This is a genomic window from Thiomonas sp. (genome assembly GCF_034007205.1).
Lineage (GTDB): Bacteria > Pseudomonadota > Gammaproteobacteria > Burkholderiales > Burkholderiaceae_C > Thiomonas.
Map to the genome: position 1 here is coordinate 1 of NZ_JAVERI010000006.1, position 176,270 is coordinate 176,270.

Consider the following 176,270-nt stretch of genomic DNA (forward strand, 5'->3'; position numbering starts at 1 on the left):
GCTGCCCACCTGGCCCAACAGCCGTCTGGACGAATTGCTGCCGCACAACTGGGCGAAAACCAACACCCCTGCCGTCAGCACCTGACCTTCACTTCGGGTGTCAAGAGGGGATGGCTGCACGCTTACGCAGGATCTGCTGATCTACCAGATCAAGGGCATCGCCCAGTACGCCAAACGCGCCCGCGCGCTGGGCTGGACCGATCCTGCGGTGGATCGCTTCATGCTCTACGGCCTGTTCACCACTCTGACCAACGTCAACTTCAACACCGCGCGCTTCGGCAAACTCATCCAGGAAGCCGCCGCCACGCGCGACCGCGTGCGTGACGCCTATGTCGCCGCAGCACGCAGCAAGGGCCAGGCGCCCGAAACCCTCGAAGGCCCGGCCAGCTTCGTGCCCGCCGCCTCGCTCGACGCCGTGCTGGAGCAGGCTGCGCTGGGCGGCGTGAAAGTGGGCGAAGGCGAGGTCGGCGAAGACGCCAACGGTCTGCGCGTGCTCATTCTCTACGGCATGAAAGGGGTGGCCGCCTACGCCTACCACGCCCGCATGCTGGGCCAGCAGCGCGACAGCGTGGACGCCAAGGCGGAAGACCTGCTCGACTATCTCGCCAGCAACCCGGCCGACATCGGCGACCTGCTGGAACACGCGCTGGAAGTCGGACGGCTGAATCTGGAAGTCATGGAAATGCTCGACGCGGCGAACACCGGCACGTTCGGTGCGCAGCAGATCACGCAGGTACGCACCACGCCGGTCAAAGGCAAGGCCATTCTGGTCAGCGGCCACGACCTGCACGACCTGCAATTGCTGCTGGAGCAAACGCAGGGCCTGGGCATCAACGTCTATACCCACGGCGAAATGCTGCCCGCGCATGCCTACCCCAAGCTCAAGGCCTACCCGCATCTGGTGGGCAACTACGGCGGCGCCTGGCAGGATCAGCAAGCCGAGTTCGCCAACTTTCCCGGCCCGGTCATCGTCACCTCCAACTGCATCATCGAGCCCGACCGCAGCTACAAGAACCGCGTGTTCACCACCGGCCCGGTGGGCTGGCCCGGCGTGCGGCACATCGAAGGCGGCGACTTTTCCGCTGTGATTCAGGCGGCCAAGGCCACGCCCGGATTCGGCGAAGACGCGCCCGAGAAGTTCATCACCGTGGGTTTCGGCCGCCACACCCTGATGGGCGTGGCCGATCAGGTGGCAGGTGCGGTCAAGAGCGGCGCCATCCGCCATTTCTTCCTCGTCGGCGGCTGTGATGGCGCCTCGCCCAAACGCCAATATTTCACCGACGTGGCCAAGGAAGCACCGAGCGACAGCGTCATCCTCACCCTGGGCTGCGGCAAATACCGCGTGAACCGCGAAGAGTACGGCGACATCGGCGGCATTCCGCGCCTGCTCGACGTGGGCCAGTGCAACGACGCGCACTCGGCCATCCAGATCGCCGGGGCGCTGGCCAAGGCGTTCGACTGCGGGCTGAACGATCTGCCGCTGTCCTACATGATCTCGTGGATGGAGCAGAAGGCCACGGCCATTTTCCTGTCCATGCTGGCGCTCGATCTCAAGGGCATCCACCTCGGCCCCACGCTGCCCGGCTATCTCACGCCCAATCTGATCGCCGTGCTGCAGGAGCGCTATGACGTGCGCCCGATCGGCGACGCCCGCGCCGACGTGGCCGCGGCCCTGCAAGCCGCCTGATCTGGCCCCGCCGCCCCTGCGCGCGCCGGGGCGCCCTCAGGAATTTCTGCCAGCAAGAAATTAGCGATAGGCCTTCAGGCCTGTCGGTCAAATGTGTTTTGGAAGGGGTTTGCATCTCCTGCCAAAACGGTCACCGAAACCTCGGCCTTCAGGCCGAGGTCTGCGGCTCCCACCGCCCTGAAGGGCGGGGTTCCAAACCGAAGTCAGTTCTACGATGAACGATTACGCCATCTCCCTCGAAACCCGCGACGGCAAGACCTTCGCGTTTCACTGCAACCCCCAGGAAAGCCTGCTCGAAGCCGCTTTACGGCAGGACATCCTGCTGCCCGCCAACTGCCGCAGCGGGTCTTGCGGGTCGTGCGTCGCCCAGGTCGAATCCGGGCTGGTGCAACTGACCGAAGTCTCCGCCAGCGTGCTGGGTGAGGCCCAGCGCGCGCAGGGCCAGGTGCTGCTGTGCCGCAGCTACGCCGAGTCCGACGTGCGCCTGAGCGCGCCCTACCCTTCCGACAAAGTGCGGCTGCAGCAGATCATCGTGCGCCCGGCCGTCATCGACCGTCTGGAGCCGCTGGCGCAAGACACCCTCGGCCTCTGGCTGCAACTGCAGCCGCATGACACCCTAGGCGCAGGCGCCGAGTTCGAGCCCGGCCAATATATGGAACTGCGCGTGCCCGGAACCGATCAGTGGCGCCCCTTCTCCATCGCCAGCATTCCCAACTGGGACGGCGCGCTGCAGTTCGTCATCACCCTGCGCCCGGAAGGTTTACTCTCCGAGCATCTGCGTCAGCAGGCGAAGGTGGGCCAGACGCTGGAAGTGCGCGGGCCGTTCGGCGCGTTCAATCTGCAGGAAACCGGCCGCGCGCGCTGGTTCATCGCGGGCGGCAGCGGCCTCGCGCCCGAACTCTCGATGCTGCGCCGCATGGCCGACTGGGGCGACGACACCCCGGCGCGGCTTTACTTCGGCGTGCGGCACGATGCCAGCCTGTTTCTGCGCGATGAAATCGAGGCGCTCAAGGCGCAACTGCCTGCTCTGGAAGTGCATCTGTGCGTCTCCCGCCCTGGGCCACAGTGGCCCGGGCCCGCCCGCAATATCGTCGAGGCCTTCCGCGCCGATCTGGCACAGGCCGCGCGCAAACCCGACGTCTATGTCTGCGGCTCGGACCGGCTGGTCGCGGGCATCCGCGATGCGGCGCGTGATCTCGGCCTGCCCGAACAGCAACTCTTCGGCGAGTCTTACGGCGCGATGGCGTAGAGCCTTTCACCGGGCCTGCGCCGCCTCGCCTCGCGTCTTCCACAGCGAGAACAGCACGCCCGCTCCCAGCAAGCCGAAGGTCACGCTCAGGCTGATCGCCGAAGGAATCTTGCCGACCAGCTCGGCCGCAATGATCTTGCCGCCGATGAACACCAGCACCAGCGCCAGTGCATATTTCAAATACGCGAAACGGTGCAGGATGGCGGCCAGCGCGAAATACAGCGCGCGCAGGCCGAGTATGGCAAAGATATTGCTCGTATAGACCACGAAGGGGTCGGACGTGACGGCGAACACCGCGGGCACGCTGTCCACCGCAAACACCAGATCGGCCAGCTCCACCGTGACCAGGGCCATGAACAGCGGTGTGACGATGCGGCGCATCCGCCCGCTGGCGTCAGGCTGCTTCACCCAGAAGGCCTTGCCGTGCAGCCGTTCGGTCACCGGCACCACGCGGCGGATGAGGCGCAGCACCGGGTTGCGCATCGGATCGGGAGCATGGTCGGCGGCCCACAGCATCTTGATACCGGTGTAGATCAGGAAGGCGGCGAACAGGTAGAGCACCCAGTGGAATTCCTGCACCAGCGTCGCGCCTGCGCCGATGAGCAGGGCGCGCAGCACGATCACCCCCAGAATGCCCCAGAACAGCACCCGGTGCTGCAAGGCGCGCGGCACGGCAAAGGCCGTGAATACCAGCGAAATCACGAATACGTTGTCGAGCGACAGACTTTTTTCCACCGCATAGGCGGTGAAATAGTCCATACCCTGCTGCGCGCCCACCTGCCACCACAGCCAGCCGCCAAAGGCCACCGCCACGGCGATATAGCCGGCTGACAGCCACAGGCTTTCGCTCACGCTGATCTCGCTGCCCTCGCGGTGCAGCACCCCGAGATCGAGCGCCAGCAGGGTGACGACCACGCCGCCGAACACCAGCCAGAGCCACACGGCATAACCGAGAAACGAAGTGTTCAGAAAGTCCATGATCGAGCGAAAGATGCGTTAGAAAGGGCGTTAGAAAGGGCGTAAAAAAGGGGGCCGCAGCCCCCAAGGAATGACACGGCAGGAGCGCGATGTGTCAATCGAAATCGAACAGATCGGACAGCAGCGACTTGCGCTTTTTGTAGGGCTGCTGGCCGTAGCGCGGGTCGTAAGAACGCTGGCGGAAATCGCTGTCCTCGAAATCCGGCGGGCGGGCCGATGAGGGATAGGGTTGCGGATAGCTCGGCTGGGAGACCGCGGGCTGGGGCGGGGTAGCCCGCGGGCTAGTGGCCTGTTCCGCCGCCGCGGCGCGATCGATGATTTTGTCGAGCTCGCCGCGGTCGAGCCACACGCCACGGCATTTCGGGCAGTAGTCGATCTCGATGCCGTGACGCTCGGCCATCACCAAGAGGGTCTCCACACAGTGCGGGCATTTCATCGCGCTCACCTTACTCGTCGCTGCCCATGAAGCCGAGCAACTGCAGCAGGCTGGTGAACAGATTGAAAATGCTCACGAACAGACTCACCGTGGCCAGGATGTAGTTGGTCTCGCCACCCTGCACGATGCGGCTGGTCTCGAACAGGATCATGCCGGACATCAACAGCACCACCGCCGCCGACACCGTAAGCGACAGCGCGGGCATCTGGAAGAACACCGCCGCCAGACCGGCCAGCAGCGCCACGATCATGCCGGCAAACAGAAAGCCGCCCATGAAGCTGAAATCGCGCTTGCTGCTCAGTACCCAGGCCGACAGGCCGAAGAAAATCAGCGCCGTGCCGCCGAAGGCCATGGCCACGATCTCGCCGCCGCCCTGCATCGCCAGGTAATGATTGACGATGGGGCCGAGCGTATAGCCCATGAAGCCCGTGAGCGCGAACACCGCGCCCAGACCCCAGGCGCTGTGGCTCAGCTTGTAAGTGGCGAACAGCAGGCCGAAGTAGCCTACCAGCGTGAGGATGATGCCGGGATGCGGCAGCTTGAGCGCGGCGCTTGCAGCGGCCATCGCCGCGCTGAAAGTCAGCGTCAGCGCCAGCAAGGCATAGGTGTTGCGCAGCACGCGGTGCGCGGGAATGGAAGCGGATCGAGGAGCGGCAGCAGTGCCGGTGGAATACACCACGGCGCTCTTGCCCCAGGCATTGCTCTCGTTCATACGAAACTCCCTAAAGAAGAGTAGAGGAAAGATGACGCAAACTATAGGGGCGATGTCGTTTCGCGTAAATTCGTATTTTTGACTTTTTCATTTCGATTTTTTCGAATCGAATGGAGATCGCTGCAATGAATTTCAAGCACCTGCACTACTTTTGGGTCACCGCCAAGACGGGCGGCATCGTGCGCGCAGGCAAACAGTTGCACCTCACCCCGCAAACCCTCAGCGGGCAGATCAAGCTGCTGGAAGAACACTTCGGCAAGCGGCTGCTGCGCAAGAGTGGCCGCCATCTGGAACTCACCGAAGCGGGCCAACTGGCGCTGCGCTACGCCGAAGAAATCTTCACCCTGGGCGCCGAACTGGAGGCCGCACTGCAGCACGACCAGCCCGCGCGCCCCACCGCGCCGCTGCGCATCGGCATCACCGACGCCGTGCCCAAGGCGATCGCCTACCGCCTGATCGAACCCGCGCTGCAAGGCGGCGAGTCGCCCCGGCTGGTGTGCGAAGAAGGCGAAATGGACGATCTGCTGGCCGATCTGGCGGTGCACCGGCTCGATCTGGTGATTGCCGATGCGCCGCTGCCCGCGCACGTGAATGTGCGCGCCTTCAACCACCGGCTTGGCCGCACCACGCTGAGTTTCTACGCCAAGGCGTCGCTGCTGGAGCGCGCCACGCAGCCGTTTCCGCAATGCCTGGCGGAACTGCCGCTGCTGCTGCCCGCGACCTCATCGGCCGTGCGCGGGCAGATCGATCAATGGCTGGGACAGCACAAGATCGCCGCCCACATCGCCGGCGAATTCGAGGACGGCGCGCTGATGACCGCCTTCGGCCGCGAGGGACGAGGCGCGTTTGCCGCACCCAGCGTGCTGCAGGACGACATCGCGCGCGAGCTCGGCGTGGTGCTGCTCGGCCATTGCGCCGACATGCACCAGGAGTTCTACGCCATCTCGGTCGAGCGACGCATCACCCACCCCGGCGTGGCGCAGATCACCCGCGTGGCAAAAGACCTGCTGGGCGACTGAACCGTTGACGGATCAGGGAAAAACCGGAATGTCCTGATCCATCCCTTCCGAGGCCACATTCGGGCAGCAGTCCTTCATGCGATCCATGACGGGCTGCACCTGCTCGGGCGCCACATCGGCCATGACCAGCACCTCGCCCGAGGCGATCGCTTCCTTGAAGCGTGCCAGCCGGGTGCTGTCCACGCTCACCCCGACCATGCTGCTGGCCCAACTGCCGACCAGCGCGCCCGCTGCCGCCAAGGCAATGACAATGCCGCCCGCAGGAATGATCGCCATGCCCGGCAGCGCCACGGCCACCAGCCCGGCAATGAGCCCCGTGGCGCCACCGGCGGCGGCGCCCCGTTCGATGGCGGGAATCAGATCGGAGCGCTGCGCCACGCCCGCCTCGGGCAGATCGCCCAGCGGCGTGCCCTCGCGGGCGAGCACATGGATGTGCTTGTCGGGAATGCGGGCCAGCAGCAGGCCGTCGACCAAAGCGTGCGCGCTGGGCACATCCGGCGCGAGAAAAAAGAGTCTGCGCATCACTGTCTCCTGATCAATCTCCCCCGCACCCAGGACACAAATGTCTCGGTTGAGCTGGAGCCAGTGCAAGCGTAGACGTGAAACGTCAAAACAGGCTTAGGGTTTTGACGGAATTGCCGATCTGCACCGTAAACAGATATGACCGCAACGCAGCCGTAGATCGGCTACATTTCGAATTGACGTAAACGTCAATTCATCAAGCTGCCGCGCCACGTACGCGGCTGAGAAGGAGACAGCGATGACCGATCTATCCGAGGCCAAGGTTCTGGCCGCCTACCGCTCGCAGCAGCGGCTGCGTTTTGTCACAGCGGCCTCGCTGTTCGACGGCCACGATGCGGCGATCAACATCATGCGGCGCATTCTCATCAGCATGGGCGCCGAGGTCATTCATCTGGGCCACAACCGTTCGGTGGACGAGATCGTCACCGCGGCGATTCAGGAAGACGCGCACGGCATCGCCATTTCCAGCTATCAGGGCGGGCATATGGAATTTTTCCGCTACATGATCGACCGGCTGCGCGAGCAGGGCGCGGGGCATGTTCAGGTGTTCGGCGGCGGCGGCGGGGTGATCGTGCCCGAAGAGATCGAGGCGCTGCAGCAGTACGGCGTGGCCCGCATCTACAGCCCGGAAGATGGTCAGCGGCTGGGGCTGCAAGGCATGATCGGCGACATGCTGCAACGCGCTGACCGCCCCCTGCCCGCGCTGGACGCGCAGCAGGCGCTCTCCACGCTGCACACCTCCCCCTCCACGCTCGCACGGCTGATCTCGCAGATCGAAAATGGCGCAGCCGACGCGGCGCTGATGCACCGTCTGCACCAACAGGCTGAAAGCGCGCAGGGCGTGGTGCTGGGCATCACCGGCACGGGCGGCGCGGGCAAGAGCAGCCTGGTGGACGAGTTGATTCGTCGCACCCGGCTCGATCAGAACGATGCGCTGCGCATCGCCGTCATCAGCATCGACCCGTCGCGGCGCAAGAGCGGCGGCGCGCTGCTGGGCGACCGCATCCGCATGAACGCCATCGGGCCTTGGGGCGGCAGACGGGAAGAACGATCCCCCGCCGCGCCAGCGGCAAGCGTGGGGGCTCACATCTTCATGCGTAGTCTGGCCACCCGGGAAGCGGGCAGCGAAATCAGCCAGGCGCTGCCGGACGTGATCGCCGCGTGCAAGGCGGCGGGCTTCGATCTCATCATGGTCGAGACCTCGGGCATCGGCCAGGGCGACGCGGCCATCGTGCCGCACGCCGATGCGACGCTGTACGTCATGACGCCGGAGTTCGGCGCGGCCAGCCAGTTGGAAAAGATCGACATGCTCGACTTCGCCGACTTTGTCGCCATCAACAAGTTCGACCGCAAGGGGGCGATGGACGCGCTGCGCGACGTGGCCAAGCAGCTGCAGCGCAACCGCGAAGCCTGGACCACCCGGCCGGAAGACCTTCCCGTGTTCGGCACCATGGCCGCGCGCTTCAACGATGACGGCGTGACGGCGCTGTATCAAGCGATCAAAGCCCGGCTGACCGAGCATGGGCTGAAATTCGCCGAAGGGCGGCTGCCTATTGTGGCCACCCGCCACAGCACGCATCAGACCCCCATCGTGCCCGCCGCGCGCAGCCGGTATCTGGCGGAAATCGCCGACACCGTGCGCGACTATCACCGCCAGGTGCAAGCGCAATCGACGCTGGCGCGCGAAGCGCAGCAGTTGCGCGCAAGCGCCCGCATGCTGCACGCGGCCAACCCGGCCAAGGTCGCCGCGGTGCAGGCCGTGACCGATCTGGCCGAGCAGCGCGAAGCCGCGATGCTGCCCGCGGCGCGCAAGCTGCTGGCGATGTGGCCCGACATGCAGCGCGCCTACGCCGGCGACGAATACGTGGTGAGAATCCGCGACAAGGAAATCCGCACTGCGCTCACGCACACCACGCTGTCGGGCACGCGCATCCGCAAGGTGGTGCTGCCCACGTATCAGGATCACGGCGAGGTGTTGCGCTGGCTGATGCGCGACAACGTGCCGGGCAGCTTTCCCTACACCGCGGGCACTTTCGCCTTCAAGCGCGAGAACGAAGATCCCACCCGCATGTTCGCGGGCGAAGGCGATGCGTTTCGCACCAACCGGCGCTTCAAGCTGCTGTCCGAAGGCATGCCGGCCAAGCGGCTGTCGACCGCCTTCGATTCGGTCACGCTGTACGGCGCCGACCCCGACCTGCGCCCCGACATCTACGGCAAGGTCGGCAACTCGGGCGTGAGCATCGCCACGCTGGACGATTTGAAGGCGCTGTACGACGGCTTCGACCTGTGCGACCCCGCCACCAGCGTGAGCATGACCATCAACGGCCCGGCGCCCACGATTCTGGCGATGTTCCTCAACGCCGCGATCGACCAGCAGATCGACCGGTTCCGCGCCGACAACGGCCGCGAACCGACCGACGACGAGACGCAAAAAATCCGCGCCTGGGTGCTGGAAAACGTGCGCGGCACGGTGCAGGCCGACATTCTGAAAGAAGACCAGGGACAGAACACCTGCATTTTCTCCACCGAGTTCTCGCTCAAGGTCATGGGCGACATCCAGGAATATTTCGTTCACCACAAGGTGCGCAACTTCTACTCGGTCAGCATCAGCGGCTATCACATCGCCGAGGCCGGGGCGAACCCGATTTCGCAGCTTGCCTTCACCCTGTCCAACGGCTTCACCTTCGTCGAGGCGTATCTGGCACGCGGCATGCATATCGACGATTTCGCGCCCAACCTGAGCTTCTTTTTCAGCAACGGCATGGACCCGGAATACAGCGTGCTCGGCCGCGTGGCGCGGCGCATCTGGGCGGTGGCGATGCGCGACAAATACGGCGCGAACGAGCGCAGCCAGAAACTCAAATACCACGTCCAGACCAGCGGCCGCAGCCTGCATGCGCAGGAAATCGCGTTCAACGACATCCGCACCACGCTGCAGGCGCTGATCGCCATCTACGACAACTGCAACAGCCTGCACACCAACGCCTTTGACGAAGCCATCACCACGCCGACCGAGGAGAGCGTGCGCCGGGCGATGGCCATTCAGCTCATCATCAACCGCGAGTGGGGACTGGCGAAGTGCGAGAACCCGAATCAGGGCGCTTTCGTCATCGAAGAGCTGACCGATCTGGTCGAGGAAGCCGTGCTCAAGGAATTCGAGGCCATCGCCGAGCGCGGCGGGGTGTTGGGGGCGATGGAAACCGGCTACCAGCGCAGCAAGATCCAGGAGGAAAGCCTGCACTACGAAATGCTCAAGCACACCGGCGAGCTGCCCATCATCGGCGTCAACACCTTCCGCAACCCGCATGGCGACGCCACCCCGGCGCATCTCGAACTGGCGCGCTCGACCGAGGAAGAGAAGGAATCGCAACTGCGCCGACTGGCCGATTTTCACCAGCGCCACGCCAACGAAGCGCCCGCGATGCTGCACCGGCTGCAGCAGGCGGTGATCGACAACGCCAATGTGTTCGAGGTGCTGATGGACGCGGTGCGGGTGTGCAGCCTGGGGCAGATCACCACGGCGCTGTTCGAGGTCGGCGGGCAATACCGGCGCAGCATGTAACGACTTATCATCGCCATCCCCCGCTGCGCATTTTTTGGTTTTTCGCGCGGCGGTTTTGTTTTTGCGCCATGACCCCCTCTTCCGCCTCCCTTCGCGCCAGTGCTCATGAGAAAACGCCGGGCCGCCCCAAGTTTTCTCAACCCCCTCGGGGGGCAGCCGCTGCAAAGCAGCGGCTTGGGGGCGCTCATGAGAAAACGCCGGGCCGTCCCAAGTTTTCTCATCCCCCTCGGGGGGCAGCCGCTGCAAAGCAGCGGCTTGGGGGCGCTCTCATGCTGCTGGCCTCGCTCATCTGGGGCACGGCTTTCGTCGCCCAGACCGCGAGCATCGGCACGGTGGGGCCGTTCTACTACACCGGCCTGCGTTTCCTGCTCGGAGCTGCCGTGGTGCTGGCGTTCATGGCCTTGCGCCGCCGTCCCGCCCCCAGCGCGCATCCCGATTCGAATCCACGCAGCCTGCTGCGCGACGGCGGTCTGCTCGGCGTGGTGGTGGCCATCTCCATTTCGATGCAGCAGATCGGGCTGGAGTCGACCACGGTGGCCAACGCCGGGTTCATCAGCTCGCTCTACGTCGTGCTCGTGCCGCTGCTCGGCCTGCTGTGGGGGCGGCGCGTCGGCGTGGGCGTGTGGTTGGGCGCGCTGCTGGCCGCAAGCGGCATGTATTTCTTGAGCGTGCGCCAAGGCTATAGCGTGCGGCATGGCGACTGGCTGGAACTGGGTGGCGCGCTGTTCATCACCGTGCAGTTGCTGCTGCTGGGCCGGGTGGCGCCACGCCACGATCCGCTGCAACTCGCCGTCGTGCAGTTCGTTGTGTGCGGCCTGCTCTGTCTGGTCGCCGGGGTGCTGGTGGAGACCATCAGCCTGGACGCGCTCTGGCGCGGGGCCTGGACCATTTTCTACGGCGGCGCGCTGTCGGTCGGCGTGGCCTACACCCTGCAGGTGGTGGCGCAGCGCCACGCCGTACCCGCGCACGCCGCGGTGATTTTCAGCATGGAAGGCGTGTTCGCCGCGCTTGCGGCCTGGCTGGTGCTGCATCAGTCGCTGGATGCGCGCGCGCTGTTCGGTTGCGCGCTGGTGTTCGGCGGCCTGCTGGTGACGCAACTGCCGCTGCGCGCCCTCGCGAGCGGCTTGTTCACGATGATGCGGCGCGTCCAGCCGGCTCAATCCATTGACCCATGACAACCAAACCGCGCCCCCCATTCGTCTGGCCCGGAAGGCCGCGCGCATCCGAAACCATGACGCGACGCGGCGCACCGATCAAGACGGCGGCCGCGCCCGCTCCGCTGGGCGATGCCGCCGCCGGGGTGCGCCTGTCCAAGCGCATGTCCGAACTCGGCCTGGCCTCGCGGCGCGAAGCGGACGACTGGATCGAACGCGGCTGGGTGCTGCTCGACGGCGCGCCCGCGACGCTCGGCGCCAAGGTCGCCGGGAATCTGGCCGCCTCGCGCATCGTCATCCGCAAGGCCGCGCAACACCGGCAGGCGGCGCAGGTCACCATCCTGCTGCACAAGCCGGTGGGCTATGTCAGCGCACAGGCCGAGCACGGCTACACCCCGGCGGTCGCGCTCATCAAGGCCGAAAACCGCTGGGCCGAATGCGAAGCGCCACAATCTTTTGCACCGGCGCATTTGCGACATCTGGCCGTGGCGGGTCGGCTCGACATCGACTCCACCGGCCTGCTGGTGCTCACGCAGGATGGCCGCATCGCCCGGCAGCTCATCGGTGAAGGCGGCGCAGTGGAGAAGGAATACCTCGTGCGCGTCAGCCTGACCGATGCGCCCGCCCGCAACGGCGGAGAAGAAGACGTGCAGGCCGCCTTTCCCGCAAGCCGCCTCGCCCTGTTGCGCCACGGTCTGGCCCTCGACGGCCAGCCGCTGCGGCCGGCGCAGGTGGAATGGATCAACCCGCAACAGTTGCGCTTCGTGCTGCGCGAGGGCAAGAAGCGCCAGATCCGCCGCATGTGCGAACTCGTCGGACTGCGCGTGACCGGCCTCAAGCGCGTGCGCATCGGCGGCGTGCGCCTAGGCGCATTGCCGCTGGGGCAATGGCGCTATCTGCGTGAAGACGAAGAATTCTGATCTCGCCCCGAGCGTGCCAAGGCGCTCAGGCGCGAACCTGTTCGAACAGATCGAGCGCCTTCTTCACCTCGGCGATATAGGTCATCGCCGGGCCGCCGCCCATGACGATGGCCACCTTGCAGACCTCGACGATCTCGGCGTGGCTCACACCCGCGCGCAGACACTTCTCGACATGGATGCCGATGCAATACACACAGCGCGCGGTGATGGCCATGCCCAGCGCGATGAGCTCCTTGGTCTTGGCGTCGAGCACGCCATCACCCAGCGCCTCGCCCATGAAGGCGCCGAATGCCTTCATCGTGCCCGCGGCCTCGCGGTTCATCATGCCCATGCCCATCTTGTAGTCGCGCATGGACACGTCCATGCCGTTGTGCACCGTATCGTTCATCTCGAATTCCCCCTGTTGAGAGCGCCCCCAGACCTGCCGCTTTCGCGTCAGTCCCCCCGAGGGGGATGAGAAAACTTGGGGCGGCCCGGCGTTTTCTCATGAGGCCATGACTTTGGATCGCGTCCATGACACGCCGATGTCACCAGCACGATTCGTACCTGCCACAACGATGACACGTTGGCGTGGTAACAATCGCGTATGACTACCGCAGCCCCAGCCTCCCCCCGCGAATTGTTCGATGCCGTGTCCGAGTTGCGCCGCGCCGCGCTGGCGTATGAGCAAGCGCATCGGGACCGCATCGACGCCCTGCCGCCGCAGCGCCGGGCCAGCGCCCGCAATCTGCTGCACTACATCGCCGTGCGCCAGGCCGATCTTCGACCGCTGCAAATTCAACTTGCGCAGCTCGGCCTGTCTTCGCTGGGCGTGCTCGAAACGCATGTGCTCGCTGCGCTCGACGCCGTGCTCGACCGTCTCGAAGACCTGCTCGGGCAGACCCGCAGCGACCGTCCGGCGCCGGGCTGCACCTTTGTCGAGGGGCTGCATTTGCTGCAGCACAACACCGTCGATCTGCTCAACCCGCCGCGGCCGCAGCGCGATGTGCGCATCATGGTGACGCTGGCCACCGAAGCCGCAAACGACGCCGCAGCGCTGAGCGCGCTGGTGGAAGCCGGCATGGACGTGGCCCGCATCAACTGCGCGCACGACGACGAGACCGTCTGGAAACGCATGGCCGCACGGGTGCGTGGCACCGAGAGTGCACTGCCGCGCCCGCCCCTGGTGCAGATCGATCTTGCGGGGCCCAAATCGCGCACCGGAGATCTGCTGCCGCAGGGCCGCATCCTGCATCTGCGGCCCAAGCACGATTTACACGGGCGAATCACCGCCCCCGCACTGCTGGCATTGTGGTGTGCGGACGACCCGATGCCGCCCGCTGCCTTGGGGCAAGCCCTGCTGCGCGCTGGCGCGCTGCGCCCGACCTTGCCCGCGCAATTGCCGCCATCCACGCGTCTGCAGGTCACCGATCTGCGCGGGCGCATCAGGCAAGGTCGTCTGCTTTCCCAAGAAGGCGCTCTGTTGGTATTCGCCTTCGAGCGCTCGGCTTATCTGGCTGAAGGCATGCCCTTCACCCTGCACGATGACGGCGCCGAGCTGGGCGCCGGCACATTGCAAGGCGTTCCCGAGGTTCCGGGCGAGCTGCGCCTGTTCGTCGGCGACCCGCTGGTGCTGCTGCGCGAAGACCGCCCCGGCCACCCCGGCCTGCGCGACGAAGACGGTACTTTCGCCACGCCGCCGCAGCTGCACTGCACCCTCGAAGCCGCCTTCACCTCGGCGCGGGCCGGTCAAAGCGTCTGGCTGGACGATGGACGCATCGGCGCCCTCATCGAAGCCAACACGGGCGACACGCTGCAACTGCGCATCACCCATGCCGCCCCCGAAGGCAGCAAGCTCAAGGCGGAAAAGGGTATCAATTTTCCCGACACCCGTTTCGACCTTCCCGCACTCACGGAAAAAGACCGCGAAGACCTCGCCGCGATGGCCCGTGATTTCGATCTGGTCGCCATGTCCTTTCTGCGCAGCCCGCAAGACGTGCGCGACTTGCGCACCGCGCTTTGCGCACTGCAGCGCGACGATGCCGGCGTGGTGCTGAAGATCGAAAACCGCCAGGCCTTCGACCACCTGCCCGCCATCCTCCTCGAAGCGCTGGCGCACCCGCGCCTGGGCGTGATGGTGGCGCGCGGCGATCTCGCGGTGGAGCTGGGGTTCGAGCGCCTGTCCGAAGCACAGGAAGAAATTCTGTGGATGTGCGAAGCCGCCCACCTGCCGGTGATCTGGGCCACGCAGATCCTCGACACCATGGCGCGCAGCGGTCAGCCCTCGCGCCCCGAAGTCAGCGACGCCGCTTTGAGCATCCGCGCCGAATGCGCCATGCTCAACAAGGGGCCGCACATCCTCGAAGCCGTGCGCTTTCTCTCCGGCGTGCTCGAACGCATGGAAGGGCATTACGCCAAGCGCATGACCCTGCGCCGCCCTCTGTCCATCGCCGGACTATAGGTGGACGACCCGACACGACCCCGGCCGAACCCCAGCCGCCAAGCAACGTGGCATGGCCGGTCGAACGGGTTTCACTTTGTTGCACCGCAACACCCGCATGATTGACTTTTGTCAACGACAAAAGCCCAAATCAGTGAGTGCTTATAGAGGGTTCTCCTAATGTCCAAGCGGTACCGCGCAAGGAACAATGCGCCATCTTTCGCGGAGTACGGACATGGATTCAAAGCGTCGCACATGGTTGATTGCAACGGGCTGCGCCGGTTGCGTGGCAGCAGGGGGTGCGGCTGTACCTTTTGTCGATTCGCTGGCGCCTTCGGCCAAGGCGCGCGCCGAGGGCGGGCCGGTGGACGTGGACATCGGCTCGCTGCACCCGGCTGAAAAAATCACCGTGCTGTGGCGCGGCCAGCCGGTGTGGATCCTGCACCGCACCCCGGCCATGCTGGAGTCGCTCAACGAAACCCAGAGCCTGGTGGCCGATCCCGACTCCAAGCGCACCGCCTTTCCCACCCCGGTCTGGGCGCAAACGCAGTGGCGCTCGATCAAGAAGGAGTATCTGGTGGTCGTGGGCATCTGCACCCACCTGGGCTGCTCGCCTGTCGACCGCTTCACGCCAGGGCCGCAACCCTCGCTGCCTTCCGACTGGGACGGCGGCTTTCTCTGCCCTTGCCACGGCTCGATGTTCGATCTGGCCGGCCGCGTGTTCAAGAACATGCCCGCACCCGACAACCTGGTCGTGCCGCCCTATCTGTATGTGACCGATACCAAGGTGCGCATCGGCGAACACGAGCAGGCCTGACCCCGGTCTTCTTCCCGCCGCCCACCCCACAAAACCCACAGGAGACCCCTCGATGGCCGATCAATCGCTGCACGGCGCGCGCGTCGCCCCCGAACACGGCGGGCTGCGCGGCTGGGTGGACAAGCGCTTTCCCTTCTCCTCGCTGTGGAGCGCGCACCTGACCGAGTATTACGCGCCGAAGAATCTGAACTTCTGGTACTACTTCGGCTCGCTGTCCATCGTCGTGCTGGCCATTCAGATCATCAGCGGCATTTTCCTGACGATGAACTACAAGCCCGACGCCGCGCTGGCCTTCGGCTCGGTCGAGTACATCATGCGCGACGTCAACTGGGGCTGGCTGATCCGCTACATCCACTCCACCGGCGCATCGGCGTTTTTCATCGTGGTGTATCTGCACATGTTCCGCGGGCTGATCTACGGCTCCTACCGCACCCCGCGCGAACTGATCTGGATTTTCGGCTGCCTGATCTTTCTGTGCCTGATGGCCGAGGCCTTCTTCGGCTACCTGCTGCCGTGGGGGCAGATGTCGTTCTGGGGTGCGCAGGTCATCGTCAACCTGTTCTCCGCCATTCCCTATATCGGCCCCGATCTGGCGGTGTGGATACGCGGCGACTATGTGGTGAGTGACGTCACGCTGAACCGCTTTTTCGCGTTTCACGTCATCGCCATTCCGCTGCTGCTCATCGGTCTGGTGGGATCGCACATCATCGCCCTGCACCAGGTCGGCTCGAACAACCCCGACGGCGTGGAGATCAAGGACAACAAGGACGGCCGCGGCATTCCGCGCGACGGCGTGGCGTTCCACCCCTACTACACCGTGCACGACCTCTTCGGGCTGTCGGTCTTTCTGATGATTTTCTGCGCCGTGGTGTTCTTTGCCCCGCAGTTCGGCGGCTATTTCCTGGAACACAACAACTTCATCCCCGCCAATCCGCTGAAAACCCCGCCGCACATCGCCCCGGTCTGGTACTTCACGCCGTTCTATTCCATCCTGCGCGCGACGACCAGCAACACCGTGCACATCTGGATGGGCGTGGTGGTGGTGGCCACGCTGTTTGCGCTGTGGCGCAACCGCGGCAAACCCGGTCGCGCCCTGCTGTTTGCCGTGGGCGGCGGCCTGCTGTTCTGGGCGCTGGGCTCGGTGGATGCCAAGTTCTGGGGCGTGGTCAGCATGGGCGGCGCCGTCATCATCTTCCTTTTCCTGCCCTGGCTCGACAGATCGCCGGTCAAGTCGATCCGCTACCGCCCCACCTGGCACCGCGCGATCTACGCCCTGTTCGCCGTCAACTTCATTGTGCTGGGCTACTTCGGCATCCAGCCGCCCTCACCCGTGGCCTACTCCGTGGCGCTGACCTGCACCCTGCTCTATTTCGGCTTCTTTTTCCTCATGCCGTGGTGGAGCCGGCTGGGAAAATTCAAGCCCGTCCCGCAACGCCTGACTTACAAGGCCCACTGATGCCCGCGCCCCTGTCCTCACTCATGCGCCGCCTTGGTCTGGGTTTGCTGCTCGGTCTGACGCTCCAGGGCATCGCCAGCGCCGCCTCGGAACAGCAGGAAATTCCACTCGACCACGCGCCCTATCGCGTCAACAACGTGCTGGCGCTGCAAAAAGGCGCCCGTCTGTTCGTCAACTACTGCATCGGCTGTCACTCCGCCAAATACATGCGGTATGACAGCCTGCGCGGCATCGACCTGACGAAGGATCAGATCGAACACAACCTGATGTTCGGCGATGCCAAAATCGGCGACACCCTGCGCGTGTCCATGACCCCCGCCCAGGCGGAAAAATGGTTCGGCACCGAGCCGCCCGATCTGTCCATCATCACCAAGGCGCTGGCCTCGCACCGCGGCAGCGGTGCAGACTATCTCTACACCTATCTGCGCACTTTCTACCGCGACGACACAAGGCCCACCGGCTGGAACAATCTGGTGTTCCCCGGCGTGGGCATGCCCAACCCGCTGTGGAGGTTGCAGGGCGAGCGCGCCGCCAACTTCCGCATTGCGCCCGACCCCGCCGATCCTGCGGTCAAGCTCAAGACCTTCGTCGGCTACACCCAGCTCACGAAGGGGGCGGAATCGACAACCGAGTATGATTCATCGGTTGCCGACCTCGTCGCCTATATGCAGTGGATGGCCGAACCCGACCAACTGCTCCGCAAGCGCCTGGGCGTCATCGTGCTCATTTTCCTGGGATTGTTCAGCTTCATCACCTGGAAGCTGAAATCCGAATACTGGAAGGATGTCACCTAACTCTGGCCGTCGCCCGCACCCCGGGCGCACCGCCAAACCGTATCGCTGGGGTGGCTAGTGCAGTGTTTCATGCTTGATGGAACAAATAAAACCGATGGATTTGTCGTCAGGGCAAGGCGCGGTTTTATGTTCCAGATAGCGTGAAACACTGCACTAGAGCCGCCCCGTTTCGTCTTTCAGGAGTCTGCATTCATGATGGTGCTCTATTCCGGCACGACGTGCCCGTTTTCGCAGCGTTGCCGCTTCGTGCTGTTCGAAAAAGGCATGGATTTCGAAATCCGTGACGTCGACCTGTTCAACAAACCCGAAGACGTCAGCGTCATGAATCCCTACGGACAGGTGCCCATCCTGGTCGAGCGAGATCTCATCCTGTACGAATCCAACATCATCAACGAATACATCGACGAACGCTTCCCGCACCCGCAACTCATGCCCGGCGATCCGGTCGCCCGCGCCCGCGTGCGCCTGTTCCTGTTCAATTTCGAGAAGGAATTGTTCGTGCACGTCTCGACGCTGGAGTCGCGCGCGACCAAGTCCAACGAAAAGGCCCTGGAGAAAGCCCGCAGCGCCATTCGTGACCGCCTCACCCAGCTCGCGCCCGTGTTCCTGAAAAACAAGTACATGCTGGGCGAAGAATTCTCCATGCTCGATGTGGCCATCGCCCCGCTGCTGTGGCGCCTGGACCATTACGGCATCGATCTGCCCAAGTCGGCCCTTCCGTTGGCCAAGTATGCCGAGCGCATTTTCCAGCGCCCCGCCTACATCGAAGCGCTCACGCCGTCCGAGAAAATCATGCGCAAGTGATGAACAGCGATTCGCAAGACATCGGCTCGACCAAACCCTACCTGATCCGCGCCCTGTACGAATGGTGCACGGACAACGGCCTGACGCCCTACCTGGCCGTGCGCGTCGGACCCGGTGCGCGCGTACCCATGGAATTCGTCAAGAACGGCGAAATCGTGCTGAACATCAGCTTCGACGCCACCAGCGCGCTGAACATCGGCAACGATGAAATTCGCTTCAAGGCACGCTTTGGCGGGGTGGCCAGAGACATTCTGGTGCCCATCGGCCAGGTTACGGCCATCTATGCACGGGAAAACAGCCAAGGCATGGCGTTTCCAGTGGAGACCGATGGCGAATCAGCCGACAGCGGTGAAGCCGGCGATGCGCAGGCAGCCGACGACCAGGGCGCGCCGCCAGCAGCCAGCAGGCCCACCCGCCTGCAACCGGTAAAATCCAATATCTCGGAATCAGAAGACCCCTCGTCAGATCCACCCCCCAGTTCACCCCGCCCTGGCGGAGCACACCTGACTCGCGTGAAGTAATCCGGCAACTTTCAGGTTACAGGTTACAAGTCCTCGCGAAACCCAGCGCCCAACAGCGCCTACGCCGACTTAGCTCAGCCGGTAGAGCAACCGCCTTGTAAGCGGTAGGTCATCCGTTCGATTCGGATAGTCGGCACCAAAAAATCATCAGCAAATCCGCAACTTAAAGAACAGCCTACACTGGCAACGCAGGCTTTTTGTGCTCGGAATGAAAATTCCAGGGAGCGCATTGCCGCTGAATTTCCATTGACCCTATCCCGCAACACAGGAGAAACGCGCATGCAGATCGAACCGAACATCACCTTCCACAACATTCAGCGCAGCGAGGCCGTCGAGGCGAAGATCCTGGAGCGTGTCGGGCGCCTGGACCGGCTGTTCCCCAATCTGACGAGCTGCCGCGTGTTGGTCGAGGCAGAGCACCGCCATCAACATCAGGGTAATCTCTTCCATGTGCGCATCGACGTCACGGCGCCTGGTCACGAACTGGTGGCGAACCGCGCGCCAGACAAGCACCAGGCACACGAAGACGTCTATGTCGCCGTCCGCGACGCCTTCGACGCCATGGATCGGCAGGTGGAAGACCTTGCGCGGATGATGCGCGGCGATGTCAAAAAACATGAATCGGCGCCGCAGCAGCCTGCGCAAGCCGGACTGGAAGAACAAGCGCCGTCCGAATGAGGCGCTGAAACGGTGGCCACATTGAACCGCGGGCAGAAGTCACCGTGAAAAAGCTGTTTCTCATCCGCCATGCCAAATCGTCCTGGGACGATCCGGCGCTCGCCGACTTCGACCGGCCGCTGTCCGAGCGGGGCAGAAAAGATGCAAAAACCATCGGTCAAAGGCTGAAAAAGGCGGGAGTCCTGCCCGATCGGGTCGATTCCAGCCCTGCCAAAAGGGCAAGATCCACCGCGAAGTTCATCTGTGAAGAACTGGGATGCGAAGACAAGCTCGTTTTTGTAGATGGGCTTTATGCGGCCAGATCAGAAGACATGAAACGCATCATCGCCAGCACCCCGGACGACGTCGCCGTGTTGTTTGTTGTCTCGCACAATCCCGGGCTCAACGAACTGGCCCTCGATCTGGTGGGTCATGGCGACAACATCCCCACTGCCGGAGTCCTGGAAATCTGGTTCGACACCGATCGCTGGAGCCGCGTCGACGCGGCAGGCAGGGAACTCAAGAATCGGTATGTCCCGAAAAATTCGTAGCGATGCCACAGCGCGCCGAAAACCGGCTGTTTGATGTGACGCGACATGCCGCACTGATCCTGACTCCGTGGCTGCTGTTCGCTGCGCCAGCGTGTCTGTCGGCGCAGGCGCAGGCGCAGGCATTGGATCATGCCGTCGTGGGCGGACACTCCATTTACTGCGTCCGCGCGGGCGACAGCCTCACGGCAATCAGTGCGCGCTATGGCGCGCCGGCCAGCACCATCGCGCGTCTGAATGGTCTGGACGAGCGCAAACCCATCCATCCCGGGCAATGCCTGCAGATCGACAATCGCCACATCGTCCCCGGAACCCTGGACAACGGCCTGCTGATCAATCTGCCGCAGCGCATGCTTTACCTGTTCGAAGGTGGTGCGCTCGCTGCGGCCTACCCGGTCGGGCTGGGCAGGCCGAGTTGGCCGACCCCGGTCGGCTCCTTCCAGATTGTCGAACTGCGCGAGAACCCGACCTGGCATGTTCCGGTGTCCATCCAGGAAGAGATGCGTCGGGCGGGCAAGGTCGTGCTGACACGCGTGCCGCCGGGTCCGGAGAATCCTCTCGGCAAATTTTGGATCGGACTGAGCATGGCGGGCTACGGGATCCACAGTACCAACGCTCCCCCCAGCGTTTATCATTTCCAGACGCATGGCTGCATCCGGCTTCATCCTGACGATATGCAACAGCTGTTTGCCCGAGTGAGCGTCGGTCTGCGCGGCGAGATCGTCTACCTGCCGGTGCTGCTCGCCGAGCTTGCGGATCACCGCATCGAACTCGAGGTCAATCCAGACATTTACGACAAGAGAATCGACGCCTGGGAGGTTCTCATGGCCCTGGCCGCAGAACACGGCCTGACGGAGCGCATCGACTGGCAGCGCGCCGCCGAAGTGGTCAAGCAGCGAGAGGGACTCGCCAGGCGAATCGACCGGCAGCCGACATCCTCGGCCGACGCGCTGCCGCAAAGCTGGACTTCCCCAGCAAGAAATTAGCGACAGGCCTTCAGGCCTGTCGGTCAAATGTGTTTTGGAAGGGGTTTGCATCCCCTGCCAAAACGGTCACCGAAACCTCGGCCTTCAGGCCGAGGTCTGTAGCTCCCACCGCCCTGAAGGGCGGGGTTTCAAACCGAAGTCAGTTCTACAATGAACCTTGACAAAGGAGCGCCCCATTGAAGAGCCCGTCTTCCCACTCCCGCCGCCGTTTTCTCGCGGTCGGGGCCACGACCCTGGCTGCAGGGCTCGGCTGCGTTGCCACGTCCGCCATCGCCGGCCCGGCCTGGACAGCGCCACGTTCAATCGCCTTCGACAACCTGCACACAGGCGAGAGCATCCGGACGGTCTATTGGGCGAACGGGCGGTATGTTCCCGAATCGCTCGCCGAAATCGACCGCGTGCTGCGCGACTTCCGCACCAACGAAACCAAGGCCATCGCCCCCAAACTGCTGGACGTGCTGCACAGCATCGCCGAGCGGCTGGGAACGAATCGCCCCATCGAGTTGATCTCCGGGTATCGGTCTCCAGCCACGAATGCCGTTCTGCATGCACGAAGCCCGGGTGTCGCCAGGCACAGCCTTCACATGGACGGCATGGCCGCCGATATCCGCATTCCAGGCCACGATCTTGCGCAATTGCGCGATGCGGCGCTGTCGCTCCAGGCAGGCGGTGTCGGCTTTTATCCCCGATCCGATTTCGTTCACGTGGACATCGGGCGCATCCGCCACTGGAGTGGCGTCTAGAAATCTGTCGGACTGGGGCGTCGATCCACTTCGAGGGTCGGCACCACTTTTTTTAAGCCTCCTGAGAGGGTGTAGACGAAAACAACATCTCGCGCGTTATGCTTGAGTCGAAGCATGGAAACACGAGGTGGCAGAAGGTGAAGAAGGCACAGAACGAGCCAGCAGGACGAGTGGGGCGCAAGCCCTCGCTGAACGCGGCGCACACGGCGGTGTTGCGCGCGATCATCCAGGAGCAGCCGCGCGCTTCGCTGGACGAGGTGACGCGCGAGCTGTTTCGGCGTGCAGGCGTGAAGGTCAGCACGGTCACCGTGCGCAAGGCGCTGCGCGCGGCCGGTATCGAGCGACTCAAGCCGCTGCGCCGTGCAGGACAGCGCGCTGCAGTGCAGGGGACGGCGCCGACGCGATACGGCTACACCGCTGCGCACCGCCGTACCGATGGGCCCAGCGGCATGAATACCGACCTGACCGATGCCGAGTGGGCGCGGGTGGCCGATCTGTTCGAGCGCGAGGGCAAGCGAGGTACGCCACCGCGGTATGCGCGTCGCCACAGGGTCAACGCCTGCTGCTACGTGCTGCGCACGGGCTGTGCGTGGCGGCTGTTGCCCAAGACCTTCCCGCCCTGGCAGGCGGTCTACAAGGCCTTCAGCCGCTGGGCGGCCGCGGGCGTATTCGAGGCCCTGCACGACCGGCTGCGCCAGCAGTGGCGTGAGCGCATGGGCCGAGCGCCTGAGCCGACGGCGGCCATCATCGATGCGCAGAGCACGCGCAGCACGGCGCAGGGCGGTGCTACCGGCTTCGATGCCGGCAAGAAGATCAAGGGGCGCAAGCGCCATCTGGTCGTCGACACCCTGGGTCTGTTGCTGGCGGTCACGGTCACCGCAGCGAGCGTGCAGGATCGCGACGCGGCCGCTGAAGTCGTCGCGCAGGCCTGCACCAAGGTTCCCGGCCTGCAAAAGCTCTACACCGACGGCGCCTACGGCGGCCAATGTGCCCAGGCCATCGAACAAACCCACGGTATCCGCGTGGAGGTCGTGCGCCACCCCGGCAACCGCAGCACGGGCACTTGGCAAGACGCGCAGCAACCCCTGTGGCCCGAGGTCGTTGCCAAGGGCTTCGTCGTCCAGGCCAAGCGCTGGGTGGTCGAACGCACTCATGCCTGGAACGAGCGCGCACGCCGCCTCATGGCACACCACGACCGCTCGAACTGGGCTCCGCTCGCCTGGGTCTGGCTGGCCGAAGCGCGTATCCTCGCCACTAGACTGAGTACATAAATCATTTCGTCTACACCCTCTGACGGCAAATGAACAGATCGCTCCGGCGATCAATTCCAGTACGAACAAGTCGGATTAAAAATAGTCTGGACAAGTCGTCTCCATTTGTATCAAATAGTGACCGAGCCTTTACTGGCTCTTTCAGGGAGTGTGCAATTTACCCAGGTCGACATCGACCTGGGTTTTTTTTCGCCTCCTTTGCGTTCCATATCTTGTTTGCCCCTGATCCTCTCAAGGAAACGCCGGGCCGCCCCAAGTTTCCTTGACCCCCACGGGGGGCGGGCTGGGCGCAGCCCGGCCCTGGGGGCGCTCACGAGCGCCCCAAGTGCGGCCCGGAATTTTCTTGAGACAATAGCTCGTTTCCAGACCGGTATCTGCGCATGTCCTCACCCACCCCTCGCAGCGATTGGCCACAGGCGATCGTTTTGCACAAGTTGTCCCGCGTGCTCGAACTCACCTATGCCGATGGCACGCAATATCGCCTGCCGTTTGAACTGATGCGCGTCTTTTCGCCGTCTGCCGAAGTGCGCGGGCATGGACCGGGGCAGGAGACCTTGCAGACTGGCAAACGGCTCGTCGAGATCGACAGCGTGGCGCAGGTCGGCCACTACGCCATCCAGCCGCATTTCTCGGATGGTCATGACAGCGGCATCTACACTTGGGACTATCTGCACTTCCTGGGACAAAACCAGGAGGCGCTCTGGGCCGACTATCTGGCGCGCCTGCAGGCCGCTGGGGCAGACCGTGACGCGCCCATGCCCGATGCCGCACCCGGCGCGCACCATTGTTCCCCTCACTGAGTCACCATGTCCGATACCCCACCCAACACCTCCACCACCCACTTCGGATACCAACGAGTCGCCGAAGACGAAAAGGCCGAGCGCGTGCGCGATGTGTTCGATTCGGTCGCGCCGCGCTACGACGTCATGAACGATTTGATGAGCGGTGGCCTGCATCGCGCGTGGAAGGCGTTCGCGATTGCCGTCTCCGGCGTGCGCCCCGGTCACCGCGTGCTCGATGTCGCCGCGGGAACCGGCGATTTGTCGCGCGCGTTTGCCCGCAAGGTCGGGCCCAAGGGCATGGTGGTGATGAGCGACATCAATTTCTCCATGTTGCGGGCAGGCAGAGACCGGCTCATCGATTCCGGCCTGGTCGTGCCGACGGTCTTGTGCGATGCCGAAAATCTGCCTTTCCCGGATGCGCAATTCGATCTGGTGAGCGTGGCGTTCGGCTTGCGCAACATGACCCACAAAGAGATCGCACTACGCGACATGCAGCGCGTGCTCAAGCCGGGCGGAAAATTGCTCGTACTGGAATTTTCCAGACCCTGGGCACCGCTGCGCGGCGCCTACGACCTCTACTCTTTCCAGATTTTGCCGCGCCTGGGCAAGATGGTCGCGGGCGATGCGCAGAGTTACCGGTACCTTGCCGAATCCATCCGCATGCACCCGGATCAGGAAGCCCTCGCCGACATGATGCGGGACGCTGGTTTCGGTCATGTCGACTGGCACAACCTCACGGCCGGCATTGTCGCCCTTCATATCGGCCAAAAATTTTGAGTTGACGCAATGCAAAACCCGCGCATTGAACTTTTTCGCCGACTTCGTAACAAAATGTCAACTCTTCTCCACTTTCAGGAATTTGCATGAGAACGACTGGTTTGCTCCGCACCGTTGTGACTTTCGGCCTGACGCTCACCCTCGCGCTGGGTCTTGCACTGAGCGCCGTCGATGCGCAAGCCAAACGCTTGGGCAGCGGCAAGAGCATGGGGCGGCAGAGCAACACCATCACGTCCCCTATCCAGCAACGCGAAGCGGCTGCGTCGCAACAAACCGCACCTGCCGCCACACGTCAGCAGGCTGCGGCCACACCGCCTGCCAAACAACCCAGCCGCTGGGGCGGCATTCTGGGCGGCCTGGCCGCTGGTCTGGGCCTTGCGGCGCTGTTCCATGCGCTGGGCTTTGGCGGCGCTCTCAGTTCCTTCCTCGGCTCGGTGCTGATGATCGGTCTGCTCGCGCTGGCCGCTTTCTGGATTTTCAGCCTGCTGCGTCGCAAATCCAACGCGAACAAGCCCACCCCTATGCAATATGCAGGCGCGCCGCAGGGCTATGCGCAGTCACCCCTTGGGGTCGAAACGCATATGCCGCCGCAATGGTCGCCCAGCGCCGGTTCGCAGGTTTCGAGTACCGGGGGGTCCATTCCTGCTGACTTCGATCGTGAAGCGTTTCTGGCAAGCGCCAAGCAGCATTACACCCGCTTGCAGCAAGCCTGGGATGCGGCCGATCTCAACAGCCTGAAAACCTTCACCACTGCGCAGATGTATGACGCTCTGGCTGCCGAACTGCAACAACGTGGCATGACGCCCAACAAGACCGAAGTCGTCACCCTCGAAGCCTCGCTGCTGGCGTTGGAAGAAACGCCAGGCGAGTATGTCGCCAGTGTCGAGTTCTCCGGTCTGGTGCGCGAAGAAACCTGGGGAGGCGCAAGTCCTGTGCGCGAAGTCTGGAATCTCGTCAAACCGCGTGATGGCTCAAGCGGCTGGCAATTGGCGGGCATTCAGCAGTTGAACTGACGAACCGAATCGACGCGACCGCTCACTCGTCCTACGCCGCAGCCGCACAAGCGCTGCGGCGTTTTTGTTGAAAGTCATCGCCGTGCTCTGACTTTTATCGAAAGTCATCGCCGTGCTCTGACTTTTATCGAAAGTCATCGCCGTGCTCTGACTTTTCATGCAGCGCTTGTGCCATTGCATCTCTCATCCGATGCGCCCTCTTTAGAATGCGTCCACAAACGGCACCCCCCATGCGCATTCCCGACATTCAGCCCCGGATTCCCGATCGCACCTCGCTGGTGCGCAGACTGCAAGACCTGGTCCTGCCAGCGCTCAATCATCTGCTCGCCGCCGATCCGCACGCCCAGGGCAAACTTCGCGCCCACGCCGGCAAGACGGTCGTGTTCGCCGCGCTGGGCCTGGACATGGCCTGGACAATCGAACCGGCAGGTTTGCTGCGCATTGCGACGTCTGCGTCACCCGGCCACGAAGACGCCGATCTGCACATTACCCTCGATCTCGACGCCTTGCGTGAAGCCATCGCCAAGCGTGCGCCGCTCAATCTCTCGGGCGCCCGGGTCAGTGGAGACGCCGAGTTGGCGCAGACGCTGTCCTGGCTGATGGCGCATGTGCGCTGGGACGCCGAGGATGATCTTGCACAACTCATCGGCGACATTCCAGCGCACCGTATTTCGCGAGCTGGGCAGGGCCTGGTGACAACGGCGCAGCAAACCTGGACGCGCGCGCAAAACGATGCGCGCGACTGGTTTGCCGCGAGCCCGCGCGCCCTGGTCAGCCGTGGCGAATGGGCGCAGATGCAGCAAGCAGTCAGCGAATTGCGCGATCAAGCCGCGCGACTGGAAAAGCGTCTGGCCCTGTTGCGCAGGCAATTGGGTGCCCGCGAGAACTGAACCAGCGATGCGCCGCCTGCTCCGTCTGCTGAAAATCGTTTCCGTCATCCTGCGTCACGGCCTGGATGAGATGGCGCTGTCGAGCTTGCGCCATCCGTGGCTGCGCCGCCTCGCCCGGGTGCTCAGCTTCGGGCGTCCGCTCGACCGCCCGCGCGGCGAGCGTCTGCGCTTGGCGCTGGAAAGTCTGGGACCGATCTTTGTCAAATTCGGCCAGGTGCTGTCGACCCGCCGCGACCTGCTGCCGCCCGACATCGCCGACGAACTCGCCAAGCTTCAGGACAACGTGCCCCCATTCGATTCCGCGGTTGCCGTGGCCATCATCGAGCGCTCGCTGGGCCACCCCATCGACAAGCTGTTTGCCGCTTTCGAGCGCAAGCCGGTGGCCAGCGCCTCGATTGCGCAGGTGCATTTCGCCACCCTGCACCCGCGACAAGGCGGCGCCGAGGTGGCCGTCAAAGTACTGCGTCCCGGTATGCACAAGGTCATCGAAGAAGACCTCGCGCTGATGCACACCATGGCGGCCTGGGTGGACAGGCTGTGGAGCGAAGGCAGGCGACTCAAGCCGCGCGAAGTGGTGGCCGAATTCGACAAATACCTGCATGACGAGCTCGACCTCGTTCGCGAGGCGGCCAATGGCACGCAGTTGCGGCGCAATATGGCTTCGCTCGACATGGTGTTGATTCCGGAGATGTATTGGGACTTGTGCCGCAGCGATGTGATCGTGATGCAGCGCATGTATGGCGTGCCGATCGGCCGCGTCGATGCGTTGCGCGCAGCGGGCGTCGACTTCAAGCAACTGGCCAAGGCGGGAGTGGACATTTTTTTCACCCAGGTGTTCCGCGACGGCTTTTTTCACGCCGACATGCATCCGGGCAACATCATGGTCAGCCTGCAGCCTGAAACCTTCGGCCGCTATATCGCGCTGGACTTCGGCATCGTCGGCACCCTGTCCGACTTCGACAAGGACTATCTGGCGCAGAACTTCATCGCCTTTTTTCGCCGCGATTACAAGCGCGTGGCCGAGCTGCACGTCGAGTCAGGCTGGGTGCCGGCCAATGTCCGCGTCGACGAGCTGGAGGCCGCCGTGCGCAGCGTTTGCGAGCCGCAGTTCGCCCGCCCGCTGAAGGACATTTCGCTGGGACAGGTGCTGCTTCGACTGTTTCAGGTCTCGCGCCGCTTCAAGGTGGAAATCCAGCCCCAGCTCGTGCTGCTGCAAAAAACCCTGCTGAACGTCGAAGGGCTGGGGCGCCAGCTCGACCCCGATCTCGATCTCTGGACCACGGCACAGCCCTTTCTCGAAAAGTGGATGAAAAGCCAGGTGGGCTGGCCTGCATTCCGCGACAGACTCAGGAACGAATCGACCCGCTACGCGCAATACCTGCCGGAAATCCCCCGCCTGCTGCATCAGGCGCTGCTGGCGCAGGAAAAGCGCGATGACCCGGTACTGCGTGAATTGCTGCAGGAACAGCGACGGACCAATGCCCTGCTGCAGACGCTGATGGCGTTTGTCGTCGGTTTCATCGTGGCCGTGTTGCTGCTTGCCGCAGTGGACAACCACTGGTTGCAGATTTTTTTCTAAAGTTTGCATCCGCCCGCCATGACCGTTGCGCAAAGTACTTTGCCCGACGGTACTGCGCCATCCCCGCACTGGGCCTGGGCACCTGACGCATGGGCGAAAGCGCCGAGGCGCGCGGCGCTGAAATCCTCGCGGTACGCGAAGCGCTGCCACAGGCGTTTACCGCGAGCGAAGTGCAACGCGAAGACCTTACCCTCTCAAGGAAACGCCGGGCCGCCCCAAGTTTCCTTGACCCCCACGGGGGGGGCGGGTCGGCGAGCCGACCCTGGGGGCGCTCATGAGCACCCCCAGGGCCGTCCCAAGTTTCCTTGATTTGACCGCTGTACTTGCCGCGCCTGCCGCGTGTGGGCACAATGACTTTGTTCTCCGTATCTCCCCACATCATGTCTGACACCCAAATCCGCGACACCCTGCAGCGCCTGCATACCGTGCTGCAATCGCAACCTGCCCTCGACCCCGAGCTGAAAAAACTGCTGCAAACGCTGGATCAGGACATTCAGGCCGCCCTCGATCGCCAGCAAACCGAATCGGCCCCAGCGCAGAACGACGACCTCGCGGAACAGGCGCAAACCCTGGCCACCCGCTTCGCCGCCGAGCACCCCAATATCGATCTGGTGCTGCGTGAACTGCGCAGCCTGTTGCTCGGACTGGGTCTTTAAGCGCGAGTTGCGGCTGCAAGCTCACGGGCCATGCGAATGGCCGCCTTCAGACTGGACGGATCGGCCCTGTCCTGGCCTGCGATATCGAACGCCGTACCGTGATCGGGGCTGGTGCGCACGAAGGGCAGCCCCAGCGTGACGTTCACCCCCTGCTCCACGCCGAGATACTTCACCGGAATCAGCCCCTGATCGTGGTACATCGCCACGACGATGTCGAATTCGCCCGGATGCTCGGGCGGCGCATGGCGTGCGCGCATGAACACCGTATCGGGCGGGTAAGGCCCGCTGGCGGCTATACCTTCGCTGCGCGCCTGAGCGATCGCCGGGGCGATGATCCGCTCCTCTTCATCACCGAACAGACCGCCCTCGCCAGCATGCGGATTCAACCCGGCCACGGCGATACGCGGCTGCGCCAGTCCCCAGCCCCGGGCGGACTGATGAGCGATGCGCAAGGTCTGCAAAACGGCTTCGGTCGTCACCGCATCGATGGCCTGTCGCAAGGCCATGTGCACGGTCACCAGCACGGTCTTGAGTTGCTCGTTGGCCAGCATCATGCGCACCGGCACGCCGCCAGCGAGGTGCTGCAGGATTTCGGTATGCCCCGGAAAATCCACGCCGGCGGCATGCAGCGCCGCCTTGTGGATGGGCGCCGTCACCACGGCGGCCACCCGCCCGGCAAGGGCATCCCGAGCCGCCGCCTCGATGCAGGCATAGGCCGCAGCACCGGCGCGGGCGTCCACCTGCCCCACGGCGAGATCCTCGGGCAGCGCAACGACAGGCAGCACGGGAATGGCCCCACGCGGGACCTCAGTCCACTCTGCCAGTTCGTCGAGCTCCACAATGGCTGGACGGCTGCCATCGGGTGAAAACCGCATACTGCGCGCGGTACGGGCCAGCCAGGCCGCGTCGCCATACACCACGCAACCATGCGCCGCGCCTTGCGCAAAGGCCCGCACGAGCGTCTCTGGGCCGATGCCGCAGGGATCGCCCATCGTCAGCGCGATGGGACGCGCGGGAGTCGATTCAGGCGGGATTGTCGAGGTCGATGAAGACATGTTCGAGTCCGTAGTGCGCGGCCAGATGCTCGCCGAGCGCGCGGATGCCGTCGCGCTCGGTGGCATGGTGGCCGCAGGCCAGATAAGTGATGCCCATTTCACGCGCGAAATGCGCGGTGGGCTCGGAAATTTCGCCGCTGACATAGGTACGCGCACCCGCGGCCCAGGCGTCTTCGATCCAGTCCTGCGCCCCGCCGGTGCACCAGGCCAGCAGACCCACGGGCGCGTCGGCGTCGCCGACCACCAGCGGAATGCGCCCCAGCCCGCGGGCGACGGCCTGCGCCAACTCGCCTGCCGTCGCCTGCGGCGCGCTGCCCAGACAGCCCAGCGCCTGTTTGCCGAAGCGGCCCTGAACCGACCAGCCCAGGCGTTTGGCCAGCATGACGTTGTTGCCCACTTCGCAGTGCGCATCGAGCGGCAGGTGATAGGCGAACAGATTGAGATCGGCCGCCAGCAGCAGCCCCAGGCGCTTGCGCTTCTGGCGGATGACGCGCGGGTCTTCACCGCGCCAGAAATAACCATGATGCACCAGCAGCGCATCGGCCCGCAGCGCGATGGCGCGCTCGATCAGCGCCAGGCTGGCCGTGACGCCGGTGACAATGCGCGCGACCTCGTCACGGCCCTCGACCTGCAAACCGTTTGGACAATAATCGGTGAAACGCGCGCAATCGAGATAAACGTCGATTTCGCCCTGCAAATGGTCTCTGCGCATGGTGGCCTTGAAGCGTGAAGACGCGCCGCCATGTGGAGAAAATCTCCACACCCGGGTTCTGTATGCGACGCCTCTGGCTGCTATTTTCCCAGACTGTGACAATTGCGCTTGCCGCGCTGTTCATCGTCTCCACCCTCAAGCCGGAATGGGTGCGATTCGGCGCCCCGGTTTCCATCCAGGCGGATGCGCCCGCCGTCGTCACCATCCAGGATGTCCCGGCGGCGCCTGCCCCGCCGCCAGCCGCGGGAAGCTATAGCGCCGCGGCGCTCAAGGCCATGCCGGCCGTGGTGTCCATCACCACCTCGAAAGCCCCGCGTCGGCTTCCGGGCGGCGACCCCTGGCTGCGCCAGTTTCAGGGCAGCCGCCAGCCGACCATCGGCCTGGGTTCGGGCGTGATCGTCAGCCCGGACGGCTACATCCTCACCAACAATCACGTCATCGAAGGCGCGGACCAGATCGAGGTCACGCTGGCCGATGGGCGCGAGGCTCGCGCCACCCTGGTCGGACGCGACCCCGATACCGACCTGGCGGTGCTTCGCATCAAGCTGAATAAACTGCCCGTCATCACCTTCGGCAACGATGCCCATGCCCACGTGGGCGATGTGGTGCTGGCCATCGGCTACCCCTTCGGCGTCGGCCAGACGGTGACACAAGGCATCATCAGCGCCCTGGGCCGTACCCAACTGGGCATCAACACCTTCGAGAACTTCATCCAGACCGACGCCGCCATCAACCCCGGCAACTCCGGCGGCGCCCTGGTGGATTCCAATGGCAATCTCCTGGGCATCAACACCGCCATCTTCTCGCGCAGCGGCGGCTCGCTGGGCATCGGCTTCGCCGTGCCGGTGTCGACCGCGCGCAATGTCATGCAACAACTGATCAGCACGGGACAGGTGGTGCGCGGCTGGATCGGCGTGGAACCTCAAGACGTGACCGACCGGCTCGCCCGCACGCTCAATCTCCCGCACCCGGAAGGCGTGATCATCATCGGCGTGCTGCGCGGAGGGCCGGCCGACGAAGCCGGCATGCGTCCCGGCGACGTGGTGCTCGAAGTGGCAGGCAAGCCGGTGCTCAACACCGGACAATTGCTCAACACCGTGGCCGCACTCAGGCCCGGCAGCGAAGTCGCCGTCAAGGTGCAGCGCGACGGCAAGACCGCCACGCTGCAGGTGCGCGTTGGCGCCCGGCCACGGAACATCAGTCAGGTACCCCCAGCAGAAGACGATGAGGGCCTGCTGCGCTGAACGCCCGCGACAGCATGCCCGGGGTTGGGGTTTTCAGGCCGCGGGCGACTGCACGTCCTTTTCCTCGTCGGCTGGCGGCGCCGAATACTTCACCAGATACTTCGCCGCGAGAATGCCGACCTCGAACAGCAGAATCATCGACAGCGCCAGCGAGGTCTGCGACACCACATCCGGCGGGGTGACGACGGCGGCGATGATGAAGGCGGCGACGATGAAGTAGCTGCGCCACGATCTGAGCTGCTCGACGGTCACCAGCCCGAAACGCACCAGCACCATGAGCACCACCGGCACCTCGAACGCGGTGCCGAACGCCATGAACATGGTCAGCATGAAGCTCAGGTAGGCTTCGATGTCCGGGGCGGCGGTGATGACCTTGGGGGCGAAGCTCTGGATGAAAGTGAACAGCCGTCCGAACACGAAAAAGTAGCAGAACGCCACGCCCATGTAGAACAACAGCGTGCTGCTGATGATCAGCGGCATGACCAGCCGTTTTTCGTGGGTGTAGAGACCGGGCGCCACGAAGGCCCAGATCTGATAGAGCACCGCGGGCAAGGCGATCATGAATGCCACCAGCAGCGTGACCTTGATGGGCACCACAAAGGGCGAGATCACGCCGATGGCGATCATCGTCGAACCCTTGGGCAGGTGGGCAATCAGCGGCTGGGACAACAGATCGAACAAACCCGACGGCCCCGGATAGATCGACAGCACGATGAACACCACGCCGATGGCCGCAATGGCGCGGATGAGGCGGTTGCGCAATTCGATCAAATGCGAGATGAATGGCTGTTCGGCCTCGGGGCTGTCCGGTGTCACTGTTTTCTTGGGGTCAGACACGGGCGATGCACTCGTTTGCAAAAAGAAGAGAAGTGGGAATAGGCAAGAGAGGCGCTGCGTCGAGGCCGGATCGGCAGGGCCAAATCAACGCTTGACGCGGTAACGCGCCATGCGCGCCGCACCCGACAAAGCCTGGGTACGCACGCGCGCCTGGCGCCGGTACCACTGCGGAACCGTGTTGCCCGACAGCTTCTTGCGCTTCTTGGTCGGATAGTCCGGGCTGGGCAGACTGGGCGCCGAAAAACCATCAGCCATGGAAGGTTCCGACACGCCGCTCAAACCCGCCGTGGCCTCTTTCCAGGCATCGTCGAAACTGCCCTGAATCTCGGCCACGTTGTCACCGACCGACTTTTTCATGTCCTGCGCCGCAGTCTCCAGCGACGCCTTCACATTGCGCAGTTCTTCGAGGTCGATCTGCCGATTGACCTCGGCCTTGACTTCGGCGAGGTAGCGTTGCGCCCGGCCCAGCAGATTGCCCGCCGTGCGCGCCACGCGCGGTAACTTCTCGGGCCCGAGAACGACGAGCGCCACCACGCCGATCAAGCCGATTTCGGACATTCCGATGTCAAACATGGGCGGTCAGGGGAATCGAAGACGCTACAACGAATCGGGACGCGACAAAAACCGGCAGGGCTGCCGGCCCACCGTGAAGCCGGGTCCTGGAAAATGATTCAGGAAGACGATTTTTCTCTGGCCTGCACGTCGATGGTTTCCTTCTTGACGCCGGTTTCAGCGGCAAGCTGCTTGTCGGCTTCGGCGGGTTTGTCGTCCGCGCTGGCATCGCGCATGCCGTCCTTGAAGCCCTTCACCGCAGAACCCAGGTCGGAACCCATGTTCTTCAGTTTCTTGGTGCCAAACACCATCATCACAATCACCAGCACGATCAGCCAGTGCCAGATGCTAAATGAGCCCATGATTTACTCCTTCGCCGCAAAAATTAAGGGGCCTGTTTTTTCCACGGACGGGGGCCGCCCATGACGTGCAAGTGCAGGTGAAACACTTCCTGCCCCCCATTCCGGCCGGTGTTGATGACGGTGCGAAAGCCATCGTCACAACCCTGCTCGCGCGCCAGTCGGGGTACAAGCTGCAGCATTTTACCGAGCAAAGCCTGGTGCTCGGTACCCACATCGAACAAAGACGATAGATGCAGTCGGGGAATGATCAGGAAATGCACGGGCGCGGCGGGGTGAATGTCGTGGAAGGCGAGAACGTCTTCATCCTGGTAAAGGATTTTTGCGGGCAGTTGGCCCGCCGCAATCCTGCAAAAAATGCAATCGGGATCGGTCATGATGGAAAGGGACGGGAATCAGAGGGAAGGATGAACCAGCTTGCGCTCGGTGAGTTTGAGCCAGCCTTTGACCACACGATAGATGGTCCAGAAATACACCACCGCCAGCACCAGAAACCCCAGGCCGAAAACCCAGATCAGGGCGAAGCCGATGACTGACCAGAACAGCGCCCACCAGAAGGTGCGGATCTGCCAGCGCAGATGGTTCTCCACCCAGGTGCCGCGGGCGTCATCGAGCTTCACGTAGTCGATGATCACGCCGACCACCGCGGTGATGCCCCAGAAAAAACTCAGCGCCTGCAGCACATACACGACCAGCGCGATGGTCTTGAGGGCCTCGATGTCCTGCGGGCCGGGCTGCTCGACGATGGGGCGCAGATCGTCCATGGGACTGCGATTCAGTTGTCTGCCTGTCGTGCGGCAAACTCGGCCAGGCCGGAGCGCCCTTCGCGGCGCTCCAGTTCAGCGAGCACCTGCTGCGGCGTCAGCCCGTGCTGGGCCAGTGCGATCAGGCTGTGAAACCACAGATCGGCGGTCTCGTACAGAATTTTCTCGGGCGCGCCATCCTTGGCCGCCATGACCAGTTCGGTGGCTTCTTCGCCAATTTTTTTCAGAATGGCGTCTTCTCCCCTGTGAAACAGCCTGGCCACATAAGACACGCTCGGATCAGCCCCTTTGCGGCTGGCGATGGTGGCATAGAGGCGTTCGAGCACGGCGCTGGTATCTGCGCCAGCAGCCGGGCCGGATTGCGCGTGCAGGGAAGCGCCGTCATAAATCTGCGCTGGATCTTTCAGCACCGGGTCGACCGCCGTCCAGCGATCGTGTTCGAGGCTGTTGAAAAAACAGGACTCCCTACCCGTGTGACAGGCAATGCCGCCGGCCTGCTCGACCTGCAGCAGCACCACGTCGCCGTCGCAATCGAGGCGGATGTCGCGCACGGTCTGTACATGGCCGGATTCCTCGCCCTTGTGCCACAGCTTGTGCCGCGAACGCGACCAATACACCGCCTCGCCGCGCCGGTGCGTCTGCTCCAGCGCCTCGCGGTTCATCCAGGCGAACATCAGCACGCGCCCGGTATGCACATCTTGCGCGATGGCGGGCACGAGTCCGCGCGCATCCCATTTGACTTGATCGAGCCAGTTCATGTTGCGGAGTTTAGTGCGCGAAACCACATCGCCGGCGCACGGCCCAAGTTGTCTCAAAGCGACAGCTCAGGTCGCATGGCTATGCCGCGCGAGGCCAGATACTGCTTGGCCTGCCCCACGGTGTACTGGCCGTAGTGAAAGATGCTGGCGGCGAGCACGGCATCGGCGTGGCCCTGCAAAAACCCTTCGGCCAGATGATCGAGGTTGCCCACGCCGCCCGAGGCGATGACGGGTACGCTGACCGCATCCGACACGGCACGGGTGAGCGCCAGATCGAAGCCCGCCCTGGTGCCGTCGCGGTCCATGCTGGTGAGCAGGATTTCGCCGGCACCGGCGCGAGCCATGTCCAGCGCCCACTGCACGGCGTCCAGCCCGGTTGCCTTGCGGCCGCCGTGGGTATAGACCTCCCAACCCTCGCCATCCGCGCGGCGCTTGGCGTCTATGGCCACGACGATGCACTGCGCGCCGTACTTGGCCGAGGCCTCGGCGATGACCTGCGGGTTGGCCACGGCAGCCGAGTTGAAGCTGACCTTGTCGGCGCCGGCGTTGAGCAGTCGGCGCACGTCGTCCACGGTGCGCACGCCCCCGCCCACCGTCAGGGGAATGAACACTTGCGACGCCACCGCCTCGATCTGATGCAGCAGCAGATCGCGCGCGTCGCTGGTGGCGGTGATGTCGAGAAAGGTGAGTTCGTCCGCGCCCTGCGCGTTGTAGCGCGCGGCGATTTCCACCGGGTCGCCGGCATCGCGCAGGCCGACGAAGTTGACGCCCTTGACCACGCGGCCGCCGTTGACGTCGAGGCAGGGAATGATGCGTTTGAACAGCATGGGCAGCTAACGGCTGGATACAAAGCGCTGGGCCGCCGCGAAATCGAGCGCACCGTTGTAGATGGCCCGGCCGCAGATCACGCCTTCGACGCCGCTGCTCTCCACTGCGCAGAGCCTTTCGATGTCGGCCATGCCCGACAGACCGCCGGAGGCGATGACCGGCACCTCGAGCACTTCGGCCAGTCGCACCGTGGCCTCGATATTGATGCCGGTGAGCATGCCGTCGCGACCGATGTCGGTGTAGATCACGCCTTCGATGCCGTAGTCCTGGAACTTGCGCGCCAGATCGGCGACCTCGTGGCCGGTGAGCTTGCTCCAGCCGTCGGTGGCCACCTTGCCGTCGCGGGCGTCCAGGCCGACGAGGATGTGCCCGCCAAATGCGCTGCAGGCGTCGCGCAGGAAGCCGGGGCTTTTCACTGCGGCGGTGCCGATGATGACATAGCTCAGACCCTGGTCGAGGTAGGCCTCGATGGTGTCGAGATCGCGGATGCCGCCGCCGAGTTGCACCGGAATTTCATCCCCCACTTCGTCGAGGATGGCCGAGATGGCCTCGGCATTGCGCGGCTTGCCGGCGAAGGCGCCGTTGAGGTCGACCAGATGCAGGCGCTCGGCGCCCTGGTCGATCCAGTGCCTGGCCATGGCGGCGGGATCTTCGGAAAACACCGTGGCGCCTTGCATTTCGCCTTGTTCGAGGCGAACGCACTGGCCGTCCTTGAGGTCGATTGCCGGAATGAGCAACATGATGTCAGGGCAGAGGAAAGAGAATCAGAACACGGAGATGGAATCAGGAAAACAAGCGGAAAAACCAGCGGAAAGCACCAAGTTTACGGATACGTTCAAGGCGACCAGTGCAGAAAATTGCGATAGAGCATCAGCCCCGCGTCCGCGCTTTTTTCGGGGTGGAACTGGGTGGCGAACAGATTGTCGCGCGCCACCGCGCTGGCGAACCGCACGCCATACTCGGTTTCACCCGCGCTGTGGCGGCCGTCCTCCGGGGCGGCGTAGTAACTGTGGACGAAATAGAACGCCGCACCATCGGGCACACGTGCCCACAGCGGATGCACCGCGCCGCGTTCGTCGCGCCCCTGCCAGACGGCGTTCCAGCCCATATGCGGCACCTTGTAGCGGCTGCCATCGGGCTGCGACTGCCCTTCGAGGGCAAAGCGCTGCACCTGGCCGGGGATGAGGCCCAGCCCGTCGACATGGCCTTCGGTGCTGTGATCGAGCAGCATCTGCATGCCCACGCAGACCCCGAACAGCGGCTTGCTGGCAGCCGCTTGCAGCACCGCCTGCTGCAGACCCGATTCACGCAGTTCGCGCATGCAGTCGGGCATGGCGCCCTGCCCAGGCAGCACCACGCGGTCGGCAGCGCGCACCACGGCGGGATCGGAGGTCACGACCACGTCGAAATCAGAACCTGCAGCGACATGCGCCACGGCCTGCGACACCGAGCGCAGATTGCCCATGCCATAGTCCACGACGGCAACGCGTTTCATCGATTCAGTTGGAAAAGGTCGATTGGTCGAAGGGCGAACAGGTCAGCCAGCGTCAGGCAGTGGCGCGAATTTACAACGAACCTTTGGTCGACGGAACCACCCCGCCCATGCGGGGATCGCGCTCGGCGGCAGCCCGCAGGGCACGGCCGAATGCCTTGAACACGGTTTCGCACTGGTGATGCGCGTTGTCGCCGCGCAGATTGTCGACATGCACGGTGATCGCGGCGTGATTGACCAGCCCCTGAAAGAATTCGTGCGCGAGATCGACGTCGAATTCGCCGATCATCGCGCGGGTGAACGGCACCTGCCATTCCAGGCCAGGACGCCCCGAAAAGTCGATCACCACGCGGCTCAGCGCCTCGTCGAGCGGCACATAGGCATGGCCATAACGGCGGATGCCCTTCTTGTCGCCGATGGCGCGCGCCAGCGCCTGACCCAGCGTGATGCCCACATCTTCCACCGTGTGATGCGCGTCGATATGCAGATCGCCCTTGGCCTGGATGTCGAGGTCGATCAGCCCGTGCCGGGCGATCTGGTCGAGCATGTGATCGAAAAAACCCACGCCCGTGGACAGTTTGGAAACGCCGGTTCCATCGAGGTTGATGGACACGGTGATCTGCGTCTCGGCGGTGCTGCGGGAAACCTGGGCAGTGCGCATGGGAAGTGGCGTGAAAACGGCGGTGGGCAGGCGATACGCAATGGGAGCTATCGTAACGTCAGGACAGGGAGGCCGCCTCTTGCGCGATGGCGTCGTAAGCGCACAGCAAGGCTTCACACTGTTGCGGCGTGCCGATGGTGATGCGCAGAAAGTCGGCGATGCGCTGCGGACGAGCGAACTGCCGCACCAGAATGCGGTGCTCGCGCAACTGCGCCGCCAGACGTGCGCCTTCGTGCGCAGGGTGGCGCGCAAACACGAAATTCGCCTTTGAGGGCAGCACTTCGAAGCCGCGCGCGCGCAGGCCTTCGCTCAAGGCCTCGCGGCTGGCCTGAATGCGCGCGCTGGTTTGTGCCAGCCAGTCTTCATCCTGCAGCGCGGCAGTGGCGCCTGCCTGCGCCAGACGATCCAGTGGATAGGAGTTGAAGCTGTCCTTCACCCTCGTCAACGCGTCGATCAGATCGGGGTGGCCGAGTGCATAACCCACGCGCAGACCGGCGAGCGCCCAGGCCTTGGACAGGGTGCGGATCACCAGCAATTGCGGGTAACGATGAATCAGCCCGGCGGCAGTCTGCGCACCGAAGTCGACATAGGCCTCATCGACCACCACCACGGAATCGGGATTGCCCGTCAGCAGGTGCTCCACCTCCGAGAGGGGCAGCGCCATGCCGGTTGGGGCATTGGGATTGGGGAAGACGATGCCCCCGTTCGGCCCGGCCTGCAGATAGTCGTCGACCGCAATCGAGAAATCGGCGCGCAGCGCGATCTCGCGGGTCTGGATGCCATACAGCCTGGCATAGACGGGATAGAAGCTGTACGAAATATCCGGGTGCAGCAGCGGCTTGCTGTGCCGCAGCAGCGCCATGAAGGCATGGGCCAGCACTTCGTCCGAGCCGTTGCCGACGAAGACCTGCTCGGGCGTCAGCCGGTGATGGCGTGCGATTGCTGCCTTCAGATTGGCCGCCTGCGGATCGGGGTACAGCCGCAAATCGCCTGTGGTCTGCGCGGCGATGGCCTGCAGCACCTGGTCGCTGGGCGGATAAGGGCATTCATTGGTGTTGAGCTTGATCAGCCCTTCGATGCGCGGTTGTTCGCCCGGCACATAAGGGGTCAGACCGTGAACGACATCGCTCCAGAATCGGCTCATGGCATTTTCGTTTCAGCGCAGCCGCATTTCGGCGGCGCGGGCATGCGCGGTCAGCCGCTCGCCGTGGGCCAGCACGCTGGCGATGCGGCCGAGCTGCTGCGCACCCTCGGCGCTGACTTCGATGAGGCTGGAGCGCTTGATGAAGTCGTACACCCCCAGCGGCGAGGAAAATCGCGCCGTGCCCGAGGTGGGCAGGACGTGGTTCGGCCCGGCGCAATAGTCGCCCAGCGATTCGGAGGTGTAGGCGCCGAGGAACAGCGCACCGGCGTGCTTGAGCGCGGGCACGTACTGGTGCGGGTTCTGTGCGGAGATTTCCAGATGCTCCGGCGCGATGCGGTTGGCCAGATCGCAAGCCTGCGCCATATCGCGCACGCGGATGAGCGCGCCGCGACCGGTCAGCGAGGCCGCGATGATGGCCTTGCGCGGCATGTCGGGCAGCAGCCGGTGGATCGCCTCGGTCACGGCGTCGATGTAGGCCGCATCGGGGCAGAGCAGGATGCTTTGCGCCAGCTCGTCATGCTCGGCCTGGCTGAACAGATCCATCGCCACCCAGTCGGGCGGGGTGCTGCCGTCGGCCAGCACCAGAATCTCGGACGGCCCGGCGATCATGTCGATGCCGCAGACGCCGAACACCCGGCGCTTGGCCGCCGCCACATAGGCGTTGCCGGGGCCGACGATCTTGTCCACCGCAGGCACCGTGGCCGTGCCGTAAGCCAGCGCGCCCACGGCCTGCGCGCCGCCGATGGCGAAGGCGCGGCTCACCCCGGCCACGGCCGCCGCGGCCAGCACCAGCGGATTGCGCTCGCCGTCGGGCGTGGGCACGACCATGATGATCTCTTGCACCCCGGCCACATGCGCCGGAATGGCGTTCATCAGCACCGAGGAGGGATAGGCGGCCTTGCCGCCGGGCACATAGAGGCCCACGCGATCGAGCGGCGTGACCTTCTGGCCGAGCAGCGTGCCGTCTTCGTCGCGGTACTCCCAGCTCTGGCCGACGTGCTGCAACTGGCGCTCGTGGTAGCGGCGCACCCGCGCGGCGGCGGCTTCGAGCGCGCTGCGCTGCTCGGGGGTGATGACGGCAAGCGCCGCCTGCAGCTCGGTCTGGCTGATTTCCAGCGCGGCCATGTCGGGCACATCGAGGCGGTCGAACTTGCGGGTGAAGTCGAGCACGGCGGCGTCGCCGCGCTGCTGCACGTCGCGCAGGATGTCGGCGGCGCGGTCATCGATCTCGGCGTTTTCTTCGGCCATGCGGGCAAACAGCGCGCGGTAATGCGCCTCGAAGTCGGGGCTGGTGGCGTCGAGCCTGCGCAGCGACAGGGCATTGATCGGTGCATTCATGCGGCGGTCTCCTCGGGCGTCTGCGCGGCTTTGCGCAGACGATCGATCAGGGGCTTGAGCAAAGCCGTGCGGGTCTTGAGCGCGGCCTGATTGACGATCAGGCGCGCGGAAATGTCCATGATGGGCTCGACCTCGACCAGGCCATTGGCCTTGAGCGTGCCACCGGTGGACACCAGATCGACGATGGCATCGGCCAGCCCGGTCAGCGGCGCCAGTTCCATCGAGCCGTAGAGCTTGACCAGATCGACGTGCACGCCCTTGGTGGCGAAGTGCTCGCGCGCCATGTGCAGGTATTTGGTGGCCACCCGCAGACGCGCGCCCTGTCTGACCTGGCCTGCGTAGTCGAAATCGTGCCGCACCGCCACGCTCAGGCGGCAGCGGGCAATGCCCAGATCGACCGGCAGATAAAGGCCGTCGGCACCGTTGCCCGCGAAGTATTCGCGCAGCACGTCCAGCCCGGCCACGCCGATGTCGGCGCCGCCGTAGCGCACATAGGTGGGCACGTCGCTGGCGCGCACCAGCACCACGCGCACATCGGGCCGATTGGTCGGCAGGATGAGCCTGCGCGTGGACTCGGGATCGCCCGACACGGTGATGCCCGCACGCGCCAGCATGGGCAGCGTGTCTTCGAAAATCCGTCCCTTGGACAGTGCGAGGGTCAGCATGTGAATTCTTTCAATGGCCGCTGATACGCTCGATCTGCGCGCCCAGGCCGCGCAGCTTGACTTCCATCGCGTCGTAGCCGCGGTCGAGGTGATAGATGCGGTCGATCAGGGTCTCGCCCTCGGCCGCCAGCGCGGCCACCACCAGTCCGGCCGAGGCGCGCAGGTCGGTGGCCATGACGTTGGCGCCGGAGAGCCGCGGTACGCCGTGCACCACGCAGGTGTGGCCGTCGATCTCGATCTGCGCGCCCAGCCGCATGAGTTCCTGCACGTGCATGAAGCGGTTCTCGAAAATGGTTTCGGTCATGCGCGCGGCGCCCTCGGCCAGACAGTTCACCGCCATGAACTGCGCCTGCATGTCGGTCGCGAAGCCGGGGTATTCGGTCGTGCGCACCGAGACGGCGCGCGCACGGCCGCCCGGCAGCGCTTCGGCGCGCAGGCGTATCCAGCCCTCGCCGGTGTCGATCTGCGCGCCCGCTTCACGCAGTTTGTCGAGCAAGGCGTCCTGGTGCGCCGGTTCGGCCCCCTGCACCGTCACGTCGCCGCGCGCGGCCAGGGCGGCGCACAGAAAAGTGCCGACTTCGATGCGGTCGGGAATGATGCGGTGCGACGCGCCGTGCAGAGCGTCCACCCCCTGAATGCGGATCTGCGAGGTGCCCTCGCCGCTGATCTGCCCGCCCATGGCGCGCAGCAGATGCGCCAGATCGACGACCTCGGGCTCGCGCGCCGCATTGTCGATCAGGGTCTCGCCCTCGGCCAGTGCAGCGGCCATCATCAGGTTCTCGGTGCCGGTCACGGTGACCATGTCGGTGCTGATGCGCGCCCCGCGCAAGCGGCCGGAAGGCGTGGCCACGCGGGCGACGATGTAACCGTGCTCCACCGCGATCTCCGCGCCCAGCGCCTGCAGCCCCTTGATGTGCTGATCGACCGGACGCGCGCCGATGGCGCAGCCCCCCGGCAGGCTCACCCGCGCCTGGCCGAATCGCGCCAGCAGAGGACCGAGCACCAGCACCGAGGCGCGCATGGTCTTGACCAAGTCGTAGGAAGCCTCGTAGTGATGCACCCCCGCAGCGTTGATCTGAATCTGCGCGCCGTCCTGTTCGACCTGGGCGCCGAGGCTGCGCAGCAGTTTGGCCAGAGTGCGCACGTCCATGAGCTGCGGCGCGTTGCTCAAGTGCACCGACTCGGCGGTGAGCAGCGCGGCGGCCATCAGCGGCAGCGCGGCGTTTTTTGCCCCGCTGGCCTGCACCACGCCTTGCAGCGCGCGCTGCCCGGTGATTCTGAGTTTGTCCATAAAGACTTCCGTACCAGCAGACTTGCACTGCCGGGAACACGACCCCAAGCGTGCAAAACATGTGATTTTAGGGCTTGGGCAAGGCCGCGAATTCCTGCGGGGTGAGCGTTTTCATCGACAGCGCGTGGATTTCCGCGCGCATGCGCTCGCCCAGGGCGCCGTACACCCGTTGATGTCGCTGCACCCGGTTCAGACCTTCGAAAGCCGGACTGACGATGGTGGCGTAGAAATGCTGGCCATCGCCCTCGACCTGCAGATGGCTGCATTCCAGCCCGGCGGCAATGTAGCGATGGAGGTCTTGCGGGGTGGGCAGGGACATGGGGTTTCAGTTCCGAAGTTTGGTGCCGCGCACCAACATGGTCAGGGCGATGCCGCCGCAAAGCAGGTTGCCCAGCAGCGCCGCGAGCAGGCTGACCCAGGGCGAGACATCGCCCGCACCGAAAAAACCGTAGCGGAAGCCGTCGATCAGGTAGAAAAACGGATTGAGGTGCGAGGCCAGCTTCCAGAAACCCGGCAGGCTGTGCACCGAGTAGAACACGCCAGACAGAAAGGTCGCGGGGGTGATGATGAAGTTTTGAAAAGCAGCCATCTGGTCGAACTTCTCCGCCCAGATCCCCGCAATCAGTCCGAGTGCGCCCAGCATGCTCGCACCGAGGACGGCGAAGACCAGAATCCACAGTGGATACGCGAAGGTCAGCGGCACGAACCACATCGTCACCAACAGCACCCCGGCGCCGACCATCAGCCCGCGCAACACCGAAGCGCCGACGTAGGCCACGAACAACTCCCAGGGCTTGAGCGGAGACAGCAGCACGAACACCAGATTGCCGGTGATCTTGGACTGAATGAGCGAAGACGAGGTATTGGCGAATGCGTTTTGCAGCACGCTCATCATCATCAGACCGGGAATGAGAAAGGCGGTGTATGGCACATGGCCGAACACCTGCATGTGCGCCGTGAACGCATGCGAAAAAATCAGCAGGTAGAGCAGCGCCGTGACCACGGGGGCCGCCACGGTCTGAAAACCCACCTTGAGAAAGCGCTGCAACTCCTTTTGCAGCAGCGTTTGCAGCCCGGTCATCGCGCAGCTCCGATCAGTTCGAGGAACACGTCTTCGAGATCGGCACGCCGCAGTTCGAGATCGTCGATTTCACAACCCGCTTCACGCAGCGCGGCCAGCTTTTGCTCCACATCCTGTGCGCCCCGCACCGCAAGCGCCACACGAGCGCCCTGCTCCGCCCCCAGTCCCACGGGCAGTCGCCCCTTGACCAGACGGAAGTACAGCACGGACGACGCAAACCGCTGCAGCAGCGCCTCGGTACGATCGAGCGCGACGACCTTGCCGCCCTTGATCACCGCGATGCGCTTGCACAGCGCCTCGGCTTCTTCGAGATAGTGCGTGGTCAGCAACACGGTATGGCCTTCGGCATTGAGCCGGGCGATGAATTCCCACAAGGACTGGCGCAGTTCCACGTCCACCCCCGCGGTCGGTTCGTCGAGCACGATGACCCGCGGCCGGTGCACCAGCGCCTGCGCCACCATCACCCGGCGCTTCATGCCGCCGGACAAGGCCCGCATGTTCTTGTCGGCCTGCGCGCTGAGTCCGAGGTTGTGCAGCAGTTCGTCGATCCACAGCTCGTTTTTGCGAAAGCCGAAATACCCAGACTGAATGCGCAGCACCTGGCGCACGGTGAAAAACGGGTCGAACACCAGTTCCTGCGGCACCACGCCCAGCAGTCGGCGCACGGTCGCGGCTTCGGCTTGCACATCGTGCCCAGCGACCCGCACATGCCCCGAAGTCGGGCGCGTGAGCCCGGCCAGCATGCTGATGAGCGTGGTCTTGCCCGCGCCGTTGGGTCCGAGCAGACCGAAGAACTCGCCGTCGTCGATGTCGAGCACAACGCCATCGACGGCCAGGTTGCGGCCATACTGTTTGACGACGCGATCAAAGGAGACTGCGGGAGAGGTCGAGGACATGAGTCATGAACAGCGCTCGCATCGGACGGACGCGATGCGCCACCCCGCGCGGGGGCGAAAAATCAGAGGGGCGCGTCGGTTGCGCCAAACAGAAAGGCAAGCCCGTAAGCGTTGGCCAAATCACGCAATCTCGCCGGAACGGCGTTCACTTCGAGGGCCTGCCCAGGCGCCGCGCGTCGCAATTCCAGCAGAAAAGCCAATGCGGCGGAGTCGAAGGCTTGCAAGGCGCTCGTATCGACCACCCAAGGGGCGGGCTGCGCCTGCAAAGCCGCCAGCGCCTGGCGCCGCACGGCCGATGCGGTATCGAGGGTCAGAGCAGCGGGCAGGGCGTAAACCGGCATGATGGAACCCGGATCAACCCTTGGCCTGCGCCAGGTTCTGGTTTTTTTCCTTCAGCGTGGCAATCAAGCCGTCGATGCCTTTTTGCCCGATCTCCTGCGCGAACACGCTGCGGTAGTTGTCGACCAGCCAGATGCCCATGACATTGACATCGATAATCTTCCAGCCTGCGGGCGTGCTTTCCAGGCGATAGTCGAGTTGCAGCGGCTCGCCGTTGTTGATCACGCGGGTACGCACCGTCACTTCCTGTGCATTCGCGGGCTCGCGGTAGGGCAGCATCTTGACCTTCTGATCCTTGACCTGCTTGACGGCGCCGGCGTAGGTATAGACCAGCAATTGCTTGAACTGCTGTTCCAGCGCACTGCGCTGCGACGGAGTGGCTTCGCGCCAGTAACGCCCCACGGCGCTCTGGGTGATTTTCTTGAAGTCCAGATGGGGCAGGATTTTCTCTTCCACAAACTGCATCACGATTTCTGGATCGCCGCTGCGCAGCTTGGGGTCCTGCTGCACGTCGTGGATGATTTCATTGGACATCGACTCGATCAGTTGCGGTGGCGAGAGCGTGTCTGCACCCTTCACGTCCGCCGCCGGGGCGAGCGCGGGCGCCCCGGCCAGCAAGACCGCGGCGGACAGGGACAAGGCCACGAAATGGCGTCGAAGCATGGGGGTTCTCCAGTTCTTGTGATGTATCGATCAACGCGCCGCTGTCCTTGAGGATGACAGCGCGAACCGCTTCAGGGCGAGGGGGAATCCGACTTGGGGCCGGGCTTTGCATCGCTCGACGGCGGGGAGTCAATGCCCAGCAAGCCCCCATTGACGTCGCCATAGCTGTATTTGGCCAGCGGGTTGGGCTCGCCCAGATCGATGATGGGCCGGTCACGCACCTCTTCGACCTGCGATTTGCGCCGTTGCTCATACGCGCTGCGGGTGAAGACATAGGGATCGAGCGAAATCTGTTCGAAGAGGTTGGAGGCATTGAGCAGATTGGCACGGGTATTCACCGCATCGAGCGCCATCGCGCCATACCTGTCCCTGTGTGGGTTGATCTGCGCCGTCGGACCATAGGCAAAAGACAGGCCTGTACCCGCAGCATCGCGCACCGTGCTCGGCCCCAGGAGCGGCAGCACCACATAAGGTCCGGAGCCCACACCCCAGCGCGCCAGCGTCAGCCCGAAGTCGTTGGGGTGTTTGTAAATGCCCATCTCGGTGGCGATGTCGAGCGTGCCGAACAAACCGAACACCGTATTCACTCCCACGCGCATGAAGGTGCTCAGGCCATCGTGCACATTGCCCTGCAGAAAATCATTGGTCATCGACCACACATCGCCCAGATTGCCGAAGAAATGGGTCACGCCGTGGCGGATCGGGGTGGGCGTGATGTCTTTGTAGCCCGTGGCCACCGGCTTGACCACGGCCTTGTCCACCTTGTCGTTGAAGGTGAACATCGCCCGGTTGTACGGTTCGAGCGGGTCTTGCGGGTTGTGCGTGGCGCAGCCGCCCAGCAGCATCAGCGCCGCCAGCGCCGGCAGTGGCAATAGTCGTATGGCTTGTTTTTTCATTCGCTGCCCGCTCCACTCGAAGCCGCCTTGTTATACAGGAATTGACCGATCAGGTTTTCCAGCACCACGGCCGACTGGGTATTGCGGATGACCGAACCGTTGGCGAGATTCTTTTCGCTCCCGCCGGGGCTGAGATCGATGTACTGGTCGCCCAGCAATCCGGCGGTCAGAATCTTGGCCGAGGTGTCCACCGGAAACTGATAGCGCTGATCGATGGCCATGTGCACATCGGCCTGGAAGGTCTGATTGTCGAAGGTGATGGAGGTCACGCGCCCCACCACCACGCCCGCGCTCTTGACCGGCGCATCGGGCTTGAGGCCACCGATATTGTCGAAACGCGCCGTCACCGTATAGGTCGGCCCCCAATTGATCTGCAGCAGGTTGCCCGCCTTGAGCGCCAGAAACAGCAGGGCGGCCGCACCCAGCACGACGAATATACCCACCCACAGATCGATTTTTCGTTGATTCATTTCCGACAACTCCAGGGCCTCATGCCCTCAGGTACTGAACATCATGGCGGTCAGCACGAAGTCCAGCGCCAGCACCACCAACGAGGCGATGACCACGGTGCGCGTCGTCGCCCGCGAAACGCCTTCGGGCGTGGGCTGGCTGCGCCAGCCCTGCAGCAGGGCGACGAAGGTCACGGCCAGGCCGAATACCACGCTCTTGATCACGCCATTGCCCACGTCCTTGAACACATCCACGCCGCTTTGCATCTGCGACCAGAACTGACCGGAATCCACCCCGATCATCACCACGCCGACGACGTAGCCGCCCAGAATACCCACCGCGCTGAACACCGCAGCCAGCAGGGGCATGACGATCACCCCGGCCCAGAACCGCGGAGCGAGCACGTACACCACCGGATCGACGGCCATCATCTCCATCGCGGCAATCTGCTCGCCCGCCTTCATCAGGCCGATTTCGGCGGTGAGCGAGGTGCCCGCGCGCCCGGCGAACAGCAGTGCCGTGACCACGGGGCCAAGTTCGCGCACCAGCGACAAGGCCACCAGTACACCCAGCGCGCTCGACGAGCCGTAACGCGACAGGGTGTAGTAGCCCTGCAGCCCCAGCACGAAGCCGACGAACAGACCCGACACCGCGATGATGACCAGCGACAGATTGCCGAGGAAATACATCTGCTGAATCAGCAGGCTCGGGCGCATGAACACCCGCCCGACCAGCCACAGCAGCCGCACGAACAGGCGCGCGCCATAACCCAGGCTGGCGAGCAGTTGCCGCGTGCCAGCGCCGATGGAAACCAGTCTGTCGGCAACGGTCATGCCCGCTCCTTGCGCACACCGGCGGGGCGCAAAAAGTCATCGTCTATCGCCGTTGCGGGGTAATGAAAATGTACCGGGCCGTCGGGCTCGCCGCTCACGAACTGATGCACCAGCGGATCGGCGCTCTCGCGCATCTGCTGCGGCGTGCCATGCGCGATCAGGCTGCCATTGCCCAGAATGTAGACGTAGTCGGCGATGTCGAAGGTCACCTCGACATCGTGCGATACCACGATGCTGCTCAGCCCCAGCGCGTCGTTGAGACTGCGGATCAGCCGCGCCGAAATGCCCAGCGAAATGGGGTCGAGCCCGGCGAACGGCTCGTCATACATCACCAGCGCCGGATCGAGCGCGATGGCCCGCGCCATCGCCACCCGCCGCGACATGCCGCCGGACAGTTCGGCCGGATACAGATCGCGCGCGCCGCGCAGCCCTACGGCGTTGAGCTTCATCAGCACCAGATCGCGGATCATCGACTCCGGCAGATCGGTGTGCTCGCGCACCGGAAACGCCACGTTGTCGAACACGGTCATGTCGGTGAACAGGGCACCGAACTGAAACAGCATGCCCATGCGCCTGCGCATGGCAAAAATCTGATCCTGCGAAGCGCCCGCCAGATCCTGCCCCTCGAACTGCACCGAACCGCGCTGCGGCCTGAGCTGTCCGCCGATCAGCCGCAGCAGCGTGGTCTTTCCCCCGCCAGACGCCCCCATGACCGCGACGACCTGGCCGCGCTGGACGCTCATCTCGATCTGGCGCAGAACCAAACGCTCGCCATAGCCAAAATCGAGCGCGTCGATTTGCACGATGGCGGGGACAGTGGAAACAGGCATGGTCAACGGCGGCTACGATGGCAGAAATGAAACGAAGATGATTCTAGGGAATTCCCCACAGCAATGCTGCGCGACCGATCTGCGCCATTGCGTATGTCCCCTTTTCCGCAGCCCGCCCATCATGCCCGGACCGACCGTTGAATTCTGGAACGAACGCTTTCGCACCCGCACCACCGGGTGGGATCGCGGTGCCGTCCATCCACAACTGCTGCACTGGATCGCCTCCGGAGAACTCCAGCCCTGCCGCATTCTGGTGCCGGGCTGCGGCGCGGGCCACGAGGTGCTGCATCTGGCGGCTGCGGGCTTCGAGGTCACGGCTTTGGACTACGCCGAGCAGGCCGTGGCGCTGGTCACCAAGCGCCTGCGTGAGCAAGGTTTGAATGCGACCGTATTGCAAGCTGACGTGCGGCGGTGGAATGCGCCGCAACCGTTTGATGCCATCTGGGAGCAGACCTGCCTGTGCGCACTTTACCCCGACGACTGGATGGCCTACGCCCAGCGCCTGCGCCGCTGGCTGGCGCCCCGAGGTCGGCTGTTTGCGCTGTTCATGCAGGCCGCCAAACCCGGCGTGGAGGAAGGGTGGATTCAGGGGCCGCCCTATCACTGTGACATTCTGGCCATGCGCGCCGTTTTCCCTGGCGCGCTGTGGGAGTGGCCCAGTCCGCCCTATCCGCGCATTCCGCATCCCAGCGGGTCGGCCGAACTGGCGCTCGTTCTGTCCCCGGTTGCATCTGATACGGCCGCCGCCGTGTGACCCGATTCAAGGCGCGATGACTCCCTGGGCTTGGCATTCATGGTGCGAAATTCCCACGCGCGCAGCTTGGCCGCATCGAGAATCTCCACCTCACCGTAGCGCAAATGCAGCACGCCATCCGCCTGCAGGCGTTGAAAGGCCTGATTCACCCGCTGGCGCGACAAATGACAAAGTTGGCCGATTTCCGACTGCGTGACTTTGAGCGCGCCGCCATTCGCACCGGCAAGCGGGTGAAACAAATGCCGCAGGGTTCGGGCAACGATCGAATCGGCGCCGCCTTGCTGATCATCCAGCACCTGCAGGGTCATCAGTTCCAGTCGGTCGTTGAGTTGCTGCAGCAGATAATGGTTGAACGCGATATTGTGTTGAAGCAGCCAGAGAAAAGTCTCTCGCGGCATCAGAGCCAGTTCGCAGGAACGGATGGCCTGAGCCTGATAACGCCAGACCTCCCGTCGCATCAACGTCCCTTCACCGAACCAGCCACCGGCTCCCACGCCGGAATAGATCAGCGGTTTGCCGCTCGCCGTCGTCACGATGAATTTGGCGAGCCCCGACATCACGCCTATCCAATGCTGGGCGGTTTCGCCCAGCCGCTGCAGCGCCTCACCCGAAGGCACCGTCTGATAGCCCACTTCGGCAGCCACGCGGGCTTTTTCTCCCGGCTGCAAACACTCCCACCAGCCGCTGCGGGCCGCCCAGATGGGAATGTTGGAGTCGTTCATGCGCAAGATTTCTGGCTCGGACACCATGCTCGCTGTTTTTGGCCGCCATCCCCATTTCTTCGCGTAAAAATCATGACATAACGCAATGGGCAGTTGAGGCTGCCACCGATAAAAAAACCGGGGCATCCCCCGGCTTTTTCATGCTGCGAGTCGCACTCGCAACATCGATGCAAAGCGCTGAGCCGCATTCAGATCAGGAAAGATTCCTTGCTTTTGCCGCTGTCCACCGCACTCTGGAGCCAACGCGGCATCTTGCCCCGCCCGGTCCAGGTTTCACCGGTTTGCGCATTGCGGTATTTCGGCGCGACGGTCGACCCCTTGGAGGAAGCCCCTCCCCGGCGCGAGCCGAGATCGGCCAGGGTAATACCGTATTCATCCATTTTGGCGCGAATATCGCCGATCACGGCGGCAAGCTCTGCCCTGCGCTGCGCCTCGGCCTGCTGCTTGAGGGCTTCGATCTGTAATTGCAATTCTTTATACGTTGCCATGAGCACCTTCTCCTGTGTTGAAAACAAAACGCACTCAATCATACGACAAAACAAAGAATAAAAAAGCCCGCACGAGGCGGGCACAAACATAAGCAGCGAAAGGGTTCAATAACTCACTCGATCGCCTTGGTGATGTCTTCAACGACCTTTTTGGCATCGCCGAAGACCATCATGGTCTTGTCCATGTAAAACAGCTCATTATCCAGTCCTGCATACCCAGCAGCCATCGAACGCTTGTTCACGATCACCGTTTTGGCCTTGTAAGCCTCCAGAATCGGCATACCGGCAATCGGTGATTTGGGGTCGGTCTTCGCCGCCGGATTGACCACGTCGTTGGCGCCGAGAATCACGGCAACATCGGCCTGCGCGAATTCGGGGTTGATGTCTTCCATTTCAAAAACCTGGTCATAAGGCACTTCGGCCTCGGCGAGCAGCACGTTCATATGGCCTGGCATACGACCCGCCACGGGATGTATGGCGTATTTCACCGTTACGCCGCGCTCGGTGAGTTTCTGTGCCAGTTCCTTCACGGCATGCTGCGCGCGGGCCACGGCCAAACCGTAACCCGGGACGATGATCACCGTTTCCGCATTCGACAGCAGGAAGGCGGCATCATCGGGGCTGCCCGATTTCACCGCACGCTGCTGCGCCTGTGCGGCGCCCGACGAAGCCTCGGCACCAAACCCGCCCAGAATCACGCTGATGAACGAGCGGTTCATCGCCTTGCACATGATGTAGCTCAGAATCGCACCCGACGATCCCACCAGCGAACCGGCAATGATGAGCATATTGTTTTCGAGCGAAAACCCAATGCCGGCCGCGGCCCAGCCGGAATAACTGTTGAGCATCGAAACGACCACCGGCATATCGGCGCCGCCGATCGGGATGATCATCAACACGCCCAGTATGAAAGCCAGCGCCATCATGATGAGAAAAGGCGTCCACGCCGCAGTGGCCCAGAACCAAATCCCGAAACCGATGGCGGCCAGAACGATGATCAGATTGAGCCCATGCTGCCCGGCAAAGCGCACGGGCGCACCCTGAAACAGGCGGAATTTGTAGCGCCCGGCGAGTTTGCCGAACGCAATGACCGAACCGCTGAAGGTGATGGCGCCCACGATCGTGCCGATGAACAGTTCGACGCGGTTGCCCGCAGGCAGCGGATCGCCAGCGGCCTGGACGATGCCGAAGGCGTGCGGCTCGGCGACTTCGGCCACTGCGATGCACACGGCGGCCAGACCGATCATGCTGTGCATGAAGGCAACCAGCTCGGGCATTTTGGTCATTTCCACGCGCTTGGCCATGACCGTGCCGATACCGCCGCCGATCACCAACCCCAGCAGCACATAGCCAAGACCGAGCGCACCGGCATCACCACCGACCTTGATGATCAAAGCCACTGTGGTCAAGACCGCTATGGTCATGCCCGCCATGCCGAATGCATTGCCACGGCGGCTTGTCGTCGGGTGCGACAACCCTTTGAGCGCCTGAATGAAAAAGACCGCTGCGAGCAAATACAGCAGGGTCACGAGATTCATGCTGAGTGTCATAAATGAAGTCCTTGATGCTTCGCGTCACCTGCCGCTGAACCGGCCAGGGATAGGTGCCCAGTGCGCGGCGGGAAACGGCGGAAATCCGCTGGTGTGGTGTTTTTATTTCCTGTCGGTCGTTTTCTTTTTGAACATGGCCAGCATGCGTCGCGTCACGAGAAAACCGCCGAAAACATTGACCGCGGCCAGCGCGACAGCGAGGGTGCCCATCACCTTGCCCAGTGGCGTCACGGTCAACGCGGCGGCCAGCATGGCGCCCACGATGATGATGGCGGAAATGGCGTTGGTCACCGCCATCAGCGGAGTATGCAGCGCGGGCGTGACATTCCACACAACGTGATAACCCACATAGATCGCCAATACGAAAATGGTGAAATTGATCACCAAGGGAGATATTTCATGCATGGTTCTGTCCTTGTTCAGGATGAAAATCGTTGAAGTGGCAATGGATCGGGACAGACCTTCAGGCCGTCTTGCGCTGCAATTGCCCATCTCGGCACATCAGGCAGGCGGCGACGATGTCGTCTTCCCCATTCACCACAAAGCCTTTTTCCTTGTCGAGCACCAGTTTGAGAAAATCAAGCACATTGCGCGCATAAAGCGACGACGCATCGGCCGCGACGAGTGCGGGCAGATTGGTTTCTCCCACCAGGGTCACGCCGTGTTTGACCACGGTCTTTCCGGCCTCGGTCAGCGGACAGTTGCCGCCCTGCGCGGCGGCCATGTCGATGATCACCGAGCCCGGCTTCATCGATTTGACCATTTCCTCGGTAATCAGCACCGGGGCGCGGCGGCCGGGAATCAGCGCAGTGGAAATGACCACATTGGCCAGTTTGATGCGTTCAGCCACCTGGGCAGACTGTCGCTGCATCCAACTGGCGGGCATGGGGCGGGCATAACCGCCCACACCCTGGGCGATCTCGCGCTCTTCATCGGTCTCGAACGGCACATCGATGAATTTCGCCCCGAGGGATTCGACCTGCTCCTTGACTGCAGGGCGCACATCCGACGCCTCGATCACCGCACCCAGGCGTTTGGCCGTGGCAATGGCCTGCAGCCCGGCCACACCCGCGCCGAGCACGACGACGCGCGCGGCCTTGACCGTGCCGGCCGCCGTCATCAGCATGGGCATGAAGCGCTGATAGAGGTTGGCGGCCAGGATGACCGCCTTGTAACCTGCGATATTGGCCTGGCTGGACAGCACGTCCATGCTCTGCGCACGCGAGGTGCGAGGCGCGGCTTCGAGCGCGAACGCCGTCAGACCGGCGGCGGCCATGGCCTGCAAGCCGTCGGCGTTGAACGGATCGAGCATGCCGATCAGCACCGTGCCCGGCTTCATCAGCCCGAGTTCTTCAGGCGTGGGAGGGCGAACCTTGAGCACCATCTCGGCGGCAAAAGCCTCGGCCCGATCGACGATGGCGGCGCCTGCGGCGAGGTAATCTGCATCCGGGGCATCGGCGCGCAGGCCGGCATGAGCCTCGACCACCACGGTATGCCCTTGGGCGATGAGTTTTTTGACGGTTTCCGGTGTTGCTGCAACACGGGCTTCGCCGGCCAAGGTTTCTGCCGGAATGCCAATACGCATGGAGTCTCTCCTTTGAAGTCTTCTTGATCAGGGTCTGAACGCGGCACGAACAGAGTTCCGTTTCAGCCCCACTCAGTCACGACAAATCTGCTTGGCTGAGCCATACCAAACGTCGCATTATCCCGCGATTTCCCTCAGATTTCTGCAGCGCAAGATGCGCTGCATCGGGAAATCTCTTTTGCATTTTTTAATATTCTGCGCCAGACCCCACTCCGCTTCATCCATGCCCCCCGCCATGCCCCCCGATCCCTCTGCACGTCCTCGCGTCACCGTCGCCGCCATCGTCGAGCGCAACGGTCATTTTCTGCTCGTCGAAGAACAGACGCCCGACGGCCTGCGGCTGAACCAGCCCGCAGGCCACCTGGAAGCCGGGGAGAGCCCACTGCAGGGCGTGGTGCGTGAGTCCCTTGAGGAAACGGGCCGGGTATTCACCCCAACCGCGTTGGTAGGGGTTTATCTGTCGCGCACCTGGCAGGGAAGCCGGGATGTGAGCTACCTGCGTCTGGCGTTCTGCGGCGACGCCTCCGAAGCCGATGCCGAGCGCAAACTCGATGAGGGCATCGTGCGCGCGCTGTGGATGGATATCGATACCCTGCGCGCTAGTGCCAGCCGCCATCGCAGCCCGCTGGTGCTGCGCTGCATCGAAGATTACCTGCGAGGGCAGCGCCACCCCCTGGAACTGATCGCCACCGACCCCAGCGTGTACGCGTGAGCGCCCCCAGACCTGCCGCATTCGCGTCAGGCCCCCCGAGGGGGTCAAGAAAACTTGGGGCGGCCCGGCGTTTTCTCATGAGCGCCCCCAGACCTGCCGCATTCGCGTCAGGCCCCCCGAGGGGGTCAAGAAAACTTGGGACGGCCCGGCGTTTTCTTGAGAGCCCCGCCCGCGTTGCTGCATGCCTTCCTACAATTCGCGCATGACGTCTTCTTCTCGCGGCACCGTCGTGGTCGGGCTTTCCGGCGGGGTCGATTCCTCCGTTTCCGCCTGGCTGCTCAAACAACAGGGATACAGGGTCGTCGGCCTGTTCATGAAAAACTGGGAGGACGACGATGACAGCGAGTATTGTTCCTCCCGCCAGGACTGGCTCGACGCCGCCAGCGTGGCCGACCGCATCGGCATCGACATCGAGGCGGTGAACTTCGCCGCGCAGTACAAGGAACGGGTATTCGCTGAATTCCTGCGTGAATACGCTGCCGGGCGCACCCCCAACCCGGACGTGCTGTGCAATGCCGAGATCAAGTTCAAGGCCTTTCTCGACCATGCCATGCGCCTGGGAGCAGACCGCATCGCCACCGGACACTATGCGCGCGTGCGTGAGACCGACCAGGGATTCGAGCTGCTGCGCGGCCTGGATGCCTCGAAAGACCAGAGCTACTTTTTGCACCGACTCAACCAGACGCAGCTTGCGCGCACGCTGTTTCCGGTGGGCGAGCTGAATAAAACCGAAGTGCGCAAGGTGGCTGAACAGATCGGGCTGCACAATGCCCGCAAAAAAGATTCGACGGGGATTTGCTTCATCGGCGAGCGGCCGTTCCGCGAGTTCCTCAGTCGCTACCTGCCCACGCAGCCGGGGCCGATGAAAACCCCCGAAGGCAAGACCGTGGGGCGGCACATGGGGCTGGCGTTCTATACCCTGGGGCAGCGCAAGGGCATCGGCCTGGGGGGGAGCAAGAGCGGCAGCGGCGAGCCTTGGTTCGTCGCCGGAAAAAATTTGGCCCGCAATGAACTCATCGTGGCGCAAGGCCACGACCACCCGCTGCTGCAAAGCCATACGCTGCAGGCGCTATCAGCCAGTTGGGTGGCGGGAACGGCGCCTGCCGAAGAGTCCGTCGTTTACGGTGCAAAAACCCGCTACCGTCAGACGGACGCGGCTTGCCGCTATCAGGGGCAAGGCACTGACCGCTTCACCCTGGAGTTCGACTCACCGCAATGGGCCGTCACGCCGGGGCAGTCGGCCGTACTCTATGCCGGTGAAGTCTGCCTGGGTGGCGGCATCATCGAGGCCGCTGGCCGCTGAAAACCTCAGGCCATGCGCGCCAGCAGGGTTTCGACTTCGTCGAGCATGGCGCTGAGCCTGGGCTGCTCACCACCCTCGGCAGCCTCCAGACGCCCGCCGAGCTCCTGTTCGAGATAGCACACGGTCATGCGCACAAAGGTGCTGTCGAGCGCCTTGCGCACCGCCGAGAGTTGCTGCGCCACCTTCAGGCAGGGCTCGCCCTCTTCGATCATGCGCTGCACGCCGCGCATCTGCCCTTCGGCACGTTTGAGACGGTTGAGAATGTCGGTGCGTGAGGCTTCGTTGGTCAGAACTGACATGGTGAGGGCTCCGGGAATCTGTAAGGGCTTGGTGCTGCGCTTCATCCAATCTTCTCCATCTTTTCCATCATAGGCGAGCCGTGCGAATCAGGCGGGTGTGCCAACCCTTCTCGATCAGACCGCATGTATCAATGCCACCGGCTCGGGCGCCAGCAGGCTGCCATCGCGCAGGCCCCGCGCCGTTGCCAGAGTCAGCCAGCCGATGATCACCGAGGCCAGCGCCAGCGTCAGAATGGCGAAGGTCTGCATGGCGCCGTTCTGGGTTGCGAGGGCGAGATGGATCGACAGCCCGGCGAACGCCGCCAGGGGGAACGACAGCGCCCAGTGGCCGATGGTGAAGGCCTCCTGCATTATCGGCTTGAAAGACAGAAAGCTCAGAATGACGAAGAACAGGGCAATGCCCCAGGCCCCTTCCAGGGCCTCGACGGGGGCGCCGAGTTGGGCCAGGCCCAGCCCCCCGGCCGCCGGCGGCGCAATGGTGATGAACAGCATGGGCAGGAGCTTGCGCGGCAGCATGCCCAAAGCAATGACGCGCACCATGAACAGCACTTGCACCACGACAAAAAACAGCGCGCCGATCGTCCACTGCGCCACGGACCAGATCTGGAAACCCAGTGCGGCGCCGGCATAAGGCACGACCACATTGCCCGCTGCGGCCAGAAACAACGCGGGGGTGATGCCCGACCAGTTCGGCCCTTTGTCAGTCGCTGCGCTCTGCCGCAAACGGTGAAACACCCAGACCGTCGCGGCCAACTGCGCCAGGGCGCCCAGCATCCAGAACCCGGACATCCAGACCTTGCCCGCGCCCAGCACCTGCACGGCGAATCCGGCCGTCACCAGCATCGCCATGGGCACGAGAGCCAGCACGGGATGCCGCACGGGGTGGCGCACATCGGCCAGCCAGTCGGTGGCATGCCGCTGCAGTCTCAGCCCGGTGAGCAGCGCGAGCAAACCCAGCGCAACGATGGCAGACCACCCCAGCACTTGCGCAATCAGGGCAGCGGGCTCACCCAGCAGAACTGTGGCCTGATGCCAGGCCAGCGCGAGACCGCCCCAGCCCACGACCACGGCAAACCAGCCGGGCGCGAGGAACTTGAGACGGGGATGAGCAGAACGTGCCATCACCCTGCCCGATCAGCCGCAGCAGTTGGCTTTGGAATCGGGCACGCCCAGCTTGCGCAGGAAAAAGCCCAGCGGGCATTTGTTGGTGAAACCGAATTGCAGCAGGTTGGCGCCGACGAAGCCGGTGAACAGCAAAAACCACTGCGATACGAAGATCGGGCTGGCCGGCGCGCCCAGCAGCACAGTCAGCAGCACGAAGGCGCCAGCAATCACACGGATATAGCGTTCGACAGTCATTTCAAATCTCCAGTTTGGTCATCGTTGAGGCAACGGATTCAGGTCGCCAGCACAGGTTCAGTCGGTTCGGCTGGCGCCGCAGGCGATTTCGGCGGTGTTTTGGGCCTCACCCGGATCTGCCAGACGTAGTAGAGCAGAGGGATGACGATCAGGGTGAGGATGGTCGACAGCAGGGTGCCGAAAATCAGCGACACCGCCAGCCCGCCAAACACCGGATCGGACACCATGATGGCCGAGCCGAACATGATCGCCAGCGCCGTGAGCAGAATCGGCCGCAGGCGCACCGCCCCGGCCTGCGCGACCGACTCTTGCAGGCTGTAACCGCGAGCGCGGTAATCGAGGATGAAGTCGATCAGCAGCAGCGAGTTGCGCACCACCACGCCCGCCAGCGCGATGACACCGATCATCGAGGTGGCGGTGAACGACTGGTGCGTGATCCAGTGGCCGGGGAACACGCCGATCAGGGTCAGCGGAATCGCCCCCATCACGATCACCGGCAGCAGGAAGGACTTGTAATACGCCACCAGCAGCAGGTAGATGAACACCAGCGCCACCATGAAGGCCGCGCCCAGGTCGCGGAACACGTCGAGCGTCAGGCGCATCTCGCCGCCCCACAGCAACTGATAGCCCTTGAGGTCGCTGGCCGGAGTTTCGGTAAAGCCCAGGTTGCCGGTGGTGAAGGTGGTGCCGTTGGCCAGCTTCTTGCCGTCGAGCATGGAGTTCAGGCTGAGCGTGGCGTACACCGGGCTGGAATGAATCATCTCGCCGCCCACATACACCACCGGATGCTGGTCGCGGCTGTAAATCGGCTTGGCCAGCGTGGCCTTCTCCACCGTGGCGATGCTCGATAGCGGAATCACCTTGCCCTGCGCGCTCTGGATGGGCACGTCGAGCAGTTGCTGCGGGCTCTGGCGATCGGCACGCGGCACGCGCACGATGATGTTCACCGGCTCCAGCGCATTGTCGGCGTGAATGGCGCCGACCTTCAGCCCGGACACATAATCGTGCAGCAACTGGATGATCTGGCCCGGGACGATGCCCGACATCGCCGCCTTCTGTCGATCGATCCTGATGCGGTATTCCGCGGTCGTCGCGGTGACGGAATCGTCCTGATTCATCAGGCCGTAGACCTTGTCGTAATCGCCCAGCACGTCCTTGGCGGAGGAACGCAGGGTGTCGTAGTTCGGCCCGTACAGCTCGGCCATCACCTGCGCGCGCACCGGCGGCCCGGGCGGCGTCTCGAACAACTTGATGAAAGTCGAGGGAAAGCGCGCACGCACCGGGGCCAGTTGCTCGTAGAGCTTCTGCACGATGGCGTGAGACTCGACCGAGCGCTCGCCCTTGCCCACGAGGTTGACGCGAATCTGCGCGAAGTTGTCGCCGCGCTTGAGCATGTCGCCGCGCACCAGCGAAGCGAAATCGATCGGCGCCGCCTGGCCGACGAAAGTCTGGTAGTCCAGCACATAAGGATTGGTCGCCAGCACATCGCCCACCGCGCGCGCCACCTGATCGGTGCGCTCGAGCGTCGAACCCGCAGGGGTGTCGATCTGCACCAGAAAGGTATTGGTGTTGTCGTTGGGCAGCATCTTGAGTTCAACCCCCAGCGCCGACAGAGGCCCGTTCATGCCCGAAGGCCGGATGAACTGCCAGGCCGGCATGAGCATGGCCGCGATCAGCAGCACCAGCACGGCGAGGAACATCAGGTTGCGTTGAACCCGGTTGCGCAGCAGCGGCTCGATCAGCTTCAGATACGCCGTGTGCAGCTTGTCCTGCTTGTGCGCGCCTTCCTCTTCCAGGCTGCTGCTGTGCGCCAGCGCCTCGCGCATCGCCTTCTTTTTCAACCACACCCGCGCCGCCCAGGGCACCACGGTATAGGCCAGCACCAGCGAGGCGATCATCGCCACCGGCACGTTGATCGGGATGGGGCGCATGAACGGCCCCATCATGCCGCTGACAAAGGCCATCGGCACGAAGGCCAGAATCACCGCCAGCGTGGCCATATTGGTGGGGTTGCCGATCTCATTGGTTGCCAGCACCACGGTGCGGTTGAAGTTCTTGATCGGCCCGCCGTGCAGGTGGCGGTGGATGTTCTCGATCACCACGATGGCGCCATCGACCAACAGGCCCAGCGAGAGGATGAGCGCGAACAGGGTGATGCGGTTGATGGTCTGGCCGACGATCAGGTCCACCGTGAGCACGGCGAACAAGGTCAGCGGCACGGTGAGCGTGACGATGCCGGCCTCGCGCCAGCCGAGGAAGAACCACAGCAGCAGCGACACGCTGACAATGGCAATGCCCAGATGCTCCACCAGGGTGTTCACCGCCTCGTCGGCCTTGCGGCCGTCGTCGCGCGTCACGGTGACATGCACGCCCTGCGGCAGCGCGTAGCTTTCGATCTCTTTGAGCTTGGCCAGCACGTCGTGCACCACCACCACCGCGTTGGTGCCCGATTTCTTGGCGATGGCCAGCGTCACCGCGCTCATCTCCTGACCATGCGGCTTGCCCTGGGCGGCCAGTCCCCAGGCGAAGTGAGAGAGGCTATCGACCTGCTCCGGCCCTTCGGTGACCTTGGCCACATCCTTCAGATAGACCGGCTTGCCGCCCGGCGCGCCGATGAGGATGTCACCCACCTGCTGCGCGTTGCCCAGAAAGCTGTCGATGCGCACCGGGGTGACCTTGTTGTCATCGACCAGGTTGCCGATGGGCGCGGCGGCGTTGCTGCCTTGCAGGATCTTGTCGAGCTGTTCGAGCGGAATGCCGACAGCCGCCAGCCTGCTCGGCGAAATCGCCACGTTCACGGCGCGGGGCGCGCCGCCCACCACTTCGGTGAACGATACCCCGGGCACATTGCGCAGATGCGCCAGCACCTTCTCACCCACGTCGCGCAACTGCATGCCATTCATCGTGGCCGACGACAGCGTGAGCGTGAGGATGGGCACGTCGTCCACGTTGATCGGCTTGATCACCGGCTGCATCGCCCCGGGGGGAATGCGGTCGAGGTTCTGCATCAACTGGTTGTACATCTTGACCAGGCTTTTCTCCTGGTCTTCGCCCACCTTGAACTGCACCGTGACCACGCCGAAGTCGTTGGTCGCGTAGCCGAAGGTGTGATCGACGCCGGACATCGAGGCCATGAGGGCTTCGAGCGGCTTGACCACCAGATTCTGGATCTCCTGCGGCCCCGCGCCCGGCTTGGCGACGATGATGTTCGCCGCCGGCACCACGATCTGCGGGTTGTATTCGCGCGGCGTGACCAGCAGGGCCAGCACCCCGGCCAGCGTCAGGCCGACCATGATCAGGGCGGTGATCTTCGATTCGATGAAGGCACGGGCCAGCTTGCCCGCGCTGTTCATGGGAGCCGCATGTTCAGCCACGGTTGCCTCCGCCGATCTTCACGCCGTTTTCCACTTCGGGCAGATTGCTGGTGACGATGGTGTCGTCGGCGTTCAGCCCGGCCTGGATTTCGACATCGGCGCCCATCTCGGCGCCCAGACGCACCAGCCGGAAGTGGGCGATGCCGTCCTTGTCGACCACGAACACCCCGGTCATGCCGGCGCGATCGACCACCGCGCTCCTGGGCACGCGCAACTGCGGCGAACTGCCCACGGCAAAGCCCACGCGCACGAAGCTGCCGCTATCGAGCCCGGCGTTCTCGGGCAGGTCGATCTTCACCGTGTGGGTATGACTCATCGGATCGGCCACCGGCACCGCCTGGGCGATGACACCCTGCAGCGATTTGCCGTTTGCCAGCACCTGCACCTTGTCGCCCACCTTGATCTTGGCGAACACATCGCCCGGCACCTGCGTGGTCACCTGCAGCTTGCCCTGCCCCTCGATCACCAGCACCGGGCGGCCCGGCGCGGCCAGATCGCCCTGATTGGCCATTTTCTGCACCACCACGCCGGTGATCGGCGAACGCACCGAGGAATAGCGCCACTGCGCCTGCGCCGTGTCATAACCCGCCTGTGCCGCCTTCACCTGCTCCTGCGCCACCTGATAGCGCAACTGAATCTGATCCCATTGCTGCTTCGGGATGGCCTGCTCTTTGTACAGATTGCCGAAGCGTTCGAAATCCGCCTTGGCGTTGGCCAGATTGGCCTGCGCCTGTGCCAGCCCGGCACGCGCCTGTGCCACCTGCCCCTGAATGTCGGTCGGATCGACCTGGAACAGCAACTCCCCGGCCTTCACCGTTTGGCCTTCCTTGACCTTGAGGGTGCGGATATAGCCCATCAGCCTCGAAGCCACCTGTACCTGATTGCTCGACATCACCGTGCCCGACATCAGCGTGAGATTTTGCTGATCGCTCGACGCGAGCTTGAGGGTTTGCGCCGCGACGACCCGCGGCGCGGCGGGTGCCTGCGCGGTCTCGGTCTGATGACCACAGGCCGACAGCAGAGCAGTGGACAGCAACAGCGCCAGCGGTGCGCGACGCAGCAAAGGCAGAGCAGAGTGGTTCATGGTCGTCATGAGAAGAAGAACGAAATGCAGGTGCGAATCAAAAACCAGGGAGCGGGCAGGCAAGGCCTGGAGGAGTGGCGTTTGCCATGCGTTCAAGGTTTGCCGACAGCATCTGCCTCAGGCGGCTGCGCCGCAGCAGTCTGCACCAGCGGCTTGACGGGCTGAGTGGCATCGAGAGTCAGATCGCCCAGCGCCAGACGCAACGCGGCCCGCTGCATATTGACCTGCTGCCGCGCCTTGACGAGGTCGGCCCGCGCCTTGTCGAGTTGCGCCTGCGCGCCCTGCACTTCCACCAGGGTGCCCACGCCGTCGGCATAGCGCTTGGTGACGATGCGCGCGGCTTCTTCGGCCTGCTTGACCGCCAGCTCGCGGACCTTGACCTGATTGGCCGCCTCGACGGCCTTGCGGTAGCTGTCCTGCACCTGCATGCCGAGCTGGTTTTGTTCGCTCTGCAGTTTGGCCTGCAGCTCCATGCGCTTGGCCACGGCCTGATCGACCGCGTTCTGCGTCACGCCGCCGTCGAACACCGTCCAGTTGAGCTGCGCGCCCACGGTGTAGCTGTGCGACTCGAAACCGGGGTTGGGGTCGTTGGTATCGAAACGCGCCATCGCGCCGATCTGCGGATAGCGATCCGCGCGGGCCACCTCGATATGGCCGTTGGCCGCCGCGATCTGATGCTGCAGCGCCTGAATCTTCGGGTTGCGCGCCATCGCCTGCCCCACCCACTCGTTGGGGTCGCCTTCGGGCAGGGTCACCATGACCTCCGGCCCCAGAGTGATGGGCTGGTTCAACGGCACGCCCAGCACCACATGCAGCGCGTCCATCGCCTGCGCTTCCATATTGGCGGCCTGATCCTGCTGCAGCTTCACATCTTCCTCCCGCACCTGCGCGGAAAGCAGGTCGCTCTTGATGACCACGCCCTGCTTGAACAGGCTGTCCACCGTCTTGACCTGGCTTTGCGCCGCCTCCAGCGCCTTGGCTGCCACGCCCTTGAAGGCGCGCGCGGTGTAAACCCCATCGTAGGCCTGCAGCGCGTGGTAGATGATCTGCTGCCTGGCCGCCTGATCGCCCGCCTGCGCGGCCAGCAGCATCGCGCGGGCCTGCTGCACATAGCCCTGCAGCTTGCCACCGGTGTAGAGCGGCAGATCGGCCTGGATGCGGGTGTTGAAGTTGTTGACCGAGCCGGGGTAATTGAGCGAGTTGGGCTCCACGCCCAGCACATTGGGGTTGGTCGGGTCGAACTGTCCGGCGCCGAAGTCGTTGAACGTCGCCTGTCGCTGCGACAGCTTGGTGCCGAAGGCGTTGAGCGCGTCGTTCGTGCGTGTCACCCCGGCCGACACGGTGACCTTGGGCAGCCGCGCGCCCTCGGCCTGATGGATGCCGGCACGTGCCTGCGCCATCTGCGCCTGCACGCCGAGCAGATCGGGGTTCTGCTTGAGCGCCACTTCCACCGCCTGGCGGAAATCGAGTGTTTCGGCCTGCGCCAGCGCCATTCCCCCCGAAACGTAAAAGCCGGCGTAAAGACAAACGCTCGTCAACAGCCCGGCGCGCACGCGCCGGGGCATGGAAACCATCATCATGCAGCTCCGCCAGAAAAGAGGAAATCGAACCAAGCGATGCGTGAAACCCTTCCTGAAATGCCAACGCCCCCGGCGTTCAGCCCCTTGCGGCATTGGCCGCCGGCAGGATAGCTGCCATGAGCGGCAAGGTCACGCAATATATACAGAGCGGAGTATATCAATACCCATGGGGGTATACGATTTCCACTCTCACCGAGGGGCGATCTGTCGCCAGTGCCCGACAACCCGCACTTTGTCAGGCGTTTGCCCCGCCCTTGAGCGCTTTCGCACTCTCCTTCAAGGCCCGGTCGATGAACGCGCCGTAGAAATCCTCTGTCGGCGCCCCCGTGATGCGCTCGCCAATCTCCTTGCCCCCAGGGCCAAAAAACAACACCGTGGGCGCGAGTTTGATGCCATATTCCCGGGCCAGTTGCACCCCGGTGGTGCGCTTGCCGTCGAAACCGGTGACGGGAGCACGGCTGGTGATCTCGATCTGCTGCACCAAATAGCCTTCCTTGGCGAGAAACTGATATTGCGTGCGGCGCAGTTTTTCGCAGTACGGGCAACTCGGCAGGCTGAACATGACGATCAGCGGTTGATCCCTGGCGGCAGCCTGCAGCACACTCTGCTGCAAGTTGCGCACCGGCGGCAAGGGTGTTTCGGCCCAGACTGCAGTGGCCATCAGACCCAGCCCAAGCACCGGAATCAGTCGCAAAAAAAGTCGCAAAAAACGCCAGGAGAACAGTTGTCCGCGCAGTTGCCCGCGCCTTATGCGCGCAGCCGTCTGCTCCGGCCTTGTGATGCGTAAAAAAGCATTCCACTCCGACATGGGGCTCCCTCGAATGGACGAGTCACAGGATAATGACGGCATGTTATCCACAGCCCGATACCCCCCGGCAGCATCGGCGATTCGTTTCTCTGCCCTGCTGCTCACCGCTGCGGCGCTGCTTTGCGCCTGTTCTCCCGCATTCGACTGGCGCGATGTGCACCCGAAAGACATCAACATTGTGCTGACCTACCCCTGCAAACCCGAGCAGATCGCGCAGGACGTGGTGCTGGCCGACCAAAAAATCAAGATGAGCATGACCGGCTGCGTCGCCGACAGAATGACTTTCGCGCTCGCCCACGCCCGGCTGCCCAGTCCCGCGCTGGCAGCCCGGGCGCTGGCCCAATTGCATCAGGCCGCAGTGGAAAACGTGCATGGCAGAATCACCTTCTCCTCGCCCGACATTCCCAAAAATGCCACACCGGGCCTGGCCGACAGCCTCGATCTGCGCATCGACGGGCAGGCGCCAGACGGCAAGCCGGTACGAGAGCGTGTGCTGCTGTTCAGCCAGGGCAGCGATGTCTATCAGCTCACGGCATTTGCCCCCACAGCCGACTTCAAGGATGAGGCGGCACAAACTTTTGCCGGATCCGTGAATTTATCCCCATCGCCCTGAAAACCGGCGACCTATCATGCAAAGTCGATCCGCTCGCCGGTAAATGTCCCTATGCCAGGTCTGTTCATCGTCGCCCACGCCCCGCTCGCCGGCGCACTGAAGGAATGCGCCAGCCATGTGTATGCCGGGTGCCCGCAGAAATTGCTGGCCTTCGACGTCGCCCCTGATGCCCCTGTCGAAGACACGGCGCAGGCGGCGCTGCCCGCCTTGCGCCAGGCCGCAGCAGATGGCAGCGCCCTGGTGCTGGTCGATGTCTTCGGCGCCACGCCGAGCAATGTCGCGCAGCGTTTGGCCGAGCTGGCGGGAGATCTCAGGCTCAAGATCGTTGCCGGGGTCAATCTGCCGATGCTGCTGCGCTCGGTGTGCTATCAGGATGAATCGCTCGACGCTCTTGCCGCGCGTGCCACCGCTGGGGCGATTCAGGGCGTGATCCAGGTCTCGACGAGCGCCCCGCAACAACAGCCTCTGCGCAGCCCTTCCCATGCCGCAACGCCTCATTCAAGTCAGCAATAAGCTCGGTCTGCACGCGCGCGCGTCGGCCAAACTCACCAAACTCGCGGGACAGTTTCCCTGCGACATTTTCATTTCCAAGGGCGAGCGCCGCGTCAATGCCAAGAGCATCATGGGGGTGATGATGCTGGCTGCCGGCATGGGCTCCACCGTCAAGGTCGAAGCCGAGGGCGATCAGGCCGAGATCGCGCTCGACGCGGTGCAGGCGCTGTTCGACGACAAGTTCGGCGAAGGCGAATAAGGCAAGCACGTCGGCTTGCCCGGCAGCGTATCGCACCGGCACAGCTTTACCTATCTTTACCCTGGCGAGACCTGCGGGCAAACGCCGGCTCGCAAAATGGCTTCATCGTCACTTTCCTCCAAGGACTGCCATGAATCCTCAAACCTCTCGTGCTTCGACTTCCACCCACATCTCGCGCCTGCGCCGTGCCCTGGGCATGGTCGGCGCCGCAGTGGTCGTCGCCGTGGCCAGCCACGCCGCTCTGGCCAGTGCGCAAACCCCGTCGCCCGATGCCCCCATGCTGCGCGGCGGCATGGGCGGAAAAATGGGCCATTATGGCCCCGGTGAACGCGGCATCGAGCGCATGCTCTCGCAGGTCGACGTCAGCCCGGAACAGCGCGAGAAGATGCGCGCATTGCAAAAACAATCCTGGGAAAAGGCCCGCCCGGAAATGGAGCAGATGCGCGAGCTGATGCAGCAGCGCATGAAGCTGCTGGCCGCGCCGCAGATCGATCGCGGCGCCCTCGAAGCCCTGCGCGACAAGCAGATGGCCCTGGCCAACCAGCTCTCGCGCAACCGCACGCAGACCCAGTACGAGATGGCGCAAATCCTCTCCCCCGAGCAGCGTGCCAAGCTCTACACCCTGATGGAAAATCGGATGAAGCGCATGGAACATCGTCACGGCTCCGGCATGGGGCGCATGGGCGGCCCGGGCATGATGCAATAACCATCACCCAATAACCATCACCGCTGGATGCAGGCCGCTTCGCGGCCTGTGCCTTCTTCCCGAACGGGATGCCTCATGCCCCCGCAAACCCGCACCGTCCCCAGCCAGCTTCTGCTGGTCGAAGACGACCTCCGGCTGGCCCGGCAGGTCGGCGACTTCCTGCAAACCGCCGGCTGGCAGGTGACGCACGCGGCCAATGCCGCGCAGGCCGAAAGCCAGCTCAAGCCGCGACGCGGCGATGCTCCCGACTTCGACGCCCTGGTGCTCGACCTCATGCTTCCCGATGGCGATGGTCTGGACATCTGCCGCCGCCTGCGCACGCACAGCGACCTGCCCGTGCTCATGCTCACGGCGCGCGGCGATCCGTTCGACCGCGTGGTCGGTCTGGAGATCGGCGCCGACGACTACCTCACCAAGCCCTTCGAGCCGCGCGAACTGCTGGCACGGCTGCGCGCGATCACCCGCCGACGCGCGGGCAGTCTGGCGCCGCGCGATCCGCAGGCCGAACAGATCCTGCGCTTCGGCCGGCTGGAAATCGACCCTGCCGCCCGTCAGGCGCGCGTCGACGGCGAGGAACGCCCGATGACGGCCTATCAGTTCGATCTGCTGCAGGTGCTCGCGCGCCACCCGGGCCGGGTGCTGACGCGCGAGTTCCTGCTCGGCGCCGTCAAGGGCGAATCGCTCGAGGCCTTCGACCGCTCCATCGACGTGCACATCAGCCGCATCCGCGCCGCCATCGAAGACGATCCGCGCCACCCCCGCCGCATTCTCACCCTGCGCGGCGCGGGCTATGTGTTCACCAAGTCGCAGGACGGCCTCTGAACATGACCCGACCCGCGCCGCAGCCCGCCCTGCCCAAACAGGCCAGGCTCTGGAAGCGGCTGTGGATCGCGCTGATTCTGGCGCTGCTGGTGCAGGCGCTCGTCTCCGCTTTGGTGTTTCACTGGGTGTTCGAGATGGACCCGCAGCGGGCGCACATCCGGCGCGAAGTCTTCCGCGCCTTCATGCAGCAACATGACCTCAAACCGCACTCACCGTGGCGTCGTCTGCTGTTGTCGCCCTTCACCAGCGCCTTCGTCACCGCCATCCTGCTCAGCCTGGTGACCTATCCCATCATGCGGCGGCTGACCCGGCGGCTGGAGAACCTGCAGCAGGGCGTGCAGGCCTGGGGCGGGGGCGACCTGAGCGCGCGCCTGCCGGTGCAAGGGCGCGACGAAGTGGCCCAGCTCGCGCAGAGTTTCAACACCGCCGCTGGCCGCATCGAGTCGCTGATGCTCAGCCACAAGTCGCTGCTGGCCTATACCTCACACGAACTGCGCACCCCGCTCACGCGGCTGCGACTCAGTCTGGAAATGCTCTCCGCCCCGACGACCGCGGTCGCGCGCGAGGCCGCTGTGCGTGCGGCCAAACGCGATCTCGCCGAGCTCGACGCGCTGATCGACGACATCCTGCTTTCCAGCCGGCTCGATGCCGCCTCGGGACAAACCCTGCAGCTCGAAGAACTGGACCTGCTGGCCCTTGTAGCCGAAGAAGCCGCGCGTTTCGACGTGGAAGTGCACGGCGACTGGATCACCCTGCAGGGCGACGAGCGCCTGCTGCGCCGCGCGGTGCGCAATCTGCTCGACAACGTCCAGCGACACGCGCCGGGTGCCGCGCCGCAAGTCAGCCTGACCGCGGTGCAGGGCGGGGGCATCATCCGCGTCTGCGACCGGGGGCCGGGCATTCCCCCCGCCGATGCACAGCGCATTTTCGAGCCCTTCGAACGCCTGTCCGGGCGCGGCGATGGCAACGGGCTGGGTCTGGCCCTGGTGCGCCGCATCGCCCGCCAGCATGGCGGCGATGCCCGCTGCCTGCCCCGCCCCGGCGGCGGCGCCTGCTTCGAAATCTGGCTCGGACGCAAGCCGTGAGCGTCGCGCAGACGCGGAATTTGCTAGGACTATCCGGCTGATCGCTGCCGGCGCGCCTGCGGTTTTGACTACCATGCTTGCCGGACGCGCAGGGTCGGGACGACCCAGGGTCGAACCGTTGCACTTTGATGATGTCCCGGCTAGCCTTTGCTCGCTGTCGAACAGCAAAACAACGATCGCACTTCACGTTTCAAGGAAAACATCATGACGTTCACACTTCGCAAGCTCGCATCACCGCGCCGCCTCGTGACACGCACGGCCGCCCTGACAGCAACCGCTGCGCTTTGCGCGGCCTTCTGCGCCAGCGCTTCTGCGGCCACCATCGCCCTGCCGCAGAAATACAAGGAACAGGGGCATCTGACCATCGCCGCCGATGCCACCTATGCGCCGATGGAATTCATCGCCAAGGACGGCAAGACCGTCGTCGGCGCCGACGTCGATCTGGGCAAGGCCATCGCCAAAAAGCTCGGCGTGAAGGCCGATTTCGTCAATGCCAGTTTCGACAGCATCATTCCCGCGCTGCAATCGGGCAAGTACGACATGAGCCTGTCGTCGTTCACCATCACCAAACAGCGCGAAGAAGTGGTCGATTTCGTCAGCTATATGACGGCGGGCACCTCGTTTTACGTCAAGGCCAAGGGCGGCCCCAAGGTCAACGGCCTGGCCGATCTGTGCGGCATGTCGGTGGCCGTCGAGAAGGGTACGGTGCAGGCCGATGACGCCGCCAGGCAGAGCAAGGAATGCGTGGCCGCGGGCAAGAAGGCCATCAACATTTCGGTCTTCCCCGACCAGAACGGCGCCAACCTCGCCATCGCCAGCGGCCGCGCGCAAGTGGGCATGGCCGACTCGCCGGTGGCGGCCTGGATCGTCGAAGAATCGCACGGCCAGTTCAAGCTGACCGGTCATCCCTACAACTCGGCGCCCTACGGCATCGCCATGCCGAAGAACAGCGGCCTGGCCGAGCCGGTGCTGCAGGCTCTCAAGGAAGTGATCGCCAGCGGCGAATACGCCAAGATCCTGCACAAATGGGGCATCACCGAGGGCGCCATCAAGAACCCCGCCATCAATCCGGCGGTGGAGTAATCCCGCAGCCATCACCCTTTTTTGCAGCGTCGTGCAGGGCACGAATCGGCATCAGTGCCCTGCGCCCGTATGCCGCACAGCCGCACCTGCCGCAGGACAGGCCTGAAAAGCGATATCTGCCTGCCCTGCATCTTTCTCCCGATCTATCCGTCCGAGGTAGTGAATGATGTTTTCTGCTCTCCGAGGCCTGGCCTCGCTCCGCCGGGGCTTGACTGCCCTTGGTTTGATCGCACTGGGCACGGCCCTGGCCTCTTCGGCTGCGGCTGCCCCCATCGCCCTGCCCGCCAAGTACAAACAGCAGGGCGAATTGACCTTTGCCTTCAACGCCGCCTACGCGCCCATGGAATTCATCGCCAAGGACGGCCGGACCATGATCGGACTCGACATCGATCTGGCCAACGCCATTGCCAAAAAACTCGGGGTCAAGGCCAGATTTGTTCAAGCCGGCTTTGACACCATCATCCCGGGGCTGCAGTCGGGCAAGTACGACTTGAGCATGTCGTCTTTCACCATTACCAAAAAGCGTGAGGAGGTGATGGATTTCGTCAGCTACTTCACTGCCGGAACTTCCTTTTACGTCAAGGCCAAGGGCGGCCCCGCAGTGGCCTCGTTGGGGGATTTGTGCGGTCTGAGCGTGGCGGTGACCAAGGGCACGATTCAATCCGAGGACGCGACCCGGCAGAGCCACGCATGCAAGGCCGCGGGCAAGAAGGGCGTGGACCTGCAGTTCTATCCCGACCAAAACGCCGCCAGCCTGGCCATGGCCAGCGGCCGCGCGCAAGTGTGCATGGCCGACTCGCCCGTGGCGGCGTGGATCGTCAAGGAATCGCGCGGGAAGTTCAAACTCTCCGGCACGCCCTATGACTCCGCGCCTTATGGCATCGTCATTCCCAAGAACAGCGGTCTGACCGAGCCGGTGCTGCTGGCGGTCAAAGCGATCATGGCCGATGGCGAGTACACCCGAATCCTGAAAAAGTGGGGTGCAGATCAGGGGGCGATCACCACGCCTGAAATCAACCCTGTCGTGCAGTAAGTGAAATTCCCCCGCTGTTGCCACGCGCCGCAGCGGGTGGCCTGATCGGTTCCATTCCATGCGACCTGACGACATCCAAGCCATCCCGGCCCGACATCCCGGCCGATGGATTGCCGCTGCCGCCGTTTTTGTGCTGCTAATCGCCACGGCCTACTCCCTCACCACCAACCCGCGCTTCGAATGGTCGGTGGTCGGTGAATACTTCTTCTCCGTGCGCATCCTGCACGGCCTGCTGCTGACCCTCGAACTCACCGTGATTTCGATGGCGATCGGCGTGGTGCTGGGCGTGCTGCTGGCGGTGATGCGACTGTCGCACAACCCGCTGGTTTCCGGCGCGAGCTGGTTCTATATCTGGCTGTTTCGCGGCACCCCGGTGCTGGTGCAGATTCTGTTCTGGTTCAACATCACCGCGCTGTACCCGAATATCGGCATCGGCGCCTTTAGCTTCGATGCCAACAACCTCATCACCCCCTTCGTCGCCGCCATCCTGGCGCTGGGCCTCAACGAAGGCGCGTACATGGCCGAGATCGTGCGCGCGGGGATTCTGTCGGTGGACGAGGGGCAGAGCGAAGCCGGAGCCGCGCTGGGCATGTCGCGGCTGCAGATCATGCGGCGCGTGGTACTGCCGCAGGCCATGCGGGTCATCGTGCCGCCGACGGGCAACGAGGCGATCTCGATGCTCAAGACCACTTCGCTGGTCAGCGTCATCGCGGTGAGCGATCTGCTGTATTCGGCGCAGCTCATCTACTCGGTGAATTACCGCACCATTCCGCTGCTGCTGGTGGCGAGCATCTGGTATTTGCTGGTCACCACGCTGCTGTCGATCGGGCAGTTCTACATCGAGCGCCACTTCGGGCGCAGCGCCACCCGCGGCGCCCAGCCCACCCCCTTGCAACGCCTGCTCGATCGGTTCATGTCCGCTCGCACCTCGACAAGGCCAAACCTATGAGCGACATCATGGTCCAGGCCGAAGGCGTACACAAGCGCTTCGGCAATATCGAAGTGCTCAAGGGCGTTTCGATGCAAGTCGCCCGCGGCGAAGTGGTCTGTCTGCTGGGCGCTTCCGGCTCGGGCAAATCGACCTTTCTGCGCTGCATCAACCATCTGGAAAAGATCGACGCCGGTCGCCTGCTGGTCGATGGCCAGTTGGTCGGCTACCGTCAGGTGGGCGAGCGGCTGCACGAGCTGCACGACCGCGACATCTGCCGCCATCGCGCCGAGGTCGGCATGGTGTTTCAGCGCTTCAATCTGTTCGGCCACATGACGGCGCTGCAAAACATCATCGAAGCGCCCGTACTGGTGCGCAAGATGCCCAAGGCGCAGGCGACCCTGCGCGCCCGCGAACTGCTCGCCCGCGTCGGTCTGGCCGATCGCGGCGACGCCTATCCCAACCAGCTCTCGGGCGGGCAACAGCAGCGCGTGGCCATCGCCCGCGCGCTGGCCATGAGCCCAAAGCTGATGCTGTTCGACGAGCCCACCTCCGCGCTCGATCCCGAGCTGGTCGGCGAAGTGCTCGACGTCATGAAGTCGCTGGCGCGCGAGGGCATGACCATGGTGGTCGTCACCCACGAAATGGGCTTCGCCCGCGAAGTCGCAGACCGCGTGGTGATGATGCACCAGGGGAGAATCATCGAATCGGCGCCGCCCGAGCAGTTTTTCGGTGCGCCGCAGCACGAACGCACCCGGCAGTTCCTGTCCAAGATTCTTTGAGGTTTGCCCTGTTGCATTCGGGCCGCGAAGCATTAGCATCGTTTCCGCTTGTAACAACACCACCACGGAGACCGATCATGACTCGCAACCTCGCTTCCCCCACGCGCCGCCGCGTTCTTGCGCTCGCAGGGGGCGCCGCCCTGCTCTCCCCCTTGGCCCTGCGCCCTGCATTTGCTGCGGAGTACCTCACCATCGCCACCGGCGGCACCAGTGGCGTGTATTACCCGCTGGGGGTGGCGCTGTCTCAGATCTTCACCAAGGCCATCCCGGCTGCAAAGAGCTCGGTGCAGGCCACGAAGGGCTCGGTGGAAAACCTCAATCTGCTCCAGGCCGGGCGCGCCGAACTCGGCTTCTCGCTGGGCGATGCACTGTCCGACGCCTGGAAGGGCGAGGCCGACGCCGGTTTCAAGGCGCCGCTGAAAAAACTGCGCACCCTGGCGGCGATCTATTCCAACTATGTGCAGATCGTGGCGCGAGCCGACTCCGGGATCAAGACCCTGGCCGACCTCAAGGGCAAGAGCATCTCCGTCGGCGCGCCCAAGAGCGGCACCGAACTCAACGCCCGCGCCCTGTTCAAGGCCGCCGGGCTGAGCTACAAGGACTTTTCCAAGGTCGAATACCTGCCTTTCGGCGAGTCGGTGGAACTGATGAAGAACCGCCAACTCGACGCCACGCTGCAATCGGCCGGGCTGGGCGTGGCTTCGCTGCGCGATCTGGCCGTCTCGCAGAAGATCGTGGTGGTGCCGGTGCCTGCGGACATCATCGCCAAGGTGGGCGATCCGGCGTATCAAAGCGGCCTCATTCCTGCCAACACCTACGAGGGCCAGACCGATGCGGTGCCGACGGCACGCATCCAGAACTTTCTGGTCACGCGCGAGGGGCTGAGCGAGGATTTGGTCTATCAGATGACCAAGGCGATGTTCACCCACCTGCCCGAGCTCGTGGCCGCGCACGCCGCGGCCAAGGGCATCAGCCTCAAGGATGCGCCGCTGAATTCCCCCGTGCCGTTGCATCCGGGCGCCGCCAGGTACTACCGCGAAGTCGGCGTGCTGACGTAGGCGAGCCCGCCAAATCCGCAACGCCCCGGCCCGCCGAGCGCGGGCCGATTTGCACCTGCATTCCTTGCCGCGGTGCCCACGAGGCCGCCGCCGCATCTCTCGGACTCGAAACATGAGCGCCACCGCCGACGATCTGATCCACACCTCCTCCGAGCCGCACGCCGACAGCGGCCACCAGCGCAGCCTCTCCGGCCTCGCTCAGCAACTCGTCATGGCCGCGGCGCTGGCGTTTTCGGCCTACCAGCTCGTGGTGGCCGCCTTCCACCCGCTGTCGAGTCTGGTGATGCGCTCGCTGCACGTGGGTTTTCTGATGTTGCTGGTGTTCTGGGTCGTTCCCGCGCTCAAGCGGCGGAGCTGGATGCACCGCATTCCGTGGTTCGACTGGCTGCTGGGCGCTGCGGCCTTCGGGCTCGGGCTGTATCACTGGGCCTTCGAAGCCGACCTGATCCAGCGCAGCGGCGATCCGACGCTGGCCGATCTGTGGGTCGGCGCTGCAGTCGTCGCGCTGCTGTTCGAAGCGGCCCGGCGCAGCTTGGGGCTGGCGCTGCCGCTGGTCTGCGCCGCCTTTCTGCTCTACGGCCTGTTCGGCCAGTACCTGCCCGACGCCATCAGCCACCGCGGCTACGGCCTGGACCAGATCATCGGCCAGCTCTATCTCGGCACCGAGGGCATCTACGGCATTCCCACGCTGGTGTCTGCGACCTATATCTTTCTGTTCATTCTGTTCGGCGCGTTTCTGGAGCATGCCGGGATGATCCGGCTGTTCAACGCGCTGGCGCTCGGCCTGGTGGGCAAGGCACGCGGCGGGCCGGCCAAGGTGGCCGTCATCTCTTCCGGACTGATGGGCACCATCTCCGGCTCGGGCGTGGCCAATGTGCTCACCGTGGGGCAGTTCACCATTCCGCTGATGAAGCGCTTCGGCTACTCGTCGGTATTCGCCGGGGCGGTGGAAGCCACGGCCAGCATGGGCGGGCAGATCATGCCGCCGGTCATGGGCGCGGTGGCCTTCATCATGGCCGAAACCCTCAACGTGCCGTATGCCGACATCGTCAAGGCGGCCGTCATCCCGGCCGCGTTGTATTACCTCACCGCGTTCTGGATGGTGCATCTGGAGGCGGGGCGCAAGAAATTGCTCGGCCTGCCCGCCGACCAGATTCCCAATCCATTGCAGGCGCTGAAGGAGAACTGGCATCTGGCGCTGCCGCTGGCGGCGCTGGTGTGGATGCTGTTTCACGGCTTCACCCCGATGTTCGCCGGGATGATGGGGCTGTCGCTCACCGCCATTCTGCTGCTGGGTGCGGCCATTGCCGCGCGCATCTCGCATACGGCATTCCGCATGGTGTTCTGGTTCGCCTGCGGTCTGGGCGCTGCCGCGTTTGTGCAGTTCGGCATCCTGCCGGTGCTGGGGGTGATTGCAGCGCTGGTCGCCGTCAATCTGGCAATCCAGGGTGGGCGCCAGACGCTGCGCGTGTTGCGTGACAGCCTGATCGACGGCGCGCGCCAGGCGCTGCCGGTGGGGATTGCATGCGCCATCGTCGGCGTGATCGTCGGCGTGCTGACGCTCACCGGCGCGGCCACGAGCTTTGCCGGGTTCATCGTGGACATCGGCGCGCACAGCCTGCTGCTGTCGCTGCTGCTCACCATGCTGGTCTGTCTGGTGCTGGGCATGGGCATTCCGACCATTCCGAACTACATCATCACCAGTTCGATCGCGGCCCCCGCGCTGCTCAAGCTGGGCGTGCCGCTGATCGTCAGCCATATGTTCGTGTTCTATTTCGGCATCATGGCCGACCTCACGCCGCCGGTGGCGCTGGCCGCATTCGCCGCCGCGTCGGTGGCCAAGGCCTCGCCGATGCGCATCGGCTTCAAGGCCACGCAGATCGCGCTGGCGGGTTTCGTCGTGCCGTATATGGCGGTGTACGACCCGCAACTCATGCTGCAGGGCAACTGGACCTGGCCGGGCGTGGCCTATGTGACGGCCAAGGCCATTCTGGCCATTGTGTTGTGGGGCGGGGTGGCCGTGGGCTATCTGCGAGGATCGATGTCGGTGCCCGAGCGCCTGCTGGCGTTCGCCGCCGCCGCCTTGCTGATCATGGCGCTGCCGATGACCGATGAAATCGGCTTTGCCCTGGCCGCGATCGTGCTGCTCTGGCATGGTCTGCGCACGCGCGGGCAGCCTGCTGGCGTCGCGTTCTGAGCGCCCCCAGGGCCGGGCTGCGCCCAGCCCGCCCCCCGTGGGGGACAAGAAAACTTGGGGCGGCCCGGCGTTTTCTTGAGACCGTTCACAGCACCTTCTGCCAGAACTGCGCGCGGCCGAATGCCGGGTCGAGGGCGTAGGTCTCGAAGCCGAAGCGGCGATAGCTGGCGATGGCGGCAGCATTGCCGTCGAGCACTTCCAGCGTGAGCTTGCCGCAGCCGCGCGCCCGGGCTTCGGCTTCCACGCGCTGCAGCAGGCGGCGCGACAGGCCCTGGCCGCGGTAATCGGGCTCGACGTACACGTCGTGCACATTCATCAGCGGTCGCGCCATGAAGGTGGAGAATCCTTCGAAGCAGTTGATCAGCGCCACCGGCCGCGCGCCGTCATGGGCCATCACGCCGAAGTAGTCGGCGCGCTCACGCAGGCGCGCGGCGAGCACAGACTTGACCTCATCGGCCAGATCCTCTCCTCCGCCCATCGGATCGCGGGCGTAGCGCGAAATCAGCTCGGTCACGGCCTGAGCATGCTCTGGGCGAAACAGATCGACATCGGCAAGGGTGATCACGCTGCGCATCTCCAATGAAAACGAGGCGCCTTCGAGACGCCCCATGTTGGCATGAATGGTAGCGTGAAGCGGGACGGACTTATTTCTCCCCATTACCATCGCCACATGGCTCTTCAACTGTTCGGCATTCCCGTTTCCCGCGGCATGGCCATCGGCCGTGCGGTCATCCTCGCCTCGGCGCGGCTGGATGTGGCGCACTATTTCATCGATCCGGGCACAGAGGATGCGGAGATCGAGCGCCTGCGCAGCGCGCGCCGTGCCGTGCGCGCCGAGCTCGACGCGCTCAAGGCCGATCTGCCGCCCGACGCTCCCAGCGAAATGGCCGCTTTCATCGACGTGCACAAAATGCTGCTCGACGACCGGCAGATGGCCATGGACACCATCGCCTGGATACGCGAACGCCGCTACAACGCGGAGTGGGCGCTCACCGCGCAGCTCGACGTCATTTCGCGCAACTTCGAGGAAATGGACGACGCCTATCTGCGCGAGCGCATCGCCGACGTCGAGCAGGTGGTCGAGCGCGTGCTGCGCGCGCTGCGCGGCAGCGCCGGGCTGGCCCGCTCGGCCAGCGGCGACGGCGATCTGGTGCTCATCGCCCACGACATCGCCCCGGCGGACATGCTGCAGTTCAAGACCGGGGTGTTCCGCGGTTTCGTCACCGATGTGGGCGGCAAGACTTCGCACACGGCCATCGTCGCCCGCAGCCTGGACATTCCCGCGGTGGTAGGCGCGCGCTCGGCGGGCAGCCTGATTCGGCAGGACGACCTGGTCATCATCGACGGCGACAGCGGTCTGCTCATCGTCGACCCGTCTCCCGTCATCCTCGAAGACTACCGCCTGCGCCAGCAGGAGTCGCAGCTCGCCCGCGAACGGCTCAAGCGCCTGAAGTTCACCCCGGCGCGCACCCTCGATGGCGAGCCGGTCGAGCTGCTGGCCAATATCGAGCAGCCGGAAGACTGCGCCGCCGCGCTCGAAGCGGGTGCTGCGGGCGTGGGCCTGTTCCGCACCGAATTCCTGTTCATGAACCGCGGCGGCCATCTGCCCGGAGAGGACGAGCAGTACGCCGCCTACAGCCGGGTGCTGCAGGCCATGCAGGGCAAGCCGGTCACCATACGCACCATCGACATCGGTTCGGACAAGCCCCTCGACGCGCAGGACTATCGCGACGGCGAGTTCACCCACCTCAACCCGGCGCTGGGACTGCGCGCCATTCGCTACAGCCTGTCCGACCCGGCGATGTTCCGCGGGCAGTTGCGCGCCTTGCTGCGCGCTGCCGCACTCGGGCCGCTGAAAATCCTCATTCCGATGGTGGCGCACGCCAGCGAAATCCGCCAGACCTTCGCCGAGCTCGACAAGGCCCGCGCCGAGCTCAAGGCCAAGGGCCTGGCCTTCGGCCCGGTGGAGGTCGGCGCGATGATCGAAGTGCCGGGCGCGGCGCTGGCCTTGCCGCTGTTCCTGCGGCATTTCGACTTTCTCTCCGTCGGCACGAACGACCTGGTGCAATACACCCTGGCGATCGACCGGGCCGACGAGAGCGTCTCCAACCTCTACGACCCGCTGCACCCCGCTGTGCTCAACCTGCTGGCGCAGATCATCACCCAGACCCGCGCCGCTGCCGCGTGGAAAGGTCGCCCGGTGGACGTGAGCGTGTGCGGCGAGATGGCAGGCGATCCGGCCATGACCCGGCTGCTGCTCGGCATGGGGCTGCGCAGCTTTTCCATGCACCCCGCGCAGATCCTCGCGGTCAAGCAGGAAGTGCTGCGCGCAGACACCGGCAAGCTCGCGCCGCTGGTGCAGGCGGTGCTGTCGAGCTTCGAGCCCGAAGAGCAGCAGGCGGCGCTCGCGGCGCTGGGCTGAACCGGCGGGAACCTGTTGGCCCAGGGCCAGTCTTCCTCTGCAGACTCTGTCCGATCTGCCCCGTGCGCTTCGCCTTGCCTTACTTCCGCCCACGCCGCGTCGCCGGTCAGACCGCCGTCTGCCTGCTGACCCTGGCATTGTGCGCCACGCCGGTCTGGGCGCAGGTCGCCGACGACCGCGCCCCCGGCCTCGCCAGCAGCCTGCCGACGCTGGGCGATCCGGCGCAGGGCGCCCTGTCCTCGGCACAGGAAAAGCGCCTGGGCGAGATCATCATGCGCGAAATGCGGCAGGAACCCGACTATCTGCACGACAGTCTGCTGCGCGACTATCTCCAGACCATCGTCGACCGCCTCACCCCGGCGGCGCGGCGCACCGCCGAAATCGAGGCGCCCAAGCGCTTCCATGTGTTCTTGCTGCGCGACCGCAGCTTCAACGCCTTCGCCCTGCCCGGCGGCTGGATCGGGGTGCACACCGGGCTGATCATCGACGCGCAGTCGCACGACCAGATCGCGGCCGTGTTCGCCCATGAAATGTCGCACATCACCCAGCGGCACATCGCCCAGCGGCTGGCGCAGATGGGCCGCGACAAACTGCTGAGCATCGGCTCGCTGCTGCTGGCCGTCGCCGCCGCCAGCGCGGGGCAGGACCAGGCCGCGCAGGGCCTGGCGCTGGGCGGACAGGCCGCGGCGATCGACAACGCGCTGCGCTTTTCGCGCAGCAACGAGCGCGACGCCGACCGCACCGGCGAGGAAGTGCTGGCGGAATCGGGCTATCCGCCGCAGGCCATGGCCAGCATGCTGCTGCGGCTGCAAAGCCTCTCCCGGCTGGACGACTCCGACGTACTGGCTTTTTTGCAGACGCACCCGCTGACCAGCGAGCGCATCGCCGACGCCCAGGCGCGCGGCGGCAACCAGCCGCTGCCGCCCGACCACGACCTGATGTTCTGGCTCATGCACGCCCGCGCCCGCGCCCTCACCCCGACGACGGCTGATGCCATGCGGCGCGAGCAACAGCGCTTGCGCGCCGACAAGGCCGCCTTCCCTGCGCAACAGGCCGCCGACGCCTACGGCCAGGCCGTGCTGCTGCAACGACTGGGGCGTTTCGATGACAGCGCGCAGGCACTCGCCCGCGCGCAGGCCGCGGCCGGCGATGCGCCGGCGGCCGAGCGTCTGCCGCTCGATCTGCTGCGCATCGAACTGCTGTTGCGGCACCAGCCCGCGCAGGCGGCCGATGCGGCACGCGCGCTTTACGCCCGGTTTGCGCAATCCGCCACGCGGCATCTGCTGGCGCGCTGCCTGCTGGCCCTGCCCGACAAAACGCAGGCGCGCGACTTTCTGCGCCTGCAAACGGTGGAGCATCCGCAGGACATCGTGCTGTGGCAAGACCTGGCGCGCGCGCAGTCTGCCCTGGGCGCATTCGCCGCGCAACACCGCGCCACCGCCGAGGCCTACGCCCTGCAAGGCAAGACCGAGGCCGCGATCGAACAACTGCGCATCGCGCAGCGCACGCCGGGGGCGGATTATTTCGAGGCGTCGATCATCGCAGCCCGTCTGCGCGACCTCGAACGGGCGCACGCGCAGCAAAAGCAGATCGACAAGACGCTGCCGCAGTGAACCCGCGGCGGGAGAATCGGTCGAACCCGACGCGCACGGATAATGCGCCCCATGGCTTTGTCTTCTCCCGCCCCAACCTCTGAGTCTGAGCGTTTCGCGTTCGCGTCATCGCTCGCCCTCGGCCTGCTCGGGCTGGCCATGTCGCTGCCGTTGATCTGGCCTTTCGATCCGGGCGTGGTGGCCAAGATGGGCACCACGCTGGTCGCCGCCGCGCTCTGGGCCGCGGTGTTTTTCGCCGCCGCGTGGAGCGGATTGACGCCGCGCTTCGGTCTGGCTGCGCTCGGCTTTGCCGTGGCCGCCGCCGTGGTCGGCCTGCAGACGCTCAGCGGGCAGCTCGCCTACCCCAGCCAGGGCGTCATCACCGTGGCGGTGTTGCTCAGCGCCGCACTGGTCGCCGGGCTGGGCAACGCCGCCGTGAGCATGCGCAGCAGCCGCAGCGCTGATGCGGGCGAACACCCCTGGCTCGACGCGGCCGCGGCGGGACTGCTGCTGCAAGGGCTGATCCAGGTCACGTTCGGGCTGGTGCAGTTCGCCCTCTGGCAGATGCCGTCGCTGGCCTCCTGGCTGGCGGCGCATGCGCCGATGTACACCGACCTCGTCAGCTATCCCTCGACCGGCAGGGTGTTCGGCAATCTGCGCCAACCCAACCATTACGCCACCGCCGTCGCCCTCGGGCTGGCCGGGCTGGCGTGGTGGGCGCCGCGGTTGCGCGTGACCGCGGTCTGGGCCGCCGTCGTCGGCATGAGCTGGGCGCTGGTGGTCTGCGGTTCGCGCACCGGCATGGTGCAGGCGGTCGTCGCCGCCGTGCTGGTGCTGATCGCGGTACGCGGTGCCTGGCGCGACCCGCGGTGGGCGGCGCTGGTGGCGGTGCCGGTGCTGTATGCGCTGTGGTGGCTGGCGCTGCGCGAAGCCGATGACCTCGGCTGGATCAGCTTTCTCGATGCGGTGACGCGCCAGCTCGATCAACCCGTCAACGCGCGCGCGCTGATCTGGCGCAATGCCTGGCAGGTGTTCGAGCATCTGCCCTGGTTCGGTGCGGGCTGGGGGCAGCTTGGCTGGGGCTTGCAGCACGCGGCCATCCATCACGCCCTGCACCCGCTGCCGCTGGACAATATCGACAACGCGCACGATCTCATCCTGCAACTGCTGGCCGAGACCGGACTTGCCGGCGCCCTGCCGATTGGTCTCGTCGCCCTGGCCTGGCTGTGGCGCTCGGCCCGGGGCTGGATGCAACGGGGCCGCGCCGCACCGAACGAGACTGCGCCCATGGCGCTTGCCGCCTGGATGGGCGTGGCCTTTCTGGGCCTGCACAGTCTGGTCGAGTATCCCCTGTGGTATCTCTATTTCCTCTGGGTGTTCGCCTTTCTGTCGGGCTGGATGGACGGGATCGGTCGCGACGACAAGGCCCCGTCCGCCTCGTCGACCCGATCCGCCCTGTCATTGCCCCGCCCCGCGGCCCTCGCCATGGGAACTCTGGCGCTTGCGCTGGTCGCCAAGGCGGGCTTTGATTACCACCTCACCAACACGGCGTACTCGGCCGATCGCGCCGCGGCCCGTGCGGCCATCCGGCAGGCGCAGCGCAGCGACCTGTTCTTTCGCCCCTTGATCGGCTTTGCCGTGGCCAGCAATCTTCAGGTGCGCGCCGCCGACTCGCAGGCCGAACTGCTGCGCGAGATGGCCGAGATCGACCGGGTCAGCCATGCCTATGGCGACCCCAACCTGCTGATCCGCCGCATCCTGCTGCTCAGCCGACTCGGCCATGCACAGCAGGCGCTGGCGCTGGCGCGCTACACCGCCAGCTCGTTCTGGCTGTACGCCCCCGGACTGGCCAGGCAGTTTCCGGCGCAAGCGGCGCAAGCCGGTCTATCCCCCGCACAGACCGCCCCCTTGCTCGAAGCGCTGAAGCAGGCCCCGGTGCTGCGGCGGGTGGTGGTTCCAGTCCATCATTGATCCGATGTTGTGCATGATTTGTCACAAAGATCATCGCTGCGCTTGCCGGGGTCTTTTGATGCGGCGCAAAATATCTTTTTAGTCCCACGGATTTCCCATGCCCGCCCTCGCCCGCGTTCAGTCACTGTTGAACCAGCCCGCCTTTCGAGAGGGTGCGCACGACATGCGGGCCGTTTCCTTGGGCATCGCCGCCTGGGGACTGGTCACGGGTGTGGCCATGGTCAAGTCGGGTCTGAGCCTGCAACTGGCGCTGGCCATCAGCCTGTTCGTGTTTGCCGGCAGTGCGCAGCTCGCCGTTCTGCCGCTGATCGCAGCGGGCGCGCCGCTGTGGCTGATTCTGGGCACCGCCTTTTGCGTCAACCTGCGTTTTGTCGTGTTCAGCGCGCAAATGCGGCCCTACTTCGAGCAGGTGCCCCGTTTGCGCCGGCTGGTCTATGGCTACCTGATCGGCGACCTGAACCAGGTGCTGATGATCCGGCGCCACCCCCACCCCACGGGCGACCCGCAGCAGGTGCATTACTTCCTCGGCGTGTCGCTGACCAACTGGGTCGCCTGGCAGATTCCCTCTCTGCTGGGCATCGTATTGGCGCAATACATTCCGGGCGGTTGGGGGCTGGCGTTTGCCGGCACGCTGGCGCTGCTGGGCATCGTGCTCTCGCTGCTGGCGGACCGCACCATCGCCGCGGTGATCGTCGTCGCCTCGGCACTGAGTGCGCTGCTGTTCTGGCTGCCGCTGCGGCTCAATCTGGTGGCGGCCATCATCGGCGCGCTGATCGTGGGCATGGCGTGGGATGCCTGGAGCAGCCGCCAGCACACCGCAGGCGTCGTGCTGGGCGGCACCAAACCATGACCCTGTTCCAGCAGATCGCCCTCGTGGTCGGCATGACCGCCGTGACGGTGCTGAGCCGCAACCTGTTCTTGCTGTCGCGCAAGGCCATGCCCTTGCCTGCGCGCGTCAGGGTGGCCCTGCGGTTCGCCCCGGCCGCCGCGCTGGCCGCGGTCGTGGCACCGGAGCTGTTTCTGCTCACCCCACTCGGTCCACCCTGGGTGAAACTGGGCGCCGCGGTGATCGCGGCGGGTTATTTTTTCGCGCGGCGTGGCATATTGGGCACCATACTCAGCGGCATGGTCGCTTATTGGGCCTTGAGCTGGATCAGCCGTATTTCGATTTAGTACAGCGGCTGGCGATTTCCAAGCGCGTCAGCCGAATACGCGACAACGCGGTTCGCACCACCCCAGGTTTTCTTGTCCACCTCACCGCCTGCTCGCAGCCCGGATTGGGCAGACGCCTGCACATGAGCGGCGCACCAGACCTGCCGCCGAATCCGGGCTGCCGTGCATTTCCTCATGAGCAACCGCCCGCGAGAGTACTGCGTCATCCCAGCAGAAGAACGTGTACGAAATCGTCAACAGCACGCTCTACACTACAGCCCGGCTTTCCGTGAAGGAAGCCCCATTTTCACTGATCGCGTTGCTCCGCCCACTCCCAACATCCCGCTACCCATGTCACGCGCCACCAAAATCGTTGCCACCATCGGCCCCGCCAGTTCCTCACCCGACATCCTCGAACGCATGATCGCGGCCGGGGTCGATGTCGTGCGGCTCAACTTTTCCCACGGCAAGGCGCAAGAACATATCGAGCGCGCCCAGCTCATCCGCGAGACGGCCGCCCGGCTGGGCAAGGCCGTGGCCGTCATGGCCGACCTGCAAGGTCCGAAAATCCGCGTCGGACGCTTCAAGGACGGCAAGGTCGTGCTGCAGCCGGGGCAGAAATTCATTCTCGACGCCACCTGCGAGATCGGCGACGAAACCCGCTGCGGCCTTGACTACAAAGACCTGCCGCGCGACGTGCACGCGGGCGACCGTCTGCTGCTCAACGACGGACTGATCGTGCTCACTGTCGAAGGCGTCAGCGGCGAAGAGATCCACACTGTCGTCACCATCGGCGGCGAGTTGTCGAACAACAAGGGCATCAACAAGCAGGGCGGCGGGCTGTCTGCCCCCGCGCTCACCGCCAAGGACATGGAAGACATTCGCACCGCGATGTCCTTCCAGGCCGACTATCTGGCCGTGTCCTTTCCCAAGAACGCCACCGACATGGAACTGGCGCGGCAACTCGCCAATGTGGCGGGTGAACCCTACAGCCACAGACCCGCGCTCATCGCCAAGATCGAGCGGGTCGAGGCGATTCCGGCACTGCCGGAGATTCTTCGCGCCTCCGACGGCATCATGGTGGCGCGCGGCGACCTCGCTGTGGAAGTCGGCAATGCCGCCGTGCCCGCGCTGCAAAAGCGCATGATCCGCATGGCGCGCGAAATGGACCGCGTGGTGATCACCGCCACGCAGATGATGGAATCGATGATCGTCAACGCCGTGCCCACGCGCGCCGAAGTGTCCGACGTCGCCAACGCGGTGCTCGACGGCACCGACGCCGTCATGCTTTCGGCGGAAACGGCCGCGGGCAAGTACCCAGTGGAGACGGTCGAGGCGATGGCCAGCATCTGCGTGGCCGCCGAGAACGTCGAGGAAGTCAAGCTCGAACACGACTTCATCGACAAGAAGTTCACCCGCATCGACCAGTCTATCGCCATGGCCGCGCTGTTCACCGCGCACCACCTCGGCTGCCGCGCCATCGTGGCGCTGACCGAATCGGGCTCGACTGCGCTGTGGATGAGCCGTCACCGCGTCAACGTGCCGATCTATGCGCTGTCGCGCAGCGAAACCTCGGTGCGGCGCATGGCGCTTTACCGCAATGTGCACCCGATGCTGCTGAGCTTCAGCACCACCGATCGCGACGACCTGCTCAACCAGGCCGAGGCGCGGCTGATCGAGAAAAATGCCATCGCCTCCGGTGACAGTTACGCCATTACCTGCGGCGAGCCGATCGGTATGGCCGGGGGCACCAATATGCTCAAAGTGATGCGCGTGCCGCGCTGAAAGTGCGCCGCAGCAAAAACGCCCGCAACGACTGTGGTCCTTGCGGGCGTTTCGTTTTGAACGGGACTCTCAAACCTGCAGGAATTGCAGTTGAACCCCGGCCAGATTGATCACGTCACCCGAACGCAGCACCACCGGCATGAGGCCGAGCGAAACGCCATTGACCTGCGCCCGCTTCTCGCCCTCGACCTGCACCAGCTCGAAGCCGCGCGGCTTGCGCGTGACGCTGACCACCAGCGCGCCGCGCTGGCCGAAGGTCGTCTGCTCCTTGCTCAGCAGGATCTCACGCCCGGCCGCATCCCCGCTGAGCACCTTGATCTTGTAACTGCGCTGCGCATCGCCCGGCCGGGTGCGCGAATCGGAAAACCCCGAGTTGCCAAAGCGTGAGTTGCCGAAACCGCTCGACGCACCAAAGCGTGAAGGCCCGAACGTGGTCTGGCGCGTATCGGACAGCAGGCGCAGGCTGTATTTGCCGATGTCCACCGTGTCACCTTCACGAAACGGGCTGGATTTGATGGGCGCGCCATTCAGATAGGTGCCGTTGGTGCTGCCCAGGTCTTGAATGATGTAGTTCTCGGTATCCGCCGCGGCATCGCGCAACAGCACGGCATGTTCGCCACTGACCGCCAGATTGTCGATGACCACATCGTTGTAGGGACGACGTCCCAGCGTCGTGCGGTCTTTGCTGAGCACGACTTCTTTCAAAACCTTGCCATCCAGGGTAATCACGAGTTTGGCCACGATTTGAAGTCCGTTTGTTCAATGAACCCGATTGGAAAAGTAAAAAAGCATCGGCTGGGTCAACGCATCGTCACCAGAATGACGGAAACATTGTCACGTCCGCCCGCCGCATTCGCATCATCCACCAATTGGCTGGCCGCTGCAGCAGGATGCTCGGCATACTGCCGGACCACGCTTTCGATTCTGGCATCAGACAACATATCGTTCAAGCCATCGGAACACAAAAGCAGCAGATCCCCCGCCATCATGGGATGCATGGCCACGTCGGGCTCCAGTGCGGGATCGACGCCAAGGGCGCGCGTCACCAGATTCTTGCCGCCGATCTTTTCTGCGTCTTCGGGCCGTATCAGCCCCATGTCGATCTGCTCCTGCAGCGCTGAATGGTCGTGCGTGAGCAGACGCAATCGATTCTGCCGCAGCAGATAGGCGCGCGAATCGCCGGCATGCGCGATCACCGCCACATTGCCGGTGAACGCCACGGCGACCAGGGTGGCACCCATTCCGGCATACTGCGCATTGCTGCGCGCGGCCCGCAGGATCTCCAGGTTCACGCGGCGCACGGCCTGGCGCAGTTCGGTGGACAGGTCGAGCGCAGTGACCTTCGGATAATCGGCTTTCAGGCGGGCGATGCGGGCGCAGATCTGCCCCGTTGCCATGCCGCTGGCGACTTCTCCGGCGGCGTAGCCGCCCATGCCATCGGCCAGCACGGCCACCTGCGCCACGGCGTCGAATGCCACCGCATCCTCGTTGTGCTCGCGCACGCGGCCCGTATGCGTCAGGCTCACCATTTCATACTGCAAGGCAGGGCCCGGCCCCGCAGTCTTGCTCATGTCCATGTTCATGCGGCGGAAACCGAAGTGCGGCGATAGATCAGCTTTGCCACGGCCCACACCACGATGGCGCCGATCAGCCCGGCGATTTTTTCGGCGTAAGCCGCCCAAGGCAGCGCCTCCACCCAGTGTGCAACAAACGGGTCGGTCACGATCAGGCCACCGGCGATCCAGCCCAGCAGCATCGCTCCCAGGGTGATGATGACCGGAAAACGCTGCATCAGTTGGATGACCAACTGGCTGCCCCAGACGATGATGGGCACGCTCAGCAGCAGACCGAACACCACCAGCAGCATGCTGTGCCGCTCGCCGGCGTTTTGCGCCGCACCGGCGATGGCGATGACGTTGTCCAGGCTCATCACGAAGTCGGCGATGATGACTGTCTTGACCGCGGCCCACAACTTGTCGGCGGCCTGCACCTCGCCATGCCCCTCCTCTTCCTGCGGGGAGAGCAGCTTGATGCCGATCCAGAACAGCAGCAAGCTACCTGCGATCTTGAGAAAGGGCAGCTTGAGCAGGGTCAGGGCGAAAAAAATCAGCACCACGCGCAGCGCAATGGCGCCTGCAGTTCCCCACAGTATGCCGAGCTTGCGTTGATGGACGGGCAGTTTGCGCGTGGCCAGCGCAATGACCACGGCGTTGTCTCCGCCCAGAAGGATGTCGATCAGAACGATCTGACCGATGGCCGTCAAGAACTCGACGGTGAAATAGTGTTCCATGCCGATGGCTGCCCCGGATGTCAATGCAGTCCCATCGGGACTGGTTTCGCATCATACCGTTTGTAACCGGGAGCAGCCCCGGCGTTTGCACGGATCAGCCCATGACTTGCTTGAGCAGCCTGCCCATTTCAGACGGGTTGCGCGTGACGGTGAAACCGCACTCCTCCATGATGGCGAGCTTGGCCTCGGCGGTGTCGGCGCCGCCGGAAATCAGCGCGCCGGCATGGCCCATGCGCTTGCCCGGCGGCGCAGTCACCCCGGCGATGAAGCCGACCACCGGCTTTTTCATGTGGGCCTTGCACCAGCGTGCCGCCTCGGCCTCGTCGGAGCCGCCGATTTCGCCGATCATGATGACGGCGTCGGTGTCGGGATCGTCGTTGAAGGCGCGCATGATGTCGATGTGCTTGAGGCCGTTGATCGGATCGCCGCCGATGCCCACCGCGCTGCTCTGCCCCAGCCCCAGTTCGGTGACCTGCGCCACCGCCTCGTAGGTCAGCGTACCCGAGCGCGAGACGATGCCCACCCGTCCCTTGCGGTGGATGTGGCCGGGCATGATGCCGATCTTGATTTCATCGGGGGTGATGAGACCGGGGCAGTTCGGCCCGAGCAGCAGGGTTTTCTTGCCGCCCGAGGCCTCCTTGGCCTTCATGCGGTTGCGCACCAGCAGCATGTCTTTCACCGGGATGCCCTCGGTGATGCAGATGACGAGGTCGAGGTCCGCCTCCACCGCCTCCCAGATGGCGGCAGCCGCGCCCGCAGGGGGCACATAAATGACCGAGACCGTGGCGCCCGTGGCCGCCTTGGCGTCTGCCACATTGCCGTAGATGGGAATGCCCTCGAAATCTTCTCCGGCTTTTTTCGGGTTGACCCCGGCGACGAAGCAGTTCTTGCCGTTGGCGTAGTCGCGGCACATGCGGGTATGGAACTGTCCGGTCTTGCCGGTGATGCCCTGGGTGATGACTCGGGTGTCTTTGTTGATCAGGATGGCCATGATGTCCTCTTGTTCTGTGGAGCCGGGCTTTAAGCCTGCGCGGCTTGAACGGCGGCCTGCGCGGCCTCGCCCATGGTGTTGGCGCTGATGATGGGCAGGCCGGAATCGGCCAGCAGCTTGCGGCCGATTTCCTCGTTGGTGCCCTTCATGCGCACGACCAAGGGGACGTTCAGGCCCACGGCACGGCTGGCGGCGATCACGCCCTCGGCGATGGTGTCGCAGCGCATGATGCCGCCGAAGATGTTGACCAGAATCGCCTTGACATGCGGGTTGTGCAGCATGATCTTGAACGCCTCGGTCACTTTCTCGGTGGTCGCCCCGCCGCCCACGTCGAGGAAGTTGGCGGGCGAGCCGCCGAACAGCTTGATGGTGTCCATCGTCGCCATCGCCAGCCCGGCACCGTTGACCAGGCAGCCGATATTGCCATCGAGCTGGATGTAGGCCAGGTCGTATTTGTGCGCCTGCACCTCGGCCGGATCCTCCTCGTCGAGATCGCGCAGCGCCTCGATTTCCGGGTGGCGGAACAGGGCGTTGTCGTCGATGTTGAACTTGGCATCGAGCGCCTTGATCTGGCCGTTGCCCTCGAGGATCAGCGGGTTGATCTCGACCAGCGAGGCATCGCTGTCCATATAGCACTGATAGAGTTTCCTGAACACGTCGACCGCCTGCGCCTGCGAGTCCAGCGGAATGCCGATACCCGCGGCCAGCTCCAGCCCCTGCGCATCCTGCAGCCCCACGAGCGGATCGACGAAGACCTTGAGGATTTTCTCCGGCGTCTTCGCTGCGACTTCCTCGATGTCCATGCCGCCTTCGCTCGACGCCATGACCGCCACTTTCTGGGTTTCGCGGTCGGTGAGCACGGCAACGTAATACTCCTTGCGGATGTCGGCTCCTTCTTCGATCAGCAGCCGCCGCACCTTCTGCCCCGCGGGCCCGGTTTGATGCGTGACGAGCTGCATGCCCAGAATCTGCGACGCAAGTTGCCGCACCTCATCGAGCGAACGCGCCAGCTTGACGCCGCCGCCCTTGCCTCGCCCGCCCGCATGAATCTGCGCCTTCACCACCCAGACCGGGCCGCCCAGCTCCTGCGCCGCGGCGACGGCCTCGTCGACCGAAAACGCCGGTTTGCCGCGCGGTACCGGCACGCCGTGCTCCCTGAGCAATTGTTTGGCTTGGTATTCATGGATTTTCATGGTGTCTCGTCCTCGGTTTGGGAAGTAGGCATTGTGCCTTTGGCACGCTGCGGCGCAGAAGGCTGCGCCCAACGGGGATAGAACTTGGCCACAGCCGGGGCATCCAGCCGCAGGGCGTGGCAGCGGTTGAGCTGAAAGGGCATGGCAGTTCCGCACGGCCGTTCCGAAGGAACTGACACCCCCTCGGGGGGATGAGCGGGACATGGGTCAGTCCCTGCGGACTGACCCATGCCATGCGAATCCGAGTGGCTTGCAAGCCGCGAGGTGGAATGCGAGCGCAGCGAGTCAGGGGGTCGTTTCATCCCGGCAGAATGCTCGGTCACTGGCATGGCCACCTTGGTCAGACCGGTCATCCCCTGAATGGCGGCCGTGGGCAGCACTTGCGTCAATTCGGTGAGATGGGTGCAGCCCAGCACCCCGCCCAGGCGTTCGCGCACCGCAGCGCGGAATCCGCGCAGCAGATTGAGGCCGATCAGCCGCTTGTAGGCATCGTCATGATCGCCGCAGGTGTCATAAGGGCTGAACAGGGTGTGCGAGCGGGCGTCGACGATGTCGAGCACATCATCGATGGTGACGATGAGCAGCATGTCGTGCACCGGCACGCCGGCCGGGCGGATGCGCTCGGATAGGGTGATGTCGCGTGTTTTCACATCCCGCAATTCGGCCTGCAGGTCCCACAGACCGTCTTCACGCGCATAAACCTCGACATCGATACTGCGACGGTGGACCAGGCGGCGTTGGAGAGAGACAGAGGCGGCAGGAGAGTCGCGCATGGCTGATTGATTTTTGATGAAGCGCAATAATCAGTGTAGCAGCCTGCTGCGGCGCAGCAAGTCAGTCGAAAACCTCCGGCGCCGCACCTCGCAGCACGGCACGCACGGCATCACTGCTGAAGCCACGCCGGGTCAGAAAGCGGGCCTGCCGGGCGCGCTCAGCGGCATCTTGCGGCAGCGCCTGGAATTTTCTCGCCCAGACCGCATGGGCGCGGGCCAGTTCACTGTCTTGCAAGGCGGGTTGCAGCGCCGCCGTGACCTCTGGCGGAAGGCCGTGGGCATCGAGTTCCTGCGCGATGCGCAGATTGCCGTAACGCTGCTGGCGCCGGTGGATCAACGACCCGGCAAAACGCTCGCTGCTGAGCAGCCCGGCCTGCTCCAGACTGGCGATCAGGGCATCGACCTCTTCGGACTCCTCGCAGTAGCGCAGCAGCTTGCGACGCAGTTCCAGCGGGCTGTGCTCGCGCTGCGACAGGTAACGCACGGCTCGCGCACGCAAGGAAGGCTGGGCGCGAGACAGGCTCATGACGTCAAGGCGAATCGTCAGTCCTGATCCTCTTCGGCCATGTCCGCGTTCATCAACGCATTGGCCTCGGGCACGCCGAGACTGACGCGGATCTTGTTTTCGATCTCGCGGGCGATGTCGGGATTGGCCTTGAGAAATTCGCGCGCATTGTCCTTGCCCTGGCCGATTTTCTCGCCGTTGTAGGCATACCAGGAGCCGGATTTCTCGACCAGCTTGGCCAGCACCCCCAGGTCGATGATCTCGCCCTCGCGCGACACGCCTTCGCCGTACAGAATGTCGAATTCCGCCTGTTTGAACGGCGGCGCCACCTTGTTCTTCACCACCTTGACCCGGGTCTCGGAGCCGATGACCTCCTCGCCCTTTTTGATGGAGCCGGTGCGGCGGATGTCCAGACGCACCGAGGAGTAGAACTTGAGCGCATTGCCGCCGGTCGTCGTTTCGGGATTGCCGAACATCACGCCGATTTTCATGCGGATCTGGTTGATGAAAATGACCAGACAGTTGGTGCGCTTGATATTGGCGGTGAGCTTGCGCAGCGCCTGACTCATCAGCCGCGCCTGCAGGCCCGGCAGCGAATCGCCCATCTCGCCCTCGATCTCGGCCTTGGGCGTGAGTGCGGCGACCGAATCGACCACGATCATGTCCACCGAACCGGAGCGCACCAGCGCGTCGACGATTTCGAGCGCCTGCTCGCCCGTGTCGGGCTGGGAAATCAGCAGATCGGGCAATTGCACCCCGAGTTTCGATGCGTATTGCACGTCGAGCGCATGCTCGGCATCGATGAAGGCGCAGGTGCCGCCGAGCTTCTGCATTTCGGCGATGACCTGCAGGGTGAGCGTAGTCTTGCCGGAAGACTCGGGCCCGTAGATCTCGACCACCCGGCCACGCGGCAATCCGCCCACACCCAGCGCAATGTCCAGCCCGAGAGAGCCGGTGGACACCACCTGGATGTCGCGCTGCGCCTCACCATCGTCCATGCGCATGATCGTGCCCTTGCCGAACTGCTTTTCGATCTGCGCCAGCGCGGCGGCCAGCGCCTTGGCTTTTTCTGGATTCACTGCGGATTTCCCCTGTTCCATGGCACCTTCCTCACGTCTCGTCCAAATGACACTGCTGCACAATGTAGCATGGCTGTATATAAAGACAGATCATTTTCTGCTCGAAGCCCGAAAAAAAGGGAGCCGAAGCCCCCTTTCGCCGAGCGGGAAACCAGTCAAAAACTATAGCCCACGGCCAGGGTGTAGACCACCGGATTGAACTTGATCCGGGTCGTGGCCTGGCTGGTGATCACCGCGCGATCCGGCGTGTAGGACGTGGAAGTCAGGTCGCTGCGCACATCGGCATAGGCGATCGTGCCCACCAGCGACCAGCGCGAATTGAAGCGGTAGATCATGCCGACGTGCGCCGCCCAGGTCAGGTCGCTCGACAGATGAACATCGGTCGGCCCCTGCAGCTTGGTCAGCGGCGGCAGCGCCTTGGTGTTGCGAAACCAGGTGTAGTTCACGCCCAGGCCGACAAACGGGTCCCACTTCGCTTTCTTGCCGCGAATGTGGTAGTTGATGAAGGCGGTTGGCGAATACACATCCACATCGGTCACACCGGCCCGGCTCAGCGAGTGCCAGCCGCTGCCTTCGGCGTAGGTGCGCACCCGCGGCGGATAACCCAGCGCCAGCTCGAAACTCCACGGCCCGGGGAGGTTGCGCACATAGCCCAGGCCCAGCGTCGTCGCGTTGCCCACGGCCAGGTTGAGATTGGGCGGGGTGTTGTAGCCGCCGAGATTGGGCAGGCTGGAATGGTTGTTCAGATAGGCTGCGCCGACATAGACGATGTTTTTCGGAAATTCATCGGCGTGCGCCGCAGGCACCAACCCCAGGCTGGCCGCAGCGAGTGCGCTGCCCAGCGCGGTGCGTTGCAAGGTGTTCATCGCTCGTCTCCTCGGTGTCATTGCGAAATCCAGCCAAAACCCTTCATCGCCGACAGCGCGGCATTGGCGATGAGGCCGTAGCCGGTCGGCGTGGGATGAAGCGAGTCGGCAAACAGCCAAGTCCCCAGATTTGACGTACTCGCCCCGGCAGCCGCATAGGGCGTGCCGACATTGCACAGCAGCGAGCTGGTCGTCGCCGGATCGCACCACGGCGTGGTCACATTGCTCAGGCCGAACTGCGCCGGGTTGGCGATTTCCTCATTGAGCAGCCCGTAGCCATCGAGCACCTTGACGGGTTGGCCTTGCAGGTCGTTGAGCAAGCGCTGGTTGAACACTTGAACCAGGTTGGACAGCAGGTAACACGGCGTGGAGGTGTTGGTGTTGTCACAGACATATCCGGCAGGCGGCGCCTGCGGCGGCGTCATGCCGGTGTAGGGCAGGCCGCGTCCGAACGGCGTCTGCGAGGAATCGGGCAGGGTAAAGACCAGCACGTATTGGCCGCCCTTGCTCGAAATGAGCTTGACCTGAGCGGCCAGTTGATCGGCAGCCGTGGCCACGGTGGTTTGTGCTGCCGCAACCGCCTGACTGGTTGCCTGCGCCTGCGCCTCGGCCTGAATCTGCGCGATCTGCGCCTGCGTCAGGCTGGGGTTTTGCTGCAGCGCGCTGCCCACGGCTTGCTGCACCGCCAGAGTCACCGAGGCGCTCACGCCCGACAAGGCGGCGAAGATGTCGTTGTTGCCCGCCAGTACGGTAACGAGCTGATTGGCATTGAAGCTGCCGAACTGGGCCAGATAATTTTGCACCTGGGTGGTGATCGGCAGGGTCAGGGCGCCGCCGCTGTGTCCGATGCCATCAGGATTGCTGACCATCGAGCCACCCTCGGCAAAATTGGTGCAGTTGGCCTGCCCGCTGGACGGCGGCGCGCTGAAGGCGCAGAACGCCGGGGTGGACGTCGTCCCCGCGGCGCCGAGATACATGACGCCGCTGGGCGTGCCATAGCCGACGAGATTGGGCGTCAGGCTCAGGCCGAGCTTGCTGGCCAGGACGTTGGTCCAGTTCCCGGTTGCCGCACCGTTGACGGTGAACTGCCCCCCAGCCGCATAGGGCAGGCCGGTGAAAGGGATGTTGTAGGAAGTGCCCGGGCCATAAACGCTCAAAGCGGCCAGGGTGTAGGCGCCATCGTCGGACAGACTGTCACCGAACGCAACGACCTGCTTGAACCCTCCGCTAGGCGCCGCCTTGGGTGCCGTGCTTGCGGCATTGACGCTGCTGACCGAAGCCAGTGAAGGTGGCGACGGATTGCCGCCCCCGCCGCAACCTGTCAAGCCCAAGGCACTGGCCAAGGCCAGCGCAATCCAGATGCGATTGTGCATGAACATCTCCTCGATTGTGATTATCAGCCGGCGCCGCGGCGGGTCGGGTCAGTCAAAACAGAACGACCGTTCGATTCAGCATAACCGACGCAAAATGGCGTCGCAAGGGCGGTTTTCCGCATTTCGCGAAGGATTGTATTTTTGCCACATTGGCTTGCCCATCTGGGCAAACTCACACATCACGGCCCCGCGCCTGAGCCGCGCGCCGCCCGATCCAGGCGATCGCGCAAGGCCAGCCAGGGCAAGGACGGCGGCAGCGATTCGACCCAAATTTCGCCGAGTCCGGCGGCGTCGAGGTCGCGCAGCCCCGCGTACAGCGCGTGGGCGTATCCGACAGGTTCATCCGGCAATTGAAACCAGCGAGTCGACCTCCCGTTCGGGCAGGGATGGCGCGCGAGCACGCCTGCGTCGGCTGTTGCGGGCCAATCGGCGTCGATGTCGGCGGCGGCCCGCAGCGCCAGCGGGGTGCGCGGGGCATAGTGCGCAGGCAGCGCACCGGCGACGCGAGGCGCACCGCCGGCCGGTCGCAGCAAGGTCTCGGCCGGGATGCCCAGTACCGCGGCCAGCTCGGTGGCTTGCAGCAGTCCCGGGCGCAGGATGCGCGGGGGCTGTACCGTGCAATCGACGATGGTGCTCTCGATGCCGACGGCGCAGGCGCCGCCGTCGAGCACCAGCAGATCGTCGCCGAGTTCGGCCCGCACATGCGCCGCCGTCGTGGGGCTGATGCGGCCAAAGCGGTTGGCCGAAGGCGCCGCCAGTCCACCCTGCCCGCCCCTGAAAATCGCCAGCACCGCCTGCGCGACCGGATGCGACGGGCAGCGCAGGCCGATGGTGCCCTGCCCGCCGGCGCAGGCCTCGGCCACACCGGGCCTGCGCGGCAGAATCAGCGTCAGCGGCCCAGGCCAGAAGGCGGCAGCGAGCTGACGTGCGGCTTCGGGCACTTCAGCCGCCCAATGTCGCAGATCGGCCTGGCGATGGACATGCACGATCACGGGGTGGTCTGCGGGTCGGCCCTTGGCGGCATAAATTCTGGCCACGGCCTCGGGGTTCTCGGCGTCGGCGGCCAGGCCGTAGACGGTTTCGGTCGGCAGGCCGACCAGCCCGCCCGCCTCCAGACGCCGCACGGCCTCGATGATCTCGCGCGGACGCACCTGGGCGTCGGTGTGCACTTCGCTCATGTCAGTTCCGCACGGCCGTTCCGAAGGAACTGACACCCCCCTCGGGGGCAGCGAGCACCGCGAGCGAGGGGGCCGTTTCATCCTGGAACGGCTCCAGGCCGAGGATGGCGCAGACGTGCAGCGCCGCCTGCCGCGCCTCGTCAGGCGTGGCTGCCGTGCAGGTGAGATGACCCATCTTGCGACCCTTGCGCGGGGCGTGTTTGCCATAGAGGTGCAGATGCGCGCCGGGCTGCGCCAGCACGGTGGCCCAGTCGGGCTCGCGCTGGTGGCCTGCGGCGTCGAACCACAGATCGCCGAGCAGATTGAGCATGACGGTGGCGCTGTGCTGCCTGGGCGCCAGCAGCGGCGCGTTCACCAGGGCGCGCCATTGCAGCTCGAACTGCGAGACCGTGCAGGAATCGATCGTGTGGTGGCCGGAGTTGTGCGGGCGCGGGGCAATTTCATTGGCCAGCAGGCGGCCGTCGCGCAATACGAAAAACTCCACGCAGAGCACGCCGACATAGTCCAACCCCTGCGCCACCGCGCCTGCGGCGTTCTGCGCCGCTGCGGCGATTTCTGGGGAGATGGCCGGCCCCGGCGAAAAGCTGGCGAACAGAATGCCGTCGCGGTGCAGATTCTGCTGCGGCGCAAACTGCACGGCGCTGCCGTCGCGGCCGCGCGCCAGCACCACCGACAATTCATAGGCCAGATCGAGTCTTTTCTCCAGCACGCAATCCACCCCGCCCAGTGCGGCCCGGGCCGCGGGCAGATCGGCGGCGCAGGCCACCGAAATCTGACCCTTGCCGTCATAGCCCAGGCGCGCGGTTTTGAGGATGCCGGGAAAAAGGTCGGTGCTCACCGCACCCACATCGCTCCCCGCCCTCAGCACCGCATGGGGCGCGCAAGGCACGCCCAGCCGAGTGAACAAGGCTTTTTCCTGCGCCCTGTCCTGGCAGATCGCCACCGACTGTGGGGCGGGCGCCAGCGGCACGCGCGCATCCAGCCATTGCAGCGATGCCGCAGGAATGTTCTCGAATTCCACCGTCACCGCAGCGCAGTCGCGGGTGAGCTGATCGAGCGCCAGCGGGTCGTCGTAGCGCGCCGCCAGATGAATGCCGGTGACCTGCGCCGCGGGCGCGGCTTCATCGGCTTCGAGCACGGCCACGCCATAGCCCGCGCTCTGCGCCGCCTGCGCGAACATGCGGCCCAACTGCCCGCCGCCGAGCACGCCCAGCGTCGCCCCAGGGGGAATGAATGCGCCGCCCCGGCTCATGCCTGCACCCCGACGCGCAGGGCGCGCGCCGCCGCAGTCTGCTCGGCGCGAAAAGCGTCGAGCCGCTCGCGCAAATCGGTGTCATGCGCCGCCAGCATCGCCACGGCGAACAGCGCGGCATTGGCCGCCCCGGCCTCGCCGATGGCAAAGGTCGCCACCGGCACGCCCTTGGGCATCTGCACGATGGACAGCAGCGAGTCCTCACCCCGCAGATACTTGCTGGGCACCGGCACGCCGAGCACCGGCACCGCCGTCTTGGCCGCCAGCATGCCCGGCAGATGCGCCGCGCCGCCCGCGCCGGCAATGATGGCCCGCAGGCCACGCGGCTGCGCGCTTTCGGCATAGGCAAACAGATCGTCGGGCATGCGGTGGGCCGAGACCACCCGGCATTCATGCGCCACATCGAAGCGGGCAAGGAGGTCCGCCGCATGGCGCATCACTTCCCAGTCGCTTTGCGAACCCATCACCACGCCGATTGCGGCCATCTGCCTGCTCCTGTGCAATGCCTGTAAACGGTCGATTTTAAGAAGCCGTGGCCGCGCCTTCGGATTCGCAGCCCGTTATGCTCCATTCCTAAGCGCATGCTTTGCACCGCCATACCCCCCTTGGTATGGCGACGACCGCCCCCATCTGCCCTGCTTTCAGGAGTCGAACATGATTGATGCCACCGTAGCCAATTTTGAAACCGAAGTCGTCGAAGCCTCGAACACCGTCCCCGTGCTGGTGGATCTGTGGGCGCCCTGGTGCGGGCCCTGCCGCGCGCTCGGCCCCATTCTCGAAAAGCTGGAGGTGGCTTACGAAGGCCGGTTCAAACTGGTGAAAATCAACACCGAGGAGGAACAGGAACTGGCGGCCGCATTCGGCGTGCGCAGCATTCCGATGGTGATGCTGCTCAAGAATGGCCAGCCGGTGGACGGCTTTGTCGGCGCGCTGCCGGAGGGTCAAATCCGCGCGTTTCTCGACAAACATGTTCCCGCCACCGCGCCGCAACAACCGGAGGAGGCCGAGCCGTCCGAGGCCGAAGCCCAGTCTGCACCTGATCTGCCCCCGCTGGAAAAACTGCAGCAGACTCTGGCCACCAATCCCGCCAACGACGCCGCACGCAAGGAATACGTCGAACTGCTGCTCAAAGACGGTCGGGTTGAAGACGCCCAGATGGCATTCGAACCCCTGGCCGGCAAGGCCCAGACCGATGCCCGCATCCGGGCCCTGGCCGACTGGCTGGCCGCCGCACTGGCGACGCCGGGCCTGCCCGCGGTAGCCGCGCTGCAGGCCCGCATCGCCGCCAACAAGCGCGACTTCGACGCCCGCTACGCCCTGGCACAGCGCCACATGGCCGCGCAGCAGTGGACGGCGGCACTGGACGAACTGCTCGACATCCTCATGCGCGACAAGAGCTGGAGCGAAGACCGTGCGCGCAAGACCTTCGTCAACATCCTGGAACTGATGACCCCGTCGGATGCCCCCAAGCCCGCACCCGGCCAGCCGCCGGTCACCGATCCCACGGTGGAGAGCTACCGCCGCCGCCTGAGCATGACGGTGCTGAGCTGAACCCAGATTGTCCATCAGGCGGGGCTGCGCCCCTACACGGGCGTTGGCGGTCGGTTTGGAGCGTCTATGCCCCCGCGCTTTGCGCCCAAGCTAAAGGCTATGGGCTTGTCGCGCCGGGCCAAATCCTCCCCACCCCAACCCTCCCCACAAGTGGGGAGGGAGTGATCTCACCTCCTCCACTTGTGGGGGAGGCCGGGAGGGGGATGCCCAACCCGCCTCGCCATCATCCCGTGTCCCAATGAACAATCTGGGTTGAGCGCCGAACAGATCACCAAAATGCCGACTCGAAGTCGGCATTTCCATGGGTCGGCACCCACGTTACAACGTGATCTGCGTGCCCAGCAGCTTGAGAAACTGCCCCATCCAAGCCGGATGCGCGGGCCAGGCCGGGGCAGTCACCAGATTGCCCTGCGTCACCGCCTGATCGACCGGGATGTCGGCATACTCGCCGCCGGCCTCGCGCACCTCCGGGCCGCAGGCGGGGTAGGCCGAGCACTTGCGGCCCTGCAACACACCCGCCGCCGCCAGAATCTGCGCACCGTGGCACACCGCCGCCACCGGCTTGTTGGCGCTGAAAAAATGCCGCACCAGTTCGAGCACCTCGGGGTTGAGCCGCAGGTATTCGGGCGCGCGTCCGCCGGGGATGACCAGCGCGTCGTAGTCTTCCGCCTTCACCTCGGCGAAAGTGGCGTTGAGGGTGAAGTTGTGGCCAGGCTTTTCGGAATAGGTCTGAGCGCCCTCGAAGTCGTGAATCGCCGTCTTCACCTGATCGCCCGCCTTCTTGTCGGGGCAGACCGCATGCACCGTGTGGCCCACGGCCAGCAGGGTCTGGAAGGGCACCATGGTTTCGTAATCTTCGGCGTAGTCACCGGCCAACAGCAGTATGCGTTTTGCAGCCATGTTCAGTCTCCGTTATTGCCGCACATGCGGCGTGCCCATTGTGGAACGAGGCGGGTGAAAAACTCAACCCTGCGAATTTCTACAATCGCCCCGTTCTTCACGAAAGCCCGCCCATGACCTCTGCCCTGCTGCAATCCTCCATCCGCTCGCTGCCTTTGTTGTCTCGCGGCAAGGTGCGCGAAAACTACGCCGTGGGCCCGGACCGCCTGCTGATGGTGGCCACCGACCGCATCTCGGCCTTCGACGTCATCATGGCCGAGCCCATTCCCGGCAAGGGCGAAATCCTCACCCGCATGGCGCGCTTCTGGTTCGGCTTGCTGCATGATGTCGTGCCCAACCATCTGCTCGATGTCGACCCCGAAACCGTGGTCGCCCCCGATGAGCGCGATCAGGTGCGCGGCCGGGCGATGGTGGTCAAGCGTCTCAAGCCGCTGCCGATCGAGGCCGTGGTGCGCGGCTATCTTGCGGGCTCGGGCTGGAAAGACTACCAGGCCAGCGGCGCGGTTTGCGGTGTCGCCCTCCCGCCGGGCCTGAAGCTCGCCAGCAAGCTGCCCGCGCCCATCTTCACCCCCGCCACCAAGGCCGAGCTGGGCGAGCATGACGAAAACATCGCCTTCGCCCAGATGGAACAGGCCATAGGCAGCAAGCTCGCCGCGCAGGTGCGCGACATCAGCATCACGCTCTACCAACGCGCCGCCGACTACGCGGCCGCACGCGGCATCCTCATCGCCGACACCAAGTTCGAATTCGGCCTGGACGAGGACGGCATCCTCACGCTGATGGACGAAGTGCTCACCCCCGATTCCTCGCGCTTCTGGCCCGCCGACACCTGGGCCGAGGGCAGCTCGCCGCCGAGTTTCGACAAGCAGTTCCTGCGCGATTGGCTGGAGGGCGTGCCCGGCTGGAACAAGCAACCGCCGCCGCCGACCCTGCCCGCCGAGGTCATCGCGCACACCGTGGCGCGCTACCGCGAGGCGCTGCAACGTCTTACCGCTTGATCGCGTAAGCGCAAACCACCCCAACGAACACCGCCAGTCCCAGATAGTGATTGAGCCGGAAGGCGCGAAAGCATTGCGTCGGGTTGCGATCGCGGATCAGGGTGTAGTGATGCGCGGCCTGTGCTGCGGCCACGGCCACGCCCAGAAAGTAAGGCCAGCCCAGTTGCAGCACCCATCCCGCCGCGGCCCACAGCGCGAGAAAGGCGCAATAGCTCGCCATCACCGCCGCCACGTCGGCGCGGCCGAAGGTGATGGCCGAGGTCTTGATGCCCACCTTGAGATCGTCTTCGCGGTCGACCATGGCGTATTCGGTGTCGTAGGCCAGCACCCAGAACAGATTGCCCAGCAGCAGCACCCAGGCCAGCAGCGGCACGTCGCCGCGCGCAGCGGCGAAGGCCATGGGGATACCGAAACTGAACGCCACGCCGAGGTAAGCCTGCGGCAGCGCCAGCCAGCGCTTGGTGTAGGGATAGGCGATGGCGATCAGCAAGGCCGCGACCGACATCTGGATGGTCAGCGCATTGGTGGTGAGCACCAGGCCGAAGGCGGCGAGTGCGAGCGCCGCGCCCACCAGCAGCGCCTCGCGCGGCGACACCTTGCCCGAGGTGACCGGGCGCTGCGCGGTGCGGCGCACGGCGCGGTCGAAGTCTTGATCGGCCACGTCGTTCACGGCGCAACCGGCCGAACGCATGAGAAAGGTGCCGGCGATGAACACGAGGACCAGCCACCCGTTGGGGCGACCCTCGCTGGCGATCCACAAGGCCGACAGGCTCGGCCACAACAAGAGGAGAGAACCGACCGGCTTGTCCCAACGGATCAAGGCCAGCCATAGGCGCAGACGTTCCATGCGTGAATTATCGCCACGCAGGGAACGTCGATGAACGGCGCATCAGCGCCCCCGATCAGCCTTCGAGCAGCGAGCGCAGCATCCAGGCGGTCTTTTCGTGGATGTCCAGCCGCTGCGTCATCAGGTCGGCGGTGGGCTGGTCGTTGACCTCGTCGGCCACGGTGAACACCGCCCGCGCGGTCTTGGCCACGGCCTCATGGCCTTTCACCAGGATGGCGATCATCTCCTGCGCCTTGGGCGGCTGCGCCGGCACGTCGGCCAGGCTGGAGCGCGAGCTGAAACCGTGATAAGAGCCCGGCACGGAAAAACCGAGGGCGCGGATGCGCTCGGCAATGGGATCGACCGCATTCCACAGCTCGGTGTACTGATCCATGAACATCAGGTGCAGGGTGTTGAACATCGGCCCGGTGACGTTCCAGTGGAAGTTGTGCGTGGTGAGGTAGAGCGTATAGGTGTCGGCCAGCAGATGCGAGAGCTGTTCGGCGACCTTGGCGCGGTCGTCATCCGAAATGCCGATGTGAATCGGCGTGGATGAGGCATGCAGAGTGCTTTTGCTCATGATGATCCTTTCGGTCGGTTGATTCGGCATCAACCATAGCGCGCGACGGTCAACCGGCGCAAGCGCGGGGATGCCAGCAAGCGAAGCGCTCAAGCGCCATAGCCTTGCGGATTGCCCTGCTGCCAGCGCCAGGCGTCGGCGCAGATTTGCTCCAGCCCCCGTTTGGCGCTCCAGCCCAGCAACTCGCGCGCCGCGCTCGGATCGGCCCAGCATTGCGCAATATCGCCCGGACGTCGCGCGACGATTTCATAGGGCAGATCGCGCCCGATGGTCTTGCCGAAGGCCTGCACCATCTGCAGCACAGAGTAGCCCTGCCCCGTGCCGAGATTCACCGTGAACAGGCCCTCATGGCTCAACAGATAGCGCAGCGCGGCGACATGGCCTTCGGCCAGGTCCATGACATGGATGTAATCGCGCACGCCGCTGCCGTCCACCGTCGGCCAGTCGCCGCCGAACACGCGCAGCTTCTGCAGGCGCCCCACCGCCACCTGGGTGATGTAGGGCATGAGGTTGTTGGGAATGCCGCGCGGGTCTTCGCCGATGAGCCCGCTTTCATGCGCCCCCACCGGGTTGAAGTAGCGCAGGCGGGCGATGCGCCAATGCGGTTCGGCGCGGTGCAGGTCGCCGAGGATTTCCTCGATCATCAGCTTGCTGCGGCCATAGGCATTGGTCGCGCTGAGCGGAAAATCTTCGCGGATGGGCACCGAAGCCGGATCGCCATAGACCGTGGCCGACGACGAGAAAATGAGGTTGTGCACCTGGGCGCGCTGCATCCCCTGAAGCAGAGCCAGGGTGCCGCCGACATTGTTGTCGTAGTACATCAGCGGCTTTTCCACCGATTCGCCCACCGCCTTCAGACCGGCGAAGTGGATCACGGCGTCGATCTTGTGCTGCGCAAACACGGCGTCGAGTCGCGTCGCATCGCGGATGTCGGCCTGCACGAAGGCGGGACGCTTGCCGGTGATGCGCTCCACCCGCGCCAGCGATTCGGCGCTGCTGTTGCACAGGTTGTCGTACACCACAGGGGTGTAGCCCGCTTCGATCAGAGCTACGCAGGTGTGCGAGCCGATATAGCCGGCGCCGCCGGTGACGAGGATGGTGGCAGAGGTCATGTGGTGTTTGCGGTGGAAGTCGAGGAATGGAAAGGGAGAAAGGGTAAGGGGTTTGTTCTATTCTGCCTTGCAACAATGATGCACACGCCCGGCGTTCCAGCCGGCAGCGCTACGCTACGATGCGCTGCCATGCCCGCGCAGAACATGCCAACCCTCCCGCCCTCCCCCTGGATCGTGCGCCATGCACCGCTGTTGCGCGCGGGCGGCAGCGTGCTCGACGTCGCCTGCGGCTCAGGGCGCCATGTGCGCTGGCTGCAACAGCGCGGCCACACGGTGTTCGCCGTGGACCGCAACGCCGAAGCTCTCGCCGGCCTGCGCGATGTGGCGCAGGTGCAGGTGGCCGACCTGGAGGCCGGTCCCTGGCCGTACGGCGAGCAGACCTTCGATGCGGTCGTCGTCACCCACTACCTCTGGCGTCCCCTGCTGCCGCGCATCGTGCAGGCGGTCGCCCCCGGCGGGTTTCTGCTCTATGAAACCTTCGCTCTCGGGCAGGCCAGCCTGGGCAAACCCTCGAACCCCGAATTCCTGCTGCGCCCCGGCGAGTTGCTCGATGCGGTGCGCCCGGCGCTGCGGGTGTTGGCGTATGAAGACGGCTTTGTTCCGAGCCCGCATCCGGCCTATGTGCAGCGCATCGTCGCCGTGCGGGAAGCGCCCGACGCCAGTGCGTCAGACCGATACAATCTTGCGACTTGACAGGCAGCTCACGAGCTGCGCACAAGCAAATATAGGCAGAACCATGTCCTCCCAAACTCCGGTCATCCGCGGCAGCATCGTCGCCCTGGTGACGCCCATGCACTCCGATGGCCGCGTGGACTTCGCCGCCCTGCGCAAACTGGTCGACTGGCATATCGAACAAGGCACCGACTGCATCAGTCCCTGCGGCACCACCGGCGAGTCGCCCACCCTGCCGGTGGACGAGCACATCGAGATCGTGCGCGTGGTCGTCGAACAGGCGGCAGGCCGCGTGCCCGTGATGGCCGGTGCCGGCGCCAACTCCACGAGCGAAGCCATCGAACTGTCGCGTCGCTGCCAGGACGTCGGCGCCGATTGCGTGCTCAGCGTCGTGCCCTACTACAACCGCCCCACGCAGGACGGCATGGTCGCGCATTTCAGCGCCATCGCCGAGGCGATCGACATCCCCGTGGTGCTCTACAACGTGCCAGGCCGCACCGTGGCCGATATGCAGGTGGACACCGCGCTGCGCCTGGCGCAAGTGCCGGGCATCATCGGCATCAAGGAGGCTTCCGGGAATATCGACCGCGCCGCGCAGCTCATCGGGCGTGCGCCGCCGTCGTTCTCCATTTATTCCGGAGACGACCCGACCGCCGTGGCGCTGATGCTGCTGGGCGGGCACGGCAACATCAGCGTGTCGGCCAACGTCGTGCCGCGCCGCATGCACGAACTCTGCGCGGCCGCCCTGGATGGCAACACCGCGCTGGCCAGCAAGCTGCATTTCGAGCTGATCGAGCTCAACCAGCAACTGTTCTGCGAACCCAACCCCATTCCCGTCAAGGAAGCGCTGCGGCTCATGGGCCGCATCGACTCGGGCCTGCGGCTGCCCCTGACCCCCTTGCAACCGGCCTTTCACGCCCCATTGCGTGCCGCCCTGCAAGCACTGGGTCTGCCGCTCGTCCACTGATCGGCTCCATCCGTTGATTTCCGCATCTTTTCCACGCATCTTTTCCCCAGCAATTCCGAGACCCTCTTGCGTATGAACCTCTCCAAAGCCTGGCGACTGAGCGCCCTGTCCATCGCCCTCGGCACCGGCGCTCTCCTGAGTGGCTGCTCCTCGCTGAATACCGTCGTCCAGGGCAAAAGCGTGGACTACGAAAGCGCCAAACAGGGCAATCAACTTGAGGTGCCGCCCGACCTCACCCAACTGGCGCGGCAGGAGCAATACGTCATCCCCGGCAGCCCCAACGCCCCGGTGAGCGCGCTCGCGTATGACAAGGGGGTGCAAACCGCCGAGCAGGTCGCCAAGACCAACGCCGTGCTGCCGCAATACCCGGGCATGCGCATCGATCAGGCCGCAGGCCAGCGCTGGCTGGTCGTCGATGCCCCGCCTGAACAGCTTTGGGAAAAAGTCAAACTCTTCTGGCAGGAAAACGGTTTCTATCTCACGCAGGCCGACGCCACGACCGGCGTGATGGAAACCGACTGGGCCGAGAACCGCGCCAAGCTGCCGCAGGACTTCATTCGCAAATACCTGGGCAAGGTGTTCGACAGCCTGTACGACACCGGCACGCGCGACCGCTTTCGCACCGTGTTCGAGCGCACGCCCGACGGCAAGGGCACACAGATCTACATCACTCACCAGACGATGAAGGAGGTCTACAACTCCAACGACAAATCGACCACCGCCTGGGAGCCCGCCACCCCCGATCCGGGGCTGAACACCATCTTCCTGCGCAAGCTCATGGTCAGTCTGGGGATGAGCGAGGAGGCGGCGAAACAGCGCATCGCAAATCCGGTGCAGCTCGCCCCGCCCGTCGCCTCGAAATTGGTGGACAACGGCCTGGCGCTGCAATTGCAGGACGGATTCGAGACCGCTTGGCGCAAGGTCAGCCTGGCGATCAACACCGCAGGCTTCACCGTGATCGAGCGCAACCGCGCAGAAGGCCGCTTCGACGTGCGCTACATCAGCGCCGAAGCGGCGCTCAAGGCTGCGCAGGACAGCACCGGATTTTTTGGCAAGCTGTTCGGCAGGAAGGAAAACCAGCCCAAACCGGCCAACTACCGCATTGCGCTGCAAAGCGCCGGAACGCAAACCAAGGTGACCGTGCAGACGCCCGAGGGCCAGCCGCTGCACACCGACGACGCCCGCAAGATCCTGGAAATCCTGCAACAGCAGATTCAGTAAAACTGGCCTCGACGCGGCTGTCATCACACGATGGCATCCGCCCGCGAAAATTCAGGGCACAAAAAAGCCGGCTCGCGCCGGCTTTTTTGTGCCTGCAAAGAAATTAATTGGCAGCGCTGGCGCCGGAGGCTGCCTCGGCCGGGGCCGAAGCAGCAGCGGGAGCCGAAGCAGGAGCTGAGGCGGCAGCCGGGGCCGATGCGGGGGCCGATGCGGGAGCCGAAGCAGCAGCAGGAGCCGAGGCGGCTGCAGGCTCGGAAGCAGCCGGGGCGGCTTCTTGTTTCTGGCCGCAAGCAGCCAGGGCGAGAGCGGCGAACATGGATGCCAGCAGAAGGGACTTTTTCATTACTTTCCTCTAAGCGTCAGTCAAAATGGGGTTGGCCCGAAAAAATTCTTTACCGTCCTGATTGAACCCAATCGCAACCAGAACCGGTTTGCATATCAAGTTCAGCGTATGAGTATAGCGAGCCTTCGGGTTATCCCCGTATTGCCGTTTCACGGTTCCAAATCACTGTGTTGTGAAATGATCACAATCCCAGGATCACCGCAGGACATGCTGGGGCGGCCTGCTCCCAGACCTCGTCGAAACGCATGCGCAAGGCGTGCAAACGCGAGGCCGTCTGCACAGCCTCCCCAGACATCCACGTCGCGGTGTAGGCATAGACGGCGACGTGAGGAGACCAGGCCATTTCGACCAGACCCCGAGCGCCCGAATCAGAAATTTGACGACAGCTCACCTGATGCGCAAAGTCGCGGCGGAACGCGGCGAATCGTGGAAAGCGCTCGCTCATCTGGCGCCAGTCCAGCGCCAGAAAGCGCATGGCGTCGGGGCGTCTTGTATCGCGCAGCGCCCATTGCTCCAGTTGCCGGATGAACGCGGCTTGATCGAGCGGCCAGGCGCGAAAGTCTGCGCTGAAGCAAGAAAGACATGTTCCTTGATCGCCCATCAGCGCAGCGAGCGCCGCATGAGCTTGTGTGCGCGTCTCGAAGGGCAGGTCCCGGCCGGGAGTTGTCATCTGGACGTCACATTCATTTGCTACCCGAATCGCCATCCTCCCCCGGCCGCAGCCAGCCCTGGGCGCACCAGTCGGCCAATACCGCCAGCTCCGCCTTGCTGGACGATTGCACCTGCTCGGCGCTCAGGTTTTGTTGGTCCGCCAGACGCCGCAGCACGGCAGAGGACGCCAAGGCCGCATCCACCGCCTCTCCATTGATGAATACCGCCTGCGCGGTATAGAGCATTTTGCTGCGCCGATCGAGCCGACAACCGCTCTGCCGACACGCGCGGCGCAAAGTCGCGGCGGGGATTGCGACGCCTTCAAACCAGACCTGTGGCTTGGGCGTGGTGAGGTAGACGCCAAGCACGTTCTCGAAAAATGCGGCATCGGGCTTGAGCCGGGAGAACGCCTCGCGGGCAAACCTCACCATGGCCTGGGGCAGCAACGCAGGAGCGGTTCCCGGCCTGAGTGGCGGATCGCGGTACATGGCTCCGCCTTGTTGCGCTTCGGCCAGTTGCCACAGCACTTCCTTGAGTAATTCGCCCTGCGGCGGGGCGCGAAAGCCAACCGAATACGTCATGCAATCGCCGCTGGCGGCGATGCCGTCGTGGCCCCAGCCGGGGGGCAGATAGAGCATGTCGCCCGGCTCCAGGATCAGGTCTTCCTCGGGCGTGAAATGCGCCAGCAGCTTGACGGGTTTACCGGGTTGCAGCGTGGCATCTTCCACCGGGCCGATGCGCCAGCGCCGCCGCCCGGCGGCTTGCAGCAAAAACACGTCGTAGGCGTCCTGGTGCGGGCCGACGCCGCCGCCCTCGCTCGCCCACGAAATCATCAGATCGTCGAGCCGCGCATCGGGAACGAAGCGAAACAGCCGCAGCAGATCGCTGGCGGCGTCCACATGCAGGTTCACCCCCTGGACGAGCAGCGTCCAGTTGCGCTGCTCCACCGCAGGGATCTGCTTGCGCGTGAAAGGCCCGTGATCGAGTTGCCAGCGGCGACCCTCGCGCTGCAGCAGGCGCGACTCGACATCGTCATGCCCGGCCAGGGCGAACAGTTGCGCCCGGGTCAGCAGGGGCTTGAAGCCCGCAAAGGCCTGGCGCAGCAGCAGCGGCTTGCGCTGCCAGAATTCGCGCAGAAAGCGGGCTTCGGTGTGGTCGCCCCAGTGAATTCTCACAGTTGACATCTTGTTCATGTTCCAATGCGGGCGAACTTTGGGTCGTTCCCGTTTCCCTACTCAAACTGCTGCGAGCATAACCATGAAAATCACCGAAGGCCTTGTCGCCACCCTGTCCTGGCGCATGACGGACTCGCAAGGCGAGTTGATCGACGAAAACATCGAGGGCGACGACTTCTATGTCGGCGGCGACGATCTGCTGCCGCGCATGGCCGAGCAGATGCTGGGCAAGGGCGTGGGCGACAAGGGCGACATCTACCTCCAGCCCGAAGACGCCTTCGGTGATTACGACGCCAATCTGCTGCTGGTCGAAGACCGCAAGCTGTTTCCCGCCGAACTCGAAGAAGGCATGATGTTCGAGCAATTGCCCGAAGGCTGCTCGTCTGGCGATGCCGATGCCTTCTACACCGTGACCGAGATTCGCGACGACAAGGTCTTGCTCGACGGCAATCATCCGCTGGCCGGGCTGGCGCTGCGCATCGAATACACCGTGCTCGATGTGCGCGCCGCCGATCCCGACGAGATCGAGGCCCGGAGCGCCCTGCTCGACTCCGCCGACGCGGGGCTGTTCATGCCCGGCGACAAATAGACCCCGTCGTCATTCGGTTCCTTCGGGGTTTCGTTGCTGCGCGTTCGCGGCTTCGCGCTGTTTGCGCGCCAGCTTGCGCGCGCGCCATTCCATGCGCAGGTGCAGGTTCCAGCCCAGCAGGGTGATGACATAGCCGGCAATGGCCAGAAGGAGCGCGAGCAGCGGCACGCCGACGAACAGCGGCGTGCCCAGATTCCACGCCCAATGCGCCAGCGCCATGGTCGAATCCCAGATGTGCAGCCAGTCGAAGCCGGGCGGCGCGGTGAGCGTTTGCCCGACCTGCCCGGGAATGACCAGCGCGCCGAGCTGATAGGCCAGCAGATACAGTGGCACGATGGTCAGCGGATTGCTGTAGAGCGTCATCACCAGGGAGATGGGAAAGTTGCATCGCACCACGATGGCCAGGATGCCCGCGGTGAGCATCTGGAACGGGCCGGGAATCAAACCGCCGATCATGCCCGCGGCCACCGCCAGCGCCACGCTGCGGCGGTTCAGGCTCCACAGCTCCGGCTGGGTGATGTACCTGGCGAACGGACGCAGCCACGGGCTGCTTTGCATCGCCTCGAACTTGCGCACCAGCCGTTTGGCCCATCGCCGCGCCATCTGACCGCCCCTGTGTATATCGTTCGATCAGTGCGCGCCGGTGGAGCCAAAGCCCCCTGCGCCGCGCACGGTGGCGTCGAAACGCTCCACCACTTCCCACTGCGCCTGCACCACCGGCACGATGACCATCTGTGCGATGCGCTCCATCGGCTGCACGGTGTAGGCCGTGCTGCCGCGGTTCCAGCAGCTCACCATCAGCGGCCCCTGGTAGTCGGAATCGATCAGCCCGACCAGATTGCCCAGCACCACGCCATGCTTGTGCCCCAGACCCGAGCGCGGCAGCAGCAGGGCGCAAAGATGAGGGTCGCCGATGTGCATGGCCAGCCCGGTGGGGATGAGCTCGGCCTGCCCCGGTTGCAGGGTCAGCGGCGCGCCGATGCAGGCGCGCAGGTCCATGCCCGCGCTGCCGGAGCTGGCATAGGCGGGAAGCTGCTCGCGCAGGCGGTCATCGAGAAGGCGGACGGCGATACGGGGTTGGGACAAGGCAAATCCTTGGTCGATATGAGGGTTGAAAGCGGGTTGCGTGCGCTGTGGCTTAGCGATCGGCACGGTCGAGCCGGGCGGCGATTTCCGCGACGAGCTGGCGCGCCAGCACGAGCTTGTCGCCGCTGCCCAGGGGGTGGTGGCCGGCGGCGTCGAACAGTTCCAGCCGATTGTCGTCGCGGCCGAAGGTGTCCGGCCCGAGGTTGCCCACCAGCAGCGGCACGTTCTTGCGCAGCCGCTTGGCTGCGGCGTGCTCGGCCAGGTTCTCGCTCTCGGCGGCAAAGCCCACGCAGAACGGCGGCTGCGGCAGAGCGGCCGCCGTGGCGAGGATGTCGGGGTTGGGCTGCAGGACGATGGTCGGTGCTTGCTGGCCTTCCTGCTTTTTCTGCTTCTGCGCGTGGACTTGCAGCGGTCTCCAGTCGGCCACGGCCGCGGTGGCGATGAACACCTGCGCGGCGCCGACCTGCGCCATCACCGCGTCGAACATCTCCTGCGCGCTGGTCACATCCACCCGCTGCACGCCATGCGGCGTGGGCAGCGCGGTCGGGCCGCTGACCAGTACCACGCGCGCCCCAGCCTCACGCGCGGCACGAGCCACGGCGTAGCCCATCTTGCCGCTGGAGCGGTTGGTGAGGCCGCGCACCGGGTCGATGGCTTCAAACGTCGGCCCGGCCGTGACCAGCACGGTGCGGCCTTCGAACAACTTGGGCTGAAACGCGGCCACGATGTCCTGCAGCAGATCCTCGGGTTCGACCATGCGGCCTTCGCCGATCTCGCCGCAGGCCTGCTCGCCCGCGGCCGGGCCGCTGATCAGCGCGCCGTCTTCGCGCAGCCGGGCGACGTTGCGCTGCGTCGCCGGATGGCCCCACATCTCGCGGTTCATCGCCGGGGCGAACAGCACGGGCTTGTTGGATGCCAGCAGCAGGGTGCAGAGCAGATCGTCGGCCAGGCCGTTCGCCGCTTGCGCCAGGACATGGGCCGTGGCCGGTGCGACGACCACCAGATCGGCGGCGCGCGTGAGCTCGATGTGCGCCATGCCGTTGCCCACGCGGGCATCCCACAGGTCGTCGAACACCGGGCGCCCCGAGAGCGCCTGGAAGGTGGCGGCGCCGACGAAGCGCGCGCCCGCTGCGGTCAGCACGACCTGCACCGTCGCGCCCTCCTTGACCAGCAGGCGCACGAGCTCGGCCGCCTTGTAGGCGGCGATGCCACCGGTCACGGCGAGGACGAGGTGTTTGCCCTGCAAATCCATGAGGGTCGCAGACATCAGGCGCCCAGACGCTTCTGGAGCAGGTCCTTGGCCTGGGCCAGCGCGGCGCCGATCTGCGCGGGCCGGGTGCCGCCGGCCATGGCGAAGTCGGGCCGACCGCCGCCCTTGCCGCCCACGGCCTGCGCCGCGGCGCTGACCAGTTCGCCCGCCTTGATCTGGTGGACGCGGTCGGCACTCACCCCGGCGGCAAGCTGCACCTTGTCGCCCTCGGCGCTGGCGAGCAGCACCACGCCGGTCCTGAGCTTGGACTTGATGCGGTCCACCGCTTCGCGCAGGCCCTTGGCGTCCAGGCCATCCAGTCGCGCCAGCAGCACCGGAGTGCCGCCGATGGTGACGGCCTGCGACACCAGGGCGTCACCCTGCGCGGCGGCCTGCTGCGCCTTGAGCTGGGCCAGGTCTTTTTCGAGCTGACGCTGCTGCTCCAGCAGTTGCTCGACCTTGACGACCGCTTCCTCCACCGGCACCTTGAGACTGCGCGCCAGGCGGTCGAGCAAGGCATTCTGCTTCTGCACCAAGGCCAGTGCGTTCAGCCCGGTGACGGCTTCCACGCGGCGGATGCCCGCGGCCACGCCGCCTTCGAACACGATCTTGAACAGCCCGATGTCGCCGGTGCGCGCCACATGGGTGCCGCCGCACAGCTCGCGCGAGGAGCCGATGTCGAGCACACGCACGGTGTCGCCGTACTTCTCGCCGAACAGCATCATCGCGCCCAGGCCCTTGGCCTCGTCGATGGGCAGCACGCGAGCAAGCGTAGCGACGTTGGCCAGGATCTCCTCGTTCACCAGGCGCTCGACGCGGGCGATCTCGTCATCGCTCATCGGTGCGTCATGGGCGAAGTCGAAGCGGGTCTTGTCGGCATCGACCAGCGAGCCCTTTTGCTGCACGTGATCGCCCAGCACCAGGCGCAGCGCCTTGTGCATCAGGTGGGTCACGCTGTGGTTGCGCATGATGGCAAGACGGCGCTCGCCGTCCACCTGCGCGGCGACGATCTCGCCCACTCTCAGGCTGCCCGATTCGAGCGTGCCATGGTGGCCGAACACCTCGGTCTGCACCTTCTGCGTATCGTGCACGACAAAGCGCAGATCGCACGAGTCGCCCTCGAACAACACGCCGCTGTCGCCCACCTGGCCGCCGGATTCGGCGTAAAAGGGCGTGCGGTCGAGCACGACCACGCCCTGGTCCCCCGCCTGCAAGGCAGGGACCGACGTGCCGTCCTTGTACAGCGCGACCACGCGCGCCTCCTTGACCAGCAGATGCTCGTAACCTTCGAAGCGGGTCTTGCCGCCGGCGTAGTCGAGCGCGGCCTGCATCTTGAACTTGCCCGCGGCGCGGGCCTGCTCGCGCTGGCGGGCCATCGCGGCGTCGAAAGCGGCTTCGTCGACCTTCATGCCATGCTCGCGGCACACGTCCTGCGTGAGGTCGAGCGGGAAACCGAAGGTGTCGTGCAGCTTGAACGCCAGTTCGCCCGCCAGCAGATTGCCGCCTGCGGCGCGCAGCGCGGCCAGCTCGGTGTCGAGCACGCCCATGCCGTGTTCGAGGGTCTCGAAAAAGCGGGCTTCTTCGGCCTGCAGCACCTCGGCGACGCGCGCCTTCGCCTCGGCCAGTTCGGGATAGGCCGCGCCCATCTGCGCCACCAGATCGGGCACCAGCCTGTAGAAAAACGGCTGGCGCACGCCGAGCTTGTAACCGTGGCGGATGGCGCGGCGCACGATGCGGCGCAGCACATAGCCGCGCCCCTCGTTGCCGGGAATGACGCCATCGACGATGAGAAAGGCGCAGGCGCGGATGTGGTCGGCGATGACCTTGAGCGAGGCGTGGCCGAGGTCGGCGCAGCCCGTCTCGCGCGCAGCGGCCTGGATGAGCGCCCGGAACAGGTCGATGTCGTAATTGCTGTGCACATGCTGCAGCACCGCGGCAATGCGCTCCAGGCCCATGCCGGTATCGACGCAGGGCTTGGGCAGGGGCTTCTGGCGGAAGATGGCCAGCCTGTAGCCCGCGCCCTCCTTGCTCACCAGGCCGATGCCACCTTCGGCCTCCACAATCTGTTTGCGCGCCTTGGCCTGGTCTGCGGTATCGAAGCGCTCCTCGCCCGCGACGTAGCGCTCGAACTGCATGAACACCAGGTTCCAGATTTCGATGTAGCGGTCGCCGTCTTCCTCGGGCGAACCGGGCGGGCCGCCCCAGACCTCGGGGCCGTGGTCGTAGAAGATCTCGCTGCACGGCCCGCAGGGGCCGGTGTCGGCCATCTGCCAGAAGTTGTCGGAGGCGTAGCGCGCGCCCTTGTTGTCGCCGATGCGGATGATGCGCTCCACCGGCACGCCGATCTCGTTCGCCCAGATGTCGTGCGCCTCGTCGTCTTCGGCATACACCGTCACCCACAGCTTCTCGGCCGGGAGCCGGTACACGCGGGTGAGCAGCTCCCAGGCATAGCGGATGGCCTCGCGCTTGAAATAGTCGCCGAAGCTGAAGTTGCCCAGCATCTCGAAAAAGGTGTGATGCCGCGCGGTGTAGCCGACGTTTTCCAGATCGTTGTGCTTGCCGCCGGCGCGCACGCAGCGCTGTGCCGTGGTGGCGCGCTTGTACGGGCGCACGTCCTGGCCGAGGAACACGTCCTTGAATTGCACCATGCCCGAATTGGTGAACAGCAGCGTGGGGTCGTTGCCCGGCACCAGCGAAGAGGACGGCACGCGGGCGGCGCCCTGCGATTCGAAATAGGCCAGAAATTTTTCGCGGATGTCGGAGACGTTCATGGAGGGAATCAGTGGCTGCGGCGCAAGCGCCGAACTGGCTCTGGCGCGCGGTTGTGCAAAGGACTAGATTTTAGGGCTTACCTTCCCATCCCGTTCACCCCCCACCGGAGCTGCCCATGAACCGGCCTGCCAATCCGCTTGCCCTGCTCAAAGACCCCTCGCTGTTCAAGACCCAGGCCTATATCGACGGCCAGTGGATCGACTGCCCCCGCCGCTTTGCCGTCACCGACCCGGCGACCAATGCCGAACTGGCGCAAGTGCCCGCGCTGGAGCCGATGCACGCCCAGCTCGCCATCGACGCCGCCGACGCGGCCTGGCCAGCCTGGCGCGCCCTGCCGGCCAAGCAGCGCGCCGCCATTCTGCGCAAGTGGTTCGACCTGCTGGTAGCCCACGCCGACGACCTGGCCCGCCTGATGACGGCCGAGCAGGGCAAGCCGCTGGCCGAGGCCAAGGGCGAAGTGCTCTACGGCGCCAGCTTCGTCGAATGGTTCGCCGAAGAAGCCAAGCGGGTTTACGGCGAAACCATCCCCAGCCCGGACGCCACCAAGCGCCTGCTCGTGCTCAAGCAGCCCGTGGGCGTGTGCGCCGCGATCACGCCGTGGAACTTCCCGCTGGCCATGATCACCCGCAAGGTCGCGCCCGCGCTGGCCGCCGGTTGCCCCGTGGTCATCAAACCCGCCGAGCAGACCCCGCTCACCGCCTTGGCCGCGGCCGAGCTGGCGCACCGTGCCGGCATTCCGCGCGGCGTGCTCAACGTGCTCACCGCCGACGGCGAAGGGTCGATCGCCATCGGCAAGCTGCTGTGCGCCTCGCCCGTGGTGCGGCATCTGTCGTTCACCGGCTCCACCGAGGTCGGCCGCATCCTCATGGCGCAGTCGGCGCCGACGATCAAAAAACTCTCGCTCGAACTCGGCGGCAACGCCCCGTTCATCGTGTTCGACGATGCCGATCTCGACGCGGCGGTCGAAGGCGCGATGGCGAGCAAATACCGCAACGCCGGGCAGACCTGCGTCTGCGCCAACCGGCTGTACGTCCAGGACGGCATCTACGACCGCTTCGTCGAGCGACTGGCGCAGGCGGTGGGCAGCCTGAGAGTCGGCAGCGGCTTCGACGAAGGCGTGAACCTCGGGCCGCTGATCGACGACCAGGCGCTGGCCAAGGTCGAGAAGCACATCAGCGACGCCATTGCCAAGGGGGCGCGCAGGGTCGTGGGCGGCAAGCGCGTGGAAACCGGCCCCGGAGCCGGGCGCTTCTACCAGGCCACCGTGCTGGCCGACGTGACCAGCGACATGCTCTGCGCCAGAGAGGAAACCTTCGGCCCGGTGGCGCCGGTGTTCCGGTTCAAGACCGAAGAAGAAGCCATCGCTGCGGCCAACGCCACCGAGTTCGGGCTGGCATCGTACTTCTACAGCCGCGACGTGGGCCGCATTTTCCGCGTCGCCGAGGCGCTGGAGTACGGCATGGTCGGCATCAACACCGGGCTGATGTCCAACGAGGTGGCGCCGTTCGGCGGGGTCAAGCAGTCGGGACTCGGACGCGAGGGATCGCACCACGGCATCGACGAATACGTCGAGATGAAATACCTCTGCCTGGGGGATCTGGACAAGTAGTAGCAAAGCGGCACCACCCGGCCCGAGCGCTCACGGGTGTACCCACCTCGCTGCTTGCAAGCCGCTCGGATTCGGCTGGCGATGGCTCCGGGTTTCCACTGACCGGAAACGCTTGAGCGCGGCAGCCTGTGTGCCGCAGAATGTGACTCGCTACCCAACGAGCCCATGCCGGAACCGACCATTCTTCGTGCCAAGCGTCTGAGCAAGCATTTTTCCGGCTTCGCCGCAGTGCAGGACGTCGATCTGGAAATTGCCGAGGGCTCGATCCATGCGCTGGTCGGCCCCAACGGCGCGGGCAAGACCACCTGCTTCAACCTGCTGAGCAAATTCCTCGTCCCGACCTCGGGAACGGTGCATTTCCAGAACCGCGACATCACCGCGCTGCAACCCGCCGAAATCGCCCGGCTCGGCATGGTGCGCTCGTTCCAGATCAGCGCCACGTTCGCCAAACTGTCCCTGCTCGACAACGTCCGCGTCGCGCTGCAGCGGCGCAGCGGCCTGGCGCACCAGTTCTGGATGTCGCGGCGCGCGCTCGACCGGCTGAACGACCAGGCGATGCAATACCTCGACCTGGTCGGTCTGGCCTCGCAGGCCGATCAGCCCGCGTCCAGCCTGCCCTACGGCCACAAGCGCGCGCTGGAACTGGCGACCACCCTGGCGATGGACCCGCGGCTGCTGCTGCTCGACGAGCCGACGCAGGGGCTGGGCCACGAGGACGTCGAGCAGGTGACCGAACTGATCCGCCGCGTCGCCCGCGGCCGCACCGTGCTGATGGTCGAACACAATATGTCGGTGATCGCGCGCATCTGCGACCGCGTCACGGTGATGCAGCGCGGGCAGGTGCTGGCCGAAGGCAGCTATGCCGAGGTGTCGACCCATCCCGACGTGATCGCCGCCTACATCGGCGAGCCCGAGGACGAGGAGATCGCGGCGTGAACGCGGCTGCGCTCGATCGGGCTGCGACCGGCGACGCCGCAGCCGCGCCTGCCGACGCCGCGCTGGCGATCGACGACCTGCACGCCTGGTACGGCGAGTCGCATGTGCTGCACGGCGTGAGCCTGCACGTGCGACCGGGCGAAACGGTGTGCCTGCTCGGCCGCAACGGCGCCGGACGGACCACCACCCTGCGGGCGGTCATGGGGCTGACCGGGCGGCGCAGCGGCAGCATCCGCGTCGCGGGCAAGGAGGTGATCGGCCTGCCGCGGCACCGCATCGCCGCACTGGGGGTGGGCTATTGCCCGGAGGAACGCGGTATTTTCGCCAGCCTCTCGACCCGCGAAAACCTGTTGCTGCCGCCGAAACTCGACACTGGGTTTTCCGGGCTCGACGAGGACGAAATCCACCGGCTGTTTCCCAATCTACGCGAACGCGCGCGCAGCCCGGGAAGCCGGCTGTCGGGCGGAGAGCAGCAGATGCTCGCACTCGCGCGCATCCTGCGCACCGGCGCGCGGCTGCTGCTGCTCGACGAAATCTCCGAGGGACTCGCCCCGGTGATCGTGCAGGCGCTGGGTCGAGCGATGCGCGAGTTGAGGAACAAGGGATATTCGATTCTGCTCGTCGAGCAGAACTTCCGCTTTTCGGCGCGTCTGGCCGACCGCTTCTACGTGATGGAGCGCGGCCGGATCGTGCTGGAACTCGAGCAGGCGCAACTGCAGCAGCATCGCGACGAACTGCAGGCCCTGCTCGGCGTCTAGGACAGGGTCCTGGCGCGGCAAAACCAACAAGTCGCACCCAACCCACAAGACCATGGAGACTCGAATGAAACTCAAACCCCTCGCCCTCGCTCTGACCCTCGCCATGGCCGCCGCCGGCAGCGCGCACGCCGCGGCACCGGTGAAAATCGGATTCATCACCGATCTGTCCGGCGTGTACTCCGCGGTCGACGGCCCCGGCGGCGTCGCCGCGGTCAAGATGGCGATCCACGATTTCGGCGGCAGCGTGCTCGGCCGCAAGATCGAACTGCTCAGCTTCGACCACCAGAACAAGGCCGACCTCGCCGCAGGCAAGGCCAAGGAATACCTGTCGCAGGACGGGGTCGACATGCTGCTGGGCGGAACCAACAGCGCGACCGCGCTGGCGATGGAGCCGGTCGCCGCGCAGTACAAAAAGCCGTTTTTTGTCGTCGGCGCCGGCGCCTCGTCGATCGTCGGCAAGCAGTGCACGCCGTACACCGTGATGTACGCCTACAACACCACCGCGCTGGCGCGAGGCACCGCGAGCGCAGTGATCAAGCACGATGGCAAAAGCTGGTACTTCCTGACCGCCGACTACGCCTTCGGCAAGTCGCTGCAGGACGAGGCGGAGAAGGTGGTCAAGGCCGACGGCGGCACCGTCGTCGGCCGCGTGCTGGCGCCGCTGGGCGCGTCGGACTTCTCGTCGTACCTGCTGCAGGCGCAGGCGTCGAAGGCGCAGGTGCTCGGTCTGGCCAACGCCGGCGGCGATGCGGACAACTCGATCAAGCAGGCGCACCAGTTCGGCGTGACCAAGACGATGAAGCTCGCCGGACTGCTGCTGTTCATCACCGACATCCACAGCGTCGGCCTGCCCGCGGCGCAGGGGCTGTACCTGACCACGCCGTGGTACTGGAACCAGGACGCGCAGTCGCGCGCCTGGGCCGAGCGCTACTTCAAGGAAATGCACGCCATGCCGACCTTCCTGCAGGCGGGCGACTATTCCGCGGTGATGACCTACCTCAAGGCGGTCAAGGCCGCGGGAACGACCGACGGCACCAAGGTGATGGCCGAGATGCGCAAGATGAAGGTCAACGACATGTTCATGCACGGCGGTTACATGCGCCCGAGCGGACTGATGATTCACGACATGTACCTCGAACAGGTCAAGACCCCGGCGGAGGCGAAGCAGCCCTGGGACTACTACCAGCGGGTCGAAACCATCCCCGGCAACGACGCCTTCGGTCCGGCAGCGGCCTACGGCTGTCCGCTCGACAAGTGAGGCAGCGCCGCCCCTGCGCCCGGCCGCGTCCAGCCGGGCGCTGCGATACGACCCGACTTTCGAGGTGACGCTTGACTGAACTCTTCGGCTTTCCGCTTCCTCTGCTGCTCGGCCAGATCACCCTCGGGCTGGTCAACGGCGCGTTCTACGCCATGCTGTCGCTCGGGCTGGCGGTGATTTTCGGGCTGATGGACGTGGTCAACTTCGCCCACGGCGCGTTTTTCATGATGGGGGCGATGTTCGCCTGGATCGGCGCGCAGTATTTCCACATCGGCTTCTGGCCGATGCTGCTGATCGCGCCGCTGCTGGTCGGCGCGATCGGGGTTGCGATCGAGCGCACGATGCTGCGGCGGCTGCGCGGCATCGACCCGATCTACGGATTGCTGCTCACCTTCGGCCTGACGCTGCTGATCGAGGGAATCTTCCGGTCGTTTTTCGGCGTCGCCGGCGCGCCGTACAGCCCGCCGCAGGCGCTCGCGGGAACGCTCGACCTCGGCTTCATGTATCTGCCGGTGTACTACGCATTCGCCGTCGCGGCCAGCCTGGCGGCGTGCCTGGGCACCTGGCTGCTGATCGAGCGCACCCGGCTCGGCGCCTATTTGCGCGCCGGCACCGAGAATCCGGCTCTGGTCCAGGCGTTCGGCATCGACTTCCCGCTGCTGGTGATGTTCACCTTCGGCTTCGGATCGGCGCTCGCCGGCCTCGCCGGGGTGCTGGCCGCGCCGGTGATCCAGGTTTCGCCGCTGATGGGGTCGAACCTGATCATCGTGGTGTTCGCCATCGTGGTGATCGGCGGCATGGGGTCGGTGATGGGAGCGATCGTCGCCGGGCTGGTGCTGGGTATGGTCGAGGGGCTGGCCAAGGTGGTGTATTCGCCGATCTCGACCACGGTGGTTTTCATCCTGATGGCGGTGGTGCTGACGGTGCGGCCTGCCGGTCTGTTCGGCCGGGAGAAATGACCATGCTGCGCCAAGTCCGCCTTCCTGCCGTGGTCGTCTGGACCCTGCTCGCGCTTGCCGTCGCCGCCCCCTGGCTCGGGCTCTATCCGGTGCTCGGTATGCGCATGATGTGCTTTGCGCTGTTCGCCTGCGCCTTCAACCTGCTCGGCGGTTATGGCGGGCTGATTTCCTTCGGCCATGCCGCGCTGTTCGGCGGCGCCGGCTACATCACCGGACTGGCGCTCGCCTCCTGGGGTTGGCCGACTCCGGCCGGAATCGTCGCCGGGGTGGCCGCGGCGCTCGCCATCGGGCTGGTGATGGGGCTGCTCGCGGTGCGCCGCAGCGGCATCTATTTCTCGATGATCACCCTGGCGCTGGGGCAGATCGTCTATTTCTACTGTCTGCAGGCGAACTTCACCGGAGGCGAGGACGGGCTGCAGGGCATTCCCCGGGGAACGCTGTTCGGGCTGTCGCTGCAGTCCGACCGGGTGATGTACTACGTCGTGCTGGTCGTGTTCGCGGCGAGTTGGTGGCTGATGCGCCGGGTGGTGAACTCGCCGTTCGGCCAGATCGTCGCGGCGATCCGCGAAAACGAGCCGCGCGCCATCTCGCTCGGCTACCGCGTTAACCGCTACAAGCTCGGCATGTTCCTGCTGTCGGCCGGGTTCGCCGGGCTGGCGGGGGCGCTCAAGGCGGTGGTGATGGGGTTTGAGACGCTGACCGACGTGCACTGGAGCACCTCGGGGCTGGTCGTCCTGATGACCCTGGTCGGCGGACTGGGCACCGATCTCGGCCCCGTCCTCGGCGCGGTGCTGATCACCGTGCTCGAGGAAAAGATGGGAACCATCGCGCGCTTTCTGGTGCAGGTCACCGGAATCGGCTGGTTCCACCACCTCAGCGATTCGGTGAGCATGGTGATCGGCGCGATTTTCGTGGTGTGCGTGCTGCTGTTTCGCCGCGGCATCGTCGGCGAGCTGCGCGCGCGCCTGCAGACGGCGAGGTAGCCGCCGCGGCGTCGCACCCGGCGAACCGAAGCCGGTTCAGTCCAGCCCGGCGAGCACCCGCACGTGCTCGGCCACGCTGCGGCCCAGGGCGCTGAGGTTGTAGCCGCCTTCGAGGCAGGAGACGATGCGGCCCTCGCACTGCATCTCGGCGAAATCGACCAGTTGGCGGGTCATCCAGGCGTAGTCGGCCTCGACCAGGCCCATCTGACCCAGGTCGTCTTCGCGGTGTGCATCGAAGCCCGCGCTGATGAACAGCATCTGCGGCGCAAAGGCGCGAAGCCGCGGCAGCCACTGCTCGGCGACGATGCGGCGCACTTCGTCACCCTTGGTGTAGGCGGGCACAGGCACGTTGAGCAGATTGGGTGCCTGCACCAAGGGCGTATTGGGGTAGAACGGGTGCTGGAAAAAACTCACCATCAGCACCCGCGCGTCATCCCGAAAGATGTCCTCGGTGCCGTTACCGTGGTGGACGTCGAAATCGACGATCGCCACGCGCTCCAGTCCGCGCACATCGAGCGCATGGCGCGCGGCGATGGCGACATTGCCGAAAAAGCAGAACCCCATCGCCTGCTCGCGGGTGGCGTGGTGGCCGGGCGGACGGATGGAGCAGAAGGCGTTGCGCAGATGGCCGTCGATGACGGCATCGGTCGCGGCGATGGCGGCGCCCGCCGCGCGCAGGGCGGCCTGCCAGGTGTGCGGATTCATCATCGTGTCGGCGTCGATCCATTCGTGCCCCTGCTCGAAATCGCCGCGCTGCCGCAGGTCGGCGACATACAGCGCGGAATGCGCGCGCTCCAGCGCTTCGATCGAGGCCGGCGGCGCGTCGTCGTGACGCTCCAGCCAGGGGGCAATCTGCGCGGCGATCAGCCGATCCTCGATGGCGGCCAGGCGCTGCGGGCATTCGGGATGGTCTGCCCCCATTTCATGCAGGGTGCAGTCGGCATGGGTGTAGAAGCCGGTCGTCATGGTGTCTGTCTCCTGCGGCCTGTCCCCAGAAAAAGGCAGGAGAACGCCGCTCCCGTAGCATAGTGCGCTGCATCCATCCCGCCGCGCCGCTCGTGAAAACCCCCGCTCTGACGCCTTTGCTCGACCAGCTCGAAACCATCATCGTAGGCAAGCGCCCGCAAGTGGAACTCGCCGTGTGCTGTCTGCTCGCCGGGGGCCATCTGCTCATCGAGGATCTGCCCGGCGTGGGCAAGACCACGCTGGCGCACGCGCTGGCCGCCGCGCTGGGTCTGCAGTACGCCCGCGCGCAGTTCACCGCCGACCTCATGCCGGGCGATCTGCTGGGGGTTTCGGTGTTCGACCGTAACCGCAGCGAGTTCGTGTTTCATCCCGGCCCGGTGTTTTCGCAGGTGCTGCTGGCCGACGAGATCAACCGCGCCGGGCCCAAGGTGCAGAGCGCCCTGCTCGAAGCCATGGAAGAGCGCCAGGTGAGTGTGGACGGCCAGACGCGCCGCCTGCCCGAACCGTTTTTCGTCATCGCCACGCAAAACCCGTTCGACCAGCTCGGCACCTACGCCCTGCCCGAATCGCAGCTCGACCGCTTTCTGCTGTGCATTTCGCTGGGCTATCCCAGCCGCGCCGCCGAACGTGCGCTGCTCGAAGGGCGTGACCGGCGCGAGCTGATCGCCGCGCTGCAGCCCGTGCTGACGCCCGATCGGCTGACGGCCTTGCAACGACAGGCGCTGGCCGTGCACGCGGCGCCCGCGCTGCTCGACTATGTGCAGGAATTGCTCGCGCAGACGCGCAACGGCCGCTGGTTCGTCGAAGGCCTGAGCCCGCGCGCGGGTCTGGGTCTGCTGCGCGCCGCGCGCGCCTGGGCGCTGCTGCAGGGCCGCGACTACCTCATCCCCGACGACGTGCAGCAGGTGCTGCCCGCCGTGGCAGGGCACCGGTTGCGCACGCCCGACAGCGCCATGGTCAACCGCGTGGCCTCGCTGCAGGCGGTGCAGTCGCTGCTGGAACACGTCGCGGTATAAGGGCTGCATACCTCACACCCCCGTGCCGCGGCCATGTCGTCCTCCGCCGATTCCCTCCTGCCCCCGCCTGCAGCGAAACCCGCCCGGCGCGGCGGCTGGGCGCAGCGTTTCGACCGCTGGGCGCTGGCACGGCACCCGGCTGGCGGCAGCACGCGGCTGACGCACCGCAACGTCTACATCCTGCCCACCCGCACCGGCTGGTTCTTCGCGCTGTTGCTGCTGGTCTTGCTGGTGCTGAGCATCAATTACCAGCTCAACCTCGGCTACCTGCTGACCTTCCTGCTGGCGGGCAGCGCCATGATGGCCATGCACGTCACGCACCACAATCTGCGCGGCCTGCAGCTCACTGCGCGCATGCCAGAAGGCTTGCTGCACCAGGGCCAGAGCGCCCGCCTGGGCCTGTTGCTGCAAGGCGGCGCGCGCGACCGCTGGGGACTGGCATTGCGCCCGGCGGGTTCCCCGCCGCTGCCGCCGTCCGCCCCCCAGAAGAAAGCCCGACGCAAGGCGCCGAACCCGCCCTACCCCTGGACTTACACCGACTGCGCCCGCGACAGCGAAACTCCGCTCGCCCTGGGCTGGACGCCACCGCGCCGCGGCCTGCTGCCCTGGCCGGTACTCACCGTGGAGAGCCGATACCCGCTGGGCGTCTGGACGGCGTGGAGCCGCTGGCAACCGCAGGACGAACTGCTCGTGCTGCCCGCCGTGGAGCACCCGGCTCCGCCGCTGCCGCCCGCTCGCCCCATGCCCGGCAACGGCCCGGCGCTCGCGCGCGGCGGCGGCGAAACCGAGGGCGTGCGTGCCTGGCGCAGCGGCGACTCGATGCGCCAGGTGCTGTGGAAAAAATTCGCCCGCAGCGACGAGCTCGTCAGCCGCGACACCGCCCAGCCGCAGGCCCGCGCCGAACTCTGGCTCGACTTCGCCGCGCTGCCCACCTCGCTCGACACCGAATCCCGACTGTCGCGGCTGTGCGCCTGGGTGCTCGCAGCCGACCGCGAGGGCGTGCCCTACGGCCTGCAACTCGGCACACGGCAAATTCCGCCCGCCACCGGCGCCGCGCACCGCGTCGCCTGCCTGCGACTGCTGGCGCTGCACCCCGGACCCTTGCTGCAGCCCAGATCCAGCATCCGGGCCACTGCACAAGCCAGGACGTGATGCAGACGAGCCCCGGCCAGAGACTGTTCGACCGCTGGAGCCACGGCGCCCGAACCCTGCCGCGCGACGCGCGCGACACCCTGTTCCTGCTCGGCGTGTCGCTGCTGCTGATGCTGCCGCTGTTCATCCACCTGCCGGGGTGGACGAGCGCGCTGGTGCTCGGTCTGCTGGCCTGGCGCGCGGCGCTGGCCTGGCGCGGCGCACCGCTGCCCGGGCGCAGCGTGCTGGTGCTCATTCTGCTGTTCTCCATCGTCATCACCCTGTGGGAGTTTCACACCGTGCTGGGGCGCGACGCCGGGGTCACCCTGCTGTGCGTGCTGCTCGCGCTCAAGACGCTGGAAATGCGCTCGCGCCGCGATGCTCACGTGCTGTTTTTCCTCGGCTTTTTCACCATCGCCTCCAACTTTCTGTTCTCGCAATCGCTGGGCACGGCCCTGGTCATGGTGCTCGCCACCTGGGGCATGCTGGCTGCGCTGGTCAATGCCAATCTGCCCGCCGGACGGCCGCCGCTGCGCCAGTCGCTGCTCACCGCGCTGAGGATGATGGTGCTGGGCGCACCGGCGATGGTGGTGCTGTTCATGGTGTTTCCGCGCATCAGCGCGCCGCTGTGGGCCCTGCCGCAAAGCAGCGACAAGGCCATCACCGGGCTTTCGGCCAGCATGTCGCCGGGACAGATCGCCGAACTGGCGCGCGACGACTCGGTGGCGTTTCGCGTGGTGTTCCACGGCCCGCGCCCGCCCGACCGCGAGCTTTACTGGCGCGGCCCGGTGCTCGGCGTATTCGCGGGCGGCGTCTGGCGCCCCGACCCGCGCCAGCGCGACCATGCCAGCCTCACCCCGCCCGCCGATCTGCAACTCACCGGCCCGCGCGTGCGTTACACCGTCACCCTGCAGCCCACGCAGCAGACCTTCGTGTTTGCGCTCGACGCGCCGGTGGCCGCGCCGAAGATCGAGGGCTATATGGTGCAGTGGCTGCCCGACCTGCAACTCGTCACCGGCCGCCCGCTCGACCATCTCTCGCGCTACACCGTCGAATCGGCGCCGCAGTTCCGCTATGGCCCCACGCAACTCACCCCCGCGCTGCGCGCCGACGAAGCCCTGCCCGCGGGTTTCGACCCGCGCAGCGTGGCATTGGGCCGGCAACTGGCCGCGCAGGCCAGAGCCGCCGGACAAGGCGGCGCCTTCGTCGCGCAGGCGCTGCTGCAGAGGTTTCGCACCCAGCCCTTTCGCTACACCCTCAACCCCGGCACCTACGGCCTGCGCGACGGCGTGGATCAATTCCTGTTCGACCGCCGCGCCGGTTTCTGCGAGCACTATGCGCAGGCTTTTGTCGTGGTGATGCGGGCTGCGGGCATCCCCGCGCGCATCGTCACCGGCTACCAGGGCGGTCGCTTCAACCCGGTGGACGACACCTGGGTGGTGCGGCAGAGCGATGCCCACGCCTGGGCGGAATACTGGCTGCCCGAACGCGGCTGGGTGCGCGCCGATCCCACCGCCGCCGTCGACCCGGCGCGCATCGACCGCAGCGGCGCAACCCTGGCCGCGCGCGAGCCCCTGCTGGGCATGGCGGCGCTGGGCACGCGCGACACCGCCTGGCTGCTGCAACTGCGCAACCAGTGGGACGCGCTGAACAACACCTGGAACCAATGGGTGCTGAACTACGGCAGCAACCGCCAGCAGGATCTGCTGCGCAAGCTCGGTCTGCAGCAGCCCGACATGGCGACTCTCGCCGCCCTGGCCATCGCCGCCCTGCTCGTGGCCACCGCCCTGGGCGGCGCATTTCTGGCACTGGAGCGCCGCAGGCGCGACCCCTGGACGCAGACCTACGCCCTGCTGCGCGGCAAGCTGGAGCAAGCCGGCATCGACAGCGAGGCCTCCACACCGCCGCGCACCCTGGCAGAGCGGCTTGAGCACGTCGGTGCGCAAAGCGACACTCTCTCGCCTGCCGCGCAACAAACCGCCGTGTCACTGTTGTTGCAACTCGAACACTGGCGCTACGCCCCAGTGCCCAACACCGCGCAGCGCAAAACCCAATGGTCCGCCATCAGAAAGGCCGTGCGCCGCTGGCGAGCGTAGCGCCGCCAGACCCAAAACTGGCACAGCCCGGCGATACTTGCGAAACCCGTCTTTCGACGGGCTTTGCGCTGCGGCCTTCAGGGTCTTTGCAATCAGGCAAATTCAGCCAGCGATTTGCGCATTTTCTTCATCGCCGCCACCTCGATCTGGCGGATGCGCTCGGCCGACACGCCGTATTCGGCGGCCAGTTCGTGCAGGGTCTTGCCGCCGCTGCCGTCGTCGTTGACCTGCAGCCAGCGCTGCTCGACGATGGCGCGGCTGCGCGCATCGAGCTGTTCCAGCGCACTCTCCAGCCCTTCGACCTGCAGCCGGTCGTGACTGCGCGCTTCGAGCACGGCCACCGGCTCCTGCGTGGTATCGGCCAGATAGGCAATGGGCGCGTAATTCTCTTCGCCGTCTTCCACCGTGGGATCGAGCGCGATGTCGGCGCCGCCCATGCGGCTTTCCATCTCGATCACATCTTCGCGCTTGACGCTCAGCGCCTGCGCCATGTCGTCGATCTGCGCCTCGTTCATGCCGGCGTTGGCCGTTTTCATCGAGCGCAAGTTGAAAAACAGCTTGCGCTGCGCCTTGGTGGTGGCCACCTTGACCAGCCGCCAGTTGCGCAGGATGTATTCGTGAATCTCGGCCTTGATCCAGTGCAGGGCGTAGCTCACCAGCCGCACGCCATGCGCCGGGTCGAAGCGCTTGACCGCCTTCATCAGGCCGATATTGCCCTCTTGAATGAGGTCGGCATGCGGCAGACCGTAGCCCAGATATTGCCGCGCCGTGGACACCACCAGCCGCAGATGCGAGAGCACCAGCTTGCCCGCCGCCTCTTTGTCGCCGTGCTCGCGCCAACTCCGCGCCAGACGCACCTCTTCCTCCGCGCTGAGCATGGGCAGGCGGTTGACTGCGCTGATATAGGCGTCGAGATTGCCCAGACTGGGCAAGGTGAGCGCAAACGCACCATCGACCTGCGCCGGGCGCAGGGCAAGTGCGGCAGACTGGGTATGGGTCATGGATCGAATCCTCCTGTTTGTCGCTGATATTAGCACTCGCTGATAGAGAGTGCTAAATGCCAATAGTTCCCGGTGGGGTGGGGCGGAAATCCATTTTCCGCACACGGGATGGGGATTTGATGACGACAGCTTGCATGAGGCTTCTTCGGGCAAACTTTGTTGCAGCGATCGCCCCGAATCCAGCTTGGGTCAGGCAAAACAGGCACAAACTCGCGTGCCGGGCAGAGCCTCGTTCAGCAGGCTCAAGCCTTCGGCGGCTGGCGCCGGTTGCGCATCACGCCGAAGACCAGATAGCCCGAAATCAGCACGAACAGCCCCGCCAGCGCCGCCTGCCCGTAACCTGCCAACCCGGACGGGTTCTTCCACTGGTGCTTGAGCACCTCGTTGGCCAGCGCCTGCACCTGATCCTGCGGCCCGAAGCGCAACGTCGGATCGAGACGGCGCGCCCGTTCCAGCTCCTGCTCGGCCAGCGGCCACTTGCCCTCGGCGGCCAGTAGCCGCGCATCCAGATAATGCGCCTGCGCCGAATGCGGCTGATCCGCCAGCACCTGCGCGATGACATGATCGGCCTGCGTCAGATGACCCGCCTCCAGCAAGGCCGACGCCTGCTCCAAGGTCGCCGCCTGCGCCACGCCCAAGGCCAGCAGGAAAGCCACGAAAAAGGCGATGAGGTGTTTGGAGCGCAGGGTCTGCATGGTGCGGCAAGAAGGAGGAACCGAGCAAGAAATTAGCGACAGGCCTTCAGGCCTGTCGGTCCAATGTGTTTTGTAAGGGGTTTGCATCCCCCGCCAAAACGGTCACCGAAACCTCGGCCTTCAGGCCGAGGTCTGCGGCTCCCACCGCCCTGAAGGGCGGGGTTTCAAACCGAAGTCAGTTCTACGATGAAATCTGCACCTTACTACAGCAAGCAGCAGAAGAGGCGGGTCAACGGCCGTGCGTTGCATCTGGTTTCGAGTGACTTCGGCCGGATGCTACTGAGCCAAATCTGACCCATCGACTGAAGCACCAAGTCACAAAAGCCGAGTCGACAGCCCTTGATCAGCAAGAAGCGCCACCGCCTTCTTGTCGAAGGAAACGAAAGATTCCCCGCCCAGCCAACGGCCCTCGTAGGCAATCACGCCATCGGCAAAATCCCCGCCCGCGTCGAGCATCAGCAGGCCTGACTCTACGGCAGGCCGGTTCACTTCCACGTTCGCCGCTGCAAGTAGCGCGCGGATTGCGCTGGCCGCGTCGGCTGGCTGGAAGGAATAGACCCGCAGTAGCACCCAAACGAATTCACAAAGGCAAGGCAACGCCACCGCGATCAGTTCGGCCTCGGCCAAGACCATGGCGGCAATGTCCCCTTGTGCGGGATCGTCGCGCACCACAGCCCTCACAAGCACATTGGTATCTACCGCGACCTTCATTTCCTGTCGGCCCATCCTTGCGCCGCCGCCTCGTTGATCTCTTCGATGCTGGCGACCTTTTGCGACCTGCCGGAGAGCAGGCCGATGAAGCCGGATATCGTCCCAGCGGGCCGCGCGGCCTTGAGCAGACCTCTGCCGTCTGGCAGCAAGTCCAGTTCGATCTTGTCGCCTGGCCTGATGCCGAGGTGTTGCAGGACCTCCTTCCGAAAAGTCACTTGTCCCCGTGCGGTCACAGTCAATGTGGTCATGGCGCTGCTCCTTGCAATCATTTCATCATGGGTTGGCGCCTTATAGAGTAAGGGAGTATTGCCTTACTTTCAAGGCTGAGACGCTGCGCAATGGTCGACAAGGCCTGTGGCCTTGTGTCGCGCCTGTGCACAAAGTGCAAAGGGGTCAGACAGCTTCGATGCGCTTGCTACAAAGCTAGACCTGACCCCGTCGACGCATGTGACCCCGTCGACGCATGACCCCGTCGACGCAAATTAATTCTTGATCACTTTGCCACCCAGAGCATCGCATACCATGCCGAGCATCGAAGCGTCCTTGTAATAGATGGAATCGACAAAGACCTTCTTGCCCATGTACTCCATGGGCGCATGACGGCAGGTGGGTGCTTTTTGTTTGCAGGATTGCTCCGACCATTTTCCACCGATATTCGCGCAATTGGATTGGGTGGCCTCATGCAGACCTGCGGGCAGATCGAGGTAGTTGGTGCAAACACCGGCCTCTGTATCGTCGCAGGATGGCTGACTCGCCCAGACTGTGGGTGCGAGCGTCAAGCAGGCAGTGAAAGTTAAAAGTTTATACATGGCGCTTGTCCTTATTGGCTGGTTGATGTGGATATCCAGATGCCGTTTTGCACGGATTCGCACATCTCTTTTTGGTGTTCCTGCAAGGATTTGACATTGGGTGGCGGGAAGGGTGGCTTGCTGGGTGCGGCATAAAAATACTCCGCGACGGCACCGGGTTTCTTGCCGCGACAGACCCCGTAATGACCTGTCGGGCAGGTTTTGTTCTTTTCGACGCGGTAATCCTTGGCATTGAAAAAGGTTTTTTTGCGGCGTTCGCATCGCGCTTCCAGTGCGGACAAATTGCTGCCCTCGTAGCACTCGATTTCCTTGCTGCCCCCGACCTCGATATTGACAATGCAGGCATTCATCGGCTCGACGGCCCAAGCAGATACACTGACCAGCAGACTACCGACGAATAAGGCTGACAAAGCGTAGTTTTTCATTTTCAATATCCTGTTTGCAAAGCAGTTTTATTTCACGACCACCAGTTCGACGCGGCGGTTTTTCGCATGGTCGGCTTCGGTTGCGCCCTTGGCCGCCAGCTGGCTGCTGCCCAAGCCTTGGGTACTCAGGCGATCGGCCGCAATGCCGCTGGTGACGAGTATGGTTTTGACGGACTCGGCGCGCGCCTCTGAGAGCTTCTGGTTGTGTTCGGCGTTGCCTTGGGCGTCGGTATGGCCGTCGATGCGCACCTTCATGTTTTTATTTTTACGCAAGGCTTCGGCAGCATCTGCTAATAGACGCAGACCATCTGGGCGAACCGTACTCTGATCGAGGTCGAAAGTAACGGGTAGGGCGACTTTACCCTCCTTGACCAAGGACTGACCGATGCTGGAGGCGTCCAGTTTGGCGGTGGCTTCGAAGGGTTTGGTCTCGACGACAAAGAAACTCACCATGGGTTCTTTATTCCCATGGGTGTAGCCAACCATACTCAGCAGGCCAAAACCTTTTTCCTTGCCCTTGACTTTGAGGGTGGCTTTCCAACTTGCCAGATAGAAATCCATTTTATTGTCGTATCTGACAAAGGGGCGTTCCCAGCCTTTGACAATATCCAGATTGATCGCCATGTAGCCGCGATTATCCTTTGTACACTGTGCATTTTCACAAGCATAGATTTGCTCGAAGCCCGCTTGGGCAAGCGCGTGTTCCACTTCGCGCCGTTCCTTAAGCACCGTGCCCTCCTTGCCAGCAGAGAAACGCCCAGCCCAAACCTTGCCTTGAAGGTTTTCAGCCTGATCAGGCGCCCAGTTTTTAGCGGGATCCATAGGGGCAGTCGGCAATGCCAATCGTTCATAAGAAAAGGATTGACTTTTTACCAGCTCCCAGCTTGCCGCCTTTGGAACAGGCACCCAGGCCGGAACCACGTCTGCTGCATGGGCCGTGGCAGTGAAGAATACGAGGAGAATCGCCGCAAGGCAGTTGAGAGTGTGGGTCAATAGGCGCATGATTTGCACTCCTTTACATGAAACCATTCGGTTCATATCGTAATATTTCGTCATGAATTCTTCGTGACGCCTCTCGTGTTTGGGTGACGCGGCCCCATGAAACGCCGTTACGAGTCCCCCACGGGGCCGGACGGGTCGCAGGATAATGAGCGGCTGCGCCTACCTTCACCGAACCGCCATGAACCCAATCTCCACCCCGCCCGGCGATGACAGCCTGATCAGTTATCCGACCGATTTCCCCATCAAGATCATGGGGGCCAATGTGGACGGTCTGGCCGATGCCATCGCCGCCGTGGTGCTGCAGCATGCGCCGGACTTCGATCCGGCCACGATGGAACTGCGCCCTTCCAGCGGGCGCAACTATCTGAGCTGCACCTGCACCATCCGCGCCACCAGCCGCGCGCAGCTCGACGATCTGTACCGCGCGCTCACCCGTCATCCGATGGTGAAGGTGGTGCTGTAGCGGCTGAATCAATCCCGCTGCCGCCTTGTCGCCAGCGAGGCGTGTAGGGCGCGGCGCAGTGCGGTGAAGTCGGGCTCTGTGCGCTGTCCGTAAAGGTGGTTTTGCAGACGCTCGGCGAGGGTGTGCAGGGGATTCTCGGGCGGCGGAGAAGCAGCGGCCAGCCATTGCGCCAGGGTGTCGGCCGGCGGCAGACGGCGACGTGGCGGCAGCGCCAGCCAGGCTTGCCTGAGCGCGGCGGCATCGGCGGCGCGTTGCACGGCTTGCAGGGCGCGGCGCTCGCGCCGGACGCGGCAAAGCAGGCAAAGGGTCGCGCGCAGGCCGAACAGCAGGGCGAGCAGCGCCACGGCTCCGCCCAGGCCGATGGCGAGATGCAGCGGGCGGGGATCGACCACGGTGAGCAACGGCGGCGTCCAGCTCGTGGCGGCGGGCAGTTCGCTGCGGGGGTCGAAATAGTCCAGCCGCAGCGCGGAGGCTTGCAAGCGGCCTGCGGTTTGCGGACGCAGGTAGAGGTCGATGTCCCAGGCGTCTTCCGTGTCGGCGCTCGGGCTTGCAGCGCGGCTCACCTGCACCCCGGCGGGGCCGAACGATGCGGGCAGCGCGGCGCTCCAACGGTTGGCCAGGCGCAGCACTTGCGCCCGGTCGAGGCCGGGGGACGCCAGGCGCAGCCGCCATGCGGTGGTTTCGCCCAAGGGCAGGTTGGCCGGTGCCGAAAGCACCTGCACCCGTGGCGCGCCAATCAGTCCATCCGCGGGCCACCACTGCGGCAGGGCGCGCGCGGCAAAACGCAGCGGCGGTGGGGCGTAGATGCGCAGACTGCCGAAGGCGTGCGCGCGCAGCAGGCCGAAATCGACGTTCACTTCGCCCGCCTGCAAGGGCAGCACGCGCCAGGCGAACACCTGCACGAGCTGCGGCGCGCCGTCGATGACTTCGGTGCGAACGGTGTCGGACAGCGGCGAGAGCTGTGCCTGCGCGCTGCGCGGCCGCGGTGCGCTCCACGCCAGATTGCCGCCGCCGATCGCCCACAGTTCCACGCGCAAGGGCTGCAGTGCGTAGGGCCCCGCGGGCTCCATGCGGGTGCGCCATTGCAGCGGGGTTTCACCAGCGGCGGCCGGGATCACGTTCAGCGTCTGCGCCGGGCAGCGCGCGCTGCCGAGTTGCACGGCCGGCAGCGGCAGGGGCCCGCTGCGCAGGGGGTAGAGGGTGAGGGTGGCGGTCTGTTCGCTGCGCCCGCCGGTGCTGCCGCTGGCGCCCTGCTGGTCGGTGAGCAGCCAGTCGGGGGCGAACTGCGCGGCGGTGAACGCGGGCAGGGGTGCGGCGGCGTCGCGGGCGGTGAGCGTCCAGTGCAGCGGGTGGCCGAGCACGGCAGCAAAGGGCTCGGCGCGGCAATGCAAGTTGGCCTGCGCGGCGGCGGGGCGTGCGGCTGCGACCAGGACGAGGCCCAGAACCAGCGCAGCGAAAGCCCGGGCCAGCCTCATCGCCCGCCCTCCTGCGCTGCAGCGCGGGTGTCGATGGCGGCGCGCTGGGCGAGCAGTTCGCCGCTGGCGTCGCGCAGGAGTTGCATGCGCTTGGAGGCGCCAGCCCAGTCGAGCACGGGCGGCTGCCAGGATGCGGCGGTGGCGGAGGCGATCCCCTTGGCGGTGGCGAGCCGCCCGCCGGGCGAAAGCGACGCGGCCTGTTGCAGCGGCGCCGAGGCCTGCGGCGGCGGTTTGTGGCGCAGTTGCGAAGGCGTGTTCGAACCTTGCTGGCCGAAGCGCGAGTGGTGGATGGGCGGGGCGCGCTTGGCAATGCCCACCAGATAGTCCGGCGGATGCTCGATTTCATACTGCCTCTGCGCCAGCCGGGCATTGCGCAGGGCGTCGGCATCGCCGGGGCGGATGCGCAGCGCGGCGTCGAAGGCCTGCACCGCCTCCAGCGTGCGTCCGGGCTGGTGCAGGCTGGCATCGCCCAGGTTGTAGAACGCGGCAAAGCGCTGCTGCGCGGTGTCGGCCTGCAGCAGGGCGCGGTGAAACGCCTGCGCCGCGACCTGATATTGCCGCAGCCGGTACGCCGCCGCGCCCTCGCCCATGCGTGCGCCGTAGCCGGGCAAGGCGGCATACAGCGTCTGCGCACGGGCGAAGTCGCCGTGCTGCCACGCCTGCCAGGCGGCGTGTTCGGCGCGCAGATCGTCCAGCCGCGAAACCAACGGCGGCTGCTGCGCCTGCGCAGGCGGTGAAAGCGGCAGACCGAGCACCAGCGCCAAGCCCAGCAGAGCCACGGCGGGCGGCAAGCGGCGCGGGCGCTCGCGCCAGAACAGCAGCATCAGCGCGGGCAGCAAGAACAAGCCGTAAAGCTCGCGCCAGGCGGTGACCTTCTCCAGCCGGTCCGCCCTGCCCGCAGGCAAGCGGGCAATGCCTTGGGCGTAGACCGTGTTCCAGGAATCGGGGCCGGTCTGCCCTGCGGCCACGGCAGCAAAACCGCCGCCGCTGGACTGGGCGACGGCGCGCAGCAAGGCGGCGCTCTCATGGGGCAGACCCGGCAGGGCGAGGACGAACAGCGGCAGCCGGGCGTGGCGCAAAGCCCGGCCGGTGGCGCTGGCGTCGAAGTCTGCAGACACCGGAACGCCTGCGCCGGCCAGCAACAGCACGGCGCCGCGCTCGCCGTCGGCCTGTTGTTGCAGACGCTCTCGCGCCAGCGCGAGCAGTCCGGGCAGCGCGGTGGAAGCGGCCGCGTCGGCGAACACCTCCGGGCGGGCCTGCAGCGCGGCATGGGCGAACAGCGCAGGGTCGTCGGTGGGCGGCAGCAATTGCGCGGCACCCGCAGGCCCGCCCGGGCGCGCCGCGCCATAGGCGATCAGCCCGAGCCGTTCGCCGCGCAGTTGCGGCCACAGCGCGGCCAGCAGCAGGCGCTGTTGCTCCAGCGGCGTGATGGGCGCTGCGCTCGGCGCGACGGCGCGGGCGTCGGCGTCGATCAGCACCATCACGGCGATGCGGTGCAGGCCGCCTGCGGCCCCGTCGCTCATGGGCTGGCGCGGCCCGGCAGCAGCAGCGGCGAGCAGCGCCCACAGCAGCAGATCCCCAGCCAGCGCGCGCCTGCGGCGCTGCGGCGAAGGCAGGCGGGTGGCGAAAGGCAGCAGCGCGGCGTCGGCATAGGCCAGCGCTCTGGCACGTCCGCTGCGGGCACGCCAGAGCCGCAGCGCCGCCAGCAGCAACGGCACCGCCAGCAGGGCAAAGGCCCAGGGACGCGCCCAGAACCAGGGCTGAGTCCAGAGAGCCTCCCATGTGTTCATCGACGCCTCCCCATCCCGATGCCCCACTCGGTCAAGCTGGCCAGCAACCACAATCCCGCCCCGACGAGCAGCGGCCAGATAAACAGCGGCTGCACCGCGCGGCGCGTGGGCGGGGGATGCAGCCGAGGGTTGAGCGCGCCGATGTCGCGCACCGCCGCCTGCTGCGCCCCGGCGCTGGCGGCGAAGTAGAACCGCCCGCCGGTGGCCTGGGCGATGAGGCGCAGATCGGGCTGCGGCCCGGCGTAGGCGGGCACGGTGTAGGGGTGGCCGGGGTCGGGGGACGTGCCGACCTCCACCGTATAGATGCGCACGCCCAGATGCCGCGCCAGCGCCACGGCGTCGGCGGGACTGATCTGGCCGACATTGCTCACCCCGCCGTCGGTGTAGAGGATGAGGATAGGTTTGAGACTGAGCTGTTGGCGCACCTGCCGCAGCGCCAGCGCGATGGCGTCGCCCAGCGCGGTGTCGGGGCCGAGCTGGCCCACGGCGAGCAACCCGGCCATCTGCCCCGCGGCGCGGGCATCGAAGGTGGGCGGCAGCAGGGTGGCGGCATGGCTGCCGAAGGCCACCTGGGCGAAGCGGTCCCCGGTCCGCGCCCGGGCGAAGTCGGCAAAAACGCGCTGCGCCACGGCCAGCCGCGAGGCGGGCTTGCCGCCCCAGGTGAGGTCGCGCAGGCTCATGGTGAGCGAGGTGTCGAGCAGCACCACAATGTCGCGGCCTTCGGGGGCGGCGGCGATCCACGCGCCCAGGCGCTGCGGCTGCGCCAGCGCGAGCACCAGGGCCAGCAGCGCCAGGGCGCGCAGCACGGGCGCCAGCCTCGGCTTTGAGCGCGGCGGCGCAGCCTGCAGCAGGCCGAGCAGATCGGGGTGCAGCAGTTCCGGCGCGGGCATCGCCTCGTCTGGCCGCGCCCGCCGCGCCGTCAACAGCGGCAGCGCCGCCAGCGGCAAGAGCAGCAGAGCCAGCGGCTGCGCCCATTGCAGTGCGGCCAGGCTCGAAGTGAGGTCGGCCCAGGCGGTCATCGCTGTGCTGAGGCGTTTCGCAAACCGCGCTCGAAGGCTGTTTGCGCCCGCGTGCGGCTCAGCCAGGCCGCGCGCAAGGCATGTGTGGCGGCGAATTCGAGTCTTTGCGCCGTTGCATGCAACAGGCTCGCGGTTTCGGCGGATTCATGGGCGAAGCGCAGCCTGTCGAAGTCCACGCGCAGGGAGGGCGGCCAATCGGCTTCGGGCCAGAACACACGCAGTTGCGCCGCCAGTTGCACAGCCGTTTGCGACGCAGGCAAGTCGCCACCCTGCGCCGCTCGCGCCTGCGCCCGCAGCCGTCGCCACGCCCGGCCCCGCATCCACGCCAGCCCCATCCCCACGCACACCGCCAGCACCACGGCCAGCCCCAGCCAAAGCTGCGGCGCCTGCCACCACGGCGCGGGCGGCAGCGGGGCTGGCGGCAGCGGCGGGAGGATGTCGGCGAGCGCGGCAAGACGATCCATCATGCCCCCGCAACGCGCAGCGCCCGCAGCACGGCGGCATCGTCCCGATCGACTCCGGCGTCGATGCAGCGCAGTCCGCGTGTGCGCCAGCGCGCCAGCATGGCTTCTCGCCGCCGCGCGGCGCGCCGGGCAAACGCGGCGCGGGCGGCGGCGGCGGGCAGCGCGCCGGATTGATGATGCGCCAGATCGACGAACGTCGCGCCGTCCAGCGTTGCGGCGTCGGGCAGACTGACTTCGACCGGGTCGGCCACGCGCAGCAGCACGACCTCGGCGCGGCTGCGCAACGCCCAGAGCGCGGCGTCGATGTCGGGGGCGTCCCAGCCCGCGCCGTCGCTGGCGAGCAGCACCCGCGCGCCTTCGGGCAGGGTGCGCGCCAGGCGCTGCGCCCAGGCGGCGAAAACCGCAGATTCCGCCTCGCTCGATGCGAGCTGGATGTCGGCGGGCGGCGCGATGCGCTCCTGCTGCAAACGCAGCGCCAGACGCTGCACCGCGATCAGCCCGCGCCCGAGTTCCACGCAGCGCACCGGCCCGCGCCACAGGCTCAGGCCCACGGCGCCTGCTGCGCCTTCGGCGGCGAGCGCCTGCGCGGCGCAGGCCAGCAGCAGCATGCGCGCGGCCTGCTCGGCCTTGGTGCGCCCGCGCGTGCCAAAGCCCATGCCGGCCCGCAGATCGAGCAGCAGATGCAGCGCCGGGGCGTGCTCCTCGCGGTGCAACTTCACATACGGCCTGCCGGTGCGCGCCAGCAGCCGCCAGTGCAGATCGCGCAGATCGTCGCCGGGCTGATAGACGCGGCTTTCGGCATAGTCCGCCCCGCGGCCCAGCCAGCGGGCCGGACTATCGCCCGCCGCGCGCTGCGCCACTGGCTGAGCTGCCAGGGCCAGCCGCAGGCCGCGCGCCGGGGCGATCAGCGCCGCGGCGTCCGCCTGCGTCAACAGGGGACGCGAACCCTGCGGCGCGCGGGGGTCTTGCGCTGCGTTCCGCCACATTGCAGACATCGCTTTCACCCCATCCCCGCGATCAAGGCCAGACGGTGGCGGCGAGCAGGTCGGCGATCAGCGCATCGCTGCTCACCGCGCGCAGCCCGGCGTCGAGCGAAAGCACGATGCGGTGGCGCAGCACGTCGGGCGCCAGCGCGATGACATCGTCGGGCAGCACGAAGTCGCGCCCGCGCAGATAAGCCAGCGCCCGCGCCGCATGTGCCAACGCCAGCACCGCGCGCGGCGACGCGCCCGCAGCGACCACGCCTTCCATGTCGGGCAGGCTCACTGGACTACCCTCCGGTCGCTGCGCAACCACCTCCCCGAGGGAGGAGGAGCGCCCCCTTCGGGCGGCCGTGCGGAGGAGCTCCTGCGGCGCGCGGGTGGCGCGCACCAGATCGACGATGGCGCGCTGCAGACTCTCGGCCACATGCACCTGCAGCACCTCCTGACGCGCCGCGAGCACCGAAGGCACATCCACCGGCTGCGCCGCGCCGCCGCTCAGTTGACGCGCCGGGTCGCTCGCCTGCAGATGCATTTGCAGGATGCGCAGTTCCTCGTCGGCTGCGGGATAGTCCAGCCGCACGTGCAGCAAAAAGCGGTCGAGCTGGGCTTCGGGCAGGGCGTAGGTGCCGGCCTGCTCCAGCGGATTCTGCGTGGCCAGCACCAGAAACAGCGGCGGCAGCGCGTAACTCACGCCGCCCACGGTGATCTGCCGCTCCTGCATGGCCTCCAGCAAGGCCGACTGCACCTTGGCCGGGGCGCGGTTGATCTCGTCGGCCAGCACGATGTCGTGAAACAGCGGCCCACGCACGAAGCGCACCGAGCCGTCGGCCGGGTTGAACACCTCGGTGCCGGTGAGATCGCCCGGCAGCAGGTCGGGGGTGAACTGCACCCGCTGGAAACTGGCATGCACCCGGCTGGCGAGTGCCTTGACCGCGGTGGTCTTGGCCAGACCGGGCAGGCCTTCGAGCAGCAGATGGCCGCCGGTGAGCAGGCCGATGACCAGCCGGTCGAGCAGCGCCATCTGGCCGACGATGTCGGCGCTGAGTTGCTCGCGCAGGGCGGCGACTTCGGTCTGGTGCGGGTAGGTCATCGTGTGGAGGGAATGGAGCGAGTGCGTATGCGCATGAATTGATCTTAGAAGCGATGCTGCCAAGGTCGCAGCGGAAATTACCCTGATGGACAAACATTCGTGCGTTCGTTAGACTGTTTTCCATGAACTCCCGTGAACTCAAGAATCATCTGTACGAACAAGTTGCCCGCATCGGCGCGGCCGTGTCCAGCCCCAAGCGCCTGGAGCTGCTGGAAATTCTGGCGCAGGGCGAAAAGCCGGTGGAGGCGCTCTCGCGCGAGGCCGCCATCGACATCAAGCTCGCCAGCGCGCATCTGCGCGTGCTCAAGACCGCGCAACTGGTGCAGGTACGGCAAGACGGCAAGAGCCGCATCTATCGCTTGAGCGGGCCGGACGTCGCCGCGCTGTGGGTGGCGCTGCGCAGCGTGGCCGAGGCGCACGTCGCCGATCTGCAGGTAGTGATGCAGCGGCTGTTTTCCGGGCCGGAACGCCTCACGCTGGAAAGCAGCCGCAGCCTGCTGGCCAAGGTGCGCAAGGGCGAGGCGGTGCTGATCGATGTGCGCCCCGAGGCCGAATACCGCACCGCGCACCTGCCCGAGGCGTGTTCGCTGCCGCTGTCCGAATTGGAGGCGCGGCTGCGCGAACTGCCGCGCGACAAGGATATCGTCGCCTACTGCCGCGGCCCGTTCTGCGTGATGTCCGACGCCGCGGTGAAGCTGCTGGTGCAGCGCGGCTTTCGCGCCAGCAAGATCGCCGAGGGCGTGCCGGAATGGCAGGCCGCCGGGCTGCCGCTGGAGCAGGACGACCCCGCCTGACTCGTCATGCGCATCTCACCCGCGCCGCCCAGCGCAGAACTGCATCTGCAGGGCATCGGCATCAATCTGCACCAGTTCATCTGGCAGGCGGTGCAGGTGAGCTTCGTCGGCCTGGTGATCGGCATGGAGCGCAATGTGCTGCCGGTGGTGGCGGGGCAGGATTTCGGCGTGCCCAAGTCGTCCTTCCTCTACCTGATGAGCTTTGTCATCTCCTTCGGGCTGGTGAAGGGCGCGCTCAATTTCGTCGCCGGGCGGCTGTCCGAGCGCATCGGGCGCAAGCCGGTGCTGGTGATGGGCTGGGTGGCGGCCATCCCCATCCCGCTGCTGATCTACTTTGCGCCGAACTGGTGGTGGGTGGTGGCGGCCAATCTGTTTCTCGGCATCAACCAGGGCTTCGCCTGGAGCATGACCGTCACCAGCAAGGTGGACATCACCCGCGCCGAGCAACGGGGGCTGGCCACCGGCATCAACGAGTTCGCGGGTTATGCAGCGGTGGGGCTGGCGGGCATCGTCACCGGCTACCTGGCCTCGCTATACGGCCCGCGCCCCGCCCTGCTCGGCTTCGCCCTGGTGGTGATTGCCGCCGGACTCGGCACCGCATTGCTGTTCGTGCGCGAAACCCTGCCGTGGGCGCGCGCCGAAAGCAAACGTCATGCCGACGGCAAGCACCAGGGACTGAAGCCGAGATTCGCCGAAGGCTTGCCGGCGCATCCGTCCTCGTTGCAGGTGTTCGCCTTCGTGTCGTTTCACCACCCGACATTTTCGGCGCTGTGCCAGGCCGGGGTGGCGAACAAGGTGGCCGACACCCTGCTGTGGGTGCTGTTTCCGCTGTATCTGCACGGCCACGGGCTGGACGTGGTCGACATCGGCTGGGTCACCGGGGTCTATGGCCTGAGCTGGGGCGCGTCTCAACTGTGGACCGGGCCGCTGTCTGACCACATCGGCCGCAAACCGACCATCGTCGCCGGGCTGTGGCTGCTGGCGGCGGGCGTCGTGGCGGTCACGCTGGTGACGGGAATGGCCGCCTGGCTCGCCGCCGCCGTGGCGATGGGCGTGGGCATGGCGCTGCTCTATCCCAATCTGATCGCCGCGGTGGCCGACATCTCGCACCCGAACTGGCGCAGTTCGTCGCTGGGCACCTACCGCTACTGGCGCGACACCGGCTATGCCCTGGGCGCGCTGGTGCTGGGCACGATCGCGCAGGCCGCCGGGCTGATCGCCCCGGCGTTCTGGTTCACCGCGGCGCTGCTGGCGGCGTCGGGGCTGTGGGTGCTGCTGCGCTCGCAGGAAACGCATCCGCGGCTCGCCTCGTCGATGGCGTAACGGCCGCAAGGCGACACCGCCACGTTGCGTTCATAGAATCGGCAGCCTCTGCAGGACAGCTCGAAAACCCCGATGTCCCAATCGACCACGCCATCCCCGCAAGACCACCCCGGCCTCATCTTCGTCATTTTTCTGCGTCTGGGACTCACCGCATTCGGCGGGCCGATCGCCCACCTCGAATACTTCCGGCGCGAATTCGTCGAGCGGCGCGGCTGGCTCTCAGTGCAGGCTTATGGCGACCTGGTCGCGCTGTGCCAGTTCCTGCCCGGCCCGGCGAGTTCGCAAACCGGCATCGGCCTGGGACTGATGCGCGGCGGCTTGCGCGGCGCTTTCGCCGCCTGGCTGGGATTCACCCTGCCCTCGGCACTGGCGATGACCGCGTTCGCGCTGCTGCTCACGCATGTCGGAGGGCTGGCGCAGGGTGGCTGGCTGCATGGCCTCAAGCTGGTGGCCGTTGCAGTGGTGGCGCAGGCGCTGTGGGGCATGGGCCGCAGCCTCTGCCCCGACCGCGAGCGCGCCAGTCTGGCCGTGGCCGCCGCGGTGCTGGCGGCGCTGGCCCCCGGCGTGACCGGCCAACTGGCGGTCATCGCCCTCGGTGCGGTGGCTGGGCGCTGGCTGTTGCGCGCTCCGCCTCAGGCAGTGCATGAGGCACTGCGGGCGCCCTTGTCGCGGCGTGCGGCGGTCGTTCTGCTTGCGATCTTTGGCCTGCTGCTGATCGGACTGCCCGCGCTGGCCGCGGCGCTGCATCAACCCGCGCTCGCACTGTTTTCCGGTTTCTACCAATCCGGCGCCCTGGTTTTCGGCGGCGGCCATGTGGTGCTGCCGCTGCTGCAGGCGCAAGTCGTGCCCGCAGGCATGGACAACTCCACCTTCCTCGCAGGCTACGGCGCGGCGCAGGCGGTACCCGGGCCACTGTTCACCTTCGCCGCGTTTCTAGGAGCCGCAGCGCACAACGGGCCGGGCGGCTGGCTGGGCGCCGGTGTGGCACTCGTCGGCATTTTTCTTCCGGGATTTCTTCTGGTGACCGGCGCCCTGCCCCTGTGGGCAGGCCTGCGCCGCCACCCCGCGATGCGCAGCGCCCTGATGGGCATCAACGCCGCCGTCGTCGGCCTGCTGCTGGCTGCGTTCTACAACCCGGTGTGGACGACAGCCATCCACACCCCGCGCGACTTTGCCCTGGCCGTTGCCGCGCTGTTGCTGCTGCAAGTCTGGAAGGTTCCGCCGTGGGCGGTGGTGCTGCTCGGGGCGGGGGTCGCCGGCGTCCTGGCTGTGGCCTGATCGTTGCCTGCCGCAGGTCGACCCGTTCCATCTATGTGACTATATGTAACAACAGTGACATAAACCCTACCTAGGATTCCCGTGTTTTGCAAATACCTCCAGGGAGCCCCCATGAACAAGCGTTTTCTCGCCCTATTTCCGCTGACTGCCATCGCTGCGGCCACTGGTCTTGCCCTCGCCGGTTGCGGCGGCAGCAGCGATGGCGACGTCGCCGTCAAGCCCATCGCCAGCGTGGCGTTCACCGACACACCTGCCCCGGCTGCCAGCGATGTGGCCAAAATGTCCCAAACCCACACCACCTCTATCGCCAAGGTGACCTACACAGACGGCAGCACCAAGGACTTCCCGCTGTCCTACAACACCCTGTTCAGCGTCAACCAGACCGGCGTGGGCGGCAACAAGAACCCTTCGGGCCAGCTCTACGACTACCAAATGAACCCGCTGATGGATCCCTACGGCAAGCCTCTGGTGGCCGAGACGCCGGATGCCAACAGTCTGCTCAATGTCGACGGCAACCTGTGGCTGGTGACGCATTTCGAATACGACTGGATTCTTTCCGACGGGGTTCAGGCCTACAAAACTGCGGGCTGGTACAGCCGTGCGCCCATGAGCATGACGCTTTCCGGCATCGGCCAGGACAAGGGCACCGGCAAACTCAGCGTTTCCAGCCAAAGACCGATCGACTTTTCTTCGGTCAACGGCATCTGGATCCCCTGTTTCGGCTCACAGACCCCGTGGAACACCCACCTGGGCTCCGAAGAAGACTACGACCTGATCTTCAACCCGCTGACCAAGGATTACGCGGATACCAGCGCCGGCGTGAAGGCCATGACCGAGCTGTATTTCAAGAACACCCAGACCGCCAACCCCTATAACTACGGCTGGATTCCCGAAGTGACCGTGGCCAAGGATGGCAGCACCAAGGTCGTCAAGCACTATGCCATGGGTCGCGGCACCTGGGAAATGGCCAAGGTCATGCCTGACAGGCGCACGGTCTACCTGGGTGACGACGGCACCAATGTGCAACTGACCCTGTTCGTTGCCGACGCCGAGGGCAACCTCGACGCCGGCAACCTCTACACGGCCAAGTGGACACAGGTGTCCGATCAGAATGGCGGTCGTGGCGATCTGACCTGGCTCCACCTGGGCCATGCCACCAGCGCCGAAATCCGCAAACTGATCGACGATGGCGTGACCTTCGACAAGATTTGGGATGCCGTTGCCTTTGACACCACCACCAAGACCTGCCCCGCCGGCTACAAGCACATCCGCGCAGGCTCCAGCGCCGACGAATGCATCAAGCTCAATCCCGGCATGGAGCAAGCGGCGGCCTTTCTCGAAACCCGTCGCTACACCGCCTGGCTGGGCGGCACCACCGAGTTCAACAAGATGGAAGGCGTGGCGGTCAACGCCAGAGACAACAAGCTCTACCTGGCGATCTCCTATCTCGACAAGGGCATGACCACGGTCACCGGAGCCCCGGTCGATCACATTCATCTGCCCAAAATCAATGCCGGCGCCACCTTCACCTTGGACATGAAGGGCGGCCAGAAAGACACCGACGGCAATGCCATCAACTCCAACCATGTCGCCGTCAATATGTATGTCGAGCCGATGCTGCTGGGCAAGGACATCCCTCTGGATGCCAAGGGCAACACCGCCGATGAAAACCGCATCGCCAATACCGACAACATCTTTTTCTCCGAGGGCATGCGCACCCTGTTCGTGGGTGAAGACTCCGGCACCCACGTCAACAACTATGTGTGGGCCTACAACGTCGACACCCAGAAGCTCAGCCGCATCCTGAGTTCCACCGCGGGCGCCGAAAACACCGGCCTGCAGGTTGTGGACAACATGAACGGCTTTGCCTACATCATGAGCAACAACCAGCACTGGGGAGACTTGCCCAGCACCGTGCCGGCTGCTCTCAAAACTCAACTGGCCGCCAAGATCGATAGGTTCTACGCCCCGGTCGGCTATATCGGCGGGCTGCCGGCCATCAAGTAAACAGGCGGGCGCTGCGCGTCAGCGCTGGATGGCCGGATCACACCAGTGACCGGCCATTTTTGACTCTGTGCGCGGGATACGTCGTTTCGGTCGCGGAGTGACAAAACATGAAAACCACTTTCATCCCCATGCTGGCGGCCCTGGGTATCGCCTTAGGTTCTCTGGCCTGTCTTCAGGGCTGTGGAGGCTCATCCAGCGCTTCCCCGGCCTCTTCCTCGTCGTCGGGGTCGATCAGCCCTGTGGCCTTGCACGGCGAGTATGTCTCCTCGCTGACATTTACCAACCCGTATGCGCATATCCCGGCGCAGTGCTACATCGAGACGTCCAACGGCACGCAGAACGCCTGCCAGTTCTGCCATACCAATGGCTTGTACGACATCAAGCTCGGCAACAACCTGCCGCAGGCAGGCGCCGAGGAACGACTGGGGAATCTGCAGTTGGACTACAGCTTCGCCCCCTTCACTCAACAGGCGCCACTGGCCACTGTCAACCGCTGGGAAAACACCCTCGCCCCGGAAAAATTGCTGGAAACCGTGACCCTGCTCGGACTGAACCCCGCGCAATGGGATATGCGCAGCTATATACGCCAGGACAACTGGAGCGCCGCCTTTGCCCAGAGACCGGGCGACCCGAAACACTGGGATGGCCAGAGCGACACGCCGTTTCGCCTGTTCCCCGCACTGGCCCCCGACGACCTGCCCGCACAGGCCGACGGATTCGTGCGCACGGCCAGCGAAAAACGCGGCTTTTTTCAAGACGGCCAGGGCTGGAACACCGGCTGGCGCGCGGTGAATTTCATGCCTTACGGTATTTTCAGCCCGATGACCGGATCGGTCTCCGGCATTTACATCCGCCTGCCTGCCCTCTTCATGCAGGATGAAAACGGCTCCTTCAATCCCGACATCTACAAGCAAAACCTCGACCTGGTCGAACGCGCCATTCAGGATCGCCTGCGTCCAGAAGATGGGAGCCATTACGTCGGTCAGGCGAAATCCGTGCCGCTTTACCGAGGTGAATACCCCGTCGGCACCGAGTTTGCCCACCCGCTGCACTATGTGGATGTCGCCGCCGACGGCTCCAACCCCGCGGTCAGCCGCTTCCCGGGCACGCGCGCGCAGCGTGTGAAGGAAATCCGCTATATGTACAAGTGGAAGGAGTTCCATCATCAGGACTTCCGCCCCGGCGACAAGGAGGAAGGGCTGCCGGTGTACGGCAACAGCGCCCAGGGCTGGGTGGACAACGGCGTCGGCTGGTATCTGGCCGGGTTCATCGAAGACAGGAACGGCACGCTGCGCCCGCAGAACATCGAAGAATTGACGCAGTGCATCGGCTGCCACAGCGGCGTGTTCAACAGCGAAGCCGGCAACAGCTTCACCTCGGGCACCGGCAACACGGTGGACAGCACCTGGGCCCTGCCGCGCAAATTCCCCGGCGCCGCCGGCTGGGGCGAGATGAACTACCTCGGCTACAAGGCCAAGGCCGGATTCAGCCCGGATGAAACCCCCGGCCGCGCCGCCATGGGCGATCCGCTCAACCGTTACGCCAACAAGGGCGAACTGCGCTATTTCCTCGACAACGTGGTCGGAGCCAGCCTGTATGGCGACATGCCGCCCTCCATCGAGCGCTTCCTCGCCCAAACCATCCGCAAGGACCGCGGCTATGCCAGCGACTGGCCGGCCATCGACACCTCCAGCCCGCAAGCCTTCAACGCTTCGCAAAAATTGCGTCTGAGCCTGATGCGCAGCATGACCGCACGCGGCGACTACCTCGATACCGACAAAACGGTGCAGGGCGCGCTGCTCTACCCGCCCGAGCGGGATGCATTGGCCGCCGCAGCCCGTTACCGCCAGGTCGTGGTGACCCAGCGCTACGCCTGGGGCAAAGACGTGTTCCCGCAAACGCCCATCAATTTCCGCTATCTGCGCGAGGCAAAAGATGTCTTCACGCATGCGGATGGAAGCGCCTATGCCCTGGGCGACATCATCACCGACCGCGCCGTCGACTTGGAAAGCCCGGCCAAAGACACCTTCCGTGTCGGCAACGTCCCTACGCTGATCGACGAAAACAAATCCTTCGCCGACGGCGGAACCTACAACCCTGCCTATATCCCGCTGCTGGGCCCATAAACCGGCAGCTCAGGCACATTGCCCGAAGGCACGGGCCACAGTCGGTACAGGTCGGTACGGTTCGCCGGCTTGGCCATCCGGCCGATGCCGGGGATTGCGCTGACGCGAAGGCGCGGCGGCAGCCAAGTAGCCTGGGCGATGCGAATCCTGCTTCGCAGGCGCTGTCATTCCCCGACCAGCGCCTTGGCGAACGCCCCCGCGTCGAAGGTCTGCAGATCGTCCAACCCTTCGCCGACGCCGATGAAATACACCGGCACCGGGCGCTCGCGGGCGATGGCCGCGATCACGCCGCCCTTGGCGCTGCCGTCGAGCTTGGTGATGACCAGGCCGGTCAGTCCCAGCGCATCGTCGAAGGCGCGCACCTGCGCCAGCGCGTTCTGGCCGTTGTTGGCGTCGATCACCAGCAGGATTTCGTGCGGCGCGCCGTCCATCGCCTTGGCGACGACGCGCTTGACCTTTTTCAGCTCTTCCATCAGGTGAAGCTGCGTCGGCAGGCGGCCGGCGGTGTCGACGATGACCACGTCGATGCCGCGCGCGCGCCCTGCGGTCACCGCGTCGAACGCCACCGCCGCCGGGTCGCCGCCTTCCTGCGAAATGACTTGCACCTGGTTGCGCTGCCCCCAGGCGACGAGCTGCTCGCGCGCCGCGGCGCGGAAGGTGTCGCCCGCGGCGAGCAGCACCTTTTCGCCGGCGCGCAGCAGGTGCTGGGTGAGCTTGCCGATGGTGGTGGTCTTGCCCGCGCCGTTGACGCCCACCATCATCAGCACGGTCGGCGTCTGGCGGCCGATGTCCAGCGGCTTCTGCAAGGGTGCAAGCAGATCGGCCAGCGCATCGGCGAGCAGCGTGCGCACCTGGGCGGGCGTTTCGGCGCGGGCCGATTTCACCCGTTTGCGCAAATCGGCCAGCAGTGCGGTGGTGGCCGGCATGCCGGCGTCGGCCATGATGAGGGCCGATTCGAGTTCCTCGTACAGCGCTTCGTCGATCTTGCTGCCGCCGAACAGCCCGGTGAGTCCGGCGCCGGTCTTGCGCAGGCCGCAGCGCAGGCGGCTGAACCAGCCGGACGCGGGCTGCTCTTCGGCGACGAGCACGACGTCCTGCGACGTTTCGTCCTGAGCCACAGGCGCGGCGGCGGTCTCCACGGTCGGCGCAGCCTCTATGGATGCGTCCGGTTGCCTTGCGGCAGGCGCGGTGATCGCCTCTGGCGCAGCCTCGGCCGGTCTCTCGGGCGCGGCAGTTTCTGGAGTGGATTTGCGTTTGAAAAAGCGGAACATGGGCGGACTATCGAGGAAATGAACCAAGGAGGATGCGCGGCAGACTCCTACAATTTACCTGTCCATGAAGTCCCAGTCTCCAGGCCATCGCGCCACAAGCCCATCCGCCCGCCCCCGCCGCGCGCACGGCGGTGAAGTCCGCATCATCGGCGGGCTGTTCAAGCGCAGCAAACTGGCCGTGCCCGATCTGCCGGGACTGCGCCCCACCCCGGACCGGGTGCGCGAGACCGTGTTCAACTGGCTCGGGCAGACGCTCGCCGGTCTGCGCGTGCTCGATCTCTACGCGGGCAGCGGCGCGCTCGGGCTGGAGGCGGCCTCGCGCGGCGCGGCCTCGGTGCTGCTGATCGAACAGCATCCGCGCGGCGCGGCCGCCATCACCGCTGCGGCGCAGCGCCTGGGCGCCACGCAGGTGCAGGTGCGCGCGGCCGATGCGCTCGCGGCCACGCACGGCCTGGAACGCGCCGGTGAACGCTTCGACGTGGTGTTCATCGACCCGCCCTATGCCAGCGCGCAACAGCTCGCCGCGCTGCGTGCGGTGCACCCCGTCCTCGCGCCGCAAGGCCTGGTCTATGTGGAAACCGATGCGGCCGAGCTGTTCGACGCACTCCAGGCCGAGGGCTGGGATACCTGGCGGCGCGGGCGGGCCGGTCAGGTGCATTTCGCTTTGCTGCAGCGCAACACCGCGGCAGCACATTCAGCGCAAAACCCCTAAACTGCGCCTTCCGTTCCACGCACTCCCCGTTGTCATGCTGCTTGCGATCTACCCCGGCACCTTCGATCCGCTCACGCGCGGCCATGAAGATCTGGTGCGCCGCGCCAGCAAGTTGTGCGACCGGCTGGTGGTCGCCATCGCGGCCGGTCACCACAAGAACGCCATGTTCACCCTGGACGAACGGCTGGACATCGCCCGCGAGGTGCTCTCGCCCTATGCCAACGTCGAGGTCAGCGGCTTCACCGGGCTGCTGCGCGATTTCGTCGTGGCCCGCGGCGCGCTGGTGGTGGTGCGCGGGCTGCGGGCGGTCAGCGACTTTGAGTACGAATTCCAGATGGCGGGCATGAACCGCCAGCTCATGCCCGACGTCGAGACCCTGTTCCTCACCCCGGCGGATCAGTACCAGTTCATTTCCGGGACGTTCGTGCGGGAAATCGCCATGCTCGGTGGCGATGTGAGCAAATTCGTGGTCCCCTTGGTCATCGAGCGGCTGCAGGCCAAGCTGGCGCAGCATGGTACTGCCGCAAACTGACAACGCATCATGGCCCTTTGGATCACCGACGACTGCATCAACTGCGATGTATGCGAGCCCGAATGCCCGAACGAGGCGATTCACATGGGCGCCGAAATCTATGAGATCGATCCCGACCGCTGCACCGAATGCGTGGGCCATTTCGACACGCCGCAGTGCGTGCAGGTCTGCCCGGTGAACTGCATTCCCGTGCGCCCCGACCGGGTGGAAAGCCGGGAACAATTGATGGAAAAGTATCGCCTGCTGATGGCTGCCAAAGCGCCGGTCACCTCGGTGACCTGATAGCCCGTCCTCAAGGCTGGGCGCCGTTGGGCGGCGCAACGACCACGCGACGCTGCCGGGTCTTTTGAAGGCGTTTGTTGTTGCGCACCGTGTGCGCTTTTTCAGCCGCTTTCCGCGTTTTCCTGGCCTCGCGCCGCTGCAGGGCGAGCAAACGCTGCTGTTCGCGCAGGGCCGATGCCGCCCTCTGGCGTTCTTCTGCCGCCTGCACTGCGCGCTCTCGCTCCCGGGCATCGAGCAGCGCGTTCAGCCGTTGCTGCTGTTGCTGCGCCTGCTCACGCTGCTCAACAGTGCGGCTGTCCTGCGCCGGAATGGTCTGGCCCGATGCGCAAGGCTGGTGCGAATAGGCATTGCCGCAGCGCCAGACGGGTGCGACTGGGCTCTCGGCGGTTTGCGCCCCGGCAGAAACGGCGCCCAAGGCCAACAACGCCGCCACGCCGAACCGTGCCAGATCGCGCATGGCTTTCAACCTTTCGCTGACGGCGCAGGCGCGGCCTTCCTGCCGCCTTCCCGGTTGCCGCGATGAAGCTGCATCATCGCCGCCTCGAACTCGCCCTTGAGCAACAGCGGCAGCACCGCCTGCGATTGCTCCATAGCCTGCTCGATCAGATTCAGCTCGGACTGCGGCGGCTTGCCCAGCACGAAGCCGATCACCGCCGCGCGGTCGCCCGGATGACCGATGCCCAGGCGCAGGCGCCAGAAGTTGGGCGTGCCCAGATGATTGATGAGGTCGCGCAGGCCGTTGTGCCCGGCATGACCCCCGCCCAGCTTGAGCTTGGCCTGGCCCGGCGGCAGATCGAGTTCGTCATGCGCCACCAGAATGTGCTCGGGCGCGATCTTGTAGAAGCGGGCAAAGGCGCCGACCGACTGTCCGGAGCGGTTCATGTAAGTGCTGGGCTCGAGCAGCCACAGTTCGCGGCCGTGCAGGCGCACACGCGCGACATCACCAAAGAAGCCGCGCTCGGGCCTGAGGCTGACGCCTGCGGCGCTGGCGATCTGATCGACGAACCAGAAACCGGCGTTGTGCCGATCCAGGGCATGTTCCGGCCCGGGATTGCCCAGGCCGACCAGAAGTTCGATCATGCGCAGTCCATGAAAACAAACGGCTCATTCGCCGCGCGGCTGGCGCTGCAGCAGGCCGCTGAGCGCCGCTTGCGGTGTGAGTTTGCCATCGAGCAGGCGGCTCACTGCCTCGGTGATCGGCATGGCGACGCGGTGGGCGCGCGCCAGTTGCAGCGCGGTCTTCGCCGTGTGCACGCCCTCGGCCACATGGCCCAGCGTGGCGACGATATGGTCAAGCCGCTGCCCCTGCGCCAGCGCCAGGCCGACACGACGATTGCGCGACAGGTCACCGGTAGCGGTGAGCACCAGATCGCCCAGGCCGCTCAGACCCATGAAGGTATCGGCCTGCCCGCCCAGCGCCACGCCCAGCCGTGACATCTCGGCCAGCCCCCGGGTGATGAGCGCGGCGCGCGCATTGTGACCCAGCCCCATGCCGTCGCTCACCCCGGTAGCGATGGCCAACACGTTTTTCACCGCGCCACCCACTTCCACGCCGACGACATCGGGCGTGGCGTAGATGCGCATCGCGCCCTGGTGCAGCGCCGCCACGGCCGACTCGCGCAAGGCGCAATCGGTGCTGGCCAGGGCGAGCGCCACAGGCAGGCCGCGGGCGACCTCCAGCGCGAAACTCGGGCCGGACAGCACTCCGGTCGCCGGTGGCGCCTCCATGCCGGCGAACACGGCGTCGATCACCGCGTGCGGCAACAGACCGCTTCCCGGCTCGAAACCCTTGCACAGCCAGACCAGTTGCTGCACGCGCGCGCCCTGCGGCTTGTCGGCGTTGAAAATGCGCACCGCCTGCGCCGTGGCGCGCAAGCCGGAAACCGGCACCGCGACCAGCAGCAAGCCGTGGGAGCCGGCAGCATGGCGCAATGCCGCATCCAGATCGGACGTGACGTCCAGCCCCTGTGGCAAAGGCACATCGGGCAGATAGGCGGCGTTCACCCGCTCAGCCTGCAAGCGCTGCATCTGCGCGGCGTCGCGGCCCCAGAGCAAGACGGACTGATGCGCAGCGATCTGACAGGCGATGCCCGTGCCCCAGGCACCGGCGCCCAGCACGGTCAGCGAGCGAGGCGGTTGCGACGACATCAGACGCTAAAACGATCAGTTCAGACGGTCGGGCATGATGATGGAAGGCGCGTCATTGGCAGCCTGCTGTTGCGACCGCTGCTGCTCGTACATGGCCTGGAAGTTGATTTCGGCCAGATGCACCGGCGGAAAACCCGCGCGGGTGATGGCGTCGGCCAGATTGGCGCGCAGATAGGGATAGACGGTCTGCGGACAGGCGATGCCCAGCAGCATGTCGGCATGCTCCTGCGGGATGTTGCGCAGCTCGAAAATGCCGGCCTGCTTGCCTTCCACCAGAAACAGCACGCGGTCCTGCATGCGCGCTGTGATGGTGGCCGCCACGGTGATCTCGAACAGACCTTCGACGACGGGTTGCGCTTCCACGCTCATCTGCACGTCCACATTGGGCTGCTGCTGCTCCAGCAGGATCTGCGGCGAGTTGGGCTGCTCCAGCGACAGATCCTTCAGATAGCAACGCTGCAGCATGAAAACCGGATCGGCGGACTGCGTGTTCTCGGGGGTGGCGCTCATCAAAACTCTCCATGGAAAAAAGCCCGCAGGATGCGGGCGTCGATTGATTGCGAGCGGATTCTAGGCCTGCCGGATGACAGTTCCTCAGCCGGGCAGGTTTCAGACCGCGTCGCGCAGCAGCGGCATCAGTCCGCCTCGGGCGTCGAGGGCGTAGAGATCGTCGCAGCCACCCACATGCGTGTCGCCGATGAAAATCTGCGGTACCGTGCGCCGGCCGGTGGCCGCCATCATGTGCTGGCGCTGCTCTGGGTCGAGGTCGATGCGGACTTCCTCGATGTCGGCAACGCCGCGCCTGTGCAGCAGCGCCTTGGCGCGAATGCAGTACGGACAGACCGCGGAGGTGTACATGCGAACCTTGTTCATTCGACGATCAGCCTTTCTCGACCGGCAGCCCGGCCTCGCGCCAGGCGCGCATGCCTCCGCTGACAGGCGCGGCATTGACGAAACCCGCCTTGCGCAGTTGCGCCACGGCGCGCTTGGCCCGCACCCCGGAGGCGCACATCACCAGCACCGGCGTGTCCTTGTCCTTGGGCAGATCGCCCAGACGCTTGTCGAGCTGGCCCAGCGGAATGCTCTTGCTGCCCAGGGCATGACCGGCCTGGAATTCAGCAGGCTCGCAGACATCGATCATGACGCCTTTTTCGCGGTTGATCTTGAGCACGGCCTGCGCCGCGCTGACGCCATCCGACGCCGAGGCGCCGCCGTATGAGCTCCACAGCAGCATGCCGCCGGAGGTCAGGGCAATCAGCACGAGCGCCCAGTTTTCGATGAGGAACTGCACTTGCGTTTTCTCCAGTAGAAAAACGAATTCTAAAAAGTCGAATCTGCTTGCGCAGATGTGTGGGTTTGTCCGATCCTGCGCACGGTCTCGATTGCTGCAGTGCAGCGACCTGTCGCAGGTGGACTACCATTACCTTGCACTGCGCATTGTTCCACTCCTTTGCACTTCGGGAACCTCATGTACAAACTCGTCATGCTGCGCCACGGTGAATCCACCTGGAACCAGCAAAACCGCTTTACCGGCTGGACCGATGTCGATCTGACCGAGCAAGGCATCCGCGAAGCCCGCGCCGCGGGGCGTCTGCTCAAGGAACTGGGTTACACCTTCGACCTGACCTACACCTCGGTCCTCAAGCGCGCGATCCGCAGCCTCTGGCTGGTGCTCGACGAACTCGACGCCATGTGGCTGCCGGTGGTGCATACCTGGCGCATCAACGAACGCCACTACGGCGCGCTGCAAGGGCTGAACAAGGCGGAAACGGCCGCCAAGTTCGGCGACGAGCAGGTGCATATCTGGCGCCGCAGCTACGACGTTGCGCCGCCGGCGCTGGACGAGACGCACCGCCTGGAACTGGCCGCCGATCCGCGCTACGGCCGCCTCAAGCCCGAAGAACTGCCGCTGACCGAGTGCCTGAAAGACACCATCGCCCGGGTGCTGCCGTTCTGGCACGAATCGCTGGCGCCTGCCATCAAGGCGGGCAAACGCACCCTGGTGGTCTCGCACGGCAACTCCATGCGCGCCATCATGAAGTACCTCGACGACATCTCGGACGAAGACATCGCCGGGCTGAACATTCCCAACGGCATTCCGCTGGTGTACGAGCTCGACGGCGATCTCAAGCCGCTGCAGCGGTATTACCTTACAGCGACGGGCAGCAAGGTCTGATTGCCGCAGGTTGTTTGCGGCAAATGGCTTGCCGCGGGTCGCTTGCTGCTCATTTTCCCCTCGGCTGCCTATCCCGCGGGCGTCTTGCGGGATGGCAGGGCGCCTGCGCCGTCCCGAGCGCGCAACCCCTATACTGCCCGCTCTTCCTTGCAGACACTCCGCTTGATCCACCATGGCCAGTAAATTTCGAGTCGCAGCCTGGGTTGTCGTTGGCGCCATCACCGGCATCATGGCCACCCTGCAAGTCCAGGCGCTGGCGCGCAACACCGCATCGCCGCTCCCGCTGGAGGAACTGCAACAGTTCGCCGCGGTGTATGGTCTGATCAAGGCGGATTATTTCGAGCCGGTCGAGGGCAAGAAACTGATCGAGAACGCCATCAACGGCATGGTGAACAACCTCGATCCGCACTCGGAATATCTGGACAAGAAAGCGTTCAAGGACTTCAAGGAAAGCACCAGCGGCAAATTCGTCGGCGTGGGCATCGAAATCACCGCCGAGGATGGTCTGGTCAAAGTCGTGTCGCCGATCGAGGGCTCGCCTGCGGCGCGCGCGGGCATTCACGCGGGCGATCTCATCACTCGTATCGATCACACCGCCGTCAAGGGCCTGAGCCTGAGCGACGCGGTCAAGCTCATGCGCGGCAAGCCCGGCACCAAGGTCACGCTCACCGTGCTGCGCAAGGCGGAAAACCGCACCCTCACCTTCACCGTGACGCGCGAATTGATCCAGGTGCAGAGCGTCAAGGGCAGGATGATCGCCCCGGGCTACGGCTGGATCCGCATCACCCAGTTCCAGTCCGACACCTTGAGCAGCTTTGTCCACAAGATCGACGCGCTCTACAAGGAGGACCCGAACATGAAGGGGCTCGTCCTCGATCTGCGCAACGATCCGGGCGGCCTGCTCGAAAGCGCCGTGGGCGTGGCCTCGGTCTTCCTGCCAGATGATGCCGTCATCGTCAGTACCAAGGGCCAGATGCCCGAAGCGAACGCAACGTATCGCAACACCCCGAGCGACTACCTCAGCCGTGCCGGCGACAACCCGCTCGACACCCTGCCTGCGGGCGTGAAGACGGTGAAGCTGGTGGTGCTGATCAACGGCGGCTCGGCCTCGGCTTCCGAGATCGTGACCGGCGCGCTGCAGGACTACAAGCGTGCGGTGGTCATGGGCACGCTGTCCTTCGGCAAGGGCTCGGTGCAGACGGTGCTGCCGCTCGGGCCCGACACCGCGCTCAAGCTCACCACGGCACGCTACTACACCCCCAACGGCCAGTCGATCCAGGGCAAGGGCATCACGCCGAACTATGAAGTCGATCCGCTGGAGAGCGGCGACCCCTACGCCGCGCTGCGCATGCGCGAGATCGACTACAAGAATCAGATCGGCACCGGCAGCGAGGCCGCGGATTCCAGCCGGGTCGAAAACGACGTGCGCAAACAGGAAGAAGCCCGCCGTCTGCTCGAAGCCGAACTCCAGAAAGACCCGAACAAGCTGCCCAAATTGCCCGAATACGGCAGCAAGGAAGATTGGCAGCTCACGCAGGCGATGAATTATCTCGAAGGCAAACCGGTGATCACGGCCAAACACCCAGCCAACACGGCCAAGGCGAAAACCCCGGCCGCATCCGCCGCAGCCAGCGGCCCGAAGACCGACGCCAGCGGCGCCACCAAGAACCCATAGGCACGCACCATCATCCGCTCGGGCGATGGCATCTGGCAATGTCCCTCGACGATCGCCAACTGCTGCGCTATTCGCGGCACATCCTGCTCGATGAAATCGGCATCGAGGGCCAGGAGCGCATCTGCTCTGGCCGCGCCCTCATTCTCGGCGCGGGCGGGCTGGGTTCTCCGGCTGCCCTCTATCTGGCCAGTGCGGGCGTGGGGCGCATCACCCTGGTCGATGACGACACGGTCGACCTGACCAATCTGCAGCGGCAGATCGCCCACACCGAAGCGCGCGTGGGCCAGCTCAAGGTGGAGTCGGCCCGCGAGGCCATGCGGCAGATCAATCCGACGATCGAAGTCGAGGCGATCGCCCGCCGCGCCGACGCCGCGCTGCTCGATGAACTGGTCCCGGCCGCAGACGTTGCCCTGGACTGCAGCGACAACTTCGCCACCCGCCAGACGCTCAACCGCGCCTGCGTCACACACGGCGTGCCGCTGGTCAGCGGCGCGGCCATTCGCTTCGCCGGTCAGGTCAGCGTGTTCGACCCCCGCCCCGACGCGCAGGGCGAACGCGGGCCCTGCTATGCCTGTCTGTTTCCGCCGGATGCGCCGGTCGAAGAAGTGCGCTGCGCCACCATGGGGGTGTTTGCCCCGCTGGTCGGACTGGTCGGCAGTCTGCAGGCGGCTGAAGCGCTGAAAATCCTCAGTCAGACAGGCAAAACCTTGCGCGGCAAGCTGTTACTGATCGACGCGCTGGACACCGATTTCCAGACCATCGGCCTGCAGCGCAACCCGCAGTGCCCGGTTTGCGGCGATGGCCATCGAGACTGAGCGCTGCTGCGTTCAAAACCCCGCCGACAGCGCCTGCCGCAGATGGTCGACGAGCAGTTGCACCGCACGCGGCGTGTTCGGGCTCCAGGGACGGATCGCGTAGATCGCCTGCCCGAAAAACCCCACAGCCCGCCAATCCGGCAGCACCGGTCTCAACGCGGATGAACGTGCGCCCAGTTCGAGGCTGAAGTCCGGCGCCAGGGCAATGCCCAGACCGGCGCGGGCCGCCTCGCGCAGCACTTCGCTGGTGTTGGCGCGCAGCGGCCCCCGCACGGTCACGCGCACGCGCCGGGACTGCGCGTCCTGGGCGCTTGCCGGTTCGAACATCCACACCGCCGCTCCAGGCCGCAAATAGGTCAGACATGCATGCTGCGCCAGTTCCGCAGGATGCTGCGGCGGGCCGTGCCGACGCAGATAGGCGGCACTGGCCACCAGCAGCGAACGCGTGTCGCACAGCTTCCACGCCACATGACTGTCGGGCGGCGCGGCCACGTGACGCACGGCCAGGTCGAAGCCCTCCTGCGACAGATTGCTCAGCCGATCCGTCAACTCCAGCTCGACCCGGATATCGGGATATTGGCGCAGAAAAGTCGACAAGTGCGGCGCCACATGCTGGCGGCCCAGGGCAACGGGTGCGGTCACCCGCACCAGGCCGCGCGGCGTTTGCGCCAGATCGTGCACCTCCCCGACGCTGCGCACGATGTGGGCGAAGGCGGGCGCCGTCTCGTCCACCAGCCGCTGCCCGGCTTCGGTCAGACGCAGGGTGCGCGTGGTTCGCCTCACCAGCGGCACGCCGATGCGGCGCTCCAGCGCAGCGAGCTGCTGGCTCACCGCCGCCTTGGAAACGCCCAGACGCTGCGCGGCAGCGGTCAAGCTGCCCTGTGCGGCAATCGCGCCCAGCCAGTGCACTTGCTGCCAGAGCAAGTCGTCACGCGCGGGAGAAGGGTTCGGCACGGCAATCTCCAGAAGTCCAGCAGAAATCCGACTGTTCATTTTTCGAAACGATGTTGTCAGTTTAGAGCGCTGTTCAAAGGCGATGCCGGCTCCTAGACTTGAGTGACATTTCCATCATGTCCCGTTCACAGGAGACTCTCTCATGGGCGCACCCCACCCGTTCACCAGCACCACTGATGCGGCGCATTTCATCGCAGGCCGCGCGGTTTCGGCCGAAGGCGCTCGCAAGCAAGCCGTGTTCAACCCGGCCACGGGCGCCGTGGCGCGCCAGGTCGAACTGGCCGCTGCGGCGCAGGTCGATGCCGCCGTCGCCGCCGCGCACGCCGCCTTTCCGAAATGGGCCGACCTGCCGCCGCTGCGCCGCGCGCGGGTGATGTTCAGGTTTCTCGACCTGCTCAACCAGCACCGCGACACCCTGGCCGCCATGATCACCGCCGAGCACGGCAAGGTGTTCACCGACGCACAGGGCGAGGTCACGCGCGGCATCGAGATCGTGGAGTTCGCCTGCGGCATGCCGCAACTGCTCAAGGGCGACTACACCGAACAGGTGTCCACCGGCATCGACAACTGGACGATGCGCCAGCCCTTGGGCGTGGTGGCCGGCGTCACCCCGTTCAACTTCCCCTGCATGGTGCCGCTGTGGATGTTCCCGGTGGCCATCGCGGCGGGCAATACCTTCGTGCTCAAGCCCAGCCCGCTCGATCCTTCGCCCAGTCTGTTCATGGCCGAGTTGCTCCAGCAGGCCGGACTGCCAGACGGCGTGTTCAACGTCGTGCAGGGCGACAAGGTGGCCGTGGACGCGCTGCTGGCGAACCCGGACGTCAGGGCCGTCAGCTTTGTCGGCTCGACCCCGGTGGCCCGTCACATTGCGCAGGAAGCCGCGCGCCAGGGCAAGCGCGTGCAGGCGCTGGGCGGCGCCAAGAACCATATGGTGGTGATGCCCGACGCCGACCTCGATCAGGTCGTCGATGCGCTGATCGGCAGCGCCTTCGGCTCGGCGGGCGAACGCTGCATGGCCATTTCGGTCGGCGTGCTGGTGGGCGATGTGGCCGACAAGATCCTCCCACGGCTGGTGGAGCGCACCAAGGCGCTGAAGGTGAAGAACGGCATGGAACTCGACGCCGAGATGGGTCCGATCGTCACGCAAGCAGCACGCGAGCGCATCAGCAGCATGATCGACTCCGGCGTGCAGCAGGGCGCGACACTGCGGGTCGATGGCCGCGCGCAACAGGTGGCCGGGCATGACAAGGGTTTCTGGCTTGGCGGCACCTTGTTCGACCATGTCACCCCGGACATGCGCATCTACCAGGAAGAGATCTTCGGCCCGGTGCTTTCCTGCGTGCGCGTGCCCGACTTCGCCGCCGCGCTCGATCTGGTGAACGCCCACGCCTACGGCAATGGCGTGGCCTGCTTCACTCGCGACGGCCATGTGGCGCGCGAGTTCGGCCGACGCGTCCAGGCGGGCATGGTGGGCATCAATGTGCCGATTCCGGTGCCGATGGCCTGGCATGGCTTCGGCGGCTGGAAATCCAGCCTGTTCGGCGACATGCATGCCTATGGCGAAGAAGGCGTGCGCTTCTACACCAGGCAGAAAAGCATCATGCAGCGCTGGCCGGAAAGCACGCCCAAGGGCGCCGAGTTCGTCATGCCGACGGCGAAGTGAGCAGGTTCGAAGGCGAGCGACCCTCCAGCCGGGCATTGGATGTCCGTGCGCGTTAGAGCACCGCTTCGTTCACAGCGCTTCGGCGCTGTAGCGCACGCTCAGCGTATGCGTGGCGCCGGGCGCCAGGGTCAGCGCATTGTCCGCGGCGTTGGCCGACTCGACGCACAGCATGTTGCGCCAGCCCTGCGCGGTGAAGTCGCCCAGTGCGGCGGCCTTCTGCGCCCACGGCGTCCAGACCACGGTGGAGGCCGACCCCTGCTTGGCAATGCGAATGCGCCGCTGCAGCAGCGGATCGTGGATGATGCATTGCGCCGCCGTGTCCACATACACCCGGTCGGTCTCGGCGGCAAAACGCACCGCGCCTTGCTGCTGCTTGCGGGCGAAGGCCTCGGTCTTGTCGAGGTAGGCGCAGCCATCGAGCCCCAGTAGTTCGACCTCGGCAACGTCGCCCACCTGAAAGTAGGTGTGCAGTGCCTCGCTGAGCGGCAGCGACTGCGCGGTGGCGTTGTGCGTGGTCAATTCCATCTCCAAGACCTCTGACACGCGAACGTGCAGGGAAACCGGCGTGTCATGCGGCCATTGCGCGCGCGTGGTGTCCGACGGCTGCAGTTGCAGCGTGAGGTGGATCGCGCCTTGCGCCGCCCCGCTGTCCACCACCGCCCAGGGCACGGTACGGGCAAAGCCATGCGCCGGAAAACCGCTCTGGCTGGCGTGCGGGCCGAACCAGGGCCAGCACACCGGCACGCCGCCGCGGATCGACTTGCCCGGCAGATAGCGCGCCGCTTCGGACACCCAGACCACCGGCTCGGGTTGCGACCTGGGGCGAAAGCTGGTGAGGTGGGCGCCCTGCAGACAAAGGCTGGCCACGCCTGCGGCATGGTCGATTTCCGCAAAGATCAGCCCGGTCGGATGGGCATGGAACTGCAGTTGGCCGGGGATGGAAAAGCGCTTGAGCGAGTCGAGGTTGTGCATGATCGAATAGGCTGCCGGGGAAAGTGATGAGGCCGGATGGAACGTCAGCTCAAACCCATGAGCCGAATGGATGGGGCGTCAGAAGATGTGAATCGCAACCATACCCGAAGTATTCCAGCAACAGGCCCGTCTGCCCGTCTGCTATGGTTTCTTTCAGAACGTCGGCGCTAGGAGCCTGTCGGACTTGAGGATCGCGGGCTGCAAATGGACGGTGCGGCGCCCTACGGCAGCGGCTTTTTGCCCCATAGCTTCGGCTATGGGGCTCCAAACCCGCCGCCACATGGCATCCACACCGCCCATTTTCGCCTTCCGCGCCCCAAGCCCGACAGGCTCCTCGCCTGCACTCACCCACCAGAGACCTTGCACGATGATCGACAGCTACCTGCCCGCATGGCCCTTGCACCCCGACGGCGTGTTCTGGGTGGGGGCGGCGCTGGTGCTGGCCACGCTCACGGGGGAGTCGGTGTTTCGCTTCCTCAGGTGGCCGCGGCTGGTGGGGTATTCAGCGGCGGGCATGATTCTGGCCGCCGGCGGGGCCGGGCTCAATGTGTATGAGCTGCAGAACAGCGCCCGCGCCATCGTGGACACGGCCCTGGCCGTGTTGTTGTTCGAGATTGGCCACCGCGTCAATCTGCGCTGGCTGCGCGCCAACCCCGCGCTGCTGGGCATGAGCCTGTTTGAGTCGGCGCTGGGCTTTGGCGCGGTGTGGATCCTGCTGGTCTTCCTGGGTTTCACGGCGCTGCAGTCAGCCATCGTGTCGGGCGTGCTCATGGCGACCTCGCCCGCCGTGGTGCTGCGCATCAGCAGCGAATTTCGCAGCAACGGGCAGGTGACCGAGCGCCTGCTGCTGCTCTCGGCGCTCAATACGTTCTATGCGCTCTTGATCTGCAGCCTGCTGCTGGGCATGATGGATGCCGACGGCCCGCAGGGCGCGACTGCCTCGGCGCTGCACCTGTTGTACCTGCTCGGCGGCTCGGTGCTGGCGGCGGCGCTGCTGGCCTGGGCGGTGAACTGGGTGGAGCGGCATTTCGACTTCCGCGACGAAGGCGGCGCGCTGATGCTCGTCGGTCTCATCGTGCTCACCCTGTCGCTCACCCGCATGCTCAACTGGTCGGCCCTGCTCACTCCCTTGCTGGCCGGCGCGCTGCTGCGCTGGCGCAGCCCCCGCCCGCGGTTGTGGCCGCAGCACTTCGGCACGGCAGGCGGTGTGCTCATGGTGCTGCTCTTCCTCATTCTCGGCCTGAGTCTGAATGCGCGCATTCTGCTGGCGGGCGGGGCGGCGGCGGCGCTGGTCATCGTCGTGCGGCTGGCGGCCAAGCTGGCGGCGGTGCTGGCGTTAGGGCGCGTCAGCGGCGCGAGCTGGCGGCAGTCGGTCGCGCTGGGCCTGTCGCTCAACCCAGCCTCGGGTGTGAGCTTCGTGCTCGCGCTGAGTTTCTTGAGCAGCTCGGCCGGAGCAGCGCTGCACCCCATGCTGGCCGTCGCGTTCAGCGCCATCGCCCTGCTGGAGCTACTCGCCCCGCTGCTCACCCGCTGGGCGCTGGGCTATTGTGCAGACATCGCCCCAGACTCCGCCAGTCGCAGCAACGGAGAAGCCGCATGAGTCTGGTGCCATTCACCCAATCAGACGCGCTGAGCATCGGCGTGGAGCTGGAGCTGCAGATCGTCAATCGGCACAACTACGACCTCATGCCCTGCGCGCCCGACCTGCTGCGCCTGCTGCAAGGCCGCAAGCTGCCCGGACTGGTCACGCCGGAAATGACCGAGAGCATGATCGAACTCTCCACCGGCATCTGCACCGGCTATGACGATGCGCTGGCCCAGCTCACCGAGATCCAGGGCGCGCTGGTGGACGCCGCCAACAAGCTCGACGTGGGCCTGGCCGGCGGCGGCACCCACCCGTTCCAGCACTGGGCGCAGCAGCGCATTTTCGACAAGCCGCGCTTTCTCCAGCTCTCGGAGCTGTACGGCTACCTGAGCAAGCAGTTCACCGTGTTCGGCCAGCATGTGCACCTGGGCTGCCCCGACGCCGACACCGCGCTCTACACCCTGCACTGCCTCTCGCGCTTCATTCCGCATTTCATCGCCCTTTCGGCCTCGTCGCCCTATGTGCAGGGCGAAGACACCGGGTTTCACTCCGCGCGGCTGAACTCGGTCTTCGCCTTCCCGCTCTCGGGCCGGGCGCCCTTCGCGCTGAGCTGGGAGGAGTTCGAGCGCTACTTCGACAAAATGACCGCCACCGGCGTGGTCAAGAGCATGAAAGATTTTTATTGGGACATCCGCCCCAAGCCCGAATACGGCACCATCGAAGTGCGCGTGATGGACACCCCGTTGACCATCACCAAGGCGGCGCGCATCGCCGCGCTCGTCCAGACCCTGGGCGCCTACATCCAGCGCGAGCGGCCCTTTGCGCCGCAGGAAGACGACTACCTCGTCTACACCTTCAACCGCTTTCAGGCCTGCCGCTTCGGCTTCGACGGCACTTTCGTCGATCCCGCCACCCGCGAACACCGCACCCTGCGCGAAGATCTCATCCGCACCCTCGTCAAGCTCGAAGGCCACGCCGCAGACTGCAAGTCCGACGTCGCCCTGCGCGAACTCCTCGCCGACGTCAGCGCCCGCGGCAATGATGCCCAGTGGATACGCGAGGTGTTCTCGCGCGAGCATCACCTGCCCGAGGTGGTGCGGCAGCAGGCGGAGCGGTGGATGGCACCGCTTGCGCAGAAAAATGGTTAACGCCGAGCGCCCACTGGTCAGCATGCTATTGGCCTGTTACGGGCAGGCCGATGTCGTCGGAGATGCCGTTCGGGCTGCACTGGCGCAGACCTATTCCCCGATGGAAATCCTCATTTCCGACGACGCCTCGCCAGACGCCACCTTCGAGCGCATCCAGCAAGCCGTGCAGGGCTACCGCGGGCCCCATCACATCACCGTGCGCCGCAACTCGGAAAATCTCGGCATCAGCGCGCATTTTTCGCAGCTCGCGCAATTGGCGCAGGGCGAATTGCTGATCGTGGCGGCTGGCGACGACATCAGCGAGCCGCAACGCGGCGAACGCCTTGTCGCCCATTGGCTGTCGCACGGCAAAAAACCCGATCTCATCGCCAGTGACTTGCTGGACATCGATGCGCAGGGTCAGGTGCACGCAGTGCTGACGCATACCCATCTCGACGACTGGTCTGTAGCCCGCTGGCTGCAGGCGCGACCGTGGCTGGTGGGCGCCTCGCACGCCTGGAGCAAACGACTGTTCGACCGCTTCGGGCCGATGCAGCGCGGCGCCGAGGCGGAAGATCAAATCATGCTGCTGCGCGCGCTTCTGAGCGGCGGCGCGACCACGCTGCACGAGCCTCTGGTGCGCTGGCGGCGCGGCGGCCTGTCGGCAAAGCGCCGCGTCCCCGATCTGGCCACTTTGCGCGCGGCGATGGCTCGCGGCAATCGCGCCACCTTGTCCGCCCTCCAGCAGCATCTGACTGATGCGGCGATCTGCAATCAAAGCGATCTCATCAAAGCCGCCCTGAGGTCGGAACTGGCCCGCGCGCAATACACGGCCGCCATGCTGGACCCCGAGGCGAGCGCAAAAAACGCCTGGCAAACTTTTGTTGGAGCCAGCGATGTCGCACTGGGCCTGCGCCTGCGCCTGCTCGGCTATACCCGCCTGCCCTGGCTGTACGACCCGCTGATCCGCTTGAAAGCGAAATGGAAAATTTCCCGACATCCCGATGCCGCCAACCGCCCTGCGCTATGAACGCCCCGGCAATGGCCATGTCGTGTCGCCTCGCCATCACCGCGCAGGCGCTGGCGCATGGCGGCGGGGCCGAGCGCTACGCCCGCGATGTCACCGCCGGCTTGCTCGATCTGGGTCTTCGCCCATGGATCATCGCCCGGAAAATCGACCCTGATCTGCCCGAAGCCCAGAACGCCCGATGCACTCGCCTGCCCTTGCGCGGGGTGCCCAAGCTGTTGCGCAGCCGCGCCTTCGATGCACTGACCGCTTGGGTTTTACGACGCTCGCCTGTCGACTGCGTATTCGGCATCAACCACACCCTCCATGCCGACGTCGTGGTTTGCGGCGGGACGCATCCGGGCTTTCTGCAGGCAATGGGCAAAACGGCGGGCTGGGCCGATCGCGCCCAGATCGCTCTGGAGCGCCGAACCTATATTCGGGCTCGCGCCATCGTCGCGCACTCGGTGCTCATGCGCGATGAACTGACGCGCTTTTATCCCGGGATTGCCGAAAAAATCAGCGTGCTCTACCCGCCTGTGGACCCCAGGCGATTCACGCCCATGAACGCATCGCAACGCTTGCAGGCCCGCCTGAGACTGGGCCTGCCCACCGACCGGCCCGTGTTTTTGCTTGCCTCCACCGGGCACGCGCGCAAGGGCCTGGGCGAACTGGCGCCCCTGTTCTCACAGACCGATGCCTTCGGCGTGCTGGCCGTGGCCGGCCGGCCGCTGCCGGAAAAAACCCGCAATGTCATCGAACTGGGCTATCGCCCCGACATCGAGGCCGTCTATGCCGCCGCCGATTACACCGTGGTCGCCTCACTTTACGAACCCTTCGGGTTGGTCGCGGTGGAGTCCGTACTGTGCGGCACGCCGGTGGTCATTGCCGACAACGTCGGCAGCGCCGAAGTCATCAGCGAGGAGGCAAAAATCGCCTACGACCGCAACGACGCAGATGCTTTGGCTCAGGCGCTGCAAAGCGCCGCCGGGCGAGCGCGGCAAGGACGGCATCGTTTGATCGAACCGAGCCAATACCTGCGCTACGACCCGGCCGTCTCCACCCACGTCCGCGCCCTGCTGTCCTTGTTTCAGAGGTGCTGCGACGACGTGTCCGCCGTGTGAAACTGCATGTGGTGCAACTGCGCATAGAGCCCGCCTTTTTGCAGCAATTCGTCCTGGGTGCCGAGTTCGACCAGGCGGCCTTCGTCGAGCACGGCGATGCGGTGGCAGTGGGCTATTGTTGCCAGCCGGTGGGCGATGACGATGGTGGTGCGTCCATGCATGAGGCGGTTGATGGCCTGCTGCACCAGACGCTCGCTTTCGGCATCGAGCGCGCTGGTGGCTTCGTCGAGGATGAGCAGCGGCGCGTTGCGGTACAGCGCGCGGGCGATGGAAAGACGCTGGCGTTGCCCGCCCGAGAGCTGCGAGCCATTGTGGCCCACCGGGGCCTGCAGACCGCCCGGCAGGCTGCGCACGAAATCGCCCAAGGCGGCGGCGTCGAGCGCGGCCCAGGCGCGGCCCTCGTCCACCTCGGAGCCGAAGCTGACATTGGCGCCAATGCTGTCGTTGAGCAGCACCACGTCCTGCCCGACGTAGGCGATCTGCTCGCGCAGACTGTGCAGATTCCAGTCGCGCAGCGGCACGCCGTCGAGCAGCAGACGGCCCCGGCTGGGTTCGAGCAGGCGCGGCACGAGGCGCATGAGCGTGGTCTTGCCGGCCCCGGACGGGCCGACGATGGCAAGGCTCTCCCCTGCCTGCACGCGCAGACTGATGCCGTCGAGCACCGGGCGATCCATGGCGCTGAGGGTCACGCCCACGTCGTCGAATTCGAGATCGCCGCGCACGCGCTCGGCGGTGTGCTTGCCGGTGTCATGCTCGCGCGGCGCATCCACGATGCCGCGCAGGCGATCCAGGGAGGTGAGCGCCCGCATCATGGGCTGCACGATGTCGGCCACGCGGCGCAAGGGCGAGAGGGTCATCATCATCGCGGTGATGAAGGCGACAAAACCGCCCACGCTGTGCTGCCCCGAGACATCGCTCTGCCACATGGCAAAGACGATGACCACCGAAACCGCCAGCGCCGACAACCATTGCGACACCGGCGTGGTCATCGAGCCCGATACCAGCGTCTTCACCGTGGTGCGGCGCAAGGCCTGATTGATGCGGTCGAACCGCGCGGCAAAACCGCCCTGCGCGTTGTGCACGCGAATCACCGGCGCCGCCAACATGCCCTCTTCCAGCGCGTAGGAGGTTTCCTCCGCCGCCTTCTGCATCTGCGCATTCAGCCGCTTGGCGCGCCGGCTGATGAGGCGCATGGTGAAAATCAGCGGCAGCAGAATCGCCAAGGTCAACAAGGTCAGACTCCAGTTCACCCACAGCAGGTAGCCGAACAGTGCGATCAAGGTGAAGCTGTCGCGCACCAGGGTCAGCAGGCCCGGAAAGATCATCCCCAGCGCCAGCTGCGCCTCGTACACCGAAGCTCCGATCAGGCTGCTGGCGCTCTCGCGTTGCAGTTGCGCCAGTTGCGCATGCACAATCTGCCCGTAAACCCGTTCGCGCACCCGCGCGAGCACGTTCTGCGTCAGCCACTGTGTGAGAAACTGCGAAGCCAGCCAGGCCAGCCCGCGCACCGAGAACAAGCCCATCAGCACCGCCGGGACGGCCCACAAAGGAAAGTCCCGCTTGGCCGTGAAGCCGACATCGAGCACATGCTTCATCAAGGCAGGCAGCACCGGCTCGGTGGCCGCGACGATGGCGGCGAAAAGCACGATGAGCAGCGCGGCAGGGCGGTTGCGGGGGTTGGCGCGAAAAAGTTCACGCAGCAAACCAACTCCCAAGAGTTCACGCCCCGCTAGCATTTGGCACTCGTTGCTTGAAAAAATTCAATCATGCAGCTCATTCAGGTTTGTTTTGCGCTCAGGCTCACGGACGTTTCGGCTGAGAAGGGCCCCCTCATCGTGCAGCAAATCTTCAAGCCAGGCTATGGATGCTGCGTTCTGGGGAACGCCAAGCGGCGGCCTTCCGTGCAGAGTTCACATGGCGAAGCCTCATGCTAGTGGCTGAGAAGATCCAACGCATTGTCGTTCCTCGATATGCCCCGATGGCCATCGCGGCGCTTTTACTGGCCTATCCCATCTTGACGTTGACCGTAGCCGGCGCAGTCAACAGCATTTTTTTTGTGCTGTTTCTGATGAGTTGCGGTATTTTGCTCCGTCATCTCTGGCCTCAAACCAACCGCTCCATCGAACAAAATTGCTTTGTTGATCCATTGTCAACTGCTGCCGCCTGGATCTATTTCTTGTCCATGGCGGCCCTGCCCGTTGCCGTGTTCTTGAGCCAATGGGCCAATCACCGCTGGGGTTGGCCTTATTATGATGCAGTTTCTCGTTTTCTTCTGGCCGCGCCGATTTTTTTTGCTTTGCGCAAAATTCAACCTCAATATTTAATGACTGTTCAGCCGGGCATGATCCTCGGCGCGCTCGCTGCGTGCGGTTTGGCTATCTGGTTTCCCCATAATTGGGGAGGTGGGGATGGGTTGGATCGTATCGGATCGTCGTTTGTCAATCCGATCCATTTCGGTGATATTGCGTTGACTTTGGGAGTGCTTTCGGCGTTTGGCCTTGGCTGGCGCTGCATGACACGAACAGGCCTGAATATTATAAATTCGATATTTGTCGTACTGGCCTTACTTGCAGGCGCCTACGCATCAATATTATCAGGCTCTCGTGGCGGTTGGATAGCTGTACCTGTTTTTTTGCTGCTGACCTATGGAATTCACCGAACCAGCGTGCGTGGTTGGATTTTATTGGCAGGCGCGCCTGCCGTATTGCTTTTGGCCATTCTGGCCTATGTATCGATACCAGAAATACACCACCGGATTGGCATGATCGCCAACAATCTGCATGCATTTGATCAAGGCAATGAGAACACATCGATTGGCATACGATTCCAATTGTGGCAAGCGGCCTTGGTCATTTTTTCTGAGCATCCGCTTTTTGGGGTTGGCATGGGCGGTTTCAAGGAACTGATGACTCCCATGCAGCAGGCCGGTCAGCTCACACCGCTAGCCGCCGATTTCGGTCGCCAGGAGGTGCACAGTGAAGTGCTTTCCCGCCTCTCACAACTCGGGGTTGTAGGGTTTGCGGCGATCATGGCCGTTTACGTGACACCGGGCTGGCTGTTCTGGCGACGGCTGCATGCGTCACACTCGGCTTCGCGAGCTGCAGCGCGCATGGGTCTGGCCCTGGTTCTGGGCTTTTTCGTCTATGGACTGACAGTCGAAACGTTTGATCTCACCATGACCGCCGCCTTTTATGCCTTGACGACGGCCGTGCTACTGGCAGCCGCTTACCCACAATATTGCATGATTGATCGCCCGCCATGTTCAGCATCCTGATTCCCACCTGGAACAACCTGCCCTACTTGAAGTTGTGCATAGATAGCATTCGCCGGCATTCTGCAGAAAATCACGAAATTCTGGTGCATGTCAACGAGGGATCGGATGGCACCTTGCATTGGTTACGAGAGCAAGGAATACGTCACAGTCATTCTGGCGGAAATATCGGAATCTGTCTGGCCGTGAATCATCTTGCTGCCATGGCGTCTCGGGATTGGCTGCTTTACATGAACGACGATATGGTATGCTGTCCCGGATGGGATATTGCACTGATCGATAGAATAAAGTCATTCGATCATGATAGATTGTTCTTGTCTTCTATTTTGCTGGAACCCATATTGACTCGGAATGATCGGGTCATCGTGCAGGATCATGGCCGCAACCCTGATGATTTTAATGCGGCAGGCCTGTTGCGGCATTACATGGATATTCCACGGGAGAATATGCTCGGCCGCGCCTCGCAACCGACATTGATCGCCAAACGCTGGTGGATCATGGTCGGCGGGTACAGCCTGGAGTTCAGCCCTGGGATGAGCTCGGATGATGATTTGCTCATCAAACTCTGGATCGTTGGATTTCGTCATTTTGAAATCATCGCGGCCAGTCGGCTTTATCACTTCGCCTGCAGCAGCACAGGTCGCGTGCGTAAAAACCGGGGATCGCGTGAATTTGCGCTCAAGTGGGGAATCACCCAGGGTGAATTCATGCGCAACTACCTGTTGAAAGGTCAGGGCGTCGCGGATGAGGCCTTGCTGAATTGCTTTCCCAGGCCAACCATGAGCGGACGATTCAAGCGCGCCATCCACGGTCTGTTGTCGAGCATCCCGCTGGGAGATATTTCAGCGTGGAACGCAAGATCAGGAATGCTGTTCTCGGAGCCTCGCAGCGATGCAGATGTCGATTCGGAGGATGGCCGCTGATGCCCAGCGTTTCCGCCATACTGATCACCAGAAACGAAATTCACAATCTGGCCGATTGCCTGGCTGGACTTTCCTGGTGTAACGAGGTCATCGTGATGGATAGCGGCAGCACGGATGGCTCCGCAGAACTGGCTCGTCAGTTGGGCGCACGCGTGCAGTGCCAAACCGATTGGCCCGGTTTCGGCCCACAGAAAAACCGCGCCCTCGATTTGGCGCAAGGCGAATGGGTGTTGTCGATCGATGCGGATGAGCGCGTGACGCCGGCCTTGGCCGAGGAAATCCAAGCTGCAATCGGGCGCGCCGATGCGCCGGATGCGTTTTCGCTGCCTCGCCTCTCAAGCTATTGCGGACAGTTCATGCGTCATGGCGGCTGGTATCCCGATCGGGTGGTCAGGCTATTTCGCAGAGGCAAGGCGCGATTTTCTGACGACATCGTGCATGAATCCGTGCAGGTACAGGGCCCCGTCGGCCAGTTGCGGCACGACCTGCTGCATATCAGCTATCGCTCGCTCGACGATGTGCTGGAGAAGATGAATCGGTACTCCAGTGCCGGAGCCGAGAAGCTGGCCTCGCGTGGGCGCCGGGCCAGCCTTGCCACGGCGCTGGGCAAGAGTCTGTGGGCGTTCATTCGAACCTACCTCCTGCGGCGCGGTTTTCTCGATGGCCGCCTGGGTTTCGTGTTGGCTTGCAGCGTCGCACAGGAAACCTGGTACCGTTATCTGAAGCTCTGGCTGGCGCAGCGACCCGTGGGCGAGAACAAAAACCATCTTTCCTGATGGACTCTTTCTGTACGGGCGAACCCACGGCACCTTCGGAACCAATCCCCCCTTCAGAACTCAGTCCTGCTGTCGTCAGGTTCTGATTCAATAGTGCATCGCAGCAAGACTTGCGAATTTTTACTCCGGTGGGGCTCTTGCCCCTCTTAGAATTCCATCGCTTTGTTCGCTTCGGCCTGGCTGAAGCAGCACGGCCCTACTCTCAACATGCCATGCAGCGACGCCGCTTTGTTCTGGGTTCTCTCTCTGCTCCGCTGGTTCGCGGGGCGGCTTCTTTGGTCGGGTTCGCCGCGCTGAGTCGTTCGGCGCAGGCGCAGTTCAAGGTGGATGTCTCGGGCATCGGCGCCACGCAGATTCCCGTGGGCATCGGCGCGTTCCGCGATCCGAACCAGTGCCCGCAACCGATCGCCGACATCGTGCGCGCCGATCTCACGCGCAGCGGGCTGTTCGCCGTGAGCAATCTGGGCGGGCAGACGCTGACCGAGCAGGGCCCGCCGGATTACGCCGGGTGGCGTTCGCAGAATCTCGAGGCGGCCGCCGGGGGCAGTGTGGCGCAGGTGGCGGGCGGGCGCTGGCAGATTCAGTTCCGCCTGTGGGATGCGGTAAAGCAGGCCGATCTCGGCGGCCTGGCGCTGACGGTCATGCCGGGCGATCTGCGACTGGCGGCGCACAAGATCAGCGATTACATCTATCAGAAGCTCACCGGGCAGCGCGGGGTGTTTGCCACGCGCATCGCCTACATCACCAAGGCGGGGCAGCACAACTTTTCGCTCAACATCGCCGATAGCGATGGCGCCAATCCCCAATTCGCGCTGCGCAGCCGCGAACCGCTGCTCTCGCCGGTATGGTCGCCCAACGGACAGGATCTGGCCTATGTGTCTTTCGAGACGGGCAAGCCGGTGGTTTTCGTCCAGGACGTGCGCAGCGGCGCGCGGCGCGCGGTGGCCAATTTCAAGGGCTCGAACAGCGCCCCGGCCTACTCGCCCGACGGCGGCACGCTGGCCGTGGTGCTGACCCTCACCGGCCGTTCGCAGATTTACCTCATGCCCAGCAAGGGCGGCACGCCCCGGCAATTGATGCGCTCGTATTCGATCGACACCGAGCCGGTTTTCGCCCCCGACGGTCAGAGCCTGTATTTCGTCAGCGACCGCGACGGCGGCCCGCAGGTCTACAAGGTCGGGCTCAACGGCGGCAGCGTGCAACGCATCACCTACAGCGGCGGCTACAACGTCAGCCCGGCGATCAGCCCGGACGGCAAGACGCTGGCCTATGTTTCACAACAAGGCAACAACTACCAATTATGGTCGATCAATCTCGCCACCAACGCCACCCAGGTGCTCGATGAGGGCAGCGATTGCGGCCACCCGAGTTTTGCCCCGAATGGGCAGATCGTGCTTTATTCTGCGGGCGGACGTGGCGGCGAAGTGCTCAAGACGGTCTCGATCGACGGTCGAGTGCGCTCCACCCTGTCGCAGGCCGGGGTGCAGGTGCGCGAGCCGAGCTGGGGCCCGTGGACGCCGGATCGCTAACACTGCTTTTTACTGCCACTTGCTGACAACCCCACATTCCCCCTCTTTTTCGATTCTTCACTGCACCCATTCCTTTTTACCCACCCTGATCTGATCGGAGAAACACGTGAACATGCGCTCTACCCTGGTTTTCACCGCACTTGCCGCCGCGCTGGCTCTTGGTGGCTGCGCGTCACCCGTGCCTGTCAAGCAGGCGCCCGTCGAAGCCAAGACGCCCACTGCAACGGGTACGGCGGGCGCCAATGCCAGCGGAGCCGGGCAGAACCAGGTCACCGCCGTGCAGGCACCGGCTGAATCCAACGCCGGACCCGGCCCCAATGTGCCCAAGAGCATCTATTTCGCCTTCGACAGCTACACGATTGAAAGCCAGTACACCCCCGTGCTGAACGCCAACGCCACCTATCTGACGCAGCACCCGCAGGCGCAAGTGCAACTGCAGGGCAATACCGACGCTCGCGGCAGCCGTGAATACAACCTCGCCCTCGGGCAGAAGCGCGCCGATGCGGTGATGAAGGGCCTGGAGCTGCTCGGCGTGAAGCCCTCGCAGATGGAAGCCATCAGCTTCGGCAAGGAAAAGCCCAAGGCCCTGGGCAATACCGAGGCTGACTACGCCGAAAACCGTCGGGTCGACATCGTCTATCAACGATGAGCCGCAGCGCCTTTTTGCAAGTAGTGCAAGTCGCCCGCGCGTTGCGGGCGCTGCCTGCGGCCTTGCTGATCGCCGGTATGGGTGCGGGTCTGGCCGCGCCAGCCCATGCCGACATGTTCCCGGACAACGAGGCCCGGCGCGCCATTCTCGACCTGCGCGCGCAGGTCGCGCAGAACCAGCAGACCACGCAGAACCAGCTCACCCAGCAGGCGCAGCAGATCCAGCAGATCCGCAATTCCCTGCTCGATCTCTCGACCCAGATCGAACAGTTGCGCAGCGAGATGGCGCAACTGCGCGGCAAGCAGGACGCCGCCACGCAGCAGCTCAACGACGCGCTGGGCAAGTTGCAGAGCAGCCAGCAGCAACTCACCCAGCGCCTCGCGCCGCTGGAACCGGTGCAGGTGCAGATCAACGGCCAGACTTACACCGTGCAGCCCGCCGAGAAAGCCGCCTTCGAGCAGGCGCTGGCCGCCTTCCGCAACGGCGACTTTGCGGGCAGCGCCGCGCAGTTGAAGGCCTTTCTGTCGCAGTATCCAAGCAGCCCGTATGACGCCGATGCCCAGTATTGGCTCGCCAACGCGCAATACGCGCAAAAGCAATACAGAGACGCCATCGCCACGTTTCAGGGCCTGATCCAGCGCAGCCCGAACAACCCGCGCGTGCCCGAGGCCATGCTGGGGCTGGCGAACTGCCAGATCGAAGTGCGGCAAATCACCGCGGCACGCAAAACCCTCAACGCGCTGGTGAAAAACTACCCGCAATCCGAAGCCGCGCAGGCCGGCCGCGACCGTCTGGCCAAGCTGCGGTGACCGGGGCGCCTGCCACAGCACCCGCGGCCGTGGTGTTGCTCTCGGGTGGCATGGATTCCGCCACGGTGCTGGCGCTGGCACGCGAGCAGGGCTTGCGCTGCTACGCCCTGTCGCTCGATTACGGCCAGCGCCACCTGGCTGAGCTCGACGCGGCGCGCCGCGTGGCCGCGGCGCTGGGCGCGGCCGGGCATGAGATCGTGCGGCTGGATCTGGGCCGTTTCGGCGGCTCGGCGCTGACCGATCGCGCCATCGCCGTGCCCACCTCCGGCATCCGGCAGGGCATCCCCTGCACCTATGTGCCGGCGCGCAATACCGTCATGCTGTCGCTGGCGCTCAGCTGGGCGGAAACGCTCGGCGCGCGGCATCTGTTCTACGGCGCCAACGCGGTGGACTACTCCGGCTATCCCGACTGCCGTCCCGACTACGTGGCGGCTTTCGAGCGCATGGCCAACCTGGCGACGAAATCGGCGATCGAAGGCCAGACGATCCGCTTGCACGCGCCCATCATCGCACTGAGCAAGGCCGACATCATCCGCACCGGCCTGCGTCTCGGCGTGGACTATGCGATGACGGTGAGCTGCTACCAGGCCGATGCACAGGGCCGCGCCTGCGGGCGCTGCGACGCCTGCCGCATCCGCGCCCAGGGATTCGCCGATGCCGGGGTTCCCGACACGACCCGCTACCGACGATCCGTCGAACCCTGAACACAGACAGATGGCTGCGGGCCAACGCCCGCGCCCACACGTCGGTTCGTGCGCGCCGCCGTGGAACAATAGCGTGACACGGCGAAACAAATCTTCGCCCGCCCGTCTCGTGCAGTCCATCTCCATGTCCTCCGTTTCCACCATCAACGCCACCGTCCTCTGGGGAAGCTTCGCGCTGAGTCTGGTGTTTGGCGCCATCATGCAGCGCACGCGGTTCTGCACCATGGGTTCGGTCAGCGACATCGTCAACATGGGCTCGTGGATCCGCATGCGCATGTGGGTGCTGGCCATCGCCACGGCCACCATCGGCTTCAATCTGCTGGCCGCCGCCGGGCAGATCGACTCGGCGCAGACGATTTACACCACGTCCAGGGTCATCTGGCTCTCGGCTCTGACAGGCGGGCTGATGTTCGGCTTCGGCATGGTGCTGGCCTCGGGCTGCGGTAGCAAGACCCTGGTGCGCATCGGCGAGGGCAACCTCAAGGCCGTGGTCGTTTTTTTGATGATCGCGGTGTTCGCCTACATCACCCTGCGCGGCATCACCGCCGAGGTGCGGGTGAGGGTGTTCGACAAGGTGGCGTTCCATCTCTGCGGCCCGCAGGATCTGCCATCCATCCTGGCCCGCGCCAGCGGGTTGCCGCTGGCTGCATGGCAGCTTGCGCTCGGGCTGGGCGTGGGGCTGGTGCTGGGCATATGGGCGCTGAGCGCGCGCGAATTCCGTACCGCGAACAACCTGCTGGCCGGTTTCGGCCTGGGTGCGGTGATCGTGGGCATCTGGTTCCTCTCGGGCAAGCTGGGCTTTCTGGCCGAAGACCCGCAAACCCTGCAGGCCGCCTATATCGGCACGCAGAACAACAAGATGGAATCGCTGAGTTTCGTCGCGCCGCTGGCCTACACCCTGTTCTGGTTCATGATGTACAGCGATGCGAGCAATGTGCTGACCCTGGGCATCGTCTCGGTGTTCGGCGTGATCGCGGGGTCTGCCGGCATGGCGCTGATCACGCGCCAGTTCCGCTGGGAAGGGTTTCGCGGCGCGGAAGACACGGCCAACCACCTGGTCGGCGGTGCCCTGATGGGCATCGGCGGCGTCACGGCGCTGGGCTGCACCATCGGCCAGGGCATGAGCGGCGTCTCCACCCTGTCCATCACCAGTTGGATCGCCTTCCTGTCCATCGTCGGCGGCGCAGTGCTGGGGGTGAAGTACCAGGCCTGGCGCGTCGAACGCGCCGCCTGAAGCGGTTCGACGCCCCGCCATGCACGCCTCTCCTTTCGCTGCCCCGCTCAACGCAGACGCCGCAGACGCGGAACGCCGTTTCGGCGGTCTGATCCGGCTCTATGGCGCAGGCGGCGCGCAGCGTATCGCGCAGGCGCACGCCGTGGTCATCGGCGTGGGCGGCGTGGGCTCCTGGGCGGCGGAAGCCCTGGCCCGCTGCGGCGTGGGGCGGCTCACGCTGATCGACCTCGATCACATCGCCGAATCCAATATCAACCGGCAGGTCCAGGCGCTGGACGGCACACTGGGCATGTCCAAGGTCGTGGCGCTGCAAGAGCGGTTCGCACAGATCAACCCGGATTGCCGCATTGCCTGCGTCGAGGATTTCGTCGATGCCCACAATGCGGCGGCTCTGATCCCGACCGACGCCCAGGTGGTGATCGACTGCTGCGACCAGGTCAGTGCCAAGACCGCCATCGCCGCGCTTTGCCTGCAACGCCGTCAACCCCTGTTCATGGCGGGCGCAGCAGGCGGCAAACGGCATGCCGATGCGCTGCAATGCGCCGATCTGTCCGAAGTCACGCATGACCCGCTGCTCGCCAATGTGCGCTACCAATTGCGCCGTCAGCACGGCGCGCCTCGCGACGGCCGCATCGGCGTGCTCTGCGCCTTCAGCAGGGAAGCCATCGTTCGCTCTCAAGGAAACGCCGGGCCGCCCCAAGTTTCCTTGTCCACCTCGCGGCTTGCAAGCCGCTCGGATTCGGTTCCGTCCAGACTGCCGCAGGGCAGTCTGGAGCCGCGGGCCTCATCCCCCTCGGGGGGCGGGTCGGCGAGCCGACCCTGGGGGCGCTCGCAGGCCGAAGCCTGCGCCTCGTCCGACGAGACATCCCCACAGTCCGACAACAGCCTGAACTGCGCCGGTTTCGGCTCCAGCGTGATGGTGACCGCCTCCATGGGCATGATCCTCGTCGCCCGCGCCCTTGACGCCGTGCTATGATTTCGGGCTTGATTTCTGCGGGGGGTCGTTAGCTCAGTCGGTAGAGCAGCGGACTTTTAATCCGTTGGTCGCGTGTTCGAGTCACGCACGACCCACCAAAAAGGCCCAGAATACGGGGTCGGAATATGGGGTCAGAATATGGGGTCGAGATCGGCCCAGCAAACCCGGGTTGTTAGCTCAGTTGGTAGAGCAGCGGACTCTTAATCCGTAGGTCGACAGTTCGAGCCTGTCACAACCCACCAAATAAATCATGCACTTAGCCCACCCTACGCGGTGGGCTTTTTGCTTTCTGGGGCACTGGCGGGGCACTCAGAAATAAAAAAGCACAACACAAGACAAAACCGAGCCGGTACAGATGCGCGTCTGATCCCCGACCTGCCCCGTCTGCGAGTGCCCCAAAATTGCCCCATTTTTTCCCGTGATTGCCCCTGTAGTGCCCCTACGCGAAGCAATGACCTTATATCTCATTGTTTTTATTGTGATTTATCGAAAAGAACAACGGATAGATCATCTGGTGTTGTCTTTTATCGCGTTGTTTTGTACGCTGCGAACCACAGCAACACAAGGCGGCAATCATGGCAAACATCGAGAAGCGCGAAAACGAGCAAGGCACCACCTATCGGGTGAAGGTGCGACTGAAGGGGCACCCGGCGCAGACCGCGACTTTTGAGCGATTGACGGATGCACGGCGCTGGGCACAGCAAACCGAAGCCGCCATTCGTGAAGGCCGTCACTTTGCAGGCAGTGAGGCCAAACGCACCACGTTGGATGAGGTGATCGACCGCTTCACGCGGGAGAAGCTGCCCGCCATGAACGACCAGCAAGATCGCCGCCGGTATCTCGCCTTCTGGTCACAGGAACTCGGCGCATACGCCCTTGCAGACGTGACAGCGGCCCGCATCAGCGCGGCACTGCACAAGCTGGCGACGCAACCCAGCGAGCGCACCGGTAGGCTGCGCGCACCGGCAACCCTGGGGCAATATCGGCAGGCCCTCAGTGGCGTGCTGGCGCTGTGCGAGACCGAGTGGGAACTGATCGACCACAGCCCGATGAAGCGCGTCAAAAAGCCCAAACTACCCAGCGGGCGGGTGCGCTATCTCAGTGACGATGAACGCGAGCGGCTGCTTGCCACCTGCAAGCTATCGGACAGCCCCGACCTGTACCCCGCTGTGATCCTGGCGCTCACCACCGGGGCGCGGCAAGCGGAAATCATGGGCGCAACCTGGTCACAGGTTGACCTACAACGCCGCGTGTTGATCCTGGAGACCACCAAGAACGGAGAGCGCCGCGCCCTGCCCCTTGCAGCGCCAGCCATCGCCGTGCTGCAAGCGCGTGTGCGACGGATCGACACCGATCTGATCTTCCCCGGACGCAACCCGCATCAGGCCATTGATCTGCGCAAACCCTGGGAAACCGCTTTGCAGCGCGCAGGCATCACAGATTTTCGCTGGCATGACCTGCGGCACACGGCTGCGAGCTATCTCGCCATGAGCGGCGCGAGCTTGGCCGAAATCGCGGAGATTCTCGGACACAAAACCCTGGCGATGGTCAAACGCTACAGCCACCTGAGCCATGACCATGTGGCGAGCGTTGCCGACCGCATGGCGGCCAAATACTTCTCGGCCTGACCGTGAGCATCGAACAACGCATAACGGAGTGGGCGCAGCGCATCGGCGCAAACGAGAGGCAGCTTCGCACCGCCCTTGCCATCGCGCAGCGTCATGCGAGGCTGCCAAATCAATACAAGCCAGCGCCGCAGTTCGTTCAGGCCCGCAAAGAGGCAGAGGCGTTGCTGCGACGCATGGACATGCCCGATCTACGCGCGCGAGTCGGAATGGCTGCGAGCTTGGCGGGCATCACGTCTGAGCAATTCCGAGCCGCAGTGCATTGCCTGGCCTGGGCATCAAACCTGAGCCAAGGAGAGCAGTGCGGTACACAAGGACGGAGGCCGTTCACCCGGTTTGTGAGAGCGCTTGACGAGAACATGGGCATTTACGGCCTGCCTCAAATGCCTGCGGCCCTTGTTGCCGATCTGTTCAGCGAGTTGATGCCCGGCGATCCGCGCACCGCCTACGACGTAGAGGCGCTACGCGCCCGGCCCTACGTTGATGAACTCGGTCTAGAGACGGGCGAGATCATTCCCGACCCACCCCCGCCGAAATAGCCCCCTTCGAAATACCAGAAGCTATTTTTTGCCACGGCTGCCCCCTCTCGAAAAAATGTCCTTACCGCACTTCGCGGCATGACATGAGAGGACGCAAGCCATGCAATCGAATCACGAAACCGCCCGGTTCGTTACCGTAGGCGATATTCAAAAATACGAACCGGCCTTCACACCTGGGGGTATGCGGCACATCATTTTTCACCGTGGTGATGCTCTGGAAAAAAGCGGAGTGGTCTGCCGCTTTGGCCGCAAGATTCTGATCGACCTTCCCAAATTCCGTGATTGGGTTTCTCAGGGGGGCGCGCGCACCATCGCCGGGAGCGGCAAGTGATTGCACCGCCCCGAAAACTTCTCGCCGAGTGCAGCGACCTCATGGACGGCGCACGCCAGCCCGATCAAGAACTTAACACTCACCCCGCCGCGCGCGATTTGATCGAAGCAGCGATCGCGGCGATAGAAACCGCGATCCCCGATCAATTCGAGCACGGCGGCCGAACCTATTTTTTGCGTTCCATGATCCGGTTGGTCGACCTTGGAATTCATGCAGACCCAGCGAAAGCGACGCCGCTGCTTCGAATGGTGACCGAGTCCAAGCGCTGGTGCGGCTTCAGGCCCGGCCACTGAAGGGGGAGGCGACATCCTCCCCCGAAGAAATCCGCGCCGCCCTGAACTTCATCCCGCCCGACCTGCCGCGCGACGATTGGGCGCGCATCGGCATGGCTTTGAAGTCCGAGCTAGGCGAAGCCGGGTTCGATCTGTTCGACACCTGGAGCGCAACCGGCAAAAGCTACGACGCCACCGCCGTGCGAGACACCTGGCGCAGCATCAAATCGGCGGGCCGCGTGACCATCGGCACCCTGCTGCATTTGGCGAAGCAACACGGCTTCAAGCGCACCGAACCAGCCCCGCAACCCAGCCCCGAAATTCGCAAGGCGCAAGCCGCCGAACGGGCCGCACGCGACCAGCAAGAACAGGCCGCCCGAGAGGCTGCGCAAACCAAGGCCGCGCAAGAGGCGCAGCGCCGCTTCAACGAGGCTAGCGACACCGACGCAAGCCCCTACCTCGACCGCAAGGCCGTGGGCGCGCATGGCCTGCGCTTCACCTCAGACGGCGCGCTTCTCGTGCCCATGCGCACCGCGCAGGGCGAGCTGCGCAACGTGCAGGCCATCAAGCCCGATGGGTCAAAGCGCTACCTGCCCGGCGGGCAAAAGACCGGCCTGCTGCATTGGATCGGTGAACCCGAAGGCGCGCAAGCGTTGATCCTGACCGAAGGCTACGCGACAGCAGCAACCGTGCACGAGGCTACAAGGTACCCCGTCGCCTGCTGCTTCGATGCTGCGAACTTGAAGCACGTTGCCAGCGCCCTGCGCACGCAATACGGGCCGGACGTGCTGCTGATCGTCGCAGCCGACAACGACCGCGCCACCGAGGCCCGCACCGGCAAGAATCCGGGCCGCATCGCCGCCGAATGCGCATTTCAGCGATCGTGGACGCCTGTTTCATTCTGATCGTGGACGGCGTTTCAGGCTGATCGTGGACGCGCCGGGGGTGCGCGCAAGCGATGGGTTTACTGTATCTCAATCGTCCACGATCAGC

At 65.0% G+C, this 176,270-nt stretch carries 182 protein-coding genes and 3 tRNA genes; 94 read left to right on the forward strand and 91 right to left on the reverse strand.

What is annotated here, in order from left to right:
• Window positions 1-97 precede the first annotated feature (97 nt).
• Window positions 98-1,687, forward strand: a complete 1,590-nt coding sequence (gene hcp / locus RBR52_RS06230) for a hydroxylamine reductase (protein WP_320376334.1) — start codon at window positions 98-100, stop codon at window positions 1,685-1,687.
• A 214-nt stretch (window positions 1,688-1,901) separates the two neighbouring features.
• Window positions 1,902-2,936, forward strand: coding sequence for a 2Fe-2S iron-sulfur cluster binding domain-containing protein (locus RBR52_RS06235; RefSeq protein WP_320376335.1), 1,035 nt, complete (start codon window positions 1,902-1,904; stop codon window positions 2,934-2,936).
• 6 nt (window positions 2,937-2,942) lie between these two features.
• Here the strand turns inward: RBR52_RS06235 and RBR52_RS06240 are convergent, their stop codons facing one another.
• From RBR52_RS06240 to RBR52_RS06250, 3 genes are all read right to left on the reverse strand, one after another.
• On the reverse strand, window positions 2,943-3,914 hold the full coding sequence (locus RBR52_RS06240) for a TerC family protein (RefSeq protein ID WP_320376336.1): 972 nt from the start codon (window positions 3,912-3,914) through the stop codon (window positions 2,943-2,945).
• Window positions 3,915-4,008: 94 nt separating this feature from the next.
• A complete protein-coding gene (locus tag RBR52_RS06245) occupies window positions 4,009-4,350 on the reverse strand; it encodes a zf-TFIIB domain-containing protein (RefSeq protein WP_320376337.1) in 342 nt (113 codons plus the stop codon).
• A 10-nt stretch (window positions 4,351-4,360) separates the two neighbouring features.
• Window positions 4,361-5,062: a Bax inhibitor-1/YccA family protein gene (locus tag RBR52_RS06250; RefSeq protein WP_320376338.1), complete on the reverse strand. Its 702-nt coding sequence runs from the start codon at window positions 5,060-5,062 to the stop codon at window positions 4,361-4,363.
• Between the two features lie 125 nt (window positions 5,063-5,187).
• Here RBR52_RS06250 and nhaR point away from each other — a divergent pair, with 125 nt between their 5' ends.
• Window positions 5,188-6,081, forward strand: coding sequence for a transcriptional activator NhaR (gene nhaR / locus RBR52_RS06255; RefSeq protein ID WP_320376339.1), 894 nt, complete (start codon window positions 5,188-5,190; stop codon window positions 6,079-6,081).
• A 12-nt stretch (window positions 6,082-6,093) separates the two neighbouring features.
• On the opposite strand, the gene RBR52_RS06260 is transcribed toward nhaR, so the two are convergent.
• Complete coding sequence (locus RBR52_RS06260; protein WP_320376340.1) at window positions 6,094-6,603, reverse strand: DUF1269 domain-containing protein; 510 nt, start codon at window positions 6,601-6,603, stop codon at window positions 6,094-6,096.
• 238 nt (window positions 6,604-6,841) lie between these two features.
• Here RBR52_RS06260 and icmF point away from each other — a divergent pair, with 238 nt between their 5' ends.
• From icmF to RBR52_RS06275, 3 genes are all read left to right on the forward strand, one after another.
• Window positions 6,842-10,165, forward strand: a complete 3,324-nt coding sequence (gene icmF / locus RBR52_RS06265; protein WP_320376341.1) for a fused isobutyryl-CoA mutase/GTPase IcmF — start codon at window positions 6,842-6,844, stop codon at window positions 10,163-10,165.
• 269 nt (window positions 10,166-10,434) lie between these two features.
• The gene (locus tag RBR52_RS06270; protein WP_320376342.1) at window positions 10,435-11,340 is read left to right on the forward strand and encodes a DMT family transporter; all 906 of its coding nucleotides are present in this window, start codon (window positions 10,435-10,437) and stop codon (window positions 11,338-11,340) included.
• A 56-nt stretch (window positions 11,341-11,396) separates the two neighbouring features.
• Window positions 11,397-12,239 carry a pseudouridine synthase gene (locus RBR52_RS06275; protein WP_320376343.1) on the forward strand — a complete coding sequence of 281 codons (843 nt, stop codon included), beginning with the start codon at window positions 11,397-11,399 and terminating at the stop codon, window positions 12,237-12,239.
• A gap of 25 nt (window positions 12,240-12,264) precedes the next feature.
• Here the strand turns inward: RBR52_RS06275 and RBR52_RS06280 are convergent, their stop codons facing one another.
• Window positions 12,265-12,627 carry a carboxymuconolactone decarboxylase family protein gene (locus RBR52_RS06280; protein WP_320376344.1) on the reverse strand — a complete coding sequence of 121 codons (363 nt, stop codon included), beginning with the start codon at window positions 12,625-12,627 and terminating at the stop codon, window positions 12,265-12,267.
• A 198-nt stretch (window positions 12,628-12,825) separates the two neighbouring features.
• Here RBR52_RS06280 and RBR52_RS06285 point away from each other — a divergent pair, with 198 nt between their 5' ends.
• The 18 genes from RBR52_RS06285 (at window position 12,826) to RBR52_RS06370 (ending at window position 28,952) form a co-directional block, all read left to right on the forward strand.
• A complete protein-coding gene (locus tag RBR52_RS06285) occupies window positions 12,826-14,679 on the forward strand; it encodes a pyruvate kinase (protein ID WP_320376345.1) in 1,854 nt (617 codons plus the stop codon).
• Window positions 14,680-14,893: 214 nt separating this feature from the next.
• A complete protein-coding gene (gene petA, locus RBR52_RS06290; protein ID WP_320376346.1) occupies window positions 14,894-15,475 on the forward strand; it encodes a ubiquinol-cytochrome c reductase iron-sulfur subunit in 582 nt (193 codons plus the stop codon).
• A 52-nt stretch (window positions 15,476-15,527) separates the two neighbouring features.
• Window positions 15,528-16,931 (forward strand): cytochrome b N-terminal domain-containing protein, encoded by a 1,404-nt coding sequence (locus RBR52_RS06295; RefSeq protein WP_320376347.1) that lies wholly within the window; start codon window positions 15,528-15,530, stop codon window positions 16,929-16,931.
• Window positions 16,931-17,725 carry a cytochrome c1 gene (locus tag RBR52_RS06300; RefSeq protein ID WP_320376348.1) on the forward strand — a complete coding sequence of 265 codons (795 nt, stop codon included), beginning with the start codon at window positions 16,931-16,933 and terminating at the stop codon, window positions 17,723-17,725. The genes RBR52_RS06295 and RBR52_RS06300 overlap by 1 nt, the downstream gene beginning before the upstream one ends.
• 192 nt (window positions 17,726-17,917) lie before the next feature.
• Window positions 17,918-18,529 (forward strand): glutathione S-transferase N-terminal domain-containing protein, encoded by a 612-nt coding sequence (locus RBR52_RS06305; RefSeq protein ID WP_320376349.1) that lies wholly within the window; start codon window positions 17,918-17,920, stop codon window positions 18,527-18,529.
• Window positions 18,529-19,050, forward strand: a complete 522-nt coding sequence (locus tag RBR52_RS06310; RefSeq protein WP_320376350.1) for a ClpXP protease specificity-enhancing factor — start codon at window positions 18,529-18,531, stop codon at window positions 19,048-19,050. The genes RBR52_RS06305 and RBR52_RS06310 overlap by 1 nt, the downstream gene beginning before the upstream one ends.
• A 63-nt stretch (window positions 19,051-19,113) precedes the next feature.
• Window positions 19,114-19,189 (forward strand) — tRNA-Thr (locus RBR52_RS06315).
• A 140-nt stretch (window positions 19,190-19,329) separates the two neighbouring features.
• Window positions 19,330-19,728 carry an HPF/RaiA family ribosome-associated protein gene (locus RBR52_RS06320; protein ID WP_320376351.1) on the forward strand — a complete coding sequence of 133 codons (399 nt, stop codon included), beginning with the start codon at window positions 19,330-19,332 and terminating at the stop codon, window positions 19,726-19,728.
• Window positions 19,729-19,772: 44 nt separating this feature from the next.
• On the forward strand, window positions 19,773-20,258 hold the full coding sequence (locus RBR52_RS06325; RefSeq protein ID WP_320376352.1) for a histidine phosphatase family protein: 486 nt from the start codon (window positions 19,773-19,775) through the stop codon (window positions 20,256-20,258).
• Between the two features lie 2 nt (window positions 20,259-20,260).
• Entirely contained in the window at window positions 20,261-21,241 is a 981-nt protein-coding gene (locus RBR52_RS06330; RefSeq protein ID WP_320376353.1) for a L,D-transpeptidase family protein, read from the forward strand.
• Window positions 21,242-21,417: 176 nt separating this feature from the next.
• Window positions 21,418-21,984, forward strand: a complete 567-nt coding sequence (locus tag RBR52_RS06335) for a YcbK family protein (protein WP_320376354.1) — start codon at window positions 21,418-21,420, stop codon at window positions 21,982-21,984.
• Between the two features lie 98 nt (window positions 21,985-22,082).
• A complete protein-coding gene (locus tag RBR52_RS06340) occupies window positions 22,083-23,255 on the forward strand; it encodes an IS5 family transposase (protein WP_413818298.1) in 1,173 nt (390 codons plus the stop codon).
• A gap of 380 nt (window positions 23,256-23,635) precedes the next feature.
• Window positions 23,636-24,055: a DUF971 domain-containing protein gene (locus RBR52_RS06345; RefSeq protein ID WP_320376356.1), complete on the forward strand. Its 420-nt coding sequence runs from the start codon at window positions 23,636-23,638 to the stop codon at window positions 24,053-24,055.
• Window positions 24,056-24,061: 6 nt separating this feature from the next.
• Window positions 24,062-24,814, forward strand: coding sequence for a bifunctional demethylmenaquinone methyltransferase/2-methoxy-6-polyprenyl-1,4-benzoquinol methylase UbiE (ubiE, locus tag RBR52_RS06350; RefSeq protein ID WP_320376357.1), 753 nt, complete (start codon window positions 24,062-24,064; stop codon window positions 24,812-24,814).
• Between the two features lie 101 nt (window positions 24,815-24,915).
• A complete protein-coding gene (locus tag RBR52_RS06355; RefSeq protein ID WP_320376358.1) occupies window positions 24,916-25,827 on the forward strand; it encodes a Tim44-like domain-containing protein in 912 nt (303 codons plus the stop codon).
• A 230-nt stretch (window positions 25,828-26,057) separates the two neighbouring features.
• Complete coding sequence (locus tag RBR52_RS06360) at window positions 26,058-26,717, forward strand: SCP2 domain-containing protein (protein WP_320376359.1); 660 nt, start codon at window positions 26,058-26,060, stop codon at window positions 26,715-26,717.
• Window positions 26,718-26,724: 7 nt separating this feature from the next.
• On the forward strand, window positions 26,725-28,296 hold the full coding sequence (gene ubiB, locus RBR52_RS06365) for a ubiquinone biosynthesis regulatory protein kinase UbiB (RefSeq protein ID WP_320376360.1): 1,572 nt from the start codon (window positions 26,725-26,727) through the stop codon (window positions 28,294-28,296).
• A gap of 380 nt (window positions 28,297-28,676) precedes the next feature.
• The gene (locus RBR52_RS06370) at window positions 28,677-28,952 is read left to right on the forward strand and encodes a DUF4404 family protein (protein ID WP_320376361.1); all 276 of its coding nucleotides are present in this window, start codon (window positions 28,677-28,679) and stop codon (window positions 28,950-28,952) included.
• Here RBR52_RS06370 and pdxA read toward each other — a convergent pair.
• Together pdxA and RBR52_RS06380 are read right to left on the reverse strand one after the other, a co-directional pair.
• Complete coding sequence (pdxA, locus tag RBR52_RS06375; protein ID WP_413818302.1) at window positions 28,949-29,944, reverse strand: 4-hydroxythreonine-4-phosphate dehydrogenase PdxA; 996 nt, start codon at window positions 29,942-29,944, stop codon at window positions 28,949-28,951. The two genes, RBR52_RS06370 and pdxA, sit on opposite strands and share 4 nt — an antisense overlap.
• A 31-nt stretch (window positions 29,945-29,975) precedes the next feature.
• Window positions 29,976-30,719 (reverse strand): Nif3-like dinuclear metal center hexameric protein, encoded by a 744-nt coding sequence (locus RBR52_RS06380; RefSeq protein WP_320376363.1) that lies wholly within the window; start codon window positions 30,717-30,719, stop codon window positions 29,976-29,978.
• A 62-nt stretch (window positions 30,720-30,781) separates the two neighbouring features.
• Here RBR52_RS06380 and RBR52_RS06385 point away from each other — a divergent pair, with 62 nt between their 5' ends.
• Window positions 30,782-31,963 (forward strand): S1C family serine protease, encoded by a 1,182-nt coding sequence (locus tag RBR52_RS06385; RefSeq protein WP_320376364.1) that lies wholly within the window; start codon window positions 30,782-30,784, stop codon window positions 31,961-31,963.
• A gap of 33 nt (window positions 31,964-31,996) precedes the next feature.
• On the opposite strand, the gene tatC is transcribed toward RBR52_RS06385, so the two are convergent.
• The 23 genes from tatC to RBR52_RS06500 all read right to left on the reverse strand — a co-directional run bounded on the left by tatC (window position 31,997) and on the right by RBR52_RS06500 (window position 48,640).
• Entirely contained in the window at window positions 31,997-32,800 is an 804-nt protein-coding gene (gene tatC, locus RBR52_RS06390) for a twin-arginine translocase subunit TatC (RefSeq protein ID WP_320376365.1), read from the reverse strand.
• 84 nt (window positions 32,801-32,884) lie between these two features.
• On the reverse strand, window positions 32,885-33,373 hold the full coding sequence (gene tatB, locus RBR52_RS06395; protein WP_320376366.1) for a Sec-independent protein translocase protein TatB: 489 nt from the start codon (window positions 33,371-33,373) through the stop codon (window positions 32,885-32,887).
• A 98-nt stretch (window positions 33,374-33,471) separates the two neighbouring features.
• Window positions 33,472-33,714, reverse strand: a complete 243-nt coding sequence (gene tatA, locus RBR52_RS06400) for a Sec-independent protein translocase subunit TatA (RefSeq protein ID WP_320376367.1) — start codon at window positions 33,712-33,714, stop codon at window positions 33,472-33,474.
• A gap of 23 nt (window positions 33,715-33,737) precedes the next feature.
• Window positions 33,738-34,088 carry a histidine triad nucleotide-binding protein gene (locus RBR52_RS06405; protein WP_320376368.1) on the reverse strand — a complete coding sequence of 117 codons (351 nt, stop codon included), beginning with the start codon at window positions 34,086-34,088 and terminating at the stop codon, window positions 33,738-33,740.
• A gap of 18 nt (window positions 34,089-34,106) precedes the next feature.
• Complete coding sequence (locus RBR52_RS06410; RefSeq protein ID WP_320376369.1) at window positions 34,107-34,475, reverse strand: hypothetical protein; 369 nt, start codon at window positions 34,473-34,475, stop codon at window positions 34,107-34,109.
• A gap of 11 nt (window positions 34,476-34,486) precedes the next feature.
• A complete protein-coding gene (gene hisIE, locus RBR52_RS06415; protein WP_320376370.1) occupies window positions 34,487-35,233 on the reverse strand; it encodes a bifunctional phosphoribosyl-AMP cyclohydrolase/phosphoribosyl-ATP diphosphatase HisIE in 747 nt (248 codons plus the stop codon).
• 53 nt (window positions 35,234-35,286) lie between these two features.
• Window positions 35,287-36,060, reverse strand: coding sequence for an imidazole glycerol phosphate synthase subunit HisF (gene hisF, locus RBR52_RS06420; RefSeq protein WP_320376371.1), 774 nt, complete (start codon window positions 36,058-36,060; stop codon window positions 35,287-35,289).
• A 6-nt stretch (window positions 36,061-36,066) separates the two neighbouring features.
• On the reverse strand, window positions 36,067-36,801 hold the full coding sequence (gene hisA / locus RBR52_RS06425; RefSeq protein WP_320376372.1) for a 1-(5-phosphoribosyl)-5-[(5-phosphoribosylamino)methylideneamino]imidazole-4-carboxamide isomerase: 735 nt from the start codon (window positions 36,799-36,801) through the stop codon (window positions 36,067-36,069).
• Between the two features lie 95 nt (window positions 36,802-36,896).
• Window positions 36,897-37,556 carry an imidazole glycerol phosphate synthase subunit HisH gene (gene hisH, locus RBR52_RS06430; RefSeq protein ID WP_320376373.1) on the reverse strand — a complete coding sequence of 220 codons (660 nt, stop codon included), beginning with the start codon at window positions 37,554-37,556 and terminating at the stop codon, window positions 36,897-36,899.
• Window positions 37,557-37,626: 70 nt separating this feature from the next.
• A complete protein-coding gene (gene hisB, locus RBR52_RS06435) occupies window positions 37,627-38,214 on the reverse strand; it encodes an imidazoleglycerol-phosphate dehydratase HisB (RefSeq protein WP_320376374.1) in 588 nt (195 codons plus the stop codon).
• 58 nt (window positions 38,215-38,272) lie between these two features.
• Window positions 38,273-39,358 (reverse strand): histidinol-phosphate transaminase, encoded by a 1,086-nt coding sequence (gene hisC / locus RBR52_RS06440; protein ID WP_320376375.1) that lies wholly within the window; start codon window positions 39,356-39,358, stop codon window positions 38,273-38,275.
• A gap of 12 nt (window positions 39,359-39,370) precedes the next feature.
• On the reverse strand, window positions 39,371-40,696 hold the full coding sequence (hisD, locus tag RBR52_RS06445; protein WP_320376376.1) for a histidinol dehydrogenase: 1,326 nt from the start codon (window positions 40,694-40,696) through the stop codon (window positions 39,371-39,373).
• On the reverse strand, window positions 40,693-41,361 hold the full coding sequence (gene hisG, locus RBR52_RS06450; RefSeq protein ID WP_320376377.1) for an ATP phosphoribosyltransferase: 669 nt from the start codon (window positions 41,359-41,361) through the stop codon (window positions 40,693-40,695). Before hisG ends, hisD begins: the two co-directional genes overlap by 4 nt.
• 10 nt (window positions 41,362-41,371) lie before the next feature.
• Entirely contained in the window at window positions 41,372-42,652 is a 1,281-nt protein-coding gene (gene murA, locus RBR52_RS06455) for a UDP-N-acetylglucosamine 1-carboxyvinyltransferase (protein WP_320376378.1), read from the reverse strand.
• 67 nt (window positions 42,653-42,719) lie between these two features.
• A complete protein-coding gene (locus tag RBR52_RS06460; RefSeq protein WP_320376379.1) occupies window positions 42,720-42,971 on the reverse strand; it encodes a BolA family protein in 252 nt (83 codons plus the stop codon).
• Window positions 42,972-42,977: 6 nt separating this feature from the next.
• A complete protein-coding gene (locus RBR52_RS06465; RefSeq protein WP_320376380.1) occupies window positions 42,978-43,733 on the reverse strand; it encodes an ABC transporter permease in 756 nt (251 codons plus the stop codon).
• Entirely contained in the window at window positions 43,730-44,629 is a 900-nt protein-coding gene (locus RBR52_RS06470; protein WP_320376381.1) for an ABC transporter ATP-binding protein, read from the reverse strand. The genes RBR52_RS06465 and RBR52_RS06470 overlap by 4 nt, the downstream gene beginning before the upstream one ends.
• A gap of 62 nt (window positions 44,630-44,691) precedes the next feature.
• Window positions 44,692-44,970, reverse strand: coding sequence for a lipid asymmetry maintenance protein MlaB (locus tag RBR52_RS06475; protein ID WP_320376382.1), 279 nt, complete (start codon window positions 44,968-44,970; stop codon window positions 44,692-44,694).
• Window positions 44,971-44,983: 13 nt separating this feature from the next.
• Window positions 44,984-45,631, reverse strand: coding sequence for an ABC transporter substrate-binding protein (locus tag RBR52_RS06480; RefSeq protein ID WP_320376383.1), 648 nt, complete (start codon window positions 45,629-45,631; stop codon window positions 44,984-44,986).
• A 71-nt stretch (window positions 45,632-45,702) separates the two neighbouring features.
• Window positions 45,703-46,527, reverse strand: coding sequence for a VacJ family lipoprotein (locus RBR52_RS06485; RefSeq protein WP_320376384.1), 825 nt, complete (start codon window positions 46,525-46,527; stop codon window positions 45,703-45,705).
• Window positions 46,524-46,997: an outer membrane lipid asymmetry maintenance protein MlaD gene (mlaD, locus tag RBR52_RS06490; protein ID WP_320376385.1), complete on the reverse strand. Its 474-nt coding sequence runs from the start codon at window positions 46,995-46,997 to the stop codon at window positions 46,524-46,526. Before mlaD ends, RBR52_RS06485 begins: the two co-directional genes overlap by 4 nt.
• A gap of 27 nt (window positions 46,998-47,024) precedes the next feature.
• Entirely contained in the window at window positions 47,025-47,810 is a 786-nt protein-coding gene (mlaE, locus tag RBR52_RS06495; RefSeq protein ID WP_320376386.1) for a lipid asymmetry maintenance ABC transporter permease subunit MlaE, read from the reverse strand.
• Window positions 47,807-48,640, reverse strand: a complete 834-nt coding sequence (locus tag RBR52_RS06500; RefSeq protein ID WP_320376387.1) for an ABC transporter ATP-binding protein — start codon at window positions 48,638-48,640, stop codon at window positions 47,807-47,809. The genes mlaE and RBR52_RS06500 overlap by 4 nt, the downstream gene beginning before the upstream one ends.
• A 121-nt stretch (window positions 48,641-48,761) precedes the next feature.
• Here RBR52_RS06500 and RBR52_RS06505 point away from each other — a divergent pair, with 121 nt between their 5' ends.
• Window positions 48,762-49,394 carry a methyltransferase domain-containing protein gene (locus RBR52_RS06505; RefSeq protein ID WP_320376388.1) on the forward strand — a complete coding sequence of 211 codons (633 nt, stop codon included), beginning with the start codon at window positions 48,762-48,764 and terminating at the stop codon, window positions 49,392-49,394.
• Here the strand turns inward: RBR52_RS06505 and RBR52_RS06510 are convergent.
• The 5 genes from RBR52_RS06510 to RBR52_RS06530 all read right to left on the reverse strand — a co-directional run bounded on the left by RBR52_RS06510 (window position 49,307) and on the right by RBR52_RS06530 (window position 53,739).
• Window positions 49,307-50,116, reverse strand: coding sequence for a Crp/Fnr family transcriptional regulator (locus RBR52_RS06510; protein ID WP_320376389.1), 810 nt, complete (start codon window positions 50,114-50,116; stop codon window positions 49,307-49,309). The genes RBR52_RS06505 and RBR52_RS06510 overlap by 88 nt on opposite strands.
• Before the next feature lie 188 nt (window positions 50,117-50,304).
• Window positions 50,305-50,694 (reverse strand): H-NS family nucleoid-associated regulatory protein, encoded by a 390-nt coding sequence (locus RBR52_RS06515; RefSeq protein WP_413818299.1) that lies wholly within the window; start codon window positions 50,692-50,694, stop codon window positions 50,305-50,307.
• 23 nt (window positions 50,695-50,717) lie between these two features.
• Entirely contained in the window at window positions 50,718-52,154 is a 1,437-nt protein-coding gene (locus RBR52_RS06520) for an NAD(P)(+) transhydrogenase (Re/Si-specific) subunit beta (RefSeq protein ID WP_320376390.1), read from the reverse strand.
• Window positions 52,155-52,256: 102 nt separating this feature from the next.
• Entirely contained in the window at window positions 52,257-52,559 is a 303-nt protein-coding gene (locus tag RBR52_RS06525; RefSeq protein WP_320376391.1) for an NAD(P) transhydrogenase subunit alpha, read from the reverse strand.
• Window positions 52,560-52,617: 58 nt separating this feature from the next.
• Complete coding sequence (locus tag RBR52_RS06530; protein WP_320376392.1) at window positions 52,618-53,739, reverse strand: Re/Si-specific NAD(P)(+) transhydrogenase subunit alpha; 1,122 nt, start codon at window positions 53,737-53,739, stop codon at window positions 52,618-52,620.
• A 235-nt stretch (window positions 53,740-53,974) separates the two neighbouring features.
• Here RBR52_RS06530 and RBR52_RS06535 point away from each other — a divergent pair, with 235 nt between their 5' ends.
• Complete coding sequence (locus tag RBR52_RS06535; protein WP_320376393.1) at window positions 53,975-54,451, forward strand: NUDIX hydrolase; 477 nt, start codon at window positions 53,975-53,977, stop codon at window positions 54,449-54,451.
• A gap of 202 nt (window positions 54,452-54,653) precedes the next feature.
• Window positions 54,654-55,754, forward strand: coding sequence for a tRNA 2-thiouridine(34) synthase MnmA (gene mnmA, locus RBR52_RS06540; RefSeq protein ID WP_320376394.1), 1,101 nt, complete (start codon window positions 54,654-54,656; stop codon window positions 55,752-55,754).
• Window positions 55,755-55,759: 5 nt separating this feature from the next.
• On the opposite strand, the gene RBR52_RS06545 is transcribed toward mnmA, so the two are convergent.
• The 7 genes from RBR52_RS06545 to RBR52_RS06575 all read right to left on the reverse strand — a co-directional run bounded on the left by RBR52_RS06545 (window position 55,760) and on the right by RBR52_RS06575 (window position 64,111).
• Window positions 55,760-56,053: a metal-sensing transcriptional repressor gene (locus RBR52_RS06545; RefSeq protein ID WP_320376395.1), complete on the reverse strand. Its 294-nt coding sequence runs from the start codon at window positions 56,051-56,053 to the stop codon at window positions 55,760-55,762.
• 114 nt (window positions 56,054-56,167) lie between these two features.
• The gene (locus RBR52_RS06550) at window positions 56,168-57,175 is read right to left on the reverse strand and encodes an SLAC1 anion channel family protein (RefSeq protein ID WP_320376396.1); all 1,008 of its coding nucleotides are present in this window, start codon (window positions 57,173-57,175) and stop codon (window positions 56,168-56,170) included.
• A gap of 12 nt (window positions 57,176-57,187) precedes the next feature.
• Entirely contained in the window at window positions 57,188-57,412 is a 225-nt protein-coding gene (locus RBR52_RS06555; protein WP_320376397.1) for a DUF2892 domain-containing protein, read from the reverse strand.
• A 38-nt stretch (window positions 57,413-57,450) separates the two neighbouring features.
• Window positions 57,451-60,765, reverse strand: coding sequence for an efflux RND transporter permease subunit (locus RBR52_RS06560; protein ID WP_320376398.1), 3,315 nt, complete (start codon window positions 60,763-60,765; stop codon window positions 57,451-57,453).
• Between the two features lie 13 nt (window positions 60,766-60,778).
• Window positions 60,779-61,870 (reverse strand): efflux RND transporter periplasmic adaptor subunit, encoded by a 1,092-nt coding sequence (locus RBR52_RS06565; protein ID WP_320376399.1) that lies wholly within the window; start codon window positions 61,868-61,870, stop codon window positions 60,779-60,781.
• A gap of 92 nt (window positions 61,871-61,962) precedes the next feature.
• Window positions 61,963-63,450: a TolC family protein gene (locus RBR52_RS06570; protein WP_320376400.1), complete on the reverse strand. Its 1,488-nt coding sequence runs from the start codon at window positions 63,448-63,450 to the stop codon at window positions 61,963-61,965.
• Window positions 63,451-63,685: 235 nt separating this feature from the next.
• The gene (locus tag RBR52_RS06575; protein ID WP_320376401.1) at window positions 63,686-64,111 is read right to left on the reverse strand and encodes a thioredoxin family protein; all 426 of its coding nucleotides are present in this window, start codon (window positions 64,109-64,111) and stop codon (window positions 63,686-63,688) included.
• A 187-nt stretch (window positions 64,112-64,298) separates the two neighbouring features.
• On the opposite strand from RBR52_RS06575, the gene RBR52_RS06580 reads away from it, so the two are divergent.
• The 12 genes from RBR52_RS06580 to RBR52_RS06635 all read left to right on the forward strand — a co-directional run bounded on the left by RBR52_RS06580 (window position 64,299) and on the right by RBR52_RS06635 (window position 75,316).
• Complete coding sequence (locus RBR52_RS06580) at window positions 64,299-64,871, forward strand: hypothetical protein (RefSeq protein WP_320376402.1); 573 nt, start codon at window positions 64,299-64,301, stop codon at window positions 64,869-64,871.
• A gap of 51 nt (window positions 64,872-64,922) precedes the next feature.
• Window positions 64,923-65,384, forward strand: coding sequence for a PTS fructose transporter subunit IIA (locus tag RBR52_RS06585; RefSeq protein WP_320376403.1), 462 nt, complete (start codon window positions 64,923-64,925; stop codon window positions 65,382-65,384).
• Window positions 65,353-65,622 (forward strand): HPr family phosphocarrier protein, encoded by a 270-nt coding sequence (locus RBR52_RS06590; RefSeq protein ID WP_320376404.1) that lies wholly within the window; start codon window positions 65,353-65,355, stop codon window positions 65,620-65,622. The genes RBR52_RS06585 and RBR52_RS06590 overlap by 32 nt, the downstream gene beginning before the upstream one ends.
• Window positions 65,623-65,752: 130 nt before the next feature.
• Window positions 65,753-66,328: a Spy/CpxP family protein refolding chaperone gene (locus RBR52_RS06595; RefSeq protein ID WP_320376405.1), complete on the forward strand. Its 576-nt coding sequence runs from the start codon at window positions 65,753-65,755 to the stop codon at window positions 66,326-66,328.
• A 75-nt stretch (window positions 66,329-66,403) separates the two neighbouring features.
• The gene (locus tag RBR52_RS06600) at window positions 66,404-67,150 is read left to right on the forward strand and encodes a response regulator transcription factor (RefSeq protein WP_320376406.1); all 747 of its coding nucleotides are present in this window, start codon (window positions 66,404-66,406) and stop codon (window positions 67,148-67,150) included.
• Between the two features lie 2 nt (window positions 67,151-67,152).
• Entirely contained in the window at window positions 67,153-68,235 is a 1,083-nt protein-coding gene (locus RBR52_RS06605) for a HAMP domain-containing sensor histidine kinase (RefSeq protein WP_320376407.1), read from the forward strand.
• A gap of 204 nt (window positions 68,236-68,439) precedes the next feature.
• On the forward strand, window positions 68,440-69,318 hold the full coding sequence (locus RBR52_RS06610; RefSeq protein ID WP_320376408.1) for an ABC transporter substrate-binding protein: 879 nt from the start codon (window positions 68,440-68,442) through the stop codon (window positions 69,316-69,318).
• Window positions 69,319-69,526: 208 nt separating this feature from the next.
• Window positions 69,527-70,351 (forward strand): ABC transporter substrate-binding protein, encoded by an 825-nt coding sequence (locus RBR52_RS06615; protein WP_320376409.1) that lies wholly within the window; start codon window positions 69,527-69,529, stop codon window positions 70,349-70,351.
• A gap of 58 nt (window positions 70,352-70,409) precedes the next feature.
• Complete coding sequence (locus tag RBR52_RS06620) at window positions 70,410-71,300, forward strand: amino acid ABC transporter permease (RefSeq protein ID WP_320376410.1); 891 nt, start codon at window positions 70,410-70,412, stop codon at window positions 71,298-71,300.
• Window positions 71,297-72,061 (forward strand): amino acid ABC transporter ATP-binding protein, encoded by a 765-nt coding sequence (locus tag RBR52_RS06625; RefSeq protein ID WP_320376411.1) that lies wholly within the window; start codon window positions 71,297-71,299, stop codon window positions 72,059-72,061. Before RBR52_RS06620 ends, RBR52_RS06625 begins: the two co-directional genes overlap by 4 nt.
• Before the next feature lie 77 nt (window positions 72,062-72,138).
• On the forward strand, window positions 72,139-73,119 hold the full coding sequence (locus RBR52_RS06630; protein ID WP_320376412.1) for a TAXI family TRAP transporter solute-binding subunit: 981 nt from the start codon (window positions 72,139-72,141) through the stop codon (window positions 73,117-73,119).
• Window positions 73,120-73,231: 112 nt separating this feature from the next.
• Window positions 73,232-75,316 (forward strand): TRAP transporter permease, encoded by a 2,085-nt coding sequence (locus tag RBR52_RS06635; RefSeq protein ID WP_320376413.1) that lies wholly within the window; start codon window positions 73,232-73,234, stop codon window positions 75,314-75,316.
• Window positions 75,317-75,401: 85 nt separating this feature from the next.
• Here RBR52_RS06635 and RBR52_RS06640 read toward each other — a convergent pair whose 3' ends face one another.
• Window positions 75,402-75,890 (reverse strand): GNAT family N-acetyltransferase, encoded by a 489-nt coding sequence (locus RBR52_RS06640; RefSeq protein ID WP_320376508.1) that lies wholly within the window; start codon window positions 75,888-75,890, stop codon window positions 75,402-75,404.
• A gap of 96 nt (window positions 75,891-75,986) precedes the next feature.
• Between RBR52_RS06640 and ptsP the strand changes: the two genes are divergently transcribed.
• The 6 genes from ptsP to pyk all read left to right on the forward strand — a co-directional run bounded on the left by ptsP (window position 75,987) and on the right by pyk (window position 84,238).
• Complete coding sequence (gene ptsP / locus RBR52_RS06645) at window positions 75,987-77,738, forward strand: phosphoenolpyruvate--protein phosphotransferase (protein WP_320376414.1); 1,752 nt, start codon at window positions 75,987-75,989, stop codon at window positions 77,736-77,738.
• Between the two features lie 62 nt (window positions 77,739-77,800).
• Window positions 77,801-79,351 carry a M48 family metalloprotease gene (locus RBR52_RS06650; protein ID WP_320376415.1) on the forward strand — a complete coding sequence of 517 codons (1,551 nt, stop codon included), beginning with the start codon at window positions 77,801-77,803 and terminating at the stop codon, window positions 79,349-79,351.
• A 51-nt stretch (window positions 79,352-79,402) separates the two neighbouring features.
• Window positions 79,403-81,301 carry a PglL family O-oligosaccharyltransferase gene (locus RBR52_RS06655; protein ID WP_320376416.1) on the forward strand — a complete coding sequence of 633 codons (1,899 nt, stop codon included), beginning with the start codon at window positions 79,403-79,405 and terminating at the stop codon, window positions 81,299-81,301.
• A gap of 97 nt (window positions 81,302-81,398) precedes the next feature.
• On the forward strand, window positions 81,399-82,151 hold the full coding sequence (locus RBR52_RS06660) for an AzlC family ABC transporter permease (protein WP_320376417.1): 753 nt from the start codon (window positions 81,399-81,401) through the stop codon (window positions 82,149-82,151).
• Window positions 82,148-82,474, forward strand: coding sequence for an AzlD domain-containing protein (locus RBR52_RS06665; protein ID WP_320376418.1), 327 nt, complete (start codon window positions 82,148-82,150; stop codon window positions 82,472-82,474). The genes RBR52_RS06660 and RBR52_RS06665 overlap by 4 nt, the downstream gene beginning before the upstream one ends.
• A 330-nt stretch (window positions 82,475-82,804) precedes the next feature.
• A complete protein-coding gene (gene pyk, locus RBR52_RS06670) occupies window positions 82,805-84,238 on the forward strand; it encodes a pyruvate kinase (protein WP_320376419.1) in 1,434 nt (477 codons plus the stop codon).
• Between the two features lie 69 nt (window positions 84,239-84,307).
• Here pyk and RBR52_RS06675 read toward each other — a convergent pair whose 3' ends face one another.
• The 13 genes from RBR52_RS06675 to purE form a co-directional block, all read right to left on the reverse strand.
• Entirely contained in the window at window positions 84,308-84,979 is a 672-nt protein-coding gene (locus tag RBR52_RS06675) for an FHA domain-containing protein (RefSeq protein WP_320376420.1), read from the reverse strand.
• Window positions 84,980-85,038: 59 nt separating this feature from the next.
• Window positions 85,039-85,809: a Stp1/IreP family PP2C-type Ser/Thr phosphatase gene (locus RBR52_RS06680; RefSeq protein ID WP_320376421.1), complete on the reverse strand. Its 771-nt coding sequence runs from the start codon at window positions 85,807-85,809 to the stop codon at window positions 85,039-85,041.
• 8 nt (window positions 85,810-85,817) lie between these two features.
• Window positions 85,818-86,528 (reverse strand): TerC family protein, encoded by a 711-nt coding sequence (locus tag RBR52_RS06685; protein WP_320376422.1) that lies wholly within the window; start codon window positions 86,526-86,528, stop codon window positions 85,818-85,820.
• A 94-nt stretch (window positions 86,529-86,622) separates the two neighbouring features.
• Complete coding sequence (gene sucD / locus RBR52_RS06690; protein ID WP_320376423.1) at window positions 86,623-87,519, reverse strand: succinate--CoA ligase subunit alpha; 897 nt, start codon at window positions 87,517-87,519, stop codon at window positions 86,623-86,625.
• Between the two features lie 29 nt (window positions 87,520-87,548).
• The gene (sucC, locus tag RBR52_RS06695; RefSeq protein ID WP_320376424.1) at window positions 87,549-88,712 is read right to left on the reverse strand and encodes an ADP-forming succinate--CoA ligase subunit beta; all 1,164 of its coding nucleotides are present in this window, start codon (window positions 88,710-88,712) and stop codon (window positions 87,549-87,551) included.
• Entirely contained in the window at window positions 88,709-89,485 is a 777-nt protein-coding gene (locus RBR52_RS06700) for a DUF2889 domain-containing protein (protein ID WP_320376425.1), read from the reverse strand. The genes sucC and RBR52_RS06700 overlap by 4 nt, the downstream gene beginning before the upstream one ends.
• Window positions 89,486-89,546: 61 nt before the next feature.
• A complete protein-coding gene (gene recX, locus RBR52_RS06705; protein ID WP_320376426.1) occupies window positions 89,547-90,011 on the reverse strand; it encodes a recombination regulator RecX in 465 nt (154 codons plus the stop codon).
• Between the two features lie 17 nt (window positions 90,012-90,028).
• Entirely contained in the window at window positions 90,029-91,090 is a 1,062-nt protein-coding gene (recA, locus tag RBR52_RS06710) for a recombinase RecA (RefSeq protein WP_320376427.1), read from the reverse strand.
• 134 nt (window positions 91,091-91,224) lie between these two features.
• Window positions 91,225-91,935 (reverse strand): OmpW/AlkL family protein, encoded by a 711-nt coding sequence (locus tag RBR52_RS06715; protein ID WP_320376428.1) that lies wholly within the window; start codon window positions 91,933-91,935, stop codon window positions 91,225-91,227.
• 17 nt (window positions 91,936-91,952) lie between these two features.
• Window positions 91,953-93,308 carry an SGNH/GDSL hydrolase family protein gene (locus tag RBR52_RS06720; RefSeq protein WP_320376429.1) on the reverse strand — a complete coding sequence of 452 codons (1,356 nt, stop codon included), beginning with the start codon at window positions 93,306-93,308 and terminating at the stop codon, window positions 91,953-91,955.
• A gap of 179 nt (window positions 93,309-93,487) precedes the next feature.
• The gene (locus tag RBR52_RS06725; RefSeq protein ID WP_320376430.1) at window positions 93,488-94,486 is read right to left on the reverse strand and encodes an L-threonylcarbamoyladenylate synthase; all 999 of its coding nucleotides are present in this window, start codon (window positions 94,484-94,486) and stop codon (window positions 93,488-93,490) included.
• Between the two features lies 1 nt (window position 94,487).
• Window positions 94,488-95,738 carry a 5-(carboxyamino)imidazole ribonucleotide synthase gene (locus tag RBR52_RS06730; RefSeq protein WP_320376431.1) on the reverse strand — a complete coding sequence of 417 codons (1,251 nt, stop codon included), beginning with the start codon at window positions 95,736-95,738 and terminating at the stop codon, window positions 94,488-94,490.
• Window positions 95,735-96,223: a 5-(carboxyamino)imidazole ribonucleotide mutase gene (purE, locus tag RBR52_RS06735; protein ID WP_320376432.1), complete on the reverse strand. Its 489-nt coding sequence runs from the start codon at window positions 96,221-96,223 to the stop codon at window positions 95,735-95,737. Before purE ends, RBR52_RS06730 begins: the two co-directional genes overlap by 4 nt.
• 169 nt (window positions 96,224-96,392) lie before the next feature.
• On the opposite strand from purE, the gene trxA reads away from it, so the two are divergent.
• Window positions 96,393-97,289, forward strand: coding sequence for a thioredoxin (gene trxA / locus RBR52_RS06740; protein WP_320376433.1), 897 nt, complete (start codon window positions 96,393-96,395; stop codon window positions 97,287-97,289).
• Window positions 97,290-97,607: 318 nt separating this feature from the next.
• On the opposite strand, the gene RBR52_RS06745 is transcribed toward trxA, so the two are convergent.
• Window positions 97,608-98,189, reverse strand: a complete 582-nt coding sequence (locus tag RBR52_RS06745) for a DJ-1/PfpI family protein (RefSeq protein WP_320376434.1) — start codon at window positions 98,187-98,189, stop codon at window positions 97,608-97,610.
• Between the two features lie 113 nt (window positions 98,190-98,302).
• Between RBR52_RS06745 and RBR52_RS06750 the strand changes: the two genes are divergently transcribed.
• A complete protein-coding gene (locus RBR52_RS06750; protein ID WP_320376435.1) occupies window positions 98,303-99,187 on the forward strand; it encodes a phosphoribosylaminoimidazolesuccinocarboxamide synthase in 885 nt (294 codons plus the stop codon).
• On the opposite strand, the gene ubiA is transcribed toward RBR52_RS06750, so the two are convergent.
• The 3 genes from ubiA to galE all read right to left on the reverse strand — a co-directional run bounded on the left by ubiA (window position 99,177) and on the right by galE (window position 101,705).
• Window positions 99,177-100,034 (reverse strand): 4-hydroxybenzoate octaprenyltransferase, encoded by an 858-nt coding sequence (gene ubiA / locus RBR52_RS06755; RefSeq protein WP_320376436.1) that lies wholly within the window; start codon window positions 100,032-100,034, stop codon window positions 99,177-99,179. The genes RBR52_RS06750 and ubiA overlap by 11 nt on opposite strands.
• Before the next feature lie 55 nt (window positions 100,035-100,089).
• Window positions 100,090-100,593, reverse strand: a complete 504-nt coding sequence (locus RBR52_RS06760; RefSeq protein WP_320376437.1) for a Dps family protein — start codon at window positions 100,591-100,593, stop codon at window positions 100,090-100,092.
• An 89-nt stretch (window positions 100,594-100,682) separates the two neighbouring features.
• Window positions 100,683-101,705, reverse strand: coding sequence for a UDP-glucose 4-epimerase GalE (galE, locus tag RBR52_RS06765; protein WP_320376438.1), 1,023 nt, complete (start codon window positions 101,703-101,705; stop codon window positions 100,683-100,685).
• 144 nt (window positions 101,706-101,849) lie between these two features.
• On the opposite strand from galE, the gene RBR52_RS06770 reads away from it, so the two are divergent.
• The 3 genes from RBR52_RS06770 to bamC all read left to right on the forward strand — a co-directional run bounded on the left by RBR52_RS06770 (window position 101,850) and on the right by bamC (window position 104,565).
• A complete protein-coding gene (locus RBR52_RS06770; protein ID WP_320376439.1) occupies window positions 101,850-102,398 on the forward strand; it encodes a class I SAM-dependent methyltransferase in 549 nt (182 codons plus the stop codon).
• 43 nt (window positions 102,399-102,441) lie between these two features.
• Window positions 102,442-103,344, forward strand: coding sequence for a 4-hydroxy-tetrahydrodipicolinate synthase (gene dapA / locus RBR52_RS06775; RefSeq protein ID WP_320376440.1), 903 nt, complete (start codon window positions 102,442-102,444; stop codon window positions 103,342-103,344).
• 72 nt (window positions 103,345-103,416) lie between these two features.
• Window positions 103,417-104,565, forward strand: coding sequence for an outer membrane protein assembly factor BamC (gene bamC / locus RBR52_RS06780; protein WP_320376441.1), 1,149 nt, complete (start codon window positions 103,417-103,419; stop codon window positions 104,563-104,565).
• Window positions 104,566-104,668: 103 nt separating this feature from the next.
• Here the strand turns inward: bamC and RBR52_RS06785 are convergent, their stop codons facing one another.
• The 3 genes from RBR52_RS06785 to RBR52_RS06795 form a co-directional block, all read right to left on the reverse strand.
• Window positions 104,669-104,908 carry a hypothetical protein gene (locus tag RBR52_RS06785; RefSeq protein WP_320376442.1) on the reverse strand — a complete coding sequence of 80 codons (240 nt, stop codon included), beginning with the start codon at window positions 104,906-104,908 and terminating at the stop codon, window positions 104,669-104,671.
• 181 nt (window positions 104,909-105,089) lie between these two features.
• Complete coding sequence (locus tag RBR52_RS06790) at window positions 105,090-105,578, reverse strand: hypothetical protein (protein ID WP_320376443.1); 489 nt, start codon at window positions 105,576-105,578, stop codon at window positions 105,090-105,092.
• A 13-nt stretch (window positions 105,579-105,591) separates the two neighbouring features.
• Window positions 105,592-106,752, reverse strand: a complete 1,161-nt coding sequence (locus RBR52_RS06795) for a JmjC domain-containing protein (protein WP_320376444.1) — start codon at window positions 106,750-106,752, stop codon at window positions 105,592-105,594.
• 64 nt (window positions 106,753-106,816) lie between these two features.
• Here RBR52_RS06795 and RBR52_RS06800 point away from each other — a divergent pair, with 64 nt between their 5' ends.
• Window positions 106,817-107,323: a peptidylprolyl isomerase gene (locus RBR52_RS06800; protein WP_320376445.1), complete on the forward strand. Its 507-nt coding sequence runs from the start codon at window positions 106,817-106,819 to the stop codon at window positions 107,321-107,323.
• Between the two features lie 9 nt (window positions 107,324-107,332).
• Here the strand turns inward: RBR52_RS06800 and RBR52_RS06805 are convergent, their stop codons facing one another.
• From RBR52_RS06805 to alaS, 4 genes are read right to left on the reverse strand one after another with little or no spacing between them, the layout of a single operon-like run.
• A complete protein-coding gene (locus tag RBR52_RS06805; protein ID WP_320376446.1) occupies window positions 107,333-107,926 on the reverse strand; it encodes a DUF2062 domain-containing protein in 594 nt (197 codons plus the stop codon).
• A gap of 27 nt (window positions 107,927-107,953) precedes the next feature.
• Window positions 107,954-108,409, reverse strand: coding sequence for a dUTP diphosphatase (dut, locus tag RBR52_RS06810; RefSeq protein ID WP_320376447.1), 456 nt, complete (start codon window positions 108,407-108,409; stop codon window positions 107,954-107,956).
• Between the two features lie 52 nt (window positions 108,410-108,461).
• Window positions 108,462-109,661: a bifunctional phosphopantothenoylcysteine decarboxylase/phosphopantothenate--cysteine ligase CoaBC gene (coaBC, locus tag RBR52_RS06815; RefSeq protein ID WP_320376509.1), complete on the reverse strand. Its 1,200-nt coding sequence runs from the start codon at window positions 109,659-109,661 to the stop codon at window positions 108,462-108,464.
• Between the two features lie 14 nt (window positions 109,662-109,675).
• Window positions 109,676-112,429 carry an alanine--tRNA ligase gene (gene alaS, locus RBR52_RS06820; RefSeq protein WP_320376448.1) on the reverse strand — a complete coding sequence of 918 codons (2,754 nt, stop codon included), beginning with the start codon at window positions 112,427-112,429 and terminating at the stop codon, window positions 109,676-109,678.
• 116 nt (window positions 112,430-112,545) lie between these two features.
• Here alaS and RBR52_RS06825 point away from each other — a divergent pair, with 116 nt between their 5' ends.
• The 6 genes from RBR52_RS06825 to RBR52_RS06850 all read left to right on the forward strand — a co-directional run bounded on the left by RBR52_RS06825 (window position 112,546) and on the right by RBR52_RS06850 (window position 118,933).
• Window positions 112,546-114,039, forward strand: a complete 1,494-nt coding sequence (locus tag RBR52_RS06825; RefSeq protein WP_320376449.1) for an NAD-dependent succinate-semialdehyde dehydrogenase — start codon at window positions 112,546-112,548, stop codon at window positions 114,037-114,039.
• Between the two features lie 165 nt (window positions 114,040-114,204).
• Window positions 114,205-114,975 (forward strand): ABC transporter ATP-binding protein, encoded by a 771-nt coding sequence (locus RBR52_RS06830; protein ID WP_320376450.1) that lies wholly within the window; start codon window positions 114,205-114,207, stop codon window positions 114,973-114,975.
• Window positions 114,972-115,733 (forward strand): ABC transporter ATP-binding protein, encoded by a 762-nt coding sequence (locus RBR52_RS06835; RefSeq protein WP_413818300.1) that lies wholly within the window; start codon window positions 114,972-114,974, stop codon window positions 115,731-115,733. The genes RBR52_RS06830 and RBR52_RS06835 overlap by 4 nt, the downstream gene beginning before the upstream one ends.
• A gap of 64 nt (window positions 115,734-115,797) precedes the next feature.
• Entirely contained in the window at window positions 115,798-116,991 is a 1,194-nt protein-coding gene (locus RBR52_RS06840; protein ID WP_320376451.1) for an ABC transporter substrate-binding protein, read from the forward strand.
• Between the two features lie 71 nt (window positions 116,992-117,062).
• Window positions 117,063-117,950, forward strand: a complete 888-nt coding sequence (locus RBR52_RS06845) for a branched-chain amino acid ABC transporter permease (protein ID WP_320376452.1) — start codon at window positions 117,063-117,065, stop codon at window positions 117,948-117,950.
• Window positions 117,951-117,952: 2 nt separating this feature from the next.
• Window positions 117,953-118,933, forward strand: coding sequence for a branched-chain amino acid ABC transporter permease (locus RBR52_RS06850; RefSeq protein ID WP_320376453.1), 981 nt, complete (start codon window positions 117,953-117,955; stop codon window positions 118,931-118,933).
• Between the two features lie 36 nt (window positions 118,934-118,969).
• Here the strand turns inward: RBR52_RS06850 and RBR52_RS06855 are convergent, their stop codons facing one another.
• The gene (locus RBR52_RS06855) at window positions 118,970-119,899 is read right to left on the reverse strand and encodes a histone deacetylase family protein (RefSeq protein WP_320376454.1); all 930 of its coding nucleotides are present in this window, start codon (window positions 119,897-119,899) and stop codon (window positions 118,970-118,972) included.
• Between the two features lie 92 nt (window positions 119,900-119,991).
• Between RBR52_RS06855 and RBR52_RS06860 the strand changes: the two genes are divergently transcribed.
• The 3 genes from RBR52_RS06860 to RBR52_RS06870 are packed head-to-tail and all read left to right on the forward strand — an operon-like array spanning window position 119,992 to window position 124,142.
• Entirely contained in the window at window positions 119,992-120,915 is a 924-nt protein-coding gene (locus RBR52_RS06860; protein WP_320376455.1) for a MoxR family ATPase, read from the forward strand.
• 33 nt (window positions 120,916-120,948) lie between these two features.
• The gene (locus RBR52_RS06865; RefSeq protein ID WP_320376456.1) at window positions 120,949-122,067 is read left to right on the forward strand and encodes a DUF58 domain-containing protein; all 1,119 of its coding nucleotides are present in this window, start codon (window positions 120,949-120,951) and stop codon (window positions 122,065-122,067) included.
• On the forward strand, window positions 122,067-124,142 hold the full coding sequence (locus tag RBR52_RS06870) for a DUF3488 and transglutaminase-like domain-containing protein (RefSeq protein ID WP_320376511.1): 2,076 nt from the start codon (window positions 122,067-122,069) through the stop codon (window positions 124,140-124,142). The genes RBR52_RS06865 and RBR52_RS06870 overlap by 1 nt, the downstream gene beginning before the upstream one ends.
• Before the next feature lie 92 nt (window positions 124,143-124,234).
• Here the strand turns inward: RBR52_RS06870 and rpoH are convergent, their stop codons facing one another.
• From rpoH to RBR52_RS06905, 7 genes are all read right to left on the reverse strand, one after another.
• Window positions 124,235-125,143 carry an RNA polymerase sigma factor RpoH gene (gene rpoH / locus RBR52_RS06875; RefSeq protein WP_320376457.1) on the reverse strand — a complete coding sequence of 303 codons (909 nt, stop codon included), beginning with the start codon at window positions 125,141-125,143 and terminating at the stop codon, window positions 124,235-124,237.
• Between the two features lie 242 nt (window positions 125,144-125,385).
• A complete protein-coding gene (locus tag RBR52_RS06880; RefSeq protein ID WP_320376458.1) occupies window positions 125,386-125,838 on the reverse strand; it encodes a tetratricopeptide repeat protein in 453 nt (150 codons plus the stop codon).
• A 315-nt stretch (window positions 125,839-126,153) separates the two neighbouring features.
• Complete coding sequence (locus tag RBR52_RS06885; RefSeq protein ID WP_320376459.1) at window positions 126,154-126,549, reverse strand: type II toxin-antitoxin system VapC family toxin; 396 nt, start codon at window positions 126,547-126,549, stop codon at window positions 126,154-126,156.
• Window positions 126,546-126,797, reverse strand: a complete 252-nt coding sequence (locus RBR52_RS06890; RefSeq protein ID WP_320376460.1) for an AbrB/MazE/SpoVT family DNA-binding domain-containing protein — start codon at window positions 126,795-126,797, stop codon at window positions 126,546-126,548. Before RBR52_RS06890 ends, RBR52_RS06885 begins: the two co-directional genes overlap by 4 nt.
• Window positions 126,798-127,031: 234 nt before the next feature.
• Complete coding sequence (locus RBR52_RS06895) at window positions 127,032-127,358, reverse strand: hypothetical protein (protein WP_320376461.1); 327 nt, start codon at window positions 127,356-127,358, stop codon at window positions 127,032-127,034.
• Window positions 127,359-127,369: 11 nt separating this feature from the next.
• Complete coding sequence (locus RBR52_RS06900) at window positions 127,370-127,783, reverse strand: hypothetical protein (RefSeq protein WP_320376462.1); 414 nt, start codon at window positions 127,781-127,783, stop codon at window positions 127,370-127,372.
• 27 nt (window positions 127,784-127,810) lie between these two features.
• Window positions 127,811-128,785 (reverse strand): OmpA family protein, encoded by a 975-nt coding sequence (locus tag RBR52_RS06905; protein ID WP_320376463.1) that lies wholly within the window; start codon window positions 128,783-128,785, stop codon window positions 127,811-127,813.
• Between the two features lie 178 nt (window positions 128,786-128,963).
• On the opposite strand from RBR52_RS06905, the gene RBR52_RS06910 reads away from it, so the two are divergent.
• Window positions 128,964-129,248 carry a DUF493 domain-containing protein gene (locus tag RBR52_RS06910; RefSeq protein ID WP_320376464.1) on the forward strand — a complete coding sequence of 95 codons (285 nt, stop codon included), beginning with the start codon at window positions 128,964-128,966 and terminating at the stop codon, window positions 129,246-129,248.
• Window positions 129,249-129,256: 8 nt separating this feature from the next.
• On the opposite strand, the gene RBR52_RS06915 is transcribed toward RBR52_RS06910, so the two are convergent.
• From RBR52_RS06915 to RBR52_RS06940, 6 genes are read right to left on the reverse strand one after another with little or no spacing between them, the layout of a single operon-like run.
• Window positions 129,257-130,723 (reverse strand): hypothetical protein, encoded by a 1,467-nt coding sequence (locus tag RBR52_RS06915; RefSeq protein ID WP_320376465.1) that lies wholly within the window; start codon window positions 130,721-130,723, stop codon window positions 129,257-129,259.
• Window positions 130,720-132,513, reverse strand: a complete 1,794-nt coding sequence (locus RBR52_RS06920) for a VWA domain-containing protein (protein WP_320376466.1) — start codon at window positions 132,511-132,513, stop codon at window positions 130,720-130,722. The genes RBR52_RS06915 and RBR52_RS06920 overlap by 4 nt, the downstream gene beginning before the upstream one ends.
• Complete coding sequence (locus tag RBR52_RS06925) at window positions 132,510-133,532, reverse strand: VWA domain-containing protein (RefSeq protein ID WP_320376467.1); 1,023 nt, start codon at window positions 133,530-133,532, stop codon at window positions 132,510-132,512. Before RBR52_RS06925 ends, RBR52_RS06920 begins: the two co-directional genes overlap by 4 nt.
• Window positions 133,529-133,999 carry a hypothetical protein gene (locus RBR52_RS06930; protein WP_320376468.1) on the reverse strand — a complete coding sequence of 157 codons (471 nt, stop codon included), beginning with the start codon at window positions 133,997-133,999 and terminating at the stop codon, window positions 133,529-133,531. The genes RBR52_RS06925 and RBR52_RS06930 overlap by 4 nt, the downstream gene beginning before the upstream one ends.
• A complete protein-coding gene (locus RBR52_RS06935; RefSeq protein WP_320376469.1) occupies window positions 133,996-134,991 on the reverse strand; it encodes a DUF58 domain-containing protein in 996 nt (331 codons plus the stop codon). Before RBR52_RS06935 ends, RBR52_RS06930 begins: the two co-directional genes overlap by 4 nt.
• A 22-nt stretch (window positions 134,992-135,013) precedes the next feature.
• The gene (locus tag RBR52_RS06940) at window positions 135,014-136,069 is read right to left on the reverse strand and encodes an AAA family ATPase (RefSeq protein WP_320376470.1); all 1,056 of its coding nucleotides are present in this window, start codon (window positions 136,067-136,069) and stop codon (window positions 135,014-135,016) included.
• 122 nt (window positions 136,070-136,191) lie between these two features.
• Between RBR52_RS06940 and RBR52_RS06945 the strand changes: the two genes are divergently transcribed.
• The 5 genes from RBR52_RS06945 (at window position 136,192) to RBR52_RS06965 (ending at window position 143,597) form a co-directional block, all read left to right on the forward strand.
• A complete protein-coding gene (locus RBR52_RS06945; RefSeq protein WP_320376471.1) occupies window positions 136,192-136,863 on the forward strand; it encodes a metalloregulator ArsR/SmtB family transcription factor in 672 nt (223 codons plus the stop codon).
• Between the two features lie 6 nt (window positions 136,864-136,869).
• Window positions 136,870-138,186, forward strand: a complete 1,317-nt coding sequence (locus tag RBR52_RS06950) for an MFS transporter (protein ID WP_320376472.1) — start codon at window positions 136,870-136,872, stop codon at window positions 138,184-138,186.
• A 72-nt stretch (window positions 138,187-138,258) separates the two neighbouring features.
• Window positions 138,259-139,464: a chromate efflux transporter gene (gene chrA / locus RBR52_RS06955; RefSeq protein ID WP_320376473.1), complete on the forward strand. Its 1,206-nt coding sequence runs from the start codon at window positions 138,259-138,261 to the stop codon at window positions 139,462-139,464.
• Between the two features lie 111 nt (window positions 139,465-139,575).
• A complete protein-coding gene (locus tag RBR52_RS06960) occupies window positions 139,576-141,471 on the forward strand; it encodes a PhoX family protein (RefSeq protein WP_320376474.1) in 1,896 nt (631 codons plus the stop codon).
• A gap of 107 nt (window positions 141,472-141,578) precedes the next feature.
• A complete protein-coding gene (locus RBR52_RS06965; RefSeq protein WP_320376475.1) occupies window positions 141,579-143,597 on the forward strand; it encodes a hypothetical protein in 2,019 nt (672 codons plus the stop codon).
• Window positions 143,598-143,761: 164 nt separating this feature from the next.
• On the opposite strand, the gene ftsY is transcribed toward RBR52_RS06965, so the two are convergent.
• Window positions 143,762-144,868 (reverse strand): signal recognition particle-docking protein FtsY, encoded by a 1,107-nt coding sequence (ftsY, locus tag RBR52_RS06970; protein WP_320376476.1) that lies wholly within the window; start codon window positions 144,866-144,868, stop codon window positions 143,762-143,764.
• Window positions 144,869-144,932: 64 nt separating this feature from the next.
• Here ftsY and rsmD point away from each other — a divergent pair, with 64 nt between their 5' ends.
• From rsmD to RBR52_RS06985, 3 genes are read left to right on the forward strand one after another with little or no spacing between them, the layout of a single operon-like run.
• Window positions 144,933-145,580, forward strand: coding sequence for a 16S rRNA (guanine(966)-N(2))-methyltransferase RsmD (gene rsmD / locus RBR52_RS06975; RefSeq protein WP_320376477.1), 648 nt, complete (start codon window positions 144,933-144,935; stop codon window positions 145,578-145,580).
• Between the two features lie 34 nt (window positions 145,581-145,614).
• Window positions 145,615-146,112 carry a pantetheine-phosphate adenylyltransferase gene (gene coaD, locus RBR52_RS06980; protein ID WP_320376478.1) on the forward strand — a complete coding sequence of 166 codons (498 nt, stop codon included), beginning with the start codon at window positions 145,615-145,617 and terminating at the stop codon, window positions 146,110-146,112.
• Window positions 146,113-146,121: 9 nt separating this feature from the next.
• Complete coding sequence (locus tag RBR52_RS06985; protein WP_320376479.1) at window positions 146,122-146,394, forward strand: YfhL family 4Fe-4S dicluster ferredoxin; 273 nt, start codon at window positions 146,122-146,124, stop codon at window positions 146,392-146,394.
• Between the two features lie 10 nt (window positions 146,395-146,404).
• On the opposite strand, the gene RBR52_RS06990 is transcribed toward RBR52_RS06985, so the two are convergent.
• From RBR52_RS06990 to RBR52_RS07015, 6 genes are all read right to left on the reverse strand, one after another.
• Window positions 146,405-146,851, reverse strand: coding sequence for a hypothetical protein (locus RBR52_RS06990; protein ID WP_320376480.1), 447 nt, complete (start codon window positions 146,849-146,851; stop codon window positions 146,405-146,407).
• 5 nt (window positions 146,852-146,856) lie between these two features.
• Window positions 146,857-147,474, reverse strand: coding sequence for an aminoacyl-tRNA hydrolase (pth, locus tag RBR52_RS06995; protein WP_320376481.1), 618 nt, complete (start codon window positions 147,472-147,474; stop codon window positions 146,857-146,859).
• 24 nt (window positions 147,475-147,498) lie between these two features.
• Window positions 147,499-148,542: an NAD(P)H-dependent glycerol-3-phosphate dehydrogenase gene (locus tag RBR52_RS07000; RefSeq protein WP_320376482.1), complete on the reverse strand. Its 1,044-nt coding sequence runs from the start codon at window positions 148,540-148,542 to the stop codon at window positions 147,499-147,501.
• A 15-nt stretch (window positions 148,543-148,557) separates the two neighbouring features.
• Complete coding sequence (gene secB, locus RBR52_RS07005; RefSeq protein ID WP_320376483.1) at window positions 148,558-149,052, reverse strand: protein-export chaperone SecB; 495 nt, start codon at window positions 149,050-149,052, stop codon at window positions 148,558-148,560.
• Window positions 149,053-149,151: 99 nt separating this feature from the next.
• Complete coding sequence (grxC, locus tag RBR52_RS07010) at window positions 149,152-149,415, reverse strand: glutaredoxin 3 (protein WP_320376484.1); 264 nt, start codon at window positions 149,413-149,415, stop codon at window positions 149,152-149,154.
• A 7-nt stretch (window positions 149,416-149,422) separates the two neighbouring features.
• Window positions 149,423-149,833 carry a rhodanese-like domain-containing protein gene (locus tag RBR52_RS07015; RefSeq protein ID WP_320376485.1) on the reverse strand — a complete coding sequence of 137 codons (411 nt, stop codon included), beginning with the start codon at window positions 149,831-149,833 and terminating at the stop codon, window positions 149,423-149,425.
• Window positions 149,834-150,010: 177 nt separating this feature from the next.
• Between RBR52_RS07015 and gpmA the strand changes: the two genes are divergently transcribed.
• The 3 genes from gpmA to RBR52_RS07030 all read left to right on the forward strand — a co-directional run bounded on the left by gpmA (window position 150,011) and on the right by RBR52_RS07030 (window position 153,208).
• Window positions 150,011-150,718, forward strand: a complete 708-nt coding sequence (gpmA, locus tag RBR52_RS07020) for a 2,3-diphosphoglycerate-dependent phosphoglycerate mutase (protein ID WP_320376486.1) — start codon at window positions 150,011-150,013, stop codon at window positions 150,716-150,718.
• 172 nt (window positions 150,719-150,890) lie between these two features.
• The gene (locus tag RBR52_RS07025; protein WP_320376487.1) at window positions 150,891-152,393 is read left to right on the forward strand and encodes a S41 family peptidase; all 1,503 of its coding nucleotides are present in this window, start codon (window positions 150,891-150,893) and stop codon (window positions 152,391-152,393) included.
• 38 nt (window positions 152,394-152,431) lie between these two features.
• The gene (locus RBR52_RS07030) at window positions 152,432-153,208 is read left to right on the forward strand and encodes a molybdopterin-synthase adenylyltransferase MoeB (RefSeq protein WP_320376488.1); all 777 of its coding nucleotides are present in this window, start codon (window positions 152,432-152,434) and stop codon (window positions 153,206-153,208) included.
• Between the two features lie 12 nt (window positions 153,209-153,220).
• On the opposite strand, the gene RBR52_RS07035 is transcribed toward RBR52_RS07030, so the two are convergent.
• Entirely contained in the window at window positions 153,221-154,201 is a 981-nt protein-coding gene (locus RBR52_RS07035; protein WP_413818301.1) for a LysR family transcriptional regulator, read from the reverse strand.
• A 103-nt stretch (window positions 154,202-154,304) separates the two neighbouring features.
• Between RBR52_RS07035 and RBR52_RS07040 the strand changes: the two genes are divergently transcribed.
• Window positions 154,305-155,825, forward strand: a complete 1,521-nt coding sequence (locus RBR52_RS07040; protein ID WP_320376490.1) for a CoA-acylating methylmalonate-semialdehyde dehydrogenase — start codon at window positions 154,305-154,307, stop codon at window positions 155,823-155,825.
• A 69-nt stretch (window positions 155,826-155,894) separates the two neighbouring features.
• On the opposite strand, the gene RBR52_RS07045 is transcribed toward RBR52_RS07040, so the two are convergent.
• A complete protein-coding gene (locus RBR52_RS07045) occupies window positions 155,895-156,797 on the reverse strand; it encodes a D-hexose-6-phosphate mutarotase (protein WP_320376491.1) in 903 nt (300 codons plus the stop codon).
• Between the two features lie 367 nt (window positions 156,798-157,164).
• Between RBR52_RS07045 and RBR52_RS07050 the strand changes: the two genes are divergently transcribed.
• The 4 genes from RBR52_RS07050 to RBR52_RS07065 are packed head-to-tail and all read left to right on the forward strand — an operon-like array spanning window position 157,165 to window position 161,639.
• Window positions 157,165-158,397 (forward strand): cation:proton antiporter, encoded by a 1,233-nt coding sequence (locus RBR52_RS07050; protein ID WP_320376492.1) that lies wholly within the window; start codon window positions 157,165-157,167, stop codon window positions 158,395-158,397.
• Window positions 158,394-159,530 carry a YbdK family carboxylate-amine ligase gene (locus RBR52_RS07055; protein WP_320376493.1) on the forward strand — a complete coding sequence of 379 codons (1,137 nt, stop codon included), beginning with the start codon at window positions 158,394-158,396 and terminating at the stop codon, window positions 159,528-159,530. Before RBR52_RS07050 ends, RBR52_RS07055 begins: the two co-directional genes overlap by 4 nt.
• 22 nt (window positions 159,531-159,552) lie before the next feature.
• Complete coding sequence (locus tag RBR52_RS07060; RefSeq protein ID WP_320376494.1) at window positions 159,553-160,539, forward strand: glycosyltransferase; 987 nt, start codon at window positions 159,553-159,555, stop codon at window positions 160,537-160,539.
• Entirely contained in the window at window positions 160,536-161,639 is a 1,104-nt protein-coding gene (locus tag RBR52_RS07065) for a glycosyltransferase family 4 protein (RefSeq protein ID WP_320376495.1), read from the forward strand. Before RBR52_RS07060 ends, RBR52_RS07065 begins: the two co-directional genes overlap by 4 nt.
• Here RBR52_RS07065 and RBR52_RS07070 read toward each other — a convergent pair.
• On the reverse strand, window positions 161,606-163,342 hold the full coding sequence (locus RBR52_RS07070; protein WP_320376496.1) for an ATP-binding cassette domain-containing protein: 1,737 nt from the start codon (window positions 163,340-163,342) through the stop codon (window positions 161,606-161,608). The genes RBR52_RS07065 and RBR52_RS07070 overlap by 34 nt on opposite strands.
• A gap of 224 nt (window positions 163,343-163,566) precedes the next feature.
• Between RBR52_RS07070 and RBR52_RS07075 the strand changes: the two genes are divergently transcribed.
• The 16 genes from RBR52_RS07075 (at window position 163,567) to RBR52_RS07150 (ending at window position 176,182) form a co-directional block, all read left to right on the forward strand.
• Window positions 163,567-164,913, forward strand: a complete 1,347-nt coding sequence (locus RBR52_RS07075; RefSeq protein WP_320376497.1) for an O-antigen ligase family protein — start codon at window positions 163,567-163,569, stop codon at window positions 164,911-164,913.
• Window positions 164,898-165,833 carry a glycosyltransferase family 2 protein gene (locus RBR52_RS07080; protein ID WP_320376498.1) on the forward strand — a complete coding sequence of 312 codons (936 nt, stop codon included), beginning with the start codon at window positions 164,898-164,900 and terminating at the stop codon, window positions 165,831-165,833. Before RBR52_RS07075 ends, RBR52_RS07080 begins: the two co-directional genes overlap by 16 nt.
• On the forward strand, window positions 165,833-166,609 hold the full coding sequence (locus RBR52_RS07085; RefSeq protein WP_320376512.1) for a glycosyltransferase family 2 protein: 777 nt from the start codon (window positions 165,833-165,835) through the stop codon (window positions 166,607-166,609). The genes RBR52_RS07080 and RBR52_RS07085 overlap by 1 nt, the downstream gene beginning before the upstream one ends.
• Window positions 166,610-166,821: 212 nt before the next feature.
• A complete protein-coding gene (tolB, locus tag RBR52_RS07090; protein WP_320376513.1) occupies window positions 166,822-168,138 on the forward strand; it encodes a Tol-Pal system beta propeller repeat protein TolB in 1,317 nt (438 codons plus the stop codon).
• A gap of 112 nt (window positions 168,139-168,250) precedes the next feature.
• Complete coding sequence (pal, locus tag RBR52_RS07095) at window positions 168,251-168,787, forward strand: peptidoglycan-associated lipoprotein Pal (protein ID WP_320376514.1); 537 nt, start codon at window positions 168,251-168,253, stop codon at window positions 168,785-168,787.
• 23 nt (window positions 168,788-168,810) lie between these two features.
• On the forward strand, window positions 168,811-169,596 hold the full coding sequence (gene ybgF, locus RBR52_RS07100; protein ID WP_320376515.1) for a tol-pal system protein YbgF: 786 nt from the start codon (window positions 168,811-168,813) through the stop codon (window positions 169,594-169,596).
• A complete protein-coding gene (gene queC / locus RBR52_RS07105; RefSeq protein ID WP_320376499.1) occupies window positions 169,593-170,300 on the forward strand; it encodes a 7-cyano-7-deazaguanine synthase QueC in 708 nt (235 codons plus the stop codon). The genes ybgF and queC overlap by 4 nt, the downstream gene beginning before the upstream one ends.
• Window positions 170,301-170,424: 124 nt before the next feature.
• Complete coding sequence (locus RBR52_RS07110) at window positions 170,425-171,534, forward strand: YeeE/YedE family protein (protein WP_320376500.1); 1,110 nt, start codon at window positions 170,425-170,427, stop codon at window positions 171,532-171,534.
• 19 nt (window positions 171,535-171,553) lie between these two features.
• The gene (locus RBR52_RS07115) at window positions 171,554-172,510 is read left to right on the forward strand and encodes a tRNA threonylcarbamoyladenosine dehydratase (RefSeq protein WP_320376501.1); all 957 of its coding nucleotides are present in this window, start codon (window positions 171,554-171,556) and stop codon (window positions 172,508-172,510) included.
• A gap of 22 nt (window positions 172,511-172,532) precedes the next feature.
• Window positions 172,533-172,608: transfer RNA gene (locus RBR52_RS07120), tRNA-Lys, on the forward strand.
• A gap of 68 nt (window positions 172,609-172,676) precedes the next feature.
• Window positions 172,677-172,752 (forward strand) — tRNA-Lys (locus RBR52_RS07125).
• Window positions 172,753-173,085: 333 nt separating this feature from the next.
• Window positions 173,086-174,138: a site-specific integrase gene (locus RBR52_RS07130; RefSeq protein ID WP_320376502.1), complete on the forward strand. Its 1,053-nt coding sequence runs from the start codon at window positions 173,086-173,088 to the stop codon at window positions 174,136-174,138.
• Window positions 174,139-174,140: 2 nt separating this feature from the next.
• Window positions 174,141-174,674, forward strand: a complete 534-nt coding sequence (locus RBR52_RS07135; protein WP_320376503.1) for a hypothetical protein — start codon at window positions 174,141-174,143, stop codon at window positions 174,672-174,674.
• A 100-nt stretch (window positions 174,675-174,774) separates the two neighbouring features.
• Window positions 174,775-175,005 (forward strand): hypothetical protein, encoded by a 231-nt coding sequence (locus RBR52_RS07140; protein WP_320376504.1) that lies wholly within the window; start codon window positions 174,775-174,777, stop codon window positions 175,003-175,005.
• A 41-nt stretch (window positions 175,006-175,046) separates the two neighbouring features.
• The gene (locus tag RBR52_RS07145) at window positions 175,047-175,298 is read left to right on the forward strand and encodes a hypothetical protein (RefSeq protein WP_320376505.1); all 252 of its coding nucleotides are present in this window, start codon (window positions 175,047-175,049) and stop codon (window positions 175,296-175,298) included.
• Window positions 175,274-176,182: a PriCT-2 domain-containing protein gene (locus RBR52_RS07150; RefSeq protein WP_320376506.1), complete on the forward strand. Its 909-nt coding sequence runs from the start codon at window positions 175,274-175,276 to the stop codon at window positions 176,180-176,182. The genes RBR52_RS07145 and RBR52_RS07150 overlap by 25 nt, the downstream gene beginning before the upstream one ends.
• Window positions 176,183-176,270 lie beyond the last annotated feature (88 nt).

Coding starts and splice junctions, on each gene's coding strand:
- RBR52_RS06235 (WP_320376335.1), top strand. CDS start 1,902: ATGAACGATTACGCCATCTCCCTCGAAACCCGCGACGGCAAGACCTTC.
- RBR52_RS06240 (WP_320376336.1), bottom strand. CDS start 3,914: ATGGACTTTCTGAACACTTCGTTTCTCGGTTATGCCGTGTGGCTCTGG.
- RBR52_RS06245 (WP_320376337.1), bottom strand. CDS start 4,350: ATGAAATGCCCGCACTGTGTGGAGACCCTCTTGGTGATGGCCGAGCGT.
- RBR52_RS06250 (WP_320376338.1), bottom strand. CDS start 5,062: ATGAACGAGAGCAATGCCTGGGGCAAGAGCGCCGTGGTGTATTCCACC.
- nhaR (WP_320376339.1), top strand. CDS start 5,188: ATGAATTTCAAGCACCTGCACTACTTTTGGGTCACCGCCAAGACGGGC.
- RBR52_RS06260 (WP_320376340.1), bottom strand. CDS start 6,603: ATGCGCAGACTCTTTTTTCTCGCGCCGGATGTGCCCAGCGCGCACGCT.
- icmF (WP_320376341.1), top strand. CDS start 6,842: ATGACCGATCTATCCGAGGCCAAGGTTCTGGCCGCCTACCGCTCGCAG.
- RBR52_RS06270 (WP_320376342.1), top strand. CDS start 10,435: ATGCTGCTGGCCTCGCTCATCTGGGGCACGGCTTTCGTCGCCCAGACC.
- RBR52_RS06275 (WP_320376343.1), top strand. CDS start 11,397: ATGACGCGACGCGGCGCACCGATCAAGACGGCGGCCGCGCCCGCTCCG.
- RBR52_RS06280 (WP_320376344.1), bottom strand. CDS start 12,627: ATGAACGATACGGTGCACAACGGCATGGACGTGTCCATGCGCGACTAC.
- RBR52_RS06285 (WP_320376345.1), top strand. CDS start 12,826: ATGACTACCGCAGCCCCAGCCTCCCCCCGCGAATTGTTCGATGCCGTG.
- petA (WP_320376346.1), top strand. CDS start 14,894: ATGGATTCAAAGCGTCGCACATGGTTGATTGCAACGGGCTGCGCCGGT.
- RBR52_RS06295 (WP_320376347.1), top strand. CDS start 15,528: ATGGCCGATCAATCGCTGCACGGCGCGCGCGTCGCCCCCGAACACGGC.
- RBR52_RS06300 (WP_320376348.1), top strand. CDS start 16,931: ATGCCCGCGCCCCTGTCCTCACTCATGCGCCGCCTTGGTCTGGGTTTG.
- RBR52_RS06305 (WP_320376349.1), top strand. CDS start 17,918: ATGATGGTGCTCTATTCCGGCACGACGTGCCCGTTTTCGCAGCGTTGC.
- RBR52_RS06310 (WP_320376350.1), top strand. CDS start 18,529: ATGAACAGCGATTCGCAAGACATCGGCTCGACCAAACCCTACCTGATC.
- RBR52_RS06320 (WP_320376351.1), top strand. CDS start 19,330: ATGCAGATCGAACCGAACATCACCTTCCACAACATTCAGCGCAGCGAG.
- RBR52_RS06330 (WP_320376353.1), top strand. CDS start 20,261: ATGCCACAGCGCGCCGAAAACCGGCTGTTTGATGTGACGCGACATGCC.
- RBR52_RS06340 (WP_413818298.1), top strand. CDS start 22,083: ATGCTTGAGTCGAAGCATGGAAACACGAGGTGGCAGAAGGTGAAGAAG.
- RBR52_RS06345 (WP_320376356.1), top strand. CDS start 23,636: ATGTCCTCACCCACCCCTCGCAGCGATTGGCCACAGGCGATCGTTTTG.
- ubiE (WP_320376357.1), top strand. CDS start 24,062: ATGTCCGATACCCCACCCAACACCTCCACCACCCACTTCGGATACCAA.
- RBR52_RS06360 (WP_320376359.1), top strand. CDS start 26,058: ATGCGCATTCCCGACATTCAGCCCCGGATTCCCGATCGCACCTCGCTG.
- ubiB (WP_320376360.1), top strand. CDS start 26,725: ATGCGCCGCCTGCTCCGTCTGCTGAAAATCGTTTCCGTCATCCTGCGT.
- RBR52_RS06370 (WP_320376361.1), top strand. CDS start 28,677: ATGTCTGACACCCAAATCCGCGACACCCTGCAGCGCCTGCATACCGTG.
- pdxA (WP_413818302.1), bottom strand. CDS start 29,944: ATGGGCGATCCCTGCGGCATCGGCCCAGAGACGCTCGTGCGGGCCTTT.
- RBR52_RS06380 (WP_320376363.1), bottom strand. CDS start 30,719: ATGCGCAGAGACCATTTGCAGGGCGAAATCGACGTTTATCTCGATTGC.
- RBR52_RS06385 (WP_320376364.1), top strand. CDS start 30,782: ATGCGACGCCTCTGGCTGCTATTTTCCCAGACTGTGACAATTGCGCTT.
- tatB (WP_320376366.1), bottom strand. CDS start 33,373: ATGTTTGACATCGGAATGTCCGAAATCGGCTTGATCGGCGTGGTGGCG.
- tatA (WP_320376367.1), bottom strand. CDS start 33,714: ATGGGCTCATTTAGCATCTGGCACTGGCTGATCGTGCTGGTGATTGTG.
- RBR52_RS06405 (WP_320376368.1), bottom strand. CDS start 34,088: ATGACCGATCCCGATTGCATTTTTTGCAGGATTGCGGCGGGCCAACTG.
- RBR52_RS06410 (WP_320376369.1), bottom strand. CDS start 34,475: ATGGACGATCTGCGCCCCATCGTCGAGCAGCCCGGCCCGCAGGACATC.
- hisIE (WP_320376370.1), bottom strand. CDS start 35,233: ATGAACTGGCTCGATCAAGTCAAATGGGATGCGCGCGGACTCGTGCCC.
- hisF (WP_320376371.1), bottom strand. CDS start 36,060: ATGCTGTTCAAACGCATCATTCCCTGCCTCGACGTCAACGGCGGCCGC.
- hisA (WP_320376372.1), bottom strand. CDS start 36,801: ATGTTGCTCATTCCGGCAATCGACCTCAAGGACGGCCAGTGCGTTCGC.
- hisH (WP_320376373.1), bottom strand. CDS start 37,556: ATGAAACGCGTTGCCGTCGTGGACTATGGCATGGGCAATCTGCGCTCG.
- hisB (WP_320376374.1), bottom strand. CDS start 38,214: ATGCGCACTGCCCAGGTTTCCCGCAGCACCGCCGAGACGCAGATCACC.
- hisC (WP_320376375.1), bottom strand. CDS start 39,358: ATGAGCCGATTCTGGAGCGATGTCGTTCACGGTCTGACCCCTTATGTG.
- hisD (WP_320376376.1), bottom strand. CDS start 40,696: ATGAATGCACCGATCAATGCCCTGTCGCTGCGCAGGCTCGACGCCACC.
- hisG (WP_320376377.1), bottom strand. CDS start 41,361: ATGCTGACCCTCGCACTGTCCAAGGGACGGATTTTCGAAGACACGCTG.
- murA (WP_320376378.1), bottom strand. CDS start 42,652: ATGGACAAACTCAGAATCACCGGGCAGCGCGCGCTGCAAGGCGTGGTG.
- RBR52_RS06460 (WP_320376379.1), bottom strand. CDS start 42,971: ATGTCCCTGCCCACCCCGCAAGACCTCCATCGCTACATTGCCGCCGGG.
- RBR52_RS06465 (WP_320376380.1), bottom strand. CDS start 43,733: ATGACCGGGCTGCAAACGCTGCTGCAAAAGGAGTTGCAGCGCTTTCTC.
- RBR52_RS06470 (WP_320376381.1), bottom strand. CDS start 44,629: ATGTCCTCGACCTCTCCCGCAGTCTCCTTTGATCGCGTCGTCAAACAG.
- RBR52_RS06475 (WP_320376382.1), bottom strand. CDS start 44,970: ATGCCGGTTTACGCCCTGCCCGCTGCTCTGACCCTCGATACCGCATCG.
- RBR52_RS06480 (WP_320376383.1), bottom strand. CDS start 45,631: ATGCTTCGACGCCATTTCGTGGCCTTGTCCCTGTCCGCCGCGGTCTTG.
- RBR52_RS06485 (WP_320376384.1), bottom strand. CDS start 46,527: ATGAAAAAACAAGCCATACGACTATTGCCACTGCCGGCGCTGGCGGCG.
- mlaD (WP_320376385.1), bottom strand. CDS start 46,997: ATGAATCAACGAAAAATCGATCTGTGGGTGGGTATATTCGTCGTGCTG.
- mlaE (WP_320376386.1), bottom strand. CDS start 47,810: ATGACCGTTGCCGACAGACTGGTTTCCATCGGCGCTGGCACGCGGCAA.
- RBR52_RS06500 (WP_320376387.1), bottom strand. CDS start 48,640: ATGCCTGTTTCCACTGTCCCCGCCATCGTGCAAATCGACGCGCTCGAT.
- RBR52_RS06505 (WP_320376388.1), top strand. CDS start 48,762: ATGCCCGGACCGACCGTTGAATTCTGGAACGAACGCTTTCGCACCCGC.
- RBR52_RS06510 (WP_320376389.1), bottom strand. CDS start 50,116: ATGAACGACTCCAACATTCCCATCTGGGCGGCCCGCAGCGGCTGGTGG.
- RBR52_RS06515 (WP_413818299.1), bottom strand. CDS start 50,694: ATGTTTGTGCCCGCCTCGTGCGGGCTTTTTTATTCTTTGTTTTGTCGT.
- RBR52_RS06520 (WP_320376390.1), bottom strand. CDS start 52,154: ATGACACTCAGCATGAATCTCGTGACCCTGCTGTATTTGCTCGCAGCG.
- RBR52_RS06525 (WP_320376391.1), bottom strand. CDS start 52,559: ATGCATGAAATATCTCCCTTGGTGATCAATTTCACCATTTTCGTATTG.
- RBR52_RS06530 (WP_320376392.1), bottom strand. CDS start 53,739: ATGCGTATTGGCATTCCGGCAGAAACCTTGGCCGGCGAAGCCCGTGTT.
- RBR52_RS06535 (WP_320376393.1), top strand. CDS start 53,975: ATGCCCCCCGATCCCTCTGCACGTCCTCGCGTCACCGTCGCCGCCATC.
- mnmA (WP_320376394.1), top strand. CDS start 54,654: ATGACGTCTTCTTCTCGCGGCACCGTCGTGGTCGGGCTTTCCGGCGGG.
- RBR52_RS06545 (WP_320376395.1), bottom strand. CDS start 56,053: ATGTCAGTTCTGACCAACGAAGCCTCACGCACCGACATTCTCAACCGT.
- RBR52_RS06550 (WP_320376396.1), bottom strand. CDS start 57,175: ATGGCACGTTCTGCTCATCCCCGTCTCAAGTTCCTCGCGCCCGGCTGG.
- RBR52_RS06555 (WP_320376397.1), bottom strand. CDS start 57,412: ATGACTGTCGAACGCTATATCCGTGTGATTGCTGGCGCCTTCGTGCTG.
- RBR52_RS06560 (WP_320376398.1), bottom strand. CDS start 60,765: ATGAACAGCGCGGGCAAGCTGGCCCGTGCCTTCATCGAATCGAAGATC.
- RBR52_RS06565 (WP_320376399.1), bottom strand. CDS start 61,870: ATGAACCACTCTGCTCTGCCTTTGCTGCGTCGCGCACCGCTGGCGCTG.
- RBR52_RS06570 (WP_320376400.1), bottom strand. CDS start 63,450: ATGATGATGGTTTCCATGCCCCGGCGCGTGCGCGCCGGGCTGTTGACG.
- RBR52_RS06575 (WP_320376401.1), bottom strand. CDS start 64,111: ATGGCCACTGCAGTCTGGGCCGAAACACCCTTGCCGCCGGTGCGCAAC.
- RBR52_RS06580 (WP_320376402.1), top strand. CDS start 64,299: ATGTTATCCACAGCCCGATACCCCCCGGCAGCATCGGCGATTCGTTTC.
- RBR52_RS06585 (WP_320376403.1), top strand. CDS start 64,923: ATGCCAGGTCTGTTCATCGTCGCCCACGCCCCGCTCGCCGGCGCACTG.
- RBR52_RS06590 (WP_320376404.1), top strand. CDS start 65,353: ATGCCGCAACGCCTCATTCAAGTCAGCAATAAGCTCGGTCTGCACGCG.
- RBR52_RS06595 (WP_320376405.1), top strand. CDS start 65,753: ATGAATCCTCAAACCTCTCGTGCTTCGACTTCCACCCACATCTCGCGC.
- RBR52_RS06600 (WP_320376406.1), top strand. CDS start 66,404: ATGCCCCCGCAAACCCGCACCGTCCCCAGCCAGCTTCTGCTGGTCGAA.
- RBR52_RS06605 (WP_320376407.1), top strand. CDS start 67,153: ATGACCCGACCCGCGCCGCAGCCCGCCCTGCCCAAACAGGCCAGGCTC.
- RBR52_RS06610 (WP_320376408.1), top strand. CDS start 68,440: ATGACGTTCACACTTCGCAAGCTCGCATCACCGCGCCGCCTCGTGACA.
- RBR52_RS06620 (WP_320376410.1), top strand. CDS start 70,410: ATGCGACCTGACGACATCCAAGCCATCCCGGCCCGACATCCCGGCCGA.
- RBR52_RS06625 (WP_320376411.1), top strand. CDS start 71,297: ATGAGCGACATCATGGTCCAGGCCGAAGGCGTACACAAGCGCTTCGGC.
- RBR52_RS06630 (WP_320376412.1), top strand. CDS start 72,139: ATGACTCGCAACCTCGCTTCCCCCACGCGCCGCCGCGTTCTTGCGCTC.
- RBR52_RS06635 (WP_320376413.1), top strand. CDS start 73,232: ATGAGCGCCACCGCCGACGATCTGATCCACACCTCCTCCGAGCCGCAC.
- RBR52_RS06640 (WP_320376508.1), bottom strand. CDS start 75,890: ATGCGCAGCGTGATCACCCTTGCCGATGTCGATCTGTTTCGCCCAGAG.
- ptsP (WP_320376414.1), top strand. CDS start 75,987: ATGGCTCTTCAACTGTTCGGCATTCCCGTTTCCCGCGGCATGGCCATC.
- RBR52_RS06655 (WP_320376416.1), top strand. CDS start 79,403: ATGGCTTTGTCTTCTCCCGCCCCAACCTCTGAGTCTGAGCGTTTCGCG.
- RBR52_RS06660 (WP_320376417.1), top strand. CDS start 81,399: ATGCCCGCCCTCGCCCGCGTTCAGTCACTGTTGAACCAGCCCGCCTTT.
- RBR52_RS06665 (WP_320376418.1), top strand. CDS start 82,148: ATGACCCTGTTCCAGCAGATCGCCCTCGTGGTCGGCATGACCGCCGTG.
- pyk (WP_320376419.1), top strand. CDS start 82,805: ATGTCACGCGCCACCAAAATCGTTGCCACCATCGGCCCCGCCAGTTCC.
- RBR52_RS06680 (WP_320376421.1), bottom strand. CDS start 85,809: ATGAGCAAGACTGCGGGGCCGGGCCCTGCCTTGCAGTATGAAATGGTG.
- RBR52_RS06685 (WP_320376422.1), bottom strand. CDS start 86,528: ATGGAACACTATTTCACCGTCGAGTTCTTGACGGCCATCGGTCAGATC.
- sucD (WP_320376423.1), bottom strand. CDS start 87,519: ATGGCCATCCTGATCAACAAAGACACCCGAGTCATCACCCAGGGCATC.
- sucC (WP_320376424.1), bottom strand. CDS start 88,712: ATGAAAATCCATGAATACCAAGCCAAACAATTGCTCAGGGAGCACGGC.
- RBR52_RS06700 (WP_320376425.1), bottom strand. CDS start 89,485: ATGCGCGACTCTCCTGCCGCCTCTGTCTCTCTCCAACGCCGCCTGGTC.
- recX (WP_320376426.1), bottom strand. CDS start 90,011: ATGAGCCTGTCTCGCGCCCAGCCTTCCTTGCGTGCGCGAGCCGTGCGT.
- recA (WP_320376427.1), bottom strand. CDS start 91,090: ATGGAACAGGGGAAATCCGCAGTGAATCCAGAAAAAGCCAAGGCGCTG.
- RBR52_RS06715 (WP_320376428.1), bottom strand. CDS start 91,935: ATGAACACCTTGCAACGCACCGCGCTGGGCAGCGCACTCGCTGCGGCC.
- RBR52_RS06720 (WP_320376429.1), bottom strand. CDS start 93,308: ATGCACAATCGCATCTGGATTGCGCTGGCCTTGGCCAGTGCCTTGGGC.
- RBR52_RS06725 (WP_320376430.1), bottom strand. CDS start 94,486: ATGAGCGAAGTGCACACCGACGCCCAGGTGCGTCCGCGCGAGATCATC.
- RBR52_RS06730 (WP_320376431.1), bottom strand. CDS start 95,738: ATGAGCCGGGGCGGCGCATTCATTCCCCCTGGGGCGACGCTGGGCGTG.
- purE (WP_320376432.1), bottom strand. CDS start 96,223: ATGGCCGCAATCGGCGTGGTGATGGGTTCGCAAAGCGACTGGGAAGTG.
- trxA (WP_320376433.1), top strand. CDS start 96,393: ATGATTGATGCCACCGTAGCCAATTTTGAAACCGAAGTCGTCGAAGCC.
- RBR52_RS06745 (WP_320376434.1), bottom strand. CDS start 98,189: ATGGCTGCAAAACGCATACTGCTGTTGGCCGGTGACTACGCCGAAGAT.
- RBR52_RS06750 (WP_320376435.1), top strand. CDS start 98,303: ATGACCTCTGCCCTGCTGCAATCCTCCATCCGCTCGCTGCCTTTGTTG.
- ubiA (WP_320376436.1), bottom strand. CDS start 100,034: ATGGAACGTCTGCGCCTATGGCTGGCCTTGATCCGTTGGGACAAGCCG.
- RBR52_RS06760 (WP_320376437.1), bottom strand. CDS start 100,593: ATGAGCAAAAGCACTCTGCATGCCTCATCCACGCCGATTCACATCGGC.
- galE (WP_320376438.1), bottom strand. CDS start 101,705: ATGACCTCTGCCACCATCCTCGTCACCGGCGGCGCCGGCTATATCGGC.
- RBR52_RS06770 (WP_320376439.1), top strand. CDS start 101,850: ATGCCAACCCTCCCGCCCTCCCCCTGGATCGTGCGCCATGCACCGCTG.
- dapA (WP_320376440.1), top strand. CDS start 102,442: ATGTCCTCCCAAACTCCGGTCATCCGCGGCAGCATCGTCGCCCTGGTG.
- bamC (WP_320376441.1), top strand. CDS start 103,417: ATGAACCTCTCCAAAGCCTGGCGACTGAGCGCCCTGTCCATCGCCCTC.
- RBR52_RS06785 (WP_320376442.1), bottom strand. CDS start 104,908: ATGAAAAAGTCCCTTCTGCTGGCATCCATGTTCGCCGCTCTCGCCCTG.
- RBR52_RS06790 (WP_320376443.1), bottom strand. CDS start 105,578: ATGACAACTCCCGGCCGGGACCTGCCCTTCGAGACGCGCACACAAGCT.
- RBR52_RS06795 (WP_320376444.1), bottom strand. CDS start 106,752: ATGAACAAGATGTCAACTGTGAGAATTCACTGGGGCGACCACACCGAA.
- RBR52_RS06800 (WP_320376445.1), top strand. CDS start 106,817: ATGAAAATCACCGAAGGCCTTGTCGCCACCCTGTCCTGGCGCATGACG.
- RBR52_RS06805 (WP_320376446.1), bottom strand. CDS start 107,926: ATGGCGCGGCGATGGGCCAAACGGCTGGTGCGCAAGTTCGAGGCGATG.
- coaBC (WP_320376509.1), bottom strand. CDS start 109,661: ATGGATTTGCAGGGCAAACACCTCGTCCTCGCCGTGACCGGTGGCATC.
- alaS (WP_320376448.1), bottom strand. CDS start 112,429: ATGAACGTCTCCGACATCCGCGAAAAATTTCTGGCCTATTTCGAATCG.
- RBR52_RS06825 (WP_320376449.1), top strand. CDS start 112,546: ATGAACCGGCCTGCCAATCCGCTTGCCCTGCTCAAAGACCCCTCGCTG.
- RBR52_RS06830 (WP_320376450.1), top strand. CDS start 114,205: ATGCCGGAACCGACCATTCTTCGTGCCAAGCGTCTGAGCAAGCATTTT.
- RBR52_RS06840 (WP_320376451.1), top strand. CDS start 115,798: ATGAAACTCAAACCCCTCGCCCTCGCTCTGACCCTCGCCATGGCCGCC.
- RBR52_RS06850 (WP_320376453.1), top strand. CDS start 117,953: ATGCTGCGCCAAGTCCGCCTTCCTGCCGTGGTCGTCTGGACCCTGCTC.
- RBR52_RS06855 (WP_320376454.1), bottom strand. CDS start 119,899: ATGACGACCGGCTTCTACACCCATGCCGACTGCACCCTGCATGAAATG.
- RBR52_RS06865 (WP_320376456.1), top strand. CDS start 120,949: ATGTCGTCCTCCGCCGATTCCCTCCTGCCCCCGCCTGCAGCGAAACCC.
- RBR52_RS06870 (WP_320376511.1), top strand. CDS start 122,067: ATGCAGACGAGCCCCGGCCAGAGACTGTTCGACCGCTGGAGCCACGGC.
- rpoH (WP_320376457.1), bottom strand. CDS start 125,143: ATGACCCATACCCAGTCTGCCGCACTTGCCCTGCGCCCGGCGCAGGTC.
- RBR52_RS06880 (WP_320376458.1), bottom strand. CDS start 125,838: ATGCAGACCCTGCGCTCCAAACACCTCATCGCCTTTTTCGTGGCTTTC.
- RBR52_RS06885 (WP_320376459.1), bottom strand. CDS start 126,549: ATGAAGGTCGCGGTAGATACCAATGTGCTTGTGAGGGCTGTGGTGCGC.
- RBR52_RS06890 (WP_320376460.1), bottom strand. CDS start 126,797: ATGACCACATTGACTGTGACCGCACGGGGACAAGTGACTTTTCGGAAG.
- RBR52_RS06895 (WP_320376461.1), bottom strand. CDS start 127,358: ATGTATAAACTTTTAACTTTCACTGCCTGCTTGACGCTCGCACCCACA.
- RBR52_RS06900 (WP_320376462.1), bottom strand. CDS start 127,783: ATGAAAAACTACGCTTTGTCAGCCTTATTCGTCGGTAGTCTGCTGGTC.
- RBR52_RS06905 (WP_320376463.1), bottom strand. CDS start 128,785: ATGCGCCTATTGACCCACACTCTCAACTGCCTTGCGGCGATTCTCCTC.
- RBR52_RS06910 (WP_320376464.1), top strand. CDS start 128,964: ATGAACCCAATCTCCACCCCGCCCGGCGATGACAGCCTGATCAGTTAT.
- RBR52_RS06915 (WP_320376465.1), bottom strand. CDS start 130,723: ATGAGGCTGGCCCGGGCTTTCGCTGCGCTGGTTCTGGGCCTCGTCCTG.
- RBR52_RS06920 (WP_320376466.1), bottom strand. CDS start 132,513: ATGAACACATGGGAGGCTCTCTGGACTCAGCCCTGGTTCTGGGCGCGT.
- RBR52_RS06925 (WP_320376467.1), bottom strand. CDS start 133,532: ATGACCGCCTGGGCCGACCTCACTTCGAGCCTGGCCGCACTGCAATGG.
- RBR52_RS06930 (WP_320376468.1), bottom strand. CDS start 133,999: ATGATGGATCGTCTTGCCGCGCTCGCCGACATCCTCCCGCCGCTGCCG.
- RBR52_RS06935 (WP_320376469.1), bottom strand. CDS start 134,991: ATGTCTGCAATGTGGCGGAACGCAGCGCAAGACCCCCGCGCGCCGCAG.
- RBR52_RS06940 (WP_320376470.1), bottom strand. CDS start 136,069: ATGACCTACCCGCACCAGACCGAAGTCGCCGCCCTGCGCGAGCAACTC.
- RBR52_RS06945 (WP_320376471.1), top strand. CDS start 136,192: ATGAACTCCCGTGAACTCAAGAATCATCTGTACGAACAAGTTGCCCGC.
- RBR52_RS06950 (WP_320376472.1), top strand. CDS start 136,870: ATGCGCATCTCACCCGCGCCGCCCAGCGCAGAACTGCATCTGCAGGGC.
- chrA (WP_320376473.1), top strand. CDS start 138,259: ATGTCCCAATCGACCACGCCATCCCCGCAAGACCACCCCGGCCTCATC.
- RBR52_RS06960 (WP_320376474.1), top strand. CDS start 139,576: ATGAACAAGCGTTTTCTCGCCCTATTTCCGCTGACTGCCATCGCTGCG.
- RBR52_RS06965 (WP_320376475.1), top strand. CDS start 141,579: ATGAAAACCACTTTCATCCCCATGCTGGCGGCCCTGGGTATCGCCTTA.
- ftsY (WP_320376476.1), bottom strand. CDS start 144,868: ATGTTCCGCTTTTTCAAACGCAAATCCACTCCAGAAACTGCCGCGCCC.
- rsmD (WP_320376477.1), top strand. CDS start 144,933: ATGAAGTCCCAGTCTCCAGGCCATCGCGCCACAAGCCCATCCGCCCGC.
- coaD (WP_320376478.1), top strand. CDS start 145,615: ATGCTGCTTGCGATCTACCCCGGCACCTTCGATCCGCTCACGCGCGGC.
- RBR52_RS06985 (WP_320376479.1), top strand. CDS start 146,122: ATGGCCCTTTGGATCACCGACGACTGCATCAACTGCGATGTATGCGAG.
- RBR52_RS06990 (WP_320376480.1), bottom strand. CDS start 146,851: ATGCGCGATCTGGCACGGTTCGGCGTGGCGGCGTTGTTGGCCTTGGGC.
- pth (WP_320376481.1), bottom strand. CDS start 147,474: ATGATCGAACTTCTGGTCGGCCTGGGCAATCCCGGGCCGGAACATGCC.
- RBR52_RS07000 (WP_320376482.1), bottom strand. CDS start 148,542: ATGTCGTCGCAACCGCCTCGCTCGCTGACCGTGCTGGGCGCCGGTGCC.
- secB (WP_320376483.1), bottom strand. CDS start 149,052: ATGAGCGCCACCCCCGAGAACACGCAGTCCGCCGATCCGGTTTTCATG.
- grxC (WP_320376484.1), bottom strand. CDS start 149,415: ATGAACAAGGTTCGCATGTACACCTCCGCGGTCTGTCCGTACTGCATT.
- gpmA (WP_320376486.1), top strand. CDS start 150,011: ATGTACAAACTCGTCATGCTGCGCCACGGTGAATCCACCTGGAACCAG.
- RBR52_RS07025 (WP_320376487.1), top strand. CDS start 150,891: ATGGCCAGTAAATTTCGAGTCGCAGCCTGGGTTGTCGTTGGCGCCATC.
- RBR52_RS07030 (WP_320376488.1), top strand. CDS start 152,432: ATGTCCCTCGACGATCGCCAACTGCTGCGCTATTCGCGGCACATCCTG.
- RBR52_RS07035 (WP_413818301.1), bottom strand. CDS start 154,201: ATGAACAGTCGGATTTCTGCTGGACTTCTGGAGATTGCCGTGCCGAAC.
- RBR52_RS07040 (WP_320376490.1), top strand. CDS start 154,305: ATGGGCGCACCCCACCCGTTCACCAGCACCACTGATGCGGCGCATTTC.
- RBR52_RS07045 (WP_320376491.1), bottom strand. CDS start 156,797: ATGCACAACCTCGACTCGCTCAAGCGCTTTTCCATCCCCGGCCAACTG.
- RBR52_RS07050 (WP_320376492.1), top strand. CDS start 157,165: ATGATCGACAGCTACCTGCCCGCATGGCCCTTGCACCCCGACGGCGTG.
- RBR52_RS07055 (WP_320376493.1), top strand. CDS start 158,394: ATGAGTCTGGTGCCATTCACCCAATCAGACGCGCTGAGCATCGGCGTG.
- RBR52_RS07060 (WP_320376494.1), top strand. CDS start 159,553: ATGCTATTGGCCTGTTACGGGCAGGCCGATGTCGTCGGAGATGCCGTT.
- RBR52_RS07065 (WP_320376495.1), top strand. CDS start 160,536: ATGAACGCCCCGGCAATGGCCATGTCGTGTCGCCTCGCCATCACCGCG.
- RBR52_RS07075 (WP_320376497.1), top strand. CDS start 163,567: ATGCTAGTGGCTGAGAAGATCCAACGCATTGTCGTTCCTCGATATGCC.
- RBR52_RS07080 (WP_320376498.1), top strand. CDS start 164,898: ATGTTCAGCATCCTGATTCCCACCTGGAACAACCTGCCCTACTTGAAG.
- RBR52_RS07085 (WP_320376512.1), top strand. CDS start 165,833: ATGCCCAGCGTTTCCGCCATACTGATCACCAGAAACGAAATTCACAAT.
- tolB (WP_320376513.1), top strand. CDS start 166,822: ATGCAGCGACGCCGCTTTGTTCTGGGTTCTCTCTCTGCTCCGCTGGTT.
- pal (WP_320376514.1), top strand. CDS start 168,251: ATGCGCTCTACCCTGGTTTTCACCGCACTTGCCGCCGCGCTGGCTCTT.
- RBR52_RS07110 (WP_320376500.1), top strand. CDS start 170,425: ATGTCCTCCGTTTCCACCATCAACGCCACCGTCCTCTGGGGAAGCTTC.
- RBR52_RS07115 (WP_320376501.1), top strand. CDS start 171,554: ATGCACGCCTCTCCTTTCGCTGCCCCGCTCAACGCAGACGCCGCAGAC.
- RBR52_RS07130 (WP_320376502.1), top strand. CDS start 173,086: ATGGCAAACATCGAGAAGCGCGAAAACGAGCAAGGCACCACCTATCGG.
- RBR52_RS07140 (WP_320376504.1), top strand. CDS start 174,775: ATGCAATCGAATCACGAAACCGCCCGGTTCGTTACCGTAGGCGATATT.
- RBR52_RS07145 (WP_320376505.1), top strand. CDS start 175,047: ATGGACGGCGCACGCCAGCCCGATCAAGAACTTAACACTCACCCCGCC.